The organism is Cyclobacterium sp. 10D3-21 (assembly GCF_055809755.1).
The window spans coordinates 5,017,415-5,248,100 of the sequence record NZ_CM147924.1 but is presented as its reverse complement, the minus strand read 5'-3'; the positions used below and the strand labels follow the sequence as shown (position 1 = coordinate 5,248,100).

The following is a 230,686-nucleotide window of genomic DNA, read 5'->3' as shown; positions in this document are numbered from 1 at the left end:
AGCCAAATTGGAAGCTGCTAAAAGCACTTTGGCTGTAAGTGATGGCCAACAGCACCAATACCTTGAGGTAGATTTTTCGAATTTTGAATCTTTTAGTGCGGCCACTGAACATTTTTTCACTGGTAGAAAAGTCGATATTCTGGTTAACAATACCAATGGGCCAGCGGCAGGTTCAGTGATTCAAAAATCCATCGAGGATTATCAACAAGCCTTTGACTTGCTATTTAAAACGTATCATCACCTGAGTCACCTGCTATTGGATGGAATGAAAGAAAGGGGATTTGGGAGAATTCTCAATGTTTCCTCTGTCACCGTTAAAGAACCGCTTTCCAATCTGGTATTGTCCAACACCATGCGTACGGCTGTTGTAAGTTGGGCCAAGTCCTTGTCAAAAAATGCAGCACCTTACGGGGTAACTGTAAATACGGTGCTTACTGGTTCTTTTGAAACCGAAAGAATTGAATCCATCATCAAAAGCCAATCTCAGGAAACGGGTGAAGATTTTGAAGATTTATTGAAACAAAAAAAGCAAGCCATACCTGCAGGTCGATTTGGTCAACCAGAAGAATATGGTTACCTGATGGCTTTTTTGGCTTCTCCCTTCGCTGCGTATATCAATGGTGCAAGCATTCCAATAGACGGTGGCGCTTTAAACTGCTTATAAAATTGAGTTTGAGTTATGGCCTTCTTATAATTGACTAAATCGTCATTGCGAACCTTTTTTTGAGGGTGCTGAGGGGGGAGGGTGTGGCAATCTCACTTTTTCTCAGAGATTTCCACGACTTTCTACACTCAAAGCCCCTTATAATCCTACTCATACCGAATATTTCTATAAAGTTAGGTCAAACTTTGCTTATAAGCTTTCTGCTTTTAAGAATTTATTGACTTGGTTTTCTACTGGTTTCAGGGATTGAAGGTAGGTGTAAATGGCGCCTAAGTCTTCTTCAGTCATGCCTGCATACATGTTCCAGGGCATAATGGTTTGCATTTCCCCAGCTTGAACTTTATTGAGCTTGTTCCTGTCTTCAAACTGTTTGAATCTTTCAATAAACTGGTCTTTGGTCCAATTTCCTAACCCCGTTTTATGCGGAGTGAGGTTGGAGCTTGTTAGTATGTTGCCATCTGGCATGTTAAATACCCTTCCACCAGCAAGGTATTCACCGGTATATTCACCGTTTTCAAATTGAGTATGGCAGTCATTACATGCGGCTGCATTTACCAGGTATTTTCCAAAGGCAATTGCATCCGTAGCCGGAGGTCTGGTGGAAAACGCAGCTTTTTGAGGCATGGTTCTCATGATTAAGCTAAATGGGAAATCAGCCACTGATGGAGGCTGAATCTTTTCAATAGGGTTTAAAGTTCGAATATAGGTGATGACTGAAAAAATGTCGTCCTTATCCATTTTTCCATAATTCGCATATGGCATAATCGGGAAAATAGGATTACCATCTTTTTTGACACCGGTTGTAATCAGCCTGAAGAGTTCTCCATCTGTATAGGCCGTTAAGGAGGAAGGGGTAATGTTAGGTGAAATAAATGTACCGGGAAAACCTAAAGCATGGTCAAAAACCTCTCCTCCTGAACCTTCTGTTCCGGGAATAGGAGGACCACTAAATATGCTAAAATCTCTTTTCGAGTGGCAGTCAATACACACCATCACATGGTTAGCGAGATATTTGCCACGATTCAGCGTTTCCGATGAGGTGGACAGTTTCATGTTCTCCGGTGGATTGCCTACATCGGGAAGGATCATCTGTATGTATACCAAAGTACCAATTATCAATATTAGAAGGAATGAAAAAATAAAGAGGCCAAACTTTAAATAACGATTCATACCTGATGGAATTTAGGGTTGGGAAATTTTAAATTGACATAATTTCTAAATGTGAAATTATAACCTGTAGTTATGTGGTTATCAATTTAATAATTTTTTTTACAATAAAACGCAAAATATTTTAAAGGTTTTTTAGTTACTTTCCTTTTTTTAAAAATCTAATCATTTCTGACGTTCTTGAAAAGGTATAATGATTTTGATTGCAATAAATAGTTATTTCAAATGGATTTTCAGTGGCCACTATTTTTGTTGGCATTGGGATTTCTATATTTTTCCTTAATGCATTCCTAAGCCAATAGGCCAAATGTTCAGGACCCGTTATTTCAGGTAAAACACCCGGATTCTTCAATCTAATTTTCCCATTTCTTGAATCGATTTCCCATTTGTTTCCAGGCAGTAATTTTTGAATTTGACCTTCCAGCATTAAATCCTCTGGACTTCCGGAAACCAGCGGTTCCTGATTGGCCATAATCCAAAGCTGATCGGCAGTTTCCATGGCTACTTCAAGGTCATGGGTAACAACCAAAATGGCCTTTTCTGCTTCCTTTGCTAGTTTTTTTAGCAAATACATTATTTCGAAACGATTGGTGAGATCCAGGTGTGCGGTAGGCTCGTCCAGGATCATGATGCTACTGTCCTGTGCCAGTGCTCTGGCTATCATAGCTGTTTGTCGTTGTCCATCGCTCAGTTCTGACAATTTCTTTTGGGCAATTAAATCAAGATGGGTCTTCCCCAATACCTGATTAACAATTTCATTGTCAGCCTTACTTAAATGCCCCAACCATCCTGTATGTGGTGTTCTTCCTAGCGCTACGAGCTCCCGAACAGTCATAAGACCCGAACGGATTTTCTCTGTCAGCACAACCGCAATGTTTTTGGCCCTGACTTGCTCATTCATAAGGCCGATGTTTTTCTCACCCAACCATATTTCGCCTTTAATTGGCGGGTTTTGGTTCATGATGGCTTTCAATAGGGTCGATTTCCCAACCCCATTGGGGCCCATCATACAGGTTAATTCTCCATCATATAAATCAAAGGAAATATCAGTGGCTACGGTATTGACCTCGTGGTCTATAACATATCCAAGCATCAAATCTCTGGCATGGATGCAAGGCTTTGCATGTCTGTGGCTATTTTGATAGGTTTCCATTTCGTTAATAATTAAAATGCCTCACTAAAATTCCTTTTCATGATTAACCAGATGATTAAGGGTGCCCCAAACGCAGTGGTAACCGCATTGATCGGTAGACTTGAAGCATAGCCAGGCAACTGACTTAAAGTGTCGCAGGCCAACAATACCAATATCCCTAAGAGAGCGGTTGCAGGAAACAATATCCTGTGGTCATTGGTTTTAAATAATAACCTGGCCAGGTGAGGAACAGCAATACCTATAAAGGCGATAGGCCCGCAAAAAGCGGTAATACCTCCGGTCAATATACCGGTGCTGACAATCATTATCCACCGCAATTTTTGGAAATCTATCCCCATGCTTTTGGCATAAGCTTCTCCCAAAAGCATGGCATTATAAGATTTCACGGAAAATACCACCATTGATAAACCTATAAGTATGGCCCCGGATAACAGTCCCAGTTCAGGCCAACCTGTATTACCAAGGTTGCCCATGGACCATAGGGTAAACATCTTCAACTCTTCAGCAGAGCTGAAATAGGACAAAAGCGTAACTACAGAAGATGCCGCACTTCCAAACATCAAACCTACAATCAACAAAGTCATGCTGTCTTTTACTTTCCATGAAGCCAGTCCCATCAAAACCAATACGCCGATAGCTCCGCCACTTGAGGCGATGATGGCTGCCCAATAATTGGGTGTGCCGGACAAAATTTGCCAGCCAAAGGCCGTTCCTGCCATGGACAATAAGGCCACCCCTAAGCCAGCTCCTGAGCTGATGCCTAAAACAAAGGGTCCAGCCAGTGGATTTCTAAAAAATGTTTGCATCTGCAAGCCACTCACCGAAAGTCCTATGCCAGCCAATACCGCAGTAAAAGACTTGGGAACTCTATAATCCATAACAATTATTTCCCAACTCTCCCTAGGGAAAGGAATTCCCGCCAACCTTTCCAGGAGGGAGGCTACTGGAATAGAAAGGGAACCTAGGCTCAGGTTTAATAGCCATAAGAGAACCATTAAAATCAGACAAAAAGTAAACTTAACGCGGTGAGTCATGAGCCTAATCCTCTAATTTTTGGAAATACCTAAACTGATGGTCCACCGCTTTTTCAGGATGGAGAATTTTGATCATGTCCAAAAGTACCAAATCTGGCCGCAGGTATCCCTCTTCAAAATACCTGAATCCACCGGTTTCCCCTTTGCCCAGCGTGTAGGTATATACATTTTTCTTTTTGTAAGCCTCAAAGCCACTGTATTTGGGGTTTTGAGCAACCATACTGCCCAAAGAGGCATAATCGGCTGCCCCTATCCAATAATCTGCTTGACTGGCCTTGTCCAAAACAAACTCATAGTTTAAAGTCAAACTTCCTGTCCCTTCCATAGTGTTAAAAAGGTAATGGCCAGCCGCATCGGCTATGATTTTAGCAGCCCAACTGTCTTTAGCTGGCGCATACCAAATGTCTTTGTACATGGAGCCGGAGAGAACAGAAGGTTTATTTTCTACAGGGACAGGACTAAGGCGTTCTTGTGCAGCTTTATAATTGGCGGCTATTTTTGAATATACGGCTGAGGCTTCTTCCTGTTTTCCCAACAATATTCCTGTTACTTTTATCCATTCGGCCCGTCCCAAAGGGTGTTTTTCCTGGTATTCCTTGTTGACTATTACCGGTATTTTTGCTGACTTCAATCGCTCTACCATTTTGGAAGTTTCCCCAAAACCTGAAACCATGACCCAATCCGGTTGAAGGTCAATAATTTTTTCTAAATCCCAGGTTGGCCCCTTTCCAAGGTCAATGACTTTGTTTTCATTGATTCTTTTCCTGATCTTTTCAGAAGTGATCAGGTCAAGGTCAGGGAAGGCCATTAGACTTTCTTCAGCATTGAGGTAATCCAAATGAGCGACTTGTGGTGTGGCCGACAATATTATTTTATGGCTGCCTGAAGCAATTTTCCCATCAATGGGGATATCAGGAAAATCAATCTCTTTTTGCGAATCATAAACCAAAAACCGTTGGTTTTCACCTTCCTGTTGAACAATTTCAATTACATGGTAATTTTCCCCACGGAAAAGCGCAAAACCTTTTGCGTAGCGTAAAGGGACTTCTTCCAGAGCATCCAAAGTGCCTTCTTGTCTGGCTTGCTGGCAAGCCGGAAGAAATAATAAAACAAAAATAAACAGGCGAATAACAGTCATTTCTTAGTAAAAAAGAATAAACAGGATTTGATTTTCAGTTCAAAGTAAACCATTGCAGCGTCCATTTCCAACAGCTTAATTTTTTCAAAAGTTTTTTGAATAGAGTTTTTGACGTATGTTTGTGCCGATTTATGGTTCCCGATCCTTTACCAGGCTCTCGGGATTAATAGGGAATTCGGTGTGAAACCGAAACTGTCCCCGCAACTGTAACCCAATCTTTATAACAATAAAGAAAATGGAAATCCATCCTTTGCCATTGTCCCTTTTGGGGTGAGAAGGCGGATTTACCTTGGGAAGTCAGGAGACCTGCCATTAAAATCTTACCATTCATGGCTTTCGGGAGAAAGGCTGAGAAGAAGGTTTTAGCTGTTTTCAATAGTTTCATTTATTGAATATTGGTACCCAATCCAGATACCTATCAAAGGTTGTCTTCAAGGGGTGTTATCAGTTAACATTCCATTCTCTTCTTTATTCCGAAATGTGTAAAAACATGGATACCTATTCAAAAAGAAAGAGGATGTCATTAATTGCTTGCTTGGTTTTCTTTATTGCTGGTTGGCAGAGCGAATCTGATTCCTCAAGGGCCTTCCGTCAAGACACTTTGGTGCTTTCCCAAGTGGAAGTTCATGCCGCTGCTTTAAGAAAATATGCCTTTGGTCAATATGTAAGGACCCTTGATGCGGACAGGTTAGATCAATTGTCCGGATATTCTTTGGGAGAGGTTTTACAGCAGGAAACAGGCTTGTTTTTAAGACAATACGGATCAGGAATGCTGGCTTCTTTAAGCATGCGCGGTACTTCTGCCGGACACAATGCCTTGTTTTGGAATGGGTTGCCAGTGAACAGCCCTTCATTGGGGCAGGCGGATTATTCAATTTTCCCGATAGGTGGCTTTGATAATGTAAATATTCATTACGGGAGTTCAGGGGCTTTGTATGGAACCGATGCCATCGGAGGATCTGTTCATTTGTCTTCTGACCTGAAATTCAATACCGGCAATGAATTGAAAATTGGAACACTTTTGGGGAGTTTTGGTCGCTGGCACCAGCAGGTAAGCTACAGTCAGGGAGCTGAAAAATTTGCCTTCCGAACCAATGTCTACAGAAATTATACCGCAAATAATTTTACTTATAAGGATTGGGCAAGTCCCGGTACCCCGGAAAAACGGCAGGACCATGCCAGGGTATCACAAATTGGTTTGGTACAGGATATTGCTTTTGAAATAAGCCCGAAACAGTCCTTAAAAGCCAACCTATGGATCAATTCCAATGACAGGCAAATACAACCTTTGTTGGGCTCAGCTGTAAGCGATGTACAAAAAGACCACAGTGTCAGATCTGTAGTTGATTATGCATTCACGGGTGAAAAGTTTACCTGGACAGCCAAAACCGGGATATCCAGTGATGTGATGGTTTTTAATACGGATAGAAACCAAACGCGCTTGTTTTTACTAGGCACTGCCTTGGATTACTCTTTCTCTCAAAAATGGCAGACCCTTGGCGGTATCCGCTATTCCCATATCAAAGGCCAGTTGGCTACCTACAACAGTCAGGAACAACGGTTAGAATTGTACCAGGCCACCAATTATAAACCAAGGCAAAATTTAGGGATTTCCATGCAATTCAGGCAGCTAATCCATGAAGGAGAAGCAGCTCCGTTTACCCCTTCATTGGGTGTAGAATGGGCTTTCTTTAATTCAGCTCTATGGAATTGGCAATTAATAAGTAATCTGTCAAGAAGCTTTAAAATTCCCACTTTAAACGATAGGTTTTGGGTGCCGGGTGGCAATCCCGATTTGATACCTGAGAAAAGCCTAAGCAAGGAAGTAGGACTTACCAGTAAAGTCAATTTATCCACTTTTACTATTGAAAACAGGCTTACCTATTTTCATATGGATGTAGATCATTGGATTTTGTGGTTGCCAAAAGGTACCTATTGGCAGGCTGAAAATGTACGTTCAGTGGTCAACCAGGGACTGGAGTATTTTTTCAAAGGAATATTCAAGCAAGGTAGCAATCGATGGGAAATGAATGGGGACTATTCCTTGAATAGTGCGGTCAATCAATCCGGAGATCAAGGAAATTCACTCAGTCAGGGAAAACAACTTCCCTATGTTCCAAAGCATAAAATTCGTACCCAAGGAAGCCTGCAAAATGGCCCCTACAAGTTTTACATCCAGCAGCAATGGACAAGTGAAAGGTATGTGACCACGGATAACCAAACCCTTTTGGCTCCCTACAGCTTGTGGGATACTGGGGTCACTTATGCCTTTGAGTGGAGAGGAAAACTAAAGGGGAATTTGGGATTCCATACAAATAATATTTTCAATACGGATTATCAGGTGGTTCGCCTGAGGTCCATGCCTGGAAGAAATTTTCAATTTAATTTAAATGTAGAGTTATGAAAAAAATGCAGTTAGCCTGTAAGTTATTTTTGTTTGCCCTTTTGGTATCCTGTGGGACGGATCCGGTTGAAATTCCTCAGGGGGCCTATGAAAATGGTGTGCTGATAATCAATGAAGGGGCATTTGGGGCCAATGATGGTGAAGTTTACCATTTTGATAAGACCACCGCAGAGGCGGAAGCCAATGTTTTTGAAAACATTAATTCCAGACCATTTGCAGGGTTACTTCAGGATTTGATTAGCTATGATGACTATACTTATCTTGTGGCCAATACCGGAAAGGTAGAAGTTGTCCAATCAGCTGATTTTATTTCTGTAGGTGCGGTCAGTAATGACCTGGTAAATAGCAGGAGTATGATCAGGGCTGATGGTATATTGTACATTAGCGATTGGGGACCATATGATGCTACCTGGAGCAATACTGAATCCTTTGTGGCTGTTGTTGAAAACATAACAGGAGGGGACATTGCCTATAAAATCCCTACACCATCTAGACCTGAGGGGCTTGCTTTTGTCGGGGACAGAATATTGGTAGCCTGTCAACTGGGAACCATTGCTGTGATAGAGGTTGGAGAGGATGAAGTGGAGAAAACAGTAGATGTAGAAGGAACCCCATTTTTCTTTTTTGAATTTCAGGGAAGTCATTACCTCTATGCCAACGACAGTGAGAAAGTCTACCTGCACAAGTTAAATTCAGCTACTTTTGAAGTAGTGGAAACCCTTGAATTTCCTGTGAGCAATAGCATTTACAATGGTAATTTCACCATCAATAATAGTGGTGAATTGTTTGTCATTAGCAACCAGGCGACGGAAGATGTGGTAGTGAAACTGGCCATAACTTCAGGTTCGGTTGTGGATGCGGATTTTTATTCCGGCAGTAACTTCTATGGTTTGGGTTATGATAACGACTCACAAACCTTGTATATAGGGGAGCACAATGGCTGGCAAGGCAATGGTACCGTAATGCGTATCAATGCTCAGGGAGAACTTATCGATGAGGTAGCTGTAGGTAGAGGCCCAAGTGGATTTTATTTCCCTTGATTGGTCTTATTTATCCAGGTTTAGCTGTGAAAGCTAAGTTAACGTATTAACTATAATGTGTAGCGAAACCACTTTATCTTTAGATTGATTAGTGGTTTCGCTATTTTTTTAAGTCAGTTGATTGGGGGAAGTTGTTCAACCCCATCCGGGGTTGAGAATAGGAGGGTTTGCCTTTTCCGTGGGGTTTGGCACCCACGGTTATTATTGTTCAGACCCTTCAGGTCTGGGATTATTTAGTAAAGTGGCTAATATTAATTATACCGTCATTGCGAACCCTTTAGGAAGAGCCTAAGCCAGGAAAGGGTGTGGCAATCTCCTCTCGTCGGGAAGTTGCTTACGCATATACTCAAGGTTAATACAATTGATATAGTGGAATGCTCATTGCCTACCCAAAAAAGCTTAAGAAGCCAACAGATCTTCAAGCCTCATTTCCAGACGACCTACCCCTTTGATTCCGTTCAGGATCCGGTTACTGAGCAGACCTCCATGAAAAATCAGGAGTCTATACATGATTCTCTAAAAAAAAATATTGAATAATAAAGCGATTCAGAGAAGCCTGAAGGGCTTCAACAATATTAACCACGGGTGAGAACCCGTGGACAGCCAATCACCCCTTAAATTCCCAACCCCAGAGTGGGTTGAACAAAGGCTCGGGAAGGCATACAATTAATCGAAATAGTTTGATCAGGACCACCCGATCTTGTGGTTGCCAAAGAAAAAGAAATTGATTCTATACCTTATTAAAACGAATACCCAACCCTATAAACTAGATTATTGAAGGTGACTTTGTCTTCTTCAAAATAGTTCCAATCTTCAGGTCGGTTACGATTTGGAGATAACCTGGAGGGGTTGCCAGTATAAAAATAGCTGATCTGTCGTTTCAATGAAATACTCAACGTCCAGAAATTGGCTTTTTTGGTTTTGTATCTGAGGCCTAAAGTTCCCTGCCCCATCATGCCCCCTTTACGCCAATTGTGTTGGCTCCATTCATTTACTTTTACGCTTTCAAAAACGGCAGAACCATAACCAAACTCTCCACCACCATACACCTGCCATTTGTTTTGAGGATTTAAAACCCCTCGCCAACCTAAAGCCAAAGGAAGGACAGAATAGTTTGCATATTGGTCCAGGCCTGTCACGAAACCTACTGCATGCCTGTGGGTGAGTTGAAAACCATTGAAAGTTTGAAAGGTGAAATTGTTTCTGGGACCAAAGTTATCAGAGCCTGTAAGCAGGCCTAATTCTGAATGGTATACAAAGGGTAAAACCTGCCCCATGCTGATCAGGGGGCAGGACAAAATGAATGCAGCTAAGAAAAATAAATACAGATTTTTCATTTATCCGTTGGAAACATTGATACAGCTTAGTTCTTTAAGTTTCTCTGGATCGGAGTAATCAAATTGGCAAACGCCATCAGGACCGATCACTATTAATGATTTGGGACCGGGTATAATGTCCAGAAAAACGTAATTTTTCAGATGCTCAATTTGATTGTTGCTGATTTCCATGACATTTGAAACATTGAAACTCTTTAATCCCTTATCTCCTTCTGCCAGGTACAAATAATCCCCAGAAAGTCCCAGTCCATGTGGGTTGTCCATAGGATAAGCTTTCAATAGGGTAGGAGAATTAAGGTCTTTGATGTCTAGAACGTGTAACTCATTGGCTCCATTTCGACAAATGGCAGCACTTCTCAAGGTCACGAAAGCATAATCATCATTGACCACCACTGGATCGCAAGAGGTTATGTGTGAATAGACAGCCATTTCCCTAGGTTCTGCAGGGTTGCTGGCATCATAAATGTGCATGCCTGACATGGAACCAATAAAAAGATTTCCTTTAAAAGGAAAGATTGTTTCTATACCCCAACCCAAGTTTATATCGCTGAGGTATTTGGGGTCCATAGGCTTTTCTACATTAAAAATCCGCATACTGTTGTTGTCCACTGTATAGAGGTGACCCCCTAAAAGGGTAAACCTTGCCATTGAGCCACCTTGTCCATAGCTCTGCCCACCATCAGATTTGGAACTGTTGTAGGAGGCGGATTCAAGTGTCATGATGTCGGTTCTAAAGGTAGGCCTTCCCCAGCTGTTCCAGCGCATATTGGATTCAGTGGAGGTAATGACGGTATCTTTATAAGTCATAATGGTGCCTGTTTCTTCATTGGAATAGAGGTTAGGAAAAACATCTTTTTCCCTTTTTACCAACTGAATGTTTTCAGGATTCGAAATATCAAAGGCCAATAAATCAATATAATTGTCGGCATAGAGGATGCTTTCATTGATGGCCATGTCACCAGTGCCTGGAATATTGATGAAATTTAGGTTTTGAGGGTTCGAAGGGTCAGCATTGTTTAATAAATGGATGCCTTTCCCGGGTTCTGAGATAAAAAGGTAATCACCATAAATGTAAATTTTCCCCGGCTGATCCAATGGTATACCCGGTTCTATGACAATGTCAGCTTCCCTGAATGAGTTTATCTCTATAAATACAGGTACCTGTGTTTGATAAGTATAAGTCGTCTCTATTTGGTCTTCACAGGAGGGAAGTACCAATACCAGCATAAAGGAGAGCATAAGTTGCATCCCAATGGTAAAGTGAGGGTGTAATTTTTTTTTCATGGCTTAATGGGAAAAGGGTAAATAGATAAAAATGGAATCGTTTGTGTCACTTTTCTCAGCCAAGACGCAATTATTTGTTGTAATGCTACAACTTTCAGAAAATAAATAAATAAAAGTGGTTAGGGCAGGTGTTTAATCCTCTTAGCTATCTAGTTTTTCCTCCATATTTCTTTCAAAACCCTCCAAAAACCCTAAGTATTTTTTAACAATGTTTTCAGAAAGTGATCCTAGATAATCACCTGGATAGAGAGGGTTGTATTTGATTCTGTGAATAATCATGTCCAGCCAGCCTTGTCCATCATCTATCAGATCAGCGTGAAAAGCTTCCACGGTAATGTCTCTAGAGCCGGAAAAAGGTGCTTTGCCCTGCGTTTTGAAATAGGAGGCTATGGTTTCCAAAGCAGCATCATGGGATTTTTCAAAACTTACAATCAATTTGGCGCGTATGGCATCATTCATACCATGACTCTTCCCTTCCTGAATTAGATCCCGTAATTCATTCAATTGACTGATAAAATTAGTAAAACAGTGTTCGCATTCCAATGCCGTTTTTTTCATAGCTATATGGGTTTAGTTCTTTACTAATTTATCAATTATGGACTAGAATTCTAATTTAATGGTGAAAAATTATTTTTTAATCCTGTCAGGATTTTCAGTTAAAAAAGATTTCCAGCCACCACTTCTCCCTTTGGTCTGAATCCTACCATCGTGAAAATGATGACATAAGGCCACAGCCAATGCATCTGTTGCATCTAGTAATTTGGGGATTTCGTCAAAGTTTAATAATGATTTAAGCATTTCAGCCACCTGCTCTTTTGAAGCATTGCCATTGCCTGTTACCGACTGCTTTACTTTCTTGGGAGAATATTCTGTTATAGAAACTTCCTTTGCCAAGGCTGCTGCCATGGCCACACCTTGCGCACGGCCTAGTTTGAGCATGGACTGGACATTTTGCCCAAAGAATGGGGCTTCCAAGGCCATGGAATCTGGTCCATGTGTTTCTATAATATACGTTATCTTTTCAAAAATCTTTTTGAGTTTCAAAGCATGGTCACTGTATTTTTTGAGATGGATGACACCGAACTCGATAACGCTGTATTTAGATCCTTGTACCAAAATTAAGCCATACCCCATTACTGAGGTTCCTGGGTCAATACCCAAAATTATTTTTTCTTTGATTGGATTTTTTACAATTTTACTCATCGGTGCAATTTACCACAAATCCTCAAATGCCCATTAAATGCTTGTCCTAGGAATGCTCTATTTTTTATTTGCCACAGCTTATTTTTGGGGCTTAAGGCATTTGACCAGCATTTGGGAGAGCAAGGACAAGGATCCATTGGGTTTTGTAGGAGTTGGGCAAGGTCTCCTAAGTCACTGTACTTTAATGGTTCCGTTCCGAAATGAGGAAGAAAACCTAAGACTATTGCTTCCCCACTTGTCTGAAAACCTGCCTTCATTGGCAAATGTATGCTTTATCGATGACCACAGTGAGGACAATGGCGTTGAAATGGTGAAGCAGTTTATTGACAATCACAACCTACCCAACTGGCAATTAATCAATAACAACGGTATAGGTAAGAAAGCGGCGCTAACTACAGGAATCCATGCCAGCAAATCAGTTATTATTGTGACAACAGACGCTGATGTTAGGATTAATAAAGCTTGGTTGGAGCAATTAATAGCCCCATTTCAGGATCCTACCATCCAATTGGTGGCTGGCCCTGTGATGACTATATCTGGCAATGGAGTTTTCAGTGATTTTCAGCAAATAGAATGGGCCAGTCTTATTCTAATGACACAGGTTTCATTCGCAAAAGGCAATCCATTAATGTGTAGTGGAGCCAATTTAGCTTTTCGAAAAGAAGCCTTTATCGCAGTAGGGGGATTTGAAGGGAATGCCCATATTCCTTCAGGGGATGATGAATTTTTGCTTAAAAAGATACGTGCTAAATTTGGGTCCTCAGCCACGAATTACCTCTTATCACCTCTTACATTGGTGAAAACGTATGCCCTGAAAGGTCCACTTGATTGGATACGCCAGCGCTCAAGGTGGGCCAGTAAATGGAATGCCCATAATGAGGATGGGCACTTGCTCTCGGCGGTAATGTTGGCTGTTTTTTGTCTCCTTTTATTGACAAGTGTTCCTTTGGTTTTCCTTTCCTGGGAATTTACTCTGGGCATGCTGCTCTTTTGGGCTTTCAGGGTTAAATTTGAAAAAGAAACCTTGGGGAAAGTTTTGAACCATTATGGATTAAAGTTTTCTAATCTAAGCTGGTTTTTGGCTGGATGGATATATCCAGTGTTGGTGGTAGGCGCTCTTCCTTTTGCGATTTTTGGAAATTATACGTGGAAAGGAAGGAAAACTTAATGAATCCCTTAATTTTGTCATTATACTTAAAGGTGTGGCGACAATGACTAATGATGAATTTGATCTTTTGGATGAATTGTATTTTCTTCAATCCTATCAGTACCTGAAATCCAGTTTGGAATGGGAAGACAACAAATTGTTGAGAAATTTAGCTCAACTACTCGAAAAAGGGTGGTTAAGATGTTATTCAGCACCTGAGAATGAGGTTTTTGATCCCTTGCCTTTGACGGAAAAAGCAAAGACTTACTATTATTTGGCTACCAAAGAGGGTCTGCTTACTCACAATACCTTATAAAATGACTGCAGAGACAATTAAGTACCAGAGAAAAGAACTGGAATTAAAGGCATTGCTGGAAATTACACAAGCCATCAACGAGAACAAAGATGAGAATGTACTTTTAAATATTTTTAAGTTCACCTGTCTGGTTCATTTGAATATCAAATCACTGGTGCTCTATGTCTATAACCAGCAAGGGCAATTTTTCCTAAGAAGAATTTCCCATCAGGTTAAGGGAAAACTGCCCGAGAAAATTCAGAAAGCAGATGTGCAGGAGAACAAGGAACTGGGCAAACTTAGCCTTTCCCTTTCCGAAGAATATTCCTTCACGGAGGTTAATATTTATGTGCCCGTTTACCATAAAGATAAAATGCTGGCCATTCTCTTTATGAGTACAAAGGACGGAGATGCTGGATTGGATTTGGATTTTACCCAAGCATTGACCAATATACTAGTGGTGGCGTTGGAGAACAAGCGCTTTGCCAGAAAGCAACTGGAACAAGAGAGCTTCCGAAAGGAAATGGAGATTGCCAGTAATGTGCAACGCATGTTATTTCCTGCGACGCTTCCTGATCATAATAAACTAAAAGCGAAAGTAACCTATATTCCGCATAGTTCTGTAGGGGGTGATTACTACGATTTGATTGAAAGGTCTGAAGATGATGTGTATTTCTGTGTAGGGGATGTTTCTGGGAAAGGTATGCCCGCATCACTGTTGATGTCCAATTTTCAAGCGGCCCTCCGAACCCTTCTTCGTAGTGGAACCGATTTAAAAACAATTGTTGAGCAACTGAATTTTTCCATCTTTGATACCACAAAAGGGGAAAGGTTTATCACCTTTTTTCTTGGACATTATTCTTATAGTAAAAAGAAGCTAAGCTATGTCAATGCCGGCCATAATCCTCCGGTATTGTGCACCAGCGCAAGCAATTCTCCTGAGTTGCTGGAAGCAGGCACTACCATTTTGGGTGCATTCGAAACATTGCCTTTTATGGAACAGGGCGAAAGGGAAAATTTAGACCATTTTACGCTTCACCTTTATACCGATGGGTTGACAGAAGCCTTGAACCCGATTGAAGAGGAGTTTGGTGAAGAAAGATTTTTAGACTACATAACGGCACACCCTTCCTTTAGTCCGGAGCTTTTTCACGAAGGCTTTCTAAGTGATTTTGAGAAGTTTTCGGATGGGATTCCTGTTAGAGATGACATTACCCTACTCAGCCTTCAATTCAATTGATATGCTATTTTATAAAGTTCCTGGTATCATTCAACAACTTTTTAATTCCTATACCTGGCACAAAGACCGCAACCAAAAAACAGTTTACCTGACCTTTGACGATGGTCCGGTGCCTTCGGTCTCGGATTATGTGTTGAAACTATTGGATGAACGTGGCATGAAGGCTACATTTTTTATGGTAGGGGACAATGTGTTCAAAAACCCTAATTTAGCCATTGAGATCGCTCAAGAAGGGCATGCCATTGGGAATCATACCTACCATCACCTACGGGCAGGGAAAACACCGCTTTCCATATATTTGGAGGATGTGGAACAATGCAGGAAAGTCATTTTGGAGAAAACTGGTTTGGAAACCAAAATTTTCCGTCCACCCTATGGGAAAATTAACAAGCGTTTTGCCCGGCATTTGATGCAAGAGTATGAAATTGTACTTTGGGACCTGATCTCATGGGATTTTAAAAGTGGATTAAATTCCAGCGCAGCACTGAAAAAAATTAAGGAGCACACAGAAAACGGTTCCATTGTTTTGTTTCATGACCAGCACAAATCCAAAAATAATCTTCAGAAGATTTTGCCAGATTATTTGGACTATTTGTCCGCTCAAGGATTTCAAACGGCATTGTTATAAGACATGGTAGGTCAAGCAGCCCTTTTTATCGTGATTCTGGTTTCCCTGCTGTATGCTGCCTTGTCCTTTCTGGTTCGGTTCAGATTTAAAGACTATAGCAATGATGTACAAGATTTGCCTTTTATTACTGTATTGCTTCCATGTCGCAATGAAGCCAATAACCTCCCAGAATGCCTCAAAGCTCTTGAAAACATAGATTATCCGCCAGAAAAAATTAAGTTTCTGGTCGCTGATGACCATAGCGAGGATGATACCGCAGGTATTTTAAAGCAATGGGCTTCCAAAGCAGCCAACCGCTCTTTGGTGCCACTTTCGAAAAGACCCGAAAAGGGGCAAAATGGAAAGGCCTTAGCGCTTGCAGAAATGGCTACTCAGGTAAAATCGGGGCTATTGGTTTTTACAGACGCTGATTGTATTGTTCCACCGACATGGTGCAAGTCCTTTTCAAAGGTATATAAAGAGGATTACGGACTAGTGACGGGCATTACCACGGTGGTAGGTGATGGCCTATTTGCCAGGATGCAGGCCATGGATTGGTGGCTGACCTTGGGGAAAGTTAAAGTAGTGTCTGATGCAGGCTACTCCCTTACAGCCATGGGCAATAACATGGCAATGGGAAGTGCTGCCTATCTAAGTTCAGGAGGATTTGGCAAAGTGGCCAAGAACGTAACAGAGGATCTTGCGATGTCTATAGCCCTCTATGAAAAAGGTTATCGGCCCATTCATATTGTAAGCGAGGAATCTTTGGTAAAAACCAAGCCTGAAAAAACAGTGTGGAACTTACTCCAGCAAAGAAAGCGTTGGATGCGGGGAGCATTCCTCTTGCCCTTAATTTGGCAGTTATTGCTAGGGCTTCAGGTTGCTTTTTATGCCGGGTTAATACTTGGATTGTATTTTATACCCTTGTGGACTGTGGTTTTCTGGATGATTAAAACTATCTTTCAGTCCGTTTTTATTAGCACATTTGCCAGTAAAACAATGATCAAAATCAGGTTTTTTGATTTAATTTACTTTGAAATATACAATTGGTGGGTAAGCTGGGCAACGGTAATTTTTTACTTTTACCCTGTGGCCCTTACCTGGAAAAACCGAAATTACTCATGAAATTTATTGAAACACACGCACATATATACAGTAGGAAATTTAGTGAAGATGCAGAGGAGGTAGTTAAACGATCTTTTGAGGCAGGCATTGATAAAATATTTATGCCCAATATAGACCTGGAATCCATAGAAGGGATGCTTGCGCTTGAACAAAAATTTCCCGGTGTTTGCTATCCAATGTTGGGCTTGCATCCTTGTGATGTGGACAAAGATTTCGAAAAGACACTTTCCGAAATGGAAAAGTGGTGGGATAAGCATACCTTTTATGGAGTAGGAGAGACGGGCATAGATTTGCACTGGGACAAAACCCATCTGGAAGAGCAAAAAACTTCCCTAAAGCTTCATGTTAAATGGGCCAAGGAGAAGCAGCTGCCTTTGATTTTACATTGCAGGGAGTCATTGGATGAAACCCTTGAATTGCTAGCGCCATTAAGTGATAAAAGCCTGACCGGTATTTTTCATTGTTTTTCAGGAACCGTGGAACAAGCCAGGAAAATCATAGAGATGGGCTTTTATCTGGGTATTGGAGGTACACTTACGTATAAAAATAGCGGTGTAGGAGCCGTATTAAAGGAGTTGGGTCCTGATCATTTGGTTTTGGAGACAGACAGCCCTTATCTTGCACCTGTGCCCTTTAGAGGCAAAAGGAATTCCCCTGAGTACATTCCCTATATTGCGGAAAAAATGGCGGAATTTACGGGAACAAGTATTTCAGATATTTCAGAAATAACAAACAGGAACGCATTAAAAGTTTTCAAATTGCTCCCTGATGAATTATAAGATTGTAAGGCTTAACACAGCAGCGAAAAAGGAAATTGAACATTCTGTATTGATTATTTATACAGGGGGTACTTTGGGCATGGCTTATGACGATGATGGTGCATTGGTGCCATTTAATTTTGGTAAAATCCTTGAAAAGATTCCCAATCTGAATAACCTGAACATTAGTATTACGGTGATTTCTTTTCCGGAGCCCATTGATTCCTCCAATATCAACCTGAACCATTGGGTGGACATGGCCTATATCATTTACGAAAATTACGACACCTACGATGGCTTTGTGGTATTGCACGGTACGGACACCATGGCTTACAGTGCCTCTATGCTTAGCTTTATGCTTAAGGGCTTAAATAAGCCTGTGATTTTCACCGGTGCCCAACTTCCGATTAGTGCGATGCGTTCTGATGCACGGGAAAATTTAATGACTTCCTTGGAAATTGCCATTTCCAAAGCCAATGGAAAACCGATCGTTCCTGAGGTTTGCATTTTCTTTAACCACCTCCTTATTCGAGGCAACAGAGCCAAAAAAGTGCAAAGTGTTCACTTTGATGCTTTTGAGTCAGAAAATTATCCTCCGCTTGCTGAATCAGGCATTATCATAGATTATAACTATGCCGCCATCCGGCCTTATGAGGAAGGTAAAAAACTCCGGTACCTCAACAAGCTTGACAATAGTGTGATGGTGCTGAAATTGTTTCCTGGGATTACCGCTCAGGTAATCGAACATTGCCTCAATATGAAAGGTTTAAAAGGAGTGATTTTAGAAACTTACGGGTCAGGAAACAGTCCCAGTGAGAGTTGGTTTATCAAAGCCATGGAAGCGGCAGTTGATAGGGGAATTCTTATTTTAAATGTTTCCCAATGCAACGGTGGCCGGGTAATACAAGGAAGATACCAGACCAGTATGGACCTCAAAAGGGTAGGGGTATTAAGTGGTGCAGACATCACTACGGAGGCCGCGGTTACCAAGATGATGTTCCTTTTGGCTAACGAATCTGATGAAACGGAAATCAAGCGCAAGTTAATGATGCCTTTGGCGGGAGAAATGTCAGTTTTGAACCAATAATGATGGAATTAGCAATGGGTTGACCATCAATCTAATAGGCTTGATTGATAAAATATTGTTTAAAATCCCTGTTTTTTTCTTGAATAAAGCGTCAAATAACTTGCAAGAACTGATTTTTATAATTTTCTTTGTCGCCTCAATGAAATGAAATAATTCCATAGAGAGGTGTCCGAGCGGTTTAAGGAGCGCGCTTGGAAAGCGCGTATACTCGCGAGAGTATCGAGGGTTCGAATCCCTTCCTCTCTTCAAAAAGCCAACTTTAGCAATAAAGTTGGCTTTTCTTTTTTATGGGTGCCCAATAGGTTTGTTTTTTGATGCAGAATTGGCCCCACTAAGTGTAGATTGCATCTACACCTTCCTATCTAATGGAGTGGTCCTTCAGAAAGAGGGCGAACTTTGGGGTTGGGATAGTTGAAAAGTCTGAAAATCACCTGTATTCCAGTGCGGATAATTACGTTAGAAAAGAAGGCCTACTTGAAGTGGATTTTTGGTGATTTTGTTCTATTTTTCAATTGCCATTGGTTGAAGATATCTGGGTGTTTTGCAAACCACACCCAGTTCAGGACAATAATTTGACTAGTTCGAGGATATGACATAATATTTGATATTCAATCCAAAGATATAATGGACTATAACGGTGAGATTGATTATTTTGATTCTTTAATCAAATAATATGAAAAAATTTGTAGGTATAGGGATATTGATTGGGTTAATTGTTTCGACTATTATTTATTTTAATCTTTCATATTTTTATTACGACTTAATAAAATATGTATTTAATATTAGAAATAAGGATGAAATAGAATCAGTAAGCGAAAGTGAACTGGTTATAAACTATTTCCTTCAGGATTTAGAAAATACGGAATTGAAAAGTGATCAAGAAATTGATTCTCTAGCTTCGCTACATTTTTCAAATCAATTTGAAGATTTCAGAATTTTAAATTATCCAAATGATTCAAATAGTCTAGATATGATAATAGTACCTTTTGATAAAAATTTTAGTATCCTTTATGTTGAGGATGGGAAAATATACAGTTATATAAATATAAAATTTAATCCAAAATAATTTAACTAGGGATGTTTTATTAAATTAATTGATCATTATCCACCACTAGGTGTAGATTGCATCTACACCTTCCTATCTAATGGAGCGGTGCCTCAGAAAGAGAATAAATTTTCGGATTGGGCGGGAATAGTAGACATGTCTGAGAATTATCTTTATTCCAGTGAAAGAAATTGCGTGGGAATAAAAGGTCTACTTGAAGCGGATTTTTGGTGATTTTGTTCTATTTTTCAATTGCTATCAGTTAAGGATATTTGGTTGTATTTTCAAACAACAGCCTGTTCAAAGTAATGATTTGATTATACTGTAACAGGGATGCATCCGTCTCAATCGAGCATTTATTCATTGAAAATGTTAGTATCAAGCAAACTAAATCTAATTCAAAAATCGTTAACTTTATGGATACCATGGGAAAAATAGACATAAAAAAGGAATTAAGGACGCTGATTGAGCAGGAAAATGACCTTCATGTTTTAGAGGAGATAAAGACCTTGCTTGTTAAGTCCAGTTTAAATCCTATCCTCAGGGAAAAACTAACGTCAAGAGCTTTAAAAGCTGAAGAAGATATAAAAGCAGGTAAAGTTTATACTAGGGAAGAGTTCGAGAAGAAGCTGGATAGCAGGTTAGATCAATGAGGATAGTTTATACTGAGCAATCTTTAGAAAGCCTAGAGGAATCCATAAACTTTTTGTTAATCGTCCAAAAGGTTCCTTTAGAAAAAGTAGTTGCGATTAGAAAACATTTACTGAAAAGGGTAGACAGTCTGATTACAGATCCGCATACAGGCCAATATGAGGAATACTTGGAGCATCTGGGAAAAGGACATAGAAGGTTGGTAGAAGGTTATTTTAAAATCATATACCTTGTAGAAGGTAGGACGATATACATAATGGATTTTTTTGATACAAGACAGGCACCAGAAAATATGAAAGGATAACCTATTTTAAACTAAAGTGGAAACCGTTCCATTAAGCGTTGTTTCAAACTACCCCCAGCCCAAATCTATAATTTGGATGCACCAATAGGATGGAAAACACTTCTGTTTTTGCATCAGATTGTTAATCTAATTCTACACACTGAGGCCAAACTTTAAACGTTAGCTCATCTGAATAAATTTATAACTGCAACTGTCTTTAGGCTAAGTATGGCATGATTATTTCTACACAGAAAGTATCACTAAACGACTATTAAAATGAAATTTATAACCAAGGCAGTTGGTGCAGCACTAGTAGGATACGCTGTGAAAAAAGTAATTGATTCCATTGAAAATGGAACCGCTCAAAAATCGGTCCTGGATCGCTTCGGTAGACCATTGCGAGATGCTCATCTTGGCTTCAACAATACCGCATTTAAACTCGGAATAATCTCTGGAAGAAAAAAAGCAGAATGGAATAAGAATGTAGTGGAGAGGTACAATGCTGTCAGAGCAGTTCCTAACACAAATCCAATACCCGCTAATGGTTCTGGCAATCAAAGCGATATTTCTGCCCCTTATGTACAGGGAGAGGTTCACTCTAAACCTAAAGCTTCTCAAACGAGAATACCACCAAAGAATATGTAAACATAGGGTTAATTATTAAGCCTTATTCCCCCTTACTGGTCTAAGTTTAGCGAAGCGTAACTTAGACCTAAAATGATGAAAGTTTTCAACTTTCTAAACCAAAGCCACACAGGTAATAAAACGGATAATAAACCCTATCCATTCATTAGTCCTGTAATATATTACTGACAATATCCATGCACCTCCAAAAACCGGTGCCTTCTAGTAAACGCTATAAATAAAAGATGCCCGACAATTTTGCCGGGCATCTTTTTGTTTGTCATTTTTTACTCCAATCCAAACTTATATATTTTGTCATCAAAACCACAGATATAGATTTCCTGGTTTTGGTCTACTCCGAAGGAGGAAATAGGAAAATCGGCTTTGAACAATTCAGTATTTACAGGGTTTTCAGGATCGCTGAAATCCAGGCTCCAAATTCTTCCAGAAACGTAATCTGCATAGACATATAATCCCTGCATTTGTTCTATGGCCTCTCCATGGTATACAAATCCGCCGGTAATGGAAATGTCTCCTTCATCCCGATCATATTCCCTTATTGGCAATTCAAGGTTTTCCTGGTCACATTCATCTGCCTTGAAGCAATGAAAGCCTTCCATTGTATTCCAACCGTAATTTCCACCATTTTTGACGATGTCAATTTCTTCATAACTGTTTTGCCCTACATCTGCTACCCACAATTGATCGGTGGCAGTATCAAAGCTAAATCTCCAAGGGTTTCGCAATCCATAAGCATAAATCTCTTCCCTGAATCCTTCGGTGTTATCGACAAATGGGTTGTCTTCTGGAATAGAATAATTCTTTGATCCATCCTGTTGGTCAACATCTATTCTTAAAATATTCCCCAATAAAGTAGTTCGGTCTTGACCATTTCCATGTGGGTCACCCCCTTTTCCACCATCACCAACTCCTATATATAAGAAGCCGTCCGGACCAAATGAAATTTGACCACCATTGTGGTTGCCATAAGGCTGCTCATATTCGAGCAATACCAGTTCACTGGATGGATCTGCCTCATTTGGATTTGTGGAGGAAAGGTTAAAACGAGAAATTACAGAACGATCAGGACTAGAAGCGGTGTAGTTAACGTAGAAATAACCATTGCTCTCAAAATCTGGATGAAAAGCCAGGCCTAGTAAACCTTCCTCATTGTCGGAATCTTCCACCTTGTCCTCAATGGTTAAAAAAGCTGCTTTGGTTGTAGTTTTTTCCTCATTCTCAAAAACGGAGATTACACCGCGCTGTTCTACTACGAAAAGCTTATTAGACTTGTCTCCGGCATGCTGAAAATCAACCGGTCTGGTAAATGACAATTCTGGAAAGGCTTCAACAATTGTTAAAGTGCCTTCTGGCTCAGCCGTTTTTTCTTGTGTTTCCTTTGTACAAGCCGTGCTAAAAAGCAAGGCCATGACTAGAAAAATATTAAGTTGTTTTTTCATAATTATTTAATAGTTGTGATGGTTAAAGTAAGCGTTAATCCTTTTCAGAATGGAAATGAATGTAAAATTGGACCCTGAATTTCAAATAAATACTATAGTCAATACCAGCATAGAAAAATTAATTTAAGGTTTTTTCTTATCAATATGGAATTGCTGTCAGGAACAATTTCATGTTTTTAACAATGATGTACCTATTTAGTTCCTTTTATAAAGGTCTTTGGTTAGGTTTTTCTCTATTTCATGGATTAAACTTATGGCTATAGGCTGTGTCGTTCTCAATCTTGTTATGCTAGAAATGGTTAGTCAAAATTATACCAAATGATTTACCGGTTTATTTTTGAAAAAGATTCTAGCAGGTAGCACAATGGTTATTCCCTATTGGGTTCAAATACCCATTTGGTGGTAAAATAACTCAATACTCAAATCCCTTAAACTTCGCAAATACTAAAAGTCAGTTAATTAGCCTCATTTGAAATAAGAAAAGGAATTTTAGGTAGTAATGATTTGAAGTTGTTAAAATATTGTAGATTTGACACTACAATGAACCCAATAAGATTAAAACACCTTCTTTCATTAATTGTAGAAAACAATGATGAAAGGGCTTTTTCAGAATTTTTTGACCATTACCATACCAGGCTAATCAATCTGGCATTGTTGTATTTACCTCGGTATGACCTTGCCGAGGACATTGTATCAGAGGTCCTTTTAAAGCTATTTCAGAAAAGAGAATCCTTGTTAACCATCAAAAACTTCGATGGTTACTTGTTTAAGATGGTTAAAAATAAATCACTTAATTTATTAAAGTCCAAAGAGTTACTCAATAATATACCTATTGATGATATAAACGATTACTTGATTCCGGAGAGTACCGATCCGGAAAAAACCTTAATCAATGCCAGTTTGGGAGAAAAACTTGACAGTGTCATCCAAAAATTACCGCCAAAGAGAAGACTTGTTTTTAAAATGATTAAAGATGAGCATATGTCTTACCGTGAAGTCGCTGAAATTCTTGAAATTTCTGAAAGAACGGTTGAAGTTCATTTAAAGCTCGCCATCGAAAACCTTAGAACTGCCTTGAAACAATTTTACGATGAACACCAAGGCCACTTGTCAATTTCAAAAAGCAGGTTTTTATCGATTTTTTTATAAGTGTGATATTAATTTTTAAAAATTAACGATTTGGTAATGAGTTGGTTAGGTGTTTTAGTTCTCTTTTTTAAAAATTATTTACTATTTCATTACGGGATTTTTTCGAGTTCAGTGTCTTTATTGCTACACGTAGGACCTATTCCTAAATGGAAGAAAAAAAAGACATGAACTTGAGGTTGCTAAGCTATTTAGCAGGAAAAGCCAACCAAACTGAAAAAAATGAGGTTTTGGACTGGGTCAAAGAAAGCCCCGTCAATCAATACCAATTTGATCAGCTTAAAAAATATTGGAAAAGGAGGACCGAAGATCCTCAACTGATCAGCCATGCCTTTCAGAAAGATAAGTTGTGGAAGCAATACCTAGGAACCAAAGGTAAGGAAACGATAAAAGATAAGCCCAAGCCTATCGTCAGACCGTTTTATTGGGTTAGAGTTGCAGCGGCTATTTTACTACTGTTAGCGGCCACAATTGTTTATCTACAACGTGAAAATTTCTTTCCACCAGAGGAAGTTAAAAAGGCCAATACCTCCATTGAAAAGTACAACCCAAAAGGTCAGAAGTCCCAAGTTCAATTGCCAGATGGGTCTAAAGTTTGGTTAAATGCAGACAGTAAAATAAGCTTTCCTGAAATATTTCCGGATTCATTGAGAATCGTGCATTTGGAAGGAGAAGCCTTTTTCGATGTTTTAAGGGATAGTTTACGTCCCTTTAAAGTCATTGCTGAGAATGTTCAGGTCAAGGTGCTGGGTACCAAGTTTAATGTCAATGCTTATAAAGACCAACAGGAAATTAATGTTTCACTTCTAGAAGGATCCATAAATGTATCTGATGATCAGAGTGAAAATGGCGTACAGGTACAACCTGATCATGGAGTTTCCTATTCAAAGCAGTTACGTATTTTTCGCGAATTTACCAGAGAGGACCACAGGGCAATGTTTGATAAAGCCATTTCCTGGAAGAATGGAAAACTCATTTTTGATAGCAACAACCTGGAAGATTTTGTAACAGAAATAAGTCGCTGGTATGGTGTTTCAGTCGAAATAAAAGGTATTCCTCAAAATGACTGGAATTTGGTAGGGACATTTGAAAATGAATATTTAACCAATGTCCTGGATGCAACCTCCTATAATAAAGAATTCAAATACGAATTAAAGGAAAAAAAGCTCACCCTAATATTTAGATGATGACAGATTAACAAAACTTAATATGAAAAAACCGTATTGATCTGCCAATCAATACGGCGTATTACGATTCATTGCCCTTAATAATGTAACAATAAACCTAACAAATTTATGAAAAAACGAGTACTAAAACTACTACTCATGGGAATGACCTATTCAGTATTTGGTCTTCTTTTGCAGATTTTATTTATAAATGTGCTTTTAGCAACCGAAATAAATGCACAAAATATAAAGAGTGTAAAAGATGTTCAAGTTAGCATTGGCTTTGAAGATGAAAAACTTAGCCAACTCTTTTCCAAGTTGGAAGAGAAAACACCATTCGTGTTTGTATATGACAGAAAGGATTCATTTCTGGAAAAACGATTTTCACTTGTCAAACAAACCCTCACAATGGAGGATCTTTTGCTCCAAATCGCAAAAGAAAACAAAGTGAAATTTAAGCAGATTAACAATATCATCAGTGTAAGTTCCACAGCTACTACGGGGAATAACATCGAAATATCGATCAAAGAAGTCTCAATAGTGGGTACTGTAACCTCAACTGACGGTAAAACCATTCCTGGGGCAACAGTAATCCTAAAAGGAACCAGCGTTGGCACAGTCACAGATTTAGATGGTAAATTTTCGCTAAATGTACCTGAAGAGGGTGCCATTTTAGTGGTTTCCTTTATCGGCTATTTAAATCAGGAAGTGCCAGTTGCAAATCGTTCAATACTGAATATTGTCCTTCAGGAAGACATGCAAAGCCTGGATGAAGTAGTTGTGATAGGGTATGGTGTGGTGAAAAAAGCGGACCTTACTGGTTCTGTAGCTCAGGTGGAGATGGAAGAGGTTAGGGATATTCCCGCCAATTCAGTAGAGAGAGTACTTCAGGGCCGTGCAGCAGGTTTGCAAATCATCAACCCATCCCAAGACCCAGGGGCTGGATCTACAGTGAGAATTCGTGGAGGAAGTTCACTTAGAGGATCAAACTCACCTTTGGTAGTGGTCAATGGATTTCCACTTGGCGACGCTGGAGAATTGAAACAAATAAACCCGTCAGATATAGCATCTGTTGAAGTATTAAAAGATGCTTCTGCTTCAGCTATTTATGGATCAAGAGGTGCCAATGGAGTGATCATTATCACTACAAAAAAAGCGAAGCAAGGTGAAACAACTTTTGGTATTCGGCAACAAATGACCATTTCTGAGTTCACTTCAGAACTTAACCTTTGGAGAGACCCTACTTTATTGGCAGAGCTGCACAATGAAGGAAGAGCAAATGGTGGATTTGAACCAATTTTTATTGGTGAAGTTTCTCCATCAGGTATATACTACCCATCTATAGAAGAACTCTCAAACGGAGAATGGCCTCACAATACCCAATGGGACCAAATCGTATTCAGGGATGCGCCTATCTCAAACAATACTACTTTTTCTGTTGCCAGTAGCAATGACAGAACCAATTTTAACCTTAGCGCATCCTATTTTACAGACAAAGGGGTTCAGATTGAAGATGATTATTCTAAAATCAATACAAATTTTAGCATTAGCCACCGTGTTCTGGATAACCTGAAAATCACTTTTTCAAATATACTGACCAAAGGCAAAAGAAATGCCAATGGAGGATTGGCTTTTTGGAGAAGTCCTATATGGCCCGTTTATGATGAAACCGGTGATTATTATCTTCTAAATAGTATGGATTTTGATCATCCGGTAGCAATCACCAAAAACCGAAAGAATGAATCCAAAACGCTTGATTTACTCTCCTTTCTGGATGTTGAATGGGAAGTTATTCCTTCCGTTACAATTAATTCCCGGTTAAACTTCAAATATGGTTCAAGTATCAATGACGTTTACCAGCCTAAACGCTATACCCAACCAGGTGAATTTAACAACGGAGCTGCTTATATCAACAACTGGCAGGGAAGCACTGTTGTCAGCGAAACTTTTGCCAATTACAGAAAAGTTTTCGGAAAGCATGACTTTGGTTCAACTTTAGGCTATTCCTATCAAAATGATGAATCCAGAACTTCCAATCTTGGTGCATTTGACTTTGTCAATGAAACCTTAAACAATGAGAATTTGGGTGCAGGAAATTTGGAGCTTAATAAAGTAAGCAATGGATTGGTCGCTTCAGAACTGGTTTCTGGGATCTTTAGGTTCAATTATACCTTTGACGAAAAATACTTAATGACATTCACTTCCAGAGCGGATGGATCTTCCAAATTTGGACAGAACAATAAGTGGGCATTTTTCCCTTCAGGAGCCCTAAGCTGGAAAGCCCATGAAGAGGGATTTGTGAGGGAAATGAATGTATTTGATCAACTGAAATTCAGGCTAAGTTATGGTATTTCAGGGAATCAGGGGATATCGCCTTATCAAACCCTTAGCAGATATGGTGTTAGTAATTATTACAACAATGGGAATTGGATCACTTCGATAGGTCCCGGAATTGAAGTAGGTCGTACCGGACAGTCAGGAATTGAAGTGTTGTGGGGCGGTATACCTAATCCAGACCTAAAATGGGAAACCACTGCCCAGATTGATGCGGGGGTTGATTTCTCACTTTTTGACAATAAATTAAATGTCACTTTTGATTATTATCAGAAAAATACCGATGATTTATTACAGGAAAGAATACTGGCGCTTTCTTCAGGATACGACAGGATGTGGATCAACAATGGTTCTATTATCAATAAAGGAATTGAGCTAACCGTTGGGAGTGATTTGATTCAAACCAAAGATTTCAATTTGAATGCTACCCTGATCTATTTCCAAAACAGAAATGAAGTGACAAGTCTCGGGAACCCACAGGAATCTGGACTTATTACTGACCCAAATACAGGGATGCAGTTCCAATATTCAGGCAATAGTATTGAACAGTTCAGGGGGTTTCCAAATCTATTGGCGGTAGGCCAACCTGTAAATGTTTTTTATGGCTACAAAGTGGATGGCATAATTCAATCGCTAGAGGAAGGTGTACTTGCAGGCTTGGACGGTGACCTTGCCCAGCCTGGAGAATTCAAATATGTGGACATCAATGGTGATGGAGCAGTGGATGAAAACGACCGAACGATCATTGGTAACCCTAATCCTGATTTCCTTGCCAGTTTAAACCTGGCCTTGACTTACAAGAAATTTGATATAAGTATATTTCTTAATGGCGTTTTTGGCAATGATGTCTTAAATACCCACGCCTTTGACCAGCCCAGTATTACACCATTTAGATGGACTCCGGACAATCCTACCGATATGTATCCCAGTTTGAAAGACGGGAGACAGGTGAAATTCTCGGATTGGTGGATAGAAGATGGCTCTTTTGTAAGGATTCAAAACCTAAACATGGGGTATAATTTTGACCTACCTAAATCGATGCGTCTTCGAATTTCTATGAATGCATCCAATCTCTTTACCTTCTCCAAATTCAATGGATATGACCCTGAAGTAGGGACAGATGGTAGGTATTGGGGAGGTTATCCTCGATTAAGACAATGGACTGCTGGTTTGAATTTGACATTTTAAAAGAACTCACTCATGAAATTTCAAAAATATATATTCCTTCTTTTTGGTCTGCTTACGATCAATGCATGCGACCTAAGTGAAGAACCTTATGGATTCTATTCAGAAGATAATTTTTACAATACAGTTGAAGATGCAGAAGCTGCTATAACCTACGCTTATGATGCGTTAACCTTCTTAGAGTATTCTCGAACCGTGTTTCTACTTGGCGACATGCCTTCTGACGAATGCAACCCTAAAGCGGATGAAGGTGCAGATGCGCAAGATTTGAGTAACTGGAAGGTTGCCAATTTCTCGACCAACAGAAGTTTGGTGAATTTCTTCAAATATGCCTATATCGCTATCAATAGAACCAACGCTATACTGGACGTAATTCCAAATTCAACAATCGAAGAATCGGCCAAAGGTAAATACCTGGGGGAAGCACATTTCTTAAGGGCATGGAGTTATTTTAATCTGGTTCGGAATTTTGGTAAAGTGCCCATGCATACTTCTTTTGTGGGTACCCTTGACCAAACCTCGGCTCCATTGGCCACCGATTTGGATCAGGTGTATGACCTTATATTAGCAGATTGCAAAAAAGCGATTGAATTATTGGAGGTGAACAGGGCCACAGGCAGAGCCGATAAAGTTGCTGCCCAATCCTTGGTAGCAAAGGTTTACTTACACATGGCCTCTTCTAAGGATCATAATGTTCCTCAATACAATAGTAGTCGTAGAGAGGTCAATACCATGTATGACAGTGCTGCCTATTTTGCCAATGAGGTGATTAGTAATCAGAATACTTATGCCTTTGATGACAATTTATTGGATATCTATGATGTGGATCAGCCTAGAGGCCCCGAGCACATCTTCTTAATGTCGATGGACAGAAGTGGGACCATAGAAGGGGATTACTCTAAAATTTCCAAACTTTTCATTCCTTATATCGCCGGATCGGCCATTTATTTGGACAACGGCAATGGAACCTTTACAGAATCCCACGATGGATGGAGCGTTTTTCAGACCAAAGAGTCATTTTATGAAACCTTTGATGATTCTGATAAGCGTGGAAGTGAACTGCTGATTTCTGTTGTTTACGATAAATCTGGAGAGGAGATCGCTACATTTCCAGGGGGTATTCCATACCGATTTACCAGAAAATATGTAGACCCCCATTATATCCAGGACAAGACAAGCACCAAACCTTTTTTGATTAGATTCTCTGATGTAGCCATGATTTATGCAGAAGCTGCAGGTCCAAATGCGAAAGCGTATGAAATGATTAATTTTATTCGAAACAGGGCTGGTCTAGGAGACTTAATCCCTGGACTTTCCAATGAAGACTTTAGGGAAGCAGTGTGGAATGAGCGCAGCTGGGAACTGATGTATGAAGGCAACAGGATGTATGATTTGCGTAGGTTCAACAGGGTCAACAAATTGATTGATGAAGCTGCTGAATTGTCGGATGAGGAAGTGGCCTTTTATCCACTGCCACAAATTGAAATTGACTTGAATCAAGCCCTGTAAAATTTTACCCAAAATGTCTTATACCATGAAACTATATATAAGTAAAATATTTCTACTGGTGATAGTGTTCACCCAGCTTTCCTGCGTGAAGAATCCTTTTGATGAGTTTGAAGAAGGCAACTGGAACAATGAAAGAAGCATTCTGACCATCAAATTTGAAAATCAGGTAGGGAAAGAACAAATAATCCGGGTAGATGATCAGACAGGCACCATTATGTTGGGAATTAACACTGGAGCTGTTCCGAATTTAAGCAGTGTTAAAATTAGCTCTTTGGTGCTTTCTTTTGGTGCTGAAGCATCAGCAAAGTCAGGGGAAACCTTAAACTTTGAAAATGAAAGCAACAGCAGTACCATTACAGTAAATTCACCAACAGGGAAATCCAGGGTCTATACAGTGATAGCTGAACCTTTTGAAGAAACGATTCTTGGAACCTATACTGTCAGCAACCTGATTGTTTATGGTGGTACTGGTCCAGAATATGGTGGTGGAGGAGTCGTCGCGATGACCAATAAACCATGGGTATGGTTGCCTTCAGGAGGCCCTGAAGCGGAGCTTGACAATACCATAACCCTAACCCTAGAGGGCTTCACTGATGATGGGAACAGCTTCGGGAAAATTACAAATGATGCAGGAGCGGATAATAAGTATGCCGATTTTCAACAAGTAGCATTTGGCAATTATCCCGGGACTGACTTGAACGATTTTTACAGGAAAATCCCTAAAGGAGAGGGTACGTGGGCGCGAAATTATGCTACCGGAATGGTTACATTCACTTTTACGGATGGGAAAACTACAACTGGGCAATTTATTGAAGGCGCTGTCACAGAAGATTTAGGAAATGGGAAATCAAAAACGGTAGAAAATTATGCACTTGCTTTTAATTTGAATGGTACAGATGATTGGAATAGCATTTATAGTGATTACGATAAGTTTGCTAAACGTCCCAGAAGGTATTGGATTGATTTGGAGAAAGTCGATTAATAATACAATAGGTTTTAAAGCCCAATTTATGTTTTAACCTTTTCTTCTGGACTAGTAATCTTTAAGTAAACTGATAATTTGTTTGAAATGAAATTACCGAAAATATTCTTAATTATACCCTTTTTTTTGAATACTGGTTGTACTTCTGTAGAGAATCCAGTAATCAAACAACCGGGAACAAAACCACCGGAGAAGGTGAAATTATCACTGGTAGATAAAAATGCTACCGAGAAAACAAAAGCACTGTATTCAAATCTTTGGGCACTCCAATCTAAAGGGTTTATGTTTGGGCACCATGATGATTTGTTATATGGAAGGATGTGGTATACGGATTCAGGAGGATCTGACACCAAAGAAATAGTTGGGGATTTCCCTGGGGTTTATAGTTTGGATTTTGCACAAATCATGGATGATAGACATGCAACAAACGACTTGAACGACGACCGTAAAAGAACGATTCTTGAGGCAAGAAGTAGGGGGGAAGTTATAACGGCTTGTGCTCACCTCAATAATCCTTTGACTGGTGGGGATTCATGGGACAATTCCAGCAATAAGGTGGTAAAGGAAATTTTGACCGAAGGCAGTGCCACAAATGCAAAATACAAAGGCTGGCTTGATAGGCTTGCTGCGTTTATGCTTGAATTAAAAGACGAAGAAGGTGACCTGATTCCAATTATATTCAGGCCTTACCATGAACATACACAGACCTGGTCCTGGTGGGGGAGTAGTGCTACTACCCAGGATGAGTTCATCGTTTTTTGGAAGTTTACGGTTGATTACCTCATTCAGGACAAAGGAGTGCACAACCTAATATTTGCGATTTCTCCTCAATTAGACAGTCCATCCACAATGGACAGACTACTTTACCGATGGCCTGGAGATGATTATGTTGACTTTATTGGGATGGACAGTTATCATGGAACGAATACTGCATCTCTGGCTACCAATGTGTCCAACCTTGAAAGCCTGGGTAAGCTAAAGATGAAGCCTGTGGGGATTACAGAAACAGGAATAGAAGGTGTTCGGGATGGTTCAGGAAATGAATATTCAAAATACTGGACCAAAGAGATGCTGACCCCCATTATAGGCAAAGACATCTCAATGGTGGTCATGTGGAGGAACAAGTACGATCCAACCCAACAGGGGTACCATTATTATGGACCATGGGTACAGCACAGCTCTGCCGCTGACTTTAAGGAGTTTTACAATAGTTCATTTACTTTATTCAGCAAGGACTTACCTGACATGTATACCATGGCTGAGAACATCACAGTTAACTGACAGAGTGTTTTCCTCTTGGAATAACAATTAGAAGATCGATTTGAGATTTAATGAAAAAACCTGTGGAGAAATCTCCTCAGGTTTTTTCATGTTGCGTCATTATTAAAGAAATGTACAAGTTAAAGTGCTGTCCAATTGCGCTATCAAAATTGTGATAGGGAGGCCTTTAGGTGGTGGAGTTTTGGGAGTCAAGAGATTTTTCAGCTAGGAGGGGATTCCACAGCCTTTCCTCGCTCAGTCTCTATTAAAAGGGTTGTTCATTGAGGGTTTTATTGGTTTTTATTTTAATCCAACCCTTTGTCCTTGTATCAATGGATCTTAATCTTTCAGCCCTCTTTCTTCCGGAAATAAAAACAAGCTTGGTCGCCAATTTTTTCCTTATTGTATTGAAGGGCTTTTTTTCTAAATTCAGCCAGTTCTTCTTTGCTAAACTCTTCTTCGATATTTGACCCCATCAAGGGTTTTCCTTTCTTATAAAGAGCTGTCCCCCAAAATTGACTGTCCATGCTGTCAAATGTGGTGTTGAAAAGTTCCAGACCAAACCTTTCTCCCAAGATCTGCATGGATTTTGTATTAGGAATAAATAAATGCCGGGGTGCGTCTAACTGAAACCAGAATTCTTTTTCCTCTTTCCATACCTGACCGTCAGTAACAGGTACTCTGATCAATACTTCTCCACCTGGGTTTAAAATTTTTACCAGGTGTTCAAAAACAGCTACAGGGTTAGGTAAATGCTCAAAAGAATGGTGAAACATTACAAGATCATACTTTTTCTCAATATCAAAAAAATCTTTTTTGATAATGGAGAACCTATTAGAAGTGTAAGGGACTTCTACAAAAGGATCGTATCCATCAAGATTATGAAATCCACAATAGGACAGTTCTGCCAAAAGTTGCCCATTGCCACAGCCAATATCAGCTATTTTACTATTTTGGCTTAATTTAAGTGGGGAAAGCCAATCGAAATAAATGGGAGGCATTATGGAAAGGCCAAGGGTAAAGGCTTTGTACCTTAGTTTTTTCATTAGCCCTAACAAAAGGTTACTTGTATTAAATGTACCGAAAGAATAATAATTGTCAGGGTAGTATTTACCTAGGTCCGAAGGGGGGGGCATTAAAAACAGTGATTTACAGGAATTACATTCTGTGTAAACAAAAGTATCATTAGTTCCAAACATTCGTTCTTTGGCCTCAATTGAAGAAAAATCGCTTGCCTGGCAAATTTCACATGTTGTCTTAGAATTAAGCATTCGATATTTAAGGATCAAATTTGGAGAAGTTACAAAAGTAGAATAAAAAAAATCGACTACAATATTGGTAAAATAGGAATCGGTTAAGAAGTGAATCGTTTTGAGTACTGTCATTCATTGACTAGTATGTCATACGTTTGCTGAAATTAATGGATGTTTCCATAAAATATTAATGTCGGTTCTGATTTTTGGGATGAAGGCAAAACCTGAAAAGTGATCTATTTCAGGCTATGTAATTGAAATTCTGAAACACTTTTTTGTAAGAAAGTAAATGAAATTTTAGGTTGATTATGATTAACGTTCCTCATAAATGATTTTGGGGTGGAAAAAGAGTAGTATTTTTCATCTAATTTTTAATAATAGACTTCCAGGAAAAGGGATGGATCAAAACTGAGTTAAAACAATGAATCTTTTAGAATTGCTAAAGATTTTTTTCATCAAAGCTTTGAGAAAGAGCTAGGGGAAAAACACTTTTATAGTAATTCTATTGTCGTGTTTTTAAATATTTCATCGTTTTTAATGAAGAAATAATGCCTATAAAAATTGACATTTATTGGCGATTTTCTATCATCAAAGGGTTGATTTATAATTAGATGAATTCAATTTTAATTGACTTTTAGAGGTGTTAAGTCTTTTTAAGACTAAGTTTTTAAGTGTTTAATTGCCGTCTAATAACGTATTTCAGCTATTTTAGAGAAAGTTCACCTATTTAATTTTTTTTTTACCTATATTGTAGCATAGTGAACAAGGCCAATTTCAATGGATTAGCTTGCGCTAAATGGATGTGTCGAGATGATTTGCAACAAATTCTTGGAAATTATAATGGATTCATTTGTAATTTGAGCCGAAAAAATTATAACTTTAAAATTCAATTTAAGATTAGAAACCGTTCAACCTTTAAATGTCTATTAAAAACTACACTATGAGAAAGTTAATCGCTTTGTTCATGCTTTTCGGAATTTTATTTGCTCCGATGATCACAAAAGCACAAGAAGAAACAGAATCAGAAGCTGAAGCTACTGAAGAGGCCGCACCGGTTCAAGCCGCACAGGCCCCAACTCCAGTTATGACTGATGATGACATAGTTGCTGAAGAGCAATCTTTTCATCAAGTTATAAAAGACAAGTTTATTGAAGGAGATCCTACTTACATGACACCAGTATTGTTGTGTTTGATTTTGGGCTTAGCAGTAGCTTTGGAGAGAATTGTAACGCTAAACCTATCTACTACCAACACTAAGAAATTATTGGCGAAAGTAGAAAGTGCTTTAGAAGAAGGTGGAATTGAAGCCGCTAAAGACGTTACTAAAGGAACTAGAGGTCCTGTAGCATCTATCTTTACCCAAGGCCTAATGAGGTACTCTGAAGGTATAGAGATGGTTGAAAAATCCATCATTGCTTACGGATCTGTTGAAATGGGACGTTTAGAAAAAGGTCTTGTTTGGATCTCACTTTTCATCTCTTTGGCTCCAATGCTTGGTTTCATGGGTACTGTAATTGGTATGATTGGCGCATTTGATTCAATTGAAGCTGCTGGTGATATCTCTCCATCACTTGTTGCTGGTGGTATTAAAATTGCCCTTTTGACAACAGTTGCTGGTTTGATCGTTGCGATTATCCTTCAGTTGTTTTACAACTACTGTGTGGCTAAGATCGATTCTATTGTTAATGATATGGAAGATGCTTCCATCAGCTTAGTAGACATTTTGGTTAAGCATAAATTGACTAGATAATCTAGTCAATTTAATGTTTTTCTATTAAATGAATTATTCACTTATATATTTAAGATAAAATGGATACTACTGATATATTCTTATATGCAGGGTACTTGCTGGTAATCATCGGTGTGATATTAGCTATACTTATGCCATTGATCAATTCTTTGAATGATCCAAAGAGCCTTTTAAAGACGCTCGTTGGAGTGGCTATAATAGGTATTGTATTTGGCGTAGCCTATTCTACCGCCAATGGTGAAGTAGCTGCCAAATACATGGCTGCCCCATTTAACATTACTCCTTCAGGAGCTAAAATGGTCGGTGGGATATTACTTACAGTTTACGCCTTGTTTTTACTTGCAATTGTTGGAATTGTAATTACGGAAATTAATAAATTAATTAAATAATATGGCTAGCAAGAGAGGTAGAATGGCTCAGGAGGTAAATGCAGGATCGATGGCAGACATCGCCTTCTTGCTTCTTATCTTCTTTCTCGTGACTACAACGATTGCTTCGGATAAGGGGATAATGAACATCCTTCCTCCAAAGCAAGATCCTAATCAGCCCCCACCAGAGGTGGAATTGAATGAAAGGAATATTTTTAATATTCTGATCAATGCAAATGATGATCTTTTGATCGAAGGAGAGTTTAGAAACGATACCAAAGGACTTTCAGATGAAATTAAATCTTTTATCTTGAATTTCGGGAATCCTGATGAAGATGCAATAGCATTATTCAATAGCCTACCACCTTCGTTGAAAGGTATGGCTGATCAAAGTCCTGAATCTTCAGATCATCCTATGTCTGGTGGTGCGGTAATCTCCATTAAAACCAATAGAGGTACCAGTTACGAGACTTACTTAGAGGTGCTTGATTTAATAAAACAGGCATACTTCGAAATTTATGGAGAGCGTGTAGGACTTTCAGGTGAAGAATATAGAACCCTGTCAGGCCAGTCTGCTGCCGAAAAGGAGCTTATAGACCGTGGAAAAGAAAATATTCCCATGGCCATCTCCATTGCCGAACCTGATAAATCTGGAAGCTAATTATGTCAAAGTTTAAAAAGAAAACCAAAGCAGAGACCAATATCCCTACTTCGGCATTACCCGATATTATCTTTATGTTGTTGTTTTTCTTTATGGTGACTACCGTAATGAGAGAACAAACGATATTGGTGGAGCAAAAAATTCCCCAAGCTACTCAATTGCAAAAGATTCAAAAGAAAACATTGGTTTCTTATCTTTATATTGGAAAGCCGAAAAACACCTCATTATATGGATCTGAACCCAGGTTACAGGCCAATGATGCGTTGATTAATACTTCCGATATAGTGCTATGGGTAAATCAACAAAAAGATGCGCTTTCTGAAGCTGAAAGAGATCAAATATGGATTTCGCTGAAAGCAGATAGAGATGTTAAAATGGGACCGATTAGTGATATTCAATTTGAACTTAGAGAAGCAGACGCTAGGAAACTTATGTATGCATCTGTAGGTAAAGTTGAAAACAACTAACTCAAGGATTTTATAAATTATTGAAAAGGCTGTTTCTTAGGAAACAGCTTTTTTTTGCCCATTTTATTTTTTTTGAGTAAATCGGATTTATTAAGAACCTGATTTTATTTTTTTGATAATGATTCCATGTCATTGAAAAGTGACATTTTGGGGCAATCTGATTTTAATTAGGCTTCACTTCTTAATAACCTGAACTCAATTATAGAAAATTAGGAGTTGTTGGTGGTTATGTCTTCCAAAACAAATGGGTAATTACCTGTTAAAGCAAACCATCATACAATTAACCCAAATCTCATTTTTAGCCACTCCCCCTTAATTAAAAGGGCAATCAAAGTTGGGAGGGAATTCAACGGAAATAACAAAGCTATTACAAATTGTTATTAGGGACGTTTGCGAAAAAATCCCCCTTTACACCTTTTCAAGGAGTGAATTGCATGACCAAATAAACCAAATTTTTCAGGCAAGAATATAGATCGAACTCAGATTAATAGGATATCCGTATCCTTTTTCTGCTTTAGTGCCTTGACTTTAAACTTTAGCTTCGCATCAGAGATTGGGAATACCTGTTTTGGTGATTGCTGCTTTTCTTGCCAAGTTTAAAAATCAGGCATTCTATTGAAGGATTACTTTTCTTTACCATCCTTTGAACGGTTTAACCTATTCTTTATGTTCTGAAGACAGCTTTGCCTACTTGTGTGACTAATGTCATACTTCAAGCTAATTTTTGATCGTAGTTTTATGCTATCATTTAATAAACTGAAATCTACTATGAAAATAGAACAAATTTATACCGGTTGTTTGGCTCAAGGGGCTTATTATTTAGAATCTAATGGTGAAGCTGCTATAATAGACCCATTGAGAGAAGTCCAACCATATATCGACAAAGCGAACAAAAACGGAGCTAAGATTAAATATATTTTCGAAACACATTTTCACGCTGATTTTGTTTCCGGACATATTGATCTTGCAAGGAAAACCAACGCATCAATTGTCTTTGGACCAACGGATATGGAATTGGGCTTTGAAGCTACAGTAGCGAAGGATCAACAAGAATTTATCCTTGGAAATAGTAAAATCCGGGTGATTCATACACCAGGACATACCATGGAAAGTTCTGTTTTTCTATTGATCAACGAGCAAGACAAACCAGAAGCATTGTTTACTGGAGACACCCTGTTTATTGGAGATGTTGGCCGACCAGATCTTGCCCAAAAGGTAGTTGCGGATCTTACTCAGGAAAAACTTGCGGGTTATTTATATGATTCCTTAAGAGAGAAGATATTACCATTGCCAGATGATTTAATCGTCTATCCTGCACATGGTGCTGGAAGTGCCTGTGGTAAAAACATGAGCAAGGAGACACAGGATACATTGGGTAACCAAAAGAAAACCAATTATGCCTTGCAGGAGATGTCTAAGGAATCCTTTACCACTCAGGTTTTAAGTGGATTGACTCCTCCTCCAGCCTATTTTCCTCAAAATGTGATGATGAACATAAAGGGATATGACAGCATAGACGATGTTTTGGAAAGAGGACAAGAGGCACTTTCCCCTGAGGATTTTGAATACTTAGCCAATCAGACTGGAGCTATAGTTTTGGATACAAGAAGCCCTGAAGTTTTTGCAAAGGCTTTTATTCCTAATGCCATTAATATAGGTATTGATGGAAGCTTCGCTGTCTGGGTAGGAAGCCTAATCCCTGATGTAAAGCAGGAATTGCTAATCGTTGCTGATTCAGGTAGAGAAGAGGAAGTTATTACCAGATTGGCCAGGGTAGGTTACGATCATGCTTTAGGCTTTCTAAAAGGTGGAATTAGCGCTTGGATAGATGCTGGAAAAGAAATAGATGTTATTCCATCCATAGATGTTAATGAACTCAAAGAGCTATCCATTTCCAATCCTGAAAATCTCATTTTGGATGTTAGAAAGGCGAGCGAACATTTCAGCGAACATGTCAATGGATCGATCAATATTCCGCTTGATTACATCAACGATAAAATGAACGAAATTGATAAAGACAAAACCTATATGGTTCATTGTGCTGGAGGATATCGTTCCATGATATTTTGTTCCGTACTTAGGGCCAGAGGCTACGATAACTTGATAAATGTGAAAGGTGGCTTTGGTGCCATTAAATCATCTGAAAAGTTCTCGGTAAGTGATTATGTTTGTCCTACCACCATGGTATAAGATTGAAAATTAACTCTACCTGATAATAGTTATCTACAATGATTTAACACAGTCCGATTATTGGGAGTCCCGATTGTATTTGTAACCTACTTTCGGGACACCAGGGCTTAATCATTGGTTTATTTTGCCCTTTGAGTGCTTATTACCCAAATCTAATTGCCCAAAATTACCAATTGTATCCTTAATATTTGGTGTCTATGAGATACCTACGTGTAATTTAGATTTGTGAATAGGACATAAATCCATAAAAAGTTATTGTATAACACAGTATCATTTGAAAAAAATAAATTTATAATAATGAATGAATTCTTGAATTGGCTTAGTCAACCCTGGCCTTGGTACATTGCAGGGCCTATGATTGGTTTAACAGTGCCCATACTCTTACTATTGGGGAACAGGTCCTTTGGTATCTCATCCTCTCTAAGACATATATGTGCGGTCTGTGTTCCAGCCAAAATCCCTTTCTTCCAATACAATTGGAAAGAAGAAGCTTGGAACTTAATGTTTGTGTTAGGTATACTACTGGGGGGTGTCATTGCTGCAATGTTTCTATCGAATCCAGAGACGATTGTAATTGCAGAAAGTACCCAGAGCGATTTGAAAGCACTTGGATTAACAAATTTTGAAAATTTATTACCAGCTGAAATATTTAGTTGGGATAATTTGTTCACCCTTAAAGGTTTGTTTTTCTTCGTAATCGGTGGTTTTTTGGTTGGATTTGGTACCAGGTATGCGGGTGGATGTACCTCAGGTCATGCCATTATGGGAATTAGTAACCTTCAATGGCCATCAGTTGTAGCTACAATGTTTTTTATGATTGGAGGATTGGTAATGACCCATTTGATTTTGCCCTTCATCATGAATTGGGTAGGCTTTTGATATAATGAACGATTCAAATAAAAATATATAAGCATGTTATTAAAAGAAAATGACACGGTAGCGGTAGATAAAAACATAAATTTAACGGCTAATGTGAAACAAGGAGAAACTGGATTGTCCTTATTGAAATACCTTTTCGTAGGAATTGTATTTGGGATAATTTTTGTGAAGGGAGAAATTATTTCCTGGTTTAGGATTCAGGAAATGTTCAGGTTTCAATCCTTTTTTATGTATGGAGTAATAGGCTCTGCCATTCTTGTTGGAATGGTTTCCATTCAATTGATAAAAAGGTTTTCAATTAAGACGATCAATGGACAAGCCATTAAAATAGCTGATAAAAAATTCAATAAAGGACAGATATATGGAGGCTTTATTTTTGGATTAGGTTGGGCCATTACTGGTGCTTGCCCCGGTCCATTATTTGCCCAGATAGGCACAGGTTTTACGGTAGTGATTGTTACTTTTTTGAGTGCAGTTGCCGGAACCTGGGTTTATGGTAGGTTTGCTGATAAGTTGCCAAAGTAATCAACTGGATTATTTTCAATTCTATTTGCGAAAAAGCAAAAATAGAGAGGAGGGTTATTCGCTATTTAATCCGGTGAAGCCTCCTCATCTACCAATTCTCTCAAGTCTACCGGGACCACTCTGGAAACGCCTGTTTCTATCATGGTAATGCCGTAGATTATATCGGTGCTGGCCATGGTGCGCTTATTATGGGTGACGATTATAAATTGCGATTCACTTGAGAATTTCTGAATGATCTGGTTGAATTTATCAATATTGGCATCGTCTAAGGGCGCATCTACCTCATCAAAGATACAAAATGGTGCAGGCTTTAGCAGGTAGATGGAAAATAACAAGGAAGTAGCTGTCAACGTTTTTTCACCACCTGATAGTTGATTGATGGACAAAGGGCGTTTTCCCTTTGGCTTCGCAATGATTTCGATACTACTTTCTAAGGGCATGTCAGGGTCTGTCAACTTTAGATCGCAATCATCTTCTTCGGTAAACAAAGAGCGGAAAACTTTCACGAAGTTGATTTTTATCTTCTCAAAAGCGTCAATAAAAGTTTCTTTTGCCACCTGATCAATTTCTTTAATAGTGGACATTAATGATTCCTTCGCTTTGATCAGGTCATCTTTTTGAGAAGTAATGAAGGTATGACGTTCTTTAATTTCGTCATAAGCTTCCATTGCCATTGGGTTGATGGGGCCTATTTTTTCTAGTTTTGATTTTGATTTTTGGACTTCCTCCCTCAAGGTACTTTCAGTTTTAGAAGCATGTTCTTCTTCTAACTCTGGGTTGTCCTCCATGATTTGATCCAGGTCCAGCTCAAATTCTACGCTCAATCTTTCTTTTATCCCGTTAAGCTTAAGGTTTATTTCATTTGCTGACTGCTTAAGGTCCATTAATAAATTGTCCGACTGCTCTTTTTTTCGTTGGATTTCTCTAATGGTCTTCTCCACTTCATCTATTTCTCCTCTTGAAGAATAATATTCTTTTTCAGCTTCATTTACGCCGGATTCAATGCGCTCCTTTTCTCCATAGAGTTCTATTAGCTCATCATCCTTTACCTCATTGTTGTCGATTAGGGATTTTATTTCTTGTTCAGTTTGCCCCATTTCACCCTGGGCCTTTTCAATTCGCTGTTTACTGCTTTCGTAAGTACTTTGTTTGAAACTAATTTCCTGTGCTATACTTTGAAGTTTGTTTAATTGTTGATGGTAAAGAATATTTTCTTCATTGTATTGAGAAGATTTGTACGATAGCTCTTCTGAAGCTTCCTGTAAGTCGGTATTTATGTTGTTTATTTCTTCCTCCAGGTACTCAAAGGCTTCTTTTTGTTCCTTTAATAAAGGTCCTAATTTTTCCAGTTCCTCTGTAAGACTGAATATTTTCTCTTCAATGTCCTCTTTTTTATTGGCGTTTGAGGTAAGCATTTCGGCCAACTGTTCCTTTTTGGTTTTGATCGAAACAAAGTCTTGATTCAATTCATTGACAATTGCTTGTTTTTCCTCTATCGCTTGTTTGAAATTAATAGCTTTTAATTTCGACAGTTCAGCTGTTTTTTTATCGAGGTTGGCCCTGGTTTCGTTTATCTTTTTTTGTAAGACTTTAATGTCTTTGTCCAGCTTTTCAAGGTTCTTTGCCCTACCTATCCGTTTGCCCTCAAATAAGCCTACTGATCCCCCGGAAATGGTAAACTTTCGATCGATAAATTTCCCGCTTTCTGTTATAAATATTCCTTCCTGAGTTTTTGGAACCTGATGAAGGTCTCCTGCAAATATGTAAACATCGTCTAATAAATAAGCCACCAAAGGAGCATATTTCGCATCATATTCTATTATTCCGGTTGCCGCTGTCGCATCTGGAAAAAGTTTGTTTTGGCTTGCCCTAAATTTTTCAAATCTTTCTAGGACAAAGAAATGAGCTTTTCCTTTCCCTGAATCGCTCAAAAGTTTTACTGCGGCAATGGCCTCCAAATCATTGTCAACTACATAATAATTCATGTAGTTTTCTAAAAAGTTTTCTATGGTAACCCTGTATTTTTCATCAGTAGTGATGATGTCTGAAAGCAATGGCATGTTTTTGCCCCACTGACTGTTTTTTCTCAAAAACTTAATGGCCTCTGGAAAACCTTCAAGGTTATCAACCAAGGATTTGGTAAGTTGGTATTCATTGCTCTTGGCATCTAGCTTACGGTTAATTTGTGTAAGCTCTTCCCTTATCAATTCCTGCATTCTGCTGGTTTCTTCCTGCTTGGCCAGGTGCGCAGCTTCTTCACTTTTGAGGTCTTCAAAAGCTTTATTTTCTTTGTCTAATTGGGTTTTAATTAGCTGAAGTTTTTCCTCAAATCCTGCAAGATTTTCTATTTGACTATTGTCATCAGTAGCTGTTTTTTCCAACTCCTGCTTAATTGTAGTAAGTTGTATTTGCTTAATTTCCTGACTTTTTGACAACTGGTACATTTCGTCCCGCTTGCGAGCAAAAGTACTTTGCATTACCTTTTGCTTTTCTAGTGACGCATTATGCATTGCCTTTTTTTCCTCGTAAACTGCTTTTAATTCATTTACGGTAAGTTCTTTTTCATTGGTAAGTTTTTCTGAAATTCTTTGTTCCTGTTCCAGTGATTTTATACTGAATCCTGCTCTTTCATTGCTTTTTTTATCCTGTTCAATTTGCTCTCGAAGTTGATGAGATTTGTCCTGCAGGAACCGTAGCCTTTCATTTTTTATTTTTTTATCACTTTCAAATTGACGAATTTTATGGACATGTTCATTTAAGGCTTTTTGCCTACTTCCCAGTAGCTTTTCCTTATTGATCATTTCTGTTTTAAGGTTCTCCAAAAAGGCATCCTTATTCGCTAATGTTGCATGGAGCTGTACTTTTTGATCATTTTCGGCTTCCAGCTTTTTGTTTATATTTATAAGGGTATCACGTTGATCATAGACTCCTTTTTTAGCAAGGGCGATGCTGGCAGATTTGTAATCTTTCTTTATTTCAAAATATCTGGTAGCCTGTCTTGCCTGTTTTTCTAATGATTTTAAGTTTTTTTCGATTTCAAATAACAGGTCCTCAACTCTATCCAGGTCTCCATCTGTGTCTCCAAGTTTTTTAAGCGTTTCTTTTTTCCGGGTCTTAAATTTTGAAATACCGGCGGCTTCCTCGAATAATTCTCTTCTGGAATTGTTTTTGTCATTGAGCAATTCATCGATCATTTTTAATTCTATTATAGCATAGCTATTAGAATTAATCCCGGTGTCCATGAATAGGTTTGTAATGTCTTTTAGCCTACAGGTTATACCATTCAATAAATATTCACTTTCTCCAGAGCGGTAATAACGTCTGGTAATCGTGACATGCGTATATTCAGTGGGGAGAAGGTTTTTGGTGTTTTCAAAGGTCAGTGAAACCTCGGCCATATTGAGTTGCTTTCTATTTTTTGTGCCATTAAAGATGACATTTTCCATCTTGTCAGAACGCAACATTCTGGTTTTCTGCTCACCAAGTACCCACCGGATTGCGTCTACTACATTCGATTTCCCACAACCATTTGGGCCCACTATCCCAGTGATACCTTTGTCAAAATGGATCATTACTTTGTCGCCAAAACTTTTAAAACCTCTAATTTCTAATTTGGTGAGTTGCATGTAGTAGATTTAAACCTAAACAAATTTAACCTAATCCATTCAATTTTCAAACGGGTAAAAAATTGAGCTTAAAATTGTCACCTCTATATAAAAGTTTAGCCGATTTATGAGGTCAGTTAGTCTGAGTTTTTGGTTTCTGGTGGGGGCTGCTTGTTTAAATCAGGTTTTTTGGACTTTTTAATCTATAAAACGTTTAAAAATATAGTAAGCTGATGATGTAGAAACAATCAATATTTTTTTGTATCAAAACCACTTATTGACCTAAAGGTGAAGTTCATAATTAATAGGCTTAAAAATAGTGTACTTTATTTCCTATTTTCATCCATTGCCACAATGGAATTGTAATCTAATGACAAGTTTTGTTTATTTGCTTTTTGTATATTGGATTTTGATAGTATAAATAAGAATTATTAATGTGGACTCCTAAAAATACTGCAAAACTTACAATTGATCCATTGGGTTTTGTTTCCTGTTTTTTACGTGGTTTTAGAGTGGTAGGGGATGTGTTCACGGAAAATGATCTTAGGGTTGAGGGAGTTGTTCAAGGCAATATCAAAACCATAAAAAAAGTTGTTATAAGTGAAACAGGCCAAGTAAATGGTGATATAGAAGGTGATGAGGTTGTGATTTTAGGCCAAGTTGTAGGCAGGGTAATTGCTTCAAAAACTATTTTGGTTGGAAGCAAAGGATTGCTTCACGGAACGGCCATTACAAGTGATTTACAGGTGGAATTTGGAGCAGAAGTGGAAGCAAGCATTGAAAAATACAATACGCTTCCCAAAGACATTGCAGTTAAGCAATTAGGAGAGATAAAGAAGGTCATCGGTTCAGCAAAAAAGGTCTTAGAACCCAAAGAGAAAGCACTTATTTCGACAGTTGCAATCCAAAATTGATAATCACTATAACCAGCACTCATTTTTAACTTTTCTATTGTATTGGTTTTTTAAATTAGTCTAAAGTCCCAGTTTTTTCTTTTTCCGATTTGAGATGCCTCCATTTCCTAAAATAACTGTTATAGCCTCTTGTGTTGAGGTATAATTTGCCTTATGCCTAATCAATTTGCTGTATCTATCCCAATGGTTTGATTGATGTTAATTTTCCAATGTAACGTTTGAGTTTGCGAAGTTTTGTTCAGACAATACCATTTTAGAAGCTAACTCTACGATATTTTCAAGACATTTATTTTTATTTTCATCTCCGTTTAGAATCGATTGTGTATTACCTGTTTTATCGATAAAATATATTGGGTTATCAGTTAATATCTCTTTCGAAAGTATTTCTTCCAGGTTTTTTTTCACCTCATTTTTGGGAAGGTAATAGATTGGGAAAATCAAATAATCTTCCATGTGTGAATTGAGCCAATTAACTGAAAATAAGTGCTCTTCAAAAGAATTTTTATTAAATCCTATAAGATGGTAGTTTAACTTCTTTAGTTGCTTTAAGGCCAATTCAAATTTATTCCGACCTTCATTGCTTTTTGGAATTAATTCTGAAGGATTAGTATAAATAATAATTCTTTTATTTTCGATTAATGACTTTAAATTGACATTTCCATAGCGTGTTTTTACCATAACATTTGGAAAAGCAATGTTTTTGTCGAGTAGCGTGTTGGATATAAGATTCGTTTTCATGGTAGTGTCTGGTTTTATAATAACTGTATGCTTTCTTTAAACATTATTATAATTTAAGGAAAATAAATTTAATTATTAATAGAAAAATTAAAAATTTATCAGTAATTGACCAAAGTCATGTTTTGGGTTAACTTTAATCAGGATAATTATAGTTTTAGTATAAAATTCCCGCGAATTATTTCGCTGTAATTTTTTAAAAACCATTAAACCTTAATATTTGATACCTATCAAAAAAATACCTTCATACCGGATTATTTTTGTAAATTTATTTTTAAATCAGAAGGTAGGTTCATGGACGGTAGTACAGTATTCTATATTATTGCAGTAATCATCTATTTTATATATACCTCTTTTGCGAAAAAGAAAGCAGACAATGAGGGAGCTGAAATGGATGAAAATGAAAATGCTCCAAATCAAGGTCCTTCCTTTGAAGAACTCTTGCGTGAAATTCGGAAAGATCAGCATCAGACAGCGCCAGAGGAAATCGAGGAAGAATGGGTTGACTCAATTCCGACACGGGAATACCAGGAGCTAAAAGCCAATGAAGAAGTTACTGAAGAAAAGAAACCTTACGAAAAAGAGAAAGAGTTTATCAGTGCTTATCGTGACGTGAGGCAGCCTTTGGTGAAACTGGATGATCAGGTGGAAATTGAAAATGACAAAAAACTTCTGGGGGAGGTAGTTGATGTTGCTGGAGAGTACCCAAGCGGAAACAAGTATGCGAGTCTTTTGAAAAATCCTGAAACATTAAAAGAAGCCGTCATATTGACTGAAATCTTTAATAGAAGACATTTTTAGATTTACGCAGATAGAATCAATTCATAATAAAACTTCGCAGAAATACACATATGATCCATCGTTGGTTTAAATCTTTGGGCCCTGGACTAATTACAGCCGCTTTGGTTTTTGGTCCTGGTAGTCTTACAATTACCTCTAAATTGGGAGCTGTTTATGGCTTCAATTTGCTTTGGGTAATAATTTTAGCAGCACTGCTAATGTTAACCTTTACAGGAATGGGGGCAAGGATAGGATTGGCTTCAGAATATTCACTTATCACCTTATTTAGAAATAAGTGGGGAAAAATCGCTGCCTTACTTGCAGGAATTAGTGTGTTTTTTGTTACCGCCGCCTTTCAGGCAGGAAATACCGTAGGTGCTGGCTTAGCCTTGTCCGAATCGCTGGGGCAGACCAATGGTTTATGGATTGTCGTCATTTCCTTAATGGCCATTTCGCTGCTGTTTTTTAAGTCCTTCTATAAAATTTTAGAAAAAGTAATGATGTTGATGGTTGGGATCATGTTGATCTCCTTCCTTTTCACCCTTATTTTAGCTCCACCCGCTTGGGCTGAGGTATTGGCAGGATTGAACCCAAGTATTCCCAAAGGGTCCTTTATATTGGTAATCGCCTTGGTCGCTTCGAGTTTTTCTATTGCAGGTGCTTTCTACCAATCTTATTTGGTGCAGGAGAAAGGGTGGAAAAAAGAGGAATCCAAGGATGCTTTGCGAGAAAGTTATACAGGAATAGTCATTCTAGGCCTAATTTCTTCCATGATTATGATCAGTGCTGCTACTATTTTGTATCCGAAAGGAGTAACAGTCACATCGGCTGGTGATATTGGAATGGCACTTGAGCCCGTTTATGGTAAATTTTCCTTTATGGTGTTTATGGTAGGCTTATTTGGCGCTTCATTTTCCTCTTTACTTGGCAATGCAAGTATTGGAGGTACACTGCTATCTGATTCCCTCTCCTTAGGAAGAAATTTAAATAGTACTCCGGTAAAGGTATTGATATCTCTTATTATAATAATAGGTGCGGCTATAGCATTAATATTTGGGAGACTTCCGTTGGAATTAATTGTATTCGCCCAGGGGATTACCATTTTTGCAGTGCCTTTTATAGGATTAGGCTTGTTTTTGATTGGTAACGATACCAATATTATGGGAGCTTTGAAAAACAATACCTTCACCAATGTAGTTGCAATCATTGGCTTATTGGTGCTTTTCACCTTGGCTTTTAGTAACGCTTACTCCTTGTTTTATGCATAAAATTAGCCCTATCCCGACCGTTTAATACTTGGTCGAACGAAAATGGATAATTTATTACACCACTAAAATTTACTATTAAATCAATGAAATCTATACAAGAGTTAGAAGAAATTCTTAGCAAGCCTACAGCCGATCTGGTGGAGGACATAAAGAAAATTAATGGAGACATTCTTATATTAGGTGTTGCTGGTAAAATGGGTCCAAGTCTGGCCAAGCTTGCAAGTAGAGCATTTAAAGATGCAGGCATAAATAAAAAAGTAATAGGTGTCTCCCGGTTTTCTGATCCCAAATTGAGGACAGATCTTGAGAATCATGGCGTAACTTGTATTGCCGCAGATTTATTGGATGATGAGGCATTGCAAGCATTACCAGAAGCCGAAAATGTCATTTATATGGCTGGTAAAAAGTTTGGTACTACAGGACAGGAGCATTCCACCTGGGCGATGAATGCCTACTTACCTGGCAGGGTAGCTACAAAGTACAAAAAATCCAAAATTGTAGTGTTTTCCAGTGGGAATATTTACCCCTTCGTCCACTATGCATCAGGCGGAGCTTTGGAAGAAACGCCACCAGAGCCAATAGGTGAATATGCACAATCATGTCTCGGAAGGGAGCGGGTTTTTGAATATTTTAGTCATCAATACAACATTCCAATGTTGATGTATAGGCTGAATTATGCCATAGACATGCGCTATGGTAATCTATTGGAAATCTGTAAAATGGTAAATACCGAAAAACCAATCAATTTAAGGAGTGGCCATATGAACGTTATCTGGCAAGGCGACGCAAATGAGATTGCAATTCGTTCTTTGCTACATACCACAAGTCCTCCCAAAATACTTAATGTAACTGGTCCTGAAACAATAAGTATCAAGCAGGTGGCAGAAAAATTTGGTCAGTTATTGAATAAGAAACCAGTGTTTATCAACGAACCTGAACCCAATGTTTTGCTGAACAATGCCTCTCTTTGCCACCAGCTTTTTGGATACCCAACTGTATCCCTGCTGACTATGATCGAGATGACTGCTCAATGGGTGCAGCAAGACGGAGAAACGTTGAATAAACCAACCCATTTCCAGGAAAGAGAAGGAAAATTTTAATTATAAAATAATGAGTGAATTAAATCCCGCTATCAAGCAATTATTACATGATGGGGCTGTTATACCTGCCCATCCATTGGCTTTAAATGCAGAAAGAAAACTTGATGAGAAACACCAACGGGCGCTTTCTCGTTATTACATCGCCTCAGGAGCAGGAGGAATAGCTGTTGGAGTACACAGCACGCAATTTGAGATTAGGGAAAAGAAGTACGGACTCTTTGAGCCGGTACTAAGAATGGCCATGGAAGAGGTTAAGGCAGCTGCTATAAAGAGACCTTTCGCAATGGTAGCCGGAATAGTAGGTGATACTGATCAGGCAGTAGCAGAAGCTTCTTTAGCAAAAGACTTGGGTTATGATCTAGGTTTGTTAAGCGCAGGAGGGTTAGGAGACTGGTCGGAAAAGGACTTGATAAAAAGGGCTGAAAAAGTGGCTGAGGTTATTCCAATTTTCGGTTTTTATCTTCAACCTTCCGCAGGCGGCCGTTTATTAAGTTATGATTTTTGGAAAGATTTTGCAGACATACCTAATGTTCAGGCAATAAAAATGGCGCCCTTCAACAGGTACCAGTCTTTGGATGTGGTAAGGGCAGTATGTTCTTCTAGCCGACATGAAGAGATAGCCATGTACACTGGCAATGATGACAATATAGTAGCAGACCTGCTTACTCCTTTTACTTTTGTGGTGGATGGCAAAAAAGTCACCAAAAGAGTCGCAGGTGGATTGCTTGGTCATTGGGCTGTATGGACTACCAAAGCTGTTGCTCTAATGAAAAGAGTAAAGGAATGTAGAGACAATGACCTCTCAGGTATGGAAGAATTGCTTGAATTGGGTGTGCAAATCACAGACTCAAATGCTGTTATCTTCGATCCAAAGCATCAATTCAAAGGATGTATTCCTGGTATTCATGAAATATTGAGACGTCAGGGATTGCTAGAGGGCACTTGGTGCCTCAACCCTGGTGAAGTATTATCACCTGGTCAATCAGAAGAAATTGATCGCGTATACAAGGCTTATCCATGGTTGAATGACGATGAGTTTGTTAAGAACAACCTCAAGAAATTCCTGTCTTAAGGATGCACTAGGGTTCTAGAAAATATTCAAAGAAATTGTATATGATTTCATTGGATGCTGGGTTTGGAGAATGATCAGGGCGATTACTCATGCCTACTCTATCTGTTTTACCATAAAATGCATTTGCCTTGATGCTATAATTCAAAGGAACCCAACGATTCTCCCCGTCCTCTGCACCACCCGAAACCAAAAATGGGCGGGGAGCCATCAATACGTGAAGTTCATGGAGATCTTTACCTTCCTTTAAGAGCTGAGGGTACAAACCTCTGGCAGGATTTTCTGCCGTTGGAAGGCCTCTCTCTCTTCTAGGACTTGGATGATATCCCAGGTACCAAGGCTCCCAGTAATTGATGCTAGGTCTTCTTTGTTCAAAAACGATTCCTGGATCCGACCAGACTGCGGCAGCAAAATTCTCAAACAAGCAAGAAGCAAACATTGCCCATTTGCCTCCGTAGCTATGACCCATAATCCCTATTTTTTCCTTATCCACTTCCGGCATGTCGGCCAACAAATACCATGCATTTGCAGCGGCATAAGCAAGTAGGGAAAGTGGTTGAACTGTTGCGCTATCAATATGGGGATAGTACAGGGAATAAGTATTGTTATTAGACGTTTCTGTTGTCCCAATGGAGAGGGTGACAAACCCTCTTCTGACCAATTGTAAGGCAAAATCCCTGTCAGGTTTTCCTTCCCCAATGGCTGTTTCAGGTTCGTAATATACCGTGACTACCGCAGGTAGGTTATTGGCCTTATGCGGCATCAATAAATAGCCTTCGGTCATTTGACCAGGTATCCATTCAAAACGGATTCTTTTTTTGATATGATCTGGTTGGTTGATCGTTTCCAGGATTTCAAAATTAGGGTCAACAATTAAATCTGGCCATTCACCCATACGGGTATGCCATGATTTAAGAATTTCCACTCTTCTTTTCTTCCAATCTTCTAAATTGCTTACGCGGGTATTGTCTTCAAAAATAAAAGGATCCTTATAATCCCCTTTTACCCCTTTGTATTGATCGGGTACTGTGAAATAGGGTGCTAGATCTTTCCAGTCAATTTTTTTTCTGAGATGGTTTTGATTGATTTCTCCATCTCCCTCTTTATTAATAATGCTCCAATTTGATTGATGTCCAATTTTTACCAAAGTTGAATCATTGAAACCTTCTGCATGTGAGGTTGTAATATTTAAACCAATGAAGGTAAATAAGAAGAAGGAAAAATATTTGACAGGCATTTCTTAGAAATAATTTTGTTTATTTAAAGGTAAGAATTTCAATTCTTAAAGCCTTTAAAAAACGATGTTTTTACTATCCGAATTACGGCCCAGATTAGTGAAAAGTGATTTTTTTACCGCTGAAACAATATTTTATAAAAGGGTTGACGATAAATGCAGAATTGGCCTATATTGCGGTTTTTACTACAATTAAACTCAATTTATGTTTCGGTTCTGGCTTTTAATATTGATTTCTGCTGTTTTCACTTCTTGTAACCTTACCTCAAAAGATAAAATCCATGTTGTAGGCCCTGAAAATAGTGATCTAATACACTGGTTAGAAGGAGAGGGCTATACATTTGAGTTTCATTCTGAAATAATGCCTGCCATAGATAATATGGAGAAGGGAGCCACTTTAATGGTGCTTTCAACAGAATATCCTAAAAAAAGAGTCGCTGTACCAGAGGGCTTCTTTACTGCGGTTCAACAAAAGGAGATCAAGTATTACCTGGAATTTCCTGAAGATTTTGAAGGCCTGGAAAGCAAGGGTGAAGTTTTGAAGACAAGGCTTGAAAGAGCAGTGGTGGTATCTGATGAATTTGGTGCTGAGTTGAGTCGTATGAAAATATTAGGCATTAATGATTGTCATGTTATATCGGCAGACATTAGTGACCCTTTGCTAGTGGTTGCTAAAGTTGCAGGCCTTGACAGTGCCGTGTATGGATTAGAGGGTGTGCCAGCCTATCCACTGTTATTTAAAAAAGACCAGGGTTTTATCGCCCTCAGTAAGTTGTCAGATTTTGCTAAAGGAAGATTTGGGCCTGAAGCCCACTGGAAAGTTTTGTGGTCCCATATAATATCAGAACTTACCGGAGATAGTGCCTTTAGCTTCGATTCATGGCCTCGAATACTTGAACCAGCTTTCAATGCTACCGAAACTTTGTCACGGACCGATAAAATGAATAGTGTTAGAAACGGGGTAGATTGGTTTGAAAAAGGGAAATTCTATATCGCTCCAGACTGGAAGGATTATTGGTTGAAATACCAGGGTGACGGAACCAATCCTATTGGTCCGCGAGTTCCCGAAAAGTACGCTGCAGGGGATGGAACTGAAGGTTTATTGGAGGGCCATTCTTCAAATGTGTTTTATGATGGCAGCCAGCAATACCGCTACTGGATCAGGGCAGATGTCCAGGGAGAAGGCGCTTATGCATTGGCCGCCGCCGCCAATCTTTTGGAGGAGCCTTCTTATAATATTCCTGCAACAAATTTAGTTGAGTATTTGTTTAGAGAAAATCTTACCAATGGGCCGCGTAATAATCCTGATTCTGCTGCTTATGGTCTAATAGGTTGGTCAAACACACATCCTTTTGTTTATTATGGAGATGATAACGCCCGAGCAATTCTAGGAGTGATAGGTGCAATGGCACACATGCAAAAAGAAGACTGGAATGAAGAAATGGTTGAAGCAATACTGGGCAACTTCAGGACTACAGGGAAAAATGGTTTTAGGAGCAACCGGTTAAACAATACCAATCTTCACCAATTGGGATGGAAGCACTACTGGAATCAAGAGACCATTAACCCAGCGCCCCATTTTGAATCCTGGATGTGGGCAAATTATTTGTGGTTATATGATAAAACCGGATATGAACCTTTACTATCAAAAGCTAAAAAAGGGATTGAAATCACCATGGACAGCTATCCAGATGAATGGCTGTGGACCAACGGTATTCAGCAGGAGCGGGCAAGGATGATTCTACCTCTGGCCTGGTTGGTCAAGGTAGAGGATACTCCTGAACACCGGGAATGGCTAGACAGAATTGTAAGCAAGCTTTTGGAAAATCAAGTTGAAAGTGGCGCCATTAGAGAAGAGTTAGGAGGAGCAGACAAGGGCAGGTATGGCCGAACTTCCTCCAACCAGGAGTATGGTTTACATGAGGCACCTTTAATATTTGAAAATGGTGACCCTATTGCTGACATGTTGTATACCAGTAATTTCGCCTTTTTTAGCCTTAATGAAGCTGCTCATGCTACTAATAATCCGAAATATTTTGAAGCCTTAGAGAAACTATCTGATTTTATGACAAGGATACAGGTGAAAAGTGAGACGATAAAAGACCTTGATGGCGCTTGGTATAGGGCTTTCGACTATGATCGATGGGAGTATTGGGCCTCTAATGCAGATTCAGGATGGGGCGCCTGGGGAACACTCACGGGATGGACCCAAAGTTGGATAGTGGCCACTCAGGTTTTGGTATTACAAGACCAAAGTTATTGGGAGTTAACCAAGAACTCTAAAATTTCTGATAGCTTCGACGAGAAGTCCTCTTTGATGCTGGAGGAATACAAGTAGCGACTGGCTTGGATTCTTTTGATTGAACTATTTTCAGGTAAAGGTCTGGAAAGGCTTTTGTGAATTTTATTGGGTAATGCTTTTATAAAAATAATATTACTCTGTATAAACAGGATAAAAAAATGATTTGCCAAATGAAGATTAAAACAAAGGTTGCTATGCCTTATTCTTCATTTGGCTTGATTTTTCTTTACTATCAATCTAAAGCTTCTTGATTTTTATATTGCGAAAAAAGACCTTGTCACCATGATCAGTGATTAAAATATGACCTTCTTCAAGCTCTCCATAGTTTTTATCATCTTTAAATTTATTGGCTGCCTTTTTCTTTAGGTAGTCTTTGTTTCCCCTGTTGTAGCTCACTAACTTTTTTCCATTTAGCCAGTGACTTACTTTTCTTCCCTTGGCCACTATTTTGCCCTCATTCCATTCCCCATGAGGGTTTAGCTGCTTGTTTTTAGGCGGGTAGAATAGATAGGCAGCACCAGTAGAAGTCGTTCCATTGGGATCGTCTTTTACTCCTTTATAATTATAATCGTCGATAATTTGATATTCAGGACCATTTACCATCATTTTTCCTGTTTTCTCATTGTAAATGGTGTCCACAAAATACTTAATTCCACTATTGGCCTTTTCAGTTAGGTTAAATTCAAAAACCAGTTCAAAGTCACTGTATTTTTTCTTGGTGATAATATCTCCACCACCTTTACCTTCCATAAAGAGCAGTCCATCTTCTATTTTCCATCCTTTTATTGGGGATGAAGGGGCATTTTTTGATACCCATTTTTCTAAGGAACTTCCATCAAATAAGACCTCATATGCTGTGGATTGTGCCAATAACTCAAGGGGGATGAAGGTACTTAGGAGCAGGGTTATTGCTATAGCGAAGCTTCTAAAAGTGATTTTTTTCATAATATTTTTGCGACGAAAGCTTTTTATTTTGCGGGTTGAATGGCTAATTTAGTTGCCAGCTCATCAAATGCAGTTAGTATTTGATTCTCTAATCCAGATTTCCATTTGCTTGGCAGACCATATACCATTTGTGCAGTATGTCCTTCATATCCACCTTCTTTTAGGATAACTTCGGTTGGTATATAACTCATTACGTCATTTGAATAGGTCATTACAAATATATCAGGACCATATTTCGCTTTGAGTTTATTGGCATATCCTACAGTTACCTCACCTCCCATTGTGAAAATGGGCTGGTTACCAATTTTTATGATTTGTACTGGGAAGGGATAAGAGGATGGGAGGGGATTTCCGGCTTCAATTTCCCTTTGCATTCGTTCTGCCCATCTTTTCATGTAGCCACTTTGTTCGTTGATTATCTTGTTAAGTTCTGCCTTGCTAGGGGCATCTTCTAAGCCAAGGTCTATTTCGGTATAAGCGGTTCCCAGTTCCGCTTCCAAAGGTTTCATGTCTTCAGAAAGAACCCTTTCTACTGTGGCTGCCAACACTGTACCGTATTGTTTTGCCAAAGGGAGTGTTCTTCTTGGAAGTGGGTTTTGATCACCACCAGCTCCCTGGAAAAACATAGCCATTGCTCCCGGGTAATTTTTTTCTACTACCTCCTGCGCATAGCCCGGATAATCCCCAGACCATTGGTAACCACTCAATACGGTAGGGTGGCAAGCATAGCCAAATAATACAGTGGTGATTTGATCATTTTCATCCAATACTTTTATCACAGGTACAGCATGATCCATTGGGCCATTCAAATCTGTTGAAAGATGAACTTCGCTCTCCTTATTGTTTCTTCTATTGACCTGAAATCTGGCCGTACCATTATTGGAATATATTTTGGAGGGTTTCATTTTCGAAAGTGCCTTTCCAATGCTTTTTACGATTTCTTCCTGCAAGTTATCGGTGTATGCTTCCACCTCATTTCTTTGCTGAGAATTCATCGGGTAAATATCAAATAATGATTTCCCAAGTACAGGTGCAGAATGCGTATGACTACTGTTCAAAACAATTTGAGACTTTTGAAGTCCAAACTGCTTAATGGCTGAATTTCGTATTCCGTCAGACAAATTCTTAGGTAAACCTAAAAGATCTGAAGTAACGATTACTGTCTGATAACCTTTTGCATCTTCCAGTGCCAATACTTTGACCCATAGTTCTCCATATTTTCCTTCTGAGGTATGGTCCCTATGACCATAACCAGCCATCCATAAAGAAGACTTTGGGGTAATGTTGATTTTATCTGTTCCGGTTTTCCAGTTAGTTGTTTTTTGAGCAAAGCCTTGAATACTGGTAGATACAAATACAAACAGTAAGGCTGTAATTAAGATTTGTTGATGAGATAAAATGAAGCTTTTCATGATCTGATGGATAAGTTAGTGGTTTGCTTATTTTATATTTAAAGTCCAATCTATAGCGTTTTTCAGGAATTGGATGTAATAGGGATGGGTAAAGTCCGTAGGATACCCAATAGAGGTATAGAATACCCTGGATTTTCCAAATTTTCTCGAATAGGCTACAGGCATTGTTTTTCCATCGGAAGTACCCTTTAATATTACTTTTGCCTTTTTGTCAAGGCTGTTTCCAATTAAATAGAGGTTACCCTGACTTTCCCATTCTCCTTCCGGAATACCTTTTAGTAATCCTTTTCCGGGTTTTTGTGCGGCCACTACATGAGTAGGCTCCCGTGCTGCTCCGTAACCCTTGTTCTCATGTCCTAAAACCTCAGGAACAAAATCTTTCCAGTCCTCAAATCCTGAAGGTATTTCACCTTCTCTGACGGAAAATGCATGATTGGCTGTTCTTATGCCAAGGACCGGCTTGCCTGCAGCAATGTAATCTTTTATCAGTTGCATCTGATCGGTAGAAAGTGCCACCCTTCTTAAGAAAAATACCAACAGATCACTGTCCATATTTTCTTCTAATTCAGGGAGCTTAAACTCATTTCTTTCGCCTTCACCTAAAATCACTTTTGTCTCGAATCCACTTTCTTTTGCCAGTTTCATAGCAAAATAAGGGATGGTGAGATCAGCTTCGTAATTGTCCGGATCCTTGCTGATGAGGAAGGTTATTTTTTTATTTTTGTTCTCCTTAATCGTTTTTTTTTTCTTGATGACTTTGCCGTACACCTTAAGTTGGTAGTCCTTATATGTTGTATACCTTCCTGTTAACCACAAAACGATTTCTCTGTTATCGTCTGCCAAAACAATGGGCCTGATATTGTTCTCTTTTGAATTAAAGGTTACGGGAGTAAATCTCCAAGGGCTTTCTTTATCAAGTCTTTCTCCCCTGAAAATTTCTCGTCTTCTTTCACCGTCTACAAGAATAGGGTCACCTGTTTCTGGGTGAACATCCCCAGAGAAGTAAAGAATGTTTTTGTCTTTTGGATTTAGGCTAATTAAACCTGTGTATTCATTTTCGTCAGGATATAAGCGACTTCCTGCATAAGCTATTTCATTTTCAACCCATTTTCCATTATCCCACATAGCATAATGGTATCTGTTGTCAAATCCACCTTTGGAAACATTAATTCTCTCTCCTCTGGATACTGGATCTTTGGCTACAGTAAAAACAATATAAGGTATGCCCTGATCATCCAATTGGATATCACTCGTCCATCCCACATCTTCACGGGTTTCAAGATCACCGTCAAATACCATGGTGAAATCGGAAGGTTTAAACTTGCTGTTTTCCGTTGTGCTCAATGGCCCTACTAGGGTTCCATCAGATTGGTACGCATTTCCATTTTCTATATACCCATGGTATATATTGTTATTCATATGTCTTGGATGTCCATCTGTGGTTATAAAATGTACGCGGTTCTTCCCATCTGAAGCATACCTCAAGTAAGATCTTCCTTCAAATTCAAAAAGCCTTCCGCCAAATGTCCAGCTTTCCCCCAAGTCTTTGGAAACAAGATAATGAGGGTTGTTGCCATTGCCTCTAAAGAAGTTATAGGTTAAATCAGCGTCTTCAAGGTAATAGGTGTTTGAATAACAAACTTTCCCATTGGCAGTAAAGGTTGCCTCATCCGTCCATTCACTTATATCATAAGGATTGACAGTGGTTCTGTACCTAATAAGTTCGTCATAGGTGTGTCCGGAATAAACAGTTAGAATTTTACCATCAGGTCTTAACATGAGTGAGCCAACGTTGTGATCATCGGCAGGCAGGGAGCCTTCGGTAACTATGGTAGTTTGGGAACTGTTATCATCCAAATTCCATTCATTTACCGTATTGTATCCTTTGGAGGTTACCCCCGTGAAAATTACTTTGTTATCGATTAATAGTGCCCTCTCATCCTGAAACCAACACCAGCTACCATCTTCGGCTATTTCTACTGGTTGATAAGGGTCAATGTTTTTCCCCCCTAAATTCTGAGAATAGGTATTCGTAAACTGGAGCAGTATAATGATTAGTGTAAAAAAGAATTTTTTCGAATGCGTGATCATATTATAAATTGGATTGAGGGATAAATCTTACAATAACCCAATTTAAGACATGGAATTCATTCTTTCATCATAAAAATTATAAAATTAAAAAATACGCTGATCACCGGTTGATTAACGTTACCAATTTATAGGCTTAGTGGTAGATCACTTCATTTTCAGGTTCATAAACATCAACGCTCCCTTTGTCATTTATAGCGACTAAGGTTACCTTTTTTAATTCATTTATTAAGAGGGGATCATATTTGGCACTTACTCTAATGTAGTTTTCTGTAAAACCGAACATTTTACCATCTTCTACATCACCTTCAAATAAAACAGTATACGTTTTTCCAAGATTTTCTTCATAAAAAGCCCTTTTCTTTTTCTCAGAGAGTATTCTTAACATCTTTGAGCGCTTGTTTCTAATTTTCATGGGAATTACCTCCTCCATTTCAGCTGCCCGAGTGTTGGCCCGTTCGGAATAAGTGAATACATGAAGATAAGAAATAGGAAGCTCCTTGAGAAATTCATACGTTTCCAGAAACAATTCTTCCGTTTCACCTGGGAAACCAACGATTACATCTACACCTATACAGCAGTGAGGCATTAAGCCTTTGATTTTGCTGACCCTGTCTTCATACAGTTCCCTTAAATACCTTCTACCCATTTTCCTTAAAATAGTATTGCTACCAGACTGAAGAGGAATATGGAAATGGGGCACAAAGTGTTGGGATTGGGCAACAAATGATATCGCTTCATTTGTAAGTAAATTGGGCTCTATCGATGAAATACGAAATCGATTAATCCCATCAACCTGATCCAATGCCTGTATCAAGTCTATAAATTTTTCTTTTCTTTTTCCATTGTGAATGCCAAAGTCCCCAATATTGACACCTGTAATTACTATTTCCTTTACTTCCGTAGCTGCAATTTCATTAGCGGAGGCGATTATATTATCAATGGTGTCGCTTCTACTTTTACCTCTTGCCAAAGGAATTGTACAAAATGCACAGCCATAGTTACAGCCGTCTTGAACCTTCAAAAAAGTACGGGTTCGATCATGTATACTATAAGCATTGTTGAATACTTCGGCTTCAGCAATCGATGAAGCATAAACTTTGGCTTCCTGACCGACCGCAAAATCATCGAGCAATTCAATCAATCGAAATTTTTCAGCTGCTCCCAAAACAGCGTCGACACCAGGGATAGTGGCAATCTCCTGAGGCTTGAGCTGTGCATAACAACCTATAATAGCAACAAAACCGTTGGGAGATATCTTTTTAGCCTCCTTTACGATTTTCTTACATTTTTTATCTGCATTTTCGGTAACCGAGCAGGTATTAATAATGAAAATATCAGGAGTTTCCTCAAATCCCACCTTTATATAGCCCTTTTTTTCAAACATACGGCTGATAGTAGAGGTTTCTGCATAATTTAATTTGCAACCGAGGGTATAGAATGCTACTTTTTTCAAACTTTTGTTTTCTTTTATTCCGGAGCAAATTTAGTGAATATCATTGAATTTTCCATTTTTGCAATAAATTTGACGAATTCGAAAAAAAACCACCATTCTGATGGATATTTTAGGTGTGTTTGTTGTCAATAATGTAAAAATCACTGAAATTGCTTCTAAAAATCACCATAAATGAAAAAAATTCATTTATTTTTCTAATTTTGTAATTAGTTTTTAAACCATAAACTATTCAAATGGCAACATTAAGACAAAAAGCGTTAATGAAAGTGCAAGGCAGAGCTAAATTAACTGCAGTAGCACCTTCTTTAAAAATTTCTGATTATTTCGGATCTCAGGTCTTTGGCTTAAAAGAGATGCAGGAAACCTTAGCTAGCCCTGTTTTCAAAAAAGTCAAAGCAGCGATTGAAAAAGGAACGAAAATAGATATGTCCACTGCTGATGAAATCGCAACAGCTGTAAGAGGATGGGCCATGTCCAAAGGGGCTACGCATTATACTCACTGGTTTCAACCACTAACAGGATCCACTGCTGAGAAGCATGACACTTTTTTTGATGCCATGACTGGAATGGAGAGATTTAAAGGCAGTACTTTGGTTCAGCAGGAGCCTGATGCGTCTTCTTTCCCTAATGGTGGCATAAGAACAACTTTCGAGGCTCGTGGATATACCGCTTGGGATCCCAGCTCACCGATTTTTATTTTCGATCAAACGCTTTGCATACCAACAATATTTGTTTCGTATACAGGTGAAGCGCTTGATTTTAAAACACCACTTATCAGATCTACAGAATCAATCAATGCAGCTGCTGTAGAAATCTGTCAGTATTTTGACAGAAATGTTAAGAAAGTGAATCCTTCACTAGGTGTAGAGCAAGAATATTTTGTAATAGATAGAGCATTATATGCTACCCGTCCAGATTTAGTAATGGCTGGTAGAACTGTTTTTGGCCATAACCCAGCAAGAGGTCAGCAGTTAGATGATCATTATTTCGGGTCTATTCCTTCCAGAGTTAAGGAATACATGAAAGACTTTGAAATTGAATCATTGAAATTAGGTATTCCTGTTTCAACGCGTCACAATGAAGTTGCTCCTGGACAGTTTGAGGTAGCACCGTTATTTGAAGACATCAATAAAGCTACTGACCATAACCTTCTATTGATGGAAGTAATGGAAAAAGTGGCAGAAAAGCACAATCTTAAAGTGCTCTTCCATGAGAAACCATTTGCTGGACTTAACGGTAGTGGAAAACATAACAACTGGTCATTAATTACGGATACAGGAGTTAATCTTTTTCAGCCTAGTAATTCTGCAAGAGAAAACCTTCAGTTCCTATGCTTCTTGGTAGCGACTATCAAAGCAGTATATGTAAATGCTGACCTACTTAGGGCTAGTATTGCTTCTGCTGGTAATGATTTCAGATTAGGTGCAAATGAAGCGCCTCCTGCTATTATTTCTATCTTCTTGGGAAGTACGCTTACTGAAATTCTTGATGAGTTGGAGAAAAATGGCAACTTAAAAATAGAAAAAGGAGACAACATGTATATGAAATTGGGAATTTCTAAAATTCCTGAAATCATTCTTGACAATACCGATAGAAACAGAACTTCTCCTTTTGCCTTTACTGGAAATAAATTTGAGTTTAGGGCAGTTGGATCCACTGCAAACCCTGCAGGTCCAATGACTGCACTTAATGTAATCGTTGCTGACGTCCTTAAGGACATGAAACGAGATATTGATAAGGAAATTGGTGCTGGTAAAGAAAAGAAACTTGCCATTGTTAACGTACTTAGAAAATATATCAAAGAAAGTAAAAAAGTTCGTTTTGAAGGCGATGGCTATTCTGAAGAATGGGCACAAGAAGCTGAGAAAAGAGGACTTTCTAATTTGAAGAGTACAGCCCATGCTTTGGATGTACTTATATCTAAGCCGGTAACAGATCTTTACAAAAAGCACGGCGTGCTTAATGAAAGAGAGTTACATGCAAGACACGAAATCAGGTTGGAGAACTATATAATGAAAGTTCAGATCGAATCACGTGTAATGGGTGATTTGGCCTTAAATCACATTATTCCTACAGCGATTCTTTACCAAAACAAGCTTATTGCAAATGCAAATGGTTTGAAAGGATTAGGTTTGGATCATTCAGCAGCCATTGGGACAATTGAGGAAATCTCTAGGCATATTGAGTCACTCAAATCGAATGTTGGCTTAATGGTTGAAGCAAGGAAGCGAGTAAATAAGGAAGACGACATCTCTAAAAAAGCTAAGCTTTATAGTACAGATGTAAAAGATGCTTATTTTGATGTTATCAGGTATGCAGTAGACAAACTTGAATTGGTGGTGGACGACGAGTCTTGGCCATTAGTGAAATACAGAGAGATGCTCTTTTTGAAATAATAAAAATTAATTTGTAAAAAAGCCCGATTCAATCGGGCTTTTTTTTTGATCTATTATGAACAGGAAGGTTTTGGATGTATTCTTTTTTTAATGCAAGAGGGTTCCATATTTTCTTAGCCTGTCCTGACCTTTCTTAGCGGAGGGGATGTTTTCCAGGTGATAGGGGCTTTTGTATAATTCAAGTTAATATTGGTACAATGGGATATACCAGGAGATGTATTTGTCTTCGATTTTAGGAAGGCATTCATTGTTTTGATCAATTTTAAATTTCCTTTGAATGGTTGTAGCCAATGCTTTGAAATCTATCGCATGATCCTTTGGATCACTTTCGCAGATGAAATAAAGATCCCTTATGTCGCCTTGAATGTCTAAATACACCCTGGCCTGGATTTTAATATTTCTAAAAATGACTTGAGTTTCCTCATCAAAATAACTTGAAATATGCCCAAAGTTTAACTCTGTACTAAGATTGGTTGTTGAACAGTCAAGACTCATGCTTTCTGTGTCTATTCTGGTAAAGTCTTGTGCATGGGGTTTTACAACGTAGGCATTATTGGTTTTCAATATTTGGTAATTATTATTTATTTGTCCATTTACAAGTAATGGACATATTATAAAACAGAGGGTCAGAAATATAAACGAAAACCTATTCATAAATTAAACGCTTTAACTGGTAAATTTCGTAAATAAAACAGTCAAGAAACAAAACCAATATACAAATGGTGAAAGGGTTTTTTGAATGGTAGAAAACGCATTAACTGAAATGGGCAATTTAAATCAGCACAATTTTACCTGCAATGGTTTTCTGTCCATGCAAATGTTGCTATTATCATAGCAGCGATTAAGCGAATACTTAAATAAACCAATTTAGTGCATGCCTTCCTTTTCTCAAATAGGGGCGGAGAAGGGCTGTAAGTAACAATTAATAGGTAAAGTTTAAAATTCGATTAAAGCTTTGATGACTTGGTTTTCCGGGAGCGTAAGTTCTGGGAATTTTTCTTTTGTCTGTTCAAAATCGAATTTATTCGTGGTGTAGGAATTGGTAGGAAAGAATTTGCTCTCTAATGTGCTAATTACATATAAAAAGTCATCTTTGGTAGCATTTCTGCTGCATAGCAATGTCAATTCTTTGGCATGAATCGAAGGGTGGTGAAAAGACAATTGGTCTTTGTATAGCCCAACCAAAATGTATTTCCCCCCATGTCCTACATAATAGGGGCCTGCCTCCATCGCTGTTTTATTGCCAGTGGCATCGAATACAGCATTAAAGCTATTTTTATATTTCTCTTTTAGTGTTGAATCAGCTTCAACTTCTTTTGCATTGATTGTATGGCTGGCTTTAAACTCGTTCTTGGATAGGTTTAATCTCCAGGGGTTGATGTCCAAGGCAGTTACTTCTGCACCTGCAAGCTTGGCAAAAACCATAATGGCCAAGCCAATTGGTCCGCAACCCATTACCAAAACCTGGTCTCCTTTTTGAATGCCGGCCCTTCTAACTGAATGAGCGGCCACAGACAACGGTTCTACGATGGCCATTTCATCCCAGCTTAGTTGAGGTGTTGGGATAAGAATAGACTCAGGAAGGGCCATATATTCCTGCATGGCACCATCTGTATGGACACCCAGTACTTTAAGTTTTTCACAGCAATTGGTTTTTCCTGCTTTACATGCACTGCATTGACCGCAATGAAGGTAAGGAATGACTACAACTGGTTCACCTTCCGTGAATGAAGAACCATTAGGTTGGGCTACTTGGGCGGCTATTTCATGTCCAAGAATTCTCGGATAAGTAAAAAATGCCTGGTTTCCTGCAAAGGCATGCAAATCGGTGCCACAAACACCTAATTTTTTGATACTAACCAATACCTCGCCTTCTATGGCTTGTGGAATTTCAGTTTCCTTATTAACGAACAGACCGGGATGTTCACAGCTGATTACTTTCATATAGACGGTGAATGAATTTTTAGGTATGCAAAAAGTAAAAAAAGAAGGAATTAACCAACGGATAATTGTTTTATACTTAAATAAATGGGGCAATGATTATTCTGAAGGTTTATCGACCTCTGTATTGTTTGATTTTTTTATCAATACCATTGGTTCTTTAAACTTGCTTGATATGATATCCAACAGGTATTTTAGATCGGGATATTCATTTGCATCAATTAAATGGTTTTTAACTGATATTATGGCATTCACGATGGCTGTGTTCTCCATGATCTTAACATCAAAATTGAAGGAGACTGCTCCGCTCGGCAGGGTCATGGATGCATTTTCCGGGAAATCATCTAGTACATATCCTTCTGGGATTTCGAATTTTGTTGCATACCTGTCAGTAAAAATATAATTGAAATCTACTGGGAATGCACGGGTTGCTCTTACAAATGGATTGGGTTCCCAGCGCAATAAATGAAACGGGGTTATGTATAGGTTTTTATCTGAATCGAATTCCTTGGTAGCTATGTATTTGATTAATAATTGATTCTCTTTTTTATCGTTTTCCGTAATTGATATGGTTTGTATTTCTTCCTGATCATCTGAGTTTGGCAATAGCTTATTTTGGAAGACATCATTTGATTCGTTTATTTCGTTAAAAAGGCCAGAATTTAAGATGTAATCAAAATCCATTACTTTTATTGTCGACGCTCTTTTTATGGAATTTTCTCCTAGATCTAAATTAGAAAAAACATTGTATCCGGAGGAATGGGGGATCTTTATATCTATAAGCCCACTTTTTTCTTCTATCATCAGAAAGCCTTGATAAACAAGAAAATCAGAGGGTAAAAAGCCAAAGGGTATGTCTGAATTGGTTGCGTCCAAATAATAAACTTTATTACCTATTAATGAAACGGCAATTAGATGATTAAATTGATCAATAAATGGGAATGGTACCAGATTGGACCTTCCATTACCTTTGCTACTTATAAGTAACGGATAAGCTAGAATTCCATAATGTCTAAGGTGTGCAATCAGGGATAGATTAATCTCCGCCCTACTACCATTTCTGCTGGTGATTATTTCATCTAGGTTTTCAGTGGGAACAATTGAGGATAAGCCGGTAAATTTATATTGGGAGGTAACATGGTCGTAAATGTTGGTTGCAAGTTGAAGCGTATCTAATTCATTGGGGTTAATGTTAGTAATTTCAGCCTGTTTTTTTTTAGGTTCTAAATAGCTTTTAAATTCAGTCCGATTTGTGAAATATTCTGCTAAATCCTGCCAGGATTGGAATAATTGTTGGTATTTATTTAAATCAGTGCCATAACCATCCATTTCCCTGAATTCATATCCATCCAACTGGAAATCGATTTTCTCCAAATAGTCTTTGTAATGAGCCATATAAGGCTCAGGCTTGAAAGCACTTAGGTTTTCTAGTTCCCAGCGATAATTGTCTTTCGTCTTGGTTTTATAATTATGCGTAATGGTTTTGAGTCCCTGAGCCAGATTTTTATACCTTAAAAAAGAGGGGAAGGAGATTTCATAAATCGATTTAAGAGTGGGGATCTCATTTTGAAATACCCATCCTTCTAGTGAAACGATGGATTTATCCGTTTTCTTATAAGAAAAGTCAATAATGGATCCCATTTGTACATTTGGGAAGGTAAACCTTATTTCTTTCCAGCCATCACCCGCATCTACCTCGTAAAAATCATCTTTAAATAATTTCTCAATTTGAATTTCTCCATTTATTAAGTTAATAGTTTGTGCATTTATTTTAAAAAGATCTTGAATATTGTCATCTCCTCTAAAGTACCTTAAGGTGACATTGGCTTGTTCTTTACCACTTTCTTTAAGGATTTTAATTCTTCGGTGTATCTTGCTTTCTAGCACTATGCCAGAGAATAAATTGTAACAGGATTCCTGCAATACTACCGCATCTGCTTCAGGGTCAAATGAAACTTCATTGAAATTAAATTCAAAGTCATTGTACTTCCCAAAACGCATCTCCTGGGAAAATAATAATAGTGGAGTTAATGTCAAAATAGTGAATGATACTATAATTCTTGTACAAACCATATGCTCATTGTTTTGTGAAAATTAATTCTCCTTTCAATGTTTCATTTATAGCTATTAATAGTGCTTTTTGTTCTTCGCTAGAAAGTGAAGTAGCGTCCTTGACTTTTATGTGTTTTTTAATGAATATATTTTTTTCATCGATTGCTATCTCCAGGTTTATATCAAATTTTTCTTTAGTGATGGTAATATTGTCAGGAATGGACTCTATATCTAACGCACGGTGTTTTTTAATAGTAGCTTCCTCAATATAGTTTCCTGTTGGGTCTTCCATATTAATTTCCCAATTGAACCAAGACATTGGAATGAAGATACGTTTGCTGGTATTTCTAAAATACCGTAAAACAACACCGGAAAAGTTTATTTCTGTGGCTATTTCTTTCCAGTTAATGATTTTATCCAAGCTTAGCTCATCTATCAATAATCCATTTACACCTATTTGTTCATTGAAAATGGTATTGATTTCCTTCTCTTTTTTATCAAAAGTTTTCATGATTACTGATTCTGCAGGGAACCCTTGGTGTAGCAAGGATCCTTTTATTTTAGCATTACCATTTTCCATTAACATTATTGAAGTAATAATTTTTGTTGTATTAAAGTCAGGATCAGAATAGGAGGGCGTATGGTCGATTTCCCCTCCTTCTGGGGTTATAACCAATACTTTTCGATTTTTGGTGAACGTTCCCAAAAATCCGGCTGGAAGGTGATTGGAAGTACATTCAAGCCAGTAGTGATTCAAGCCAGAAGTTATTCGAAGAATAGCATGGTTAAACTGGTTGGATGGGAAATCCTCGTCAAAGGTGGTATCTTTCCCAGCATTCACTAGGGTATAATCAGCACTTATGCCAACTTCAGAAAGCATGGCCTTCATGAATAAAGTCAAACCTTTGCAGTCTCCATATTTCTTTGAAAACACTTCAGCACTTGTCATAGGCCGCCAGCCACCAATCCCCAATTGTATGCTAACATAGCGATAGTTACTTTGCAGGTACTTATAAAGGATTTGAATTTTTTCAATGTCCGAACCTGCATCTTTAACCATTAGCTGAATTTCCTGTTTGAATTCTGCTGGTAAGTTTGTCCTTTCTTTATTGAGTTGGTTGAACCATAATCCAAAATTCTCCCAAGTTTCCATACTTGCCTCAAATCCATCCATACCAAACTTTACTGGGGCGAGTTTTATTTTGGTTAGTTCAACATCTTTGCTGTCAGTAGTGGACGGTGGTTGATTGTCAGTAGTCCAAAAAAGAGTTTGGGTTTCAGCATCTGACACCTCATTGAAATCGCCCTCGAAAAGTTGTGTTTTGTACCGAATACCTAGTGCTTTAGGATAGTTTACTTCCAAGCTTGCTTGTTCTACCTTTTGATGGTGAAAATTTTGTGGGTTCCAGCTTGGGAAATAAAAATTGCCAGTCTTTTTTATTCGAGCCGTCATCTCTACACTTATCGGATAGGAAGTTGCTTCCGGTGTGAAATACATTACTTCTAAATCCTGGTAAATACTTCCGTAATCAATCAGAGCTCTTTTTTCAAGGTCTTTAGCTTTGTATTTTTTTATGGTTTTGCCATTATTTGGGTTAACTACCTTTACTTCAAAATTATCTAAGCTTGTAAATTGATCTATAATAAAATGGTGGGATGCGTGTGACAATCCTTTTGATTCATAAATAGTAGTTACTTGATATATTTCTAACTCATAAGAATAGTCTTCCAATAAGGTGATTTTGTGTTGCTTATTTAAACTCGAATAAACGGGTATGGGCAGAACGTTCCCATTCAGTAACGTAGGAATAAATAGGAAACTACAAAAAATAGAAAAAAATAAAGAGTTATACATTTATAATATACTTTAATCGAATATAAAAAAAATATTACAATAAAAAAAAGCTACAATTTGATACGTTGAAATTAATTGTCATTTAAAAAGTAGAATAAATAAGTTATTTTTTGTTAAGTATCGACCTTCTAATGTTGTTTATAAAAAGAGAGTTGTGCTTTGGGTAGTTTCTATATAAGCTGTTTATTGGTTGGGAGTTAGCTTAAGTTTAGCCGCTTTTTTGCGTAAATATTAAAGGTTAAAATGTAAAACTACACATTTTACTTTTTGGTCTTTTTTAAGAAATTTTTCAAAGGGTATTTTTTCGTCTAGCAAAATTCTCTTACTTTATTCTGAAATTATTTTTAGACCAAATACCAGTATGGATACTACCAAAAGGATTCCCTTTGAAGTTTTAAAAACCACCTTTATCAAAGTATTGACCAAGAATGGGTTTGAGCAGGAAAAGGCGGAAGTCTGTTCCCAACTTTTTGCCATGGCAAGTTTGGATGGGGTGGCGTCCCATGGATTAAATCGTTTTCCAGCTTTTTTGGAGCAAGTGGCAAGAGGCAGGGTATTGCCGGATAAAGATCCGGTAAAGGAATTTTCTCTGCCAATAATGGAACGCTGGAATGGTCAGTTGGGCGCAGGAATGTACAATGCCTCATTGGCCATGGACAGGGCCATAGCAATGGCCACAACCAATGGGATGGGTTGCGTGGCCTTGAGCAATACCAATCACTGGATGCGTGCAGGCAACTATGGATGGCAAGCAGCTGAGGCGGGGTGCATTGGTATTTGTTTTACCAATACCACACCCAATATGCCAGCATGGGGTGGAAAAGAGCCTAAATTAGGCAATAACCCTTTGGTAATTGCCTTGCCCTATTTAGACAAAGCTGTAATCTTGGATACTGCAATGACCCAATATTCTTATGGGAAAATGGCAATTTTCAGGAAAGGAAACAAAGAATTGCCCTTCGATGCAGGTTTTGATTCAGAAGGCAAGCTTACAAAAGATCCATTTCAGGTGATTGCAGAACAGTTGGCTTTGCCTATTGGCTTGTGGAAAGGAGCAGGGCTTTCAATGATGCTGGACCTCCTGGCATCTGGTCTATCTGATGGCCAATCTACCCATGAAATTGGTCGTCAGAAAGAGGAGTATGGGGTCTCCCAGTTTTTTCTATGTCTCCATCCCGAAGTTTTAGGAATACCAAAGGACAAGCTAGACGAAAGAATTGGGAATACTTTAGAAGATTTGAAAACTTCCAAAGTTTTTGAAGGCATGGAAATAAGCTATCCTGGAGAGCAATCCTTTGTTCGGAGGGAAGAAAATCTTCGGCTTGGTGTTCCTGTGGATGCTGATATTTGGGAAAAGGTTGTCAAAATGATTGAATAACCTTTATAACACCATTTCAAGACTTTCAAATCCGGGTCAATAGGATTTGATTTGAAGCCTAGTAAACAATTGGTTTTGCCAAAATCAATCCAGGCTACTTTCGAAATGATACGTCCCGGATCCTAATTTTACAGCTTGCTTGCCATTGTAAAAGTGTCCCAATTGTATGCCTTGATGCTGATCCAAACGTTTGTCATCCAAGGTAATGTCCAGTTCATTTTTGGCGGGGACGAAAATAGTTGCCTGGGTATTCACGGGAATACTTACTTCCATAAGAAGTTTTCCATTCTCTTTTTTCCAGGAACTGGTGATTTTACCATGAATAGATTCGTGACTTGCAGCAACATAATTGATCGCTTTCTTGGGTATTTCCGGAGCGATGATAAAAGTCTTGTATCCCGCTTCATCTGATCTAATACCTGCCATGTTGTGAAACATCCATTCGAATACCGAGCCGAAGGCATAATGACTAAAGGAGTTCATACCATTGTTGAGGCTGGCCATTTTTTCAGGATCATTTTTTACATAACTGTCCCACCTTTCCCAAATGGTAGTGGCACCATTTTTTATCTCAAAGCCCCAGGAAGGGTACTCTTCGTTAAGGAGGAGTTGGTAAGCCAGGTCACTGTGACCCGTAGCAGACAATGCTGGTAAAAGCTGCTTTGCCCCTAGAAATCCTGTAGCCAATTTGCCGTCATTCTCATAAATTAATTGTGCCAAATGGTCTCCAGCTATCTTTTTTTGTTCATCATCTAGAAAATCAAGAGAAATGGCATTTGCATAAGCCGTTTGAGTATTGCCTGAAAAGCCCATTTGTCCATCCACATACCCTTTGCCGTCTCCATAGGCAGCCGCATTGGTGACAAGCCTTACGCTTTCTTTGTCCATATAATGGTCAGCAAAAGCAGATTTTATTTTTTTCGACAGATTTTGGTAATGCAAAGCTCTTTCTGATTTGCCTATGGCAGTTGCCATTTCAGACATTAACTGAGCAACATAGCCATAGTACATGGTAGCGAGCATATCAGGAGGCGTTTTTTTGCCAATTGAAAGCCAGTCTCCATACCCCCCTTTGGGACTGAGATCTGCAAATGAGCCTTCAGGGTAAAAGAAGGCACCCTTGCTTTTTTGATGGTGGAAAGCCATGAATCTTTCCATGTTTTCCCAGCCCTTTTCAATGATGCGTGTATCACCATACGCACGATACTGCTCATAAGGATTGATAACTCCTGCTTCCATCCATCCTGGGGCATAAGTGTCGGAACTTCTTACCCCTGGAGCGGGTGCATAATCTGGATAGGCACCATAATCCCATTGCGCATCATTTAAATCCTGAATCCATTTCGTGAAAAAGGCAGAGACGTCCATGTTAATGGCTGCTGTACCTGCGTAGGTTTGGGCATCACCTGTCCATCCCATTCGCTCATCCCTTTGAGGGCAATCGGTTGGGATGTCCACAAAATTTGCCCGTTGGGTCCAGACAATATTTTTGTACAGTTGATTGACCATGGGGTGATCTGTTTCAAAATGGCCTACCCTTGGGGTATTTGATCCTAAAACCAAGCCTGTGATATTCTCTTTTGTAGGTTTCCCAGGAAACCCGGTAACTTCTACATATTGGAAGCCATGGTAGGTAAATGAGGGAGTCCATTCTTCTCCATTAGGATCTCCTTTGAGAATGTAGGTGTCTGTTGCTCTGGCCATCCGTAGGTTTTCATCCATAAGCCTGCCGTCAGGGTGCAACATCTCTCCAAATCTTAATACAACCTTATCCCCCGCCTTTCCTTTTACTTTTAACTTGACCAAACCGGCAAAATTTTGCCCCATATTGAAAATAAATTTACCATTCTCTCGCTCATGGATTTCTACAGGTTTTATAACTTCTGTGACCTGGACAGGCTGTGCAGGGTAAAGCTCCAAATTACGCTTGCCAGCATTAATTATTTCAGCATTGGCCCAGTTATTGTCATTAAAATTAGTTTTACTCCAGTCGTCAGGTACCTTTCTGGCATCAAAAGTTTCTCCATGAAGTATATCGGATTCAAGAAGTCCTCCTGAAGTGATTTTCCATTCCCCGTTGGTGGAAAATGTGGCTGTTTTACCATTTGTATAAGTAACCTCCAGTTGTGCCTTCAAGGCAGGAGTGTCCCCATAAAAGGCCCTAACTACCGGATTGCCGATCAATAATGCATAACCAATATAGCCACTGTACCAGCCTGGCGAAAGGATGGCCTGTAAAACATGCTCACCTTGGCCCAGTTGGTCGGTGACATCATAGACATTGTAATACACCCTTTTGTTATAATCTGTCCAGCCAGGAGCAAGAAAGTCCTGACCTACTTTTTCTCCATTGATGCGGTATTCGTACAAACCCAGGGAAGTGATGTACAATCGGGCTTTGGAAACATTTTCGGGTAGGTTTATTTCATTCCTGAGAATGGGGGAGGGGGGAAGCAATAATTCTTTGTTCTTGTAAGGAACAGGCAGGGTAGTTGATGCAAAATCTTTGCCTATCCATTTACTTTTCCAATCGCTTGCCTCTAAGAGTCCCATTTCCCAGGTTGAAGCTTTGCTCCATTCCCCTGGTTGGTCTTTTATGTCCCAGCTTTGCACTTTCCAATAGCATTTCTGACGGGAAAGAAGTGCCTTCCCCTTGTAAATCACCTGAGAAGTTTGGTCTCCGGGAATTTTGTTTGAGTCCCATAAGTCGGCTTTTCCTGGCTCCAGAAGCTCCATTTTACTTGCCACCAAAATGCGATAAGCGGTTTGATGTTGATTCCTTACTTCAGAAGCTAAAATCCAGCTTAAGCGTGGTTCTCTTTCATCAATAAAAGGATTTTCAAGGAATTCACACCTTAAATTCTCTGGTGTCAAATCGGATACTGCCATCACTTTACTGTGAAGCATTAGTGAAAACAATATCAAAAAAGTTGAAATTTTCATGGGCTTACTGTTGGTTTGGAATCAAATATAAATGAATTCTATCCCAAAGCCGTCCTGCACTGTACTGTTTTATAATTGATTTTAAAAGTGTCTTTGTCTGGATTTAAATAGGGTTTAATAATGACCTTATTTGCGCTCGGAATTTGGCTCTAGCCTATAGCTATTATTGGAATCGATAAAGTCAATTGCGATACTTAATGGGCGAAAAATAAATCGCTTTTTAGTCCTATGACCAGCCGTTCTAAGCATGATCTCCTTTAGTGTTTTCAATACCCTGATGGTGTGATTGCCTTTATTGATCATGATACATTCTGCCAGGGAAGCCTGTCCTGCATCTGTGATCTCTGAGCGGGTGGGCATGCCCGACTTTTGAAGGGTCTCCAGGACTTGAGTTGCCCAGACTACGGGTACATGCGCAGCTTCACAAATCCATGAAATTTGATCTTGAATTTCTCCCATTCTCCCAAAACCAATTTCAACGGCAAGGTCTCCCCGTGCAATCATGATTCCAAATGGTGGATTTTTCATCGCTTCAAGTAAAAGGGAGGGCAGGTTTCGAACTGACTCAGGTGTTTCTATCTTTAGAATGATCGGAAGAGGTTTTTTAGGGACTAATTTTTTTAGCTCATTGGTTAATTTGGTGACATCTCCCGGTGTTTTCACAAATGAATAGCCCACTAAGTCTGCATTTTTGCATATAAAGGGTAGACAGGCTTTGTCATAATCGGTAAGGGATGGAATATTCATAGGGGTATCGGGGAAATTAATCCCTTTCTCTGATTTAATCTTCCCTTTTTTGGATGCAATACGAACCAACTCTACAGCCACTTTTCCAGGTTCCACCCTGGTCACTAAGCCACTGATTTCACCATCATCAATAAAAACCCTTTGCTTCTCTTCTAGAAAAGAAATTATCCCAGTTTCATTGGGGCTAATCACAATGTCTTCAGCTGAAAATCCTTCATTTGTTTCCGCTAACCAAATGGTATCGCCTTCATTTACCTTAACCTTTCCTTCTTCTTTTCCTTTGGCCAATAGGCAAGTTCTGATTTTTGGGCCGGCAAGGTCAAAGTATATTTTACAGGACATTCCCGTTTTTTTCTCAGCTGATTTAACTTGTTTGATCATCGCCTTCCAAACCTTTTCATTGTCATGTGCGCAATTGATACGGGCTACTTGCATGCCATTAAGTAGTAGCCTTTCCACCAGATCAGCATTATCGGCAAAGTCTGAAGCAAAAGTGACCATAACCGATGGCGTTTTTGCTTGAACAGGTCTGCCAAACAGTAGCTTGCTGTTGTATTCCAGTTTCTTACGGCTAAATTTATAAGTGCAGGGGTTGAGCGCATCTTCTGAATAGACATGACCTAAACGTTCTCTTATTGTTTGAATCTGCCGGTGAAGATGATTTTCAGAATTCGAAAGTGCAGAAAAGCCATAATAATGGAGGCGTTCCTGCAAGGTTTTTCTGTCCTTACTTCTAAAATAAAGGTACTGGATTAGATTCGTGGCAGAAACAATCTGAGATTCTGGAAGGGTGTCCAAATAGACATCAAACTCATGGGTTGTTTGAAGTAAAGCCTCTTCCAATCGAGCCATTTCCTTAGCAAGTTGTGCAATGGTAGTTTTCATTGGTTTTGAATATTCTGGGATATCAAAAGTTACGTATTAAAAATAAATTAGTTGGTTTTGTTTTTGGCCAGTAATTAACTAATTCCAGTCTAAGAATATGTTTTACCCAACTTTTAATTTTTCTGCCAATCTTCCCAGCCTCCCTCATAATTAAAAACATTATCAAAACCATTGGCTTTCAATAAAGAATAAGCAATGGCAGCCCTGGTACCAGAAAGGCAGTGAACGATAACAGGTCTTTCTTTACTCACCTGGTCAAGGTTTTGATTGAGTTTTCCTACGAACAGGTTTTTGGCACCCTCAATATGGCCTTTTTTAAATTCTGAAGCTCCCCTTACATCTATTACCTGAGCATTTTGTTTGTCGATTTTGTCTTGAACATCTTCCTTATTAATGGGGGTGGAGCGCATTAATTGGATGCCTTCAGCAGTATTTAACTCCCTGGGACTGATATAACCAAAAACATCATCAAGGCCAATTCTCATTAACTTTCTCGAAAGATCATCCAATTCATTTGGCTCAGCAATCAGAGCGAACGGAGCATTATAATCCATAAACCAGCCCATCCAGGTAGCGATTGAATTGTTGTTTTCAATGTTAATACTTCCCTTCAAATAACCCTTCGCAAATTCTTCAGGAGACCTGGTGTCTATTATGGGCATTTGACCGCTGACCTTATTCATAAATACATTGGTTGACAAATGCTTGATCTCAGGTACTTTGGTTAGCAGTTTTCGCTCAATTTTATTGAGTTGTTTCATTTTTGCAAAATACCGAGGAGGCTCTGGTTGATCCTCAAGCAAAGTTTGGGTGAATGTTGCTCCATCTTCCAATAGCTGGAAAGCCCAATTTCTTATTTTTTCATATCCAACCGTACTGGACGGAACAGCACCGAGTGCTTTGCCACAAGCCGAACCTGCACCATGTCCCGGCCAAATTTGTACGAAATCTTGAATATTTTGAAATTGTTGAAGCGAATCATACAACTGTGCAGCACCGATTTCCTGACTGCCTTTTATCCCTGCTGCCTGCTCTAATAAGTCTGGCCTTCCAACATCTCCCACAAAAACAAAATCTCCAGTGAAAACCATGACAGGAGCAGAAGTTGCAGCCTTGTCAGTCAGAAGAAAACTTATGCTTTCAGGAGTATGTCCTGGTGTATAAAGTACTTCAAAGTCTATATTACCAAGTGCTATATGATCGCCTTTGACGTTTTTTTTATGGGGAAATTCGTATTGCCAGTCTTCACCTCCCATACCGGAAAGGTACATTTCTGCTCCAGTCAAAGCAGCCAATTCCCGGGATCCAGATAAAAAATCTGCATGAATATGGGTTTCCAGGATTTTAGTGATGGTGAAATTATTTTCTTCAGCAATCTTTAGGTAGGTATCCACATCCCTTTTGGGATCTATCACTGCGGCAATACCTCCGGCTTGACATCCAATAACATAACTTGCCTGTGCCAAACTTTTATCATATACACGTTCGAAAAACATATTATTTTTAATTTTTGTTAACGTTTAATTTTATCAATCAAATTTGAAACCAGATTTTTTAATGAGCTTTTTAGTTGTCGAGAATATTTTAAATTCGGTGAAAAAATGGAGACTCCTTAATCAAAGCTTCTTGTTTTCTACTTAATTAACCTGCTAAAACAAATCCAATTGTCTTATTTAAAATAAAATTAGGTTGTAATAGGCATAAATACAGTGACATTAATTACCTAAGCCTGTTTTTATCTTATCTTTGAGCCATTCAAAAACAGGTAGAGAACTAAGCGAAAATGCAATGACATACTCAATTGAAATCGCCCAATGATTTTGCTAATTTGAAGAATTAATGAATTTTTAAGGGCAATGATTGTACTGGTTTTAAGTTGATTTTTGTCATGTTTTTATTTTTTTTCAAATGCTTTGCCTTTCTGCGAACTTACAAGCTGTATTTTTTGGTTATAAGCATGTGAACAATATAATTTATTCAATCTAAATAAAGACGAAAATCCTTATTTTTCCGAGAAAATTATGTTAAAATTGCGCATTGAAATCAAAGATGCAGATTAGTCTTTAAAACCGAATTCCCATGACTGCAGCCGGACTTAATAACAATACAGTACACGAAATTTCCAGTATATCCAACTCCAACCTGTTGGTTAGGATGATGGAAATGGGAGTTTTGCCAGGTAAAAAAATAAGCTTGTTGAAAAAAGCACCTTTTAAAGGGCCCATGGCTTTTATCATTGACGGAAATATACTTGCCTTGAGAATTGAGGAAGCTGATCTGATTCATTTGAAAGCAGAATAGCGAATGGAAATAGCAGAGAAATTGGGTACACGAAGAATTGCCATTATTGGTAATCCTAATGTGGGGAAGTCAAGTATTTTCAACCAGCTCACAGGGTTAAATCAAAAAATTGGGAATTATCCTGGGATGACTGTTGATAAAATGGTCGGTTATTTCCATAATGGAGAGCAGCGTTTTGAATTGATAGATTTGCCTGGGACTTATAGTCTTTTGCCTAAATCCGAAGACGAAGTTATCGCTCACAAAGTCCTCAACGGTCAAGGTGAGGAGAAGCCCGATGCTGCCCTTGTAATTTTAGATGCGTGTAACCTGGAAAGAAGTCTTTTGCTAGGCACCCAGGTTATGGATCTGGGAATTCCGATTGCTTTTGTGATCAACATGAAAGATTTGGCTGAAAAAAGAGGACTACACATTAAAACATTTGCCTTGTACCAGGCGTTGGGCGTACCTCTGGTCATGACAGATGCCAGAAACAATCATGGGTTAGACACAGTAAAGTCCTTGTTTATTGAGGATAAATTTGTTGTGGGTAAACCTTTTCATGACCTGGATTTCCCCGAACTGCTTGGAGAGGTTCAGGAAAAGTTTGGTTTTAGCCATCCCTATCAAGCTTTTCAACAATTGATTTTTGCTTCTTTTGATCCAACATTATCTGATGAAAAACGGATTTGGTTGGAAGAACGTGCCAAAGCTTTTCAATTTGACACCCAAGAACAACAGACAAAAGAAACTACAGACAGGTACCAAAAAATTAAGGAACTTCTTAGTAAATCTGTCCTTTCGGGGACGAATGAACCACGAAAATTTCATGGAAAACTGGATGCCGTTTTCTTGCATCCTATTTGGGGTTATGTGACATTCTTTGGGATCATGTTACTCATTTTTCAGGCAATCTTTGCTTGGGCAGAAGCCCCAATGGATTTTATAGACAGTACTTTTGCTGCCTTAAGCAGTTGGGTGGTAGAAACACTGCCTCCAGGAGTTTTTACAGATTTATTGGCAGAAGGGATCATTACAGGTATTGGTGGTGTGGTGATTTTCATTCCACAAATAGCCCTATTGTTTGGTTTTTTGGCTTTTCTAGAAGATACAGGTTACTTTTCCAGGGTTGTATTTCTTATGGATCGTATCATGCGTCCATTTGGATTGCATGGAAAAAGTGTTGTGCCTTTGATTTCAGGAATGGCTTGTGCCATACCTGGTATAATGGCCAGTAGAAATATTAGCAACAGCAAAGAACGGCTAATAACCATTTTGGTAACCCCTTGGATGAGTTGTTCTGCACGATTGCCAGTGTACGTTATTTTGATAGGTTTGACTGTCCCAGATGAAGCCTGGATGGGTATTAATTTTCAGGCCATTGCACTTTTGGTCATGTATCTCTTTGGGACTGTATTTACTTTATTAGGAGCCTTTGCGCTTAAGTTTATCATTAAAACGAAAGAGAAAAGTTTCTTGATGACAGACTTACCTATTTACAGAATGCCACGACTGCAAACTGTATTAATGACCATGTTCAACAAATCAAAAATATTTGTTCTTGAAGCAGGGAAAGTGATTTTGGCAATTTCCATTGTGTTGTGGGTATTGGCCAGTTATGGGCCATCAGGAAGAATGGAAGCCGTGGAGGCTGAGAAGATAGCCATGTTGGAGAATGCGACGGATAGTGAAAAAGAAGAAATCATGCATGTTTATGCTTCTAAGGAATTGGAATCTTCTTATATAGGTATTCTAGGAAAATCCATAGAACCAGCCATACGGCCTTTGGGTTATGACTGGAAAATAGGGATTGCTCTTCTTACTTCCTTTGCGGCCAGAGAAGTTTTCGTAGCCACTGTGGCAACAATATATAGCGTTGGGGAAGAAGTAGAGGATGAATTAACCATCAGGCAAAAGCTGGAAAAGCAGGTGCATGCAGATACTGGTGAAAAAGTATTCGACAGAGCAACAGGTTTTTCTTTGATGGTTTTTTATGCCTTGGCCATGCAGTGTATGAGTACAGTGGCAGTGGTTTACAGGGAAACTAAAAGTTGGAAATGGCCAGTATTGCAAACCATTTTCATGACGGTAATAGCCTATTTAGGTGCTTTAGCAACTTATCAAATATTCTCATAAGTGATGTGGCAGGAAGTGTTGGTTTTTGTTTTATTTGTCACCGTAATTGGCGGGTGGGTTTACCGAACCTGGTTCCGTAAGCGTGATAAACCGCAGACTGGTTGCGGATGTGATAAATGTGGATAAGTAGCTTCATAGAAGTTGTTTAATCTGAAAAATGGATGAATAACATATAAATTCACCAGACATACCCCAATTTGGAGGTATGCCTGTGAATTACGTAGTTGGTTAAAGAAACAATAACACTTTTTTTATTCAGCCGATATTAAAATATTTCTCAACAAATTTTTTTGGAAAACTAAGCTTTAAGCTTAATTCCATCCACCTCCAAGGTTTCGGTACAGTTCTATATTTGCTACCAGCATTTGCATTTTGACGTCTACCATATAAAGCTCACTTTCCAGGGCATTGCTTTGGGCATTGATAACTTCCAGATAGGTTGCATATCCACTGCTAAATAACAAATAGGATTCCTTTACAGCTTTCCTAGCGTTTGTAAGTCGTCTTTCTGCCAATCCATATTCCTCTTCCAGCTTTTGAATAGTGACCATGCCATTGGATACATCAGAAACCGCCTGTATTACTTTTTCACGAAAGGCAAGTTCAGCTATATCTCTTTCTGAGAGGGAAATTTTATACCTCGTTTTCAGTTTTCTATTTTGAAATATGGGCTGTGTGATTGAACCTACAAATACACCAAATAGAGACCCGGGATTCAGGACGTTTGACAAATTAATTGCATCATATCCTAACTGGGCATTTAGAGACAAGGATGGATAGCGCATGGCTTGGGAAACCCCTACTTGAGCATTTGCCTCAACCAAAGCCAGTTCTGCAGCATATACATCTGGTCTGTTTTTGATAAGTTCAAGGGGCACACCCACAGCCACTTCACTCAGTAACCTGGTATCACCTAAACCTCTTTGTACATCAATGGATTCCATAGGGTATTCCCCCAATAATTCGTTTAGCTTGTTTTTTTGAACTTCAAGTTCACGCTCAATTTGCGGTACCAGTGATGCGGAGATCAGTTTTTGGGACTCTGTTTGTGTAATCGCTAGAGAGGATACTTCACCTGCCCGATACTGTAGTTTCACTATACTAAGCGTAGAATCATTAAGCCTTAAATTGTATTCAGCTACCTGCTGCTGTTCTTTCAGCATAAGTAGTTTATAATAGGAGGTTGCGATTTCAGCGACAACATCCGTTTTTACTGCTTTCGTATAGGCATCCCTTTGTTGCCATTGGGCTAAGTTGGCCTCCTTTGACCGTCTGAATTTTCCCCACAAATCGATTTCCCAGCTAGACTGAAGTGCAGCCATATTACTGGCTCTGGTTACATACCATTGGTTGGGTGAATTTGCATCTCCATAGAAATTGACACTTTCTCTTGTGGAAGAATTTCGGGAATAACGATCATCCCTTTTTTCAAGTACGGCTGTGAGTTGAGGTAAGAAGTTTGCTTTAGATTGCTTAAAAGCTTCATTGGCAATTTCACTTTCCTTTTCAATTTGCTTTAAGTAAAGGTTGTTGCGAAGCCCGTCATCAATCAATTGCAGCAAGGTGGTGTCTTCGAAAAACACGCTCCATTCCACTTTCCCTATGTTTGTAGTGTCTTTTGAAAGACTGTCTGATTGGTCGGAAGAATATGACTTAAATGCGTCCGGAAGGTTTAAGTTTGGTTGCACATAATTTTCTCCCGATTTGCATCCCCAGAGGCTCATGATTATTAATAAAATAATCGAATGAGAAGGTAGGGAAGCGTGTTTTATTCTATTTTTGAATGACATATTTTCAAATTTTAAGCTTCGACAGGACTATTTTTACCTGAATTTCTTCTGGTTTTTTCATGCAAATACTGGAAAACCATATAAAGGGTAGGGATGATAAAAATCCCCAGAATTACCCCGAAGAGCATTCCCCCGGCTGCGCCAATACTTACCGATTTGTTTCCCTGTGCAGATGCTCCCATGGTTCGCATCAAAGGAATCAACCCTGCAATAAATGCAAAGGATGTCATGATGATTGGCCTGATTCGCAAACGAGAAGCCTCGATAGCAGCATTGAATATACTCAAGCCTTGTTTCCTTTTCTGAGCGGCAAATTCGACGATCAAAATTGCATTTTTGGCCAGTAATCCTATAAGCATGATAATACTTACCTGTACATATATATTGTTGTCAATTCCCGCTAAATTTATGGCGACAAATACACCCAAAAGCCCGCAAGGAATCGATAGCAATACCGCAAAGGGCAATAAATAACTTTCGTATTGGGCTGCCAAAAGGAAGAAAACAAACACAATACTTAGAATGAAAATAATTGCTGTTTGAAAACCTGACTCTTTTTCTTCAAGACTCATTCCTGTCCATTCATAACTATAATTGGTAGGAAGTTCTGCTGCTATTGCTTCTATGGCATCCAAAGCGTCTCCTGAACTGTAGCCTTCTGCTGGTGTGGCATTGACGGTTATGGAATTAAATAGATTGTAGCGATTTACTATTTCCGGTCCATTTACCTCTTCCAGGGTAACCATCGTGTTTACAGGCACCATTTCTCCAAGGTTGTTTCTCACGAAAATCGCATCTAAGGATTTTTTCTCGGTTCTATACTGAATATCTGCTTGTACAAAAATCCTATATTGTCGGCCAAATCGATTAAAATCTCCCGATTGCAGCCTTCCAAAATAGGCCTGTACAGATTTCATCATGTCTCGAACACTCACCCCCATGTTTTTTGCTTTTACATAATCAATGTTCATTTGGTACTGGGGAAAATTAGCATTGAAGGTGGTAAAAGCTTTTTCGATTTCAGGTCTTTCATTTACGGCAGCGATAAATTTGTCTGCTACCAGATTAAATTCTGTAAAGTTTTCACCCACCCTGTCTTGGATAATCATCTCCAGGCCGGAGAATTCACCAAAACCTTGAACAGTAGGTCTTGCAAAAACATTGATTTCAGCCTCTGGAATATGTGACAAGTCTTTGATCAATTCAGAAATTAAAGAATTGATTTCCTGTGTTTCTCCACGTTTATCGATAGGTTTAAGGTTGATGTAACCCATTCCAAAAGAGGGACTGGGTGCATTTTCCATTACATTAAATCCCGAAATACTATTGACACTCCTTATAGCAGGATGAGCTCTAAGAATAGAGTCTACCTGATGCATTGGTCCTGAAGTTCTATGCAAAGAAGAGCCAGGAGGCATGGTAAGAGAATAGGTTAAAAAACTATCATCTTCGGATGGTATAAATGCACTTGGTGTATTCCTGAACATTATAACGGTAAGGGCCAACAATACTACCAAAGCACTGAGGGGTATCCATTTTTTATGAAGCAGGAATGTTACTGCGTTCACATATTTATTGGTGAAGGCATCAAACCCTGTCTCGAAGGAAGTAAAAACCCTGTGCTTTATGCGCGAAAATTTACTTGCAGATTTATCCTCATAAACTTTAGCTGGCTTCAACAATAGTGCACATAAAACAGGGCTTAAGGTCAAGGCATTTAAAGCTGAAATAAGGATAGCAAAAATCAATGTATAGGCAAACTGCCTGTAAAACAGGCCGACTGGACCTTCCATAAATCCTACTGGTACGAAAACAGCCGCCATTACAATGGTAATGGATATAATGGCAGTAGATATTTCCTTCATTGCCTCAATGGTGGCCTTTTTAGCAGGCATCTTACCATGGGTCATCTTGTGGTGTACAGCCTCTACCACCACGATCGCATCATCCACTACAATGCCAATGGCAAGAACCAGCGCAAACATCGTGAGGACATTTACTGAGAAACCGAGCAGTTGTAAAAAGAAAAAGGTACCTATCAGCGATACGGGTATGGCAATGGCAGGAATGATGGTTGATCTCAAATCCTGTAAGAAAATAAAAACGACAATGAATACCAGAATACAAGCCTCAATGATGGTGTGTACTACCTGGTCTATAGATTCATCTATTTGATTTCTTACTGAATAAGAAATCTCATAAGTTATTCCTTCAGGGAAATTTTTGGAGATTTTCTCCATTACCTCCCGGATTTTCTGATCTATTTCTTTGGCATTAGAATCACTGGTCTGCGTAATGTTAATCGTAGCTGCAGCTTTACCATTCACGGTGTTGTCACTGCCCAAATTCGAAGCTCCCAGCTCTACCCTGGCAATATCCCTTAAATAGAGTATGGATCCATCTTTGTTTGATTTGATGACAATGTTTTCATACTCCTCAGGAGTACTGAACCGTCCTTTATGTTTGATAATGGTTTCAAAAATCTCCTCAGAAGTTTCTCCAAAGCGTCCTGGGGCGGCTTCAAAATTCTGGTCATTGATTTGACTGGTGATGTCTTGGGGAACAAGTCCATAAAGCGCAAGCTTTTCAGGGTTTAGCCATACCCTCATGGCATAAGTTCTTCTCCCCACAAATGAAGCTTGGGCTACACCTTCCACCCTTAATAGTTCTCGTTTTACATTGATCCTGGAATAGGACTGGATAAAAGTTTCATCATAGGGAGAATCCTCGTCTTCAGCAATAATGTTAATCGTCATTATATTGCCGCTTAGCCGTTTCACCACTGAAATTCCTTCCTGAATTACTTCCGGAGGAAGTTCACCTATCTCTCTTGAAATACTATTCTGGACATTGACAGCCGCAATGTCAGGGTCAGTACCTGGTTTGAAAAAAATATTAATGCTTCCTCTGCCGGAGTTGGTGGCTTTGGAACGAATGTAGGTCATGTTCTCTACACCGTTAATCGCTTCCTCTAATGGGAGCAATACTGATTTGGCTACCGTTTCAGCATTTCCACCTGGATAACTTACACCCACATTTACGCTAGGAGGGGCAATGTCTGGAAATCTGGTTACTGGTAGGCGCATCAAACTGATTAACCCAGCGATAACTATCAAAATTGAAATAACAGAGGCCAGGACAGGCCTGTCAATTATTTTCTTAATCATACATCTAAAAGTTGGTGGTAGTTAATTTTCAGCGTTATAGCGGAAAGCTTAAGGAGTAGCTGTCAGTTGGTAGGCTTCCACTTTCATCCCGTCTTTGATTTTATTTACACCAGATTGAATGATGGTTTCTCCTTCAGAAAGATCGCCCTCTTTTAAAATATAATTTTGACCGGCTTTGCCTGAAATATTTACCTCTTTTCTTTTCACAGTGCTGTCAGCTTTCAGTATAAAGACAAAGTTTTTGTCCTGGATTTTGGTAATTGATTGCTGAGGAATCATCAATACGCTTGGATGGATTTGTTCCAAAATAATTTTGCCTGTGTTTCCACTTCTCAGTAGTTTATCTGGATTGTTAAATTTTGCCCTTAAAGTAATGGCTCCTGTGTTTCGATCTATCTGTCCGGCGTCAGCATCGATTACTCCTTCTTCAGAATGAATAGTCCCATCTGCCAGAATCAATTTAACATTCGGATTTAATCGACGAGCGGTAGAATCCTCTTTCATTTTTTTGTAAAACAAGTAATTGGATTCACTCATGGCGAAATAAACATAAACCTCGCTGATTTCTGATAAAGTAGTGATTGGCTCATCATCTCCTTTGGACAATAAATTACCTACTCTCATTGGTATTAGGCCAATATAACCGCTTACAGGCGCTTTTATTTGCGTGAATTGCATGTCTATTTCACTTGTACCTTTTAAGGCTTCGGCTTGCGCAAGAGATGCCTTGGCTACTCCGTAATTCGATTGTGCCGTTTTCATTTGCACCTCGGAGATCACTTCATGGTCAATTAGAGGCTGTAGCCTTTCCATTTCTATTTTGGCATTTTCGAGTTTCGCTTTTTCTACCTCTACCGCTGCTTGCGCATTTTTGAGACGCTCCACATAAGGCAGGGCATTGATACTAAACAATAGCTGCCCTTTTTCTACAAAATCTCCTTCATCTACATGAATCTTATCCAATAATCCCTCAACTTGGGGACGAATCTCAACGTTTACCTTACCTTCAACGGCTCCCAAATATTCGAAAGTAGTGACTGCAGAATCTTTCTTTACAGTAGTTACCGGTAATGAAAGTGTTTCTACTTCTACCTGTTCTCCCTTACTGTCGCAAGAATAATTTACCGAAGAAATTATTACAATTAGCGAAATCAACAAAATGTTTCTGTTGAATTTTGATTTTATTAGTCTCATTATTTATATAAAATTTTATTATTCTTATGGTCTTGTTTGTTTGATATTGACCATTTGAATGTTTCGATTTATCAGTTAATCAAAAAGCATTCCAATAAAAAGTGTGATGAAAGGAAAAAAATTTATATGACTGGTGGTCTGTCCGTTGTTTTGTTATTAAATAAAGATAAAATAGCTTTTAATTGTGTTTAATTGCGGTTTTTCAAAAATAGATTTTGCATAATCAGACTTTTTATTGGGCTTGAAAAAAGTAAATATTTTCTAATTTTTTTTGTAGAACTTGAAAAGGTTCGGTTTCTAATTTTGGTTAAATAATGTCGCAACTTGGTGAAACCAATTAACAATGAGTCTGTTGACACTGTTATGGAACCTCATAATGATACCATGTCAAAGACAATATTTTTATGTTGGACCTGGATTTTGCAATTGGATCTCCTGGCTTTTTAAGCCTGTCCTGACCTTTCTAAAGGAAAGTGAAAATTAGCTGTTAGAAGGCCTATTATATATTTTGGATTAACATATTATCGGCACGTGCTGAACTAGGGCAGGGAACAAAAAAAACTCACATAGAATAACTACGTGAGTTTTTTAACTTCGAGATAAACCTAAAATCATCTCTGATTATTTCAATGGTTTTCTTTCTATTTTCTATCGGTCTTCAAATGGCTAGATAATCATGTAATTGAACCACTTTTTGTGGCCACATTGCATTCCTGCGTTAGCGAAAGGGAAACTTGTTATGAAATCGTTCAAATAAAAGATCCTAACAAAGCTTCACTTCAGTCCTTTTGTAAATAAAGGCGAAAGGTTATATTATTTGGTAATAACTTTTACCTCTTTAAACATGAATGGATTATCACTTACCCTTATGTCTTTGCCACTTTCAGTGGTAACATCTTTCAGGATAACCTTTTTGGTTTTAACGTAGGGATACTTTTCCTTATAGGAATCGCTTGTATTTTTAGAATTGAAATTTGTAAAAATAGCAGGTCCTTTATAGTCATTGGGATGATTGGAATCATCTATATGTAGGTTTTCTATGGTGATTTTTTCCGGCATATAACTGGTGTAGCCAAAGTCATGCATTCCAGAATAAGATCCGCTAATGAGCGAAGCACTGGTTTCATTACCTCCATTAGGTATAAAGGTACAGTTACGGATAATTAATTCTCCTTGCCAGGTACTGCCATAGTCAGAACGGAGGTTGATGATGCTTCTTCCACGTAAAGTAGAGTTTTCCACAATTAATGTTCCGCTGCCAATGGCATTTATGCCCATATGCCCCAATGTTGAGTTGCGAATGGTGGCATTTGCAACTCCTTTATGGGCATCAAACCTGGAAAATGTACAGTTGTCAAAGAGCAGATTTTTACAGTAATTTGAACCCATAATTCCCCAATATTCCCTGTCATCGATGCTGTTTGTTTGGCTACAGTTTATGAAGGATACGTTCAGGGAATTTCCTACGAGGATGTCATAAGTGCCCATGGTTACTGGCTTTCCAGCCGACCCAATGGTTTTGTATGTTTTGTGTCCGGTGAGGATAGTGTTTTTTACTGTTACATAAGAACAATTTCTTATACTCAGGAATCCCCCATAAGGAGCGCCATGGTCACCTTCTCCTGTCACTTTATGTTCAAGTCCATCGATTATTACATTGGAGCGGTTTACCAATATGTTCCGACTGTAATAGTTGTATTTCGATTCAGCTTTATTGGCAATTGTGATGAAGTGTCCACCGGTGATATTTAGCGTTTCCTCATCTATCGGAAGAGCCATTATTTCTGTGATTTCATCAAAGTCCCAGATTATGGGAGCATCCATATCTACCTTACCGTTCTTATCTACAATGAAAATATCTGTTTGTGAAGAACCATTGTCTTGGTTACTGCCATATCGTATGTAGTGCTTCACCTTGGAATTGGATACGGTAATCAGTGATGTTCCCGGCAAGGAAGCTTTTATTTTTTTCTGATTCCTTTTAAGCGAAGTTATCCCTTCAAGTTTAAAAGGCTTCAGGTTAGAATTAACAGTGAAAATAGGGGCCTTGAGATTATCAACCTCGGTATCGTCAATGATAAAGGTAGCTGATCCGAAATCAGTGTCTGTCTGGATGTAGGCTGTTCGATCCTTTTCCCCTATATAATAGCTTGCACCATCATCTGCTTTTACCTTTAGAGAATGCTCATTGGCGTAAGCATGCGCACCGGCGATGGCATCTATATCATCTGCTTTTCCATCACCTTTGGCTCCAAAGTCACTGTACTTAACCAATTTATTTTCTTTGAATTTAAGGACGTCCTTAGGCGATACATTTACAAGCAATTTCCCATTTGCATTGCTATGTACTTGGGTTTTATCCCTATCGGAAGTTATCACTACATTTCCAAGTGGGTCTTTGGTCTCTCCCTTGGATACAAAGACAGAAGTGAATACAAAAAACAAAAGGAGTAAATTTCTCATCATGGGTTCATTTTATGGATAAGCAGTTCGATTGATAAACCCGAAATAGACAATAGATGGACCATTACCTATTCTGGATCAAATAGTAAGTTTGAATGTATAACTGCTCCCAAACTGGTGATTTTTACGCAAAAATGCAATTAACATTATACGTAGATAAGTCTATTAGTGGGGGTTTTTATGTAAGGCAATGGAATCCTTTAGTGTGCCTTATGGCAAAGTCAAACCAATTACTGTTATTAGCATTTGGTTTGACTTCGCTAAATCCCTTTTAGCCACTCTGATTCGCAGGCATTATCCTACAGCGAAATATAAATCGAACAGTCTTTACTGCATTTAATTTTTATTAACGGTATTTATTGATTTCCATTAAATGTTCCGTCGCTTTTTCAATTTGTTTCCCGCCTGCCATATCAATAAGCCATTTTATCTTTTTATCAGAGGCATTTTCTGGTTTCATTCGAATAAAAATCCATATAGCAGCAATTGTGAATAGGAGCGTAATTGTAAGTTGAAGGCTAAGCCACACAATTGGGATATTGGAAGATAAATCTATAAAACCAAGCTGAAATAGCGTGTAAAAGGGTAGTTGTAGGTACCAGAAACGCATGTCTTTAATCAGGTTGAATTTTAATTCTACTAACTCTTGCTGTATGGCAATAACAGGTCCTGTAAAATCGATTTGGTTGGCCATAACCAGGTGCTTAATGTAATCAATAAATACTTTAATATTGATAAGAAAAATTACGGCAATAGCTACCAGGAAAATATTGTTTGCAAATGGAGCGTACTTTATTGTATAGGTCAATACCGACCCCAGAAACATTAGGTAAAGTATACCGAATACCAATCCCGTGATTTTTTCGGCCTTGAGGCCAACAAGCGCTTTTTTAGACCTTTGACTTATTTGTTCTTTGAGAATTTCAGTGTTCAACTTCAAAATCTGTTCAATTTTGCTGTCTTGTGCTTTCCATAAATTGAGAATATTTTGCTCTTTCATTTTTATTATTGGTTTATTTTAAAAATTTTTCTTTTAATTTCTTTTTTAATCTACTGAGTTTCGTAGCGACATTGGATTCAGATATTCCCATTATAGCGGCAATCTCGGCATAACTTTTTTCTTCCAAGTAAAGCAACATTAAGGCCCTATCGAAATGTTTGAATTCGCTTATTAAGAGGTAGAGTTGCTTAATGTTTTCGTTTTGAGTGGTTTCTTTTGGAGCCGCTATCTGGATAAATTGATCTTCCATAGGAGAATTTATTTGGGCTCGAACCTTTTCCTTTCTGTAATTCGATATGGCGACATTTAAAGCAATGCGATATAACCACGTTGAGAATTTGAATTCTTGTTTATACTTTGGAAAAGCCTTCCAAACTTGGATAGAAATTTCTTGAATTAGGTCTTTAATTTCATCCTCATTGTTTCCATATGATCTGGCTACTTTGTAAAGGATGCCTTTATTTTGTTCAAGATATTTTAAGAATTCATCCGAAAGCTTGTTTTGAGAAAGTGTCATTGGGATTATTTTTCTTAATGATTCGTCATTTTAAGAAAATAATCACAAGTGGGATAAAATAATTTGAAAAAAAATGAAATACACTTCAATCACAGCCCTGTTTTGTTCCAATACCTAGGTATTTTACTAGTGTTTAGCAAGTTAAGTTTAAGGATATCTGGAGCTTTGTTGTAAAACTGTCTATGCACGACTTTTAATCCGTACTTTTTATTTTAGGGTCTCCAAGGGCACTTCTTAAAGCGTTCCGAAAGGATAAATTAGCTGATAATGAGGTGGAAATAATAAAAGTTAGGGTTTTCTATGGCCTCTTAAGGTTTTTACTCGAAAAACCCTTTCTGTAATTGAAGGTCTATTGCCTATTTGGCTAAAAATCATAAAAAAAGCCAGGTGAAAAAAACCACCTGGCCTCATGTTTAAAAGAAATATAGCTTAAAACTGGTTTTGCTTAGAAAGTGCTTTTAAAGCCTTTGAAGTATAATTCAAAGATTTCAGCCTTTTGTCATGGTCATAGATATTCGTGGTTACCATCACCTCATCCAAATCATATTGTTCAATAAAGCTTTCTAAGCCTTTTTGGACTTTTTCATAACTTCCAATAAAAGCAAATTTCGTCATTTGTTTGATGGCCGCTTCTTCCTGAAGGGACCAAATCTCACTCATGTCTTTCACTGGAGGAGACAAAGGGTAGGATCTACCTCTTACAATGCCTAAAGCCATTTGATAAAATGAAGTGGCCAAATATTCGGCTTCTTCATCCGTGTCTGCAACGATTACATTTACACATGCCATTAGAATTGGATGCTTGCTTTGTTGAGAAGGTTTGAAATTTTGTTTGTAATAGGTGGATGCCTGGGCAAAATAGGCAGGAGCAAAATGACTTGCGAAAACATAGGGTAGCCCCTTTTTTGCAGCCATAAATGCACTGTCCATACTTGAGCCCAATAAATAAATGGGCACATTAAGCCCTTCGGCGGGGTAAGCACGAACAGGGGAATCCATGTTTTCATCAGAGAAAAACATTTGCAACTCCTCTAAATCCTGAGGGAATTCCTGAACGGTCTGCATCCTTCCTCTTCTTAAAACGGAAGCGGTTTTTTGATCGGTGCCAGGAGCCCGACCCAGTCCAAGATCTATTCTGCCTGGATAGAGGGTTTCAAGTGTTCCGATTTGCTCAGCCACAATCATGGGGCTATGATTAGGAAGCATAATACCTCCTGATCCAACTCTAATGGTGCTCGTCCCCTGAGCGATATGGCCCATTAATATAGTAGGAGCTGAACTTCCCACATAAGGCATATTGTGATGCTCTGCTAACCAAAATCGCTTGTATCCCCAGGATTCTGCATTTTTTGCCACATCCAATGCCCTTTTATAAGCGTCTGCAGCATCGTGTCCTTCCTTGAGTAGTGCTAAATCTAAAATAGAATAATTCATATCAAATTGTATAGAACTTAAAACCTTAATTTGCGCCATTTGGTTCCTAAATTAGCTTATCGATTTCTGTTCCTTTTAAAGGCTTAACCCTGTACTCGGCGTAAGGTAATTTATTAAAACAATGCTGATAATTGTAGGGAAAACAGAGCAACCACTTATGAAAAAAACCTCACCGTAGATTAGCAACAGTGAGGTTTTATATAAAAACAACAATTTTATTTGAGGTTAAATCACCTTATTTCTCTTCTAGTTTGGGGTAGTCTGTATATCCCTTTGCTCCAGGCGTATAAAAAGTAGCCTCATCCCAGGGAGCCAATTTTTCGTTTTTAGCAAACCTCTCTACCAAATCAGGATTGGAAATATATAACTTTGCAAAGGCTACTGCATCTGCCAGGCCTTCTAAAATAAATTGATTGCCTTTCTGCTGATCAAAACCTGCATTTATAATTATTTTTCCTTTGTAAATCGGTCGGTACCTTTTGGCAATATCAGTTTCCGCGTAGGGTATTTCCGAAACATCATTAAAGGGTTCGGAAAGGTGGAGATAAGCCAATTCATACCTATTAAGGTTTTCTATGATATAGTCAAATGTAGGAATACTTTCTTCGTCCATCGTCATTCCAAAAATCCCACTAAGTGAAGGATTTAATCTTACACATATCCGGTTCTCTGGTACAACTTCTTTTATTGCATCTATTATTTCGAAAAGAATTTTGGCCCTGTTGGTTATATTTCCTCCATATTCATCCATTCTCACATTTGATGTTCTGCTGAAAAATTGATGCAATAGATAACCGTTCGAGCTATGAATTTCTACTCCATCAAATCCTGCTTCCCATGCATTGGCCGCTGCATTTTTAAAATCCGCTATGGTTTGTTTAATCTCGGGAATAGACATTTCTTTAGGTGTGACAGTGTCCTTGAATCCTTTTGGGGTAAATGACTTCGATTTGGGATTTATCGCAGAAGGGGCTAATGGAAGAGCTCCCTCATGGAAATCAGGATGTGAAATCCTACCTACATGCCACAATTGTATGAAAATTTTTCCACCCGCATCATGTACAGCCTTTGTCACTTTTTTCCAACCTTCTACCTGTGCTTTCGTGTGGATGCCAGGGGTATTGATATATCCAACCGCCTCTTGAGAAATTTGAGAACCCTCAGTGATGATAAGACCTGCCGAAGCTCTTTCGGTATAATATTTTACATGTAGTTCAGTAGGGGCTTTCTCTGGATTGTCCGCTCTGCTTCTTGTCATAGGAGCCATTACAACTCTATTGGCTATTGATAAATCGCCAAGCTTTAACTTTTCTAAAAGTGGTTGGTTTTGCATAGTATATACTGGTTTTTAAACGAATCTGAAAATAATTCTTGTTCTTAATCAACTAAAAACTTACAATAATGTTGACTTTTTATTACTACGAAAGAATGGCTACAATATCTGAACCAGTAATGAAAAAAAGTGGAAAATAGGTACAAAAGGGTTCGCTGGGTCGATTCAACCGGATTTTTTAACCCGGATTATGTAATAGAATTCGTGATGAGTGTTGTAATCGCAAGAAAATCAGGCTGTTTGGAGATTTTAGCATAGCACCGCTATGGTGAAATTGAAAACAGCAACGAAGTGGCTGATTTTAAAGCGATTTCAGCACGTAATAGATTGTTTATTGCATATTTCGGGTTTAATAGAGCCTTATCCTGCAATCAAGTTTTTAGGGGACATTGAGAGTTCCTACAAAAAAAAGCTGGCTTCCTGAAGTAATCAGAAAGCCAGCCTATTTTTTAATTTATAAACAAATGATTAAAGCGAACTATGTTCTTCAACCCAATTTTTAGCGTTAATAAAGGCAGTTATCCATGGGCTTACGTCTTCTTTCTGAAGATCTTCAGAATAGTAAGGCCAGTTCCAAGGTGCAATTGCCCGCTCTATATGAGGCATTATCGCAAGATGACGTCCATCTTTTGATACCAGTCCTGCAACATTGTGATCCGATCCATTGGGGTTACCGGGATAGGCTTCATAGGAGTATTTCATTCCTATATTGTAACTGTCTTTTTCAGAAGGCAAGTCAAATTTTCCTTCGCCATGTGCCACCCAAACACCCAGTCGCTGACCAGATAAAGTGCCGAACATGACGGATTCATTTTCAGGAATAGTCACATTCACAAAAGAAGATTCAAATTTATGGCTTTCATTGTGAAGCATTTTGGCTTTCTTTTCATGCTCAGGATTGATAAGGTCCAAAGCTACCATCAACTGGCAACCATTACATACGCCTAAACTGAGTGTGTCTTTCCTTGCATAAAAGTTGTCCAATGCATTCTTAGCTTTTTCATTGTAAAGAAAAGCTCCGGCCCATCCCTTGGCAGAACCAAGAACATCTGAATTTGAGAAGCCACCTACAAACACAATCATGTTTACATCCTCAAGGTTTTCCCTTCCAGATATAAGGTCTGTCATGTGGATGTCTTTGACATCGAATCCGGCCAGCCATAATGAATAGGCCATCTCTCTGTCCCCATTGACGCCTTTTTCACGAATAATCGCTGCTTTGGCGCCCGTGGTTGTTTTCCTATTGGGGTTCAAATTCAATGCTTCGTAAGTCCCTTTCCATTGCTCAGGAAAGTTATAAGTCAAAGGTTGATTTTTGTAATTTTCAAATCTTTCTTTTGCAAGGGTTTTTCCAGACTGTTGTTGGTCCAATAGGTAAGAAGATTTGTACCAAATATCCCTCAACACTGATACTTCCCAAGATTTATTTAAACCATCAATTTTAATGGCGCCTGTAGCATTTACAGTTGCAATTTCCACAGCTGAAATTCCTTTAGAATTTAAGAATGTAGTGATATCGGCTGCATCTTTTACTTGAATGACCAAGCCCGGATTTTCTGCAAATAAGGCTTTGATCAAATCTTTTTCCTTAAGATTTGAAGCATGAATGGCTATCCCAGTATTTTGATTAGGGAAACACATTTCCAATAAAGTAGTGATCAAACCACCAGATGAAATGTCATGACCAGCTAGTACTTTATTTTGCTTAATAAGGTCTTGAATGGTTGCAAAGGCACTTTTGAAATAGGCTGCATTCTTTATGTCTGGTACTTCGTTGCCAATTTTATTTAGCGATTGGGCAAAGGAGCTGCCACCTAATTTTGCTTCATCCTTAGACAAATCAATGTACAACAATGATGATTCAGGGCTAGCCTTCAGGCCAGGAGAAATAACATTGTTAATGGCTGAACATTCACCAACAGTGGATATGATAACTGTCCCTGGAGACTTTACCGTTTGGCCACTTGGGTACTTCTGAGTCATGGACAAGGAGTCTTTTCCAGTAGGAATGTTTATCCCCAAAGCGATAGCAAAATCACTTGTGGATTCAACTGCCCGGTATAACCTGTCATTTTCCCCTTCATTTTTGGCTGGCCACATCCAGTTGGCACTTAGGGAAACCCCTTTTAGTCCAGCGGTAAGTGGTGCCCATATTAAGTTGGTAAGTGCTTCCGCTATTGCCAATCGGGAGCCGGCTTCAGGACTTACCAAAGCGGCTATAGGAGAATGGCCGATGGAAGTAGCTATTCCTTTATTTCCTGAATAATCCATGGCCATCACTGCCACATTATTCAATGGAAGCTGAAGTTCGCCAGTTGTTTGTTGCTTGGCCACCCTACCAGTAACTGACCTGTCTACTTTGTTGGTGAGCCAGTCTTTGCAAGCTACTGCTTCTAATTGCAGCACATTGGTTAAATACTGCTCAAAATCCTGAATTTTGTATTCAGGTGCTTTAAAATTTTGCTTGGCCTTTTTGTCCACCAAAACAGTTTTTGGGGAAGACCCAAACATATGATTCAAACTCCAATCAACAGGTTTTTCTCCTGTTAAGGTGTTTTCAAATTTGAACTGCATGTCCCCAGTAGTTTGGCCAATATTATAAAATGGCGCCCTTTCTCGGTCAGCAATCTTTTTTATCTTGTCAAGGTGAACCTCTTTTACTACCAATCCCATTCTTTCCTGGGACTCATTTCCAATGATTTCTTTGGCAGAAAGGGTAGGGTCTCCAACAGGCAATTTTTCCAAATTAATGGTTCCGCCAGTATTCTCTACCAATTCTGAGAGGCAATTTAAGTGGCCACCTGCTCCATGGTCATGTATGGATACGATAGGATTGTCCTCACTTTCAGCTAAAGCCCTGATGACATTTGATACTCTTTTCTGCATTTCAGGGTTTGACCGCTGAATGGCATTCATCTCTAAGGAAAGACTAAGTTCACCAGTATTCAAAGAGGAAACAGCACTGCCTCCCATGCCAATTCTATAATTGTCGCCGCCCATCAGGACTATACGGTCACCTTTTTCGGGATTTTTCTTAAGACTATAAGGGGCTGAAGTAAAACCAACTCCTCCAGCTTGCATGATTACTTTATCGAAACCCCAATCTAGATCATCCTCATTGTGCTCGAAAGTCATAAGGCTTCCGCAAATGATTGGCTGACCAAATTTATTTCCAAAGTCACTGGCACCATTAGACGCTTTAATAAGGATGTCCATAGGGGATTGGTAGAGCCATTTTCGCTCCGAAAGGTCCTTCTCCCAACTTCTTCCCGCTTCTGATCTAGGGTAAGAAGTCATGTAAACTGCCGTACCGGCCAGTGGGATAGAGGCTGTGCCACCTGCCATCCTGTCTCTGATTTCTCCCCCTGACCCTGTAGCAGCGCCATTAAAAGGCTCTACTGTTGTAGGGAAATTATGGGTTTCTGCTTTTAAGGATATAACGGTATCTATTTCTTTAATCTCAAAATAATCTGCTTTATCGGAAGACTTTGGCGCAAATTGTAAGGCTTTCGGGCCTTTTACAAAAGCAACATTGTCACTGTAAGCCGAAACGATCCCATTTTTATTGGCTTTGGAAGTTTCTTTGATTAACTGAAACAGCGTCATGGATTTTTCCTCACCATCTAAGATAAAAGTACCATTGAAGATTTTATGCCTGCAATGTTCTGAGTTTACCTGGCTAAAGCCAAACACTTCACTGTCTGTCAATGGCCTGTCCAGCGATTTGCTTACACCTTCTAAATAGACTACCTCTTCAGCATTTAATGCCAATCCTTCCTTTTCATTATAGGAGCTAATGTCCTCAATATATTGGATAGGGTCAGGAGTTTTGGCAATTGAGTAGACATTCTGCCCCAAACCTTGATAATGTCTTTGAAGCATGGGGTCGAAGGTACTGCCTTCAGTCCATGGGTAAAAGGCTTCAATTCTCAGAATCCCTTTTATTCCCATATTCTGGCTAATTTCTACCGCATTGGTAGACCATGGGGTAATCATTTCCTTTCTGGGACCGATAAATTCACCAGAAATCTCCAGGTCTTCCAAATAATCGGCGCCTCCGAAAAGCCAGTTTAGTTTCTCCAGTTCACTATTTTTTAACGCCTCATTGGTTTCCAGGGCGTAAAGGGTCTTCTCCGGGGATTGAAAAAACAAAATCTTCATAAAGGGATCAATAGCTTTTTTGAATGAGCAAATGTACAAAATTGGTTTTAAAATTATGCAGTAGAAGTGCAGTAAGACAGCCTTTAGATACGATAACTTGTTTAAATCAGGAGTTGACAGAAGTTTGGCAACTAAAATCTCAAATCTTTAAGCATTTACAGGGTAATGTTGAAGTATAAAAATCTTGAAATACCCAATTTAATATAGCATTTTTACAAAAAATATAGACTTCCTTTGCAGAGTTATGAATTTAACTCAGTAAAAAAATAGATTTACCTGAAGAAACTTTGAACCTTTTGATAGTTTCTCTAGTTTATTTTCTAGGTTTATTAATTAGGAGACACTTGGAGACGAGAGAAAATATAATTCGAATAGCATTAAAGAATTTTTTAGTGTTTGGGGTCAGGGCGGTTACGATGGATGAAATAGCCAGACTTGCTGGAATATCCAAAAAAACCATCTACGAAGAATTCGCCAGTAAGGAGGATTTGGTCAATGCTGCAATAGAGGCATCAATTAAAGAATACAGGTGTGATTTAGATGAGATGGAAACCATTGATGAAAGTGCAATTGACCATTTATTACGAATGACAAGGTATTTAAGGGAAGTTTTTACCAGTATGAATCCATTGTTAATGCAAGATATCCAAAGATTTTATCCTAAATGTTGGGTTAAGATTAATGAATTCAAGACAGATAAAGTGCTTCAGAATATTATAATGGTTCTGGAAAAGGGAAAGCAATCTGGGGATTTCCGAAAGGAAATTAATTCAGAGCTTTTGGCATATATGCGAATGGATCAAATCACGAATTCATTTTCTTCTAATTATTCGAAATCCAGCTCCAGTTTTCTCGATTGCCAATTGGCAATTCTAGATCATTTCATACACGGAATTCTTACTGACCAGGGAAGGTCTAATTATTATAGGAAACTACAAACACAGGAATTTTAATTTTATGAATTTTAAACCGATAATTTTCACCGTCGCAATTTGGGTTTTTGGCCATTGGTTTACGGACGTTCAGGCGCAACAGGTGGCTTTTACCTTAGAAGAAAGTGTGCGCTTTGCTTTAGAAAACAATGCTGAAGCCAGGAGTGCAAACCTGGAAATACAAGCAGCAAAAGGATTGGTAGGGGAGCGTACGGCAGAGGGTTTGCCACAAATTACCACGAAGGTTAATGCAACAAAAAACCTTGTAGTACCTATTACTCCATTTCCTGCTCAATTTTCGGATCCGGATGCTCCTGAAGGTACATTTATAGGTATTCAGTTTTCCCCTGTCTATTCTGCTAACCTAACCGCTACTGTGAGCCAAATGATCTTTAACGGATCTTACTTTATAGGGCTAAAGGCGGCAAAAACTTACAAGCAATTGGTGGAATTTGACAAGGCTTTTACGGAGCTTCAAGTGATTGAAAATGTAAAGAAGGCCTATTTTTCTGTTTTGGTGAGTAGAGAGCGAGAGACCTTAATTCAAGCCAACCTGAATCGTTTAGATACCCTTCTTAAAGAAACAGAGGTTTTGTATGAGGAAGGCTTTGCAGAAAAAATTGATGTGAGCAGGATAAGGGTACAAAACAACAACATAAGGACTGAGCTTAGTAAAGCCAAAACTTCTACAAGCGTAAGCAGGGAAATTTTGAAATTGCAAATGGGATTTCCAGAAGATAAGGAAATCTTATTGACCAACGACCTGGATGATTTTAGTCAATATTTGGAAACCCAAAGTTTGCTTAATGAAGAAGGACAGCAAAGAATAGAGGTGGATCAAATCAATACCAACTATGACTTGGCGGTTTTGGATTTGAAAAACAACCAAATTCAGTACATGCCAAGGTTGGATGCCAATTATACCTTTCAAAGAAATGCTTTTGGAGGTAATTTCTCAAAATTATGGTCTGGAGACTGGTATACAGGTTCAATTCTAGGCATTACCCTGGAGATTCCAATATTTGATGGATTTACCAAAAGGTATAAAATTCAGCAAAACAGGGTGCAAATGAGGCAACTTGAGGTTCAAAAAGAATTTACAATTCAGAATATCCAAGTAGAAAAGTTCCAGGCCAAACAGAATTTAATTAATAGTCTGCAGGAGTTGGAAGTTCAGCGGGAAAACAGGGATTTGGCATTGGAGGTTTTTAATATGGCTAAAATAAAGTATCAGGAAGGAGTAGGCTCAAATCTGGAAGTGGTGGAGGCTGATGCTACCTTGAAAGAATCGGAGACCAATTATTTTTCGGCGCTTTATGATACTTTTATTGCACGTGTTGATTTAGAAAAAGCTTTGGGAATATTAAAATAAGAAAAGGATTATACATGTTTATGAAAAATACACTTAAGTTTTTAACCCTATCCCTCATGCTGGGGATGTTTTCCTGTGGCCAGCAAGAAGATGATCTTTCTACCAAAAAAAGCCAATTGGATGAATTTAAATCTGAATCAGCAGCATTAAAGGTGAAGATTCAAGAACTGGAGGAAGAGATATCCAAATTGGATCCTGAATTTCGGAAAAATCAAAGGAAAGCTGTATTAGTGACTACAATAAAGCCTGAAAATGGAAGGTTTGATCATTATGTGGAAGTAACCGGCTCTGTTCTTTCCAAAAAGAATGTTAACATCAGTGCAGAAGTGTCAGGTAGGGTAGAGGAGATTGTAACCAGAGAGGGCATGTCCGTAAGAAAAGGGCAGGTAATTGCAAGAATTGATGCCGAATCGGTACAAAGAAGCTTGGATGAAATTCAAACACAACTTGAATTGGCCACAACCATTTTTGAAAAACAAGAACGACTGTGGAACCAGCAAATTGGCACTGAAATTCAATACCTGGAGGCAAAAAACAGAAAAGAAACACTTGAAAAAAACCTTTCATCTATAGCGCTTCAAAAAGACAGAAGTGTCATAAGGGCTCCCTTTAATGGAACTGTAGAGGAACTCCTCGTTAGGACGGGAGAATTGGTGCAACCAGGTTCTCCTGTAGTAAATTTTGTGGGTGAAGATGACCTTTTTATTGAAGGGGACATTTCTGAAAGATATGTAGGTATTTTAAACAAAGGGGATTCGGTTAGTATTAATTTCCCATCCATTAATAAAACCTTAAAAACAAAGGTTACTGCCATAGGAAGGATCATCAATCCTGATAACAGAACTTTTAAAATTGAAGTTTTCCTACCTAAAATGGAAAATGTTAAACCAAATATGATTTCAGTTTTAAATATTCAGGACTATAGTGCTGAGGAGGCAATAACCATTCCTTCTTACCTGATTTTAAAAGACAATAAAGGGAGTTATGTTTTTGTAGTTGAAGATGGTGTTGCCCATAAAAAATACATTGAAAGGGGTATGACTTACGATAGCAAAACGGAGATCACCAAAGGCTTGAGTGGAACTGAAGTGCTTATCGATAAAGGGTTTAGGGAAGTAGGAGATAATTTTAGTGTAAACATCTCATCTTAATTAGAATATGGCTTCAGAAGAAAACAAGAGAAAAGGAGTAATCAGGGAATTTGGCATATCCTCAATGTCTGTTGATAACAGAACCAGTGTGGTTATCCTTACGCTGATCATTACCTTCCTGGGAATGTTTGCCTACAGGACCATGCCTAAAGAAAGTTTTCCGGAAATTGTTATTCCAACAGTTTATGTTGGAACTGCCTATCCTGGAAACTCACCTATAGACATGGAGAACCTGATCACCAGACCGATAGAAAAAGAGTTAAAATCTATAAATAACCTCAAAGATGTAAGTTCTACATCCATTCAGGATTTTTCGTCTATAGTAGTGGAATTTAATCCGAATGTGGAAATTTCCAAAGCGATTCAGGACGTCAAAGATGCTGTAGACAAAGCGAAAAGTGAATTGCCTTCCGACCTAGATAGGGATCCAGATGTGTTGGAAATCAATACCTCTGAGTTTCCGATCATGAATGTCAATATTTCAGGAAATTTCACAGAACAGGAGCTTAAAATATATGGAGAGTATTTAGAAGATGAGATAGAAAAACTAACCGAGATATCAAGTGCTGATTTAAGCGGAACCATTGAACGAGAAATTCGAATCAATGCAGACCTCTATAAAATGGAAGCCCTTGGTGTGACATTTTCAGATATTTCAGGAGCTGTTTCAGATGAAAATGTCACCATTTCCGGCGGAAATATTTTATCAGGAGATTATAGGAGAACGCTTAGAATAGACGGCGAATTTACCAACCCTCTGGAAATTGAAGATGTAATTGTAAAAACTGAAAACAATAATATTGTCTACCTCCGGGATGTGGCCGAGGTAGAGGATACTTTTAAGGAACGTGAAAGTTTTGCAAGAAGTAAAAAGCTTCCCGTTGTCACGATTAATGTCGTTAAAAGGAGTGGAGAGAATTTATTAGATGCTTCTGATAAGATCAAAGAACTTATTGAAGAGGTTAAAATTAATAAATTTCCTGAGGGTTTAGAAGTTTCGATCACAAACGATCAATCCAAAGCAACTCGTTCACAGGTGGATAACCTGGAAAACAGTATAATTTCCGGCGTTATTCTAGTGGTATTGGTTTTGATGTTTTTCCTTGGTTTTAGGAATGCCCTTTTTGTAGGTATCGCCATTCCATTGTCCATGTTCATTTCCTTCTTAGTGTTAAACTCACTTGGAGTAACACTTAACTTAATGGTATTGTTTTCCTTAATTCTAGCCTTAGGTATGCTGGTGGACAATGGCATCGTTGTGGTAGAAAACATATACCGTTTGATGCAGGAGGGTAAGTCTGCAGTGAGAGCCGCTAAGGAGGGCGTTGGTGAGGTTGCATGGCCTATCATTACGTCTACTGCTACTACGTTGGCAGCGTTTCTTCCACTGGCTTTTTGGGATGATATTATAGGGGAGTTTATGAAATACCTTCCTATTACCTTGATCATTGTTTTGTCCTCTTCCTTGTTTGTGGCTTTGGTGATCAATCCTGTATTGACCGCCTTGTTTATGAAGATTCAAGATGTGGATAAAGCTAAACCTGTACAGAAGCCAATGATAATGGCAGCTGTTTTAACAGCTCTCGCCATAATCTGTTATTTTATTGGTTGGATAGCTGTTGGTAATTTGCTTTTTCTTGCAGCCCTTTTGGTAATTTTCAATGTGTTCTTTTTAAGAAGGGCCATTAAATGGTTCCAGAATGTGTTATTGGTTAGCCTGGAAAATTTTTACGAAAAGACCCTTTACTTTGCATTAAAAGGGGTCTGGCCGATTGTATTTTTAGGGGGTACGGTGGTATTATTGATTTTCTCATTGGTTTTGCTTGCGATAAGTGCACCCAAAATTTTGTTCTTTCCAGACAATCAACCGGCCTTGGTCAGTATATATATTGAAAAGCCTATTGGAACGGACATCACCTCTACCAATGCTTTTGTGGAAACATTGGAAGATGACCTTTTTGTTCTGCTCGATCCTTATGATGAAATCATAGAATCTGTGATCACTCAAATAGGGGAAGGAACAGGCGATCCCTTAGAAGGTCCAAGTCAGGCTTCTACACCCCATAAAGCAAAGATCACTATTGGTTTCGAAGAATATCAGTATAGAGAAGGGATCAATACCAATGAGATAATGGAGAAAATCAGGCGATTGGCTGAGGGATATCCTGGTGTGTTGCTTACTGTTGGTAAGCAACAAAATGGCCCTCCTGTAGGGAAACCGATTAACATAGAGGTGACAGGTGAAGAATTTGAAAAGCTCATTACTTATGTCAATTCAATTAGGGAGCATATCAATGAATCAGGAATTCAAGGAATAGAAGAGTTGAAAACGGATTTGGAGTTAGGGAACCCTGAATTAATCATTAATATAGATAGAGAAAAAGCACGTCGATTTGGATTGTCAACCTCTACTATTGCCAATGAATTAAGGACTGCGCTTTTTGGTCTTGAAGTATCTAAATTTAAAGAAGGGGAAGACGATTACCCTATCCAACTAAGGTTGGCAGATAAATTCAGGTATGACATTAATGCACTGCTAAACAAGAAAATAAGTTTTAGAGATAAATTTGGCAATCAAAAGGAAATTCCGATTGCTTCAGTAGCAAGTTTGGAATACAGTTCTACCTTTGGTTCGGTCAAAAGGAAAGACCTGGAAAGGGTGATTACTATTTTCTCGAATATCAATGATGGATTCAATGCTACAGAAATCAACAATGAGATAAAACGATTGTTGCAGGATTTTGACATTCCGGAAGGGATTTCTGTAAGTTTTACTGGTGAACAAGAGGAGCAGGCAAAGTCTGCCGAGTTCTTAACCAGAGCGCTATTGATATCCATCTCTCTAATTTTCCTAATTATCGTCGCTCAGTTCAATTCAATAACGACGCCTTTTATTATTATGGCATCCGTTTTACTGAGTACAATTGGTGTGTTTTTAGGGCTGGTGATTTTCAATATGGATTTTGTCATTATCATGACAGGCATAGGGATTATTTCTTTGGCTGGTGTGGTAGTTAATAACGCTATTGTACTGATAGATTATACCGACCTGGTCAGGTCAAGAAAAAGAGAAGAATTAAATATTCCTGAGAATGAAAATCTTTCGAAAAAAGACCTTTTGGACAGTATAGTTAAAGGAGGTAAAACCAGACTTAGACCTGTATTGTTAACAGCTGTGACGACTGTATTGGGCTTGATTCCATTGGCTATAGGAATGAACATTGATTTTTATGGATTGCTATCTTCCTTTGATCCTAAGTTCTATATAGGAGGAGATAATGCAGATTTCTGGGGGCCGATGGCATGGACTGTAATATTTGGTCTAACCTTTGCGACCTTTTTAACGTTAATAGTAGTACCTGTCATGTATTTATTGGCAGACAAATTAAATATGGCTGTTCGCAAGAACAGTTGATTAGATTTAATTAAAGGTTGGTGGTTTTTTTAAGTGTTCAAACCTCCGAGACCATGTCTCGGAGGTTTTTATTTTTTACTGTAAGTTCAACCCAAAATATGCATAGACAATCTATTACGTGCTGAAATCGCTTCAAAATACCCAATCGTTGCTGTTTTCAATTCTATCTGACGGAAGACAGGTTCACCATAGCAGTGTTAGGCTAAAATCTCCAAACAGCCTGATTTTCTTGCGATTGCAACACTTCCCGTAAACACGGGAAATTCTATTACATAATCCGGGTTCAACAATAGTAAGTCTAGGATTCGGATTGCCCATAATAAGCACCTTCTCCATGTTTACGATCAAAATGTTTTTTGATCAAAGCATCCTTTAACCTGGGTGCATTGGGATTGATTTGTAGTGTCAAATAGGCCATTCGGGCAATTTCTTCAAGAACCTTACTATTATAAACTGCTTTTTGGGCATCCTTTCCCCAGGTAAAAGGGCCGTGATTTCCAATGAGTACCATTTCTACTTCTTTAGGAGAAATCTTTTTTTCATTGAAACAATCCAGAATTTGTTGGCCTGTCATGTGTTCATAATCGCCTGCAATATTGGCGTCGTTCATTGGAGGTGCACATGGAATGTCACTGGTATTGTGATCGGCATGGGTAGTACCAAATAGCGGGATATCCATTTGGGCTTGTGCCCAGGAAACAGCATAGCAAGAATGGGTATGACATATTCCTCCAATATGATCCCAATGCTTGTATAAAAAGGCATGGGTCTTTGTATCCGATGAAGGCCTCATTTTTCCTTCTACCACCTTGTTTTCAAAATCGACGATAACGATGTCCTCTTCACGTAATGCCTCATAGGGTACCCCACTTGGTTTGATTGCAAATAGCCCCTGATCTCTATCTACCGCACTAACATTCCCAAAGGTATAAACAACCAAATCCAGCTTGGGTAACTCCATATTGGCTTTATAACAATCCCGTTTTAGTTCTTTGTATTTACTCATGGTATATCGAAGGGTTTAATTAAATACTTTGGTTTTAAAAAGGAATTGACAATTGGATCTAATCCCCTTTCTGAATTCCGTAAATTGGTGCAAATTGCATGTATTAAAGTCAGGTACATTTTCATTCTTTTGAAATCTGAACCTGTTGTTAGTAGGACAAATATGGAAAAAGGAAATTTAGAATTTAATTTTAAGGTTGAATTTTTCTGGAAATTTAGATAAAACAGTATTTTATACTTAAATCAAAGGTATGAACTTGAAGCAAAAAGAGGTATGGTTGGTCACAGGAAGCCAACACCTATATGGAGAGGATATTTTAAAGAAAGTAGCGGTACATTCAGCATCAATTTGCAAGCATTTTAATGCAACAAAGAACATAGCTGTCACCATAATTTTTAAAGCTGTGGTAACCACTCCGGAAGAAGTTTTACAGGTTTTCATGGAGGCAAACAGGAATGAGGATTGTGTTGGAGTAATGGCTTGGATGCATACTTTTTCGCCAGCCAAAATGTGGATCAATGGACTTAATGTACTTGATAAACCATTGCTTCATTTGCATACCCAATATGGAGAAAGTATTCCCTGGGAATCGATTGATATGGATTATATGAACCTGCACCAAAGTGCTCATGGTGACAGGGAATTTGGTTTTATTTGCACAAGGATGAAAATTTCCAGAAAGGTAGTAGTTGGTCACTGGAGTGATCTTGAGGTGCATAAAGAAATAGACTATTGGAGCAGAGCAGCATGTGGCTGGAAGGATTGGCAGGGAGCACAATTTGTGCGGTTTGGTGATAATATGCGCCAGGTGGCGGTTACAGAGGGAGACAAGGTGGAAGCACAGATGAAATTTGGCTTTGCTGTCAATACCTATGGAGTAGGGGACTTGGTGGAGGCAATAAATGCTGTGAGTGATGTCGCAATAGGGGAATTGGTAGAAATCTATTCCAATACCTATGACTTGTCTGAGGACCTGATAAAGGGAGGCTCAAAGCATGTTTCCCTTGAAGAGGCTGCAAGGATAGAATTAGGGTTGAAACATTTTTTGGAGGGAGGCTCATTCAAAGGGTTTACCAATACTTTTGAAGATTTACATGGAATGAAGCAGTTGCCAGGTTTGCCCGTTCAGCGACTGATGAATGCTGGATATGGGTATGCTGGTGAAGGGGATTGGAAGACAATGGCTTTGGTCCGTGCCATGAAGATTATGGGTTCAGGACTTTCTGGCACAAATGCATTTATGGAGGATTATACCTATGATTTTAAAGAACAGGGTGGACTGGTTTTGGGTGCACACATGCTTGAAGTGGATGAAGGACTGGCAGAGGGAAACATTCGCTGCGAAATTCACCCTCTGGGAATCGGAGGTAAGGAAGATCCGGTGAGACTGGTTTTTGATGGAGGGGCAGGTGCAGCCCTCAATGCTTCCTTAATCGATCTTGGCAATAAGTTTAGGATGGTAGTAAATGAAGTAGAAGCTGTGAAACCACCTAAAGACCTTCCTAAATTACCTGTTGCACGTACGATGTGGCGTCCCAAGCCTGATTTTAAGGGTGCGAGTACCGCCTGGATTTTGTCTGGTGGAGCACATCACACTTGTTTCAGTCAGAATTTGAACGTACAGGTTTTGGAGGATTTTTGTGAAATGGCAGGTATTGAGTGCATCGTTATTGACGAAGAGACCAAGCTTAAAAGCTTTAAGACCTACCTGAAAGGTTTTGATTGATTGCCTTACAGGTTCAAGCTAACAGGAGTACTAAATGGAGTTAATAGGGATTAACCTCATTTAGTATTCATTGAATCCTGTTTTTCCCATTGGTTTAAGCCGGATTCTAAGACCTTGGTTAAAGAACCCTAGGGCAGCTAATTTGGTGTGAGATTTTGTTAGTATTGTTGCAGGAAATAAAAGCAACTATACCGATAAATCTGGACATTATGTATTTCACTTTTCCATAGATTAAAACCCATGGCTATTGATTTTATCGATTCATTTTGAAAGAGTTAGTTGGGATTATGCAATAGGGTTTAGAAGTGATTCCATCAAGCAATAGAAGGTCTATAGCATATTTAAGGTTTAATCAATCAGGAATAGGTAAAATGATCAATGGGGTGTTACCATCATGGACTAGATCATTGATGAAAAACCTTCTAAATAGTTTGTCATTTAGATTGCGGGAACCTTTCTGAAGGACAATAAAATCATCCAGGCATTGGCTAAATCGCTTTTTGATTTCCCCAAAAGCATCCTTGTTTTCGTAAATGCTGATTTTATATTTATAGCCATCTCCTATTTTAGCCCTTAATTGCTCCAGGTATTTATTGCCAGGTTCTAATTCTTCTTTGTCATCGATTATGGTTAATAATTCGATCTCTTTTATTTTCTGACCTACGGTTTGTAGAATAGATTCCAGTGCAGACTCATTTATGGGATGCTTTTCTTGACATGAAAGCACCAATTTCATTGGAATTGTGTCATCTATAATTTGAGGTAAGGCGATTACTATTTGGTTAAGGTGATTAATTATTGTCGTCGCTGTACTTCCAATTAATATTCTTTTCAAAAACCCAGTTCCTTTCAATCCCAATAGTACAATATCATCTGGCCTCAGAAAGCCGTCCAGAAAATGAGCGAGTTGTTTAGGAACCGCTTCAAAGCTTGTTTTTTTGCTATCCGGACTAAGTCCTCCTTCGTCAAGGTATTTTAAAAACATTTCCTCCGACTCCTTTTTATTAAAGTCAATGATTTCATCTATTTCTTTCTTATTGGAAATAGGAAGGGTAGGCGCTATTCCATCCATCTTATGGACGAAAACCAAATCTAGATTAAATATTTCCTGCCAACTGCAAGCCAACCTTAATTGAGTAGGTGTGTATGGAGAAAAATCTAATAATACGACTAATCTGTTCATTCTGAGTTAAAAGTATAAAAGGCGTTATTTTATTTTGAATATATAAAATTCCCCTTGGAATTGAGTGCCTTTGTTGGTATTTATTAATCAAGATCCTTGCTTGGTAAAGTAATTATGGGCCAAGAATTCCTTTTAGCCTGGTTTTACTACCTTATAATTTACGGATTCAAATCCACCTACAGAATTTTTCAGAGTAATTTTGGTAGTCTAAGAATGAAGAGCCCCCTGTTTCAACAAGGGTTGTATGCCAATGGAAACCTTTGTATAGTTTCCGGCTTTTTGCAACACTACAGCATAAATACCGGCCTCAGTTAGCTACAAAAAGTCACTTATCAGTTACTTCGGATCCAGATTAAATCCCCTTTCCACAGTGCCTGATAAACAAAAATTCACCTGCCTAAAGAATAAGCAGGTGAATTGGATAAAGGCTGAGAGTACAAATAATTACTTGTAGCCATTCTTTGTCAGCTCTTCGGTAATTACTAAGTTCGTAAATTCACATTAAACGTTTCACACCTTAGGGGCCCAATAAGTGCAATAAGCATCAGCGTTTACAGGTCCCTGAAACAATTGACAGCCTCCGCATTTACGTTTTTCTGTTGGAGGCAAGTACAATTGACAATTGCTGCAATTGTCATCTTCCAAAGGTGATTTTTCCTCATAACCCAAGCTGTTTCTTTTGGTTATCTCTTGCTCGCTTAGCCCTGTGAGATCAGAGCAATCTTTTATGTTTTCTAATTTGTACTCTTCCTGAGGCTTGCCACAGTTGGTCATTAAAAACAATACTCCGGTGGAGGCTAATATATTTTTAATTGATTTTCTTCTGTTCATACTTGATTGTGCGATGTTTATAATTCATTGAAATAAACAGGTCTTAAGATGGAAATCTATATCCCTGCCATTGAGTATTCAATGAAAATCCTTTGATTATTCTGCTTTGGCTCTTTCTCCTTTACCTACAAGAATATGATTGACTTCTTTAAGGTAATCTTCTTTCCAGGACGCTTCATTTTCTGAAAACTTGTATTTGTCGTTTAAAACTTCCAAAATAGCTTCACTTGAACCTGCGTTGGAACTTAAAATGCCAATCCTAAACCATTTGTTGTCTCCTTTTTCTACCAAGGCTTTCGCAAGTTGGCCTATGGTGAAATCATCCTCATAATTCCCCAAACTTAGAATTGCCTGAAGAGATACAATTGGAGATGCATCATTAATGCTTTCTGCAATTTTGCCCTTCAAATTAGGGAAGTTTTCAGCAAGCATTAAGGCATTTTTTCTAACACCATAATTGTCACTTTCTAATGCAACTTCAACCATGTCTTCTTCCAAAGCATCCAATGATTGTAACAAATACAACGCGTGAAGTTGAGCATTTGGGTTTTCATTGGTGAATAGGTTTTTCAATAGTGGTACATATTCCTGCTTTGGATTTTCCAATATCATTCTTTGGGCAGTGGTTCTCCACCAGCCATTTTTATTGGCCAAGTGAGAAACTAACGTCGTTGCATCCATTTTAGAAAAATCCTGAACTTCAGCAGTAGAAACGCCCGTTTTAGGGACAATCTTGTAAATTCTACCATGATCCATGCCATACATGAAATCCATTTCTTCTTTTAAATCATCAGGAATCGAAACGGGTGTCTCAATGTGTTGCCTGTAAAAATCTATCATAAATAGAGAACCATCAGGCCCAACAGTAAATCCAACTGGTCTGAACCAAGGGTCTGTTGAGGCAAGAAATTCTTTGCTTACTTCTTCAGAAGCTCTTTTTGCAATTAGGGTTGGACTGTTCTTGTCGGTTACAATGATGTCTCTGTGCACCAGGTTACCAGCGACTTCACCTGTGAAAACATTGCCATTAAAGCCTTCTGGAAAGTTTCCTCCATCGTAAACTGTCCCTCCTGAAGCACCAGTAAAATGATCTTCAGCATATTCTACGCGATCGAGCTCTTGTTCCTGATATTGTATATTTCTTCTCCTGGTACGTTCAGCTCTCCAATAAGGAGGAGGGGTGATCTGAAACATCTCAAGCTCATGGTCTGAAATGTTGTGATTAACTGAACTACTTGACAATTTACCATGGCGCTCAAGGTACCTGCTTGGTATAACAGTTTGTTGGATATGCAGTGTGTTTTGGGTGAAAAACTTGTTTCCCCAATCATCGAAAGTTTGACCAAACTGTGCAGTGCCACTTTCTTTTTCAAACAATCCTTTGTCTAATCGAAACCTGAAATCAGCACCTCTTAATTCTAAAGGTCCTTCTCCAGGAGCATCTTTGTAAGTAACATCACTTCTCTGTCCATTATTTGCAGCATATACCCAATTGTCTATACCCAAACGAAGATTGGTGATTTGTGCTTCAGAATTATTGTCAAAAAACCCGGAGAAAATTGGGGTCTTTGTGTCAGCTACTCCATCACCGTTGTCGTCTTTCAAATAATAAATATGAGGCGCTGCTGTTACCAATAATCCACCTTTCCAAGGCATTAAGAAGGTAGCATCAGCCAATCCTTCTGCAAATACAGTAGAGGCATCTATAACCCCATCTCCATCAGTATCTTCCAGTCTTTTTATAATACCTTTGCCTTTACCTTCTTCAGGTTTGTAAGGATAGTCGGGCATTTCTACTGCGTAAGCGATTCCTTTTTCATCAAAAACTAAATTTACCGGGTCTTTAATATGGGGTTCAGCGGCAAATAGTTTTACCTCGAAATTTTCATGGATATCAAATGTAGCAATGGATTCTTCCGGACTGAGAGCTTCAGCATATTTGTCATCCTTGCAGGAATACAATCCTATAAGAATGATTGCAAATAAAGTATGGGTAACGTTACCTTTCATGATTTTAGCTAATTTTTGATAGATTAAAGGCCTAATATCTTATAAATTTTGAAAGAAAGGAAATTTTTTCCTTTTCAATGGGTTGAAAGCCATTTTTTTTATTTAAATGGGTTATTCAAGTGATTATTACTCAAAGTCTAGTTTTTTCACAGGTGTAAAACCAAATGCATTGTCAAGGAAAGCATATGCTTGTTTTCTAGTATTTGGAGGGAAATCATGGGTAGCATCAGGGTACCTGACCTGTAGATTATCAGGATAGCCCAACCAGTTGTATACAGGTTGAATTTCAGCGATCCCTGATTTAACACCTTCTACTGAAAAGTTGCTATCATGAAGAGGCGCATTGGTAAAAACAGGTCTCGGGGCAATTGAGGCTATGATATGGGTAAAATCAAACGGTAAATTAGCCTCAGGTAAAAGCTTTTTGATGCCTGGCATGTACCTGTCCTGCGCCCAGGGGCCTAACCTCCCACCATAATTTTTAATTCCAATTTCCCCAATGTCGTAATATTCAAAGGGCGTCCAGCCACAACTTGTCACAACGGCTTTTAATCTCGTGTCATGTGCTGCCACAAACAAAGAATTGTGTCCTCCCAATGAATGTCCAATGACGCCCATTCTTTCTGGATCGACTTTATCCATATCGGTGAGCACATCCACACACCTCATGTGATTCCATACCGCTAATATGGTGCCTGATGCAAATCCATCTGTAGCGAAATCGTGGTCTTTTTGTTCTCCAAAACTTGGATAATCTGGTGCAATTACCACATAGCCCCTTTCAGCCAATTCACTAGCAATTGCTCTATTTTCCAATGGCCCTTGACCATCTACTATTTTTTTACCCAGATCTCCAGTACTGTGTAGTACGAGCATAGCCGGAGCCTTTACCTTAATCCTGTGGGGAATATAAAGAAAGGCCGTTACCTCGTTCCGCTCATCACTGGCGAAGGAAATATGATGCTTTGTATAATTGTTTTCTACCGTAGAGTCCAAATAATTTATTTCCGGACTTTGTAAATGATCTCTTGAGGGAAGCGTTCCCATTATTGAAGCCAGGTTGTTTTTCCAGGACGCTTTCTTTTGTTCCCACTGTTCCAATGTCCTCAATGGGTTTTGGCTTTCAGTTTCTAATACGAATGGGTTTTCGAGTGTGTTTTTTGGAATTTCCCTATGTAACATTTTCTTAATCGCTCCCATGATGATGGGCTCTGCTTCTGCCGTTACAGGGCTAGTGCCTACTTCATAACCACCCTCTGAATAGGCTGAGGAAGGGCCAATATAGAAGGGGCCATAATCTCCATAGGCTGCCATGGTTACAAACAAATCTTTTCTTTCCGCTTTAGCTGCCAACTGGTATTCGATAAAAAGCTCTCCAGGCAAGTGGAGAATTCTTACATCTCCTATGGCGAGGCAACTAACATCTATCTTTTTGCCAAGAGCTTGCCTATTGTACCAAGCCAACTTTTGAACGTTATTGGTAAGCCATCGCGCATTTTGGGTACGCATTTCTTGGGCAATTTCAGGAATACTTTCCTTGGGTGTTAGAAGAATAGGTTCTTGTTGCCAATAAACATCTTCTTTGGTGATTTTTGTTTTTACGGTATTGTCCCATGCCATTTCCATTCCTGCCGCTAGTCTTTCAGCAAGGATTTTCCGGTTGATTTTAGCGCCGTCATTGTATTTACCGGCAGTCACATTCGCTCCAGCACCATTGAAATGAACATGCATTGCTTCTGGTACGGCCAATTGACGCATATACCTGGCAATCCCAGGGAAATCCGGATTGGCAATTTTAGTTAGGTAATAACTTTGGGGATGGACCGCATAATAACTAAATACGGCTATTGGCTCCTCTTCATTCCAAAAGCTTACCAATGAAACCTCAGGATCTATTAGGCCTTCGGGAAAATCCCGGATTTTCTTATCTTTCGTAGAGGAAGTTCGTGTATAAGCTACGTGGCCATCATCACCTAAAATCCTTCTGTTTGAAGCAACCTTTTCTACAATCCCTTTTCCTGTACCTATATGCGTTATAGGCTTGGCCTCTTTTAAACCTTTCTTTACCGCATCAGCTAAATTTTGAAGTAATACCTTGTCGTAAGAACTTTCATAAGCTTTAGGATCTAACCCTGCATCCTTCAAAATTTTCTCCGCACCCCAATCACTTATGGGAGCATCGTGCTGGTGTAAGGTATGGACGGCAACTCTTGACGGTAGGGTAGAAGCTGCTTTGGCAAGACTTTCCTTAAATGCATCCTGGCTTTCATTGGCTATCCCTATCCAGTCAACAGCGCAAATAACAATGGGTAATCCACTACCAGAGATTACAACGCCTTTGGCACGTAAGCCAAGATTATCAGTATTTTCCAATGGATCATAAGCCAGTAAACTTCCTATAGGAGGAGTCGCATCTATATCAAAAACAGCTAAAGTAAGGCCACCTTCCTGCCCAAATCCAGCAATGGGAACCAGGTGAAAAACAAGTAAAAATAAGGATAGATACAGTTTTGATTTGATAAAATTCATAGTGGTTAACTTTAAGAATGTATGCTAAGGGTTATTTCATTTTTTCAGGTGATACCAATGTCCTGTGGTGTTTTAAATAAATGGTTACCCTCTTACTAATATGAAAAGTCAGTATGTTTTTCGACGATATCAACGCGTTCGGAGATTTTCACCATTTAATGAAAGCCATTTTTTCTATAGAATAGTAAATACCAAAAATTTATTGATTAAATCCTATCATTGATTAATCTAGCGGTAAATTTCTTTCTTGACCTATGTTTTTTTGTTGCCAAAGCGGTTTGCTAAAATTAAGCATTTTGGAAAAATATTTGAATTTTGGTTGAAAATTACGATTTCATTTGATGTTTTTGTCATTGTTAGTGCAATCCTACTGATAAATGATAGAATATTACGGTAATTGGGTGTGAATATTATCTTTTAGCTGTACTTTCTTGAAAGGAATGGGAATAATAATATCTTTGTCGAAATTAAAAATAAATCCAATTCTTTATAACAGTTAATAATGGAACAATTATTTCTCTATTTGGTCCCTTTTTTGGGTATTCTTGGCCTAGTGGTAATGGCCGTAAAATCAGCTTGGGTTACTAAACAGCCCACAGGCGATGAAAACATGGTGGAGTTGGCTGGTTACATAGCCAAAGGAGCGATGTCTTTTCTAAAAGCAGAATGGAAGGTAATGGGCTACTTTGTAGTGATTGCTGCCATTATTTTAGGTTGGTCTGGTACTTTGTTAGACAATTCCAGCCCTGTCATTGCCGTAGCATTTGTAATTGGCGCTATGCTCTCTGCATTTGCCGGGTATTTAGGGATGAAAATTGCTACAAAAACCAATGTAAGAACCACCGAAGCTGCAAAAACAAGTTTAGCAAAGGCCTTAAATGTATCCTTCACTGGAGGAACAGTTATGGGACTTGGAGTAGCAGGACTAGCCGTTTTAGGTATGGGTGGTTTGTTTATTATTTTTTATAACATGTTCGTAGTTTCTACAGGTGGTGATGTAAATGGTCACGAGATGGAAACCGCCCTGGAAGTTTTGGCAGGGTTTTCTCTAGGCGCAGAGTCGATCGCTCTTTTTGCAAGAGTTGGTGGAGGTATTTATACCAAAGCAGCAGATGTAGGTGCTGACCTTGTAGGTAAAGTAGAAGCAGGAATACCAGAAGATGATGTACGTAATCCCGCTACCATTGCGGACAATGTAGGTGATAATGTTGGCGATGTTGCCGGAATGGGAGCAGATTTATTCGGGTCCTATGTAGCCACTATATTGGCCTCCATGGTTTTGGGTAGAGAAATAGTAAGTAATGATAATTTTGGAGGCATCGCCCCGGTTTTATTGCCTTTGGTAATTGCTGGATTGGGTCTTGTGTTTTCTATCATTGGAACCTTGTTTGTTAAAATTAAATCTGAAAATGGAAATGTACAGGCAGCCCTCAATAGAGGCAATTGGTTTTCAATCCTTTTGACGGTCGCAGCCTCGTTTTTTGTTATCGATTATATGTTGCCGGAGGGTGATTTGGTGATGTCACGATTAAACTCAGCCTCATTTACTAAAATGGGCGTTTTCGGAGCCGTATTTATTGGTCTGATTGTGGGTGCTTTGATGAGTATAATTACTGAATATTATACAGCAATGGGCAAAGGCCCTGTGAATTCTATAATTAGGCAATCCTCTACCGGTCATGCTACAAATATTATCGGCGGCTTAGCGGTAGGAATGCAGTCTACAGTACTTCCTGTTTTAGTATTAGCGGCAGGTATTTTTACTTCCTATATGGCAGCAGGATTATATGGTGTGGCCATAGCTGCTGCAGGGATGATGGCGACTACTGCCATGCAACTCGCTATTGATGCATTTGGGCCCATTGCTGACAATGCAGGTGGTATTGCAGAAATGGCCGGACTTCCAAAAGAAGTAAGAGAAAGAACAGATATTCTTGATGCTGTAGGAAATACCACTGCTGCAAGCGGTAAAGGTTTTGCTATCGCCTCCGCTGCATTGACAGCCTTGGCATTGTTTGCTGCTTATGTTGGCATATCAGGTATTTCTACTATTGATATCTATAAAGCAGATGTGCTATCAGGCTTATTTGTTGGGGCAATGATTCCTTTTATCTTTTCTGCGCTTGCAATAGCAGCAGTGGGAAGAGCGGCCATGGACATGGTCAATGAAGTGAGAAGGCAATTCAAAGAGATTCCTGGAATAATGGAGTATAAGGCAAAGCCTGATTATGAGAAATGTATTGAAATATCCACCAAAGCCTCCATTAGAGAAATGGTTGCACCTGGAGCCATTGCCTTGCTTTCTCCTATCGTAGTAGGCTTCCTTTTTGGACATGAAGTACTTGGTGGAATGTTAGCCGGAGTTACGGTTTCTGGTGTTTTGATGGGAATCTTTCAAAACAATGCAGGAGGTGCCTGGGACAATGCGAAGAAATCATTTGAAAAAGGTGTAGAGATTGACGGTGAAATGTATTACAAAGGATCAGAACCCCACAAGGCTTCTGTAACAGGTGATACCGTTGGAGATCCATTTAAAGACACCTCTGGACCATCCATGAATATACTGATCAAATTGACCTCTATCGTTTCAATTGTGATTGCACCCTATATTCCTGTGGATAGTCCTTTAGGTTTAGCGGATAATGTGAACGCAACAATTGAAAAAGTGGCACAAATTGTTCCCGAAAAACCTTCAACAATAGAGGTTATAAGAATAGATTGAATTGTTTGAAATTTTCAAAAAAGGCCTCTAAATTTAAATGCAGAGGCCTTTTTTTTTAAGGAAAAGGAAAGTTTTTATTCTTTAGATTCTGGATCCTTTTAGGATTTTTGAATAAATAAAGTATCTTTGATTGGTAGGATATCACTTTATTTTTCAATGGTCCAATCAAGATCTAACAGTTTTATGCAGAAGTACATTTGTTTTTTATTTTCCGGTATTTTTATAGGCTTAATTTATGGCTGTGTACCTAACAAGAAAATAATTTACCTTCAAAACAAAGAAGGTATAGAAAATCTTTCCGACGGAAAAGTTATCACCTACGAAATCCCAGATTATCGTTTGCAATACAACGATATAATCGACGTAAATATAAAAACTGTGGAAGACCTTTTGCGGGATGGGTTCAATGTATTGGGCGAGCAAACCACTCAAAATTCCATGGTTGGACAAGTAGCGCAGAGTGGGGGAGATATTTACTATATGAATGGCTACAATGTAGACAAAGAAGGTTTTGTCCGACTTCCCATGATTGGAAAGGTGAGTGTGATTGACAAGACCATAGAGGAAGCAAGACTTGTCATTGAAGAAAAGGTCAAGGCTTTTGTAAAAACAGAATTGTTTGTGAAAGTGAAGCTTGGCGGTATCCGGTACAGTGCATTGGGGGAATTCAGAAAACCTGGGAAATTTGTTGTCCTTCAGGATCGAATGACCATTTTTGAAGCCATTGCGCATGCAGGTGATCTTACCACGGTAGCCAAAAGAGACAATTTGATATTGATCAGACAAAACCCTGAAGGCACGGAGATTCATACCATTGACTTAACGGATAGAAAGATCGTTCAATCACCTTATTACTTTATTCAACCCAATGATCAACTCTACGCAGAACCTATGAAGGTGAGAGAGATAGGTTCAGGAGAAAATGCAGCGCAGTCGCTTGCCTTGATTGTTTCTTCTATTTCAGCTGTAGCGCTTATCTTAAACATAGCCATTCGTTAATATGAGCCAAGCAAATTCTCTACCGCCAAATTTCATTCCTTTTCAAGTAAATAAAAAGGATGATTTTGATATCAAAGGCATATTGTTCAAATATTTCAGGCAATGGCCCTGGATTTTGTTAGGATTGATTGTTGGCCTATTAGTAGCTTATTACAGCAATAAATCTACCAACCCCACCTATATCGTCAACTCTTCAATTGTGATTAAAGACGAAGAACAAAGCTTGGGAGCTGATATTTTTGGTCCTTCAGGTTTCAGGAATTTCCAAACCCGATATAAATTAGAAAATGAATTGGGGATTTTAAAATCCCATGCATTGGCAGAAGAAACCCTTTCTCAATTAAATTTCAATACCATTTATTTAAAAGAGGAGCGGTGGAAAAACAGCCAACAGTATGGGGATGTTCCTATAGTAGTGAAAGCAGATTGGTCAAAGCCACAACTTACGGGTGGCTTGTTCAAATTGAGTGTGTTGGATGCATCTAGGTTTGAGCTTTCTGTTGTGGAAAACACCTTCAGCTTATTTAATCCTCTTGACCCTTTTTACAAAACTACAGTTGGTTCGGAAAAAAAACGCCTGAAGGTATTTTTTCCTTCGGTGAAGCAATTACTGGTCAACATTTTAATTTTACGGTTTCAAATTTATTTGCCAGCAGTGGTGAGGAGATATTGTTTTATTTTAAAGACACGCCTTCCTTGGCCACATCCTTTACAAACTTGCTTCAGGTCAATTCTTCAAATAATTTTTCTTCAGTTGTAATTCTTTCTCTGGAGACACCAGTAAGAAGGATGGGGCAGGATTATCTTAACACCTTGATGAATACCTATCTCAACCGAGAATTGAGAGAAAAAAATGAGGTTGCGAAGAGCACCATATTTTTTATTAATGAGCAGTTGAGAGGCATTTCTGATTCCCTTTCTTATTTTGAAGACGAACTGGAACAGTTTCGTACTAAAAATAAAGTATTCAACCTAAGTGAGGAGGGTGCACAGATTTTCATGAAGCTTCAGGACCTGGAAAAACAACAATCGGAAATTGGTGTCAATCTTCAATATTATCAAACCTTAAAAACCTACATAGAAGAAGATAGGGTAGATGGACTAATTGCCCCCTCTATTGCTGGTGAAGGAGATCCTTTGTTGAATGCATTGGTGGTGGGATTGAGTGAGTTACAGGCGGAAAAAATCAGGTTAAAAGCCAATTATTCGCTTGAAACACCTGTGATCAGGGAAGTAGAGAATAAGATTCAAAGTACCAAAAAAGCCATTGGAGAAAATGTCAGATCGGCCATAGGAAATTTGGAGAATTATTTGGGAGATTTGACAAATAAAATTTCTATTGTTGAAAATGAAGTTTTTAAATTGCCTGAAACGGAAAAAGTGATGCTTGGGTTGCAAAGGAAATTCTCCATCAATGAAAACATCTATATCTACCTCTTGGAAAAAAAGGCGGAATCGGAAATTACCCTTGCTTCAAACAAACCCAATAACAAAATTTTGGATAAAGCAATGGCCACTTCGGTACCCATCGCACCTAAATCCATGATTAATCTAATTATCGGGCTACTTATTGGATTTTTTATTCCTGTCCTTATCATTACGGTTAGGGATTTTCTTTATCAAAAGGTAAAGGATCCAAAGGAGCTCGAAAAAGCACTGGTAGTACCTCTGGTTGGGATGATAGGCCGCCACAAGGAGAAAGATTCCCTATCTGTATTGAATTACCTCAGGTCCACTGTTTCTGAGTCTTTTCGTAGTTTGCGGGCAGATATACCCTACCTAAGTAAAAATAAATCCAAATTGACCTTATTGTTTACTTCAACTATATCTGGTGAAGGCAAGACTTTTGTATCTATTAATATGGCTTCGGTTTATTCATTAATGGGTAAAAAAACAATATTGATCGGTCTGGATTTGAGAAAACCAAAAATTGCAGATGATTTTGGATTGACTAATGACCAGGGAATAAGTACCTGCTTAAGTAGAGGGACATCTTGGAAAGAAGTCGTTAAGCCTTCAGGTTACGAGAACCTGGATGTAATATTATCTGGTCCTATTCCTCCTAACCCGGCAGAATTACTGCTACAGGAAAATTTCAGTACATTAATCAAGGAAATTCAGGAAGCCTATGATGTAGTGATTTTAGATTGTCCTCCCGTAGGATTGGTATCCGAAACCAAAGAATTGATGAAATATTCAGACATTAACTTTTTTGTTTTTCGACAGAAATATTCTGCTTTGTCGAATATTCAATTTTGTAACGATTTGGCTACCAAAGGTGGTATTCAAAAAATTTATGCAGTGCTCAATGATGTACATGGAACCCATGGGTATGGTTACCAATACGGCTATTATACTTCAGATACAAATACCTATGGGTACCATGATGTACAGGACAAACCTTGGTGGAAAAAAATAGGTCGGCGATAGTCGCGCTTTATTTTTTTCGCAATAATTTTATTGGAAGCTTAATGGTGTCGTATAAAAAATCAATTGGTGTATACTTTCCCGGATATGTCGTTGCTTGTTTTTTCTCGTAGTGATGCTGTAAATATTTGGTGTAATATCCTGGGTCAAAGTTCCTATTGTCACGGTTTAAGTACCTGATATACAAGATTTTTAATTCGAAACGACTTCCCCCCCAGGTACAGGTTTCCCATATATTAAACACCATTTTATATACCCTGTTTTGATGGGTTTCCAGTCTTTTTTCTATTGGAGGGGGTAATGAAATGAATAACAATGTTTTTAAATATTGAAATCCATCCAATAAGACTTGTTGCAATCCATAGCTCCTTGCAGTGACCAGTATAGCTTCCCAATCTAATAGAGCACTGTAGGTTTTCATAAAGGCAGAAAGGTCTGCAAGATGGCGCAAACGCATCCATTGGTCTTTTCCACCATGGTGAATGATCATAAGCCAGAACAAGCTTTCTTTATCCACCTGAAGGGTTTTTATTCCATAAAAATCCTTGACAGTGGCCTTATAAAAAATCAAGGGATAGGGGAAATGGAAACTGTGAAAGTCACTTTTCACTCCCCACTGAAAATCAAGCAATAAACTTTTATTCTTTAAAGGCAATTGGTAGAGGTAATTGAAGGAAAGCAATTTCTCCATGTGCAGGGAGAGGTCAGGACTTGAATTTGAGGGGCCGAAACTCTCCGATAAAAAGCCTTCATCTTCCAATATTTTTGAAGCCAACAGTGCATCTTTTTTTTGAATCAAAATGTCAATGTCTCCTCTTTCTCTTAGCTGTGGATTGGCATAAATTTCATATTGGTACTGGATGCCCTTGTGCAATAAAATGGGTATACCAGCTACTTCAAACTTTTGTAGTAGCTTTTTTGCATGGTAAATATCCTTTGAATTCTTGAGCGCATTTTTTGAAACAAATTCCTTGAGGTGTTTCTTGTTTTTTATAGACAATATGGAGCTCTTCTTGTCATACTCAAAAAGCAATGGCCGTATGCGGTGGAACTTGGCCAGCTTCAATACTTTCCGTTCATCAACAGCTATTTCAGTTTCTTCCCCATTTGCTTTCTGTCCCATATATATTTTTATGGAAGAGTAGAGCACCTTCATTTCAGGTGAAAAGGAGTAGAGGGACGAAAGCTGTTGCAATATTTAAAAATCTATAAAATAAAAATAAGTGGTAATAAGGGCAAAAGGTTATTTGATGACGATTGCATTTGCTTCTGCCATTTTTTTCAGAAAGTCATTGACGGCTTTTTCACATTGTTCTTTTGAAACCTCGTATTCCTCGATTAAGGCCTCGGTTATCTCCTGAAATGTTTTGGGAGTTTCCAGGAGCAACCAAATGCTTTTACCTGTTTCATTTAATGTGGCGTATGAACCATTGGTGACATCCATCATGACAACATCGCCTTCAATTTCATTGAATACAAATGAATCACTCCTACTAATTTGCTTACTAGTCATAAAAAAATATTTAAATTGAGTTTATAATTTACTGTTTTTTTATCAAGGTCTTACTCAAACCCATTATAAATAGTAAATTTAGAGGATTGAGAATGGAAATTAAAATTAAATTTTAAAATAAACGAAAAACATGACTGCATTTTTTGGTTTTACAGGGAAGGGCGATTTTTTAGAGCAAATGGCTACCCCATTGAGACATTGGTCTGCAGACAGAGAGGGCAAGTTTACTAGCGAACAGTTATCCCTGGGTTGTCTGGAAATGTATACTGTTCCTGAAGCCGTCTTGGCTCATCAGCCTTTTAAATACGAAAATTTTATCATTGTAGGAGACTGTAGAATCGATAACCGTGAAGCGATAAGAGAAATGTTAAAGCTGGAACCAGACCAGGTTATGGCTGATTTGGAATTTATCGTTCGGCTCTATGAGAAAAAAGGCAAAGAGACCCCTAAACTATTGATAGGCGATTTTGCCTTTGTCATTTGGGACAGTGAAAAGGAGGAGCTATTCGGGGCAAGAGATCAGTTGGGGATTAAAATATTTTACTATGCCATTCAGCAGGAGCAATTGGTTTTTGCCTCTGAAATAAAAGGAGTTTTAGCTTACCCAGGCATGTCCAAAGAATTCAACGAACTTGTTTTGGCAGCAACCTTTTCTTTAGATGGATCATCTTCATCCGAAGGAACACTTTATAATGCAATAGATGCCCAGCCTGCAGGGACCTGGTTGCATTTTAAAGCAGGAACTTTAACCTTAAAAAAATACTGGACTTTAGGTGATCATAACATCACAATTCCTGAAACCCATGAAAAAAGGTTGGAAAAATTTAAAGACTTGTTTTTCCTTTCCGTTAAGGATAGGATGAGAGCCTATAAGCGACTTGGTCTTGAGCTCAGTGGGGGCTTGGATTCTACAGGTATCGGAGGGGCATTGATGACCTATTTGGGTAAGGGAGGTGATCTATCCTGTTTTAGTTTTGGTAAAGCCCTTCAGCCTACCCAGGAATTAGATAAACAAGACGATGGAGACATGATGTATGCATTTTGCAAGAAAAATGATATTCAGTCCCAATGGAAAAAAGTTGATGAACGAGATTTTACCCACAAGGATTATTTAAATTTATTGACCAAGGTTCAGGATGAAGTTGATATAAATTTGGTACCAACCTTTACCGTCGCATTTTTAAAAAAAGCCAATGAGGAAAACATTGGGGTTATGCTTTCGGGCTGGGGTGGAGACATGGCCGCAACCCTCACCTTAGGAGGGTTCTATAGACCCTTGGCAATTCAAAAAAAATATACCGCCTTGTGGAAAGACATCCGAAGAAAGCACGGTGTCGCAAAGACGCTTGTTAAATGGATTTATTTTTCTGCCAGAAACTTAAGACCTGAAAAGATACTAAAAATCTTTATGGTTAAGAATATAAAGAAAATTTCCTCCAGCCCTTTGGATGAAAATGTAATTGATAAATACCGGCTTTTAGATCGAGTAGCTCCTATGTTCAGTGTGAAATCAGCGGATGATATAAAAACCTACCTATCCACTTACCTAACAAAAGTAGGGGTGAATACTCGCTTAGTAAATCAAGGTTTAATTGGGCGTCATTTTGGAGTGGACTATAGGTTCCCCATGATGGACCTAAGGTTATTGGAATACATATATGCTTTACCCCTCGAAACGCTTACTTTTCAAGGTAGGAGCAGGTATCTTTTTACTGAAATCATCAGACCCTATATTCCCAGCGGCGTTATTGAGAAAAGGAAAAGCAAATTGCCATCAGTCCCATTTGTGAGGGCATTTCAAAGAAATTCTTTGAATGATATAATAAGCTATATCCAATTCAATATTGATGAATTGGAGAATATGCCTTGTTTCGATAGAGATAAAGTCCGAATGATGTTAGAAGAACCCCAGCATAATAATTTTGGACATTTATCAAAAATCATGTTTTATATCATCAAACAAAAAGCTAAACTATAAATGATGGAATTAGTTTTTTTTAAGTATAAGTTTAACCCGGATAATCCCAAGAATCATTTACTATAGAATTGTATCTGCTTTGTACAAAATATTTCGAAACTCATTGTTTTATTTGTTTGTCAAATTTTTCCAGGTGTATAAGGATCCTGCGCAAATCTATGGATTCCAATGGTTCAACAAAGGCAATAAAATTGACTATGACAGGGTGATGATTGACCAATTCTTTTTTCGCACCTCTCTGGTTTGTATTGGATTACTTCTTCACCATTTACCTGTGAACAATAATTCTTCAATTCATTTCTCAGCTCGTAGTTCGAGTATATTATCTTTAATGGAAATTCTCAAAGTGCTTTGAATAAATTAAAATATATAGATAATGAGTTCACCTACCAAAACATATAATTGGGACTGTTTAACTTCTTTAACGATGATGACATTATTCTCACCAAATATTTTTAAATACAGCTCCTTAAACCAACCAAAAAAGCAATTTAATGTACCCCAATAAATATTTTGTAAAATTCTTTCACTTTTTCGGGCTTAAATTCAAATAAAATTTTAAATTATAAATTTAAATATTTAAATTGAATTGATTCTAATTTTAAACTGTTAAACCAATGGAAAGATCAGATGATAGAAATCAAAAAAAAGAGTGGATTGATCCTGAAATTTTATTAGAAAACATTCAGGAAACTGAAGGTGGAGTTAATTTTAATATTACAGAAAATCCCTGGTATAGTTCCTGAAATATGATTTCTGAGTAGGTCAGTATATTCTGTTTAGTCAAAATTAAGGAAGAAATGCAATTTAAATTACAGCAATTAATTCTTGCTACTTTTATAAGTAAAAAAATAAGCTAAATAAGTACTATGGCGGCCTCAGATAACAAAGACCTTAAAGAAAAAAAAGAATGGGTAAATCCTGAAATTATTGCAGAAAACCTTCAAAGCACACAAGGAGGGGCATGGTCCAGCCGAAGTCCTGGAGATGGTGCTTGGTATGCTTCTTAAGTAGCTCATTAATAACTTTTTAAGCCATTACTTATAATAGGGTATGAATATTTATAACAAGCAATTATTGCTATTTCCCAATCACAATAGCGGTTTAGGCTTTTCGGATTCCTTTAGATCAGATCATTGGCGATGACATTTTTCCTTTCATGACCTTTTCCTGGCATCAAAAAATCGAAAGAAAAAGCCCTGAAAATAGCATTCTTTTCTATGTGAGTTAGAGGATGAGGTGAATTAAAAAATAATGGACCCTTTTCTTTATATTAATCCAGAATTCCAGACAAATCTGGGTTTTCCCTAAATTTAATACAAAAGGGAGTAGTCGATTTGCCAACAGCTATTACGGGTATTTTAAAACTTCCTGCCATTGTGGATTTTATCACTTATTTGTTTTTTCCGTTACAATTCCGTTTAATATCATGTAGGATGGCTACCAATCAGTCCTATTATTTTTTAATTCCGTCTTAATTATAATTTAAAAAAAAAAAAATAAAATTGATTTTTAGAATTATAACTTGTAATTTTGAAAGAAATAATTTTTAAACTAAAATAAGAGAAAATGGCAGCCTCAGATAACAAAGACCTTAAAGAAAAAAAAGAATGGGTAAATCCTGAAATTATTTCAGAAAACCTTCAAAACACACAAGGAGGGGCATATAACCCCAGTAGTGTTGGAGATGATACTTGGTATAGTTCTTGAAATATGATTAATAAGTAGCTCATTAATAACTTTTTAAGCCATTACTTATGATAGGGTATGAATATTTATAACAAGCATTTATTGCTATTTCCCAATCACAATAGCGGTTGAAAATTTCAGGTGATGGAATGTTTTTAGGTTGTTCAATGGCCTTATTAAAATAGGATTCAATTTCTGTAATACTTTCTAATTGTTGGAACTTATTTTTAAGTGAAATATAAATTATCGACTGTGGATTTATGGCTTTTGGCTTGTATTTAAAATTTACCGTGTACTATTATTTTTGCTTGAAGTCAAACTTAAATGATGGGTGGTTTTCCAAATAAGAAAGACTCTCTTCTTGTGAAAGGGCATCTTTTGTAATTTTTTCATTAAAAATCATTATTTTTTCAGATTCCTTCAAATCGGATTTATTAGCAATGGCATGTTCCCATCCATAACCACTTCCAAGCATCACAAAATCGAAAGAAAAAGCCCCGAAAATCGCATTCTTTCCTATATGGTTTAGAGGATTACTTGGATTAAAAAATAATGGACCATTTTCTTTATAGTAATCCAAATAATCGTGAATTCCAGACAAATCTGTTCTTTCCCTAACCATCTTCCAAAAGGGGGTCTCTTTTTTTTCATTGTACTTAAAGTGAAGGGCAACAAACCATTTGATAAAATCCCAGGCATTATTAACCCTTGTGTTGTATTTGGCTTTTGATGCGGCTACAGTAGCTTCTTCTTTTAAGTATTTTTCAAATTTCTCCAGTTGAAAAATGACCATGTGCAATCCAGTAGATTCCAGCGGTTCTACAAAAGCAAAGGCGTTGCCTATGGCTATGGCGTTTCCTGACCAACTTTGTTTATACCTTCCTGACCTAAAATGAATTACTTTTTCATCATTTACCTCAGGACAATATTTTCTTAACTCACTTCGTGCTTCATCCGCAGAACAATACTTGTCAGAAAAAACATAGCCTAGATGGTTTTCCTTTTGTGTTGGGGTTTCCCATAGCCAACCATGATCAAGGGTTGAGGATGTTGTATAGGGTTTAATTCCATTTGTATGGTTGGCTTTACCTAGAATGGCTGAATTGGTCATCAGGCTTTCTCCAAAATCCACCCAATTGGTCTTTAAAGCTTTGCCTAATAAATGGCTTGAAAAACCTGTACAATCAAAATACATGTCGAATTTTAATTCTTGCTTTTGATCTGTTTGTAAATAATCGATTTCATTGTTTTCCTTTTTAAGTACAGCTGTTTCAATTTTAGTGTCTAAAAGTTCTATCTTGGCAAGGTTAATTTTTTCTCTCAGATATTTCACCAATAATTGGTTATCAATATGATAAGCCAGGCCATTATTGATGTTTATTGGTAATATCCCTCCATTTATGCTGATAAATGGGGTTTTGTCGGTTGCCATTAGCCTAGTATTAAGGGAAGTGAAATCCAGACTCTGTTTTAATTTTAGCGAGGCGGCAGTATTTATTATCCCAAAGGGATTTAAGTAGTGCATGTCCTCTTTTTTTCCCCAATTGAATTTCACACCTAATTTTAGGGTAGGTTTCGTTGCTTTAAAAAATTCCGATACTGAGTATCCTAAAGTTCCATGGATAAACCTTAAAAATATAGGGGTAGTCGCTTCCCCCACACCAATTACCGGGATTTTGGAGCTTTCTATGACAGTGATATTTTTGTCACTATATTTTTTTTGTAAAAAGAGAGCAGTCAAATAACCTGCAGTGCCTCCACCAATTACTCCAATGGTTTGTATATCTTTAAATGCTGTCATTATTTTGGATTATTTAAAAAAATAGTTTATGAATTATAGTAGTTAAATTTAGCAAAAAATAATTTTTAAACTAATAAAAAAAATAGCGAAATAGAATTATTTTTTGAAAAAAGGCTATTGGTAAATGCTGAATTTCTAATTGAGAATATTCAGTATAACAAAATGGGATTGTGGAACTGGTAATATAAACTAGTTGTTGCTAAAAAATTTTTAATTTTTTAGCAACTCAAAATCCATTTTATATACATGACTGATTAGAGACCTTAATTCTTCGTCATAATAACACCTATAGGGGAGATGTTCGGAACGATTGATTATTTCTGGTGATTTAAAAGGTAATTTAAGCTTTGAAAAGATGCTTTTTAGGTCTTTATCCATGTTTTCAGTTTGGCCAATAAAATCCATCAATATTTCGCCTTTTTCTCCCGTGATATAATCACATTGAGGTCTAAAGAAAAGGCTGTTTTTTTTTAATTCGTTTGAAATTAATAGCTTCATAAAAGCCCTGCATTTGGTTACATTGGCATGTTCTTTGGCTAACAGTGGGTGTTGAAAAAAACAAGCCGAAACAAAACGCTCATAAGGGTTACGGATAAAAACAAATTTAAAATAACCAGACCATATTTCTTCACTTAAGTGAGGTTTGATCTCAAGTGCAGTGATATGCCCATCTTTACGCTTCTGAAAATCCCCCGTTTGTAATTTTGAATGGTGAAAAAGTGCAACATGTTCTTCGTCTTCAGGTCCCAGAAAAGGTCTTAAGGCAAATCGAATGGCATGGGTACCTGTTTTTGGTATGGCGAAAAAAATAAATTTATGGCTATGGCTTATGATCATGGGATTTAAAATTTTAAATTTGAACATGCGCTATGTTCTGGTTACTGTAAGTTCTCCTGATTTTTTTTTAGGCACAAAAGTGCTTATTCAGTCCTTTTTAAAAGAGAATTCATGGTTTGATGGAGAATTAATTGTTATAAATGCTGGACTAACAAGTTATCAAATAAATGAATTGAAAGAAAGATTCAATGTTTCATTTATTGAGATCAGTGGAGATTTGAATGATAAAATCAGTCATTTAATTAAAATATTTCCACATTTTCAGCATTTTAAATCCAGGTTTTACTCTTTGGAAAGTTTTTCTTTTCAAAATTACGACAAAATTTTATTTTGCGACAGTGATTTACTTTGTACAGGCGATATTAAGATGCTTTATGAGAATGAGGACAATTTCTCTGCAGCCTGGGATTATCGTAAAATCAAGGGCTATGTTCGGCACCAAGATTCCTTTCTGTTTTCTAAACCTGAATTTGTTCCAGAAAAGTTTAAAGAATTTTTCTTTACAGGTCTCTTCAATACTGGGGTAATGGCTATTGGGGCTGGCTTGGTCAAACAAAATGCCTACCAACGCATATTGGATGAATTAATTCCAGAAACCTATGAGAAGATAAAAACAGGGCATACGGATACAGTGGTTTTAAATAAATTGTTCTTGGATCAAGTGGTATGGTTGGATCAAAAATTCAATGCCTATTGGCCTATAACTTCAGATATGGCAACCGTTAAAGGTTTTGTTCATTTTATTGGGAAACAAAAACCTTGGTCTTCAAATATAGATCATAAGAATAAATGGGTTCGTAAATGGTGGGAGTATGCCAATGATTAAGCCTAAAGTATTTTGTGTTGGTTTTCACAAGACGGGAACCACATCCATAGGAAAAGCAATGGAATTAATCGGCCTAAAAAACATACATGGTGCTGGTTTGATAAGGAGTGTCGTTGGAGATAGTCGGATGATGGAAATGCTTTTTAGAAAAGACTATGAATTGTTTTTTAAATTGGCTGAAAGTTATGATTCATTTAATGACAACCCATGGTTTAAAATTTACAAAGCCCTCGACCAGCACTTTCCTAATAGTAAATTTATACTGACCTTGAGGGATGAGAATGAATGGTATCAAAGTGCTGTAAGGTATTTTGGTGAGTCGCGATCACCTATGAGACTTTGGCTCTATGGAAAAGGCAATCCAAATGAAAACAGAGATAGGTATATGAAAATCTATAGGAAACACAACCTTGAAGTGCAAGATTATTTTGCAAATAGACCTTCTGATTTATTGGTGCTATCTCTACATGAAACACACTTAATGAATAAAATAACTAAGTTTCTGGGTTTGCCCGAAAACGAAATGGTATTTCCCCATCACAATAAAAGTCAGGATTAAAAGTGTTTCAAATAGGCAAGCTTTATTTCTCTAGTTCTTAATAAAGGACATTATTAACTTCCTTATTTAGAATAGCAGAAAATTTTTCCGCACCTTTTTTATTTAGATGTGTTGCATTATAGAAATCCTGATCGTTAAACCTTTTGTCGGTAAGGTAATTTATATAGTAGATATTGGTGTATTGTTTGGCAATAGAATCCATTGTGGCAATTGTTAAATTTAATTGGGTTTGATTTAAGTTTTCCACATAAGAATGGTAGGCAGGACTTGTGTAAAATATTATTTTAAAATTTTTATTTATTGCATCTTCTATCAAAGTTTTTATTGCTTCTTTGTTTTCCTCTTGAAGAACAGGATTAGATAAAGTTTGTTTTGTAGCATTTTGTTTACCTGTTTTGATCAGGTCCATTTGAGGTGATACTATAAATCTAAATCCCAAATGGTCACATGAAATTGGGTTTTGGTTTAGAAGGTAGTAATTCTTTAATCGGATAGTATTGGTTTTAAATCCATAAGTTAAAATTTCGGTATAATTTCTGATATTTGAAGATTCACATAAATGGTAGTAAATGTTGTAATTCTTTAACCGAAACCAACTGTTTGGAGAATTGTTAATATTTAGAAATAAAGAGCCATAATCAATTGGTAGCAGAATAATTTTTAGACGTTTAAACTTTTTTACATATTTAGTGAAGATTTTTTCGTCCAGATCAATTGATTGCCCTGAGTGCGCTAAATTGAAGGTGTTTAAGTCAAAGAATTCAGGATTCACACCAGCCAATGTATGGCTATTTCCAAGGGCCAAAACCTCAATATTTGGACCAATAGAATCCAGTAACTGTTTTTTGTAAGCATAGTTATTGGGTATATTTCGTAACAAAATTTCTATTGAAATGGCAATTAAGAGAATTGGGAATAGGGTTAAGGTTGTCCTTTTGATAAATTTTTTCATGGCCTTCAAAATTGAAAATAAATAAATTCCTGCCTGTCAACCATAAACCAAAAAATGGCAAAAATAAGGGAGTAATAAAGGGTAAACCTATAGTAATATTTCCAGTTTTTTAATTGTGCCAACGCGTGTTTACCAGTTTTACCTTTCCATTCGAAAATGAAAAATAATGCAGAGATGACTAAAATTTGTAGGGCTGTTCTCCTATCTACAAAAACAGGAAATTCCAGGATTGAAGTAGAAAAAATTTCACTGGCAATGTGCAATGCCTGAGAAATATTTACTGCTCTAAAAAATATCATAGAAAAGATGATCAAACTAATGGTTGTCAAAATACCTAGTGCATCTGGAATCTTAGGAAGTGAAATATTATTTAACCAGGTATCCTTTTTTTTAATGATAGTAGGAATAAAATAAATGGCTTGTAATACTCCCCAAACTATAAAAGTCCAATTGGCACCATGCCACAAACCAATGACTATAAATAATAGTAATATATTTTTTATTTTAGACCAATAATTGATCTTTCCCTTTTTCATCAAAGGAAGAAAAAGATAATCCCTAAACCAGGAAGTAAGGGAAATGTGCCAGCTCTTCCAAACTTCAGCAAAATTCTTTGAAAAATAAGGATAGGCAAAATTCTGCATAAGGGAAAAGCCAAATAACCTGGCTGTGCCGATGGCTATATCAGAATAGCCCGAAAAATCAGCATAAATCTGTATGGTGAAGAATATTGTACCTATTAGCAGTGTACTTCCTGGATACAATTCTGAGTTACCAAATATTTCATCCGAAAATACCGCACAATTATCGGCAATAACCATTTTCTTGAACAAGCCCCACAAGATCTGCCGCATTCCATCTACGGCTTGAGAATAATCAAATTTGCGTTTTTGAAAAAATTGAGGCAGAAATCTACTGGCCCGTTCGATAGGCCCAGCAACCAATTGTGGGAAAAAACTCACGAATGCACTAAAAGCGATATAGTCTTTCGTTGGCTTAATTCTTTTTTTATAAATATCAATGGTATAACTTAAAGTTTGAAAGGTGTAAAAACTTATGCCTACCGGAAGTATAATGTTTAAATGTTTGCCTTCTATTTCCCTTCCGAAAAAAGAAAATGCCAGCAGGAAATTGTCTAGAAAAAAATTGTAATATTTAAAGAAACCCAATATCCCCAAATTGACGAATAAACTAATGTATAGAAATAATTTTCTGTTTGATTCTTTATTTGATCTGTAAAGGCCAATACCTACAAAGTAATCTACCAGGGTGCTTAGGATTATCAATAATAAAAATCTCCAATCCCACCAGCCATAAAAAAAATAACTGGCCAGGACAATAAATTTGTTTTGTAAGCTTAGACTTTTATTGGTAATGAACCAATAAACAATAAAAACAATGGGTAGGAATAACGCAAAGTCTAGAGAATTAAAAAGCATTTATATGATTTTTTTTTAAATATCTATATTAGCCTTCAGCCAAATCATTACGCGGCACCCGATTAATCGCACCGTCTAAATATTCAAAGATAAAATGAATTCTGGCCGTTTTTCCGCTGTTTTTTACGCCATGCAATCCTGAATTGTCTACTTCTACCGCTTTTCCTCGGGTGAAATTATAGGAAACTCCCCGAATGGAAAAAGCCACATCTGGATTGGTGATCATTGGAATATGGATTTTATGCGGAATCCAACCTCTGGTATTTCCGTCTATATGCTCTGGAATAATGGTTCCGGGTTGCATATTGGCGAACATTACCCTGGGGAAATAACCTGATTTGTAACCAAAGGGCTTGACTGCTTGCTTCATGATGGGGAGTAATACGCTTCGGTATTTCTCCCATAATGGGAGATCAAAATATTCTACTGGATCGCTTTTTTTATTGCTCCAACGAAAATTAATATGGTTCACCTGGGCCAACGAATATTTTTTGTTCGGATTAACGGCTGCGTCAGTATCCCATTGGTGCATAAGTTCAGGAAGGAGCTGTAACAATGGCAATACATTCACTTCCCCAAGTGCTCTTACTGAATTTGTTTTGTTGCTGTTTTTTTCCATAAGAATCTAAAAATTACTCTAGGTAAATTTAAAATAAAAAGCATTATTTTGGTGAATTTGAATAAGTTTTTTTAGAATTATATTACTTTGTATTAAACTAAACGAACAATTAATTATTGTGAAATTCCACGATTTCAAATTAATATTTTCAGCCCTTGTCTACAGCGCTTTTATTAGGTTTTTGATGTGCTTTGTCAAATTTGGCAGGTATGAAAAGCTGTTAGGTACAAGGAATCATATGTTACCAATAACCCAACTTAAGCCGGATGAGTTAATGCATATAGATCGGGTTCAAAAGATTATTTATAGTGTCAATAAATATACGCCTTGGGATGGTAAATGCATGGTCAAGGCCCTTTCTGCAAAGTGGCTGTTGGCAAGTAAAGGAATAAAAAGTACGCTGTATTTTGGTATAGCGCCAGATAGAAATCCAAACAGGCCGCCCAAACTCCTCGCACATGCCTGGTTAAAGATAGGAGATGAATTTGTCTCAGGAAGAAAAGGGCACCGCAAGTATAAAGTGGTTAATTTCTATAGTTGAACCCTTTGTGATAATTACCTAAATGATTTTCCGAATCAGTTAAAACCTTTGTTGTTGATAGAGGTCTTGAAAAATACCTTGCTTACTGGCCAATTGGTTGAAATTACCCTCCTGAGCTATTTTTCCTTCATCTACAACATATATGTGATCGCATTCTTTTAAATTATACAACCGATGTGTTATCAATAAAATAACCTTATGGGCCGCCTCTCGCCTAAGTTGTTCAAAGATGTGGTTTTCTGAAAGGGCATCTAAAGCGCTGGTAGGTTCATCTAAAACCACAATGGATGCATCCCGGTAAAAGGCCCTTGCAATGGCTAGTTTTTGCCATTGACCGCCACTCAGTTCCTGCCCTTCAAAGAAAACTCTTCCCATTTTTGTTTCCATTCCATTTTTCAGTTGGTCTATAAAAGTATCCGCATTGGCATCAAAGATGGATGAATCCAACCGATCTGTATTTATCGTAGTCTCATCATCTCCTATGGAAATAATTTCTTTTATGGATAGAAAGTATTTTTGAAAGTCCTGGAAAAGAAAGACTGTTTTCTTTCTAAAATCTGTAGGGTTTATTTCCTGGAGTTTATGGTTACCTATAAAAATATTGCCTTCCTGAGCATTGTATAAACCAGCAATCAGTTTCACCAAGGTTGATTTACCTGAACCATTGGCTCCTACCAAACCAATTATGTTACCCATTGGAAGCGACATGTTTATATTTTTGAGTACCTCTGGAAAATTTTTCCCATAAGAAAAACTCAGGTTATTGATCTCAATACTGAAATCTTTGTCAGGAAAAGGGGTACTAGAAGGTTTTTCTACTGTTTCAGCAAGTTCAAAAAATTTAAAAAGGTCTCTGAGGAAAATTCTTTGGTGAAATAAATTGACCAGGGCGAGAAGAAACCCCTTTAAGTTGGATTGAACTTTTTGAAGTCCTTGTATATAGACTACCAATAAACTAATGGCAATGGTTTCCAGAAATGCTTGTTGAACCACTCCATATAAAACAATAAAAAGAGCGATAACCTCAAGACTTTCTGCCAGTAGGCTGTAGCGAAGCAATTTTTGCTGAAGTGCTTCTTTTTTGGTGAATATATGCTTTCTTATTTTGCTAAATCGTTTGATAAAGGATTTCCCAAAGTTTAAGGTTCTTAATTCCTTGGCATGTGATGAAGAAGTCAGAATCTGATGGTAATAGGCTGCCTGGCGTTCCATTGGAACCAATTTCTTCTCCAAACGATGCAATACATAACCATTGTACCATTTCACAATGGCCAAGGGTAAAACCACCAATAAAATAATCCATGCATAAGTGGTAATAAGTGTAAAAAAATAAGCCATTAAGAATACCATGCTTAATACATTGGTGAACAAAACTTGAAAATGTTGTAAGATCAAGGGCAATTTATACAAGGCTTGCTTCTGGGCCAGGTGTACATTGTCATGGTACTTGTCATCCTCAAAATAGGAAAAAGGTATTGTTATGGATTTTTCCAACATCAACCCTATGGTATGGTCCGTGATTTTCTGTTGTTGAATTTGTCCCAGGTAGGAAAGCAATTGTTGGATAAGGTTAACCAGTAATTGCCCCAGTCCTAAAGCAATCAGCCAAAACAAAACCTCTTCAAAATTCCTGTCAACCGACATGATTTCATCAAAAAGGGATTTGGTGGCATATAAGATTCCTACAGGTAAAATGGCTACCAATATTTGAAAGAAAAATTGTAAAAGTGTGTTTTTAGGACTTACCCTATAAGTAAGTTGTAAGGCCCTGTAAAAATCCTTGCCAAACGATAATACCCATGTTTTACAAGTCGACCATTTATTTTTAAATTTTGCCAATGCGATGATTTTTAAAGTAAGTTATACACTAAACAACACATCTTTTATAGGTAGCCTAAGGTAGCCATCATACTTTGGTTTTTTTTAATAATTTCATTCGCCAAACCGGGAGGTAACTCTTTTATACCTCGGCCAGCTTCCCCTTTATGAAAAAAGGACTTATTTTTGAAAGGTCTCTCGGAAAATCCATGCTCTTTTTCCTGGGTTTTTAAACTTTCAAAAGAGCAAGCAGTTATGGCCTTCCTTATTTTATCCATATCATATGGGATACTTAAAGCTTTCAATGCTAAAGAGAAAGTTTCAAGAGGGTCACTTTTCATGTCCTCATATTTAACAAGATGGACAGGGATTAAACTTTGATCAAGCCATCCTTCTACATGTTGAGCCCAGGTACCCATATGTTGATAAAAATCATATAAGAAGTTATTTCTACTACCCATATTTCCTTGTTCATTGTTGATGAAATATTTTACGATATTTTCACAGGAAAAACGCTGATGGTTTGAAAATGAAAGGGTCACGTCAAGTGGATTTCTTACAATGTAGATAATATATCGACTAGGAGCTACAGGGATTATAGGGGTTTGACATTCCAAGGAGGTATTAAAAGCATCATGTGTCTTAACAAATAAGGGAGCTTTGAGTGATTTATTTATATCATTATAAGTAAGCTTTCTTAACTGGTGGATTTCCTCTAAGGTAAGGTCATCCATACATGTGTCTAAATATTGTTCTGTCAAGGTCTTATTTGAATACCAGGTTCTTCCCTGTTGCAAATTAGAAATATTCACCTTTCCATCATTAAAAAATGCCGTCAAAAAAGCCCTTAACCATGTGTTTCCGGATTTAGGGTAAGAGGCTAACCAGATGATATTCGGATTAAACATTTTTTGATATTATATTTTTTTCGATAAAAAGAGCGAAATCTTTATAATTAGACATTTTCATGGGCCTAGAGGCCAACCAAAAAGGGGTATTGTTAACCAGATCAGTAAGTTGTTTAAATTTTATACCATTTTTTTTCATTCCATTAAGCCACTGGTTTCTATAGAAATTTTTATTCAAATATCCAAAACCCTCTTTCTTGTTTAAAGCATTTATTTCAATTTTGTTTGCTGTAATTTTTAAAACTACTATTCCAGCTATTTCACGGGTACTGTTATCAAAAGTATCATGGAATAAAACGCCATATTTTTCTACCGCAGGGCGTATCTGGTAAATGCTGTCCTTGTCAAAAATAGTTTGCTCTTGAATGGTGTTCTGCCAGAGACGAATCATGGGATAAGAGGGAGTGACCATGTTTTTATTGGCCGAGTTATGGAACATAACTACATCATCAGAAAACAGGGGGTAGCCAAGCTGATGCAGCATCAAAGCAGTAGTGGATTTGCCCACTCTGGAAGGAGCCACAAATAGCCAAACTTTACCATTTTTATCTATTATGCCGGAGGCATGAATAAGTAGCTTGTCTCTTTGAAAAAGGGCTGCTGCAAGTGCATTGGAATAGAAAAAAACCAAGACGGCACCCATGTCCTCTGTCAATGGCTGAATAATTATTTCATTGCCATTTTTAACAAAATATTTCCCAACCTTTGGCATCTCATATAAAAATTCATTGGTATTGAATTTACACATCAGCCGTGTAGTGGTTATTGGCTGGGAGAATAAATTGTCCGTTTTACCAATCTTTACATAAATAGGATCGTCCTCAGTTTCATCATCCACTAAAGTCTGGAAGGCAGGAAGCTCAATCTCCGACCTTATGGGGATACCAAAAACGGTGTACAAATAACTCATGGGGTAAATATTAAGTAATTTTTTGTCAAAGCAAAACCCTTTTTACTTTGTATTTGACATAAAATACCCTGCCAAACAGTATGTATAATAAAAAATGTAATTCAAAACAATTAAAATGTTTTTTAAATTATAAACAAATTTTGTTTTTATTTTTAACGAAAATGAAGTTAATATTGGGGTTGAAAGTCTTCATTTATAATTAAATTGAAGTGTTTTTGGATGACTTGAAATAAAATAGAAAACAGAATGAATTGGAATGAAGTTTTGGGACTGAGGAGGCGAAGCTATGTTCCTTATAACCGACGTTTTAAAATTTGAGCCAAACAATTAAAAGTGCAGTTATTTGGAATAGCATGGAGGTCTTTGGAAACCAAATTCTAGGAATATCCTTAACTGTTGTATTGGCCCGATTACTCTCTCCTGAAGATTTTGGCTTAATCGGAATGGTTTCAGTGATTACCATGGTTTCTTCGGTTATAATAGATGGAGGGATCGCTGCCACAGTCATTCAAAAACCAGATTTGACCAAACGTGGACTGTCTACCTTATTTTTTCTGAATATTGCCTTGGGCACTCTTGTGATTTTTGTTGTATATATTATTGCTGGGCCAGTTGCATTGTTTTTTGATGAACCACGCCTTGTTTTATTGTTGCAGGTTTTGTCTTTAGGCTATTTCCTGGGGAGTTTGCAAGTGGTACAATATGGTTTGCTTGCGAGGAAAATGGCATTTAAAACCATAGGGAAGATCAGAATCACCTCTCAAGCCCTTGCGGGAATTGTGGCTGTCCTATTGGCATTTTCTGGCTTCGGTGTGTGGGCTTTGGTCTTCCAAAGCCTTATTTCTGTAACCTTGGGATCTATTTTGTTCTGGAGATTTGGAAAATGGAAACCAGTTTTATCTTTTGAATGGGGAGTAGTTAAGGAAGCCTTTAGTTTCAGTGGATTTTTAATGCTTTCTTCGCTAATCAACCAAATGGCGGATAATTTTTATTTTGTTTTGATTGGAAGGTATTTTCCAACACAGCAGTTGGGGTATTATTTTCAAGCGAATAGGATACAACGGATTCCGGCACTTAAAATAAATCAAGTCGTACAACAATCAACCTTTCCTGAATTCTCCCGGCTTGCTGCTGACAAGGCAGGTTACATCGCATTTTTTTACAAAAGTCTTCAAAATGCTTTATTTTTTAATATGCTTGTGATGGGCTTGTTACTGGTTAACGCTGAGCACCTTGTGCTGTGGTTATTGACTGATAAATGGGCAGCAGCAATTCCCTTTATCCAATGGCTCAGTCTGGCATCCTTTTTTTTGCCTGTGATGGCCTTGTGCAAAAATTACCTTCTAGGTGTTGGTAATGCTAAAATGCAGTTTAAAATAGTGCTAGTCAATGTTTTTCTTTTGATTATAGTAGCATTTATCACTATTCCCTACGGTTTGATGCCTTTAATTTATGGACAAATTATTGTTGCCATTGCGACTGCTGGCATTTACTTGCTGACCATTCAGTTTAATTATAAGGAGAGCATGGGCGCTGTATGGCTATTGATTGGGAAATATACATTGGCCACAATACTTAGTGTAATTGTGGTGTTTTACCTTCCAGTTCAATGGGGTTTTCACCATAGCATTTCTATAATCCTATCAACTTTCATTTTCACCTCTGTCTATATTGTTTTATTAACATTATTTAAAATTAATAATGAATACTTACAAAAAATTAAAAATCTTTTTAAAATAGCATGATAGTAGTAGTTACAACCATTGCCACCCCCACCACATCGATGATTGGTTTATCTGATACTCTAGGAGAAGGGAACAGGATAATTGTCATTGGAGATAAAAAAGGGCCGGAAGCATTTGATTTAAAAAATGCCGATTTTTATTCCTTACAAAAGCAGCAGACACTTAATTATACCTTAGCGAAAATACTGCCTGTTGGCCATTATTCAAGAAAGAACCTGGGCTATTTATTGGCTATAAGTCAAGGAGAGAAATGCATCTATGAAACAGATGATGACAACCAGCCCAATAAGCTCTGGAAAGAAAGAGCTTTAGAGGTTAAGGCTTTGCAAGCCAGAAATGATTCCTGGGTAAATGTATACGCTCATTTTTCAGATGAAAAAATTTGGCCAAGGGGATTTCTACTCGACAGGATCAATTGCGAAAAATCGCTTCCCTTAGTAGGAGAGCAATTAATTGATTTACAGGCGCCTATTCAACAAGGGCTGGCAGATAATTCACCAGATGTAGATGCCATTTGGAGGTTGGTAGCAGACAGACCCTTTTATTTCCAAAACAAACCAAGTATTGCCTTGGCTAAAGGGGCATGGTGCCCCTTCAATACACAATCAACATGGTGGTGGGAAGCTGCTTTCCCCTTACTTTATTTACCGAGTTTCTGTTCTTTTAGAATGACTGATATCTGGAAAAGTTTTATAGCCCAACGCTGTTTATGGGAGATGGGCCATTCTTTGGTTTTTCACGCTCCAGAAGTTGTCCAGGACAGGAACGAGCATGATTTAATGCGAGACTTTGAAGCCGAAATTTCAGGATACCTTCAAAACAAGAAATTGACAGGAATACTGGAAGAGCTGTCTTTATTGTCCGGAACCGATAATGTCCTTGATAATATGATCACCTGTTATGAGGCATTGGTAAAAGAGGAGATATTCCCTGCAGATGAGCTGGACCTGGTATATGCCTGGGCCAATGATATAAAAGAAATTCAACGAACAAAATGAAGAAAGTATTAATAACAGGTATCACTGGAATGATTGGCAAGCATTTATGCAAAGTACTGCAGGATGAGGGATATGCAGTAGCGGGATTATCCAGGGCCACTTCAGCTTCGCGCTATGAATCTACACCCAATGGATTTAAATTTTATCAGGGTGATATTTTGGACAATAAATTTCTCAAAACGGTATGGACGGATTGGAAACCCGATATCGTATTTCACCTGGCTGCGCAATCTTATAATGGAGAGAGCTGGAAAGCTGAGGACACCACCTATTTGTTTAATATACAGGGAACAAGAAACGTGTTAGAAGCTTGTCTGGCCTACAGTCCGGAGGCACGCGTGCTTCCAGCCTGTTCCAGCGCTTCCTATGGTTTTGTTCCAGAAAATCAGCAGCCTATTCAGGAAGATAGCACGCCCCTTAGACCCATCAGTCCTTATGGAGTTACCAAAGCAAGTATGGAAATGATGGCCAGGCAATTTTATTTCAACTATGGACTGAATGTTATTCTGCCACGCCTTTTTATACATGTTGGCCCTGATCATCCACCAGTTACCGCTTTGCAAAATTTTGCCCGACAATTGGCAGGAATAAAGTTAGGGATTCAGGAACCCGTGCTAAAAGTAGGGAATCTGAGTTCATCAAGAGATTTTGTAGATGTTCGGGATGGTGCCAGAGCATTGGTAACCTTGGCCCAAAATGGAGACAGTGGAGAGACCTATAATATTTGTACAGGTAAAGCCTGGACCATGCAGGAGTCTCTGGACAAACTAATTAAAATTGGTAATTTAGAAGTCAATGTGGAGACCGATCCAAAATTGTTTCGACCTTCAGATGAAAAAGTGCTTTTGGGTGACCCCACAAAAATCATGGGATTGGGCTGGAAACCTGAAATTACTTTTGAAGAAACCTTAAAAGATATTTACAACAATTGGTTAAAAAGGTTAGGGAAATAGTCTATGAGCAGATTGCTTTTTTCATTGGTCACCACCTGTAGAAATGAAATCAAGTCACTACCACGATGGAAGGAAAACCTATTGTCTCAGGATAGATTTCCTGATGAGATCGTAATTGTGGATGCTTTTTCCAATGATGGCACCTATGAATTCCTTTTGGAATGGCAAAAAGTAGAGTCCAGGATAAAGCTTATTCAGGAAAAAGGAAATGCAGCAAAAGGCAGAAACCTGGCCATTAGAAAAGCATCTTACGATATTTTACTGTCTACAGATATGGGGGTGCGTCTATCGGACAACTGGTGCAGTTCCCTCATTACTCCATTCGAAGAAAATGCTGCAATAGAAGTAGTGGCTGGTAGTACCTGTATTGACAAAGAAACGCTCAAGGGGCCAGTTGGCAAGGCCGAGTTTTACATTGAGAATGGTGGGATTGCCAGGCTTGAGGAGGGTTTTGTTGTAGGCAATAGGTCAGTGGCTTACAGGAAGGCTGTGTGGGAAAAACTAGAAGGATTGCCCGAGGATTTGACCTTTTATGCTGACGATTCGGTGTTTGGAAGACAGGTAGTAGAGGGGAAGTTTAAAATGGCACTTGCTCCTGCTGCCATGACCTATTGGGCTAGACCTGAAAAATTAGCTGACTTCTGGAAGGAGCAATTTAATTATGGAAAAGGAGAGGGTGAGGCCAACATAAAAAAACCTTATTTTTTCAAGATGTACGAAAAAGGAAAGCTCCTCTGGCCAATGGCAGTAATAGGGAATGCCCTTTGGAATACCTATAAGCAAGCCAATTTAAAATCATTGGGAAGGGCAATTAGGGCACTTGACTTTTCAGCTATGCTTATCCTTCCTGTATTGGCTTTTGGAAATGGATATTACAGAATGAAAGGTTATAAAATTGGCCACGAATATGGACAACAAAACTGCACTGCTTGTCGGAATCGATTGCAATTAGAATGGTAGTTCCCTTTTACTAGTTACTATAATTTTTTTATTGAATTTAAGCTGAAAGTTTCCGTTATAATTCCCGTTTTCAATGGCGCCTTACTAGTAGAAAGGTGCCTGGATGCTGTTTTTTCTCAAAGTTTACCGAAAGACACATCGCTGGAAGTTATTGTCATAGACGATGGTTCTACTGACGAGACGGTATCCCTGCTCCATAATTATAGGCATCAAATAAAAATCCTAACGCAGAAGCGTAAAGGACCAGCTGCTGCCAGGAATCTAGGGATACATAATGCTACGGGAAATTTTCTGGCATTCTTAGATGCGGATGATTATTGGTATCCAGGTTTTATTATTGAGACTTTGGGCTTTTTGAAGGAACATTCCACAGCCATAGCAGTTTCTGTAGGGCAGCTACACAAATTCGCCTCCAATGAGGGGACTGTACAACCAGCTTTGCTGAGAAATAAAGAGGCATCCAATACGGATGGTTGGATGTTGAATGATTTTTTTTCGTTTTGGGCGAAACACAATCACATATGTACGGGTTCTGCCCTCATCAGGATGGAAGTGATTCAACAGGCTGGTGGGCAATTAGAGGACATGCGTATTTCCGAGGACCTGGAGTATTGGGCGTATTTGTCCACCTTTGGCAACTGGGGATTTTTACCCAAGGTTTTATTTGTCAGTGATGGGGATAAAGTAACTAGAAAAATTGGCTGGTGGAATAAAAAGAGAGAGCGGTGGCTTAATGCCCCAGACCTTGATACCTGGGAAAAACGACTGTTGACAAGGTTAGAAAAACCCTTGTCAGAAAATTACCTCTTATGCAGGGCCAGGGTGGGCCAGAGTTTGGGTTATGCAGCATTACTATCTGGCAGATTGGAAACGGGAAGGTCTATTATTTTATCGTGTAAAAAACATCTCCCAAATGATAAGTTATCAATATTATTGAAATACGGTTCCAAAAACAAACTCCAATGGTGGCTTTTGTCTAAGGTTTTAATATACAGAGAGAAAAACAGAAAAATTTGAATGCTGTTGCTGAAAATAGGGTAAGTTCAAAAATCAGTCTACTGGACTTTTTTATTCTTGGCGGTGTGCCTGGAGGCGTTTTTCTTTTTAGAAATTTATTGTACGTATTGGTATTGCGCCAGAGAGAAGCTGGAGAGATGGCTTCAGTGGATGCTTCTGCTGGAGTTCAGGCTGTATTTTTAATGCTTGTATTGCTTGTAGGGACTTATTATTTTATTCACCATGAACTGATTCGGTATTTTATAGGAAACTCTGCCTTCAAATGGTTTTTTCTTTTTTATGGTCTGGGCCTATTAAGTGCCATTTGGAGTGTAGACCCTATACTTACGCTCTATCGTGCTACCGAAGCCATTGCCTATACCTTATTGATATTTGCTGCAGTTTATACCATTTATTGCAAAGTTGGCGCTGAGGGCTTGCTACGTTGGTTATTATGGTACTCTATCTACGCCATAATTATGGGAGCACTTGGGAGAATTAAATTGTTAGGTTTTGGGGCATTTAGTTTAGGCACTTTTCTTGAACAGCAAATGACGTCAACACCATTTTTCTTTTTGGCCTTACTTTTCCCACTATCCCTTTGGATAAGGGTACCAATTTTATCGATATCTATCTTAAGCTTTTCAAATACAGCTTATTTAGGGATTGTATTGGGGACATTTGCGCTCAAGGAAGGCAGTAAATACCTCAAAGCTGCTTTTTTCTTTGGAAGCATATCCTTATTGGTTATACTGCTTTTTTTTGGAGCAGGTGATGTCCTTAAAAACACCATTTTTTATGGCAAAAAAGGAGTTGGAATAGAATACACTTCGGGCAGGGATAAGATTGCAGCACTTTCCTGGGAACAATCTATGAAGCAACCATTAACTGGATATGGATTTGTAGCAGGTGAGGTTTCTGTAATTTCAGAAACGAGGGGCTCGGGTGTTATAGGCGCTCATAACGGTTTTCTTTCTGCACTTCTGGGAATGGGGATTCCGGGAGCATTGCTTTTAGCCGTTTTTTTAGTGAAAATGTGGATTACTTCCAAGTCCGATGTATTCCCCCCTCTAATACGTTCAGCTTTATATGGTTCTTTTTTAATGATTTTGGTGCATACCATGGGCAATCCTGGGATTGGCTCACGTGTCTATGGTGCATGGATTCCATCAGTTTTGATTTTTGCTGTAATATCAGTATTATACAGTCACTTTAAACAACTCACATTATATGCGAATTACCTGGATAACCCGGAGTTTTCTGGATTACAGGATACCACTGTACCAAGAGCTAGATGACTTATCAGGAGGCCAGTTAACGGTGATTTACTTTAAGGACGTAGTTCCAGAACGCTGTAGGGAAAAGTTAAGCGATTCCTTAGGGGACAGGGCCATCGCTTTAAGTGGGGAGTGGAGATTGACAGGTAAAAAAAAGCAACCGCTGTCGGATGTGAAAAAGCAAGCCATCAGAATACCGTTTCAACCAGGGCTTATCCAAGCAATAAAGGAGAGCAAACCCGATGTGATGATTAGTGATGGATTTTTTCAATGGACTTATGCTCCATTATGGCTTAGATGGATCCATAAAATCCCACATATCATGTGTTATGAAGGAACCGTTCATACAGAAAAGAATGCAGGGAAAGTAAAAACCATCTATAGAAAATTAGCAAAAAACGCCATAGATGAAATCGTATGTAATGGCAGTTTGAGCAGGGCTTATTTGAATCAATTAGGCATTTCAAATGCCCATATCACAGATGGGAACATGATAGCTGATTTAAGTGCTAAAAGTGTTAGTGAAGCATCAGATTTGCCCTTAAATAAAGCCTTAAAAAAGTCAAATTTAGGTCTGAACCAGTATGTATATGTTTACCTGGGGCGGTTGGTGCCAATTAAAGGCATTCAAGAAATGGTTAATGCCTGGATTAAGACCATGGGAGAGGTTACATATGTAAGTTTGTTAATTCTTGGTGATGGACCTGAACGACCAATAGCTGAGGAAATCATTGGGAAATCCTCCTGTAAGAATATCGTATTTACAGGGGAATTGGATTATTCGGAGGTACCTGATTTTCTTTCATTGGGCGATGTTTTTTTAATGCCCACCCTCCAGGACAATTGGTCTCTTGTGATTCCAGAGGCAATGTCATTTGGATTGCCAATCCTATGTTCCAAATACAATGGTTGTTGGCCTGAGTTGGTTAAAAAGGAAAATGGATGGGTGTTTGACCCTCTTGACAGTGAGAATTTTAGAATGTCCTTACTGTCTTCATTTGAAAAAACAGACAGTTGGCAGGAAATGGGCAAAGCATCAGAAGTTATAATTGCAGCCTATACACCCTCTTCAGTAGCTAATAATATTTTATCATTGAGTAAAAAACTTACCTACAACCGTGCAAAATAAATTTGGCTCAGGGATATACCTGAGGAAATATGATATTTTTAAACCTGGAGCAAGGAAGGGGTTTGAGGAAGTTATAGGTTTTCAAAATTTATCGAAAGAAGAACAGGAATACCTTAGTTGGAAAAAGGTGGAGGCATTACTTGAGCATGCTTATAAAAATGTGCCTTGGTACAGGCACAATTTTAAAAATATAGGTCTATCACCAAAGGACATTAGCCAACCTGAATACTTTAGCCAGGTGCCAGTGATTACCAGGGAAGACCTAAAAGGTAATTTCAATGAATTTGTCTCTGACACCCATAGAGGAAGGAAGATCAAAATAATCACCACTGGAGGGAGTACGGGAGTTCCCCTAAAGATTGGCGTTGATCCCAAATCTGTAAGAGAACTTCAAAAATGGCAAATGTTTTCCTGGTGGGGTCTAAGTCCTGAAGTAGATATGGCATCTGTATACAGAGAAATCCCCATAGGAACTTTAACAAAGTTGGTCCTTAAATTTATCAATTGGCCAAGAAAGTTGATCACTTTAAATGCTACCAACTTGTCTGAAAATAGCATTGAAGTATTTTTAAAGGAATTTGAACAGAATGAACCCAAGGTTTTGCATGGATATCTTGGCGCTTTGGATACCTTGGCCGATTATATTTTAGACCATCAGATCAGTTTGCCATCCCCTAAAGTGATCTGGTCAACAGCAGCTCCCCTTTCAAAGGTTCAGCAAAGAAAGATTCAAAAGGCTTTTGGAGCACCTGTCTGTGATCAGTACGGCTGTAGTGAAATGTATTTTATCGCTGCATCTTGTCCAAAAAACAATGGCCTTCATCAATTTTCTGATGCGATTAAATTGGAGGTATTGGATGGGAAGGGTTCCCCTGTACCAATGGGTGAAAGTGGGAAAATCACCCTCACCAATCTCAATGAATTTGCTTTTCCATTGATAAGGTATGAAAATGGTGATCAGGGGAGATGGTTGAAAAGCAGTTGTAAATGTGGCGTAAACCTACCATTAATGGACCAGGTAAAAGGTCGAAAGAGTGATAATTTTAATCTACCCGACGGTTCAGTAATTTCTGGAGAATATTTGACCACCCTTTTTGATGATTATCCGGATGCTGTGAAGAGGTTTCAGGTAGTTCAAAACAAAGACCTATCCATCGATTTAAAGATCTCTGCGAATGGACAACAGGCCAAATTGGACAATGTGTTAAGGCAGGTTAGGCAAGGTTTGGTGGAAAAGGTGAAGAATCAGGTAACAGTGGGTATAGTTGTTACAGATGAGATTCAAACTTTTGGAGGGAAGCTTAAATACGTTATTAAGAAGTAATTGTGAGTAAAACACACAAAAAGGCAAGTGATCTATTAAGAATCCCTTTTTTTAGGGGAAGAAAGGCATTGAACAGGTGGAGGTATAAGGCCTTTAGAATGCCTTTTTTGGAACGGAAAATCGTACAGCTTAAGAAAAAGAAAGGTGAATTTCTTGAAGTTGATAGGCAACGTTCGTTGGTTACGGTACCTCCAGTAAAACTTCAAAATAAATTACCTGAAGGTTTCCGGGTGGGGTTGGTCAAGGATTTGGACAACTACAATGGAGAAATTCAAAAAGTTGCACATTGGTATAAATACGAAAGATTTTTAATCCAAAACAATATTGCCTATGATTTTTTCTCTGTCCATAGTAGCAATTGGGTCGACTGGGCTCAGAAATTCAATTTAATAGTTTTTAGGCCAGACATATCGCCCTGGGCATTGCACGAAGCGAGGTCAAAAATTTTCTTTATTGAAGAATATTTGAAAATACAATGCTTTCCTTCTCACAAAGAAATCTGGTCCTACGAGGATAAAATCAATCTGCAATACCTCTATGCTTTTCACAATGTCGAACATGTCCCCACCTTTATTTCTCATGATAAGGTGGAAATACTTGAATTCCTGAAACAAACGGAGTTCCCATTGGTTTCTAAAATAATTAATGGATCAGCATCTAAAGGTGTACATCTGATTAAGAATAAAAAAAAGGCAGAAAAATTCGTAAAGAAAGTATTTGCAGAAGGCATATCTACTTATTGGCCAGGTTTTAATCAAAAAAACTATGTGTATTTTCAACCGCTTATAAAGCATAAAGGGTATGATCTAAGAATTATCATTGTAGGAGACAAGGCATTTGGTTACTATAAAATGGTGCCCAAAAATGATTTTAGGGCTTCGGGAAGCATGCATATTCGAAAGACCACCATACCAGCTGAAGCGGTAGAAATAGCCTTGGATATTAAAAATAAATTTAACCATACCTTTTTGGCGGTAGATTTTCTGAAGGAAAGTAAAAGTGACAAGTTTTTGGTCATAGAAACGTCTGTCTTTGTAGACATCTATACTTCATCCCAGTCCATAGTAAATGGACTGCCAGGTTATTATAAATTGTCTACAGCTCCTTTTAAAATGGAATTTTGTCAGGGAGAGGTATGGTTACAAGAACTTATTCTGGAAGAACTATTAAAGGGGAAACCATAAAAAATAAGGCTGATTTTTAAATTCGGCTAAACGGCAATGTTATTTATTTTTTTGAATAAGCCTTAAATTTCTTATATAATTTGAAAATATTATTCATTCACAATGATTATTTTGAGCCTTCAGGAGAAGAGCATGCCGTAGAAGGACTCGCCGCGCTTCTGGAAGCAAAAGGACATCAAATTATTTGGTACAGGAGGGGATCTAAGGAAATAGACGAGATGAAATTTGGCAAAATAAGGGCCGCTTTTTCAAGTTTATACAATCCAAAAGCAGTTAAAGCTATTGATTTAATTATCCGAAAGGAGTGTCCGGATGTCGTGCAGGTTCAAAGTGTTTATCCTTTTATCTCTCCCCGAATACTGAAGATGATAAAAAAGCACAATTTACCCTTGGTAATGCGATGCCCAAATTACAGGTTGTGGTGCCCTACAGGGTTATTCTTGGATCGCTCGGGTGAGATTTGTGAAAAATGTACCGGTCCTTCCGGAGAACTGTCCTGCATAAAAAAAAATTGTACAGGATCAAATTTGAAGAGCACCGCTTATGCCCTTAGAAATTTCGTTGCCAGGAAGTCAGGAGTTTTTTCTAAATATGTTGATACTTTTATTGTCCAATCTGAATTTCAACGTGAAAAATTTGCCTCACTAGGGATTCCAAAGGAAAAAACAGTAATTGTTCCAGGATTGACCCCACCAATGTTACCAAGTAATCTCAAATTTGAAGCCCTGTATTATACTTTTATAGGAAGAGTAAGTAAGGAAAAAGGGGTGGAGGATATATTCAGAGCGGCATCATCTCTTCCGAATTTGACTTTTGCAATTGCAGGAAGGATTGGGGATAGTTTTGATATTTCAGCTGCACCACCCAATGTGATTTTTAAGGGCTTTTTATCAGGACTTGAATTAGATAATCTTTACAGGGAATCCAAAGCAATTCTAGTACCAAGTCGCTGGTATGAGGGTTTTCCAAATGTAATCACAAAGGCCATGAACCATGGCAAGCCGGTGATAACCTCTAATATGGGATGTTTTAAAGACATAGTGTCCCATGGAAAAACCGGTCTGATGTTCGACATTAATAACAAGGATGGATTAAAAGAGGCCATTTTACGGATAGAAAATGACACAGAAGGTGCTTCAAAAATGGGAGAAGAGGGAAGAATAGTTTCCGAAAAAAAATATGGAAATGATCGCATTTATAATAAATTAATAAAGATTTATAGTTAAATTATAGTACTGATTTTTTGCGAAATTTATTCATATAAAAAGTAAGTTTAAATACTTAATAGGTTCTGCAGTAAGTTTAGTGATTTGTTGAAAATCAATGGTTTTTATGATTTGTAACTGCTTAGACAGGATAAAACAAAGATTATTTTGAAAACTTGATTTTGCGTCGAATTCAATACTGAGTAAATTACCTATTGTCTATTTTGGGATTATTAACAGCTAATTCACAATTATTATGCTTTTAAAATTTTTAGATTATAAACTGACCACCCAGCTTCCCAGAGAAATTGGTGGGCGAAAAAAAACACTCGCCAATACCTTGAATCCACATTCCTATTGTATTGCCAGAGAAGACAAGGAATTTCAAAGGGCCCTAAAAGCATCAGCAATTTTGCTCCCTGACGGGATTGGTATTGTTTATGCCACAAGATTGCTCTATGGAAAGAAAATCAAAAAGATTTCAGGTTATGATTTACACCTTCATTACTTAGGGCTTTTGAATAATTCAGGAGGTAAAGTTTTTTATATGGGCTCTTCCGAATTCGTATTGAACAAAATCAAGAAAAAAATTGCTGTGGATTTCCCAAAAGTGGTGTGCGCTTTTTACAGCCCTCCGTTTTGTGACAGTTTTACAAGTGAGGAAAATAAGTTGATGGTGACTGCCATTAATGAATTTAAACCCGACCTATTATTTGTAGGAATGACCGCACCAAAACAAGAGAAATGGGTTTTGAAAAATAAGGATAATCTGGAGGTCTCCACTATAGCTGCCATAGGGGCAGTTTTTGACTTTTATGCAGGCACTGTAATCAGGCCTAATACTTTTTGGATAAACTCTGGCTTTGAATGGTTAATTCGTTTACTCAAGGAGCCCAAAAGACTGTGGAGACGAACCCTGATCTCAACCCCAAAATTTGTTATTATAATCATGGCGCACAAAATTAAAGCTATCTTTGGATTCCCTGCTAAAAGGGAAGAAATGATTACAGAACCCGAAACAAAATAAAAGTTAAAGATTCATGTCGGTTTTTATTAAAGCTTTTTGTGTAGCCTTACTTTCTATTATTGTCCATTTCAACCTGTTTTCATCAACCTTAATGGCAACGCCTATAGGGATTGCTCAGCCTCTTGTAGGTAAGGTTGTATGCATAGACCCTGGACATGGTGGCACAGCAGCTACGGATGACTATAGGGTTGGCCCTACTGGTGAAAGAGAAGAATGGATCAATCTGAGGGTAGCACTTCTTCTTGGAGAGCTATTGGAGCAGTCAGGCGCTAAAGTTATTCTTACAAGAACCACAGATACATTTATTCCATTGGCAGATAGAAGTAAAATGGCCTTAGAAAATGAGGCAGATCTATTTGTGTCTATTCATCACAATGCCACGGCGGACCCTAAGGTAAATTTTCCCATTGTCTATTTTCATGGAAGTGCTGAAGAAAATAGCGCCAGCGTTGATTTAGGAAGAAAGGTAGCCGAAAAATTAGTGAAGCACCTCTTCAAAAGTAAAGGTCCTTATAGCCTGGTTTCTGATTTTACAATATTTTCAAGCGCTGGGGCAAGTGTTCTGAGAGGAACATATGGCATCCCTGGGATAATAGGAGAGGCTACATTTTTCACCTCCCCCAAAGAAGAACAAAGGTTAAGATTGCCTGAATACAATGAAAAAGAAGCGCTAGCCTACTTTGAGGCCATTGTTTCGTTTTTTAGTATGGCTGAGGTGCCTGCTATTTCCGAAAAAAAGGATCCCTTTACAATAGATCCTTTCGAAGTTTTTCAGGAAGCAGATAGAATGCGACCGGAGGCAAAATTGTGGAAAGCGAATTTTTTAAAGGGAAAAAAACTTCTTAATAAAGGTGGGGGTCAACGATTGGTAGAGGCATTAGATTTATTGACGCTTTCAGTCAGGTCCTTTCCAGATTCATATGTTGCCAAAGAATGCCATGAATTGAGGGTGGAAATTCTCAGTAGGCAAAGGAATACCGAAGCGGTAGAGATGGAAGAAAAACGGCTTCGTTTCTATTACCCTTAAACCTAAAATAGGGAAGCCATAGAAATCTCAATAGGTCTAAAAGAAGTCTGAGAGAATTCAGTTTTAATACAAGGGGGGAAAGCCCGTGGATTATGAAAAATACAATGCTTTTTTGGCGCACAAGCTACTTTTTTTAAAAATGGCGATAAAAATTGCCCCAGATAGCTACGGAACCTTATTTAAAGCACGCCATGGATAAGGGTTGAAAATCATTGGCTTCTTTTAATTAGTTCAGCCTGTAACTGAAAGATTACATTTTTTAATCCAGTATTAATCTCCGTGATTTTTGAAGATAAATCTTCCGTTTGATTTTCCATTTCAGCCAAATGCTCTACTTCCCTAATAACAGGCATAAGGCTAGTAATTTTAATATTGTCTATACTTGGCTTTATTTGGTGCGCCAGGTCACGGATAACTTTGAAATTCGTATTCTCAACGGATTGGTCAAATCCAGAGATTGTATTTTCAGATTGGCTGATAAAAAGCCGGATCATCTCACTTATAAACTCATTACTACCACCGCTTATTTCTTCTAAATTTCCTAAATCATATAGTTTCTCCTGACTGTTTTCCATTTTTCTCTAAGTATAAATTAATTTGTAAATATACAATTTGCTGGGATATAAACGAATAATCGAATTCTTAGTTTTTTTACTGTATCCCAAAAAAATAGGCTTAAATTGCGTCCTATTAAACAAAAATCAGGATTTAATTATTTTTATTCATGTCAGATTTGAATCATTATTCCAAGATTGCCACTGAGTTAGGCGTTCGTGAAAAGCAAGTAATCAGTACGGCCAATTTACTGGATGAGGGAGCAACAGTTCCTTTTATTTCCAGGTATAGAAAAGAAGTCACCGGAAGCTTGGATGAGGTAGAAGTAGCTGCTGTTAGAGATAGATTGCAGCAATTAAGGGATTTGGACAAGCGCAAGGAGGCGATAATAAAATCCATTGATGAACAAGGGAAACTAACAGATGAGCTCGCAGGTAAAGTTCTTGCAGCAGAAACCATGTCCGTTTTAGAGGATATTTACCTTCCCTTTAAACCAAAAAGAAGAACAAAAGGTACCATTGCAAAAGAAAAAGGACTCGAGCCTTTGGCCCAATTGATTTTTGAACAAAATGCTATTGATTTAAATAAAGCTGCCGAAGAATACATCAATGCAGAGAAGGAGGTAAGCTCAATAGAAGAAGCCTTAAATGGTGCCAGAGATATAATGGCTGAATGGATCAATGAAAATGCTGAAATAAGAAAAAAGTTAAGAACATTGTTCATTGAAGAGGGTGAATTTGTATCGAAAGTCATACCTGGTAAAGAAGCTGAAGCCATCAAGTACAAGGATTATTTCGATTGGAAAGAGCCTGTCAAAACCGCTCCATCGCACCGAATTCTGGCCATGAGAAGAGGTGAAAAAGAACTTTTCCTGATGTTGGATACTGGTCCTGATGATCAGAGTGCTATAAAGATAATTGAGAAGGCTGTTGTCACAGAAGGCAATACTTCCTCAGAACAGGTAAAGCTAGCTGCTAAGGATGGCTATAAAAGGCTCCTTAAGCCTTCTATGGAGACAGAGGTGAGGTTGTATGCCAAGAAAAAGGCTGACGAGGATGCGATCAAAGTATTTACAGAAAACCTCAGGCAATTATTATTGTCATCACCGCTGGGTGAGAAATCCGTTTTGGCCATAGATCCTGGCTTTAGGACTGGATGTAAGGTGGTATGCCTTGGTCCTCAGGGTCAACTTCTACAAAGCGAAACCATCTACCCGAATGAGCCTCAAAAGAAGATCATGGAATCTACGGCTTTGGTGAAATACATGGTAGAGAAAAACGCGATTGAAGCCATCGCTATAGGTAATGGTACTGCGAGCAGAGAAACAGAAAATTTTGTTAAAAGCATAGGATTGCCCAAAGAGATTTTGGTGGTGATGGTCAATGAAAGTGGGGCATCTATCTATTCTGCTTCGGATGTGGCAAGGGAAGAATTTCCTGATTATGACCTTACCGTAAGGGGAGCGGTTTCTATTGGAAGAAGACTGATGGATCCCTTAGCGGAATTGGTTAAGATTGATGCCAAATCCATTGGAGTAGGTCAGTACCAACATGATGTGGATCAGTCTGCATTGAAAAACTCCCTTGATGATACCGTTATGAGTTGTGTAAATGGTGTAGGTGTTGAAGTGAACACTGCTTCCAAACAATTGCTTACCTATGTATCAGGTCTTGGACCCTCACTTGCACAAAACATTGTAAATTATAGAAATGAAAATGGGCCTTTTAAAAGTAGGGAGGAGATTAAAAAAGTCCCAAGGCTAGGTGATAAAGCATATGAGCAGGCGGCAGGATTTTTAAGAATTCGAAATGGGGCCAATCCCCTAGATAGCAGTGCTGTTCATCCAGAGAGATATGCGTTGATTAATAAAATGGCTCAAGACATGGGAGTGTCAGTTGATGAGTTGGTAAAAACAGAGGAACTGGTCCAGAAAATCCCGCTAAAGGATTATGTCAATGAACAAGTAGGATTACCTACACTCAAAGATATCCTTGAGGAATTGGGCAAACCTGGCAGAGACCCGAGAGAAAAGTTTGAAGTTTTTCAGTTTGAGGATGGTGTCAACGAAATGAAGGACCTTAAAGTAGGAATGAAATTGCCGGGTATAGTAACCAATATTACCCAGTTTGGAGCATTTGTGGATATTGGAGTACACCAGGATGGCCTTGTTCACTTAAGTCAAATGGCGGACAGGTTTATCAAGGATCCCAAAGAAGTCGTGGCTGTAAATCAAAAAGTGATGGCAACGGTAATGGAAGTGGACATGCCAAGAAAACGAATTGGTTTAAGTCTCAAGTCAGATCCATTCGCTGCCAATACTTCTTCTGCCCGAAAAGATAAACCTCGCCGCAAGCTGCAAGAGAGTCAAAAGGAAGTAAAAGAAAGTATGGAAGATAAACTTGCCCAATTGAGAAAGAAATTTGGCAATTAATCCACTACTTTTTCTGAAATACATTCAATTGGTAGTAAGCCTGTGGGAATTTATTCTCACAGGCTTTTTTTGTGCTCACCTTGCCTTTTAGTAGTAATAACCATTTATTTCCCAGCCAGTAAAACCAGAGCGTTCCAGGGCGCTTCATAATAGGAGTATTCTAGTTTCTAGATATGGATACCTAAAAGTATTAAGCGTTTTCTCGGGCCTGAATAATAGCGAATCGTGGGTTTTATAATTTATATTTTAAACTTTTGTTCCATTTGAATAGGTTAATTAAAATAACATTTCTATTTTTATAATGTTGATTAAATAAACATAATGAAAAATGAGAGACCTAAACAACATAAGTTTTACTACGAAAAAATTGGTTTCTGGCAACCTCCAGGTGAAATTTCAAATCCAAAATGCTTCAAGACCCAGCTATGGTTACCTTTTGGTCAATCAGGCTTTCTCTGATGAAGATATTATGGAGGAAATAAAGTTAAGGTTGAACTTGCGGGAACAATCTAAAATGGACTTATTAAAGTTTACCTTTAAAAACCAATGGAAAGATGACCACCAATTTTATTTGTATTCAGCATGAGTTTTTTGGCAAGTAACCTCAAGGTTTTACGTAAAAAATCAGGACAAACCCAAACCCAATTGGCGGAGGAACTTGGGCTGCAAAGAACCATGATTTCTGCCTATGAAGATGGTAGGTCTGAGCCACGACTTTCGACAATTCTTACATTGACTAAAATATTTGATGTATCAATAGATGAGTTGACAAGTTGGGATATAGCGGCCAAAGGGCGTCAATTTTTGCAACGAGAAAAGTTAAAAATACTCACAGTTACCCTAGATCAAAATGATCAGGAACGGATTAGCATGGTGGGTAAGAAAGCATCAGCAGGTTATCTAAATGGATATGCGGACCCTGAGTACATGGAGAATTTACCCAATTTCGGATTGCCAAACCTTTCAGCCAATCAAACTTACAGGGCTTTTGAAATAAGTGGAGACAGCATGTTGCCCTTGCTGCCAGGGACGATTGTTGTTGGGGCTTATCTTGAAAGTCCAGCGGAAATTAAAAATGGTAAAACGTATGTTTTGGTGACTAAGAATGATGGTATTGTTTACAAAAGGGTATTCAATTATATTGCCGAGAGAGGTAAATTATTTGTTGTCTCTGACAATCAGGTTTACAAGCCATACGACATTTCTATTCAGGAAGTGATTGAAATATGGGAAGCCAAAGCCTTTATAAGTACCCATTTTCCTGATCCATCTCCAAGTGCACCGATTTCATTGGAAGAAATAGGTAAAATGATTTTAGACATTAAATCTGATATTAGAAAAATAACCAGTCATTAATACAATACCAATCATTATAAAAGGTCACTTAATGCCTGTATAATTTTTTTCTTTGCATCAAAAGATGGATCCAGGTTGATAATGCCCTTCTCAAATTCATGCCATAATCCATCCCCGCAATCCAGATACCTGCCATTTTTTTCAGGTTGTTCCTCCATTGCCAAGTCGTAATCATAATCAGGAATAAAAATCAGTGAGGCAAGGTCCCTACCGCTTTCCCAATCCATTTCCTTTTCTTTCCCATTTACATTTAGCACTACTTTTCGCAAAGAAAATTTATAAACCAGATCGATCAGCGTTTTTTTATCCTTTGTAATTTCAAGATACCTGATTTGCATCGGAGCTTCTTTTTTGCTGATTTCATAGATGGCTTGAATGAAATCCTGGCAAGTAAAGTACCAATCTTCTTGATTTAAAGGGATGTCACGGATCATCTTACCATGGACATCTTTTGCGAGCAATTTAATCCCCCCATTATCTCCAAGGCTTTTTAAATTAGACCATTTTGAAGCAGAATAAAGCTTTTTAAAAATATCCTCCCATAGCTTAGGGATTTCACCCTTGTACCCATAATCATCAGCCATGGTAAATCCTTCGTCCATGATCTCTTCAGGGCTTAGGTTTTCTCTGTCTGTATACTGAATGTCAAATTGAGTATTTACAAAATTTTTGCTGAAGGAGAGTTTTAGCTTAAAAATATGGCTAAAAGGAGGAGGTACTTCTCCTGTGATAAAATCAATTTCCAATCGTACAATATCGTCTGATTTTAAATGCATATTTTTAATTATCTATGAGCGAGCACAAAATTAACGCTTAATACTAAAAAAAAAGGATAAAAGTGAAATTTCCATTCAGCTATTTATTATTTAGATCAATTTCAGAATAAAATAGGATAGTAAATGAAGATTGTTTCGGATTATAGTCGACATTTGAGCTTATGGATGATTTGGCGAAAAGCAATGATATAGTGGTTCAGGAACTTTATGAGAAAGGCTGGTCTGTAGTGGATAACTATATCTCCGAAGATTTCAGAACAGATTTACTCCGTGAACAGAAAGAACTTCTGATGCATGGGCAATTTAGATTGGCAGGAATTGGTAGCGGAGAAACTTTTGCAATTAAACCTGAGATAAGAAGTGATAAAGTGCTTTGGATGGATGAAAACCTATTGACACCAATCCAGGAAATTTATTGGGACAAAATGGATCGCCTAAAATCAGCTATTAACCGACGTTGTTTTTTAGGCCTAAAATCCTTCGAAGCCCATTTTGCCATGTATCCACAGGGTTCTTTTTATTCCCGTCATCTGGATCAATTCCAATCAGTCAATTATAGGATTGTAAGTGTTATCCTTTACTTGAATGATACTTGGGAGGAATCTGATGGGGGCGAATTAAGAATGTATTTTACCAGACCTGACGGAATAGAAGAGTACCAGGATTACTTTCCAGTAGGCGGCAGGTTAATTGTTTTTTTAAGCGGAGAAATACCCCATGAAGTTTTACCAACGAATAAGGAAAGGATTAGTATTACAGGTTGGATGAAGGATAGGGATTAAAGACTTGTCTGATTATTCGTTTGCTTGATCTGGATTTCTTTTAATTTCTTTGATGCGCATAGGCATCGCGTCTATGGTTGCAAAAAGTGCTCCCCAGTCAATGGTATCTCTTTCATTTTTCAATTTTGAGGAGCCGTCTTTTCCTATGAGAACATAGCTATGTTGCTTTGATCCCAGCTGGTAAAGTTGTTTTAACTTTTTTTGATAAACAGGTTCGAAGCCATAGGAGGAATTACTAAGTAGACTGTCACCAAAATAAAAGTAGATCAAGTCACGGTCTTTTAGTTTGAGTTCAAGATCCTCTGTCAAATTAAACTCCATTTCCTTTGCTTCATGTACTGAAGGGAAAACCAACAATACACGGTTTTTCCATTGGAGATCTGAGAGTGTGATATTTGATTGAGAAAATGTGCTGCCAATAAAAAATAAAAAAGTGATAAGAATCTTCATATTTGAATTGTATATACTTTAAACAAATATAACAATAAAAGAAGAGAATTGTTCTAATAACTTTTGCGTTGATCTACTATCAATATATTTAGTAGTTGATTGTTACCTAGTAATTTAACTAGAAGTTAAAACAGGTGAAAAGAAATGGCATGAAGCTAGCTTAGGTAGATGTTTCGTCGCATATTTATTGGCCACGGGCTTGCACCCGTGGCCAATAAAATTTTCATTTCTTAAGCGGATAGCCAAGGAAATATTTTAGTATCAATATTTGCTACTAGAAACCTGCCCAACCTTATTGCATCAGGTTGTAGCTAATGTAAAAAGGATGGTTAATGCTTTTTCAGGGTTTAACTAATACTGGATCCTGGATTGGTTGCTTCGTGTGGACTAAGTAATTTTAACTTTCCTTCCGAGTCTTCAGCCATCAAGATCATTCCTTCAGATTCAATTCCAGCCATTTTTTTAGGGGCCAGGTTAAGAAGCATGGTTACTTGCCTTCCTACCAATTCTTCTGGTTGGAATTGCTCTGCTACTCCACTAAGTACTGTTTTGATCCCTATGCCTGTGTCCACTTTTAGTTGAAGAAGTTTCTTGGATTTTTTGACTTTTATCGCTTCAACGATGGTTACTACACGTAAATCCAATTTCACGAAATCATCAAAAGAAACGAGTTCTTTCATTGGGGCAGCCTTGAATTTAGCTGCTTCATTTTGTTTTTTGCTATCGAGAAGTTTTTGAATCTGTGTTTCTACCGTGTTGTCTTCTATTTTTTGGAAAAGCAATTCAGCCTTTTCAATGCTGTCTCCTTCTTTTGCTAAATCCATTGTCCCTGCATCGTCCCAATTTAATGCGCTTAAGCCTAGCATGTTTTTGATTTTCTCAGATGTGAAGGGTAAAAAAGGCTGAGATAAAACAGAAAGGTTAGCGACTATGTTTATAGCAATATTTAGTATTGTTGAGGTCCTTTCCTGATCAGTTTTGATGGTTTTCCAAGGCTCCGTTTCAGCCAGGTATTTATTGCCTGTTCGCGCAAAATCCATCATTAGAGCAAGGGCCTCTCTGAATCGATATTTCTCTATGGACTGGGCGATTTTATCCGGATACTCTTTTAAGTTGCTGATGAGTTCTTCATCTACAGGCGCTAACCCATAATTTTTAGGGACTTTTCCTTCAAAATATTTATGTGTCAACACAAGAGCTCTATTGACAAAGTTACCAAAAATGGCTACTAATTCATTGTTGTTTCTTGCCTGAAAATCTTTCCAGGTAAAGTCGTTGTCCTTGGTTTCAGGAGCATTGGCTGTGAGGACATATCGCAGAACATCTTCCTTACCAGGGAATTCTTCCAGATACTCATGCAACCAAACCGCCCAGTTCTTGGACGTTGAAATTTTTTGGCCTTCCAAATTAAGGAATTCATTGGCAGGTACATTTTCAGGTAATATAAAATCCCCTAGGGTTTTCAATATTGCCGGAAAAGTAATGCAATGAAATACAATATTGTCCTTTCCTATAAAGTGGACCAGTTTGGTTTCCTTGTCCTTCCAATACAACTCCCAATCTTTCCCGTTTTCCTTGGCCCATTCTTTTGTGGAGGAGATATATCCTATTGGTGCATCAAACCAAACATAAAGCACTTTGCCTTCAGCCCCAGGAATAGGAACTGGTATTCCCCAATCCATGTCGCGAGTCATGGATCTGGGTTGGAGTCCATCTCCTGACTCCAGCCAGCTTCTACACTGTCCCAAAACATTGTTTTTCCAGTCATTGGCATGTTCTTCCAAAATCCATTTTTTTAGAAAGGGAGTAAATTTCCCAAGATCCAAAAACCAATGTTTGGTCATTTTTAGAACAGGGGTATTGCCACTTAGTTTTGATCTTGGGTTGATCAAATCTGTAGGACTTAGTGATGAGCCACATTTCTCGCATTGGTCTCCATAAGCTTCTTCATAACCACAGTTAGGGCAGGTTCCTTCTATATACCTGTCAGCCAAAAACTGATTGGCTTCCTCGTCATAGTATTGCTCCGTTTCCTTTTCATCAAACTCGCCTTTTTGATACAGTTCAGTAAATAACTGGCTGGCTGTTTCATGATGGACAGGTGAGGTGGTGCGGGAGTAATGGTCAAAGCTGATTCCGAATTTCTCAAAACTACTCTTCATTATTCCATGATACCTGTCAACTACTGCCTGGGGAGTAATGCCTTCATTTTTGGCTTTAATGGTTATGGCCACGCCATGTTCATCAGATCCGCAAACGTAGGCTACGTCCCTCTGTTGCAATCTTAAGTACCGTACGTAAATATCGGATGGAATATAACAGCCTGCTAAATGTCCAATGTGGAGAGGGCCGTTAGCATAAGGTAATGCAGAAGTAATGGTATATCTTTTGAAGTTCTTTTCGCTCATAGAATGCAAAGATAGCTAAAATTGATTTTGAGTGAAACAGGAAGGAAGATTTATCCTTCGTGTTAGTAGAAGCTTTAGTTGGCAAATACATGGATACTTTTGGCTTTCATAAGCTGGAACAAAAGTCATAGGGTAAATTGCTTAATTTCATTATTTGATCAATAATCAAGCTTAACTAAATTAAGAAAACAATAGCTTCCATTTAAAAATCGCCATCAAAGCCTTTCGCCAAATCAGTGAGTTTCGCTACTGTCTCGGCGTTTTGATTGGCCACATTGTCTATTTCTGCAATGTCCTCATCCAAATTATATAGGGCTACCTGAAACTCTCCATCTGACTTTTCATCCCATCCGATTGATTTTTTTAGGTGAAGTTTCCATTTTCCAAGCCTAACTGCTTCCAAATTGCCATTTCTTGCGTAAAAAAAGAATGGACGCTCAGGAAGTTTGGTTTTTTCAGGAGCTGATAAAAATGCACTAATGTCTATGCCATCCATTTGTAATCCGCTTGGAATTTTGGAGGAGGATATTTTTGCAAGTGTAGGAAACAAGTCCAAAGTACTGACAAATTCATCTGTAACTTTTCCTTTGGGGATTTTGCCTGGCCAGGAAATTATTCCCGGCACACGTTGCCCACCTTCCCATGTTTGAGCTTTCTTCCCCCTTAGTGGTTTGGCTGAACCTTTTGCTGGACCATTGTCGGAAGTGAAAATAAAAATGGTGTTTTCATAAATGCCTTCTTCTTTCAAAGCTTTTATTATTTCACCTGCGCTCCAATCTAATTCCATAATCACATCCCCATAAAGGCCATTTTGACTTTTGCCTTTGAAGGCAGGAGAAGCATAGAGTGGTGTATGAGGCATGTTGTGCGCCAAATAAATAAAGAAAGGTTTCTGGCCCTTGTTTTTGATTTGTTTTACGGCTTCTTCAGTGTATCTTTTTGTTAGGAATTGCTGATCAGGACCACTTTCAATTAACTCAGTATTTCGGTAAAATGGAAGGGGCGGAGACTGAAAATCTATTTTTTCATAATAATAGTTGTCCATGTCATTTGAATAGGGAACACCATAGAATTCATCAAATCCTTGATTGTTTGGCATAAACGCTTCCTTGTGCCCCAAATGCCATTTGCCAATGCAGGAGGTAGTATATCCACCCTCTTTTAGCATTTCTGCCATCGTATATTCATTTGGCGATAGGCCTCCATCTGAATAAGGGAATAGCACCGCCTCATGAAGATTGCTTCTTTTGGGATAGCGACCGGTGAGTAAGCCTGCTCTTGAAGGCGTACAAACGGTAGCAGGAACATAAAAATTGGTAAACCTAATGCCTTCAGCTGCCAACTGATCTAAATGCGGCGTTTCAAATCCCTCAGCTCCAAAAGAACCTAAATCAGCATAACCTTGATCATCCGTAAAGAAAATAATGATATTTGGTTGGGTTTCGTAGTCATTGTTTGAACATGACGAAAGGCCAAAAAGTAAAAACGCCAGAAGTGCTGGCCAGCAAAGTATTAAATTAATTTTCATGAAATCTATCCTATAGTTAATTCTTGTAATGGGAAAGTAAAGTTTCGCAATTGAACTTACGCACAATTCGTTTTGGAGTAAGCCAAATTTACAATTTTATCTTTGTTGTGTTTACCCAAATTGTAAATTTCAGGGAGGCCTTTATTGTAACCAGTTTTGTGTCTGGTATTTAACCCGAAATAGGCTATGGCCCTTTTATTACCTGATTCAACCACTCTGAAATCATTAAATCGCTACTATGAACTGGTCTTTGAGGATGCTCATTTCCTTTTTTCAGGTGCTTTTCGAATAGCGCAAGGATAAGCCAAATAATAATCCTATTGCATAATCTGAGTTAAAGGTGAATTTTTTTATAATTTTGCCCTACAATTTTATCTGATTCATCTCCCATGATTAAAAGCTGCTTCTTTTCCTTGTTATTTTTATTGTTTACGCTTGACTTGGCTATCGCTCAGGTCCAACCTGAAATCATTCCTATGCCTGCTTCCTACAAATTGACGGAAGGGGAATTTTTGTGGGACAATAAGGTAGGACTTTTGAAGAATGATTTTCCAGACCAAGGGACTTTCCTTCAGCAGGAAGCCTTAAGGCTTTTGGCTATTTCGCTACCTGAAATGGAATCCCCGGCAAAAACAATTACTATAAGAAAATCCAAGGATATTGATGAAGGTTATAAATTAAGCATCCACCCAAAAGAGGTTGTCATAGAAGCTGTAGATGAGGAAGGCGCATTTTACGGAGTCATTTCCTTATTGCAACTGGCGCATGCGGCTGAGGTGAAAAGTGGTCAATTATCCTTGCCCAATTGGGAAATACATGATTTACCGCGGTATGAATGGAGAGGGGTGATGTTGGATGAGTCCAGGTATTTTTTTGGAATGGAAAAGGTGAAGCAGTTGCTTGATCACATGGCTTATTACAAATTGAATACTTTCCACTGGCACTTGACAGATGCTCCCGGATGGCGCATCGAAATCAATGGTTTCCCAAAACTAGCCACCGTTGGAGGGATAGGGAATCAATCAGATCCCAATGCACCAGCCACTTATTATACCCAAGATGAAATTAAAGAAATCGTGCGATATGCCAGTGAGCGAATGATCACGGTGATACCGGAAATAGACATGCCAGGCCATGCTACGGCAGCCAACAGGGCCTATCCAGAACATAGTGGTGGGGGTTCAGAAAGGTATCCTGACTTTACTTTTCACCCAGCCAAAGAGACTACCTATACCTATTTAAGCCAGATCTTAAGAGAGGTGGATGTATTGTTCCCAAGTAACATGATTCACCTGGGTGGAGATGAGGTGAGTTTTGGCAATCAAATGTGGCCAAATGATCCCAAAGTTCTTGATTTGGTAAAAAAAGAGGGATTAAATGGAATGAAAGGAGTGGAAGACTATTTCTTTGAGAGAATGGCAGACACCCTTTTCCATTTAAACAATAAGGTTTTGGCCTGGGATGAAATGGCAGGGGCTAATTTACCTAAAGACAAGTCGATTATATTTTGGTGGCGACATGACAAAATGGAACAGCTTAGCCTTTCTCTGCAGAATGGCTACCCAACTGTAATTTGTCCTCGGATACCTTTTTACTTTGACTTCCTTCAGCAGGAAGATCACAAATATGGCAGAAAATGGGCAGGTGCTTTTGCCCCCTTAGCAGCAGTTTATGATTTTGAGGTGAAAGTTTTTGGGGTCAAGCCAGAAGAGAGGTCTCTTATACTGGGAATACAGGCCAATCTTTGGACAGAAACTGTTGACAACGAGCAACGGTTTGATTTTCTATTGTACCCAAGGATAGCGGCCTTGGCAGAGGTGGTTTGGTCAAAACAAGAGGTCAAATCCTATGCAGGGTTTATGAATCGGTTATCAGTTCATTTGGAAAAATACAAAGCTGAAAAAATTTATTATTTTGATCCCTTTGATCCCGATCATCACCCAGAACCGGTATATGAACCCTGACAGGTAAGGCTGTTTTCATGAGCTACCTGTCAGGGTTTGAGAAAAAGGAGTTAGCCTTAATCGTCTATGGTAGTTCCCACCATTTGTTTAAATTTCCAGCTTGTCTGGTCGCCGGTGCTTCCCTGAGTTTGTTTGAGGATAATTCCGATCACCTTTTCTTTGGGGTCAGCAAAATACTGGGTATTAAAATAACCTCCCCAAACAAAAGTCCCTGGAGATCCAAGTCCTCCTTTTGCCTGGCCTTGCTCAGTCAATACCCCAAAGGCCAGTCCGTAATGTTGGTCTCCACCACCAAATAAATCCATGGTTTGATTGCCCATCATGGTGGCAATAGTGGTTCTGCTCAAGAATCGTTTTCCATTTAGCTCCCCACCATTAAGGTACATTTGAAGAAATGTGGCATAGTCTTTTGCAGTACTGGATAGTCCGGCACCGCCAGAGAAGAATGATTTTGCTCCTTTAATAGGGTAATTGACATCGTAGAACGTATTGGGATAGTTTTCCCATTGGTCGTTTACTTTATGCTGAATGGCTACAAGTCGATCCGCTTTGGATGCCGGAAAGTAAAAACCTGTGTCATCCATTCCTAAAGGTTTAAATAGATGTTGTTCTAAATACGCTTCGAATGACATTCCTGAAATTACCTCTATGAAATAACCCAGTACATCCAGCCCCATGCTATAAGTGAATTTCTCTCCTGGATCATGGTGCAGGGGCAGTTTAGCCAACTTCAAGGCGACTTCCTTGATAGTGACAGGCTCTGTAGTAAACAGGTCCGTTGTTCCGGCTTTATGATAGAGCATCTTCATTCTTTCATCTCCATCTATTACGCCATAGCCAAGTCCTGAAGTATGCGTTAGCAGATGCCTTATGGTAATTTCCTTGCGGGCAGGTCTCGAGGTATAGGTAGTGTCGGAATACCGGAAATTGACCAATACTTCAGGGTTCTCAAATTCTGGTATGTATTTGGAAATAGGATCGTCCAAACTGAAATTTCCTTCTTCCCACAGCATCATCACAGCCGTTGAAGTGATGGCCTTTGATTGGCTGGCGATTCTGAATATCGCATCTTTTTGTAATTTTTTACCGTTGGCATCCGCATTGCCGTAGGCTTCATGAAAAACTATTTTTCCATTTCTTGCTATCAGGGCCACAGCACCGGGAATGGAATTGTCTTTCAAGGATTGTTTCAACATATTATCAATGCGATCCAATCTTTCTTGAGAAATGCCCACACTCGAAGGTGAAGCCTTGGTTAAAGGTGGCGAATTCTGTCCAGAAGTAGTTTGAGCTTCAAGATTCAGGCTAATGAATAAAATGATTATCAGCCAGTAGTATGGGTTTTTTAGCGTCATAGTTATACTTATCTGTTTAAAAGTTATTGTCTGTTTTCAAAGTAGTCAAATTCTTATTTATTTCCACGCGGTTTTTGAGCAGTGGGAGGCTTTTATTGTGACCAAGCCAATTTATTAGTTGCTTTGCAAAAGTGTGGTTTTACTTGGGTTTTATTTTGTCAGAATGGATATTCTTAAGTGACATCTTTCCTGATTTTTTTACGCTAAATTCCCCCTCCAAAACCCAAAGCAGAATCATGATTTTAATTGCCGGTTAATTTTCTCATTCCCCCAAATAAGGCTAATTTTGAAATGTAAATTTTTGGTAAAGTGAATTCGGAAAAACAGCAATTAATTCTTTGGTCAGTTGTCATTAGTATTGTGTTACTGGCAGTAAAATTCTATTCGTATTTTCTGACTGGTTCCAACGCAATTTTAACGGATGCCTTAGAAAGCATTGTGAATGTAGTGGCTTCATTATTTGCACTTTACAGTATTCGGCTAAGTGCGGTCCCAAGAGACAGAAATCATCCCTATGGTCATGGCAAGATAGAGTTTTTTAGTGCCGGAATTGAAGGGACTTTGATCATCATTGCCGGTGTTTTTATCCTTTATCAGTCACTTTACGCACTATTATTTCCTCAGCCCCTGCTTGAATTGCCTTTGGGTATGGTGTTGATTGGCTTTTCAGGATTGGTTAATGGGATTTTGGGCTTTGTTTTACAGAAAAAAGGAAAGGAATTAAATAGCATTACTCTAGAGGCAGATGGCAAGCATATTTCCACAGATGCTATAAGTAGTTTTATGCTGATATTTGGCATCGCCATAATTTATTTTACTGGGTGGAATGTGCTGGACAGTATTATCTCGGCACTCTTCGCTTTTTACATCATGTACAATGGTTATTTTTTGGTCAGAAAGTCAGTAGCGGGGTTGATGGATGAGTCCAACCCCCAATCCATCGACAAGGCTGTTAGAATTCTGAATAAACACCGGCAAAAAAACTGGATAGACATACACAATATGAGGGTACAGCAGTATGGGGGTGACAGTCATATTGATTTGCACCTTACGTTGCCTTACTATTATGATCTTGTTCAGGGACACGATTGTGTACATGAAGTAGAGGAAGTTTTGGAAGAAAATCTGCCGGGGAAAATTGAGGTGTTCGTTCACGCAGATCCTTGTATTCCAGACCCTTGTTGTCATTATTGTCAGGTGAGCGATTGTCCTGTAAGGCAGTTTCCCCTATCCAGAAAAATAAAATGGACGGCAGAAAATATGTCCCAAAACCAGAAACATTACCATGAACTTGGGCATCTCAATAGTGAATCTCAAAAGGATAAATAAATTTTATTTTTTTAGAAAAAGAATAAAAAAAATAGTAATTCCTTAAAATAATCAAAGCCCTTTATCGTTTAGCCTCTTTTTTGCTCAAAGAATTGTAATTATCACAAAATGAATGATTTACTTATTTGGCTATATGTAAAATTATATGTGGTGAATATTTGTTTTTATACCTTTAATTTTGTACATTAATTGGATTAATGGAATTAAAATTCGGGGGCAATGAAAGACAAACAATTTACCGTACTACTAATGGTTTCAGCATTGATATGGCTATTGATAATAGGATTTATCATCATTTAGAGTACCAATAAATTTTTTCCTACAGACGGACTTAGACAAGTTTTTCCGAAACGAGTTTAAAAAGGGGCCCATTCGAGCCCCTTTTATTTGTTAAAAACTTTTTATAATAGAATAACACAAGGAAATTTCACTTAGCCACTGCCTAATTTTAAAACTAAACCTCCAGCCCAGCTCTTTTAATAAGCGCATCAGGTTTTGGTTCTCTGCCTCTAAATCGTTTAAATAAAATGGATGGGTGTTCTTTGCCGCCCATGGCCAGAATATTGTCCCTGAAGGATTGTGCTGTTGCTTTGTCAAACACTCCCTTTTCCTGAAACAATTCAAAAGCATCGGCATCCAATACTTCTGCCCATTTGTAACTGTAGTAGCCGGCGGCATAGCCCCCCTGAAATATATGAGAGAAAGAGGAGCTCATCATGGTGTTTTCCACAGGTTCAAGTAAAGCCGTAGGCTTCATTACCTCATTTTCGAATTCAAATATATCGACTATGGATTTTGGATCCGTGGTGTGATAGGCCATGTCTAGCTGGCCCAGGCTGATTTGTCTGGCAGTTTGGAAACCCTGGTGAAAGTTGGCTGCTTTTTTTATGTTTTCTATAAAAGAGGCAGGAATAGGTTCACCTGTTTTATAATGCTTGGCAAATAGGTCCAGGCATTCTGCTTCATAACACCAATTTTCGAATATTTGAGAAGGAAGCTCTACAAAATCCCAATAGACATTGGTCCCTGACAAAGACCCATAAGTACCTTGAGCCAGCATGCCATGGAGGGCGTGACCAAACTCGTGAAACAAAGTAGTGACCTCATTGAAGGTAAGAAGGCTGGGTTTAGTCTTTGTGGGCTTGGTGAAGTTACAAACGATCGATACATGAGGTCGGTATTCTTTGTTGTTTTCAATGCGTTGTCCTCTGTACACTGTCATCCATGCGCCATTTCTTTTACCCGCTCGAGGAAAGAAGTCCGCATAAAATACGGCAAGATGCTTTCCGTTTTCATCATTGACTTCATAGGCTTTTACATCAGCATGATAAACAGGAATGTCCTTGTTTTCTTTAAAGGTAATGCCATATAGTTTTTCTGCCGTGGTGAAAACCCCATCTATGGTGCGATCCAATTCAAAATACGGTTTTAAAAGTTCGTCATCTACCGCATATTTTTCCATTTTTAATTTTTCCGCATAGTAGCTAATGTCCCACTTGCAAAGTTTTTCAATATTATCGATTTTGTGAGCAAAAGCTTCCAACTCTTTTAATTCCGCCTGGGCTTTGGGTTTAGCCTTCTCAAGTAATTCGTCAAGGAATGTCAACACCTGCTCTCCACTAGCGGCCATGCGCTCCTCGAGGACAAACGCTGCATAATTGGCATAGCCAAGAAGTTTTGCTCTTTCATCCTTTAGCTTGAGGATATCCTTGATTATTTCCCGATTATCCAGTTCGTCCCCTTTAGCAGATTTGGTGTTGTAGGCGATATAAATTTCTTTTCTTAATTCCCTGTTTTTAGCATAGGTCATAAATGGGACATAGCTGGGAAATGCTAGTGTAAATACCCATTTGCCCTCTTTGCCTTTTTCCTGGGCCGTTTGGGCAGCAGCTTCGATAAGTCCATCAGGCAATCCAGCGAGGTCTTTTTCTTCTGATATAACCAATTCATACTTATTGGTTTCCTTTAAAACGTTTTCACCAAAGTGTAAACCTAATTTGGACAGTTCCTGATCGATAGCTCTAAGCCTATCTTTGGCGGCGCCCTCCAAAAGTGCTCCATTTCTGATAAATGATTTGTAACTTTTATCTAAAAGGGTGCTCTGCTCAGAATTTAGTGCCAGCTGGTCCTTTTGGTCATAAACAGCTTTGACCCTTTTAAAAAGTGCTTCATCCAGTAGGATGTCATTGCTATGAGCAGACAAAAGTGGAGAAATTTCACGGGCCAGTTGTTGTATTTCTTCATTGGTTTCAGCAGCATTGATATTGAAAAAAATGGATGCTGCGCTTGATAGCTTTTCCCCGGAGTTTTCTAATGCAACAATTGTATTTTCAAAATCGGGAGCTGTAGAAGTTTTAATTTGCTTTATTTCCTCATTAACTTCAGCAATAGCACTTTTGATGGCTGGGAGAAAATGTTCGTTTTTAATCTTATCAAAAGGAGCCGTCTCAAACGGTGTATTAAATTTTGCCAATAATGGATTCATATCGAAAGATTATATTTAAATTTATCTTACAAAATTAACAAAATAATGGAGACTACTAAAGGCCTTAAAATTCCTAAAGCAGAAGACTATCCACTCTTTTACAAAAGATATGTAGAACTTGCTTCAGGCAAGGATCTAAAGGCACTCTCAGATCAACAGGAAATCTTTATAAACAACCTATATGGAAGCCTCACAGCAGAACAGGCCACGCTAGGTTATAGTGAAGGGAAATGGTCTTTCAATGAGCTGCTGGGGCATATCATTGATACTGAAAAACTGATGCATTTTAGGGCATTATGTATAAGTAGGGGTGAAAGAAGCAATTTACCAGGGTTCGATCAGGACGTATATGTAGCCAATGCGGATTTCAATAACCAAGCCACAGAAAAGCTATTGGCAACCTTTGTGATGCACCGGGCACTTTTATGGCATTTTATCGAAGCTATTCCTCAATCGCAATGTGCCAATATTGGTTCAGTTGGTTCAAATCCAATGTCTTTGTCCGCACTTGTCCATATTATTTTTGGGCATATGGAGCATCATTTGGAAATAATTAAAAAGAATTACCTGCCAATGATAGGATTGGCTGTTCCTTTGTGAGGTATATCACTGATGGTTTCAGTTGAAAATCATATTTTTGTTAAAGATTTTAATAGTAACGTTATGGCAAAAGGAAAAAGTTTTTCAGATATAATCAAAGGGGATCAGCCTGTGTTGGTTGATTTTTATGCGACTTGGTGTGGGCCTTGTAAAATGATGCAGCCCATTTTGACAGAAACTGCAGGAAAAGTGGGAACTAAAGCCAAAATTATAAAGATTGATATTGATAAAAACCCTATGGCTGCCAGTAGATTTCAGGTCAAGAGTGTGCCTACCCTTGTGTTGTTTCAAAAAGGAAAAGTTGTGTGGAGAAAATCTGGTGTAGTTCCTGCCCATCAACTGGTGGAAGTGATCAACAAACAGGCGACTGTAAATTCATAAGAAAGTTTTAAGGCTCATTTTCTTTTAAATGACCAGGTGATTTCAAATTTTGCTACCATTTCATTGCTGGGATTGTGTCCGGTTACTGTGGTTTTTAATACTGCAGTATCTCCAGCGTTGGGCAGACCCGCAAGGGTTTGTTTTATTCGTTCACCATCCTTGCAGATCATTGTAATCTGTTCGTTGGCTTTTTTGAGGAACTGCCCATTAATATCCACTACAAGCATAGAAAAATGCTCACTTGCGCTTAGGTGAAGCATGCAAAGCATTCCAGAAGCCAACTCTGCTCCTCCACAGAGGGTAGCAAAGTAAATGGACTTGAATGGGTTTTTTGTACGCCAATTGAAAGGAATAGTCGTGCAACTGGAGTCCAAACTGATGGATTTTACCCTTATTCCCCAGAAAATGACTGATGGAAGATTTCTTAGCATGTACCAGAAATAAGAGGCAAACCGAGACATAGAGCGGGTAAAGTACTGCTGGTTCTTGTTCATAGACAATAAGGTATGGTTATGAATTTAGGAATATTTATTGGTCTCTTATAAAACTTAAGTAATTAATTTCAGCAGAAAACCCCTATCTTCAATGTAAAGGGATTTTAATATTGATTTAAACTTTAATTTTGAACTTTAGGAAGCCCTTTCTAAGACATTCGTCCTTTGCATTGCTATTAAGGAGCAGTTTTGTTGGACTTGTTCTTAAGACAAGTATCTATCATTAATACTGTTTTAAAATAGCGAGTGGGAGGTGATGACTTTCTTTAAACCATTTATTTTTACCTTTACGTAATTATCTGGCATCTTTTTTGGAGCTTTACAAATAATATTACGTTTGTTTGAAATTAAGAAAACATGAAAAAAATTATAACACTTCTTTTTATAGCATTATTTGCTTATAGCTGTGCTACAGTACCTTTAAGTGGTAGAAAACAACTGAGTATAGTAAGTAATTCTGAGGTTTTACCTTTGGCTTTTGATCAATATGGGCAGGTGCTAAAAGAGAGCAAGGTACTTACAAATACCAAAGAGGGACAAGAAGTTGTAAAGGTTGGAAATCGTATAGCTGAAGCTGTGGATACCTATTTAAAGGACAATGGGTATTCTTCCATCACTGAAGGGTTTAAGTGGGATTTTAATTTATTGGAGAGTGATCAGGTAAATGCCTGGTGTATGCCTGGAGGAAAGGTTGCCTTTTATACAGGGATTTTGCCTATATGTGAGGACGAAACTGGAATAGCGGTGGTTATGGGCCATGAAGTAGCCCATGCAATTGCCAGCCATGCCAGAGAGCGTATGTCACAAGGAATGGTTGCCAATGGATTGATTGGTGGGCTACAAGTAGCCATGGGTGAGGATCCAAGTTTAACCCAGACAATATTTTTACAAGCAGTAGGAATAGGAGGCCAGGTAGGTATGTTGAAATTTGGCAGAGACCAGGAGCTTGAAGCAGATCAGTTAGGATTAATATTTATGTCCATAGCTGGTTATGATCCAAGAGAAGCACCTATTTTTTGGGAAAGAATGAATGCCCAATCTGGAGGTTCCGGAGGAACTCCTGAATTTCTATCTACCCACCCTGGACCTGAAAGACGAATAGAGCAGCTGAACAAACAAATGGATGAAGCCTTAAAGTATTACAATAAAGAAAAATAAATAGTTGAAATCCCCTCTCTTTTAGAATCCAATGGTTCAAATAGAGAGGGGATTGTTTTTTAGCAAAGAACAGTTAGTGATCCACTTTAGTATAAGTCAATTTCAAAATATTTTCCATCCATTATGGATATGGAAAAGCTAGGAACCCCTTTGCATATTTTATAGCTATGATTGCCATCGGGTAAAGGATCGAAGGCTGAAATTTCATCCAGGAAGGCTACATTTCTTGTCGTTATTTTCAATTCTTTTTCGTTCAATGCTGCATTTTTCGGGTTTAATCCATGTAAAAAGACATTGACAGTATGGAATTCACTTTCAAAATGAGTAGCAATCTTTTCAATATTTAGCCTATTGATTTCAAAATCCATGGTGAAAATAAGCTTAGAAAAATCACCTTTTTGGTAGGCTGTACTTTTCCCATCATCCTCATAGACCAATTGCTCACTTATGCCGTAGCCTTTGTAAATATGGAGGTTTAAATGGCCGTCATGCATGTCTTCTGCGTGATTTGTAGCCGACTGCATGGCGAGAATAGCCCCTGACTTTACAAATACGGGTAGGTATTCAAGTGGACACTCCCAAAGCATTTCTTGATTCCCTTCAAAACGGTCTCCGGTAAACAAATGGTACCAGGGTCCTTCAGGAAGATAGATTTTTGCGATCTCTTTGTTGCTTTCAACGGGCATCACCAATAAGTTGTCACAAAAAAGAAATTGATTTTCAAAGGCGCCATGGTAAACCTTGTCATCAAATGAATAATCTATAGACAAACTTTTAGTGACCGGAATTCCTGATTCCGAACTGTTGTGAAAAGCAGTATAAATTGTAGGCATTAACTTGTACCGCAACCGAATGTAATTTTTAGCGATTTCCTCTACTTCTTCTCCAAAGGCCCAAGGCTCTGAGGCCTTGCTATTGATCATGGTATGTGCCCTGAAAAGCGGGCAAAAAGTGGCTATTGAAATCCATCTTGCAAATAAATGTGGGTCTGTATTTCCTACAAACCCTCCAATATCATATCCGGAGAATGTAATACCGCTTAGGCCCAGGCTGTTTACAAGCCTCACACCAGCCATCATATGTTCATTACTGGCTACATTGTCCCCGGTCCAGACGGCGGCATATCGCTGTATCCCTGCAAAACCAGAGCGAGACAATACAAAAGGCCTTTGCGCTTCGGAGTGCCTGATTTGACCATTTTTCGTGCTTCTTGCCATTTGAAGCCCGTAGACATTTCGGCCTTTTTTGTGACTGGCAGCTTGCCCTTCATAAGCAAATTGAACCAGATCAGGGACAGTTTGTCCCCAGGTTGCAGGTTCGTTCATGTCGGTCCAAAATCCATCTACTCCTGCTTCTATATAAAAGTTTAGCTTTTGCTCCCACCAATCTCTGGCTTCTGGATTGGTGAAATCAGGGAATACGCACCAACCTGGCCAAACCTTTCCTTCATAATTTTCTCCATCCGGGTACTTTAGAAATAAGTCTTTGTTATTGCCTTCTGTATAGGGTAGGTATTCCGGATCAACCTTAATTCCAGGGTCAAGAATAACCACCACCCTGAAGCCCAGGTCTTTTAAATGTTTTATCAGTTCAGCAGGTTTCGCAAAATTTTTTTTATCGAAAGTAAATACTTTGAATTCCTCCATATGGTGAATGTCCAGGTAAATTACATCTCCAGGGATTTCTTTGTCCCGAAAAGTTTTAGCCAGCCGAATTACTTCCTTGTCGGGAAAATAAGAGTACCTGCATTGCTGGTATCCCAAAGCCCATTTAGGAGGCATGGGGGTTTTACCTGTCAAATCTGCGTAAGCGGAAAGTATGCCACTTACAGAGTCATCGTGAATAAAATAATAGTCGAGATCCCCATCTTCGGCTGTGAAATAGGAAAACCGGTTGTTTCCAGCTCCAAAATTAAAGGTGCTTTTGTGGGTGTTGTCAAAAAATATCCCATAGCAGTTGTCATGGTGTAGCCCGATATAGAAAGGAATGGATAAATACAATGGGTCTGCATTGGTGGCATATCCAAAATGATCGGTATTCCAATTGGTATAAGTTTGGCCATACCTGTTCAATCCACCAGTTTTTTCCCCAAGGCCTATGAACTTTTCCCATTGTTGTAGTTTTTTATAACTACTTACCGCTGTTCCTTGCCAATTAATGCCAAAGCTTGGGTCGTCTTGGTTAAGGATAAGTCCCGAAGCGTTTTTGAAAATTAGGTGGAAATTGTTTTTGGCAATATGAACTTGTATTATTCTAGTCTTTAGAATAAAAAAATCTTTGTTTTCTTGCCATGAAAAAGTGGTTTCTTTAGGTGAAGAGATGACACTGTAAGGATTGGGGGTGTATTCTTGGTGTCGGGTTACCTGTACTCTAACCGTTTTTTCATCATAAACCAACAATTGAAAAATACAGTTTTCAGTCTTTCCATAGACTCCTGTTTCTGTCAATGAACAACTTGTAACCTTGCCGGGTACATCTATACCGAATTTATTACTGCTCATAAATAATTTTTTTGTGGACTTTAACCCGAATTAGGCAATAGCTAATCTATTGTGTGATAAAATTACTTAAAAATCAGACTGTTTTTGATCTCACTATAGTAATACTATGCCTCAGTCTTTAAATACACTCATTTAATTGTGATTACAACTCTTCCCAAAGTCCTGGGACAGGCTATAACGAACCATATGCATAACTCATGTTTAAATTGAGTAAAATAAATCGGATTAAAAAAAATGAATTATAACGGCTAAGCCTATTTAAGCTTGTCTTGGAAACAAACGCGTACTTTTAAAATGTCTTTTATATTGCAAATAGTCTAGAGAAACCTGTCGGTCAACTAGACTATTTGGCTTGAAAATTTCAAGCACCTATTATAACCATAGGAAAAAATCGCATTAAGTTAAGGTTGCATCACAACAGGACAAACCTGCGAACGGAATCCTTTTAGAATAAAAAAATCAACAATTAAACTTATTTATCTTCCTCCTTTATCGCTCTTTTTATCAAGTATTGCTTTGGCTGAGGAACCTGAACTTTTTTGTCTAGCGTAATAGCAGGTTTTGTAGGAAGCGTGATTTTAATGATTTTGAAGTCTTTATAATTTCCCATGGGAGTCACCATAGTAGGAGAAGACTTTTCAAATGCCATAATGCCAGCATTTGTGGTAATGACTGAAACCTTGTCAGGATCAATTGCATCAAGTTGCATGGCTTCGAACTCCTGAAAATGGTAGGTGTTGTCTCTTGTCTTTCTCTCGATTTCAGGAAGATCCTGAGCGTTTATCCCAACGGTAATAAGCAAAAAACAAAAAGTAAGTATAGTGGCTGTCCTCATCTGTTGTGTTTATTTAATTTTAAACCTGTCATAAGGTAAAGATATAATGATGGAATTCCCAATTATTAAATGAAAAAATATACAATTTATATTTATGTGACCGGCGTAATAAGATGTTGAAGGCGGTTAATATTGGATGAAAGGATTGGGTTCATTTAGATGTAGGAATGGCTTCAACCTATCCATTCCCGCGAGTAGGTAGAGGCAGGACCATCTATTGAGCTCAATTCTTTCTTTCCCAAATCTGAGACTTTTATGATCCGGATTAAACTATACTTCCTACATGATTTTTCTACTCATAAAAATGCCCCCAATAAGTACAAACTTTTTGGGGGCACATCACTACAGCGACCTAAATTATTATTTTGCTCCCCAGGAATTATTGGTTTTGTCAATGTCTGCCATTCTCTCTGAGGCGTCTATTTGCATTGCCTTTACAGGGGAAGAAGATTGGTCAATGGTGATTTCAATGGAAGTGTTGGTCCAAGGCCACCTTTGGGTCTTCGTTCTTTCAGGGGAATTACTTTCCGCTTCTTTGCTTCCTCTCATTATGGTCAAAGGGAAGTACAAGGTTTCCTTTTTTCCATTTTCATAAGTAACAACCAGGTCTATTGGCATCGGCATCAATCCTTTTCTTTCCAATACTACCACTAGTGATTTGTCCTTTTCGGTAACCGTAGAGATGGCATAATCAATGGTTTTGGTAGAGTTTACCCAGTATTCTTTGTACCAGTCAAGTTCAATTCCACTTTGTTTCTCCATCACGCGGATGAAATCATTAACGTTAGGATGTCTGAATTTCCACTCCTCCCAATACCTTAACATGCCCTTGTCTCTGACCTCTTCACCGATTATATATCCCAGTTGGGCCAAGAACAATGAACCTTTGGAGTAAGCCGCAGCACCATAGGCGGTATTGGTGTTGAAGTGATCGGCATGTGTGGACAATGGCTCCTCAAGTCCTGATTTAATAAGTCTTTCATAGCTGACATAAGAACCTTTAAGGGGCGATTCAGAAGAAGGCTTGAGGTAATTGGCTGCCATATTCAGGGTGCTGGCATAAGTAGTGAACCCTTCATCCATCCAGGAATAAAGGGATTCATTGGAGGCCAATACTCCTTGAAACCAGCTGTGGGCCAATTCATGCATCATAACGCCTACCAGGCTTCCCATTGGTCTGTGACCAGTGATTAAGGTAGACATGGGGTATTCCATTCCACCATCACCACCTTGAATCACCGAATATTGTTTGTAAGGATATTCACCAAACCTTTCACTGAAATACGCCATGGCCTTTGCCGTGTATTCTTTTAGTTCTGGCCAGGTTTTTTTGGTTTCCTTGTCCTTTACATAAAGGTGATGTAAGGTAATTCCATTCTCCATGACCAGTTTGTCATGAGTATAGTTAGGGTCTGCTGCCCACATAAAATCATGGACTTTGGGTGCATAGAAATGCCAGGTAAGGTTGGAACCGGAAGGCCTTTTTACTGAAACACCTTCCTCTTCATAGCCATAGCCTATTTCATTGTTGTTTTGAAGATAACCTGTACCTCCAAGTATATAAGATTTGTCAATGGTGATCTTTACATCAAAATCTCCCCATATCCCATAAAACTCTCTTCCTATATAGGGGTTTGCGTGCCAGCCTTGTTCATCGTAGTTGGCCAACTTTGGGTACCATTGAGACATTGAAAATTTAATGCCTTCAGCATTGTCTCTTCCAGCTCTTCGAACCTGCAGTGGTACCTGGGCCTTAAACCGGCTTTCAAGGAGCACTGTGCTGTGTGGTAATATTGGCTCTGTCAGCTTTACTTCTAATACTGTACCTACCTCTTCCATGCGTACTGGTTGGCCATTTAGAAGTAAGGATTCTACATGAATGTATCCAATTTCATCAGGAGACAATTTGGATATTCTGTCACCTACACGCCTATCAGGATCTTCAATAGAGCGGGACCGCACATCCATCATGCTATTCGGCTGAAATGCATTGTAATAGAGATGAAAAAAAAGTTGATCCAAAGTATCGGGGGAATTATTGCTGTAAGCAATTGTTTGAGAGCCATGGTATTGATTGGTTTTTACATCCATTTCAATATCCATTTTGTAACTTACCGATTGTTGCCACCTATCAGATTGAGCGACAACTTGCTGGCCAAATAAGAAAAGGATACCAATAACTCCAATAAAAAGTACCTTGATTTTTTTCATGTGTGCGTAATTTTTGACTCTAAAATATGGTAAATTATGCAAGCAGCCAAAACCTTTAATTGGGTTAACAGTTTTCTTGCGAAAGAAAGAGAAATAATGGGATCAAATAATAAATATTATGTTAGTTTATTTTCCTTCTATTTTCCGTCGGAGGAAAAGGTGGATAATTACCTTTATAGTGTATACAGCAATAAAATCGTAAAGAATGGATAGGGGAAAGTCCATGTGGGCGCTTGGTTTTGCAGGGTTACTAAGCTTGTTTTTTATCCTTACCTGGCAGGGAGTAAGCTTTAATTATGATTTTGAAAATTTTTTCCAACAGAATGATCCTGAATTGGATTTCTATCAGGAATACAGGGAGGTTTTTCAAAATGACAATGATTATTTATTAATAGCTCTTGAAAATAATGAGGGTGTTTTTGATAGTGCATTTTTGGAAAAAGGTCGGGCTTTTGAAAACGAACTGAAGAAAGTCAATGGGGTAGTGGAGGTTGTTTCTGTTTTAAATCAAAAAGAACCATTAATCAGTCCTTTTGGCATCAATTTCAGGCAATTGTTGGACTGGTCCAGTAAGGAATCCCTTGCTATCAGCTCACAGAAGATTAAAAAGGACCAGCAATGGATGGGCAATTTGGTCGCGGAAGATAGTAGCAGCTTGTTGCTTTTGGTACAGAATGAGCAAATGATAGGCAAGGAGAGAGGTGACACCTTGTATGCAAGCATTGAAAGTAAGCTTCAGGCATACGAATTCGATGCTTTTAGAACGGCTGGTAAAATCAAAGCTCAGGGCGCTTTTGTTAATTTGCTTCAACAAGAATTTGCCTTTTTCTTGAGTTTTGCGATTGTGGGGGTGCTTTTTTTGCTTTGGCTGATGTACCGTTCCTGGTGGGGAGTAGTTTTGCCCTTTATTATTATTGTTACAGGTATATTTTGGAGCTTTTCATTTTTACTTTTGACAGGTGGTGAGTTGGATGTAATGTCGGTGATGCAGCCTCCAATTTTAATGGTCATCGGACTTAGTGGTATGGTGCATGTTGTCAACCATTACCAAACCGCTTTGGTAGCGTCTGAATCTAAAGACCAAGCCATATATGGTGCATTTAAAACATTAGGTCTTGCTGTTTTTCTAACTGCTCTGACCACCGCCCTCGGCTTCATTTCCCTGTATTTCACCAATGTCCCCAGTTTGATGTGGTTTGGATTGTACACTGGCTGTGGCGTTATGTTTATGTTTTTGGCCTTGTTCTCCATATTGCCCTTTGCCCTTTACCACCTTCCTCCTTTTCCTTCCACTAAACGTGAAGTGTGGGCCAGGCGATGGAATAAAATTTTGAAGCTTCTTTTTCAAAAAGTCACTGATCAACGAAAAGCCATCTCCCTATCATTTATAGTGATCACTTTGCTTTCGGGTTACTTTATGACACAGGTTAAAACAAATGGGTATATACTTGATAATCTTCCTGAAGGACATTCTCTTCTGGAGGATTTTCGTTTTTTTGACCAGCATTATGGTGGATCTAAGCCTTTGGAAATTCAACTTCAGGCAGGAAATGGGGGGGCGGACCTTTTTGATTACAGGGTGCTAAAGGAAATAGAAAAGTTGGAGGATTTTGTGCGGGAAAATTATACCACAGGTTTTATTATGTCTCCACTCACAGTAGTTAGGGCGGTGAACAAGGCGCAAAACCGGGGAAACCCAAAAGCCTTTGTTCTTCCATCAGCCCTTGCCTACGAGAGAATGCAGCCTTTGGTCGATAAAATCGGACAATCTCAAAACATTAAATTATGGTCAGCGGATAAAACTGTTGGAAGACTTTCTTCCAGAACTGCAGACAATGGAAGCCTTTTAGGAAAAGAACAACACCAAAAGTTAGAAGAATTTGTAGCAAGTAATATCAACAAAAACCTGCTAAGTGTCAGGTTGACAGGGACCTCCTTCCTCATCGATAAAAGTCATGAATTGGTCACCTATAAAGTGTTTACAGGCCTAGGTTTTGCCTTTTTATTGGTAGGAATCATCGTTGGTTTTCTTTTCAGGTCCTGGAGAGTATCCCTTCTTGTCATCCTGCCAAACATTGTGCCTTTGGTATGGATCGGGAGTATTATGTATTGGTTTGGAATAGATTTCAAGCTTTCAACCTCCATTGTATTTGCCATCGCTTTTGGAATAGCCGTAGATGACAGCATTCATTTCATGACCAATCTGCGGATGCAAATGAAGGAAGGGCATGGGTTGATGAAGGCGCTATACCTTACCTATCTAACTACCGGTAAAGCCATAATTCTCACAACGGTGATCCTGATATCGGGCTTTGTGATGTTGACTTTCAGTACCTTAGAAATTCCAATGTTTACAGGGGTATTGGTAAGCCTTTCTTTGCTTTTTGCTGTTCTGGCAGATTTACTTTGGCTGCCAGTTTTGTTGATGCCCTTTAAAGAGGTGATTGAAAAAAAAATCAATCATCGGATATTGCTTGACCGGGGTAAGCAAACACCGCTGAAATAGGGTAATGGTCTGAATAATCTACTTCACGCAATGTTTTGAACTGTAAAACTTCTAAAGCCTTGTCGAAAAACACATTGTCAATACGTAAGAAAAACAATACTTTGTTGTAAGAAAAGCCAAAACCGCGTCCCCTACTCTCGAAGGCGTTTTCTAAATCTTCTCTAAGGCTAAAGTAGGTGTAACTGTAGGGCAAATCATTAAAATCACCAGCTAATATCACAGGGTAAGGGCTACCAGCAATGTGTTTTTTAAGGATTAACATTTGTGAAGTCCTTAATTTTATCCCTGCTTTTAATTTTTTGATTGTGGATCTGTATTGATTTTTTATACCTTCCAAGTTGTCAAGGTCGGCAGCTTTTATATTCATTGATTCGAGATGGGTATTGTATACCCTGATAGTGTCCTCGTTGATTTTTATATCAGCAAACATGGCCCCGTTATTCCTTTTGTTGTCAAAAACTTTACCGCTGTTGATGATTGGGAATTTACTAAAAATGGCAATGCCATACGATTTCTTTTTTTCATTGCCATTGGCTGAAAAGTAGGCATATTCATAAGCGCCATTGTTACTGATCTTCTTTAGTGCATTTCTCGACGGAGTGGTGAAATCCTGATAAAACTCCTGAAAACACTTGATGTCTGAAGGGTTTTCCTGGGCCCATTTTATTGAATTCGATATTTTGATTTCGTTATCATTGCCCCAGTTATTGTTAAATAACATGGTATTGTAACTTAAAAAAGTAAAACCTTCAGTAATCGTATCAGGTGTATTCCACTGAAAGGTGATGACTAGAAACTTCCAACCAATAATAAGCACTAAAATTGGATAAATGATTAAACGGAACCTTCCAAAAAACAGTAAAAAAATGAGAAATAGGTTCAATAATAAAAATACCGGTATTAAGAGTGGTAAAAGGCCTGTATAATCCCATGTCTCAGGTGAAATATGCACACTGAAAAAGAGGGCTAGAGAGATGAAAAAAATTGAGACGATTATAAAACGCATATTCTAGAATTAAACAATTCACAAATTGGTAATAATTTTGTGCTATACCAATATATTTAATTTTTTAGTGCCACGAATGTTTTTTTGCATAAAAGGTGATTTTTATAATTGATTAATTCTGATTCAGATAAGAATTTATACTCGCTGGAAAGGAAAACAGTGTCAAACAAGGGGATTAGTTGCCGTCATTTTTTTCGTTTAAACGTTAGAATTACCACGGATATTACGAATATGATATTTAACCTGTATTGAATGGAGGATTAAGGAAAAAATACATAGATTAGTGTAAAATTTAATCATAAACAATATGAATAACCTTACAAAACCACTTTTTAGTTTATTTCTTTTGTCGATTTTCTGTGGGGTTTACTCCTGCTCGAACCCATCTTCAAAAAGTACTGTGACAGTGGAGGAGGAAACGGTCGAGGAATCGAAAGAACGTGCCAGCCCTTTAAGATCTTCCTCAGGAGAAATTGAGGGTAAAAAAGTAACTGTTGAATACAGTTCGCCTGCCGTAAAAGGAAGGGTAATTTGGGGGGATTTGGTTCCCTATGGAGAAGTCTGGAGAACAGGTGCCAATGAAGCAACCAATGTTACCTTTGGAGCAGACGTTGTTGTTGAAGGTAAGATGGTGAAAGCGGGGAGGTATTCCTTGTTTACCATCCCAAAAGAAAATGAACCCTGGACTGTAATTTTAAATGCTGACTGGGATTTAGAGCATGGGCATTTTCAATACAATGAAGAAAATGATGTATTGCGTGTAGAGGTTAGCCCTACTTTTGAATCAAGTAACCAAGAATCGCTCTCTATAGAAGTGGTAAAGGAAGGTTTAGCAATAAGGTGGGAAAAAGCAAAAGTTTTGGTAAATATTGAATGAAGTATATAGGGTTCTTTTTTTCATTACTGTTTTCATTGTTGGTTGCCGTGGGTTTATCCATAAACCTGGCAAACCTACCTCCATTGGCCAAAATATTTGATCCATTCAAAGGGTTTTGGCAAAATGCATACAGTGAAGATTACAGTCCAAATAGTGAAGTGACCCTGGAGGGCCTTGAATCAGAAGTTTCCGTGACTTATGATGAAAACCTGATCCCACATATTTTTGCGGAAAACGAGAAAGATCTTTTTAAGGTGCAAGGTTATATTACGGCAACCCACAGGTTGTGGCAGATGGAATTTCAGGTAATGGCTGCAGAAGGCAGGCTTTCAGAAGTTGTAGGATCCATAGCGCTCAACCGAGACAGGGAAATGCGAAGGAAAGGACTGGGCTTTGGGGCCAGGAACAAACTAAAATACCTCCAAAATAACGACCCTGAAATCTTAGATTTAATGTTGGCTTATGCAGCTGGCGTGAATGCCTATATTGACCAACTTTCCCAGGGAGAATTGCCTTTAGAATACAAGCTTTTAGATTATTACCCCCAACCCTGGACCCCTTATAAAACACTTTTGTTTCTGATGAACATGTCAGAGACCTTGTCGGGAGATAGTGATTTGGCTTATACTAATTTCCGAAATATTTTTGGTGAAGAATGGCAGAACAAGCTTTTTCCTGATAACCCGGAAGGAGTCGTACCAGTCATCTCAAAAGAAGACTGGGGCTTTGAGCCATTGGATATTACTGAGCCAGATGCAGCATTCCTGGATTCTATAAAAATAACGCAATTGTTACCAGAAAAGGAGCCGGGGCTAGGTTCAAATAACTGGGCCGTGTCTGGAGAAAAAACCGCCTCTGGTTATCCTATATTGGCCAGCGACCCTCATTTGGGATTAAACTTACCTTCACTATGGTTTTCTGCTCAATTAAGCACTCCTGAATACACAGTCAAAGGAGCAACCTTACCTGGAGCACTCGGTGTAATCATAGGTTTTAACAAGTACATTTCCTGGGGGTCTACCAATGCGGATAGAGATGTGAAAGATTGGTATAAAATCACCTTTAAAGACCAGTCAAGAGAAGAGTACCTATACAATGGGCAATGGATTCAAAGTACCCAGCAGCTGGAAACGTTTTTAGTAAAAGGGCAAAATGATTTTGTAGACACGGTGATTTACACCCATTATGGCCCTGTGGTTTATGATAGGAATTTCAAAATGAAAGGGAAAGCTACAAACTTTGCCTTGAAATGGACCGCTCATGGGAATTCCAATGAAGCCAGAACTTTTATAGGCTTAAATAAGGCTAAAGGGTATGATGATTTTAAAGAGGCACTTACCCATTATGTAGCACCGGCCCAAAACTTTGTTTTTGCTTCCAAAGAAGGAGAGATTGCGATGAAAGTCCAGGGTAGGTTTCCTTTAAAATGGAAAGGGCAGGGCAAATTCCTTATGGATGGCAGTCAGCCCATTTATGAATGGCAAGGATTTATACCACAGGAGCACAATGCCGAAGATAGAAATCCGGAAGAGGGATTTTTGGTTTCTGCCAATCAACATCCTGTATCCTACAACTACCCGTATTATGTTTATAATAATAATTATGAATATTTTAGAAATAGGAGAATAGTTGATCAATTGTCTGATAAGACAGGGATCACTGTGGAGGACATGAAAGCCCTGCAACTAGATAATTTCAATCTTCACGCATCAGAAATATTGCCACTAATGCTAGATAGTGTGGAGGTGGCAGGCTCAGAAAAGGGAAGAATTTGGTTGGAGAAATTGGAAGCTTGGGACTATGATGCTTCTGCGGAAAAAACTGCACCCGCCTTATTCAAATCTTGGTGGGATCACCTGGAAAAGGCTTTGTTTAGTTCCTGGGATGCTAAAGGATTGCCTATTTCCTATCCTAATAAATTCATACTATCCAAACTCATAAAAAGTGAACCAGATGCCAACTGGTTTGATCGGCGGGATACAGAAGTAAAGGAGACTGCTAACTATTGGATAAATGAAGGGTTTTTGGGAATGATAAAAGAAATGGAAAAGTTGACAGCGGATAGTAGTACAGATTCTATCGCCTGGTCGGCTTATAAAAATACACATATTAGCCATTTGATACCCAATTTAACTCCTTTTGGTAGGTTCAATATTCCAATAGGTGGGGGGAAAGGGATTGTCAATGCTTCTGCTTCTGATTGGGGTCCTGGGTGGAGAATGGTTGTGGAAATGGGGCCAGAAATTAAAGCATATGGCGTGTATCCTGGTGGGCAATCAGGAAACCCTGGAAGTAAATTTTATGACAATTTGGTGGATGCTTGGGCTTCTGGAAAATATTTACAAATGGATATAAGGGATAGGAGCGATGCCTCAGCAGTTATGTTTCAAACCAAATTTATTCCTGATTAGCATGAAGTTCATTATACATATACTTATTATCGCTTTAATTGCTTATCTATTAGGTGCTATCGTTCCTTACTATGTTTTAATGATTATAATCTGTGGTGTGTCTGCCTGGTTTAGAGGGGCTGCTTTTCTAGCATTCATTGCAGGGGCATTAGGAGTGGCCAGTGTTTGGATACTTGCACCATTGATCATTTGGTCCGTTTCAGGTTCAGATCTTCCGGATAAGTTTTCCGAAATTATGGGCTTTTCAAATGGTGCAATTTTGGTCGGAATTACTGGTTTAATGGGTTTTTTAATTGGAGGATCAAGTGCATTAACAGGTAATTTCCTGGGAAAACTATTTGTGGAAAGGAACAATGAATACTAGGGCGAATGGTCCATTGCTTGCAGCTTAGAATTCCTTCCAATGTTTTTTTTTTCTACCAATTTGTTTATATTAGAATAAACATAATTCCCAGAATAGCATTTTCCCGAATTATTCACAAAGCATGGTAAATCCTGGTAAAATGATTGGGAAATTTAGCGCTTTGGTGTGGTTATTGCCTTGTAATTTTGGAGCATTTTCAGAGCAGGATTGATTTACTATTGTCTAATTAGGGTTAAAAGTTAACTTTAGCTTTTGTAAAAATTTTTCTATACTAACCAACACTAAGAAATGTCAAAAACAATTATTGTTTCAAATAGATTACCGATTAGTTTACAACACAAAAACGGCAAGTTTGAGTTTAAACCTAGTGCTGGTGGCTTGGCCACAGGATTGGGTTCTATATATAAAGAAGGAGAAAACATTTGGATAGGTTGGCCAGGGAACGATGTAGAAGATGAAGGGCAGCAGAAGGAAGTTGTAGATGAGCTGAAGAAATTAAAAATGGCTCCTGTTTTTCTTACCAAGAAAGACGTAGAACTATATTACGAAGGGTTTAGCAATGAAACCATTTGGCCTGCTTTTCATTATTTTACGCAACACATCAATTACGAAGATGAATATTGGGATGCTTACTGTCAGGTGAATAGGAAATTCTGTAACGCTATTCTTGCCAAAGCAAATGAGGACGACACCATTTGGGTACATGATTACCAACTATTGTTGTTGCCCATGATGCTTAGAAAGGAATTGCCAAATGCTACCATCGCCTTTTTTCAACATATTCCTTTCCCATCCTATGAGATCATCCGAATGCTCCCCTGGAGGAAGCAGATGCTTGAAGGAATGGTAGGTGCGGATTTGATTGGTTTTCATACCTATGATGATATGCGCCACTTTTTGAGTGCTGTAGGAAGAATCCTTGGCTTATCCAATGAGAGTGGCTTTATTCAAGCCGACAATAGATTGATAAACGTGGATGCCTTCCCGATGGGTATCGACTACGATAAGTTTGAACAAGCAGCATTAAGCAGTAAAACAAAGAACTACGTCAAGAGATTCAAACAAACCTTAGGTGATCAGAAGTTGCTGTTAACCATAGACAGGTTGGATTATTCAAAAGGTATTCCAAATAGAATCAAAGTATTCGAAAGACTTCTAGATGAAAATCCCCAATACCAAGGTAAAGTATCGATGATAATGGTGGTGGTTCCATCCAGGGATCAGGTAAAATCTTATCAGACCCTTAAGGAAGAAATAGATACTTTGGTAGGTCATATCAACAGTAAATTTTCTACCCTGAACTGGGTACCCATTCACTATTTTTATCGCAGTTTTCCGTTCAATGAATTAAGTGCTTTTTACAGTATGTCAGACATTGCCTTGGTGACACCACTTAGGGATGGAATGAACCTGGTGTGTAAAGAATTTGTGGCCAGCAAAACCAATAAGAAAGGGGTGTTGATACTTTCTGAAATGGCAGGAGCTAGCAAAGAACTTGTAGATGCCATATTGGTCAACCCTAATGATCAGGAAGGGGTGACAAGTGCTATTGTGGAGGCACTTTCAATGGATGAGGAGGAGCAAGAGTTGAGAATTAGCTCCATGCAGGCAAGTCTGAAAAAATACGATATTTTTCAGTGGGTAAAGGTGTTTATGGATAGGTTGAAGTTTGTAAAAGAAAAGCAGGCAGACCTTGAATCCAAAGCCTTGGACAAGAAAATTGCCGCCCAAATTAAAGAGGCATTTAAAGTGGCAAAAAGGCCACTATTGCTATTGGATTATGATGGGACACTTGTTGGATTTAAAGGCAGACCTCAGGATGCATTTCCAGATGAGGAATTAAAATCACTGATAGCTGCCCTTTCAGAAAAATGTCAGACAGTCATAATAAGTGGTAGAGATAAAGAAACACTTGGGAAATGGTTCAAAGGGCAAAAAGTGGACATGATTGCCGAGCATGGTGTCTGGTTAAAAAGAAAGGACCAAAAAGAAGATTGGATCTTATATGCTGAAGTCGACGATAGCTGGAAGGAAGATATTCGCAAGGTAATGGAATATTATGTGCTGCGTACACCAGGAGCATTGATTGAAGAAAAGCACCATTCGCTTGTATGGCATTATAGGAAAGTTGAGAGTGGTCTGGGGGATCTTAGAATGAGAGAGTTGTTCAGCCACCTTAAATACATGGCTAGAGGTCATAATCTTCAAGTATTGGAAGGCAACAAAGTACTGGAGATCAAGCGGCCAGATATAAATAAGGGGCGTGCAGCTACGGCCATGATGAAAGGCGAGGAATATGACTTTATTATGGCTTTAGGCGACGATTGGACAGATGAAGACACTTTCAAGGCCATGCCGAAAAATGCGTATACCATTAGGGTAGGATACACTTATACGCAAGCCAATTATAACATAAAAGACCCTCAAGAAGTAAGGGTGTTGCTTAAAAGTCTATTGAGTTAATAGCTGACTTGACATCAAATCTCTGAGCGTTATTTAACCCAAGGGATATCGATGTGCAAAGACCTGTCTTTTTTCAGGCCTTTCGGTGTCATTAGCGGCATCGAAAGGCACTGTAATTTTTTAAAGCCGAAATAGACAATAGATTTCTGTTTTTTGAGGCTCTATTGGCTAGATGAATTCAGCCAATTTTTGCCATTTTCCCGAAATAAAATGGGTAAAAGTCCAAACCTTACTTATTCATTTCTTAGCACCTGGGACTATTGAGAATTGATCCAGTTGGCAATGTCCACCATAACATTGGCGTTAAATGTTTCTGTATTCGTACCGTATTCCGAAATAGCTCCGGTTTCGGCGGTTTGAAAAAGGTGATTCAAATTTTCGTAAAAATTAATTTCAATATTTGCCATTCCCATTTGCGCGAGTGATTTTTTATTTGATAGTGCATTTACCTGTTTGTCTTTTCCCCCAAAAGCTACCCAGGAAGGAAGGGATACCTGGGATATATATTGTTTAGGCTCCATTTTAATAAATTGATAAAACCAGGGGGATGTCAAGGAGGTATATTGTTTTAAAAGTTTGTCCACTTGACTTGCTTTTTTTGTACTATCCATTTGATCCAGCTTTTTGTCACTCTCAAGGAATTGCTTGAGTTTTTGGTTGGCATCAATGGGGTTTTGACTTCCTTTAATTAATTGATACAAATTGAAATTATAGGCTTGTTGTTCTTGAGCAAGTTTATCTTCTGCTCCAGAAGCCATTATGATGTCGTAAGTTTGTTCACCCATAAGGCTGTCAATTGGAATGACTGGTGGAGCAAGGGCCATAATATATGCCAGGTTCCCAGTGTTTTGGGCTCCCATCATCCAAGAAATAAGTCCTCCTTCACTGTGACCAATAACACCTATTTTGTCTCTGTCCACAAAAGAAAAACTTTTCAGTTTTTCCACCGCAGCCCAGGAATCCTGCACAAAATCTATTGTAGTAGCCCCTTCCATGGTCCCCTCCGATTCACCTATGCCGCGATCGTCGTAACGCAAGACCACTATTCCCTTCCGAGTAAGGTAATCAGCGATCACCCAGAAAGGCAAGTGGCCGAAAATTTCACTGTTCCGGTCTTGAGGGCCGGACCCACTTATAAGAACAACTGCTTTAAATGGTCCCTCACCTTGCGGTTTGGTTACTGTACCTTTAAACAGGATATCTTCCTTTTTTTGAACAAAGGAAGTGTTAATGATTTCGTAGGGAAATGGCCCTTCTGGGGTTTGTGGCCTTTTTGCCAGGTTGGGTTCCTTCTTATTAGAGGGAGTTAAGGTAAGGGCTAAAGACAAGCCCGATTGCGTGAATTGACCTGTAATACTATTGTTAATCAGGGTTCCTTCATAATCAGCACCTAGAGAAGCGATGTTGATGGAGACCAATGTACCGTCAAACAATACTTTGGTCAATGGAATACCGTAGGCGCCCTGCTGTGGACTATCAAGACTTCCTTTCCAACCATCTTCAGAAGGTTCAAAATTAAAAACCAAAGGGAGCTGTTGTAAACCCAGGTCTAACTTTCCTTCCCATGTTCCAGTGATTGTTTGAGAATAACTTATGGAGAAAGCCGATAAAAAAAGAGCAGCTATTAAACAAATTAGAGGTGACTTCTTGTTTAAAAGCTGTTCCATATTTCCCTAGTGATTGGTTAGTTTAAATATATGAAAAAAGAAAGGTAGACCATAATTATTACTCCATAAGTGAGGGCAATTCACTTTTTGGAATTAGGTTTAGCGTTCTTTGAAAATTCTCCTTGTAGTTAGAAGGATTCAGGGTGTAATAAAATGCTCCTTTTTTCGAAGCCGTTTTGTCTTTTTCTTCTATCTTTTGAATGATTTTACTTGATAGGAGCTTGCGCGTGAAATTTCTCTTGTCAATTTTGGTCGCAAACAATTTTTCATACAAAGCCTGAAGTTTAGGCAAAGTAAATTTTTCTGGTAGCAACTCAAAAAGAATTGGATGAAATGCAGCTTTACTTCTTAATCTGCTAAAAGCCATTTCTACCATTTCTTGGTGGTCAAATATTAATTTGGGAATTTGATCCATTTGAAACCAACGTGCTTGAAAGTCATCATTGCCCTGATTTTGATATTTTTTAATGTCAATTAACGCCATGTATACTACTCCTACAACCCTTTCCACTGGATCTCTATCGGGTTTGCTAAAAGTATGCATTTGTTCCATGAATACATCCTTTAACCCTGTGAGTTCGTTGAGTATTCGATTGGCGGATTCATCGAGAGATTCATTGGCTTTAAGAAAGCCTCCCATAAGACTCCATTTTTCTTTTTCAGGAGAAAAACCTCGATTGACCATTAATAGTTTGTAATTGATACCATCAAACCCGAAGATTATACAATCTACAGCCACTAAGACCCTGGTTTGACTAGAATATTTAAACATTTTTATATTATATTTTTGTTACAAAAGCACTCCTACATAAGGAGGTAAGTTATACCTTTTTATGTTTGAGTTACGTACCCGAGGTGATATTTGTTTTAAAAAAAAGAATATTCATCATCCACCTCTCTCCATTTACAAGTGCTAATTTCGTGAATTTTTTTTTAAATGTAAGGCTTATTAAACCAAAAAATTAAATAATGATGCCATTTTTGCAATATCAAGTCTTATTTTACACAGGTAAATCTTAAGGGATGAATAAAATATGGAATTTGGCCTTATTATTCCGACTGCTTATTGCTAAAAACCCATTTTGTTTCTGTACTTAATTTTGTCCCCCAAGTTGCTCCAAACATTCGCTACTGAATTGATTGCAATCGGTAATCTCAATACTTAACTCTACGAGTGCTTAAGATTGAGTTGACCTTATTGAACTCCGGTTATTAGGCTTAGACTTTGGTAATAGAAGCTATGATGAGGAAAAAGCAATCGCCTAAAGCGAACAGGTCAGCAGGCCTTTAACCTTAAATTGTGTCATTAAATTCCCCTAATCCTTCGTAAGTAGTTTGTTTGGATGAATATGGATTGCCTATTTCTGGTTTTACCTTAATGTTCCCGATATAGTAAGCCTTTTTGGTATTTTCGTTTCAAGAGCCAGTAGTCACCTACGCGCTAGATTTCACAATGAGAGGGACCTTATTTCCTTTAAATAGTAGTATGCGTCTTCTCCTTATTTATTTGAACCTCAACACTTATCTAGTGCACTAGAACCTCTAATTAATATAATTTTTGAAAGTTGAATTTGTATTATATCGCAAAAAAGACCTCAACTTAATTTAAAACTAAAATAATAAGCTTTGACCGTTAAACCCATGTTTTTGCCATTAAAATTAAGAACCCTTAAAGACACAAAAAATAAGGTGTTTTAACAAATATTAACTAAATTATTAATATGTTATTTTTTCTTGAATATTTACATTTTTCCATTATTAGCTTTTTTCTTGATTAAAATATATTTATAATTATGGAATGAATGACTTTAGATCATTAACCACTTCCCTCCCAACCTTTTAATATTTGGTTTATACCAGGATATAATAATTTCACCTTGAGATGATACTCTTAATCTCCCTAAAATGGTGTGATTATTTTGTTGAAAGGTATATTTATGTATTTGTCACCTAAATTGTCAATTGCCTATGATAAAATTAAAGTAAGCACCAACTTATGAAACATAAGTTGGGAAAAGTAACCTAAAAAGTAAATCAATTAACAAATAATCCACTATGAAAAAAAGTTTACATTATTTCCGGGACATGCAACCGATGTCATGGCTCTCGGCAATCCTTTTTTGTTTGTTTTCAGGGGGCCTTATGGCTCAAACTGAAAGCTTAAACAAAAATTTGGAAAACATTACCAAAGAACAAACGGTTTTAGCCAGTACCAATCTTAAAAATGCTACTGCTGAAGCTGATGTTACGATTACAGGTGTTGTTACAGATGAAAATGGCATGCCAATTCCAGGTGTGACAGTTTCGGTTCCTGGAACTTCTATCGGTACGGCTACTAATTTAGATGGTAAGTATACCTTAACAGTTGCAGAAAATGCAAGTGTAATTTTTTCATTTATAGGTTTTGAAAGCCAGACAGTAAATGTAGCCAATCGATCTACCATTAATATCACCTTGAAAGAAGATACCCAATCCCTCGATGAAGTGGTTGTGGTGGGTTATGGTACTCAAGAGAAGGTGAATTTAACAGGTGCTGTTGGAGTTGCTACAAGTGAAAGACTTCAGAACAGGCCTATTGCCAATGTAGGTGAAGGTTTGCAAGGAGTAATTCCAAATTTAAATATTGCTCCTAGGAATGGTGATCCTTCCCAAAGCCCAAGTTTTAATATTAGGGGATACCAATCTATTAATGGTGGTTCGCCACTTATTTTGGTAGATAACGTGCCCATGGATATTAACAGAATCAATCCAAATGATATCGAAAGTATTTCTGTCCTTAAAGATGCAGCTGCAGCTGCAGTATATGGTGCTAGAGCAGCTTTTGGTGTGGTATTGGTAACTACCAAAAGCGGTAAAGAAGGCAAAGTACGTGTATCTTTGAACAGTCAGTATTCATTAGGTAAGCCTATATTCAATATGGATCCTGTTACAGATCCGTATGAATTTGTTCAAGCCAGAAATTTAGCTAACATTCGTACCAATGGGGTACCAAGTTACGATCAGGACATGATCGATGGTACCAAACGTTGGTCTGAAAACCCTATTCCGGAAAACGAATGGGGAGTTGCAAATGGTAGCTTGAGGTTTTATGGCTTTAATAATTACACCGAAAAGATAATGACTGATTTTGCGCCATCTCAGCAACATGATTTGTCTATCTCTGGTGGATCAGAGAATTCGAAATATTTTGTTTCCATCGGTCACTTAAATAAAGATGGTTACCTTAATTCAGACCGTAACGAAAATTTCAAGCGTTACAACATCTTAATGAAAGCCGAATTTAAAGTAACGGATTGGTTGACATTGGATGAGAAAATAGTTGTAAACTCTCAGCAAAGTGACAAGCCTTATTTCTATAACTGGGATGTAAACATCAATACCTTGGCTAGGGTAAATCCTATTATGCCAATAACTTTCCCTGATTTGCCCTATTATGTTACCGAAGGAGACAGAGATACTTATGCACCTTATATAGGTAAGTATTTTGGAGGAACCAACTTCTTCCCTTATTTGGAAGATGGCGGTCGTTCTACTTGGACCAACAATGATATTTGGTTGACGCAAGGAGTAACTTTAAACCCGGTTGAAGGATTGACAATTAAGTCCAATTTCTCTTATAATTTCTTTCACAGGTCTGAGCAAGATGTTGCAAGTAAAATCGAAATTGTTGACACGAATCTTTTGGCTGCAGGTCTTATCAGTAATGGATTTAGTGGTAACGACTTCATCAATGAAGAAAGTCGGTACAATCAATATTATGTATTCAATGCTTTTGCGGATTATAAGTTTTCCCTTCCTGAAGTACATAACCTGACGACTATGGTTGGATTCAATCAGGAGTGGGGCAACAACAAATTTATCAGGGCCCAAGCGAATACTTTGCTAACTCCTTTGATAACTGATTTGAATGCCACTACTGGATTGCAACAAACGTATGGTAGCAGTAGTCACGTATCCTTAAGAGGAGCATTCTATAGAGTGAATTATATCTATGACGATAGGTTCCTATTGGAAGCCAATGGTCGATATGATGGTACCTCTAGATTCCCTTCTGACAGTAGGTTTGGTTTCTTCCCTTCTTTCTCTGCTGGTTATAGAATATCTAATGAAAATTGGATGGCCAGTACGAAAAGCTGGATGGATGAATTGAAAATAAGAGGTTCTTATGGTACTTTAGGTAACCAATTATTGGGTAGCAATTATTACCCATATATTCCAACTTTGGGTACAGGCCAATCAGGTTTTATGTTAAGCTCAGGTCAACGAACACCTTATGTGTCTGCTGCCGGACTTGTCAGTCCAACTTTGACATGGGAAACAGTTGTTTCTCAAAATATTGGGGTTGATTTCACGCTATTTGGAGGTAAAATCGATGCTTCATTTGATGTGTATTCCAGAGAAACAAAGGACATGTTGATGCGTAGAGATTATCCTTCCATATTGGGTACAGGTGCACCACAGTCGAACGCAGCTGATTTGAAAACCACTGGTTGGGAGTTGGCAGTAACATGGAAAGATAGAGTTAAAGATGAGCTCTTTTATGACGTAACATTGGCCCTTTCCGATTGGACTGCTGAAATCACTAAATTTGAAAACCCAGAAGGGGTAATCAATCAGTACTATGTAGGTCAAAAACTAGGTGAAATCTGGGGTTACGAGACCGTAGGTATATTTCAATCACAAGAGGAAGTAGACAATGCTCCTGATCAATCAAGATTAGGGGCCAATTGGAGAGCTGGTGACATACAGTATGCAGATTTAAATGGAGATGGAATAATTTCTACTGGTAATGGTACTTTAAGTGATCCTGGAGATAGGAAAATCATAGGAAACGATACACCTAGATTGTCTTTTGGATTGAATAATAATTTACAATGGAAGAATTTCACTTTGAATCTTTTCTTCCAGGGCATTTGGAAAAGAGATCACTGGCCTACTTCTGGAAACTGGACATGGTTTTTCCCTTTCAATGCTGGACATGTGGAGAAATATTTCATCACAGATTCTTGGTCTGAGGATAACAGAGATGCCTATTTTGCAGCGCCTCATATTTCTACCAATGACAAGAAAAACATCCAAACACAAAGCAGGTTCTTGCAAAATGCTGGTTACATCCGTTTGAAGAATGCCAATTTAGGTTACAATCTTCCTCAAAACTGGATGGAGACCATTGGTTTCCAAAATGCCAATATATATTTCTCTGGCATGAACCTTTGGGAGTATTCTCCAATTCGCAAGCCTTTGGATCCTGAATCCATTTATGCAGGAGCCATTGAGTATCCTATGCAAAGGGTATATACTTTAGGTGCAAGGATTACCTTTTAAATTATTAAATCGAAAAAAGTATGAAAACATATAAATATATATGGGCTGCCGTTTGCCTGACACCATTATTGCTATTATCATGCAACGATGACTTTCTGGAGCGCTACCCACTTGATGAGGTTAGTAATGAAACCTTCTGGAATACAGAAAATGACTTAATGGTCTATAACAATAGCCTTTACCATTTGGCATTGAATGATGACAATGTACCTATTCTGCATGGTCATTTTGATGGCTTTAATAGCCACTGGGGAAGTTATTGGTTTTTAGATGAATTTTCTGATAACCTGGCTCCAAGACATGACCGACATGCCTTTTTTCAACAAGTACGTGCCGGAAAACAAATTGTACCAAATGGCCCTCAGCGTTTTGGTTATAAAGGTTGGAATTTCGTAAGAGCAATCAATGTAGGATTGGAGAATTACAGTAAAGCGGATATTTCTGAAGAAGTCAGAAATAAATATGTAGGTGAAGCTCGTTTATTGCGTGGTTGGTTTTATGCTGAGAAAGTTCAGAAATTTGGAGATGTTCCATGGGTGGACAGAGAGTTGAACATTGATTCTGATGAGTTATTTGCGGCCAGAACTCCAAGAGAAGAGGCCATGGATAAAGTTTTGGAGGATTTGAATTTTGCTACTGAAAATATTCCAGATGATTGGGGTGATGGTAACGAACCTGGTCGTTTAAACAGATGGGCAGCATTGGCCATTAAGTCCAGATTGTGTCTATATGAGGGGACCTGGAGAAAATACCATGGAGGTTCCAATGCCGAGATGTGGATTAGAGAAGCAGCTGAAGCTGCCAAAGAAGTTATAGACAATAGCCCTTATGCTATTTACAATACAGGTGATCCGGAAAATGATTTTAATTCATTTATGAGAAAAATTGATATCAGCGGAAATCCTGAAGTAATGGTTTACAGGAGATATCAGCTAGGTATCTATACCAATCACGTTCAAAGTTATTTTAGTTATTCTGGTGGAGCTACCAAAAGTTTTGTGGAGGATTTTCTTACCACAGACGGACAGCCTATCTCTTTGTCCCCCCTTTATCAGGGAGACAATACCATCGAAAACGTTTTTGCGAATCGTGATCCTCGTTTGAGGCAAACTCTTTTGCATCCAGATGATACCGAGAAATACAATTACGATCGAGGTGATGGAAGGGATTACCCTAGAGTTGTTGGAATGTCAGGTGGATTTACCACTACTACTGGATATCATATTATCAAGCACTACAATGCAGATGATATGATTGGTAAAGCCTATAACACAGCAGAATCGCCTGCAATAATTCTTAGGTATGCAGAAGTATTGTTGAACTACGCAGAAGCCATGGCCGAACTTGGTGAAATTACACAAGGTGATCTGGATTTGAGTATCAACCAATTAAGAGATCGTGTTAACATGCCGCATCTAATGGTTGATCCACCAATGGATCCAAGGTATGCGAATGATGGAGTTTCTTCATTGATTGTAGAAATTAGAAGAGAAAGAAGGGTTGAATTGTTCCTTGAGGGTTTCAGGTACAAAGACCTTAAAAGATGGAAACAAGGTAAAAAACTGGAAATCCCTGATATGGGAGTTCAGTGGAGCCCAGAAAACCAGGCCAGATTTGAAGGCGCTACGGTGCAAACTAGTGTGGATCCGGTTTCTGGAAAGACCTATATCGATGTTTATAAAGGCACGGATTGGGCAAATCCTGTATTTGATGAAGCCAAGCATTATTTATGGCCATTGCCTTTGGATGATTTAGCTCAAAATCCTCAATTGCAGCAAAACCCTGGATACAATTAATTGATAATTATCTAGAATTTTTAATACCGAAAAGCCTGCCGTAATGGATAGTTTCAATAGAAACACCATTTTCGGCAGGTTTTTTTGTGCCTTTTTTTACAAACGGAAAGGAAAATCAAAGGGGATATTTTAAATTGATGCCTAATTACCAAACCCAAAATGTACCCCATCTCCATACAAGCAGCACATTCAGATAGATATTCTATTTTTCACATAGAATATGCGCAGATTTTACATGCACATCCAAGCCTTTTAAAGTTGAAATACTTCAAAGGTTCCTTAATTAAATCCAAAGGGCTATTTCATGAAAGGTCGACACTAACCGGGATTATTAAGAGAAAAAAGAAAATGGATTCCGACAATAACTTTATTGAAATCAAGAAAAAGTCAACAACAATTATCCGTAGAGAACCAAGCTTAAAATTTTATCCGCATTCGGATCACTTTAAATATACTTTAAAATAACTTTTAGTCACATGAAAATAGCAAAACCCATTCTACCATTGCTGATCATCATAGCCATGCTATGGAACCCATTATTTGCAGTCGAAGCAGATTTTCTAAGCATGGATACTGTGAAATTGGAGAATCCAATAACAGTAAACTATCTGAAACGGCACCTGAAAAAGTCTGGCCCAAAACTGGCACTTACGCCAGCACTTGAAAGAAATTTGAAGCGTAAGATAAAAAGTGACCCTTTGGTGAGGAACTATTATAATGCTCTAAAAGCCAATGCGGATGATGTACTCACAATGCCTGTACTTACCCGAAATGTTATCGGGCGAAGACTATTGGGAACCTCGCGTGACATGTTGCACCGTGTCAATGTATTGGGGATTGCTTATATAATCGAAAAGGACAAGAAATACCTTGATAAAATAAATGAGGAAATCATTGCCGTAAGTAACTTCTCTGACTGGAATCCTTCTCATTTCCTTGATGTGGCAGAAATGGCGACCGCTGTGGCTTTGGCCGTTGACTGGGTTGGAGATGATTTGCCAGCTGCTACGGTGAAGCTAGCGAAAGAAGCATTGATACAGAAAGGAATTGAGCCAAGCTGGAATGGAAACAAAGGTAGAATGTACGGCACCAACAACTGGAATCAGGTGTGTAATGCCGGTATGATTGCTGCCTCTCTTGTGATTGCAGACCAGGACATTGAATTGGCAGCAAAGACCATTCATCGTTCAATCGATGGAATTCCAAATGGACTTATGCAATACGGACCGGATGGGGCTTATCCTGAAGGTTCTACCTATTGGGGTTATGGTACTGCCTTTACTGTACTTACCTCTGCCATGCTAAAAACAGCTTTTAAAACTGACTTCGGTATAGGCGATTACCCTGCCTTTAAAGAAAGTGCGGATTTTAGGATATTGACGATTGCTCCTTCAGGGAATTATTACAATTATGCAGATTGTGGAGATCGCCACAGCAATGCTGGCGATATCATTTTGGCCTGGTTTGCTACACAAACTGGTAATTCCTTGTACATAGAGGATGAAAAATTCAACCAACCTGTGACTGACTTCGGCAAGCTTCACAGAATCGCAGGAGCCGGCTTGGTATGGTTGGCACAATTTGAAAAAACAGAAGAAGCGGAATTGCCTCTTGTTTATAAAGGAGATGGTAAAAACCCAATCGTGATCATACGTGATGGTGAAGGTTACTATTTTGGAGGTAAAGGTGGAAAAGGAACCGTCTCCCATGGGAACTTGGACGCAGGCTCATTCATTTGGGAGCTTAATGGAGTGAGATGGAGCATTGATCCAGGAAATCAAAATTACAATGAATTGGAGCAAGCAGGATTTGATCTTTGGCAGTCTTGCCAGGATTGCGAGCGTTGGACCTTACTGACCAAAAACAATTATGGCCACAGCACCTTGACTGTCAATGGAGAACTTCATGTAAATGATGGTTTTGCCAAAATGCTGAGTGTTAGCAAAGGCGATCAGCCTGAAGCAGAATTTGATTTGACCCCTGTCTTTGGGAATAATCTAAAAAAAGCTACTAGGAAATTTATCAAACCGGACAATAACTCTCTTGTTATTGAAGACCATATAGAAACCAATGTGCACACTAAAATGATCACCTGGCAGATGATGACCCAGGCAGATGTAAGTATAGTGGACGGTGGTGCTGTGCTTACCCAGGATGGGAAAAAGATAATGGTAGAGAATCTTTCTCACCCTGAAATAATGGTTTCAGTAATCTCATTGGATCCAGCCCCTTTGAAACTTGACAGACAGATTGAAGGATTAAAAAGGTTGGAGATCAGAATCCCCGCCTACATTATCGAAAATAATACTGAGCTAATAAAGGTTAGATTGAAAGCACTGTGATAAATATAAAAACAGCTGTCAGCAAAGAACGAATATCCCATTTCCCGATTAAGGTTTTAGGAAGTGTCTTGTTCTTTCTTGTTGCAAGTGTTTCTTTTGCACTATCCGCTCCCTCTGATTTTGAATTGGTAAGGGAGAGGGTAGTGGAAGAGTACCTTGTCTCAGGGATAGATGAAGCAGCAATAGCAGTGCTTCTAGAAACTCAAAATCAGGATGGTACCTGGCCTGGAATCAATTATGAGGATGTTTCCAGGACTGGCTTTGAACATTATTTTCATACGGGCAATATGGTCAGCCTGGCCAAAGCTTACAGGCACACCGACTCTAAATTCAGGAACAGTCAAAAAGTAAAACAAGCCATCACAGCAGCTTTGGACCATTGGGTACAAAACGATTATTTCTGCGACAACTGGTGGTACAACCAAATAGGAACGCCCAACAACCTGGTAGCAGTAATGCTATTGATAGGGGAGGAAATGCCAGAGAAGTTGGTGAAGGATGCTCAGCCCATTATTGGGAGGGCACATCTGAATGCTTCTGGAGCAAGACCAAGTGGTGACAGGATAAAAATCGCTGGAATACTTGCCAAGAACCTGCTTTTTCTAGGGGAAAAAGAAAAATTCGAAGCGGTTCTAAAGGTGATTGAAGGAGAAATTAAGTTTGCTACAGGCAGTCGAGGATTGCAAAGAGACTTTAGTTTTCACCATAGAGTGGACCGTGTTAACAATACGGCATCCTATGGATTGGGCTATGCTGATTCATTTGTGGAATGGGTAGTATATACCGCAGGTACCCAATATGCTTTTTCTGAAGATAAAGTGGAAATCCTGGTCGATTACTATTTGGATGGCATAAGCAAAAATTTGTCATTCGGTAAATTCTTTGAAGCTGGCGCTAAAAACAGGAGTATTGCCCGACCTGGAGCCATACATGCCCTCAATGCCGCCACCCCAAGAAAACTAGTGGAGGCGACCGATTATCGAAAAGCGGATTTGGAAGAAATAATTAAGGTTAGGGAAGAGGGCATAGAATATGTCACACTTTCCTACAGCAAGTATTTCTGGCAAACAGAATATTTCACCTTCCAAAGGCCTGACTATTTTACTTCCGTAAGGATGTACTCCATAAGGAATGACAACATGGAAGTGCCCTATAACAGTGAAGGACTGAAAAACCATCACCGTGGAGATGGGACCAATCACCTTTCATTAACAGGTGAAGAATATGTAGATATTTTTCCGGTTATGGATTATCAGAAAATTCCCGGAGCAACTATTCTACAAAAGGAAGCACTACCTGATGGTGATCAGATACAGAAGCCGGGTTATACGGATTTTGTAGGAGCAGTCACCGATAATTTGTACGGCAGTGTGGCCTTTGACTTTATCAGTCCTCATGATCCATTAAAGGCCAGGAAAAGTTGGTTTTTCTTTGACAAGGAATATATATGCCTGGGAGCGGGTATTAAATCTAAAGGCAAACAAGAGGTTTTCACAACCTTGAACCAATTGCTGCTATCTGGTCAGGTTCATGTACAGGAGGACAATAAAGTGAAAGCTTTAACTCAAGGAGAATATGCGCTAAAGGATATTAATTGGGTGCATCATGACAATGTTGGCTATTTTTTGTTGCAGCCGGAAGCCCTGGGAATGTCTTTTGGTGAAGTTACAGGAAGCTGGACGAGCATCAACAAACAAACAAGGGCTCCTCAGGAGGATGTATCAAAGGATGTTTTCAGCCTTTGGATAAATCACGGCAATAATGTGAGAGAAGGCAATTATGCCTATCTGGTATTGCCCAATGCTACTTTGGAGGAAACAAAGGCCTATCGCAGCAATGATCAAATTGAAATTTTGTCCAATACGGTAGCCATTCAGGCCGTCAGACACAAGCAATTGTTACAGGTACAAGCCAATTTCTACCAGGCTGGTAAATTGAAAATTGGCAATGGATTGGAAATAACTATGGAAGGGCCAGGCTTGCTTTTGATTCACCTTGATGGTAATAAAATTGTTAAAATGGCAGTAGCTGACCCAAGTAGAAAATTGAGCAAAATTCACCTGCAAGTCAATGGAAAAGTAGCGATTAAATCCCCACATCTGAATACCAATTGGAACGCTGAAAGTTGGGTGAGTGATTTAACCGTAAAGCTTCCTGAGGGGGAGTTTGCCGGAAGTAGTGTAATATTGAGGGATTAAGGAATCCATTTCCGGTATCAATTGAATGGGTCAAGCTACTTTTGATACTGCTTAATTTTAAGATAATAATAAACCTATGAATAGAATTTTGAATGTCAATTTGGGTCTTTTGTGGCTTGTGTTTTTTGCCTTGGTTTCCTGTAATCAAAAAAGCCAGGAATCATCGGATGAGCCCATCGTAATAGATGAGCGCGACCAAAAACTTGCAGTGCGTAAAATCATACCCATAGACAGTGTGTGGGCAGGCCATAGGGTAGGTTTTTCCTTGCTTACGCATAAGGACCGTCAATACATTGCTTATTATGACAAAGACCGCCACATGACTGTGGGGCAAAGAAACTTGAATGAGGATCAATTTGAATTGCACCGTTTGCCAGTTTTTGATAGGGAAGAAGGGCAAGGTACCAGCACCACACTTGGCTGGGATAGTCATAATTCTGTAACCATTGGTATAGATTCAGAGGGGTTCTTGCATTTGGCCGGCAACATGCATGTACATCCCATTACCTATTTTAGAGGGCATAAGCCATATGACATCAGTAGTTTAAAGCAAGAAATGGAGATGGTAGGCTCGAATGAAAAACGCTGTACCTACCCAAATTTCATGAAGGACAGAGAAGGCCGTCTGCTGTTTCATTACAGAGATGGAGGAAGTGGAAATGGGAATGAAATCTACAATATTTATGATGTTGCTTCTAAAAGATGGGCACGCTTGCTAGATAGTCCTCTGACGGATGGAATGGGAGAAATGAATGCCTATGCTTCTCAACCTTCCTTAAGAGCAGACAATTGGTACCATATGTATTGGGTATGGAGGGATACGCCGGATTGTGAAACCAATCATGACCTGTCTTATATCAAAAGCCCAGACATGGTGAATTGGTACGATGCATTCGGCAATAAGCTAACTGTACCTGTCTCTATTGCTCAGAAAAGCGTGATTGTGGACCCCGTACCGCCTAAAGGAGGGATAATTAATCTTGCAGCAAAGTTATGTCTCGATGAGAACAATAAGCCATTGATGGCTTTCCATAAGTATGATGAAAAGGGTAATCTGCAGTTTTACGTAAGCAGGATCGAAGGGGATGCCTGGAAAGCCAGGCAAGTTACCAATTGGGACTATAGGTGGGAGTTTTCAGGTCGAGGCAGTATCCACTCTGAAGTGCGCATTGGAGATTTCAATCGCAGGGAAAATGGTAATTTTGAGCTGGGCTATAAGCACATAAAATATGGTGAAGGAACGGTTTTATTGGACAAAGATTTAAATAACATCGGTGAAGTGTTAAAACCGGAAAGCTTCGGGTCTAACCTTACATTGGAAGGAGATTTTAAGGGACTGGAAATAAGAAATGCCATGGATCTGGGGAAATCGGAAAATGGGAAAACCTATCGTTTGAAATGGGAAACCCTTCCTCCAAACCGAGACAGGGCTTATCCTGAGCCTTGGCCAAATCCATCTGCTCTGTATTTGTATGAAATGGAATAATTGGCATACTACAAGAAACCATTAATGCTATTATTAATGGTTTCTCTTTCTTTTAAAAGCGCCAGTCACTTTGAAAAATAAATGTGATTTCTACCAAATAAAATATGTTCAAAATTTCTTCAACTTCTATTAAGGTATTCAGATTAAATGGGCTGACCTTATGTCTTTTAGTTGTTCATGCTTTGAGTGTGTATGCGCAAAGTCCGTCGCATCCTTTTTTAATCGTAAAAGCAGACCAATTCGAGGCACACCGGGCAAAAGCCTATTATGAACCGTGGAAATCCATGGCCGCAGATGCTTTGAAGATTACTGAAGAAGGATTTGATAAAGAGGATAGAGGAGCCTATGAGTTGCAAGATTATATTGGTGCAGTGGCTTTGGCTTATATCCTGTATCCGGAAGACAAAGCCAAGTATGCACAAAAAGTCAAAGACTTAATCTTAAATCAATACTCAAAATTAAAACCTACCGAAAAAAGAAACTGGGGTGGGGTGGTGCCTCCCATGAGCTCCTTTTTTGTGGCTATCCTGGCACTTGATATTGTGTACAATGATTTGACCAAAGAGGAAATTCTAGCCTGTGAAAAGGTAATTGAATCTCAAATATTTAAAATAAACCGTAAAGGAAGCTGGACGGAAGTAAGGCTTGGCACCCATGGCGCCTGGGACATTTACAAAGGTGTCCGGAGCAGTCCGGATGAGGCTTACTTCAAAGGGACCATGGCGCAGATTACCCCTGATGGGGTATCTCCAATCACCATTCATTACGCCTGGGAAAGAGTAGGAGGAGGAGATAGCAGGATCTCTAAAGCTGGCTATATGGATGTATTGGAATTTACAGGAATAGATAACCGATACTATTCCAATGAAAAACTGCAAAAATTTCACCGTTGGCTATTCAGTGCCAGTGTGAATAACAGCAAGGAGATGGCCATTATAGGGGACATGCTCCCCACACAGACTTTAAACAATGACCTGTTGCATGCACGGGTAGGGAATTTTGATGCGGAAGCAGCTGCTTATGCGGCGTGGTTTCATGAAAACGATAAAAAGAGAGGCCATATTATCAGTTACCTGCTTCCACAAAAGGAATTGCCGTATCCCAAACTGCCTAAAAGCAGTGTTTATGAAGATGGCGGCGCTTTTTTAAGAGAAAATGCCATGAAGCCGGAGGGAATCCATGCTGTACTTTACAATATAAAAGGTCAGGATGAGTGGCATACCCATCAGGAAGTGAATGGCCTGGCCTTATCAGGCCTTGGCAATAGATTGCTTGTGAATGGCGGAAGATTAGGAGCGCCAACCCGATCTGCGACACTAAACAATACCCTAACGATCAATGGTCAAGACCATGCTGCCCGAACAGGAAATGGGATTTTAGAAAGTATAAGTAGGCCTACCTTTGATTATGCCAAGGGCGATGCAGGGGCTGCCTTGGAAGTTGCTAACCATTACCGAAACCTGCTGTTGCTTCATGGTACCGAAAATGCGAAAGCTTATGTACTTCTATTGGATGAGGTAAAGGTAGGAGAAGGAGATAAGGTTCATTCCTATCTTCATCCGGCGAATGAAAGCCAGATAGATACCATGCTGGCCAATCAATCCTATTTAGCTGCCATTGACCATTATCCAACAGTGGAAGGGACATCCTTGGAAATCCTGTATTTGACAAAACCTGATTTGGTAAACCAAAAACTGGTGCCTTCTGCTGTGCAATCAAGTTATCCCGGTTACCCGGATCACAATCGATTAGAGGCTATTTATTCCCCAGGTAAAATGGGTCGAAAGAATGTGTTGTCCTTATTAAACCCCATTGGCAGGGAAGGGGAGAGAATGGCAATAAGCAGTGATTTTAAAAGTGGATTTGAGGTCAATTTGATTGAGCACAATCAAGGTGCAAAGGATTTACTATTGAACAGTTCTGTGCCTGATTCCAAAATAGAAATTGAGGACATTACCTTTCATGGGGAATTTTTATTAAGAAGGAAAACCAGGGGCGATAAGAGTTTTCTGTTTGCAAAAAAAGCCATGTCCTATGCTGACAAAGGACATGATTTTAAGGCAAATAAAAATGTCACCTTATGGATGAACCATCAGTTTGTAAGTGTTATAGCAGCTGAAAACACTGAGTTTTACCTAAAAAGAAAGCCTTCCAGGGAATTGTATTTGGACGATGTTTTGGTGGATGAAAAGGTGAACAAAGAAAACAGGATCAAAATTTCCCTAACTAAAGGAAACCATAAATTATACTATAAATAACTAACATTAACCCAATACCAGATGATTAAAATCAAAAGTCTTTTATTGCTGTTTTTTGGAATATTTTTTATTGCAAATGTTTCAGCTCAGCACTTGATTAGTAGCAAATACAGTAAACAAGAACTTGGAGAATTACTTATTCCACTGAAAGATTGGCAACCATTTCCAGCTATTGACGATAGGGAAGCCTGGAGCAAAGCAGACAAGGAGCAAATGGAATTTTATCTCGATTATGCCAATGAGTACATAGATTACTCATGGCCTTATATTCCAGCCACCAAATCTTTGTTAATTCACAGAAATGGAAACAGGACCGAATACCAAGACATGACCTTTGAAAAAAGAAGGGTTTTGGGCGCCATGATTTTGGCAGAACTGTATGAGAACAAGGGGAGGTTTATCGATCCCATTGTCAATGGGGTTTGGTCCATTTGTGAAGAGTCCTTTTGGGGAGTACCAGCACATTTACCAAAATCAGATGAATATTCAGGATTGATGGATGTATCCAAGCCATTTGTAGACCTATTTGCAGCGGAGACAGCCATGTATTTGGCTTGGGCAGATTACTTTTTGGGAGAAAAATTCGATGAAATTTCTCCTCAGATAAGAAAAAGAATCCGTCATGAAACCGAATACCGTATTTTCGAACCTTTGATGAACAAGCACCACGGTTGGATGGCCGCCAATGCCAATGGAAGGCGCCCAAATAACTGGAATCCATGGATTTGCTCTAACTGGATCAATGCCGCATTATTATTGGAGGACGATGAAGATAAGCGGGTAGCGCATGTTTATAAAGCCACACAAGTTCTAGACGAATTCTTAACGCCTTATCCTGAAGATGGGGGCTGTGATGAAGGACCTGGCTATTGGGGAGCAGCAGCAGCCTCGTTATTTGACAACCTTTCTTTGTTGAATGAGGCATCAAATGGCGCTTATCAGTTTGCTTATGAGGATGAAAAGGTGAAAAATATGGGACTCTTTATTTATAGGGCCCAAATTAGTGAAGACTACTTTTTGAATTTCGCAGATGCCAGTCCCAAACCTACCATGGCGGGAGCCATGATTTATAGGTATGGTAAAGCCATTCAGGATCCGGACATGATGAAGTTTGGGGCTTATTATATAGCGCAAAATGAAAAAGCCTTGCCTAGATTTCATTATTTCAGACATTTCTTTGAAGTGTTTATGAAGGATGAATTTGACAATGCAGAGAAGGGCCTTCCATTGCCTAAAGACGTTTGGTTGAAAGACATACAGGTAATGGTAGCCCGAGACCATGAAGGAAGCACAGATGGCTTTTTCCTTGCCGCTAAAGGTGGGCACAATGATGAAAGCCACAACCACAATGATATAGGAAACTATGTAGTTTTTTACGATGGTCTTCCTTTGCTAATAGATGTTGGGAGTGGGACCTATACCCGAAGGACTTTCAGTGGGGAGCGGTATTCCATTTGGTTCAACCGTTCAGATTATCACAATATCCCTACCGTTAACGGTGTTACGCAAAAAGCAGGTGTGGTATTCAAAGCCACCAATGTTTCTTATGAAGCCAAAAAGAACAGTTCGGCCATGTCATTGGATATTAGTATGGCTTATCCAGAATCATCAGGACTTGATTCCTGGAAGAGAGAGTTAAAGCTGGACCGTGGTAAAAGGGTAACCGTAAGCGATAAATACCAATTATCGGCTTCAGGAGAGATCATTCAACACCTGATGACCATTTACCCGGCCACAGTGGTGAAACCTGGTTTAATTTCTATTGCTTATAAAGGTAAAGATGGTAAGCTTGCACCATTCGAAATCCAATACAACCCTAGTGGAATGCAGGTTAAGGTTGAAAAAATTCCTTTTGACCAACCAGAAGATGAGGGGATTAAAGACAAATGGGGTGGAAATATCTACCGAATCAACCTTACAAGCAATGGTGATGTAAAATCCGGCAAGATGGATTTTACCATCAGCAAGAAATAAATATCAATAGCCAAAAGGGCCTAAAAATAAAATAAGCGTGGATAATCCTCACGCTTATTTTTTTTAGGCCCACCCACACCGGAGGCTGAGCCTGTCGAAGCCGTAGGAATCCCCTCCCGGAGGCTGAGCCTGTCGAAGCCAGCGGAGTCGAGTATCCAATTTCAAATCGAATTGATTTCTGATTATCAATAGCCCCCAGCTTCAGCTGGGGGATTAGAATGTAATATTATATCTCGGGGCTTTAGCCCAATCTTCACCTTTCAAGAATAAAAAGATTAATTAGGCTCTAAACCTAGGTTGATGGCTTATTTTTCCAGCACCCATCTCTCCTCCAAATTTTGGCTAAAGCCGGGTGAATTGTTATTGCTTTTATAAATGGGCTAAAGCCCATTCCTATTGAGCAGATTTCGTTAATCAATTTGACGGTGCTATTGAATGAATTCGAAAACTTTCAGCATTGTAGGTCCAAGTTACACTTCGCTAAACTTGAACCAGTAGTAACCAGTGGTGCCGGAGGCTGAGCCTGTCGAAGCCGGAGGAGTCGAGTATCCAATTTCAAATCGAATTGATTTCTGATTATCAATAGCCCCCAGCTTCAGCTGGGGGATTAGAATGTAATATTATATCTCGGGGCTTTAGCCCAATCTTCACCTTTCGAGAATAAAAAGATTAATTAGGCTCTAAACCTAGGTTGATGGCTTATTTTTCCAGCACCCATCTCTCCTCCAAATTTTGGCTAAAGCCGGGTGAATTGTTATGGCTTTTATAAATGGGCTAAAACCCATTCCTATTGAGCAGATTTCGTTAATCAATTTGACGGTGCTATTGAATGAATTCGAAAACTTTCAGCATTGTAGGTCCAGGTTACACATCGTTAAACTTGAACCAGTTGTACCGGAGGCTGAGCCTGTCGAAGCCGTAGGTATCCCCTCACGGGAGGCTGAGCTTGTCGAAGCCGTAGGAATCGAAAAACGTTAGAAACCTACCAGCTATTTCGGGATTAAGAAAGTTGAAAACTTTCAGCATTATTGGTCCAAGTTACACTTCGCTAAACTTGAACCAGTAGTAACCAGTTGTACCGGAGGCTGAGCCTGTCGAAGCCAGAGGAGTCGAGTATCCAATTTCAAATCGAATTGATTTCTGATTATCAATAGCCCCCAGCTTCAGCTGGGGGATTAGAATGTAATATTATATCTCGGGGCTTTAGCCCAATCTTCACCTTTCAAGAATAAAAAGATTAATTAGGCTCTAAACTTAGGTTGATGGCTTATTTTTCCAGCACCCATCTCTCCTCCAAATTTTGGCTAAAGCCGGGTGAATTGTTATGGCTTTTATAAATGGGCTAAAGCCCATTCCTATTGAGCAGATTTCGTTAATCAATTTGACGGTGCTATTGAATGAATTCGAAAACTTTCCGCATTGTAGGTCCAAGTTACAATTCGTTAAACTTGAACCAGTGTTACCGGAGGCTGAGCCTGTCGAAGACGTAGGGGCCAAAGAGGGGTACTTCGGAAGTGGGGTAGGGTACTTCAGAACCTACCCATTGGAGTTTAAAACCTCAATTACCCACTTTAAAACAGGGGTGGGGTACCTAAAACTGACAAGCTCGGACCTTTTAACTCGAATTTCCCGGTTCAGAACTCCTAATTTTCACCTCAAACCTGAAAAATTTGACCCAAAACTGACAAAAAACGAGTTATAAATCGGAAAATAGGACAAAATTTCAGGAAAAGTCTTTGGATAAGGTCAAAATTACTAGGTTCAGAAGTGGGGAGGGGTACTTCAGAACCTACCCGTTGCAGTTATTTACTTCAAAATTCCAGTTATGAAGTGGGTAATTGAACCTTTTAGCCGGAAATTCCCGCCTTTTTGGCAGTATTTTTTAAGTTTTAACCAAAGCATTTGACCAAAAACTGACAAGAGAGAAGGTTTAAAATAAAGCATTTCAGCAAAATAATGCTTTGCATTGGGTTTTTTAATTAAACTCGGATCATTAACAGGATTTCCTGAGCTCTCTTATTCAGGGTTGAAATCACTAGGGAATCAGCAGTTAGGAGATTACAATAGGCGATTGTTTATTTGGGTTTAAACCTTGCGTATAGGGGAATATATAGGTTTTCGGAATTATCCGTTTACAAGCCTTCGTAAATGTTTACCAAACGCTTAGAGCAAAATATGCCTTAAACCTATCATTTTTCCAAAATCCCAAAAATCCCTGTATAAAGGTCATATAGGGTTTTTTATGTAGAAACATTTAGTTAGTTTAGTGGGCTGTATAAAATATATAAGTCACTTCTTGGGGAGGCTTATTTATATATAAATGTTGTGGGCAATACGTAACAAAAATAATCATAGTAACATGAAACAATTTTTTACAACGGCAATCTTGATTCTGACTTCTTCAATTGTTTTCAGTCAGTCAGAAACGGACTTCAGAAAAGTAAACTGGGGAATGAGCAATTCAGAAGTGAAGCAAATTGAAACGTCTGAACTTGTAAAGGAAGAAACGAATTCACTTGCATATCGGACTGACTTAGCAGGGTTTAATGCACTTGTTGGATACATTTTTGCTGGGGACAAACTCACACGCGGAAAATATGTGCTTTTGGAAGACCATTCAAATAAAAATGATTTCATCAGTGACTTCAAAAAACTCAAAGAACTGTTGACTAAAAAATATGGTAACCCTGGCAAAGACGAAACCATTTGGAAAAACAACTTATATAAAGACGATTACGAAGACTGGGGGACTGCCATTAGTATTGGACATCTTATTTACTATTCAACATGGAAAACTGACCGAACAGAAGTAACTCTATATTTAAGCGGTGAGAATTATAGCATTAGTACAGTTATTGAATATCAAAGTAAAGAATTAGGAAATATAGAAAAAGAACTAAGAGAAAAAGAACAACTATCAGAACTTACTGACAGCACTTTTAGAAAAACTGTATGGGGTGCTTCAAAAACACAAGTAAAGAATGATGAAAAATTGGAATTATTGCAAGAAGATGGAAATATTCTCGCTTACCAATCAACAGTTTTAGGATTTGACGCTCTTATTGGTTACATCTTCACAGGAGATAAATTAACTCGTGGCAAATATATTTTTCAAGAAGAACATTCGAACAAAAGTGATTTCATTTCAGATTATGAGTCGCTGAAAAAAATACTGACAAAAAAATACGGAGGGCCTAAGAAAGACCAAACTATTTGGAAAAATGATTTGTACAAAGATGATTATGAAGATTGGGGAACCGCAATAAGCATTGGACATCTTTTGTACTATTCAACGTGGGAGACAGAACAATCTGAAATTACTCTCATGCTATCAGGTGAAAATTATAAAATTGATTTACTCATAGAATTTATGAGTGTAGAATTAAAAGATTACGAAGAAAAAACTAAAGAAAAAGAAGTATTAAATGACTTCTGAAAAGTAAGTACTGCCCACAATAACTAAGCATTCTGACGGCTGGAACAGCCTAGTCTGAATGCAGTGTGTGTGCCCAGCATGGGCATCTGGTATCGAAGATACCAAATTATTCCAGAGGGTGAAAGTCCCTTATGTGCGGGAATTAATGTCCCGAAGCATTAGCAAGTCGCAAGGTGGTTTGCCGTGAGGTAAGCACTGAAGGAAGCGAGACTGCAAACCCCGGTTCCAACGAACAGGAACTGGATACGGAGGCCGGTAAGGTAGGATGAGGTAGCACACCATACTGACGTCCAAAGGTTGGGTAACTAACAGGTGTCTTACCGGTAGATCCAGTGGATATTGGGGGAAGGAATATGCCATTACCTGGGGAGGTCTTGGAATAGATTCAGTTTCTATGTGCCAAGAAGTCAGCAGAAGTCATATTAGTTATCGGAAACGAGCTGTAAGAGCTACAGAGGCCTCACTTGATAATGAAGGACTGAACATTGAATCGCGTCTTAATTCGGTTTGGAATGCTGAGTAATCGGTATAGCCTAACCTTAAGCGGACAAGGAAGAGAAAGCAATGATAGGAAAAGTACTACAATCCAAAAATCTTTATAGGGCCTATCGTCAAGTGGTAGGAAACCAAGGTTCTGCAGGAGTAGATGGTATGGAAGTGAATGGTTTGAAGTCCTTTATAGACCAATATAAACCATCTTTGCTAACCGAAATTCTTAGCAGGGAGTATGTACCGAAAGCTATCAGAGGGGTGGAGATCCCCAAGAGTAACGGAAAGACTAGATTACTAGGGATTCCGTGTGTAGTGGACAGATGGCTTCAACAGGCGGTTAGCCAACAACTTGCGGTCCAATTTGAATTAGGTTTCGAAGAAGAAAGCTTTGGTTTCCGTCCTGGAAAGAATCTTCACGGAGCAGTAACCCAATCTCTTAATAACATCAATGATGGCTATCAGGACATTGTGGATATTGATCTGAAAGGGTTTTTCGATGAAGTACAGCACTACAAACTACTGCAACTAATCTATAATAAAGTAAAATGCCCGACAATCCTGTGGCTGATTCGAAAATGGTTGAGAGCACCGATCCAGATTAATGGGAAGCTGCACAAACGCAGAAAAGGATTGCCACAGGGAAGTCCCCTGAGTCCGCTGTTATCTAATATTCTCTTGGATAAACTGGACAAATACCTAAAAAGTAAAGGGTTGAAATTCGTTCGTTATGCTGACGATTTTAGTGTTTATACGAAGTCCAAGGCAGAGGCCCGAAAGGTGGGAAATGAAGTTTACTTGTTCCTCAAAAACAAGCTGGAATTGCCCATTAACAGGGAAAAGAGCGGTATTAGAAGACCTACAAAATTCGTGTTGCTTGGACATGGATTTACTCCTACTTACGGGAAAAGGGAAAAAGGCGACTACCAATTAGTTGTCAAGAAAGGTAGTTGGGAGAATCTAAGGCGAAAACTTAAAGGCATTACCAAGAAAACGTTGCCATACAGTTTTAAAGTGCGGCTTTATAAACTCAGAGAGGTATGGATGGGCTGGATAAACAATTATCGTCTGGCTAATATAAAATCCAAACTTATTAAGCTTGATGAGTGGTTGAGGAATCGTCTGAGATACTGTATTTGGCATGACTGGAAAAAGCCAGTGCGGAAACGTAAAAATCTGATAAGGTTGGGAGTTTCACAAGGTTTAGCGTATGCTTGGAGTAGGACCAGAAAAGGAGGATGGGCAGTAGCTCAAAGCCCAATTTTGGGAACCACGATTACTCTTTCAAGACTCCGAAGAAAAGGTTATCAAAGTATGCAGGATTATTACTTGAAATTTAAACCTGAGATTCAATGAACCGCCGTATACGAGAACCGTACGGTCGAGTAGGTCAGGGGGATCACTCCCCCTTTCCCCTCCAAGAACCGTACGTGAGAGTTTCCCCTCATACGGCTCAAGCACTCTAAAGACTGCCAAGGGGCAGTCCGGCCATCAAGCCAGTCGGCTTTCTTTGAGGTTTTTAGGTGTAGTTTTTCCTTGAATCATCCTTTCCTTAAAGTAACTTTCCCATTCCCTGTCATAAGGGTTAGAGTTGTTCCTTATTTTAACGTGCCTCCTTATCTTGGCGGCTTCGAAGAGTGGAAGTTCAAATGTCTTTTCCTTTTCCTCGGCGGCAAATACCCAATTTCTGTTGCCTTTGGTCTTAAAGTATTTTACCCTGACCCATCGGCTTCCTTTCTTGGGGTGTCTGCGCTTGGCCCATTTCCACAGTAATCTGAAAACTTTATGGTCCAGAAGCGCAAAGGTTCTTGAGGCGGCTGAATGGCGGTAGTAATTGGCCCACCCCCTGATCTTTGGAGAGATCATGCGGATGAGTTCTGCCTGCGTCACGGACTTATGGTTGGCTGTAGCCCCACCGATACTTGCCATGATTGACTTCACTGAATCCTTCCTGGGTTTGGTGAGGCATTTGTCACCGTATTTGCGGATGTTGAAGCCCAGAAAGTCGAAACCCTTGCGTATATGGGTAATCTTGGTTTTCTCCCGGGAGAGTTCAAGTCCCCTCTTGGAGAGAAACCCGTTGATTAGCGGTTTTATCTCACTTTCAAGATATTCACTGTCGCTACAGGTCACCACAAAGTCGTCCGCGTAGCGGATGAAGTTAATTTTGTGGGGGTTTCTCCCCCCTTTGTGTCCGGCATGGATGTTTATTTCTTTTTCCATTCCGTTAAGTACCATGTTGGCGATTGTAGGCGAGATTATACCACCCTGCGGTGTTCCACTTTCTGTTGGAAACCATTGTTTGTTGTCCATGTAGCCCGCCTTGAGCCATTGGGCAAGAACCATTTTGCTTAAGGGGATATTTTGCAGGATCCATTCGTGCGAAATGTTGTCGAAACATCCTTTGATGTCCGCTTCCAATATCCATTCGGCCGAATTGCGTTGGCACAGCACATTGTGGCATTGGACGATTGCGTCTGCGCACGAGCGTTTGTGCCTGAACCCGTATGAGTTCAAGTCCGCTGTGGTCTCCGCTATCGGGTCCAGTCCCAGCCTGAACAGGTCCTGCATGGCCCTGTCCGCCATGGTGGGTATGCCCAGGTGCCGGTACTTTCCGTTTTTCTTTTTGATGGATTTTCGTCTGAGTGGTTTTGCTTTGTATCCCCTGACTTTGAGAAGTTCAGTGGCTTTCCACTTTCTCCCCGGCGTGTTCCAGAGTACCCTGTCCACACCTGGGGTTCTGCTGCCTTTGTTGGAGGTTACCCGGAAAATTGCGAGCAGTTTCCCGTAGAATGACCTTGACATCAGGTGCAGAAGTGCTTTTGCCCTGTGAAAATGTTTTTGTTTGACGGCCTTTACGATACGTGATTGCAGTGACTTTACGCCACGTTCGACCTTCTTCCAATTAATGGAGTTCCAATCGTCCCATGTCGTTGGGGATGCACATCCGGCATTTGTCGGATTCATTTGCGTTTTCCTCATTGAAGTCTTACTGTAATTTTCTCGTAAAAGAGTACCATGACGGAAGTGGGCCTATCTACCACATTAGATGGTAGCATTTGCTTTCTCCGTCTTTCCTTTACCCGCAGCCCGTTGGGCCTGCTTTGCAGCCGGCTAATCCCGGAATTCCGGGAAAGATTGCGGGCTTACCAAGTTCCGCTTAGATAACGGACGGGGTTAGGTCCTGCCTCTTTGCCGGGGGAATCGAAATCCATGTAGCAGAAACCGCAAAGCCTGCTAACTATACCCCTTACCGTTTTGGTCACAGCGTGTCAACGTCTTTCGCTATCTACACGTCACGACATTTATCAGCAGTTCACATATGTTGACCATACCCATCAAGCCTAACTCCCCCGCACCTGACGTTAGTGCGCAACAGAGATTCTTCACAGAATCTCTTTACGGGCTATATTGTCCGGATAGCTTCGCACAATTCCGTTACCAGAAATGCACGTATCCATAGGCTACTTGTGATGGAACACAAGGTTTAATCGTTCATCGAACGTTAAACAGTTATCTATGCGACTTCTTGTCGCACTACGGTGGTGTGAGAGGCGCATCGTGGGCTTTTGGCTCACGACCGTCTACTCGATTGAACGAAGGGTGTTGGGAACTTGGTTTACTATGGGGAATGATTTTCTTCTTTTGCTTTTTTAGCGATGTGAGAATGAAAAAGTTTCTGATTTTAAATTGTTCTTTGTCCTAGGGTTCCTTTTTTTAGTATTTATTATTGAATAGGTAAACGGTTTTGGTGTGAATTTTAGGCTGTTATTACCATTTGGACATACCTGTCCCTTTAAGCTAATTGATGCTTATTATTTTGTTTCTTGATTTTGTTAAACCAGGTGACTGGAGGCCCTCTTTGGTCGAAGCACGCCACTGTATGTAGTTCTCCGGTTTTGCAATAAGAACACTTTCTGAACAGGGAAGCCGGTTTTTCTCTTAATTCTATTACGACCTTACCGATTTGACTGTCGATACTGACCTTATGTGTTGCCTTGAAGGCACTGGCCAGGATTCCATAATGTCTGATGCGGGTAAAACCCTTGGGTAAGATATGTAATGAAAATCTTCTTAGGAATTCAGGAGCTGTTAACCTACAAGTTTCTTTTTTGCCCTCTTTCCGGTAGTTCTTTACCGTAAATTGAACCTCACCGTTTTGAAGTGATTTGATCCATTGGTTGCTAATGGCAATCTTGTGAGAATACCTACCTAGGTATTCAATGACCTGTTTTGGGCCGAAGAATGGTTTTTTGCAATAGATGACCCATTTCTTGGAGAACAATTGCCTTGCAGTGTTCGGGGCCAACAACTTCTTTTCCCTTAGTGCCTGCACCATTCTTGCTCTGAATACGGTAGACATTTTCTTTACCGGAAAAAGAAATCGCCCTTTGGAGAGAGAAGCCTTCCATTTACCGGAAGGTGTTAGACCACCAGCAGGAACAATGCAGTGCAGATGAGGGTGTAAGCTTAGGTTCTGCCCCCATAGCCTGTCCCGAAGCGAAGCGTATCGGGATATGTAACACACTTACCATTCCAGTCTTTGCACCTAGCAACTTGGGGTTGGCAGCAAAGTCCCTGACGACTGACCATGCGGTTTGAAACAGCAGGTGGTAAAGCTCAGAAGGCTTGGTCAATGCTAATTCATTGAGCGTGTCAGGCAAGGTGAACACGACATGAAAATAGGAGGCATTCAACAGATCCTTTTCTCTATTTTGTATCCAGCGTTCACGTAGGTGTCCTTGACAGCGTGGACAGTGCCTGTTTCGGCAACTGTTATAACTCAGGTGTAGCTTTTTACAATCAGGATTATCGCAACGATCAATATGCCCTCCCATCTCAGCGGTTCGGCAACGCATCAGCGCATAGAGGGTACGGGCTTTCCAAGCATTGGGAGCTATTGCAGGAATATCGTTGTGTAAGGCTCTGATAATATCAGCAAGCTGACAGGCAGAATGCTTATCCCTCATAAAGTTTCTCCAATGGGCTAAACGGGGCCTTCCTGCCGACCCTTGCCACGTGAAGATAAATTAGCGTTGTATTAATGTCCACATGGCCGAGGAGTTCTTTGAGCGTAAAGATGTCAGTGCCCATTTCGAGCAGGTGGGTAGCATAGCTATGCCTAAGAGAGTGAGCGGTAACTTGCTTGAGTATACCACTAGCTCGTCTGGCTTCACGTGCGGCCCACTGCACACCCCTTGCACTAATGGGAACAGTTTCACCAGCACTGTTCTTGCCGTTAAAGAGATATTCGACAGGTTTTTCTACTTCCAAGTACGTTTTAATCCCTCTTGTAAGAAGATCGCAGAGAGGAACATATCGGTCTTTTCGGCCCCACCCGCAGCCTGGCCCCTTACTAAAACTGTCCACAGGACAGTTTCTTTACGTTCGGTCCTCTTCCCGGATATGGAGCATTTTTCGGTCAAGATCGATATCCGTAATCTTGAGCTTGCAGCACTCAAAGTTTCGTAGCCCACAGCCATAAAGTAAAGCAAGGATTAGGCGATGTTTGAGTAGCTTTGGAGCCTTTAATAGCTCCTTAACCTCCTGCTGACTAAGGACGACAGGGAGTTTTTTTGGTCGTTCAATTGAGGGCAGAATAACGCTGCTTTCTTTCCTGTCAAAGATTCGAAAAAGGTAGCGGAGTCCGTAAACGGTGTGTTTAAAGAAACTGTCGGAGGGAGTATGGTGCTTACGCTTGAGAAAATGGAGGTAGTCCTGTATGACTTCGTCATCAAGTTCAAGCAGATCAGAGTTGAGATGTAGTCCCATATGGGCCAGGCATCGAGCGTAATTGTTGAGAGTGCTTTGACTTTTCCCCGAAATGGTTATTGATCTTCGGAGCCTTTTGAGTTGTAAATCAAATCCCGGAACATTTTCACAGGCTTTTTCAATGATAGATTGCTTTTTTTTTCATAGCTTAAAATGTTTAATATTAACGATAAGTCTAATGTAGGAAGAAACGGCAACAACTGCCGGCTTCCTGCCTTAGCAGGATTCGTTCAACATTGTATAAGCGTAATGCGGGCTGAATGGCTAAAATTGATCATTTTTTCTCCTAATAAACTTTGCGGTATGCGGACAGTGAATAGCTCCGAAACCCGCACTAAGCTTATATTTGGCCGTTAGTGTGCCACGAAGCTGTGATAATCCAGTAGGTGTAAATCCTAATTAAATAATTTGCTGTTCATTTAGAAGAGCTCCACAAGTGAGGGTTACGCTTAAGCTCGGTATGCTAAAATGTACAAGCTAAAATACATAAGCGTGAACCCAGTAGCTTCGAGAAGTGTATCAGTCGTTGGGGAGAGTTTTGACGGTCTCAAACCCTGGAACGTTGCAAGGATTAACAGCAATGTGAAGTGTAATGGTCTAACAGAGTCATAGGGGTGGGTTGGTTATAAATGGATTGTGCAAATGCTTGGTAGATTCATGTGAAAAGCAAATAAAGAAGGCTATCGGTTAGCCGTATGAGAGTAAACTTCACTGCCTGCCAGTATTTTCGGGGTACGGTTTGATAAAGGGTTACTGATTCTTTGCTACTTATTATTATCTTTATAGGCATGAATAAAGTAGGCTATCAGGCTGTATTCTACTAGCTAATACAGATAAGACAAAATCATAAAGAAAAAGAAATGAAAAAGAAATGAAAAGGCAATGCACAATAAAGCACATTTACAAGCCCTACCACTCAAGTCAAAACTTCAGCTTGTAAAAGAGCTGTTTTCTTACTAGTGCCCGGACTTCTCAAAAGACAAAAAATGATTAAAGTAACAGGTAACATATCGATACCCAAAATTCAGAATCTATATTCTGAACTCGCTTCATCAAATGATGCTGTGATTGATGTGCATTTGCCTAAAAAAATAGAAAAACTGGATTTCGGACTATTGTTCTCCTATTTGCAATTTTTATCCACTTGGGTAAGAAATAATAGTTCAGGAAAATTGAAACTACCAGTTAACAACACGGAAGAAGCAATTGAATATTTGGATAACAATGAATTTGTTTATCCTTCTATTGTATTAGCTTGGGAGAAAGAAATTGTAAATGCGAATGGAGAAAACATAAAAGGTGAATTAAAACTTCCGAGCAAGGAATACTTCAACCGAATGGATTTTTTCGACTTAAAAGGAACTTCGGTTCCTATTTACTGCTTCGACCACGATAAATCAAACAGAGGACTTTCACGCCACCTTTACAAGAATTTCAGAGAACTAGGTAATGAAACCACACTTAGCTTTAACCTTTTCAATGCCTTTAAAAAAGTTGGAGACTTCAATAAAGAAGTTTTTAGAACTGCTGTAAAAGATCACTACGATGACTTTATAGCAATAATCCACGAACTTCTCACGAATACACATGAACATGCAAAAACGAATGAACTGGGCTACAATCTTTATCCAAATATTCGTGCGTTGCAATTGAAATTTCACAAGAAACCTATTATCAAATTCATTGAACAGTTTCAAAATTATGCAGGTCTTGTTCAATATTTCAATTCAGGATTTAGTGTTAATCAACAAGGTGACTTATATCTATTAGAAATTTCGATTTTGGATAGTGGGCCTGGATTTGTGAAACGATACAAAAAGATAAGCGACTATAATTTGAACATTTCCGAAGAGATAGAAATTATTAAACATTGTTTATACAGACACAATACTTCTGCTGACGGATTTAGAGGTGAAATTAAAGGCATTGGGCTTGATAGAGTTATGCAAACACTGGACGGAAAAGGCTTTGTAAGGATAAAAACTGGACGGGCAGATGTTTTTCGTGACATGAGAAACAATCGTTATCATCATCATGATAATGCAAGTGAAATTCAGTTGAATGATTTCCAGAATAACAGCACCAACGATTTTAGTGTATATCCAGCAGCCGAAGGCACTTTACTTTCTATTTTTTATCCCTTAGAATTTAATCAGCAATGAGAAACTACTTTATATACCAATATGAAGACGTAGTTTCTTCAACAGGAAAACTGAGAGTTACGGTATTGTTTATTCACAAAACGAAAATCGGCTCACAGAATGAATTGGCTCAAGAATTAAATAACTTTTTTCAGGAACATAGTATTACTGACAAATTGGTAGTACTCGTTCCGAAATATCTTGATGTTTCCTCCTTAGAATTTTTCAAATCAGGCAGAGAGATTACATTCCAAAGGGTTCCGGGTAAATCGGCAGACTATTTTGATAAATGCCTAATGATTTATGATTATGATTCTGACGGAAGTTTAACTTTAATTGAAGGTGAAAAACCCAAAAATAAATCTAAGTTCGTTTCACATTTACTAAGAAGCGGTTCAACCGTAATTTTCAAAAACAATGGTGGTTTGGTTGAATCAACTCCTGACCATCACTTTGTTTTTCCTAGCAATAAACACTGTTCTAAGTTTATTCGAACAGGAAATGTTTTGATAAATCAATCAGAAATATTTTTCCTCGCTGTTCAACTTTTGAAACATGCAAAGGATAGAAATATTATTTACTGTGATACTTCATCTATCAATGTTCTACCATATTCAGTTTTTGAATTGAGAAGAAGGTTTAAGCAGGAGTTTGATTGCCCTATTGTTCACAGTTTTGAATCATACGATTTATTTGAAAAAAGCACTGATAGTTTTTCTCCTGAATCGTTAGTATTAATTTCATCTTCTACATCAGGCAATATTATTGATAGGCTATTAAAGGAAAAAAGAGCCGATAAGGAACAGATTCAAGTTATTTACTTTTTAGGCCCAAATGACAAATTTTTAAACCACAATGCTAATATCATTTGCAACCTTACAAAGGATACTGAATTTCAATTAGGAGAGGAAGAATTTGAAACTTACAATAACCCAGAAGATTGTAAACTTTGTAAGAACCATTCAAGACCAATAAATATTCGTGGTGATGTATTTCTTACTGTTCAACCGAAAGTTGAAAGACATCTTCTAACAATAAAGCCTGAGTATTTCGCTAAGAGTATCGCAACATTTGCTAAACACTACAAAAGCGGATTGCTAAACGAAGGAGTAATTAAGGTCTATTACAAAGACAATTTTCCTGATGCGAACTACGAAGTATATTTTGATATTGTTTTTATACTAAAGAACTTAACCAAGTTTAAAAGGTTTGACGAAGCACTAAATAGATACATTGATAAATATATACCTGCAAACACCAAATATCTTTTGTATCTCCCTGACATCGGTTCGAAAGAACTTGCAAAGCATATCCTTACTAAAATTCCATCAAGCATAAATCCCGAGCTAATAAAACTAGATTCAGACTTTACAAGTAAAATCAAAGAAGAATCGGGAGCTGTAGTGATTGTTGCTTCTTGCATTACCACAGGTAAAAAACTATTACAGATAAGTCGATTAATGCGAAATATGGAGAAGTTGAATTTGGTTTATTTCGTTGGTATTTACCGTCCTTTAAATAACAAGTTCTCAACTGACCTAATTAGTGATTTAAAGAAAGGTAAAGACAAAAGCGATGAACGACCATTTGTTGCAGTTGAAACAATTTACTGTTCAATACAGCAAACCGAAACTTCTTGGGAACTGGAAAAAATCTTTTTTGAAGACTTTATAGGTTCACTTGACGAAGATAAAGAGCCAGAAGTTTATAGCTATGTAAATGAACGACTTGAAATTCTTCGTGATAACAAAAAACTTCGTGGCTTTAGTAATGATGTTTTTCTGAAAACTGTAGGTAAACAGGATTTACGCTTGAGGAAGAATTTTGCGTTCTGGACTTCATTTGAATATAAAGAAAATGAAATAGCCCAATCTGAAGTTTACTTTACTATTTCGACAATCATTTCAAACCTTGAACAAAAGCAAATCAATTCACATCCGTCACTTAAGCAGACAAACTATGTCAGAAATATGCTAAGTCCTAGAAACTTTCACCGATTTAATGACGGTATTATTCAAGCATCATTGCTTAGAAGTGGAAAGACTCAGTATTTCGCTTACGACCTTGACAGCGAACTTAGTTTACAAATGAAAGAATTTCTGTTAAGCATCATTGACAAATACGATTCAGCAGACGGTGAAGCTTTAATGGAATTTTTGCTCGCAATTGGTATTAGACGACTTAAAATGAGAAAGGAAGACCTGAAAGAAGTTTTAAACAAGGCAATTGGTTGTTCTGACAAAATGGTTTCAAGTTTATCAAAATACATTAATCAAACGACATTATAGCCCATGTAGCAGTCACACACATACCGCATTCGCACTAGCCAACACAAAGACCATAAGTAAGCGAACGCCCACCCCCATCTGTTTTTTTTGGTAGCAGTTCCAGACCTTTGCCCTCATGAAACAAGAAACAACTATTTCCCCCAGGGATTATTATCATTCCCTATATGAAGACTGGAAGGCCAGCGGTATATCCGTCGGTCTGTTCTGCAAGCAAGCCTCAGTCAAGTACGCCACGTTCCGATACTGGTCCAAAAAGTTTGGGCAGGAAGGAAATGCGGATACGGGTTTTACTGAGTTGCGCGTCAACGGCCCCGGACCGGATCCTGTTGTGGTCTTGAACTTCCCCAACGGTGCCAGCCTTTCCTTTCACCGCCTGCCGGACGCCGCATGGCTCAGGACACTGATGTCGTAAACAGGGTATGCTGTTCCTTTCCTCGTCGGCGCGCTATTTTCTATACCAGCAGCCCGTTGACATGCGCTGCGGAATTTACTCCCTTGCCGGCCTTGTACAAAACAACCTGGGCCTTGATCCCCTTTCGGGTGACGTGTTCATCTTCATCGGCAAGCGCGGCAACCAGCTGCGTCTGCTCCAGTGGGACAGGGACGGGTACGCCATGTTCATCAAGCGCCTGGAGGCGGGTACTTTCGAGCGTCCCAAAAACGGGAAACTGTTAATATCCTCCCGGGAGCTGAGCCTGGTTCTTCAGGGCGTGAAGCTGGCTTCCGTACAGCTCAGAAGACGGTATGAAAGGAGTGTTTCCGCTTGAAAAAAAAGCGAAAAAGATTGTAAAAAAATGCCCTTAATATGCCAAAAAGTCATTTTTTGTATTTATTTTTATACTATGAACACAGCCGTAACGGACTACAAAACGCTCTACCTTGAAAGCCAAAAACAGCTGGCCGAAAGCACGCGCATGCTCCTGGAAACGGAACTCAAACTCAAGCTCGCACTCATGGAAGCGGCCGAACTCCGGTACAGGAAGTTCGCCTCGGGTCAATCAGACAACCGGGTAACCGGGCAGCTGGGCATCTTCCCGCTGGGCGCCGGGGATGCCGACCTGCGGGCCTCCGAGGAGCTTACCGCCACCGAGGCAGAGCAGAACAACCGCGAGCAGGACATACAGGGCCGCAAGCGCGTGAAGGCAGCCGCACGCCGTCCCCGCATGGTGTTTCCCGAAAGTCTGGAGCGGGAGATCGAGATCATAGACCCCAACCAAGACCTTGAAGGCTACAAAGTTATCGGGGAGGAGACCAAGGAGGTGTTGGTGATGGTGCCCGCCAGTTTTAAGGTCCGCAGGATCATCCGCAGGAAATGGGCTCTCACCGACCCCTCCCAAACCGACAAAAAGGGCGTGCTGATCGCCCCCATCCCTTCCAGGACCGTCAACAGGGGACTCTTTGACGAATCCGTGCTGGCCCATCTGCTCACCTCCAAGTTCGTCGACCACCTTCCCCTCTACAGGCAGCGGCAGATGTTCCTGCGGATAGGGCTCGAAATCCCCGCCTCCACGCTCATCGACAACACCAACGCGGCCTGCAGGGCACTCACCCCCCTCTACAAGGCACTCAAACGGGAAACGCTCGCTAACCTTTACCTGCAGGCGGACGAAACCCGGATGCAGGTGCTTGAAAACGGATCGAAAAAGGGTTCCACCCACCGGGGGTACATCTGGGCATACCATGCACCCGCGGATGGGCTGGTAATCTTTGACTACCGGACCAGCAGGAACAAATCCGGCCCGGCGGAAATGCTGGCCAACTATACCGGAGTGGTCCAAACAGACGGCTATGAGGTGTACCAGAGCCTGTTTGGCAACAACAAGGCCATAAAACATTACTATTGTATGGCCCATATCCGCCGCAAATTCGACGAAGCCGCCGGTTACGACAGGGAAAGGGCCACCTGGGCGGTGACGCATATCGCCAAACTGTACGCGGTGGAAAAACAGATCAGGGAAGCCGAACCGCCCCTGTCAGAAAACCTCGTCGTCGAGAAGCGGGTGGCCGAATCCCAGCCCGTACTGCGGGAGCTCCACGACTGGATGCTCGCCGAGTACCCCAAGGTGCTCCCTTCCTCCCCAATAGGAAAGGCAATCGCATACGCACTCCCACTCATGGACAGCATGAAACTGTACACCGCCCACGGACAGCTGCAGATCGATAACAACCTGATAGAAAACGCCATCAGGCCGATCGCCCTGGGCCGGAAAAACTACCTGTTCGCTGGCACCCACGCCACCGCCCAGAACGCCGCCATGATCTACTCCCTGTTCGCCACCTGCAAAAAGCATGGAGTCAATCCACGTGACTGGCTGCTCGACGTGCTGAGGAAACTAAACGACATGAACTATGAAGGCAGATTCTCCGACCTGTTGCCCCACAGGTGGAAAATTAACCAAACGACCCCAACCTAACTATTGATAGGGGGATGGGCGTTTGCTTACGACCATAAATGCGGTAAGAGTGTGTCTGTCCTCAACACACAGGAAAGTACTAACAGTAAAAAGTACTGGCTACAATAATTTATCTACATTGATGCGAATAAGGCTTCGGTTTATTGTAATTTCGATCGATCGGGATTGGACTCAGCCTCCTGTTGCTTTCTGCTATGGAGATTGGATAGGTTTTGTTGGTTGGTTAAGGGAATTAGGTGGTAGTAAAATTATTGAAACTTGACGAACTGATTCTCCGATAGTGTTTTTAAGTCCTTGTCTCTTTGGTTTAGAGGTCTCCGAAAACTCAAGCTATAAGTGATCCAGAGCTTCCATTGAAGCTATTTTGATAAAGAAAGATGCTTGACGGGCAATAGGTTATTGGATTTCAATAAAGTAGGCTATCGCTACGCCGTATGAGCAAAATTTTATTTTTTATTCGGGTCTGCCCTGTAATTAACAGGGTACGGTTTGATAAAGGGGGCGTTGATCCTTTGGTACTTCTTATTATCTTTATATATAATTATAAAGTAGGGGATCAGGCGCTACATTACTCTGCAACTAGAAAAACCGTACAAATAACATTATAAGAAAATCAATCCACCTTTTTGCTATTTGACAAATTCCGAATAAAATCCAATAACAACCTTTGTGCTATGGACAAATTAATAAACTATCTGTTGGAATTTGGGCAGTTAAATCAACAGCAAATTGACATGATAAAAAGAAAAGCAAAGGTATTGGAATTGAAAAAAGGCGATTATTTTTCCGAAGCAGGAAAAATACCAAAACAAGTAGCATTTATTGAAGAAGGTATTTTCCGGGTATGTTATTATAACAGCAAAGGTGATGAAATTACTAAATACTTTGTTGATGAAAATAATTTTGCAGTGGACATAAACAGCTTCAATCAAAAAATCCCCTCTTCCGAATATGTTCAGGCTGTAACAGATTGTACACTATTTGTATTTTCAACAGAATCACTCAACGATTTATCAGCTACTATCATTCAGTGGGACGGCATTATCAATAAAATAACCGAAAAAGCATTGGTTGAAAAGGTAAATAAACTAAGTCCAATGTTAGCCGAAGATGCTACAACAAGGTATCTAAGTTTTCTTGAAAAGTTTCCGAATTTAGCCAACAGAATTCCGCTTTCCTATCTCGCTTCATATTTAGGAATCACTCAATCATCGTTAAGTAGGATTCGAAAAAGCATCTGAAATGAGAACCGAAGGCTTTCGGTACGAATTCCATGTAGCCTTTAAAATGAATTAAATATACATGAATTCATTATTTGCCAAATGGCAAATGTTTTTGCTTTTGAAGTGCTGAACTTTGCTTCATCATTTTAATAAAAGACAAAAAAAATATGGATTCAATAATTATTACAGGAGCAACCAGTGGAATTGGCTTTGAGTGTGCTTTACAAATGGCTCAAATTGCCAAAAACGAACAAATTATCATTCCTGCCAGAAATATTGGAGCAGGAAAAGGCATAATAGAAAAAATAAAAGACAAGACAGGTCATAAAAACCTAAAATGCTTGGAATTGGATTTGGCTTCTTTAGAATCTATAAGAAAGTTCTCTGAATCATTTGCCAAGGAAAAAAACAATTCCATTTCTATCTTGATAAATAATGCAGGAGTACAGAATATTGGCGAAACACAATATACGGTTGATGGATTTGAGCAGACATTTGGTGTGAATCATCTCGGTTCGTTTGCCTTGACTTTGCAATTGCTGCCCTTAATGAAAAATGACGGACACATAACATTCACATCTAGCGAAACACACGACCCATCACTTAAAACGTATCCGTCCGATAAACTACATCTTTTAGTATTGAAGATCTGTTGCTAAACTTGTGTCATGAAAAGACAGACAGAAGGCAATATGCGTAAACTATATCAAGAATGGTTATCCTCAGGGGTTAGTAAGTCAGAATTTGCCGACATGCATGGGATAGTTCGGACAACTTTTTATTATTGGACCAAAAAATTCAGCACAAAGGAAGAAGAATCCACCGAAGGAAAAGGCTTTCAATTGCTAGATCCGGTTCCTTCTGTTGGTCGACATGGTCGTGTAATAGCCCATATTCATTACCCTTCAGGAGTTAGCCTGGAACTCTATGATGAGGTTTCACCCGAGTTTGTTAAAACCCTTCTTGGTTAACAAATGCTTGCCCTATCCTCTTCATGTCGTTACTTTTTATACGACAAGCCCACCGATATGCGTTTCGGTATCAATGCACTTTCTGGATTGGTACGCAACAAGCTGGGCTTTGACCCCATGAATGGAGATGTATTCATTTTCATAGGTAAACGTGGCAACCAAATCCGACTTTTGCAATGGGACAAAGATGGTTTTGCCTTATATATCAAAAAGTTGGAACGAGGTACTTTTGAGCGCCCTGTCCTTACCGGAACAGCCATCACAAGTAATCAACTTAGCTTCCTATTACAGGGGGTAAGGCTGGAATCGGTGCGCTACAGGACCCGATATACCCCGTCAAAAAGAGCCTAAAAAAAAGAATGATTTTGAAGTAAAAAAGTACCTCAAAACCACTTTAAACCCATTTTTTATACTTATTTTTATGTTATGGAAAATGAGACAATCGACTACAAAAAGCTATATGAGCAGGAGCTCAAGGCCCATCAGGAGTCTTTGTTGACCATCTCCGAAAAGGAGGAAAATCTCTCTATAAAACAGGAACTAATCGAGGACCTGCAACATGAACTTAACAAGCTTCGGAACGCTCTTTTCGGCAGTAAAAGTGAAAAGAGACCGGCTAATGTAGCAGAAGGTCAAATGGGCCTTTTTGAACTAGGTACGACTCAAGCTGTCCAGGAAGAGCTTTCAGAATCTGTATCTAGTGCAAAACAAAAGGCCAAACCAAAGAAAAGAGCCAAAGAAACTGGGCGTATGCCTCTTCCCGAAGACCTTAAAAGGGAAGAAGTGGTGATAGAACCAAACGAATCTACTGAAGGCTGTGTGCAGATAGGTCAGGAAGTAACCGAAGTATTGGAGGTAGTTCCGGCATCTTTTTATGTAAAACGTTACGTACGTCCAAAATACGCAAAACCAAATGGTGAGGGCATACTCATTGGTACCTTACCAGACAGAGTAATAGAAAAGGGAATACCTTCAGAATCTGTGATTGCCCAGCTTACCGTAGATAAATATGTCTATGGAATGCCACTACACAGGCAGCTGGACAAATACAGCAAGATGGGGGTAAGAATTCCAGCTTCAAGTGCCTCCGACTGGGTAATGAGGGGCTGGGAACATCTAGAACCACTATGGGAGTTGCTTCGCATGATGGTACTCTTGCAAAAGTACCTGCAAGTGGACGAAACACCCGTAAAAGTATTGGATAGAGATCACAAAAACGGTATTCATCAGGGATACATGTGGCTCTACCATGCACCGGTAGACCGCCTAGTACTCTTTGATTACAGAAGAGGTAGGGATCGATCGGGTCCCAAAGAAATGCTTTCTGACTTTAAAGGTATCATCCAAACGGATGGCTACAAGGTATATGATTCCCTTTATGGGAAACATGACACTATTCATTTAACTTTTTGTATGGCACATGCCAGACGCAAGTTTGTCGAAGCAATCAAGGACAATGAAAAACATGCGAACCATGTTCTAGATGAGATGCAACTACTCTACAAGCTGGAAGCACAGATGAGAGAAAAGGGGCTTGACTACCTACAGAGAACTCAGGAGAGAAAAGAGCATGCCACCCCTGTTCTGGACAGACTAGGACTATGGCTGGACAAACACCAGTACAGCCACAGACCAACAAGCCCAATGGGCAAAGCCATAGCATATGCCAGATCAAGATGGGTAGGATTGAGTGCCTATACACTACATGGACAAATGGAGATAGACAACAATCTGGTAGAAAATGCGGTTCGTCCATTAGCGATAGGACGTAAAGCGTACCTGTTTGCAGGATCACACAAAGCAGCAGAAATGACAGCAGCCATGTATTCTTTCATGGCCAGTTGCAAAAAGAACAAAGTTAATGAGTTTGAATGGCTCAAGGATGTATTCGAAAGAATCCAGAGCCACAAGCAAAAAGATCTCTATCAACTACTACCCTCTAATTGGGAGAAGTACAACGCTAAATAGTCCCTCAAAAAATAAAATCCCGCAATTCCAAATTATTCTATATGGGTTGCTCGGATGCTTACCTTAAAACACCAATAGAACCACCAATGTATACCAGTGTTCAAGAGCTTGCTTTCTCAAAAGAAACTTCCGAAAAAACTAACATAGTTGGACAAAGAAGGTATTCTACTTCAAAATTGTGTAACATAATGACCACTTATGAATTACAAGAGCGATTAAAAGAAACAAATATTAGGGTAAATGCCTATGACCCAGGAATGACACCAGGAACAGGACTTGCCAAAACTTATTCACCTGTTATGCGATTTTTATGGAAAAACGTATTCCCTGTTTTGACCTTATTAAAAAGTAACATACATACACCAGCTCAAGCAGGAAGAAATTTAGCAAAACTTGCGTATTCTGAAAAGTACAAAGACTTGAAGGGAATTTATTTCTCGGATGGGAAAGTTGTTAAAACATCTGTTGATTCTTATAAAAAGGTTTTTCAAAAAGACTTGTGGAGTGGCAGCCTTGAACTTACAAAAACCACATTTACAGAATAACAAAAACAAAAAGAAACATCTAAAAATGGCAGCAGGTAGCAATTAAGCTACAATGATGCGATTAAGGCTGCGGTTCTTTGTAGTCCTGAGCAGTCAGGATTGGACTCAAGCTCCGGTAGCTTTCTGCTATGGGGATTGGATTGGTTTTGTTGGGTAATTCAGGGAATTACGTGGCAGTAAAATTATTAAAAAGTAGACGAATTGATTGTCTATTAACGCTTTTAAGTACTTGCTTCATTGATTTTTGAGGTCTTAAAAAACCTAAGACATAGGTGTTCCAGGGCTTATCCTGAGGTCATTTCGATGAAAGGTTATGGTCCGAGGGGTTGAGAAATTGTGGTAATTGAATTTCAATAAAGAACGCTACTGGAAAGCCGCATAAGGGATAACTTCATTGCCTGCCTGGTTTTTTCGGGGCCTGTCCCGTATGTAACAGGGTAGGGTTTGATGAAGGGGGGGCTGATAGTTTAATTTTTCTTTTATCTTTATAGGGATTAATAAAGTAGGTTATCAGGCGCTACTACACCGTTCAATGGAACTTATACAATCAAAAATAGAGAAACTTGCAAGTAGAATTAATGCTCCCAAAGAGTCTTTGCCAACCTATGGTTTTTCTGAAGATTTTGCCAGACCACATATAGAAGTTATAGGTAATGAGCTTCACTGGGTAGTAGTTGAAAGAGGACAAGAATTACTAAGACGCCATACCGCTGAGGAGAAAGAAATCCTTTTTTGGGTATTTGATGCAGTAACTTTTGAAATGGCGACTCGATTAGAATTAGAGAACAGGAATGAAAATGAAGATTTCAGAATTCAACTTTTTAAAATTCAGGAAGATCTTATTGATACAATTGACTCTGACTATTCTAAACGCTTAAATATCAAACACCGAAAACTTTTGAAAATATGAGCTGGGATATTGTATTGTTTTGCTCGAAGGAAACAATAAGTTCAATTGAAGATCTTGACGAGGATAAACTCGAACCAATGGACTTCACAGGAATCCTCGAAAAATCATTTGAATACGTTATTAAGGACGATAACCACCGAGCAATAAAAGGGAAAGACTTTTCAATTGACTTCTTTACCGATAATGAATTGGTAAGTAATAAAATGCTGAGTTTGTACGGGGAAAATGCATTATTCGAATTGATAGAACTTGCAAAACAACATGGTTGGCAAGTTTTTGATACCGGCTTAGGAAGTATGATTGATTTGGAAAATCCAGAGAATAACGGCTATGAGAATCACGCAAATTATGTGGCTCATGTAATGAAAAAATGAAAGGATAAAAAACGGATGGCCACTAACTAAACATTCTAACGACTGGAACAGCTTAGTATAAATGCTGTTGAACCCAGAGAAATGTTCAGGACCCTTCGGCACCCTGCGGCAGGCTCAGGGACCGTGCTCAGGAACTTCCGGCAAAAAGCAACGAAGTAGGATAGGGGGGTAAAAGTGATATTAGTGGCAATATTAATTACAGCGGTAATCTATTGTTTTCTGTAAGGCTTGCGGAATTGAGATCGCATAACCTCGCCCGTATTTTCGGGAGCCTGTCCTGTATTTTACAGAATACGATACGAGAAAGGGGAGCTGATTCTTTGCTACGTATTATTAACTTTACAGGTATTGGAAGAGTAGGCTATCAGGCGCTACTCTAAGGCGGCAAGCAAAGAAAGACAATGAAACGACTTTACTCATACGTATTGAAGATTGATTATGGAGCAGCTCCTAATCCATTTTGGGGGACATGTACATTGACAATTTGTAAACCTGCAATTAGACGAACTGCAAGAATTGAAGATTGGATAATCGGGACAGGTTCGAAAAATTCAAAAATCAATGATAGCTACAAATTCGACCTTTCTGACAGCGTTGTTTACGCGATGAAAATAACAGACAAAATGAGTTTGTCTGAATACGACCAATTCTGCCGTGAAAATCTACAAAATAAAATTCCAAGATGGTTTGACCGTGATTGGAGAAAAAGAATGGGTGATTGTATCTACGATTATGGAAATAGAACCGCCCCGATAATGAGGAAGGGAGTACATAATGAGACAAATAGAGAACGAGACCTTAGTGGACAAAACGCTTTACTATCAAATCACTTCTACTATTTTGGTGAAGAACCCCGTCCACTTCCAGCCAATCTAAAACCGATTATTAAGAAGTACCAAGGACACTTAAAAATTGAAAACACTGACCTTATTGAAAAATTTGAAAAATGGATAAGTCAATTCGATAAGAATAGAATTTATGCTGACCCTCAATTAAAACACGAGTTTGCCAGAAAATTCTCTGATGACCAAATATCAAAATGTTCGACCAAAGACAAAGACGATGATATTGACGAAAATGAAGAAACAATATGTTAATAGCACGACCCGCCAACCATTAAGCTATAATGATGCGATTTGTCTTTTGTCATTTAAATTGGCTTAGCTCTTTGTTCTTGTTTCTGGATGCCAAGAAACCAGATTCAACCCCCAAATCGTGCTCGTTTAATACCTTTAATAATTACTAGCACTCCTTACAAGTGCCTCAGCATTTATTTCGTATTGAAATTTTATACAAAGCAATTTTGTTACTATATTACAATAGAATTGCTTTTATATGGAAACACACTTTCAAAAAGTTACGAAATTCGACACGGAAAAAAGTGTCAAGCGAGCGAGAGCTACAAGAAAAAAAAGGACTGGTTGGATTATTAAAGTTCCAGGTGGAGAATATGCTTGGACCAATAAGATGGAAAGGGTGGGTATTATTAGAAGAGGGCTTCCTTATGACTCAATTGAGGTAATTAGCAAAAGAACTGATCTTCCCGTAAAACAAATTTTAACCCTTTTTGGTGTGCCTCAAACTACTTACAATAAAAAGAAAAGGGGAAAAGAATTACTAAGTGGTAGAGATAGTGAAGTAGTACTATTGTTAACAGAACTTCTTGATTTTGGCTCGGAAGTCTTTAATAATGAATCCGAAAAGTTTCAAAGATGGCTTAAGAAGCCAAATTTATCTTTAGGTGGAGTAAAACCGGAGAGCTTATTCGATTCGGTTACAGGTATTCAAGAGGTGAAAAACGCCCTTAATAGACTTGAATATGGCAATATGGCGTAATGAGAGTTTACAGAATTGAACGGAAAAAACACCTAAAAACCACCCTAAAAGGAATTGGGGCAGCTTTAACAGAAGGATATAGATGGAATAGCCTTAACACTTATCTAGTTTATACCGCAGAATCTCGTGCATTAGCAACTTTGGAAGTCTCTGTTCATTTGGATTTAAATGAAGACTTACCAAATGACAGGTATTATGTCGAAGTTGATATTCCGGATGACATTCAAATCCTTGAAATAGATCCTGCAGACTTACCGGAAAACTGGGATTCAAGACCTCCAATATTAGAAACGCAATTTATAGGAGACGATTTTGTAAAAGACGGTGGAGCAGCCGTATTAAAAGTACCTAGCTGCATTGTTAACCAAGAGTACAATTATTTAATTAATCCCCACCACTCGGACTCTTCTCGAATAAAAGTGATTGCTAAAACAGCCATGAATTTTGACCCTAGAATAAAACAAAATGCTAACAAATGATAGGACACATCCCTTTACCCTACCAGGTGATTTTCTAAAACAATTGTAATTATGAATTATATTAAAGCTTTTGGTTTTTTTTCAATTCTAATAATTTCTTCATCACTATTTTCACCCAACCTAGTCGCACAAGCCAGTTTTTCTAATGCATTGGAACTAAAAATGGATAGCATTTTTGGAGATTTTAATGTTATAAATAAACCCGGAGCCACTGTAGCTGTTGTTAAAGATCAGAAAATTGTCTTTAAAAAAGGGTATGGAAGCGCTAACCTAGAATATGGTATTCCAAATTCACCTGCTACCATATTCCATATTGCATCTGTTTCAAAACAATTTACTGTATTCTCAATCCTATTATTAGAAAAAGAAGGGAAGTTATCTTTTGATGATGATATCCGCAAATACATTCCCGAGGTTCCTGATTTCGGAAAAACAATTACTTTAAGGCATTTGGCTTCACATACAAGTGGAATGAGAGATCAGTGGGGCTTACTAGGTATGGCGGGATGGAGACAAGATGACGTTATCACTAAAGCGCACATTTTAAAATTAGTTGCTCAGCAAAAAGAATTGAATTTTAACCCTGGTGAATCCTATATGTACTGCAATACAGGTTTTACTTTATTGGCTGTAGTTGTTGCAAGAATATCTGGTAAAACATTTGCAGCATTTACCGAAGAAAAAATTTTTAAACCCTTGAGTATGTCAAATACACTTTTTTATGATGATCATGAAAAAATTGTAAAGAACCGCGCCTATTCTTATCAGGCTGGACCTGATAATAAATACAAAAAAAGTGTCTTAAATTTCGCCAATGTTGGCGCAACTGGTTTATTTACAACTGTCGAAGATTTGGCCCTATGGGCTATGAATTTCTCATCATTTACTGTAGGTGATAAAGCCATTGTAGACAAGATGAATACGCTGGCAGTGCTTAATAACGGTGAAACATTTGGCGGTGCTTATGGTCAATTTATAAACAAATACAAAGGTTTAAATCAAATTCAGCATGGTGGAGTTGACGCTGGATATCGCAGTTATTTAGGTAGGTTTCCTGATCAGCACTTTTCCGTTATGGTATTTAGTAACTTAGGCCAATCCAACCCTATGAATTTAGCACTTCAAGTTGCAGACCTATATTTGAAGGATGCTTTTGAAAAAGAATCAGAGGCAGTAAATAATGCTGATGATCCAATTGAATCGCATGAGTTCACGCCACCAAATTATGAGGTTTCGGATCTTAAAGAATTTGTAGGAGTGTATTTTAGTCCTGAGTTAAATACAACTTACGAAACTGTTTTAAAGGACGGTAAATTGACGTTTACGCATAATCGCGCTGAAGATATCCCTGTTTCAGTGGTCAAAAGTGATAGGTTTCGTGGAGGTCACTATAGCTTTAAGTTTGAAAGAAATGATAAACAGCAAATAACAGGATTTAGAATTTCATCGGGACGAGTTAAAAATTTATGGTTTAAAAAAATAATTAATTAACTATACACAATAACATGTATGGTTCATAGTACTCGGCGGTAAGATACGACAGCATTTAGGAGATATTGCTGTGTCACGAAGCTGTGGTAATCCTGTAGGTGTATATGCTCTCTAAGTAACTTGCTGTTTATATAGAAGAGTTTCACCTTTGAGGGTTTCGCTTAAGCTCTGTAGGCTCAAATGTGCAAGCTAAAATACGAAAGCGTGAACCGATAGTAGCTTAGAGAAGAGTACCATACCTGTAGGTGGGGAGCCACCTAAGGTATCTAGCTATTTGAATTAGCGTTACTAGTCCTTATATTGTCTTCTACATCAGATGCCCTAATGTTAGCATTCATTAAAAATACCGTTCATCTTTAATAACAACATTTCTGATTTAATAAAAATTTGATCCTCAAAAATAGGCGGACTTTTAAATATCAAATGGTTAAGGTAATCAATAAATGGAAAATTTAGTTGGAGATACTACAGGATTAATTCATTTAATTTCATCTAGTAGTGCTCTTTTATTCGGAACTCTTGTTTTAATGCTAAAAAAAGGCACAAAACTGCACGTGAAAATGGGCTATCTTTATTTAATTAGTATGGGAGTTCTGATTTTAACTGCACTCATGATTTATAGGTTATTCAATGGATGGGGGATTTTTCATTTTGCAACGCTCTTCAGTTTATTGACAATTATACTTGGAATGATTCCGGTTTGGACCAAAAAGCCCTTAAATACCTGGAAATTTCGGCATTTTACATTTATGTATTGGTCTGTAATAGGACTTTATTCAGCGTTTGGGGCTGAAATTTTAACTAGAATTCCAAAATCACCTTTCTTTGGAATGGTAGGTTTGGCAACAGTATTAATTTTGTTTTTTGGGGCTATATTCTTTAGAAAAAATAGAAGGAAATGGATAAAAGTATTTGGTTCTTAAAAAGAACGAAATTCCAATATCCTATAAAATTTATTACTAAGCCAGTTAAGAGTTGAATGGATAGTCCTAGCGGATTTTTTCTCGTCCAAAATGGAGAAATAAACAATAAAATATATCAGGAACTTTGTGAAGTTTCTAAAGCAACAGCTACAAGAGACTTGACGGAGTTAGTAGATAAAAAGTATTTATTTGAAAAAGTAGGAATTACAGGGGCTGGAACTAATTACGTGCTAAAAAAAATAATGGGCTAATAATGGCCTCATGATTCAATCAAAAGCAAATAGAACCAATCAAAATTTAATATTAATGGTTGCAAAATAAAATAGCAAAAACCCAACGGCCAAGAAGCTGTTGCAATCCAGTAGGTGTAGATCCTAATTAAGTAACTTGCTATTCATTTAGAAGAGCTCCACCCGAGGGTTACGCTCAAGCGCTGTCTGCTCAAATATGCAAGCTAAAATACCCACACGTAAACCAATAGTGGCTTCGAGAAGTGTACCTGTAGATGGGAAGTGTTGATCTCGATTTTAAGGAAACTTTATTGTTTACCCCGTTTTCCTCGGGGCCTGTCCTGTATTTAACAGGATCCGGTTTGATAAAGGGGTGCTGATTCTTTACTTCTTATTATCTTTATCGGTAATTAAATTAAGTAGGCAATCAGGATCTACTCTACCCACCTATTTGAAAACAAGTATCACTAATCGATTGTTTTAAACTCTGGCAAACTTTCCATAAACAGAAATAAAAAATAAATTTGCGATATGGAAGATAAACTTCATTTACTAAGACAACATTTTGAAGAAATAGTTTCTTTAACTGATGATGAGTGGAACTTTGTAAAATCACATTTTGAATATAAGCGCTTCAAAAAGCACCAATTTTTAATTCAAGTGGGGCAACCTGTGGATTTTGAGTATTGGATTATTAAAGGCTTGGTAAAAGCGTATTCCATTGACGAAAAAGGTAAAGAACACATTCTTCAATTTGCAATGGAAAACTATTGGGTGAGCGATCATTGCGCTTTTCAACATCAAGAACCAGGGACTATTTTTGTGGATTGCCTTGAAAATTCCGAGTTTTTCGGCTTGTCTTTAGAGAACAGGGAAAAGATTTGCTTAGAAGTACCTGCTGTCGCCAACTTTTTCAGAATTAAATCAAACCACGGTTATATAAATCTACAGCAAAGAATCCTTTCTTTACTTACTATGACCGCAGAAAGCAGGTACGAATACCTGGTAAACAAATTGCCACAATTAATACAACGCGTTCCTAAAAAATTAATTGCTTCCTATTTAGGCGTATCCAGAGAAACCTTAAGTCGTTTTAAAAGCTAAAAGTGAGCTAAATCACTTTTAAAAATTGACGTACCTCACAAAAAATTCGTGATGTATGTCCTCGCACAGCCCTTGGTTTTCATAGAATTTTGTATCGAACAATTAAATACAATGTACTATGAAAACTACAAGAATATTTTTTCTTTTATTTACAGTGATCGCCATAGGTTTTAACGCCTATGCGCAAGAAGGCAAAAGACCTTTAATGGGTAACTCCTACGGTATCATCAATATCGATGAATACGTTACGCTACTCCCTCAAAGCCACAATGGAGTCATCAAAGACATTAGACTAATAGAC

General features: G+C 38.7%; 174 protein-coding genes, 1 tRNA gene, 2 pseudogenes and 1 riboswitch (2 of these 178 cut by a window edge). Of the genes and pseudogenes, 112 read left to right on the top strand and 65 right to left on the bottom strand.

The features are described 5' to 3' along the window. Positions 1–664 carry the 3' portion of an SDR family oxidoreductase gene (locus AC0L7T_RS20215; protein ID WP_473337926.1) on the top strand. It extends 122 nt beyond the left edge of the window, so only the last 664 of its 786 coding nucleotides appear in the window; the start codon falls outside the window, past its left edge; the stop codon is at positions 662–664. A 189-nt stretch (positions 665–853) separates the two neighbouring features. Here AC0L7T_RS20215 and AC0L7T_RS20210 read toward each other — a convergent pair whose 3' ends face one another. The 4 genes from AC0L7T_RS20210 to AC0L7T_RS20195 form a co-directional block, all read right to left on the bottom strand. After that, positions 854–1,834, bottom strand: a complete 981-nt coding sequence (locus tag AC0L7T_RS20210; protein WP_473337924.1) for a c-type cytochrome — start codon at positions 1,832–1,834, stop codon at positions 854–856. A gap of 136 nt (positions 1,835–1,970) precedes the next feature. Further along, positions 1,971–2,984 (bottom strand): ABC transporter ATP-binding protein, encoded by a 1,014-nt coding sequence (locus AC0L7T_RS20205; RefSeq protein WP_473337922.1) that lies wholly within the window; start codon positions 2,982–2,984, stop codon positions 1,971–1,973. 11 nt (positions 2,985–2,995) lie between these two features. Then, the gene (locus tag AC0L7T_RS20200) at positions 2,996–4,018 is read right to left on the bottom strand and encodes an iron chelate uptake ABC transporter family permease subunit (protein WP_473337921.1); all 1,023 of its coding nucleotides are present in this window, start codon (positions 4,016–4,018) and stop codon (positions 2,996–2,998) included. 4 nt (positions 4,019–4,022) lie between these two features. Then, on the bottom strand, positions 4,023–5,156 hold the full coding sequence (locus AC0L7T_RS20195) for an ABC transporter substrate-binding protein (protein ID WP_473337919.1): 1,134 nt from the start codon (positions 5,154–5,156) through the stop codon (positions 4,023–4,025). Between the two features lie 115 nt (positions 5,157–5,271). Continuing rightward, positions 5,272–5,484: riboswitch (cobalamin riboswitch) on the top strand. Between the two features lie 162 nt (positions 5,485–5,646). Here AC0L7T_RS20195 and AC0L7T_RS20190 point away from each other — a divergent pair. Next, positions 5,647–7,560: a TonB-dependent receptor gene (locus AC0L7T_RS20190; RefSeq protein ID WP_473337917.1), complete on the top strand. Its 1,914-nt coding sequence runs from the start codon at positions 5,647–5,649 to the stop codon at positions 7,558–7,560. Continuing rightward, positions 7,557–8,600, top strand: a complete 1,044-nt coding sequence (locus tag AC0L7T_RS20185; protein WP_473337916.1) for a DUF5074 domain-containing protein — start codon at positions 7,557–7,559, stop codon at positions 8,598–8,600. Before AC0L7T_RS20190 ends, AC0L7T_RS20185 begins: the two co-directional genes overlap by 4 nt. A 740-nt stretch (positions 8,601–9,340) precedes the next feature. Here the strand turns inward: AC0L7T_RS20185 and AC0L7T_RS20180 are convergent. From AC0L7T_RS20180 to ruvC, 4 genes are all read right to left on the bottom strand, one after another. Then, a complete protein-coding gene (locus AC0L7T_RS20180) occupies positions 9,341–9,937 on the bottom strand; it encodes a hypothetical protein (RefSeq protein ID WP_473337914.1) in 597 nt (198 codons plus the stop codon). Beyond that, positions 9,938–11,221 carry an LVIVD repeat-containing protein gene (locus tag AC0L7T_RS20175; RefSeq protein WP_473337912.1) on the bottom strand — a complete coding sequence of 428 codons (1,284 nt, stop codon included), beginning with the start codon at positions 11,219–11,221 and terminating at the stop codon, positions 9,938–9,940. A 141-nt stretch (positions 11,222–11,362) separates the two neighbouring features. Next, positions 11,363–11,779: a nucleotidyltransferase substrate binding protein gene (locus tag AC0L7T_RS20170; RefSeq protein ID WP_473337909.1), complete on the bottom strand. Its 417-nt coding sequence runs from the start codon at positions 11,777–11,779 to the stop codon at positions 11,363–11,365. A gap of 69 nt (positions 11,780–11,848) precedes the next feature. Continuing rightward, positions 11,849–12,424 carry a crossover junction endodeoxyribonuclease RuvC gene (gene ruvC, locus AC0L7T_RS20165; RefSeq protein ID WP_473337908.1) on the bottom strand — a complete coding sequence of 192 codons (576 nt, stop codon included), beginning with the start codon at positions 12,422–12,424 and terminating at the stop codon, positions 11,849–11,851. Between the two features lie 37 nt (positions 12,425–12,461). Between ruvC and AC0L7T_RS20160 the strand changes: the two genes are divergently transcribed. The 12 genes from AC0L7T_RS20160 (at position 12,462) to AC0L7T_RS20105 (ending at position 21,307) form a co-directional block, all read left to right on the top strand. Then, positions 12,462–13,592 (top strand): glycosyltransferase, encoded by a 1,131-nt coding sequence (locus AC0L7T_RS20160; RefSeq protein ID WP_473337906.1) that lies wholly within the window; start codon positions 12,462–12,464, stop codon positions 13,590–13,592. Between the two features lie 43 nt (positions 13,593–13,635). Next, positions 13,636–13,887, top strand: a complete 252-nt coding sequence (locus AC0L7T_RS20155) for a hypothetical protein (RefSeq protein WP_473337904.1) — start codon at positions 13,636–13,638, stop codon at positions 13,885–13,887. Between the two features lies 1 nt (position 13,888). After that, positions 13,889–15,106, top strand: a complete 1,218-nt coding sequence (locus AC0L7T_RS20150) for a GAF domain-containing SpoIIE family protein phosphatase (protein ID WP_473337902.1) — start codon at positions 13,889–13,891, stop codon at positions 15,104–15,106. A gap of 1 nt (position 15,107) precedes the next feature. Beyond that, the gene (locus AC0L7T_RS20145) at positions 15,108–15,734 is read left to right on the top strand and encodes a polysaccharide deacetylase family protein (RefSeq protein WP_473337901.1); all 627 of its coding nucleotides are present in this window, start codon (positions 15,108–15,110) and stop codon (positions 15,732–15,734) included. Between the two features lie 3 nt (positions 15,735–15,737). Further along, entirely contained in the window at positions 15,738–16,838 is a 1,101-nt protein-coding gene (locus tag AC0L7T_RS20140) for a glycosyltransferase (RefSeq protein ID WP_473337900.1), read from the top strand. Beyond that, entirely contained in the window at positions 16,835–17,617 is a 783-nt protein-coding gene (locus tag AC0L7T_RS20135) for a TatD family hydrolase (RefSeq protein WP_473337899.1), read from the top strand. The genes AC0L7T_RS20140 and AC0L7T_RS20135 overlap by 4 nt, the downstream gene beginning before the upstream one ends. After that, positions 17,607–18,683, top strand: a complete 1,077-nt coding sequence (locus AC0L7T_RS20130; protein ID WP_473337897.1) for an asparaginase — start codon at positions 17,607–17,609, stop codon at positions 18,681–18,683. Before AC0L7T_RS20135 ends, AC0L7T_RS20130 begins: the two co-directional genes overlap by 11 nt. Positions 18,684–18,842: 159 nt before the next feature. After that, positions 18,843–18,929 (top strand) — tRNA-Ser (locus AC0L7T_RS20125). 427 nt (positions 18,930–19,356) lie between these two features. After that, complete coding sequence (locus AC0L7T_RS20120; protein WP_473337895.1) at positions 19,357–19,749, top strand: hypothetical protein; 393 nt, start codon at positions 19,357–19,359, stop codon at positions 19,747–19,749. 404 nt (positions 19,750–20,153) lie between these two features. Beyond that, positions 20,154–20,381 carry a hypothetical protein gene (locus AC0L7T_RS20115; protein WP_473337893.1) on the top strand — a complete coding sequence of 76 codons (228 nt, stop codon included), beginning with the start codon at positions 20,154–20,156 and terminating at the stop codon, positions 20,379–20,381. Then, positions 20,378–20,683, top strand: coding sequence for a type II toxin-antitoxin system RelE/ParE family toxin (locus AC0L7T_RS20110; protein ID WP_473337891.1), 306 nt, complete (start codon positions 20,378–20,380; stop codon positions 20,681–20,683). The genes AC0L7T_RS20115 and AC0L7T_RS20110 overlap by 4 nt, the downstream gene beginning before the upstream one ends. A gap of 255 nt (positions 20,684–20,938) precedes the next feature. Further along, complete coding sequence (locus AC0L7T_RS20105; protein WP_473337887.1) at positions 20,939–21,307, top strand: hypothetical protein; 369 nt, start codon at positions 20,939–20,941, stop codon at positions 21,305–21,307. Positions 21,308–21,573: 266 nt separating this feature from the next. Here AC0L7T_RS20105 and AC0L7T_RS20100 read toward each other — a convergent pair whose 3' ends face one another. After that, positions 21,574–22,746: a PQQ-dependent sugar dehydrogenase gene (locus AC0L7T_RS20100; protein ID WP_473337885.1), complete on the bottom strand. Its 1,173-nt coding sequence runs from the start codon at positions 22,744–22,746 to the stop codon at positions 21,574–21,576. A gap of 540 nt (positions 22,747–23,286) precedes the next feature. Here AC0L7T_RS20100 and AC0L7T_RS20095 point away from each other — a divergent pair. The 6 genes from AC0L7T_RS20095 (at position 23,287) to AC0L7T_RS20070 (ending at position 32,349) form a co-directional block, all read left to right on the top strand. Next, positions 23,287–23,895, top strand: coding sequence for an RNA polymerase sigma factor (locus AC0L7T_RS20095; protein WP_473337884.1), 609 nt, complete (start codon positions 23,287–23,289; stop codon positions 23,893–23,895). 146 nt (positions 23,896–24,041) lie between these two features. Continuing rightward, positions 24,042–25,079 (top strand): FecR family protein, encoded by a 1,038-nt coding sequence (locus tag AC0L7T_RS20090; protein WP_473337882.1) that lies wholly within the window; start codon positions 24,042–24,044, stop codon positions 25,077–25,079. A 108-nt stretch (positions 25,080–25,187) separates the two neighbouring features. After that, on the top strand, positions 25,188–28,580 hold the full coding sequence (locus AC0L7T_RS20085) for a SusC/RagA family TonB-linked outer membrane protein (RefSeq protein ID WP_473337880.1): 3,393 nt from the start codon (positions 25,188–25,190) through the stop codon (positions 28,578–28,580). Between the two features lie 12 nt (positions 28,581–28,592). Beyond that, complete coding sequence (locus tag AC0L7T_RS20080; RefSeq protein ID WP_473337878.1) at positions 28,593–30,086, top strand: RagB/SusD family nutrient uptake outer membrane protein; 1,494 nt, start codon at positions 28,593–28,595, stop codon at positions 30,084–30,086. A 25-nt stretch (positions 30,087–30,111) separates the two neighbouring features. Next, on the top strand, positions 30,112–31,068 hold the full coding sequence (locus tag AC0L7T_RS20075; protein WP_473337876.1) for a hypothetical protein: 957 nt from the start codon (positions 30,112–30,114) through the stop codon (positions 31,066–31,068). 87 nt (positions 31,069–31,155) lie between these two features. Continuing rightward, complete coding sequence (locus AC0L7T_RS20070) at positions 31,156–32,349, top strand: glycoside hydrolase family 26 protein (protein ID WP_473337874.1); 1,194 nt, start codon at positions 31,156–31,158, stop codon at positions 32,347–32,349. 326 nt (positions 32,350–32,675) lie between these two features. Here AC0L7T_RS20070 and AC0L7T_RS20065 read toward each other — a convergent pair whose 3' ends face one another. Further along, positions 32,676–33,713: a class I SAM-dependent methyltransferase gene (locus AC0L7T_RS20065; RefSeq protein ID WP_473337872.1), complete on the bottom strand. Its 1,038-nt coding sequence runs from the start codon at positions 33,711–33,713 to the stop codon at positions 32,676–32,678. Between the two features lie 808 nt (positions 33,714–34,521). Here AC0L7T_RS20065 and AC0L7T_RS20060 point away from each other — a divergent pair. The 7 genes from AC0L7T_RS20060 to AC0L7T_RS20030 all read left to right on the top strand — a co-directional run bounded on the left by AC0L7T_RS20060 (position 34,522) and on the right by AC0L7T_RS20030 (position 40,421). Further along, on the top strand, positions 34,522–35,331 hold the full coding sequence (locus AC0L7T_RS20060) for a MotA/TolQ/ExbB proton channel family protein (RefSeq protein WP_473337871.1): 810 nt from the start codon (positions 34,522–34,524) through the stop codon (positions 35,329–35,331). A 59-nt stretch (positions 35,332–35,390) separates the two neighbouring features. Further along, positions 35,391–35,720 carry a hypothetical protein gene (locus AC0L7T_RS20055; protein ID WP_473337869.1) on the top strand — a complete coding sequence of 110 codons (330 nt, stop codon included), beginning with the start codon at positions 35,391–35,393 and terminating at the stop codon, positions 35,718–35,720. Position 35,721: 1 nt separating this feature from the next. Next, positions 35,722–36,360, top strand: coding sequence for an ExbD/TolR family protein (locus AC0L7T_RS20050; RefSeq protein ID WP_473337867.1), 639 nt, complete (start codon positions 35,722–35,724; stop codon positions 36,358–36,360). 2 nt (positions 36,361–36,362) lie between these two features. Then, the gene (locus AC0L7T_RS20045; protein WP_473337865.1) at positions 36,363–36,827 is read left to right on the top strand and encodes an ExbD/TolR family protein; all 465 of its coding nucleotides are present in this window, start codon (positions 36,363–36,365) and stop codon (positions 36,825–36,827) included. A 768-nt stretch (positions 36,828–37,595) separates the two neighbouring features. After that, positions 37,596–39,017 (top strand): MBL fold metallo-hydrolase, encoded by a 1,422-nt coding sequence (locus AC0L7T_RS20040; protein ID WP_473337864.1) that lies wholly within the window; start codon positions 37,596–37,598, stop codon positions 39,015–39,017. Between the two features lie 297 nt (positions 39,018–39,314). After that, positions 39,315–39,896 (top strand): YeeE/YedE family protein, encoded by a 582-nt coding sequence (locus AC0L7T_RS20035; protein ID WP_473337862.1) that lies wholly within the window; start codon positions 39,315–39,317, stop codon positions 39,894–39,896. A gap of 33 nt (positions 39,897–39,929) precedes the next feature. Continuing rightward, the gene (locus tag AC0L7T_RS20030) at positions 39,930–40,421 is read left to right on the top strand and encodes a DUF6691 family protein (protein ID WP_473337860.1); all 492 of its coding nucleotides are present in this window, start codon (positions 39,930–39,932) and stop codon (positions 40,419–40,421) included. Positions 40,422–40,486: 65 nt separating this feature from the next. Here AC0L7T_RS20030 and smc read toward each other — a convergent pair whose 3' ends face one another. Next, positions 40,487–44,047 (bottom strand): chromosome segregation protein SMC, encoded by a 3,561-nt coding sequence (gene smc / locus AC0L7T_RS20025; RefSeq protein ID WP_473337858.1) that lies wholly within the window; start codon positions 44,045–44,047, stop codon positions 40,487–40,489. 413 nt (positions 44,048–44,460) lie between these two features. On the opposite strand from smc, the gene AC0L7T_RS20020 reads away from it, so the two are divergent. Then, positions 44,461–44,940 (top strand): bactofilin family protein, encoded by a 480-nt coding sequence (locus tag AC0L7T_RS20020; protein ID WP_473337856.1) that lies wholly within the window; start codon positions 44,461–44,463, stop codon positions 44,938–44,940. Positions 44,941–45,138: 198 nt separating this feature from the next. On the opposite strand, the gene AC0L7T_RS20015 is transcribed toward AC0L7T_RS20020, so the two are convergent. Then, positions 45,139–45,678, bottom strand: a complete 540-nt coding sequence (locus AC0L7T_RS20015) for a hypothetical protein (RefSeq protein ID WP_473337855.1) — start codon at positions 45,676–45,678, stop codon at positions 45,139–45,141. A gap of 291 nt (positions 45,679–45,969) precedes the next feature. Between AC0L7T_RS20015 and AC0L7T_RS20010 the strand changes: the two genes are divergently transcribed. The 4 genes from AC0L7T_RS20010 to AC0L7T_RS19995 all read left to right on the top strand — a co-directional run bounded on the left by AC0L7T_RS20010 (position 45,970) and on the right by AC0L7T_RS19995 (position 49,895). Further along, positions 45,970–46,476, top strand: coding sequence for a hypothetical protein (locus AC0L7T_RS20010; RefSeq protein ID WP_473337853.1), 507 nt, complete (start codon positions 45,970–45,972; stop codon positions 46,474–46,476). A gap of 50 nt (positions 46,477–46,526) precedes the next feature. Further along, positions 46,527–47,723: an Nramp family divalent metal transporter gene (locus AC0L7T_RS20005; protein WP_473337851.1), complete on the top strand. Its 1,197-nt coding sequence runs from the start codon at positions 46,527–46,529 to the stop codon at positions 47,721–47,723. An 83-nt stretch (positions 47,724–47,806) separates the two neighbouring features. Further along, entirely contained in the window at positions 47,807–48,823 is a 1,017-nt protein-coding gene (locus AC0L7T_RS20000; RefSeq protein WP_473337849.1) for an NAD-dependent epimerase/dehydratase family protein, read from the top strand. Positions 48,824–48,833: 10 nt separating this feature from the next. Continuing rightward, the gene (locus tag AC0L7T_RS19995) at positions 48,834–49,895 is read left to right on the top strand and encodes a dihydrodipicolinate synthase family protein (RefSeq protein WP_473337847.1); all 1,062 of its coding nucleotides are present in this window, start codon (positions 48,834–48,836) and stop codon (positions 49,893–49,895) included. Positions 49,896–49,902: 7 nt separating this feature from the next. Here AC0L7T_RS19995 and AC0L7T_RS19990 read toward each other — a convergent pair whose 3' ends face one another. Continuing rightward, positions 49,903–51,129 carry an alpha/beta hydrolase family protein gene (locus tag AC0L7T_RS19990; RefSeq protein ID WP_473337846.1) on the bottom strand — a complete coding sequence of 409 codons (1,227 nt, stop codon included), beginning with the start codon at positions 51,127–51,129 and terminating at the stop codon, positions 49,903–49,905. 202 nt (positions 51,130–51,331) lie between these two features. On the opposite strand from AC0L7T_RS19990, the gene AC0L7T_RS19985 reads away from it, so the two are divergent. Next, complete coding sequence (locus tag AC0L7T_RS19985) at positions 51,332–53,464, top strand: hypothetical protein (RefSeq protein ID WP_473337844.1); 2,133 nt, start codon at positions 51,332–51,334, stop codon at positions 53,462–53,464. Positions 53,465–53,665: 201 nt separating this feature from the next. On the opposite strand, the gene AC0L7T_RS19980 is transcribed toward AC0L7T_RS19985, so the two are convergent. From AC0L7T_RS19980 to mtaB, 4 genes are all read right to left on the bottom strand, one after another. After that, positions 53,666–54,373, bottom strand: a complete 708-nt coding sequence (locus AC0L7T_RS19980) for a 3-keto-disaccharide hydrolase (protein ID WP_473337842.1) — start codon at positions 54,371–54,373, stop codon at positions 53,666–53,668. Positions 54,374–54,396: 23 nt separating this feature from the next. Continuing rightward, complete coding sequence (locus AC0L7T_RS19975) at positions 54,397–55,785, bottom strand: neutral/alkaline non-lysosomal ceramidase N-terminal domain-containing protein (RefSeq protein ID WP_473337840.1); 1,389 nt, start codon at positions 55,783–55,785, stop codon at positions 54,397–54,399. A gap of 27 nt (positions 55,786–55,812) precedes the next feature. Next, on the bottom strand, positions 55,813–57,876 hold the full coding sequence (locus AC0L7T_RS19970) for a BNR-4 repeat-containing protein (protein WP_473337838.1): 2,064 nt from the start codon (positions 57,874–57,876) through the stop codon (positions 55,813–55,815). Positions 57,877–58,009: 133 nt separating this feature from the next. After that, positions 58,010–59,329, bottom strand: a complete 1,320-nt coding sequence (gene mtaB, locus AC0L7T_RS19965; RefSeq protein WP_473337837.1) for a tRNA (N(6)-L-threonylcarbamoyladenosine(37)-C(2))-methylthiotransferase MtaB — start codon at positions 59,327–59,329, stop codon at positions 58,010–58,012. A gap of 233 nt (positions 59,330–59,562) precedes the next feature. Here mtaB and AC0L7T_RS19960 point away from each other — a divergent pair, with 233 nt between their 5' ends. Next, a complete protein-coding gene (locus tag AC0L7T_RS19960; RefSeq protein ID WP_473337835.1) occupies positions 59,563–61,725 on the top strand; it encodes a glutamine synthetase III family protein in 2,163 nt (720 codons plus the stop codon). A 183-nt stretch (positions 61,726–61,908) separates the two neighbouring features. Here AC0L7T_RS19960 and AC0L7T_RS19955 read toward each other — a convergent pair whose 3' ends face one another. From AC0L7T_RS19955 to AC0L7T_RS19940, 4 genes are all read right to left on the bottom strand, one after another. After that, positions 61,909–62,289, bottom strand: coding sequence for a hypothetical protein (locus AC0L7T_RS19955; protein ID WP_473337833.1), 381 nt, complete (start codon positions 62,287–62,289; stop codon positions 61,909–61,911). A 372-nt stretch (positions 62,290–62,661) separates the two neighbouring features. Further along, positions 62,662–63,669: a zinc-binding alcohol dehydrogenase family protein gene (locus tag AC0L7T_RS19950; protein ID WP_473337831.1), complete on the bottom strand. Its 1,008-nt coding sequence runs from the start codon at positions 63,667–63,669 to the stop codon at positions 62,662–62,664. 96 nt (positions 63,670–63,765) lie between these two features. Beyond that, positions 63,766–65,739 carry a DUF3857 domain-containing protein gene (locus AC0L7T_RS19945; protein WP_473337830.1) on the bottom strand — a complete coding sequence of 658 codons (1,974 nt, stop codon included), beginning with the start codon at positions 65,737–65,739 and terminating at the stop codon, positions 63,766–63,768. A gap of 4 nt (positions 65,740–65,743) precedes the next feature. Further along, complete coding sequence (locus tag AC0L7T_RS19940) at positions 65,744–67,573, bottom strand: DUF3857 domain-containing protein (protein ID WP_473337829.1); 1,830 nt, start codon at positions 67,571–67,573, stop codon at positions 65,744–65,746. Between the two features lie 361 nt (positions 67,574–67,934). On the opposite strand from AC0L7T_RS19940, the gene yiaK reads away from it, so the two are divergent. Next, the gene (gene yiaK, locus AC0L7T_RS19935; RefSeq protein WP_473337828.1) at positions 67,935–68,951 is read left to right on the top strand and encodes a 3-dehydro-L-gulonate 2-dehydrogenase; all 1,017 of its coding nucleotides are present in this window, start codon (positions 67,935–67,937) and stop codon (positions 68,949–68,951) included. A gap of 84 nt (positions 68,952–69,035) precedes the next feature. On the opposite strand, the gene AC0L7T_RS19930 is transcribed toward yiaK, so the two are convergent. The 3 genes from AC0L7T_RS19930 to AC0L7T_RS19920 form a co-directional block, all read right to left on the bottom strand. Next, complete coding sequence (locus tag AC0L7T_RS19930; RefSeq protein WP_473337826.1) at positions 69,036–71,894, bottom strand: family 78 glycoside hydrolase catalytic domain; 2,859 nt, start codon at positions 71,892–71,894, stop codon at positions 69,036–69,038. Positions 71,895–72,020: 126 nt separating this feature from the next. Continuing rightward, a complete protein-coding gene (locus tag AC0L7T_RS19925) occupies positions 72,021–73,526 on the bottom strand; it encodes a pyruvate kinase (protein WP_473337825.1) in 1,506 nt (501 codons plus the stop codon). 113 nt (positions 73,527–73,639) lie between these two features. Continuing rightward, positions 73,640–75,022, bottom strand: a complete 1,383-nt coding sequence (locus AC0L7T_RS19920; protein WP_473337823.1) for an MBL fold metallo-hydrolase — start codon at positions 75,020–75,022, stop codon at positions 73,640–73,642. Positions 75,023–75,605: 583 nt separating this feature from the next. On the opposite strand from AC0L7T_RS19920, the gene AC0L7T_RS19915 reads away from it, so the two are divergent. Next, positions 75,606–75,827 carry a FeoA family protein gene (locus AC0L7T_RS19915; protein ID WP_473337821.1) on the top strand — a complete coding sequence of 74 codons (222 nt, stop codon included), beginning with the start codon at positions 75,606–75,608 and terminating at the stop codon, positions 75,825–75,827. Between the two features lie 3 nt (positions 75,828–75,830). Then, positions 75,831–77,942, top strand: coding sequence for a ferrous iron transport protein B (gene feoB / locus AC0L7T_RS19910; protein WP_473337820.1), 2,112 nt, complete (start codon positions 75,831–75,833; stop codon positions 77,940–77,942). A gap of 311 nt (positions 77,943–78,253) precedes the next feature. Here feoB and AC0L7T_RS19905 read toward each other — a convergent pair whose 3' ends face one another. From AC0L7T_RS19905 to purL, 9 genes are all read right to left on the bottom strand, one after another. Further along, positions 78,254–79,732, bottom strand: coding sequence for an efflux transporter outer membrane subunit (locus tag AC0L7T_RS19905; RefSeq protein ID WP_473337818.1), 1,479 nt, complete (start codon positions 79,730–79,732; stop codon positions 78,254–78,256). Positions 79,733–79,743: 11 nt separating this feature from the next. Next, positions 79,744–82,899: an efflux RND transporter permease subunit gene (locus tag AC0L7T_RS19900; protein ID WP_473337816.1), complete on the bottom strand. Its 3,156-nt coding sequence runs from the start codon at positions 82,897–82,899 to the stop codon at positions 79,744–79,746. A 48-nt stretch (positions 82,900–82,947) separates the two neighbouring features. Next, complete coding sequence (locus AC0L7T_RS19895; RefSeq protein ID WP_473337814.1) at positions 82,948–84,093, bottom strand: efflux RND transporter periplasmic adaptor subunit; 1,146 nt, start codon at positions 84,091–84,093, stop codon at positions 82,948–82,950. An 813-nt stretch (positions 84,094–84,906) separates the two neighbouring features. Further along, positions 84,907–86,556, bottom strand: a complete 1,650-nt coding sequence (locus AC0L7T_RS19890; protein ID WP_473343386.1) for a hypothetical protein — start codon at positions 86,554–86,556, stop codon at positions 84,907–84,909. A gap of 346 nt (positions 86,557–86,902) precedes the next feature. Next, positions 86,903–87,556: a hypothetical protein gene (locus AC0L7T_RS19885; protein ID WP_473337813.1), complete on the bottom strand. Its 654-nt coding sequence runs from the start codon at positions 87,554–87,556 to the stop codon at positions 86,903–86,905. 13 nt (positions 87,557–87,569) lie between these two features. Further along, the gene (locus tag AC0L7T_RS19880) at positions 87,570–88,073 is read right to left on the bottom strand and encodes an RNA polymerase sigma factor (RefSeq protein WP_473337811.1); all 504 of its coding nucleotides are present in this window, start codon (positions 88,071–88,073) and stop codon (positions 87,570–87,572) included. A gap of 429 nt (positions 88,074–88,502) precedes the next feature. After that, positions 88,503–89,507 carry an LLM class flavin-dependent oxidoreductase gene (locus tag AC0L7T_RS19875; RefSeq protein WP_473337809.1) on the bottom strand — a complete coding sequence of 335 codons (1,005 nt, stop codon included), beginning with the start codon at positions 89,505–89,507 and terminating at the stop codon, positions 88,503–88,505. Between the two features lie 235 nt (positions 89,508–89,742). Continuing rightward, positions 89,743–90,840 (bottom strand): alkene reductase, encoded by a 1,098-nt coding sequence (locus AC0L7T_RS19870; protein WP_473337808.1) that lies wholly within the window; start codon positions 90,838–90,840, stop codon positions 89,743–89,745. Positions 90,841–91,308: 468 nt separating this feature from the next. Beyond that, positions 91,309–95,001, bottom strand: a complete 3,693-nt coding sequence (gene purL, locus AC0L7T_RS19865) for a phosphoribosylformylglycinamidine synthase (RefSeq protein WP_473337806.1) — start codon at positions 94,999–95,001, stop codon at positions 91,309–91,311. Positions 95,002–95,345: 344 nt separating this feature from the next. Here purL and AC0L7T_RS19860 point away from each other — a divergent pair, with 344 nt between their 5' ends. Genes AC0L7T_RS19860 through AC0L7T_RS19845 form a run of 4 tightly spaced genes read left to right on the top strand, consistent with a single transcriptional unit; the run spans position 95,346 to position 101,871 of the window. Next, entirely contained in the window at positions 95,346–95,954 is a 609-nt protein-coding gene (locus tag AC0L7T_RS19860; protein ID WP_473337805.1) for a TetR/AcrR family transcriptional regulator, read from the top strand. 4 nt (positions 95,955–95,958) lie between these two features. Continuing rightward, positions 95,959–97,305: a TolC family protein gene (locus AC0L7T_RS19855; protein ID WP_473337804.1), complete on the top strand. Its 1,347-nt coding sequence runs from the start codon at positions 95,959–95,961 to the stop codon at positions 97,303–97,305. Between the two features lie 20 nt (positions 97,306–97,325). Next, on the top strand, positions 97,326–98,456 hold the full coding sequence (locus AC0L7T_RS19850; protein ID WP_473337803.1) for an efflux RND transporter periplasmic adaptor subunit: 1,131 nt from the start codon (positions 97,326–97,328) through the stop codon (positions 98,454–98,456). Positions 98,457–98,463: 7 nt separating this feature from the next. Beyond that, positions 98,464–101,871 carry an efflux RND transporter permease subunit gene (locus tag AC0L7T_RS19845; protein ID WP_473337801.1) on the top strand — a complete coding sequence of 1,136 codons (3,408 nt, stop codon included), beginning with the start codon at positions 98,464–98,466 and terminating at the stop codon, positions 101,869–101,871. A gap of 298 nt (positions 101,872–102,169) precedes the next feature. Here AC0L7T_RS19845 and AC0L7T_RS19840 read toward each other — a convergent pair whose 3' ends face one another. Further along, entirely contained in the window at positions 102,170–102,877 is a 708-nt protein-coding gene (locus AC0L7T_RS19840; protein ID WP_473337800.1) for an L-ribulose-5-phosphate 4-epimerase, read from the bottom strand. Between the two features lie 250 nt (positions 102,878–103,127). Here AC0L7T_RS19840 and araA point away from each other — a divergent pair, with 250 nt between their 5' ends. Continuing rightward, positions 103,128–104,603: an L-arabinose isomerase gene (gene araA, locus AC0L7T_RS19835; RefSeq protein ID WP_473337799.1), complete on the top strand. Its 1,476-nt coding sequence runs from the start codon at positions 103,128–103,130 to the stop codon at positions 104,601–104,603. A gap of 352 nt (positions 104,604–104,955) precedes the next feature. Here the strand turns inward: araA and AC0L7T_RS19830 are convergent, their stop codons facing one another. The 4 genes from AC0L7T_RS19830 to AC0L7T_RS19815 form a co-directional block, all read right to left on the bottom strand. Then, complete coding sequence (locus AC0L7T_RS19830) at positions 104,956–105,786, bottom strand: hypothetical protein (RefSeq protein ID WP_473337798.1); 831 nt, start codon at positions 105,784–105,786, stop codon at positions 104,956–104,958. Positions 105,787–106,296: 510 nt separating this feature from the next. Continuing rightward, positions 106,297–106,617 (bottom strand): high-potential iron-sulfur protein, encoded by a 321-nt coding sequence (locus AC0L7T_RS19825; RefSeq protein ID WP_473337797.1) that lies wholly within the window; start codon positions 106,615–106,617, stop codon positions 106,297–106,299. Positions 106,618–106,713: 96 nt separating this feature from the next. Continuing rightward, the gene (locus AC0L7T_RS19820) at positions 106,714–108,627 is read right to left on the bottom strand and encodes a PVC-type heme-binding CxxCH protein (RefSeq protein ID WP_473337796.1); all 1,914 of its coding nucleotides are present in this window, start codon (positions 108,625–108,627) and stop codon (positions 106,714–106,716) included. A 126-nt stretch (positions 108,628–108,753) separates the two neighbouring features. Further along, positions 108,754–111,156, bottom strand: coding sequence for an alpha/beta hydrolase (locus AC0L7T_RS19815; RefSeq protein ID WP_473337795.1), 2,403 nt, complete (start codon positions 111,154–111,156; stop codon positions 108,754–108,756). A gap of 502 nt (positions 111,157–111,658) precedes the next feature. On the opposite strand from AC0L7T_RS19815, the gene AC0L7T_RS19810 reads away from it, so the two are divergent. The 4 genes from AC0L7T_RS19810 to AC0L7T_RS19795 all read left to right on the top strand — a co-directional run bounded on the left by AC0L7T_RS19810 (position 111,659) and on the right by AC0L7T_RS19795 (position 117,307). After that, the gene (locus AC0L7T_RS19810; protein WP_473337794.1) at positions 111,659–113,878 is read left to right on the top strand and encodes a sodium-translocating pyrophosphatase; all 2,220 of its coding nucleotides are present in this window, start codon (positions 111,659–111,661) and stop codon (positions 113,876–113,878) included. Positions 113,879–114,061: 183 nt separating this feature from the next. Beyond that, a complete protein-coding gene (locus tag AC0L7T_RS19805; protein WP_473337793.1) occupies positions 114,062–114,877 on the top strand; it encodes a polysaccharide biosynthesis/export family protein in 816 nt (271 codons plus the stop codon). A gap of 1 nt (position 114,878) precedes the next feature. Beyond that, on the top strand, positions 114,879–115,637 hold the full coding sequence (locus AC0L7T_RS19800) for a hypothetical protein (RefSeq protein ID WP_473337792.1): 759 nt from the start codon (positions 114,879–114,881) through the stop codon (positions 115,635–115,637). Next, positions 115,574–117,307, top strand: a complete 1,734-nt coding sequence (locus AC0L7T_RS19795; RefSeq protein ID WP_473337790.1) for a GumC family protein — start codon at positions 115,574–115,576, stop codon at positions 117,305–117,307. Before AC0L7T_RS19800 ends, AC0L7T_RS19795 begins: the two co-directional genes overlap by 64 nt. A 7-nt stretch (positions 117,308–117,314) precedes the next feature. On the opposite strand, the gene AC0L7T_RS19790 is transcribed toward AC0L7T_RS19795, so the two are convergent. Together AC0L7T_RS19790 and AC0L7T_RS19785 are read right to left on the bottom strand one after the other, a co-directional pair. Then, positions 117,315–118,427: a nucleotidyltransferase family protein gene (locus AC0L7T_RS19790; RefSeq protein WP_473337789.1), complete on the bottom strand. Its 1,113-nt coding sequence runs from the start codon at positions 118,425–118,427 to the stop codon at positions 117,315–117,317. 120 nt (positions 118,428–118,547) lie between these two features. Then, complete coding sequence (locus AC0L7T_RS19785; protein WP_473337788.1) at positions 118,548–118,817, bottom strand: PqqD family protein; 270 nt, start codon at positions 118,815–118,817, stop codon at positions 118,548–118,550. 130 nt (positions 118,818–118,947) lie between these two features. Between AC0L7T_RS19785 and AC0L7T_RS19780 the strand changes: the two genes are divergently transcribed. From AC0L7T_RS19780 to AC0L7T_RS19765, 4 genes are all read left to right on the top strand, one after another. Next, positions 118,948–120,795 (top strand): asparagine synthetase B family protein, encoded by a 1,848-nt coding sequence (locus AC0L7T_RS19780; protein ID WP_473337787.1) that lies wholly within the window; start codon positions 118,948–118,950, stop codon positions 120,793–120,795. Between the two features lie 617 nt (positions 120,796–121,412). Next, positions 121,413–121,541: a hypothetical protein gene (locus AC0L7T_RS19775; protein ID WP_473337786.1), complete on the top strand. Its 129-nt coding sequence runs from the start codon at positions 121,413–121,415 to the stop codon at positions 121,539–121,541. A 123-nt stretch (positions 121,542–121,664) separates the two neighbouring features. Continuing rightward, positions 121,665–121,805, top strand: coding sequence for a hypothetical protein (locus AC0L7T_RS19770; RefSeq protein ID WP_473337784.1), 141 nt, complete (start codon positions 121,665–121,667; stop codon positions 121,803–121,805). Positions 121,806–122,364: 559 nt separating this feature from the next. Further along, entirely contained in the window at positions 122,365–122,505 is a 141-nt protein-coding gene (locus tag AC0L7T_RS19765; protein WP_473337783.1) for a hypothetical protein, read from the top strand. A gap of 277 nt (positions 122,506–122,782) precedes the next feature. On the opposite strand, the gene AC0L7T_RS19760 is transcribed toward AC0L7T_RS19765, so the two are convergent. Beyond that, on the bottom strand, positions 122,783–124,285 hold the full coding sequence (locus tag AC0L7T_RS19760) for a tryptophan 7-halogenase (protein WP_473337782.1): 1,503 nt from the start codon (positions 124,283–124,285) through the stop codon (positions 122,783–122,785). Between the two features lie 210 nt (positions 124,286–124,495). Beyond that, on the bottom strand, positions 124,496–125,122 hold the full coding sequence (locus AC0L7T_RS19755) for a sulfotransferase family 2 domain-containing protein (protein ID WP_473337781.1): 627 nt from the start codon (positions 125,120–125,122) through the stop codon (positions 124,496–124,498). 25 nt (positions 125,123–125,147) lie between these two features. Here AC0L7T_RS19755 and AC0L7T_RS19750 point away from each other — a divergent pair, with 25 nt between their 5' ends. Beyond that, a complete protein-coding gene (locus AC0L7T_RS19750; RefSeq protein ID WP_473337780.1) occupies positions 125,148–125,948 on the top strand; it encodes a glycosyltransferase family 8 protein in 801 nt (266 codons plus the stop codon). Next, complete coding sequence (locus AC0L7T_RS19745) at positions 125,935–126,507, top strand: sulfotransferase (protein WP_473337779.1); 573 nt, start codon at positions 125,935–125,937, stop codon at positions 126,505–126,507. The genes AC0L7T_RS19750 and AC0L7T_RS19745 overlap by 14 nt, the downstream gene beginning before the upstream one ends. A 37-nt stretch (positions 126,508–126,544) precedes the next feature. Here the strand turns inward: AC0L7T_RS19745 and AC0L7T_RS19740 are convergent, their stop codons facing one another. Genes AC0L7T_RS19740 through AC0L7T_RS19730 form a run of 3 tightly spaced genes read right to left on the bottom strand, consistent with a single transcriptional unit; the run spans position 126,545 to position 129,517 of the window. Next, positions 126,545–127,459, bottom strand: a complete 915-nt coding sequence (locus tag AC0L7T_RS19740) for a hypothetical protein (protein ID WP_473337778.1) — start codon at positions 127,457–127,459, stop codon at positions 126,545–126,547. 5 nt (positions 127,460–127,464) lie between these two features. Continuing rightward, on the bottom strand, positions 127,465–128,898 hold the full coding sequence (locus AC0L7T_RS19735; RefSeq protein ID WP_473337777.1) for an MBOAT family O-acyltransferase: 1,434 nt from the start codon (positions 128,896–128,898) through the stop codon (positions 127,465–127,467). Between the two features lie 28 nt (positions 128,899–128,926). Then, on the bottom strand, positions 128,927–129,517 hold the full coding sequence (locus AC0L7T_RS19730; protein WP_473337776.1) for an aspartyl/asparaginyl beta-hydroxylase domain-containing protein: 591 nt from the start codon (positions 129,515–129,517) through the stop codon (positions 128,927–128,929). 184 nt (positions 129,518–129,701) lie between these two features. On the opposite strand from AC0L7T_RS19730, the gene AC0L7T_RS19725 reads away from it, so the two are divergent. Next, on the top strand, positions 129,702–130,058 hold the full coding sequence (locus tag AC0L7T_RS19725) for a lasso peptide biosynthesis B2 protein (RefSeq protein WP_473337775.1): 357 nt from the start codon (positions 129,702–129,704) through the stop codon (positions 130,056–130,058). 39 nt (positions 130,059–130,097) lie between these two features. On the opposite strand, the gene AC0L7T_RS19720 is transcribed toward AC0L7T_RS19725, so the two are convergent. From AC0L7T_RS19720 to AC0L7T_RS19710, 3 genes are read right to left on the bottom strand one after another with little or no spacing between them, the layout of a single operon-like run. Further along, the gene (locus tag AC0L7T_RS19720; RefSeq protein WP_473337774.1) at positions 130,098–131,897 is read right to left on the bottom strand and encodes an ABC transporter ATP-binding protein; all 1,800 of its coding nucleotides are present in this window, start codon (positions 131,895–131,897) and stop codon (positions 130,098–130,100) included. 44 nt (positions 131,898–131,941) lie between these two features. Next, positions 131,942–132,784: a sulfotransferase domain-containing protein gene (locus tag AC0L7T_RS19715; protein WP_473337773.1), complete on the bottom strand. Its 843-nt coding sequence runs from the start codon at positions 132,782–132,784 to the stop codon at positions 131,942–131,944. Then, on the bottom strand, positions 132,777–133,694 hold the full coding sequence (locus AC0L7T_RS19710; protein ID WP_473337772.1) for a hypothetical protein: 918 nt from the start codon (positions 133,692–133,694) through the stop codon (positions 132,777–132,779). The genes AC0L7T_RS19715 and AC0L7T_RS19710 overlap by 8 nt, the downstream gene beginning before the upstream one ends. 314 nt (positions 133,695–134,008) lie before the next feature. Between AC0L7T_RS19710 and AC0L7T_RS19705 the strand changes: the two genes are divergently transcribed. From AC0L7T_RS19705 to AC0L7T_RS19650, 12 genes are all read left to right on the top strand, one after another. Continuing rightward, positions 134,009–135,439 (top strand): lipopolysaccharide biosynthesis protein, encoded by a 1,431-nt coding sequence (locus AC0L7T_RS19705; protein ID WP_473337771.1) that lies wholly within the window; start codon positions 134,009–134,011, stop codon positions 135,437–135,439. Beyond that, positions 135,436–136,437, top strand: coding sequence for an STELLO glycosyltransferase family protein (locus tag AC0L7T_RS19700; protein ID WP_473337770.1), 1,002 nt, complete (start codon positions 135,436–135,438; stop codon positions 136,435–136,437). The genes AC0L7T_RS19705 and AC0L7T_RS19700 overlap by 4 nt, the downstream gene beginning before the upstream one ends. Continuing rightward, complete coding sequence (locus tag AC0L7T_RS19695) at positions 136,434–137,390, top strand: GDP-mannose 4,6-dehydratase (protein ID WP_473337769.1); 957 nt, start codon at positions 136,434–136,436, stop codon at positions 137,388–137,390. The genes AC0L7T_RS19700 and AC0L7T_RS19695 overlap by 4 nt, the downstream gene beginning before the upstream one ends. A 3-nt stretch (positions 137,391–137,393) precedes the next feature. Beyond that, positions 137,394–138,350, top strand: a complete 957-nt coding sequence (locus AC0L7T_RS19690) for a glycosyltransferase (RefSeq protein ID WP_473337768.1) — start codon at positions 137,394–137,396, stop codon at positions 138,348–138,350. A 30-nt stretch (positions 138,351–138,380) separates the two neighbouring features. Next, positions 138,381–139,367, top strand: a complete 987-nt coding sequence (locus AC0L7T_RS19685) for a glycosyltransferase family 2 protein (protein ID WP_473343385.1) — start codon at positions 138,381–138,383, stop codon at positions 139,365–139,367. Next, a complete protein-coding gene (locus AC0L7T_RS19680) occupies positions 139,364–140,644 on the top strand; it encodes an O-antigen ligase family protein (protein ID WP_473337767.1) in 1,281 nt (426 codons plus the stop codon). Before AC0L7T_RS19685 ends, AC0L7T_RS19680 begins: the two co-directional genes overlap by 4 nt. Beyond that, positions 140,577–141,752, top strand: coding sequence for a glycosyltransferase family 4 protein (locus AC0L7T_RS19675; protein ID WP_473337766.1), 1,176 nt, complete (start codon positions 140,577–140,579; stop codon positions 141,750–141,752). Before AC0L7T_RS19680 ends, AC0L7T_RS19675 begins: the two co-directional genes overlap by 68 nt. Beyond that, a complete protein-coding gene (locus AC0L7T_RS19670; protein WP_473337765.1) occupies positions 141,742–143,076 on the top strand; it encodes a phenylacetate--CoA ligase family protein in 1,335 nt (444 codons plus the stop codon). Before AC0L7T_RS19675 ends, AC0L7T_RS19670 begins: the two co-directional genes overlap by 11 nt. Positions 143,077–143,078: 2 nt before the next feature. Next, the gene (locus tag AC0L7T_RS19665) at positions 143,079–144,260 is read left to right on the top strand and encodes an ATP-grasp domain-containing protein (RefSeq protein WP_473337764.1); all 1,182 of its coding nucleotides are present in this window, start codon (positions 143,079–143,081) and stop codon (positions 144,258–144,260) included. Between the two features lie 80 nt (positions 144,261–144,340). After that, positions 144,341–145,486 (top strand): glycosyltransferase family 4 protein, encoded by a 1,146-nt coding sequence (locus AC0L7T_RS19660; RefSeq protein WP_473337763.1) that lies wholly within the window; start codon positions 144,341–144,343, stop codon positions 145,484–145,486. A gap of 235 nt (positions 145,487–145,721) precedes the next feature. Then, positions 145,722–146,492: a WecB/TagA/CpsF family glycosyltransferase gene (locus AC0L7T_RS19655; protein ID WP_473337761.1), complete on the top strand. Its 771-nt coding sequence runs from the start codon at positions 145,722–145,724 to the stop codon at positions 146,490–146,492. A 13-nt stretch (positions 146,493–146,505) separates the two neighbouring features. Then, positions 146,506–147,519 (top strand): N-acetylmuramoyl-L-alanine amidase family protein, encoded by a 1,014-nt coding sequence (locus tag AC0L7T_RS19650; RefSeq protein WP_473337759.1) that lies wholly within the window; start codon positions 146,506–146,508, stop codon positions 147,517–147,519. Between the two features lie 209 nt (positions 147,520–147,728). Here AC0L7T_RS19650 and AC0L7T_RS19645 read toward each other — a convergent pair whose 3' ends face one another. After that, positions 147,729–148,094 (bottom strand): Hpt domain-containing protein, encoded by a 366-nt coding sequence (locus AC0L7T_RS19645; RefSeq protein WP_473337758.1) that lies wholly within the window; start codon positions 148,092–148,094, stop codon positions 147,729–147,731. Positions 148,095–148,243: 149 nt separating this feature from the next. On the opposite strand from AC0L7T_RS19645, the gene AC0L7T_RS19640 reads away from it, so the two are divergent. The 3 genes from AC0L7T_RS19640 (at position 148,244) to AC0L7T_RS19630 (ending at position 151,861) form a co-directional block, all read left to right on the top strand. Beyond that, on the top strand, positions 148,244–150,505 hold the full coding sequence (locus AC0L7T_RS19640; protein WP_473337756.1) for a Tex family protein: 2,262 nt from the start codon (positions 148,244–148,246) through the stop codon (positions 150,503–150,505). Positions 150,506–150,833: 328 nt separating this feature from the next. Next, the gene (locus AC0L7T_RS19635; RefSeq protein WP_473337755.1) at positions 150,834–151,091 is read left to right on the top strand and encodes a hypothetical protein; all 258 of its coding nucleotides are present in this window, start codon (positions 150,834–150,836) and stop codon (positions 151,089–151,091) included. Continuing rightward, positions 151,088–151,861, top strand: a complete 774-nt coding sequence (locus tag AC0L7T_RS19630) for a helix-turn-helix domain-containing protein (protein WP_473337753.1) — start codon at positions 151,088–151,090, stop codon at positions 151,859–151,861. Before AC0L7T_RS19635 ends, AC0L7T_RS19630 begins: the two co-directional genes overlap by 4 nt. A gap of 14 nt (positions 151,862–151,875) precedes the next feature. Here the strand turns inward: AC0L7T_RS19630 and AC0L7T_RS19625 are convergent, their stop codons facing one another. Continuing rightward, a complete protein-coding gene (locus AC0L7T_RS19625) occupies positions 151,876–152,637 on the bottom strand; it encodes a hypothetical protein (RefSeq protein WP_473337752.1) in 762 nt (253 codons plus the stop codon). A 161-nt stretch (positions 152,638–152,798) separates the two neighbouring features. Between AC0L7T_RS19625 and AC0L7T_RS19620 the strand changes: the two genes are divergently transcribed. After that, the gene (locus AC0L7T_RS19620; RefSeq protein WP_473337751.1) at positions 152,799–153,419 is read left to right on the top strand and encodes a 2OG-Fe(II) oxygenase; all 621 of its coding nucleotides are present in this window, start codon (positions 152,799–152,801) and stop codon (positions 153,417–153,419) included. Positions 153,420–153,431: 12 nt separating this feature from the next. On the opposite strand, the gene AC0L7T_RS19615 is transcribed toward AC0L7T_RS19620, so the two are convergent. The 3 genes from AC0L7T_RS19615 to AC0L7T_RS19605 all read right to left on the bottom strand — a co-directional run bounded on the left by AC0L7T_RS19615 (position 153,432) and on the right by AC0L7T_RS19605 (position 157,805). Then, a complete protein-coding gene (locus tag AC0L7T_RS19615; protein ID WP_473337750.1) occupies positions 153,432–153,869 on the bottom strand; it encodes a DUF4174 domain-containing protein in 438 nt (145 codons plus the stop codon). 347 nt (positions 153,870–154,216) lie between these two features. Next, the gene (metG, locus tag AC0L7T_RS19610) at positions 154,217–156,277 is read right to left on the bottom strand and encodes a methionine--tRNA ligase (protein ID WP_473337749.1); all 2,061 of its coding nucleotides are present in this window, start codon (positions 156,275–156,277) and stop codon (positions 154,217–154,219) included. Between the two features lie 202 nt (positions 156,278–156,479). Further along, a complete protein-coding gene (locus tag AC0L7T_RS19605) occupies positions 156,480–157,805 on the bottom strand; it encodes a sulfatase family protein (RefSeq protein ID WP_473337747.1) in 1,326 nt (441 codons plus the stop codon). Between the two features lie 389 nt (positions 157,806–158,194). Here AC0L7T_RS19605 and AC0L7T_RS19600 point away from each other — a divergent pair, with 389 nt between their 5' ends. Continuing rightward, on the top strand, positions 158,195–159,769 hold the full coding sequence (locus tag AC0L7T_RS19600; protein ID WP_473337744.1) for a beta-N-acetylhexosaminidase: 1,575 nt from the start codon (positions 158,195–158,197) through the stop codon (positions 159,767–159,769). Between the two features lie 56 nt (positions 159,770–159,825). Here AC0L7T_RS19600 and AC0L7T_RS19595 read toward each other — a convergent pair whose 3' ends face one another. Next, positions 159,826–161,124 (bottom strand): serine hydrolase domain-containing protein, encoded by a 1,299-nt coding sequence (locus tag AC0L7T_RS19595; RefSeq protein ID WP_473337742.1) that lies wholly within the window; start codon positions 161,122–161,124, stop codon positions 159,826–159,828. 309 nt (positions 161,125–161,433) lie between these two features. Between AC0L7T_RS19595 and AC0L7T_RS19590 the strand changes: the two genes are divergently transcribed. Next, positions 161,434–162,453 carry a cation diffusion facilitator family transporter gene (locus AC0L7T_RS19590; protein ID WP_473337741.1) on the top strand — a complete coding sequence of 340 codons (1,020 nt, stop codon included), beginning with the start codon at positions 161,434–161,436 and terminating at the stop codon, positions 162,451–162,453. A 454-nt stretch (positions 162,454–162,907) separates the two neighbouring features. Here the strand turns inward: AC0L7T_RS19590 and AC0L7T_RS19585 are convergent, their stop codons facing one another. Next, positions 162,908–164,938: a M3 family metallopeptidase gene (locus AC0L7T_RS19585; protein WP_473337739.1), complete on the bottom strand. Its 2,031-nt coding sequence runs from the start codon at positions 164,936–164,938 to the stop codon at positions 162,908–162,910. A 45-nt stretch (positions 164,939–164,983) separates the two neighbouring features. On the opposite strand from AC0L7T_RS19585, the gene AC0L7T_RS19580 reads away from it, so the two are divergent. Both AC0L7T_RS19580 and trxA read left to right on the top strand, forming a co-directional pair. Next, positions 164,984–165,538, top strand: a complete 555-nt coding sequence (locus tag AC0L7T_RS19580) for a DinB family protein (protein ID WP_473337738.1) — start codon at positions 164,984–164,986, stop codon at positions 165,536–165,538. Positions 165,539–165,601: 63 nt separating this feature from the next. Beyond that, on the top strand, positions 165,602–165,919 hold the full coding sequence (gene trxA / locus AC0L7T_RS19575; protein ID WP_473337736.1) for a thioredoxin: 318 nt from the start codon (positions 165,602–165,604) through the stop codon (positions 165,917–165,919). A gap of 14 nt (positions 165,920–165,933) precedes the next feature. Here the strand turns inward: trxA and AC0L7T_RS19570 are convergent, their stop codons facing one another. Further along, entirely contained in the window at positions 165,934–166,413 is a 480-nt protein-coding gene (locus tag AC0L7T_RS19570; RefSeq protein WP_473337735.1) for a PaaI family thioesterase, read from the bottom strand. A 357-nt stretch (positions 166,414–166,770) separates the two neighbouring features. Here AC0L7T_RS19570 and AC0L7T_RS19565 point away from each other — a divergent pair, with 357 nt between their 5' ends. Next, positions 166,771–167,571: a M48 family metallopeptidase gene (locus AC0L7T_RS19565; RefSeq protein WP_473337733.1), complete on the top strand. Its 801-nt coding sequence runs from the start codon at positions 166,771–166,773 to the stop codon at positions 167,569–167,571. A gap of 86 nt (positions 167,572–167,657) precedes the next feature. Here the strand turns inward: AC0L7T_RS19565 and AC0L7T_RS19560 are convergent, their stop codons facing one another. The 3 genes from AC0L7T_RS19560 to AC0L7T_RS19550 form a co-directional block, all read right to left on the bottom strand. After that, entirely contained in the window at positions 167,658–170,072 is a 2,415-nt protein-coding gene (locus AC0L7T_RS19560; RefSeq protein ID WP_473337732.1) for a glycoside hydrolase family 31 protein, read from the bottom strand. Positions 170,073–170,544: 472 nt separating this feature from the next. After that, positions 170,545–170,907, bottom strand: coding sequence for a hypothetical protein (locus tag AC0L7T_RS19555; protein WP_473337731.1), 363 nt, complete (start codon positions 170,905–170,907; stop codon positions 170,545–170,547). Positions 170,908–171,267: 360 nt separating this feature from the next. Further along, positions 171,268–173,118, bottom strand: coding sequence for a M1 family metallopeptidase (locus AC0L7T_RS19550; RefSeq protein WP_473337729.1), 1,851 nt, complete (start codon positions 173,116–173,118; stop codon positions 171,268–171,270). 205 nt (positions 173,119–173,323) lie between these two features. On the opposite strand from AC0L7T_RS19550, the gene AC0L7T_RS19545 reads away from it, so the two are divergent. Beyond that, the gene (locus tag AC0L7T_RS19545) at positions 173,324–175,624 is read left to right on the top strand and encodes an efflux RND transporter permease subunit (protein WP_473337727.1); all 2,301 of its coding nucleotides are present in this window, start codon (positions 173,324–173,326) and stop codon (positions 175,622–175,624) included. Here AC0L7T_RS19545 and AC0L7T_RS19540 read toward each other — a convergent pair. Beyond that, on the bottom strand, positions 175,575–176,630 hold the full coding sequence (locus tag AC0L7T_RS19540; protein WP_473337725.1) for an endonuclease/exonuclease/phosphatase family protein: 1,056 nt from the start codon (positions 176,628–176,630) through the stop codon (positions 175,575–175,577). The genes AC0L7T_RS19545 and AC0L7T_RS19540 overlap by 50 nt on opposite strands. A gap of 307 nt (positions 176,631–176,937) precedes the next feature. On the opposite strand from AC0L7T_RS19540, the gene AC0L7T_RS19535 reads away from it, so the two are divergent. The 4 genes from AC0L7T_RS19535 to AC0L7T_RS19520 all read left to right on the top strand — a co-directional run bounded on the left by AC0L7T_RS19535 (position 176,938) and on the right by AC0L7T_RS19520 (position 182,745). Beyond that, positions 176,938–177,507, top strand: coding sequence for a DUF2911 domain-containing protein (locus tag AC0L7T_RS19535; RefSeq protein WP_473337723.1), 570 nt, complete (start codon positions 176,938–176,940; stop codon positions 177,505–177,507). After that, a complete protein-coding gene (locus AC0L7T_RS19530) occupies positions 177,504–179,918 on the top strand; it encodes a penicillin acylase family protein (RefSeq protein ID WP_473337721.1) in 2,415 nt (804 codons plus the stop codon). The genes AC0L7T_RS19535 and AC0L7T_RS19530 overlap by 4 nt, the downstream gene beginning before the upstream one ends. Before the next feature lies 1 nt (position 179,919). After that, positions 179,920–180,282, top strand: coding sequence for a hypothetical protein (locus AC0L7T_RS19525; protein ID WP_473337719.1), 363 nt, complete (start codon positions 179,920–179,922; stop codon positions 180,280–180,282). 288 nt (positions 180,283–180,570) lie between these two features. Beyond that, positions 180,571–182,745 carry a bifunctional alpha,alpha-trehalose-phosphate synthase (UDP-forming)/trehalose-phosphatase gene (locus AC0L7T_RS19520; RefSeq protein ID WP_473337718.1) on the top strand — a complete coding sequence of 725 codons (2,175 nt, stop codon included), beginning with the start codon at positions 180,571–180,573 and terminating at the stop codon, positions 182,743–182,745. A gap of 257 nt (positions 182,746–183,002) precedes the next feature. Here the strand turns inward: AC0L7T_RS19520 and AC0L7T_RS19515 are convergent, their stop codons facing one another. Together AC0L7T_RS19515 and AC0L7T_RS19510 are read right to left on the bottom strand one after the other, a co-directional pair. After that, entirely contained in the window at positions 183,003–184,412 is a 1,410-nt protein-coding gene (locus AC0L7T_RS19515; RefSeq protein ID WP_473337716.1) for an alpha/beta hydrolase, read from the bottom strand. A 58-nt stretch (positions 184,413–184,470) separates the two neighbouring features. Continuing rightward, on the bottom strand, positions 184,471–185,184 hold the full coding sequence (locus tag AC0L7T_RS19510; RefSeq protein ID WP_473337714.1) for an NUDIX hydrolase: 714 nt from the start codon (positions 185,182–185,184) through the stop codon (positions 184,471–184,473). A gap of 1,283 nt (positions 185,185–186,467) precedes the next feature. Here AC0L7T_RS19510 and AC0L7T_RS19505 point away from each other — a divergent pair. From AC0L7T_RS19505 to ltrA (AC0L7T_RS19455), 11 genes are all read left to right on the top strand, one after another. Then, positions 186,468–189,737: a SusC/RagA family TonB-linked outer membrane protein gene (locus AC0L7T_RS19505; protein ID WP_473337713.1), complete on the top strand. Its 3,270-nt coding sequence runs from the start codon at positions 186,468–186,470 to the stop codon at positions 189,735–189,737. A 20-nt stretch (positions 189,738–189,757) separates the two neighbouring features. Then, a complete protein-coding gene (locus AC0L7T_RS19500) occupies positions 189,758–191,533 on the top strand; it encodes a RagB/SusD family nutrient uptake outer membrane protein (protein WP_473337711.1) in 1,776 nt (591 codons plus the stop codon). Between the two features lie 476 nt (positions 191,534–192,009). After that, positions 192,010–193,875: a heparinase II/III domain-containing protein gene (locus AC0L7T_RS19495; RefSeq protein WP_473337709.1), complete on the top strand. Its 1,866-nt coding sequence runs from the start codon at positions 192,010–192,012 to the stop codon at positions 193,873–193,875. Then, on the top strand, positions 193,872–196,073 hold the full coding sequence (locus AC0L7T_RS19490; protein ID WP_473337708.1) for a polysaccharide lyase family 8 super-sandwich domain-containing protein: 2,202 nt from the start codon (positions 193,872–193,874) through the stop codon (positions 196,071–196,073). The genes AC0L7T_RS19495 and AC0L7T_RS19490 overlap by 4 nt, the downstream gene beginning before the upstream one ends. 76 nt (positions 196,074–196,149) lie before the next feature. After that, positions 196,150–197,559, top strand: a complete 1,410-nt coding sequence (locus AC0L7T_RS19485) for a BNR repeat-containing protein (RefSeq protein WP_473337706.1) — start codon at positions 196,150–196,152, stop codon at positions 197,557–197,559. 104 nt (positions 197,560–197,663) lie between these two features. Next, on the top strand, positions 197,664–199,817 hold the full coding sequence (locus AC0L7T_RS19480) for a hypothetical protein (RefSeq protein WP_473337704.1): 2,154 nt from the start codon (positions 197,664–197,666) through the stop codon (positions 199,815–199,817). Positions 199,818–199,838: 21 nt separating this feature from the next. Further along, on the top strand, positions 199,839–201,791 hold the full coding sequence (locus AC0L7T_RS19475) for a heparinase II/III family protein (protein WP_473337703.1): 1,953 nt from the start codon (positions 199,839–199,841) through the stop codon (positions 201,789–201,791). Between the two features lie 756 nt (positions 201,792–202,547). After that, the gene (locus AC0L7T_RS19470; RefSeq protein WP_473337702.1) at positions 202,548–202,769 is read left to right on the top strand and encodes a hypothetical protein; all 222 of its coding nucleotides are present in this window, start codon (positions 202,548–202,550) and stop codon (positions 202,767–202,769) included. A gap of 346 nt (positions 202,770–203,115) precedes the next feature. Further along, positions 203,116–203,493 carry a hypothetical protein gene (locus tag AC0L7T_RS19465; protein WP_473337698.1) on the top strand — a complete coding sequence of 126 codons (378 nt, stop codon included), beginning with the start codon at positions 203,116–203,118 and terminating at the stop codon, positions 203,491–203,493. Between the two features lie 657 nt (positions 203,494–204,150). Then, positions 204,151–205,227 (top strand): hypothetical protein, encoded by a 1,077-nt coding sequence (locus AC0L7T_RS19460; RefSeq protein WP_473337696.1) that lies wholly within the window; start codon positions 204,151–204,153, stop codon positions 205,225–205,227. 564 nt (positions 205,228–205,791) lie between these two features. Then, positions 205,792–207,072: a group II intron reverse transcriptase/maturase gene (ltrA, locus tag AC0L7T_RS19455; protein WP_473337694.1), complete on the top strand. Its 1,281-nt coding sequence runs from the start codon at positions 205,792–205,794 to the stop codon at positions 207,070–207,072. 135 nt (positions 207,073–207,207) lie between these two features. Here ltrA (AC0L7T_RS19455) and ltrA (AC0L7T_RS19450) read toward each other — a convergent pair whose 3' ends face one another. The 3 genes and pseudogenes from ltrA (AC0L7T_RS19450) to AC0L7T_RS19440 all read right to left on the bottom strand — a co-directional run bounded on the left by ltrA (AC0L7T_RS19450) (position 207,208) and on the right by AC0L7T_RS19440 (position 211,488). Then, a complete protein-coding gene (gene ltrA / locus AC0L7T_RS19450) occupies positions 207,208–208,698 on the bottom strand; it encodes a group II intron reverse transcriptase/maturase (protein ID WP_473337693.1) in 1,491 nt (496 codons plus the stop codon). Positions 208,699–209,512: 814 nt separating this feature from the next. Continuing rightward, a pseudogene (locus AC0L7T_RS19445) lies at positions 209,513–210,686 on the bottom strand (IS91 family transposase). Continuing rightward, positions 210,676–211,488, bottom strand: a pseudogene (locus AC0L7T_RS19440) (tyrosine-type recombinase/integrase). Before AC0L7T_RS19440 ends, AC0L7T_RS19445 begins: the two co-directional pseudogenes overlap by 11 nt. Positions 211,489–212,474: 986 nt before the next feature. Between AC0L7T_RS19440 and AC0L7T_RS19435 the strand changes: the two are divergent. The 21 genes from AC0L7T_RS19435 to AC0L7T_RS19335 form a co-directional block, all read left to right on the top strand. After that, entirely contained in the window at positions 212,475–213,650 is a 1,176-nt protein-coding gene (locus AC0L7T_RS19435; protein ID WP_473337692.1) for a hypothetical protein, read from the top strand. Continuing rightward, a complete protein-coding gene (locus AC0L7T_RS19430) occupies positions 213,647–215,917 on the top strand; it encodes a hypothetical protein (protein ID WP_473337691.1) in 2,271 nt (756 codons plus the stop codon). The genes AC0L7T_RS19435 and AC0L7T_RS19430 overlap by 4 nt, the downstream gene beginning before the upstream one ends. A 115-nt stretch (positions 215,918–216,032) precedes the next feature. After that, positions 216,033–216,329, top strand: a complete 297-nt coding sequence (gene tnpA, locus AC0L7T_RS19425) for an IS66 family insertion sequence element accessory protein TnpA (protein ID WP_473337328.1) — start codon at positions 216,033–216,035, stop codon at positions 216,327–216,329. A 7-nt stretch (positions 216,330–216,336) separates the two neighbouring features. Further along, the gene (tnpB, locus tag AC0L7T_RS19420) at positions 216,337–216,684 is read left to right on the top strand and encodes an IS66 family insertion sequence element accessory protein TnpB (RefSeq protein ID WP_473337326.1); all 348 of its coding nucleotides are present in this window, start codon (positions 216,337–216,339) and stop codon (positions 216,682–216,684) included. Positions 216,685–216,759: 75 nt separating this feature from the next. After that, positions 216,760–218,331, top strand: a complete 1,572-nt coding sequence (gene tnpC / locus AC0L7T_RS19415) for an IS66 family transposase (protein ID WP_473337324.1) — start codon at positions 216,760–216,762, stop codon at positions 218,329–218,331. Between the two features lie 674 nt (positions 218,332–219,005). Further along, entirely contained in the window at positions 219,006–219,572 is a 567-nt protein-coding gene (locus AC0L7T_RS19410) for a Crp/Fnr family transcriptional regulator (RefSeq protein WP_473337690.1), read from the top strand. A gap of 149 nt (positions 219,573–219,721) precedes the next feature. Then, positions 219,722–220,213 (top strand): SDR family NAD(P)-dependent oxidoreductase, encoded by a 492-nt coding sequence (locus AC0L7T_RS19405; RefSeq protein WP_473337688.1) that lies wholly within the window; start codon positions 219,722–219,724, stop codon positions 220,211–220,213. Between the two features lie 9 nt (positions 220,214–220,222). Beyond that, on the top strand, positions 220,223–220,525 hold the full coding sequence (gene tnpA, locus AC0L7T_RS19400; protein ID WP_473337686.1) for an IS66 family insertion sequence element accessory protein TnpA: 303 nt from the start codon (positions 220,223–220,225) through the stop codon (positions 220,523–220,525). Between the two features lie 3 nt (positions 220,526–220,528). Then, positions 220,529–220,876 carry an IS66 family insertion sequence element accessory protein TnpB gene (gene tnpB, locus AC0L7T_RS19395; protein ID WP_473337684.1) on the top strand — a complete coding sequence of 116 codons (348 nt, stop codon included), beginning with the start codon at positions 220,529–220,531 and terminating at the stop codon, positions 220,874–220,876. Between the two features lie 75 nt (positions 220,877–220,951). Next, positions 220,952–222,493: an IS66 family transposase gene (tnpC, locus tag AC0L7T_RS19390; protein ID WP_473337683.1), complete on the top strand. Its 1,542-nt coding sequence runs from the start codon at positions 220,952–220,954 to the stop codon at positions 222,491–222,493. 41 nt (positions 222,494–222,534) lie between these two features. Continuing rightward, on the top strand, positions 222,535–223,038 hold the full coding sequence (locus AC0L7T_RS19385; protein WP_473337681.1) for a Rossmann-fold NAD(P)-binding domain-containing protein: 504 nt from the start codon (positions 222,535–222,537) through the stop codon (positions 223,036–223,038). A gap of 532 nt (positions 223,039–223,570) precedes the next feature. Next, positions 223,571–223,948 carry an Imm63 family immunity protein gene (locus tag AC0L7T_RS19380; protein WP_473337679.1) on the top strand — a complete coding sequence of 126 codons (378 nt, stop codon included), beginning with the start codon at positions 223,571–223,573 and terminating at the stop codon, positions 223,946–223,948. Continuing rightward, complete coding sequence (locus AC0L7T_RS19375) at positions 223,945–224,322, top strand: hypothetical protein (protein WP_473337677.1); 378 nt, start codon at positions 223,945–223,947, stop codon at positions 224,320–224,322. The genes AC0L7T_RS19380 and AC0L7T_RS19375 overlap by 4 nt, the downstream gene beginning before the upstream one ends. Positions 224,323–224,723: 401 nt before the next feature. Beyond that, positions 224,724–225,419 (top strand): Nmad2 family putative nucleotide modification protein, encoded by a 696-nt coding sequence (locus AC0L7T_RS19370; RefSeq protein WP_473337676.1) that lies wholly within the window; start codon positions 224,724–224,726, stop codon positions 225,417–225,419. A gap of 238 nt (positions 225,420–225,657) precedes the next feature. Beyond that, positions 225,658–226,158: a type II RES/Xre toxin-antitoxin system antitoxin gene (parS, locus tag AC0L7T_RS19365; protein WP_473337674.1), complete on the top strand. Its 501-nt coding sequence runs from the start codon at positions 225,658–225,660 to the stop codon at positions 226,156–226,158. Continuing rightward, complete coding sequence (locus tag AC0L7T_RS19360) at positions 226,158–226,637, top strand: RES family NAD+ phosphorylase (RefSeq protein WP_473337672.1); 480 nt, start codon at positions 226,158–226,160, stop codon at positions 226,635–226,637. The genes parS and AC0L7T_RS19360 overlap by 1 nt, the downstream gene beginning before the upstream one ends. Before the next feature lie 51 nt (positions 226,638–226,688). Continuing rightward, positions 226,689–228,128: a serine hydrolase domain-containing protein gene (locus AC0L7T_RS19355; protein WP_473337671.1), complete on the top strand. Its 1,440-nt coding sequence runs from the start codon at positions 226,689–226,691 to the stop codon at positions 228,126–228,128. Positions 228,129–228,571: 443 nt separating this feature from the next. Then, positions 228,572–229,051, top strand: coding sequence for a DUF2306 domain-containing protein (locus tag AC0L7T_RS19350; protein ID WP_048642886.1), 480 nt, complete (start codon positions 228,572–228,574; stop codon positions 229,049–229,051). Between the two features lie 56 nt (positions 229,052–229,107). Next, positions 229,108–229,302, top strand: a complete 195-nt coding sequence (locus AC0L7T_RS19345; protein WP_473337668.1) for a hypothetical protein — start codon at positions 229,108–229,110, stop codon at positions 229,300–229,302. A gap of 510 nt (positions 229,303–229,812) precedes the next feature. Next, complete coding sequence (locus AC0L7T_RS19340; protein ID WP_473337666.1) at positions 229,813–230,385, top strand: Crp/Fnr family transcriptional regulator; 573 nt, start codon at positions 229,813–229,815, stop codon at positions 230,383–230,385. A gap of 118 nt (positions 230,386–230,503) precedes the next feature. Beyond that, positions 230,504–230,686: the start of a cupin domain-containing protein gene (locus AC0L7T_RS19335; RefSeq protein ID WP_473337665.1), read on the top strand. Its footprint extends 300 nt past the window's final position; the window shows 183 of its 483 coding nt (coding positions 1–183); the start codon lies at positions 230,504–230,506; its stop codon lies off the right edge, out of view.

Excerpts from the sequence above, each read along its gene's own strand:
- AC0L7T_RS20210 (WP_473337924.1), bottom strand. The coding sequence starts at position 1,834 with ATGAATCGTTATTTAAAGTTTGGCCTCTTTATTTTTTCATTCCTTCTA.
- AC0L7T_RS20205 (WP_473337922.1), bottom strand. The coding sequence starts at position 2,984 with ATGGAAACCTATCAAAATAGCCACAGACATGCAAAGCCTTGCATCCAT.
- AC0L7T_RS20200 (WP_473337921.1), bottom strand. The coding sequence starts at position 4,018 with ATGACTCACCGCGTTAAGTTTACTTTTTGTCTGATTTTAATGGTTCTC.
- AC0L7T_RS20195 (WP_473337919.1), bottom strand. The coding sequence starts at position 5,156 with ATGACTGTTATTCGCCTGTTTATTTTTGTTTTATTATTTCTTCCGGCT.
- AC0L7T_RS20190 (WP_473337917.1), top strand. The coding sequence starts at position 5,647 with ATGGATACCTATTCAAAAAGAAAGAGGATGTCATTAATTGCTTGCTTG.
- AC0L7T_RS20185 (WP_473337916.1), top strand. The coding sequence starts at position 7,557 with ATGAAAAAAATGCAGTTAGCCTGTAAGTTATTTTTGTTTGCCCTTTTG.
- AC0L7T_RS20180 (WP_473337914.1), bottom strand. The coding sequence starts at position 9,937 with ATGAAAAATCTGTATTTATTTTTCTTAGCTGCATTCATTTTGTCCTGC.
- AC0L7T_RS20175 (WP_473337912.1), bottom strand. The coding sequence starts at position 11,221 with ATGAAAAAAAAATTACACCCTCACTTTACCATTGGGATGCAACTTATG.
- AC0L7T_RS20170 (WP_473337909.1), bottom strand. The coding sequence starts at position 11,779 with ATGAAAAAAACGGCATTGGAATGCGAACACTGTTTTACTAATTTTATC.
- ruvC (WP_473337908.1), bottom strand. The coding sequence starts at position 12,424 with ATGAGTAAAATTGTAAAAAATCCAATCAAAGAAAAAATAATTTTGGGT.
- AC0L7T_RS20160 (WP_473337906.1), top strand. The coding sequence starts at position 12,462 with ATGCTTGTCCTAGGAATGCTCTATTTTTTATTTGCCACAGCTTATTTT.
- AC0L7T_RS20155 (WP_473337904.1), top strand. The coding sequence starts at position 13,636 with ATGACTAATGATGAATTTGATCTTTTGGATGAATTGTATTTTCTTCAA.
- AC0L7T_RS20150 (WP_473337902.1), top strand. The coding sequence starts at position 13,889 with ATGACTGCAGAGACAATTAAGTACCAGAGAAAAGAACTGGAATTAAAG.
- AC0L7T_RS20145 (WP_473337901.1), top strand. The coding sequence starts at position 15,108 with ATGCTATTTTATAAAGTTCCTGGTATCATTCAACAACTTTTTAATTCC.
- AC0L7T_RS20140 (WP_473337900.1), top strand. The coding sequence starts at position 15,738 with ATGGTAGGTCAAGCAGCCCTTTTTATCGTGATTCTGGTTTCCCTGCTG.
- AC0L7T_RS20135 (WP_473337899.1), top strand. The coding sequence starts at position 16,835 with ATGAAATTTATTGAAACACACGCACATATATACAGTAGGAAATTTAGT.
- AC0L7T_RS20130 (WP_473337897.1), top strand. The coding sequence starts at position 17,607 with ATGAATTATAAGATTGTAAGGCTTAACACAGCAGCGAAAAAGGAAATT.
- AC0L7T_RS20120 (WP_473337895.1), top strand. The coding sequence starts at position 19,357 with ATGAAAAAATTTGTAGGTATAGGGATATTGATTGGGTTAATTGTTTCG.
- AC0L7T_RS20115 (WP_473337893.1), top strand. The coding sequence starts at position 20,154 with ATGGGAAAAATAGACATAAAAAAGGAATTAAGGACGCTGATTGAGCAG.
- AC0L7T_RS20110 (WP_473337891.1), top strand. The coding sequence starts at position 20,378 with ATGAGGATAGTTTATACTGAGCAATCTTTAGAAAGCCTAGAGGAATCC.
- AC0L7T_RS20105 (WP_473337887.1), top strand. The coding sequence starts at position 20,939 with ATGAAATTTATAACCAAGGCAGTTGGTGCAGCACTAGTAGGATACGCT.
- AC0L7T_RS20100 (WP_473337885.1), bottom strand. The coding sequence starts at position 22,746 with ATGAAAAAACAACTTAATATTTTTCTAGTCATGGCCTTGCTTTTTAGC.
- AC0L7T_RS20095 (WP_473337884.1), top strand. The coding sequence starts at position 23,287 with ATGAACCCAATAAGATTAAAACACCTTCTTTCATTAATTGTAGAAAAC.
- AC0L7T_RS20090 (WP_473337882.1), top strand. The coding sequence starts at position 24,042 with ATGGAAGAAAAAAAAGACATGAACTTGAGGTTGCTAAGCTATTTAGCA.
- AC0L7T_RS20085 (WP_473337880.1), top strand. The coding sequence starts at position 25,188 with ATGAAAAAACGAGTACTAAAACTACTACTCATGGGAATGACCTATTCA.
- AC0L7T_RS20080 (WP_473337878.1), top strand. The coding sequence starts at position 28,593 with ATGAAATTTCAAAAATATATATTCCTTCTTTTTGGTCTGCTTACGATC.
- AC0L7T_RS20075 (WP_473337876.1), top strand. The coding sequence starts at position 30,112 with ATGAAACTATATATAAGTAAAATATTTCTACTGGTGATAGTGTTCACC.
- AC0L7T_RS20070 (WP_473337874.1), top strand. The coding sequence starts at position 31,156 with ATGAAATTACCGAAAATATTCTTAATTATACCCTTTTTTTTGAATACT.
- AC0L7T_RS20065 (WP_473337872.1), bottom strand. The coding sequence starts at position 33,713 with ATGACAGTACTCAAAACGATTCACTTCTTAACCGATTCCTATTTTACC.
- AC0L7T_RS20060 (WP_473337871.1), top strand. The coding sequence starts at position 34,522 with ATGAGAAAGTTAATCGCTTTGTTCATGCTTTTCGGAATTTTATTTGCT.
- AC0L7T_RS20055 (WP_473337869.1), top strand. The coding sequence starts at position 35,391 with ATGGATACTACTGATATATTCTTATATGCAGGGTACTTGCTGGTAATC.
- AC0L7T_RS20050 (WP_473337867.1), top strand. The coding sequence starts at position 35,722 with ATGGCTAGCAAGAGAGGTAGAATGGCTCAGGAGGTAAATGCAGGATCG.
- AC0L7T_RS20045 (WP_473337865.1), top strand. The coding sequence starts at position 36,363 with ATGTCAAAGTTTAAAAAGAAAACCAAAGCAGAGACCAATATCCCTACT.
- AC0L7T_RS20040 (WP_473337864.1), top strand. The coding sequence starts at position 37,596 with ATGAAAATAGAACAAATTTATACCGGTTGTTTGGCTCAAGGGGCTTAT.
- AC0L7T_RS20035 (WP_473337862.1), top strand. The coding sequence starts at position 39,315 with ATGAATGAATTCTTGAATTGGCTTAGTCAACCCTGGCCTTGGTACATT.
- AC0L7T_RS20030 (WP_473337860.1), top strand. The coding sequence starts at position 39,930 with ATGTTATTAAAAGAAAATGACACGGTAGCGGTAGATAAAAACATAAAT.
- smc (WP_473337858.1), bottom strand. The coding sequence starts at position 44,047 with ATGCAACTCACCAAATTAGAAATTAGAGGTTTTAAAAGTTTTGGCGAC.
- AC0L7T_RS20020 (WP_473337856.1), top strand. The coding sequence starts at position 44,461 with ATGTGGACTCCTAAAAATACTGCAAAACTTACAATTGATCCATTGGGT.
- AC0L7T_RS20015 (WP_473337855.1), bottom strand. The coding sequence starts at position 45,678 with ATGAAAACGAATCTTATATCCAACACGCTACTCGACAAAAACATTGCT.
- AC0L7T_RS20010 (WP_473337853.1), top strand. The coding sequence starts at position 45,970 with ATGGACGGTAGTACAGTATTCTATATTATTGCAGTAATCATCTATTTT.
- AC0L7T_RS20005 (WP_473337851.1), top strand. The coding sequence starts at position 46,527 with ATGATCCATCGTTGGTTTAAATCTTTGGGCCCTGGACTAATTACAGCC.
- AC0L7T_RS20000 (WP_473337849.1), top strand. The coding sequence starts at position 47,807 with ATGAAATCTATACAAGAGTTAGAAGAAATTCTTAGCAAGCCTACAGCC.
- AC0L7T_RS19995 (WP_473337847.1), top strand. The coding sequence starts at position 48,834 with ATGAGTGAATTAAATCCCGCTATCAAGCAATTATTACATGATGGGGCT.
- AC0L7T_RS19990 (WP_473337846.1), bottom strand. The coding sequence starts at position 51,129 with ATGCCTGTCAAATATTTTTCCTTCTTCTTATTTACCTTCATTGGTTTA.
- AC0L7T_RS19985 (WP_473337844.1), top strand. The coding sequence starts at position 51,332 with ATGTTTCGGTTCTGGCTTTTAATATTGATTTCTGCTGTTTTCACTTCT.
- AC0L7T_RS19980 (WP_473337842.1), bottom strand. The coding sequence starts at position 54,373 with ATGAAAAAAATCACTTTTAGAAGCTTCGCTATAGCAATAACCCTGCTC.
- AC0L7T_RS19975 (WP_473337840.1), bottom strand. The coding sequence starts at position 55,785 with ATGAAAAGCTTCATTTTATCTCATCAACAAATCTTAATTACAGCCTTA.
- AC0L7T_RS19970 (WP_473337838.1), bottom strand. The coding sequence starts at position 57,876 with ATGATCACGCATTCGAAAAAATTCTTTTTTACACTAATCATTATACTG.
- AC0L7T_RS19960 (WP_473337835.1), top strand. The coding sequence starts at position 59,563 with ATGGCAACATTAAGACAAAAAGCGTTAATGAAAGTGCAAGGCAGAGCT.
- AC0L7T_RS19950 (WP_473337831.1), bottom strand. The coding sequence starts at position 63,669 with ATGAAAGTAATCAGCTGTGAACATCCCGGTCTGTTCGTTAATAAGGAA.
- AC0L7T_RS19945 (WP_473337830.1), bottom strand. The coding sequence starts at position 65,739 with ATGGTTTGTACAAGAATTATAGTATCATTCACTATTTTGACATTAACT.
- AC0L7T_RS19940 (WP_473337829.1), bottom strand. The coding sequence starts at position 67,573 with ATGTATAACTCTTTATTTTTTTCTATTTTTTGTAGTTTCCTATTTATT.
- yiaK (WP_473337828.1), top strand. The coding sequence starts at position 67,935 with ATGGATACTACCAAAAGGATTCCCTTTGAAGTTTTAAAAACCACCTTT.
- AC0L7T_RS19930 (WP_473337826.1), bottom strand. The coding sequence starts at position 71,894 with ATGAAAATTTCAACTTTTTTGATATTGTTTTCACTAATGCTTCACAGT.
- AC0L7T_RS19925 (WP_473337825.1), bottom strand. The coding sequence starts at position 73,526 with ATGAAAACTACCATTGCACAACTTGCTAAGGAAATGGCTCGATTGGAA.
- AC0L7T_RS19920 (WP_473337823.1), bottom strand. The coding sequence starts at position 75,022 with ATGTTTTTCGAACGTGTATATGATAAAAGTTTGGCACAGGCAAGTTAT.
- AC0L7T_RS19915 (WP_473337821.1), top strand. The coding sequence starts at position 75,606 with ATGACTGCAGCCGGACTTAATAACAATACAGTACACGAAATTTCCAGT.
- feoB (WP_473337820.1), top strand. The coding sequence starts at position 75,831 with ATGGAAATAGCAGAGAAATTGGGTACACGAAGAATTGCCATTATTGGT.
- AC0L7T_RS19905 (WP_473337818.1), bottom strand. The coding sequence starts at position 79,732 with ATGTCATTCAAAAATAGAATAAAACACGCTTCCCTACCTTCTCATTCG.
- AC0L7T_RS19900 (WP_473337816.1), bottom strand. The coding sequence starts at position 82,899 with ATGATTAAGAAAATAATTGACAGGCCTGTCCTGGCCTCTGTTATTTCA.
- AC0L7T_RS19895 (WP_473337814.1), bottom strand. The coding sequence starts at position 84,093 with ATGAGACTAATAAAATCAAAATTCAACAGAAACATTTTGTTGATTTCG.
- AC0L7T_RS19890 (WP_473343386.1), bottom strand. The coding sequence starts at position 86,556 with ATGAGAAATTTACTCCTTTTGTTTTTTGTATTCACTTCTGTCTTTGTA.
- AC0L7T_RS19885 (WP_473337813.1), bottom strand. The coding sequence starts at position 87,556 with ATGAAAGAGCAAAATATTCTCAATTTATGGAAAGCACAAGACAGCAAA.
- AC0L7T_RS19880 (WP_473337811.1), bottom strand. The coding sequence starts at position 88,073 with ATGACACTTTCTCAAAACAAGCTTTCGGATGAATTCTTAAAATATCTT.
- AC0L7T_RS19875 (WP_473337809.1), bottom strand. The coding sequence starts at position 89,507 with ATGAATTATTCTATTTTAGATTTAGCACTACTCAAGGAAGGACACGAT.
- AC0L7T_RS19870 (WP_473337808.1), bottom strand. The coding sequence starts at position 90,840 with ATGCAAAACCAACCACTTTTAGAAAAGTTAAAGCTTGGCGATTTATCA.
- purL (WP_473337806.1), bottom strand. The coding sequence starts at position 95,001 with ATGAAGATTTTGTTTTTTCAATCCCCGGAGAAGACCCTTTACGCCCTG.
- AC0L7T_RS19855 (WP_473337804.1), top strand. The coding sequence starts at position 95,959 with ATGAATTTTAAACCGATAATTTTCACCGTCGCAATTTGGGTTTTTGGC.
- AC0L7T_RS19850 (WP_473337803.1), top strand. The coding sequence starts at position 97,326 with ATGAAAAATACACTTAAGTTTTTAACCCTATCCCTCATGCTGGGGATG.
- AC0L7T_RS19845 (WP_473337801.1), top strand. The coding sequence starts at position 98,464 with ATGGCTTCAGAAGAAAACAAGAGAAAAGGAGTAATCAGGGAATTTGGC.
- AC0L7T_RS19840 (WP_473337800.1), bottom strand. The coding sequence starts at position 102,877 with ATGAGTAAATACAAAGAACTAAAACGGGATTGTTATAAAGCCAATATG.
- araA (WP_473337799.1), top strand. The coding sequence starts at position 103,128 with ATGAACTTGAAGCAAAAAGAGGTATGGTTGGTCACAGGAAGCCAACAC.
- AC0L7T_RS19830 (WP_473337798.1), bottom strand. The coding sequence starts at position 105,786 with ATGAACAGATTAGTCGTATTATTAGATTTTTCTCCATACACACCTACT.
- AC0L7T_RS19825 (WP_473337797.1), bottom strand. The coding sequence starts at position 106,617 with ATGAACAGAAGAAAATCAATTAAAAATATATTAGCCTCCACCGGAGTA.
- AC0L7T_RS19820 (WP_473337796.1), bottom strand. The coding sequence starts at position 108,627 with ATGAAAGGTAACGTTACCCATACTTTATTTGCAATCATTCTTATAGGA.
- AC0L7T_RS19815 (WP_473337795.1), bottom strand. The coding sequence starts at position 111,156 with ATGAATTTTATCAAATCAAAACTGTATCTATCCTTATTTTTACTTGTT.
- AC0L7T_RS19810 (WP_473337794.1), top strand. The coding sequence starts at position 111,659 with ATGGAACAATTATTTCTCTATTTGGTCCCTTTTTTGGGTATTCTTGGC.
- AC0L7T_RS19805 (WP_473337793.1), top strand. The coding sequence starts at position 114,062 with ATGCAGAAGTACATTTGTTTTTTATTTTCCGGTATTTTTATAGGCTTA.
- AC0L7T_RS19800 (WP_473337792.1), top strand. The coding sequence starts at position 114,879 with ATGAGCCAAGCAAATTCTCTACCGCCAAATTTCATTCCTTTTCAAGTA.
- AC0L7T_RS19790 (WP_473337789.1), bottom strand. The coding sequence starts at position 118,427 with ATGGGACAGAAAGCAAATGGGGAAGAAACTGAAATAGCTGTTGATGAA.
- AC0L7T_RS19785 (WP_473337788.1), bottom strand. The coding sequence starts at position 118,817 with ATGACTAGTAAGCAAATTAGTAGGAGTGATTCATTTGTATTCAATGAA.
- AC0L7T_RS19780 (WP_473337787.1), top strand. The coding sequence starts at position 118,948 with ATGACTGCATTTTTTGGTTTTACAGGGAAGGGCGATTTTTTAGAGCAA.
- AC0L7T_RS19775 (WP_473337786.1), top strand. The coding sequence starts at position 121,413 with ATGGAAAGATCAGATGATAGAAATCAAAAAAAAGAGTGGATTGATCCT.
- AC0L7T_RS19770 (WP_473337784.1), top strand. The coding sequence starts at position 121,665 with ATGGCGGCCTCAGATAACAAAGACCTTAAAGAAAAAAAAGAATGGGTA.
- AC0L7T_RS19765 (WP_473337783.1), top strand. The coding sequence starts at position 122,365 with ATGGCAGCCTCAGATAACAAAGACCTTAAAGAAAAAAAAGAATGGGTA.
- AC0L7T_RS19760 (WP_473337782.1), bottom strand. The coding sequence starts at position 124,285 with ATGACAGCATTTAAAGATATACAAACCATTGGAGTAATTGGTGGAGGC.
- AC0L7T_RS19755 (WP_473337781.1), bottom strand. The coding sequence starts at position 125,122 with ATGATCATAAGCCATAGCCATAAATTTATTTTTTTCGCCATACCAAAA.
- AC0L7T_RS19750 (WP_473337780.1), top strand. The coding sequence starts at position 125,148 with ATGCGCTATGTTCTGGTTACTGTAAGTTCTCCTGATTTTTTTTTAGGC.
- AC0L7T_RS19745 (WP_473337779.1), top strand. The coding sequence starts at position 125,935 with ATGCCAATGATTAAGCCTAAAGTATTTTGTGTTGGTTTTCACAAGACG.
- AC0L7T_RS19740 (WP_473337778.1), bottom strand. The coding sequence starts at position 127,459 with ATGAAAAAATTTATCAAAAGGACAACCTTAACCCTATTCCCAATTCTC.
- AC0L7T_RS19735 (WP_473337777.1), bottom strand. The coding sequence starts at position 128,898 with ATGCTTTTTAATTCTCTAGACTTTGCGTTATTCCTACCCATTGTTTTT.
- AC0L7T_RS19730 (WP_473337776.1), bottom strand. The coding sequence starts at position 129,517 with ATGGAAAAAAACAGCAACAAAACAAATTCAGTAAGAGCACTTGGGGAA.
- AC0L7T_RS19725 (WP_473337775.1), top strand. The coding sequence starts at position 129,702 with ATGTGCTTTGTCAAATTTGGCAGGTATGAAAAGCTGTTAGGTACAAGG.
- AC0L7T_RS19715 (WP_473337773.1), bottom strand. The coding sequence starts at position 132,784 with ATGTTTAATCCGAATATCATCTGGTTAGCCTCTTACCCTAAATCCGGA.
- AC0L7T_RS19710 (WP_473337772.1), bottom strand. The coding sequence starts at position 133,694 with ATGAGTTATTTGTACACCGTTTTTGGTATCCCCATAAGGTCGGAGATT.
- AC0L7T_RS19700 (WP_473337770.1), top strand. The coding sequence starts at position 135,436 with ATGATAGTAGTAGTTACAACCATTGCCACCCCCACCACATCGATGATT.
- AC0L7T_RS19695 (WP_473337769.1), top strand. The coding sequence starts at position 136,434 with ATGAAGAAAGTATTAATAACAGGTATCACTGGAATGATTGGCAAGCAT.
- AC0L7T_RS19690 (WP_473337768.1), top strand. The coding sequence starts at position 137,394 with ATGAGCAGATTGCTTTTTTCATTGGTCACCACCTGTAGAAATGAAATC.
- AC0L7T_RS19675 (WP_473337766.1), top strand. The coding sequence starts at position 140,577 with ATGCGAATTACCTGGATAACCCGGAGTTTTCTGGATTACAGGATACCA.
- AC0L7T_RS19655 (WP_473337761.1), top strand. The coding sequence starts at position 145,722 with ATGCTTTTAAAATTTTTAGATTATAAACTGACCACCCAGCTTCCCAGA.
- AC0L7T_RS19650 (WP_473337759.1), top strand. The coding sequence starts at position 146,506 with ATGTCGGTTTTTATTAAAGCTTTTTGTGTAGCCTTACTTTCTATTATT.
- AC0L7T_RS19645 (WP_473337758.1), bottom strand. The coding sequence starts at position 148,094 with ATGGAAAACAGTCAGGAGAAACTATATGATTTAGGAAATTTAGAAGAA.
- AC0L7T_RS19640 (WP_473337756.1), top strand. The coding sequence starts at position 148,244 with ATGTCAGATTTGAATCATTATTCCAAGATTGCCACTGAGTTAGGCGTT.
- AC0L7T_RS19635 (WP_473337755.1), top strand. The coding sequence starts at position 150,834 with ATGAGAGACCTAAACAACATAAGTTTTACTACGAAAAAATTGGTTTCT.
- AC0L7T_RS19630 (WP_473337753.1), top strand. The coding sequence starts at position 151,088 with ATGAGTTTTTTGGCAAGTAACCTCAAGGTTTTACGTAAAAAATCAGGA.
- AC0L7T_RS19625 (WP_473337752.1), bottom strand. The coding sequence starts at position 152,637 with ATGCATTTAAAATCAGACGATATTGTACGATTGGAAATTGATTTTATC.
- AC0L7T_RS19620 (WP_473337751.1), top strand. The coding sequence starts at position 152,799 with ATGGATGATTTGGCGAAAAGCAATGATATAGTGGTTCAGGAACTTTAT.
- AC0L7T_RS19615 (WP_473337750.1), bottom strand. The coding sequence starts at position 153,869 with ATGAAGATTCTTATCACTTTTTTATTTTTTATTGGCAGCACATTTTCT.
- metG (WP_473337749.1), bottom strand. The coding sequence starts at position 156,277 with ATGAGCGAAAAGAACTTCAAAAGATATACCATTACTTCTGCATTACCT.
- AC0L7T_RS19605 (WP_473337747.1), bottom strand. The coding sequence starts at position 157,805 with ATGAAAATTAATTTAATACTTTGCTGGCCAGCACTTCTGGCGTTTTTA.
- AC0L7T_RS19600 (WP_473337744.1), top strand. The coding sequence starts at position 158,195 with ATGATTAAAAGCTGCTTCTTTTCCTTGTTATTTTTATTGTTTACGCTT.
- AC0L7T_RS19595 (WP_473337742.1), bottom strand. The coding sequence starts at position 161,124 with ATGACGCTAAAAAACCCATACTACTGGCTGATAATCATTTTATTCATT.
- AC0L7T_RS19585 (WP_473337739.1), bottom strand. The coding sequence starts at position 164,938 with ATGAATCCATTATTGGCAAAATTTAATACACCGTTTGAGACGGCTCCT.
- AC0L7T_RS19580 (WP_473337738.1), top strand. The coding sequence starts at position 164,984 with ATGGAGACTACTAAAGGCCTTAAAATTCCTAAAGCAGAAGACTATCCA.
- trxA (WP_473337736.1), top strand. The coding sequence starts at position 165,602 with ATGGCAAAAGGAAAAAGTTTTTCAGATATAATCAAAGGGGATCAGCCT.
- AC0L7T_RS19570 (WP_473337735.1), bottom strand. The coding sequence starts at position 166,413 with ATGAACAAGAACCAGCAGTACTTTACCCGCTCTATGTCTCGGTTTGCC.
- AC0L7T_RS19565 (WP_473337733.1), top strand. The coding sequence starts at position 166,771 with ATGAAAAAAATTATAACACTTCTTTTTATAGCATTATTTGCTTATAGC.
- AC0L7T_RS19560 (WP_473337732.1), bottom strand. The coding sequence starts at position 170,072 with ATGAGCAGTAATAAATTCGGTATAGATGTACCCGGCAAGGTTACAAGT.
- AC0L7T_RS19555 (WP_473337731.1), bottom strand. The coding sequence starts at position 170,907 with ATGAGGACAGCCACTATACTTACTTTTTGTTTTTTGCTTATTACCGTT.
- AC0L7T_RS19550 (WP_473337729.1), bottom strand. The coding sequence starts at position 173,118 with ATGAAAAAAATCAAGGTACTTTTTATTGGAGTTATTGGTATCCTTTTC.
- AC0L7T_RS19545 (WP_473337727.1), top strand. The coding sequence starts at position 173,324 with ATGGATAGGGGAAAGTCCATGTGGGCGCTTGGTTTTGCAGGGTTACTA.
- AC0L7T_RS19540 (WP_473337725.1), bottom strand. The coding sequence starts at position 176,630 with ATGCGTTTTATAATCGTCTCAATTTTTTTCATCTCTCTAGCCCTCTTT.
- AC0L7T_RS19535 (WP_473337723.1), top strand. The coding sequence starts at position 176,938 with ATGAATAACCTTACAAAACCACTTTTTAGTTTATTTCTTTTGTCGATT.
- AC0L7T_RS19530 (WP_473337721.1), top strand. The coding sequence starts at position 177,504 with ATGAAGTATATAGGGTTCTTTTTTTCATTACTGTTTTCATTGTTGGTT.
- AC0L7T_RS19525 (WP_473337719.1), top strand. The coding sequence starts at position 179,920 with ATGAAGTTCATTATACATATACTTATTATCGCTTTAATTGCTTATCTA.
- AC0L7T_RS19520 (WP_473337718.1), top strand. The coding sequence starts at position 180,571 with ATGTCAAAAACAATTATTGTTTCAAATAGATTACCGATTAGTTTACAA.
- AC0L7T_RS19515 (WP_473337716.1), bottom strand. The coding sequence starts at position 184,412 with ATGGAACAGCTTTTAAACAAGAAGTCACCTCTAATTTGTTTAATAGCT.
- AC0L7T_RS19510 (WP_473337714.1), bottom strand. The coding sequence starts at position 185,184 with ATGTTTAAATATTCTAGTCAAACCAGGGTCTTAGTGGCTGTAGATTGT.
- AC0L7T_RS19505 (WP_473337713.1), top strand. The coding sequence starts at position 186,468 with ATGAAAAAAAGTTTACATTATTTCCGGGACATGCAACCGATGTCATGG.
- AC0L7T_RS19500 (WP_473337711.1), top strand. The coding sequence starts at position 189,758 with ATGAAAACATATAAATATATATGGGCTGCCGTTTGCCTGACACCATTA.
- AC0L7T_RS19495 (WP_473337709.1), top strand. The coding sequence starts at position 192,010 with ATGAAAATAGCAAAACCCATTCTACCATTGCTGATCATCATAGCCATG.
- AC0L7T_RS19485 (WP_473337706.1), top strand. The coding sequence starts at position 196,150 with ATGAATAGAATTTTGAATGTCAATTTGGGTCTTTTGTGGCTTGTGTTT.
- AC0L7T_RS19480 (WP_473337704.1), top strand. The coding sequence starts at position 197,664 with ATGTTCAAAATTTCTTCAACTTCTATTAAGGTATTCAGATTAAATGGG.
- AC0L7T_RS19475 (WP_473337703.1), top strand. The coding sequence starts at position 199,839 with ATGATTAAAATCAAAAGTCTTTTATTGCTGTTTTTTGGAATATTTTTT.
- AC0L7T_RS19470 (WP_473337702.1), top strand. The coding sequence starts at position 202,548 with ATGGCTTTTATAAATGGGCTAAAACCCATTCCTATTGAGCAGATTTCG.
- AC0L7T_RS19465 (WP_473337698.1), top strand. The coding sequence starts at position 203,116 with ATGGCTTTTATAAATGGGCTAAAGCCCATTCCTATTGAGCAGATTTCG.
- AC0L7T_RS19460 (WP_473337696.1), top strand. The coding sequence starts at position 204,151 with ATGAAACAATTTTTTACAACGGCAATCTTGATTCTGACTTCTTCAATT.
- ltrA (WP_473337694.1), top strand. The coding sequence starts at position 205,792 with ATGATAGGAAAAGTACTACAATCCAAAAATCTTTATAGGGCCTATCGT.
- ltrA (WP_473337693.1), bottom strand. The coding sequence starts at position 208,698 with ATGAGGAAAACGCAAATGAATCCGACAAATGCCGGATGTGCATCCCCA.
- AC0L7T_RS19435 (WP_473337692.1), top strand. The coding sequence starts at position 212,475 with ATGATTAAAGTAACAGGTAACATATCGATACCCAAAATTCAGAATCTA.
- AC0L7T_RS19430 (WP_473337691.1), top strand. The coding sequence starts at position 213,647 with ATGAGAAACTACTTTATATACCAATATGAAGACGTAGTTTCTTCAACA.
- tnpA (WP_473337328.1), top strand. The coding sequence starts at position 216,033 with ATGAAACAAGAAACAACTATTTCCCCCAGGGATTATTATCATTCCCTA.
- tnpB (WP_473337326.1), top strand. The coding sequence starts at position 216,337 with ATGCTGTTCCTTTCCTCGTCGGCGCGCTATTTTCTATACCAGCAGCCC.
- tnpC (WP_473337324.1), top strand. The coding sequence starts at position 216,760 with ATGAACACAGCCGTAACGGACTACAAAACGCTCTACCTTGAAAGCCAA.
- AC0L7T_RS19410 (WP_473337690.1), top strand. The coding sequence starts at position 219,006 with ATGGACAAATTAATAAACTATCTGTTGGAATTTGGGCAGTTAAATCAA.
- AC0L7T_RS19405 (WP_473337688.1), top strand. The coding sequence starts at position 219,722 with ATGGATTCAATAATTATTACAGGAGCAACCAGTGGAATTGGCTTTGAG.
- tnpA (WP_473337686.1), top strand. The coding sequence starts at position 220,223 with ATGAAAAGACAGACAGAAGGCAATATGCGTAAACTATATCAAGAATGG.
- tnpB (WP_473337684.1), top strand. The coding sequence starts at position 220,529 with ATGCTTGCCCTATCCTCTTCATGTCGTTACTTTTTATACGACAAGCCC.
- tnpC (WP_473337683.1), top strand. The coding sequence starts at position 220,952 with ATGGAAAATGAGACAATCGACTACAAAAAGCTATATGAGCAGGAGCTC.
- AC0L7T_RS19385 (WP_473337681.1), top strand. The coding sequence starts at position 222,535 with ATGGGTTGCTCGGATGCTTACCTTAAAACACCAATAGAACCACCAATG.
- AC0L7T_RS19380 (WP_473337679.1), top strand. The coding sequence starts at position 223,571 with ATGGAACTTATACAATCAAAAATAGAGAAACTTGCAAGTAGAATTAAT.
- AC0L7T_RS19375 (WP_473337677.1), top strand. The coding sequence starts at position 223,945 with ATGAGCTGGGATATTGTATTGTTTTGCTCGAAGGAAACAATAAGTTCA.
- AC0L7T_RS19370 (WP_473337676.1), top strand. The coding sequence starts at position 224,724 with ATGAAACGACTTTACTCATACGTATTGAAGATTGATTATGGAGCAGCT.
- parS (WP_473337674.1), top strand. The coding sequence starts at position 225,658 with ATGGAAACACACTTTCAAAAAGTTACGAAATTCGACACGGAAAAAAGT.
- AC0L7T_RS19360 (WP_473337672.1), top strand. The coding sequence starts at position 226,158 with ATGAGAGTTTACAGAATTGAACGGAAAAAACACCTAAAAACCACCCTA.
- AC0L7T_RS19355 (WP_473337671.1), top strand. The coding sequence starts at position 226,689 with ATGAATTATATTAAAGCTTTTGGTTTTTTTTCAATTCTAATAATTTCT.
- AC0L7T_RS19350 (WP_048642886.1), top strand. The coding sequence starts at position 228,572 with ATGGAAAATTTAGTTGGAGATACTACAGGATTAATTCATTTAATTTCA.
- AC0L7T_RS19345 (WP_473337668.1), top strand. The coding sequence starts at position 229,108 with ATGGATAGTCCTAGCGGATTTTTTCTCGTCCAAAATGGAGAAATAAAC.
- AC0L7T_RS19340 (WP_473337666.1), top strand. The coding sequence starts at position 229,813 with ATGGAAGATAAACTTCATTTACTAAGACAACATTTTGAAGAAATAGTT.